Source organism: Ruegeria sp. BHSC026 (genome assembly GCF_059613065.1).
In genome coordinates, this window is record NZ_JBXWRV010000002.1 from 112,426 (window position 1) to 342,455 (window position 230,030).

The 230,030-nt window shown below is 62.3% G+C and carries 201 protein-coding genes and 1 pseudogene (1 of these 202 running past the window's edge); 117 read left to right on the forward strand and 85 right to left on the reverse strand.

The features are described from left to right. Window positions 1-176 precede the first annotated feature (176 nt). Entirely contained in the window at window positions 177-2,390 is a 2,214-nt protein-coding gene (locus AC2FME_RS03310) for an NADP-dependent isocitrate dehydrogenase (protein WP_496799618.1), read from the reverse strand. Window positions 2,391-2,687: 297 nt separating this feature from the next. Between AC2FME_RS03310 and AC2FME_RS03315 the strand changes: the two genes are divergently transcribed. Beyond that, a complete protein-coding gene (locus AC2FME_RS03315; protein WP_496799619.1) occupies window positions 2,688-4,994 on the forward strand; it encodes a Tex family protein in 2,307 nt (768 codons plus the stop codon). A gap of 22 nt (window positions 4,995-5,016) precedes the next feature. On the opposite strand, the gene AC2FME_RS03320 is transcribed toward AC2FME_RS03315, so the two are convergent. Next, on the reverse strand, window positions 5,017-6,291 hold the full coding sequence (locus tag AC2FME_RS03320) for a replication initiation protein (RefSeq protein ID WP_496799620.1): 1,275 nt from the start codon (window positions 6,289-6,291) through the stop codon (window positions 5,017-5,019). A gap of 582 nt (window positions 6,292-6,873) precedes the next feature. On the opposite strand from AC2FME_RS03320, the gene AC2FME_RS03325 reads away from it, so the two are divergent. From AC2FME_RS03325 to AC2FME_RS03355, 7 genes are all read left to right on the forward strand, one after another. Beyond that, complete coding sequence (locus AC2FME_RS03325; protein ID WP_496683622.1) at window positions 6,874-8,259, forward strand: AAA family ATPase; 1,386 nt, start codon at window positions 6,874-6,876, stop codon at window positions 8,257-8,259. Then, window positions 8,252-9,319 carry a ParB/RepB/Spo0J family partition protein gene (locus tag AC2FME_RS03330; protein WP_496685396.1) on the forward strand — a complete coding sequence of 356 codons (1,068 nt, stop codon included), beginning with the start codon at window positions 8,252-8,254 and terminating at the stop codon, window positions 9,317-9,319. Before AC2FME_RS03325 ends, AC2FME_RS03330 begins: the two co-directional genes overlap by 8 nt. 278 nt (window positions 9,320-9,597) lie before the next feature. Next, complete coding sequence (locus AC2FME_RS03335; protein WP_496799621.1) at window positions 9,598-9,963, forward strand: hypothetical protein; 366 nt, start codon at window positions 9,598-9,600, stop codon at window positions 9,961-9,963. Window positions 9,964-10,330: 367 nt separating this feature from the next. Then, the gene (locus tag AC2FME_RS03340) at window positions 10,331-12,904 is read left to right on the forward strand and encodes a hypothetical protein (RefSeq protein ID WP_496799622.1); all 2,574 of its coding nucleotides are present in this window, start codon (window positions 10,331-10,333) and stop codon (window positions 12,902-12,904) included. A 110-nt stretch (window positions 12,905-13,014) separates the two neighbouring features. Then, complete coding sequence (locus tag AC2FME_RS03345) at window positions 13,015-14,787, forward strand: adenylate/guanylate cyclase domain-containing protein (RefSeq protein WP_496799623.1); 1,773 nt, start codon at window positions 13,015-13,017, stop codon at window positions 14,785-14,787. A gap of 165 nt (window positions 14,788-14,952) precedes the next feature. Then, window positions 14,953-16,425, forward strand: a complete 1,473-nt coding sequence (locus tag AC2FME_RS03350) for a phosphatase PAP2 family protein (protein ID WP_496684498.1) — start codon at window positions 14,953-14,955, stop codon at window positions 16,423-16,425. Window positions 16,426-16,477: 52 nt separating this feature from the next. Beyond that, window positions 16,478-17,815 (forward strand): hypothetical protein, encoded by a 1,338-nt coding sequence (locus AC2FME_RS03355; protein WP_496799624.1) that lies wholly within the window; start codon window positions 16,478-16,480, stop codon window positions 17,813-17,815. Window positions 17,816-17,852: 37 nt separating this feature from the next. Here AC2FME_RS03355 and AC2FME_RS03360 read toward each other — a convergent pair whose 3' ends face one another. The 10 genes from AC2FME_RS03360 to AC2FME_RS03405 all read right to left on the reverse strand — a co-directional run bounded on the left by AC2FME_RS03360 (window position 17,853) and on the right by AC2FME_RS03405 (window position 27,371). Further along, complete coding sequence (locus AC2FME_RS03360) at window positions 17,853-18,986, reverse strand: peptidoglycan-binding domain-containing protein (RefSeq protein WP_496799625.1); 1,134 nt, start codon at window positions 18,984-18,986, stop codon at window positions 17,853-17,855. Window positions 18,987-19,134: 148 nt separating this feature from the next. Next, window positions 19,135-20,631, reverse strand: coding sequence for a mannitol dehydrogenase family protein (locus AC2FME_RS03365; RefSeq protein ID WP_496799626.1), 1,497 nt, complete (start codon window positions 20,629-20,631; stop codon window positions 19,135-19,137). Further along, window positions 20,631-21,404 carry an L-iditol 2-dehydrogenase gene (locus AC2FME_RS03370; protein ID WP_496685378.1) on the reverse strand — a complete coding sequence of 258 codons (774 nt, stop codon included), beginning with the start codon at window positions 21,402-21,404 and terminating at the stop codon, window positions 20,631-20,633. Before AC2FME_RS03370 ends, AC2FME_RS03365 begins: the two co-directional genes overlap by 1 nt. Further along, window positions 21,401-22,405, reverse strand: a complete 1,005-nt coding sequence (locus tag AC2FME_RS03375; protein ID WP_496711768.1) for an ABC transporter ATP-binding protein — start codon at window positions 22,403-22,405, stop codon at window positions 21,401-21,403. The genes AC2FME_RS03370 and AC2FME_RS03375 overlap by 4 nt, the downstream gene beginning before the upstream one ends. Before the next feature lie 10 nt (window positions 22,406-22,415). Continuing rightward, window positions 22,416-23,246, reverse strand: a complete 831-nt coding sequence (locus AC2FME_RS03380) for a carbohydrate ABC transporter permease (RefSeq protein ID WP_093963212.1) — start codon at window positions 23,244-23,246, stop codon at window positions 22,416-22,418. A 13-nt stretch (window positions 23,247-23,259) separates the two neighbouring features. Beyond that, window positions 23,260-24,126, reverse strand: a complete 867-nt coding sequence (locus AC2FME_RS03385) for a carbohydrate ABC transporter permease (protein ID WP_149775359.1) — start codon at window positions 24,124-24,126, stop codon at window positions 23,260-23,262. A 107-nt stretch (window positions 24,127-24,233) separates the two neighbouring features. Next, window positions 24,234-25,535 (reverse strand): ABC transporter substrate-binding protein, encoded by a 1,302-nt coding sequence (locus tag AC2FME_RS03390; RefSeq protein ID WP_496799627.1) that lies wholly within the window; start codon window positions 25,533-25,535, stop codon window positions 24,234-24,236. A 97-nt stretch (window positions 25,536-25,632) separates the two neighbouring features. After that, window positions 25,633-26,664, reverse strand: coding sequence for a LacI family DNA-binding transcriptional regulator (locus AC2FME_RS03395; RefSeq protein ID WP_496797213.1), 1,032 nt, complete (start codon window positions 26,662-26,664; stop codon window positions 25,633-25,635). Between the two features lie 112 nt (window positions 26,665-26,776). Further along, entirely contained in the window at window positions 26,777-26,950 is a 174-nt protein-coding gene (locus tag AC2FME_RS03400) for a hypothetical protein (RefSeq protein WP_496685374.1), read from the reverse strand. A gap of 61 nt (window positions 26,951-27,011) precedes the next feature. Continuing rightward, window positions 27,012-27,371, reverse strand: a complete 360-nt coding sequence (locus AC2FME_RS03405) for an FAD:protein FMN transferase (RefSeq protein WP_496799628.1) — start codon at window positions 27,369-27,371, stop codon at window positions 27,012-27,014. Window positions 27,372-27,377: 6 nt separating this feature from the next. On the opposite strand from AC2FME_RS03405, the gene AC2FME_RS03410 reads away from it, so the two are divergent. The 4 genes from AC2FME_RS03410 (at window position 27,378) to AC2FME_RS03425 (ending at window position 31,544) form a co-directional block, all read left to right on the forward strand. Continuing rightward, entirely contained in the window at window positions 27,378-27,572 is a 195-nt protein-coding gene (locus tag AC2FME_RS03410; protein ID WP_496711763.1) for a hypothetical protein, read from the forward strand. A 217-nt stretch (window positions 27,573-27,789) separates the two neighbouring features. Beyond that, window positions 27,790-28,707: a dihydrodipicolinate synthase family protein gene (locus AC2FME_RS03415; RefSeq protein ID WP_496799629.1), complete on the forward strand. Its 918-nt coding sequence runs from the start codon at window positions 27,790-27,792 to the stop codon at window positions 28,705-28,707. A gap of 3 nt (window positions 28,708-28,710) precedes the next feature. Next, window positions 28,711-30,207 (forward strand): aldehyde dehydrogenase, encoded by a 1,497-nt coding sequence (locus tag AC2FME_RS03420; RefSeq protein ID WP_496799630.1) that lies wholly within the window; start codon window positions 28,711-28,713, stop codon window positions 30,205-30,207. After that, entirely contained in the window at window positions 30,204-31,544 is a 1,341-nt protein-coding gene (locus tag AC2FME_RS03425; protein WP_496799631.1) for an NAD(P)/FAD-dependent oxidoreductase, read from the forward strand. The genes AC2FME_RS03420 and AC2FME_RS03425 overlap by 4 nt, the downstream gene beginning before the upstream one ends. Window positions 31,545-31,586: 42 nt before the next feature. Here the strand turns inward: AC2FME_RS03425 and AC2FME_RS03430 are convergent, their stop codons facing one another. Beyond that, window positions 31,587-33,137 (reverse strand): trimethylamine methyltransferase family protein, encoded by a 1,551-nt coding sequence (locus AC2FME_RS03430; RefSeq protein ID WP_496799632.1) that lies wholly within the window; start codon window positions 33,135-33,137, stop codon window positions 31,587-31,589. Between the two features lie 161 nt (window positions 33,138-33,298). Here AC2FME_RS03430 and AC2FME_RS03435 point away from each other — a divergent pair, with 161 nt between their 5' ends. Both AC2FME_RS03435 and AC2FME_RS03440 read left to right on the forward strand, forming a co-directional pair. Next, window positions 33,299-34,927, forward strand: coding sequence for a GMC family oxidoreductase (locus AC2FME_RS03435; protein ID WP_496799633.1), 1,629 nt, complete (start codon window positions 33,299-33,301; stop codon window positions 34,925-34,927). An 87-nt stretch (window positions 34,928-35,014) separates the two neighbouring features. Next, window positions 35,015-35,524 carry a cation efflux transmembrane domain-containing protein gene (locus AC2FME_RS03440; protein ID WP_496799634.1) on the forward strand — a complete coding sequence of 170 codons (510 nt, stop codon included), beginning with the start codon at window positions 35,015-35,017 and terminating at the stop codon, window positions 35,522-35,524. Window positions 35,525-35,564: 40 nt separating this feature from the next. Here AC2FME_RS03440 and AC2FME_RS03445 read toward each other — a convergent pair whose 3' ends face one another. From AC2FME_RS03445 to AC2FME_RS03465, 5 genes and pseudogenes are all read right to left on the reverse strand, one after another. After that, window positions 35,565-36,230 carry a D-lyxose/D-mannose family sugar isomerase gene (locus AC2FME_RS03445; protein WP_496682398.1) on the reverse strand — a complete coding sequence of 222 codons (666 nt, stop codon included), beginning with the start codon at window positions 36,228-36,230 and terminating at the stop codon, window positions 35,565-35,567. Between the two features lie 18 nt (window positions 36,231-36,248). After that, the gene (locus tag AC2FME_RS03450; RefSeq protein WP_496799635.1) at window positions 36,249-37,175 is read right to left on the reverse strand and encodes a carbohydrate kinase family protein; all 927 of its coding nucleotides are present in this window, start codon (window positions 37,173-37,175) and stop codon (window positions 36,249-36,251) included. Window positions 37,176-37,214: 39 nt separating this feature from the next. Next, the gene (locus AC2FME_RS03455; protein WP_496727661.1) at window positions 37,215-38,258 is read right to left on the reverse strand and encodes a glucokinase; all 1,044 of its coding nucleotides are present in this window, start codon (window positions 38,256-38,258) and stop codon (window positions 37,215-37,217) included. Then, window positions 38,244-39,542: pseudogene (locus tag AC2FME_RS03460) on the reverse strand (GH1 family beta-glucosidase); the annotation flags it as partial. The gene AC2FME_RS03455 and the pseudogene AC2FME_RS03460, both read right to left, overlap by 15 nt. A gap of 2 nt (window positions 39,543-39,544) precedes the next feature. Further along, window positions 39,545-40,576 (reverse strand): LacI family DNA-binding transcriptional regulator, encoded by a 1,032-nt coding sequence (locus AC2FME_RS03465; RefSeq protein WP_496682393.1) that lies wholly within the window; start codon window positions 40,574-40,576, stop codon window positions 39,545-39,547. Window positions 40,577-40,801: 225 nt separating this feature from the next. On the opposite strand from AC2FME_RS03465, the gene AC2FME_RS03470 reads away from it, so the two are divergent. From AC2FME_RS03470 to AC2FME_RS03510, 9 genes are all read left to right on the forward strand, one after another. Beyond that, window positions 40,802-42,070, forward strand: a complete 1,269-nt coding sequence (locus AC2FME_RS03470; RefSeq protein WP_496799636.1) for an ABC transporter substrate-binding protein — start codon at window positions 40,802-40,804, stop codon at window positions 42,068-42,070. Window positions 42,071-42,135: 65 nt separating this feature from the next. Next, complete coding sequence (locus tag AC2FME_RS03475) at window positions 42,136-43,143, forward strand: carbohydrate ABC transporter permease (RefSeq protein ID WP_496682388.1); 1,008 nt, start codon at window positions 42,136-42,138, stop codon at window positions 43,141-43,143. 10 nt (window positions 43,144-43,153) lie between these two features. Then, a complete protein-coding gene (locus tag AC2FME_RS03480) occupies window positions 43,154-44,302 on the forward strand; it encodes a carbohydrate ABC transporter permease (RefSeq protein WP_496682385.1) in 1,149 nt (382 codons plus the stop codon). A 9-nt stretch (window positions 44,303-44,311) separates the two neighbouring features. Continuing rightward, window positions 44,312-45,967: an alpha-glucosidase gene (locus tag AC2FME_RS03485; protein WP_496799637.1), complete on the forward strand. Its 1,656-nt coding sequence runs from the start codon at window positions 44,312-44,314 to the stop codon at window positions 45,965-45,967. Between the two features lie 3 nt (window positions 45,968-45,970). After that, the gene (locus tag AC2FME_RS03490; RefSeq protein ID WP_496797200.1) at window positions 45,971-47,059 is read left to right on the forward strand and encodes an ABC transporter ATP-binding protein; all 1,089 of its coding nucleotides are present in this window, start codon (window positions 45,971-45,973) and stop codon (window positions 47,057-47,059) included. Between the two features lie 339 nt (window positions 47,060-47,398). After that, window positions 47,399-48,523 (forward strand): extracellular solute-binding protein, encoded by a 1,125-nt coding sequence (locus AC2FME_RS03495; protein ID WP_496797199.1) that lies wholly within the window; start codon window positions 47,399-47,401, stop codon window positions 48,521-48,523. A gap of 118 nt (window positions 48,524-48,641) precedes the next feature. Then, the gene (locus AC2FME_RS03500) at window positions 48,642-49,754 is read left to right on the forward strand and encodes an ABC transporter ATP-binding protein (RefSeq protein ID WP_496711754.1); all 1,113 of its coding nucleotides are present in this window, start codon (window positions 48,642-48,644) and stop codon (window positions 49,752-49,754) included. Window positions 49,755-49,767: 13 nt separating this feature from the next. Next, window positions 49,768-50,688 carry an ABC transporter permease gene (locus AC2FME_RS03505; RefSeq protein ID WP_496799638.1) on the forward strand — a complete coding sequence of 307 codons (921 nt, stop codon included), beginning with the start codon at window positions 49,768-49,770 and terminating at the stop codon, window positions 50,686-50,688. Then, window positions 50,685-51,947 carry an ABC transporter permease gene (locus tag AC2FME_RS03510; protein WP_496799639.1) on the forward strand — a complete coding sequence of 421 codons (1,263 nt, stop codon included), beginning with the start codon at window positions 50,685-50,687 and terminating at the stop codon, window positions 51,945-51,947. The genes AC2FME_RS03505 and AC2FME_RS03510 overlap by 4 nt, the downstream gene beginning before the upstream one ends. A 33-nt stretch (window positions 51,948-51,980) precedes the next feature. On the opposite strand, the gene AC2FME_RS03515 is transcribed toward AC2FME_RS03510, so the two are convergent. From AC2FME_RS03515 to AC2FME_RS03560, 10 genes are all read right to left on the reverse strand, one after another. Then, complete coding sequence (locus tag AC2FME_RS03515) at window positions 51,981-53,900, reverse strand: beta-galactosidase (protein ID WP_496799640.1); 1,920 nt, start codon at window positions 53,898-53,900, stop codon at window positions 51,981-51,983. Next, a complete protein-coding gene (locus AC2FME_RS03520) occupies window positions 53,897-54,757 on the reverse strand; it encodes an SMP-30/gluconolactonase/LRE family protein (RefSeq protein WP_496797335.1) in 861 nt (286 codons plus the stop codon). Before AC2FME_RS03520 ends, AC2FME_RS03515 begins: the two co-directional genes overlap by 4 nt. Next, window positions 54,754-55,359: a 2-dehydro-3-deoxy-6-phosphogalactonate aldolase gene (locus AC2FME_RS03525; protein WP_496794909.1), complete on the reverse strand. Its 606-nt coding sequence runs from the start codon at window positions 55,357-55,359 to the stop codon at window positions 54,754-54,756. Before AC2FME_RS03525 ends, AC2FME_RS03520 begins: the two co-directional genes overlap by 4 nt. After that, a complete protein-coding gene (locus tag AC2FME_RS03530) occupies window positions 55,356-56,249 on the reverse strand; it encodes a 2-dehydro-3-deoxygalactonokinase (protein WP_496799641.1) in 894 nt (297 codons plus the stop codon). Before AC2FME_RS03530 ends, AC2FME_RS03525 begins: the two co-directional genes overlap by 4 nt. A 4-nt stretch (window positions 56,250-56,253) precedes the next feature. Then, a complete protein-coding gene (locus AC2FME_RS03535) occupies window positions 56,254-57,021 on the reverse strand; it encodes an SDR family NAD(P)-dependent oxidoreductase (RefSeq protein WP_496743497.1) in 768 nt (255 codons plus the stop codon). Further along, window positions 57,021-58,730: an IlvD/Edd family dehydratase gene (locus AC2FME_RS03540; protein ID WP_496799642.1), complete on the reverse strand. Its 1,710-nt coding sequence runs from the start codon at window positions 58,728-58,730 to the stop codon at window positions 57,021-57,023. Before AC2FME_RS03540 ends, AC2FME_RS03535 begins: the two co-directional genes overlap by 1 nt. A gap of 13 nt (window positions 58,731-58,743) precedes the next feature. Beyond that, window positions 58,744-60,084 (reverse strand): alpha-glucosidase/alpha-galactosidase, encoded by a 1,341-nt coding sequence (locus AC2FME_RS03545; protein WP_496799643.1) that lies wholly within the window; start codon window positions 60,082-60,084, stop codon window positions 58,744-58,746. A 22-nt stretch (window positions 60,085-60,106) separates the two neighbouring features. Further along, window positions 60,107-60,955: a carbohydrate ABC transporter permease gene (locus AC2FME_RS03550; protein ID WP_496682354.1), complete on the reverse strand. Its 849-nt coding sequence runs from the start codon at window positions 60,953-60,955 to the stop codon at window positions 60,107-60,109. A gap of 1 nt (window position 60,956) precedes the next feature. Beyond that, window positions 60,957-61,880, reverse strand: a complete 924-nt coding sequence (locus AC2FME_RS03555) for a carbohydrate ABC transporter permease (protein ID WP_496794906.1) — start codon at window positions 61,878-61,880, stop codon at window positions 60,957-60,959. 91 nt (window positions 61,881-61,971) lie between these two features. After that, on the reverse strand, window positions 61,972-63,231 hold the full coding sequence (locus tag AC2FME_RS03560; protein ID WP_496799644.1) for an ABC transporter substrate-binding protein: 1,260 nt from the start codon (window positions 63,229-63,231) through the stop codon (window positions 61,972-61,974). Window positions 63,232-63,373: 142 nt separating this feature from the next. Between AC2FME_RS03560 and AC2FME_RS03565 the strand changes: the two genes are divergently transcribed. The 6 genes from AC2FME_RS03565 to AC2FME_RS03590 all read left to right on the forward strand — a co-directional run bounded on the left by AC2FME_RS03565 (window position 63,374) and on the right by AC2FME_RS03590 (window position 69,518). Further along, entirely contained in the window at window positions 63,374-64,168 is a 795-nt protein-coding gene (locus AC2FME_RS03565) for an IclR family transcriptional regulator (RefSeq protein ID WP_496799645.1), read from the forward strand. Beyond that, a complete protein-coding gene (locus tag AC2FME_RS03570; RefSeq protein WP_496799646.1) occupies window positions 64,165-65,223 on the forward strand; it encodes an ABC transporter ATP-binding protein in 1,059 nt (352 codons plus the stop codon). The genes AC2FME_RS03565 and AC2FME_RS03570 overlap by 4 nt, the downstream gene beginning before the upstream one ends. Window positions 65,224-65,345: 122 nt before the next feature. After that, window positions 65,346-66,305 (forward strand): dihydrodipicolinate synthase family protein, encoded by a 960-nt coding sequence (locus AC2FME_RS03575; RefSeq protein WP_496799647.1) that lies wholly within the window; start codon window positions 65,346-65,348, stop codon window positions 66,303-66,305. Further along, a complete protein-coding gene (locus AC2FME_RS03580; protein ID WP_496685311.1) occupies window positions 66,296-67,231 on the forward strand; it encodes a 4-hydroxyproline epimerase in 936 nt (311 codons plus the stop codon). The genes AC2FME_RS03575 and AC2FME_RS03580 overlap by 10 nt, the downstream gene beginning before the upstream one ends. Window positions 67,232-67,246: 15 nt before the next feature. Next, on the forward strand, window positions 67,247-68,485 hold the full coding sequence (locus AC2FME_RS03585; RefSeq protein WP_496799648.1) for an NAD(P)/FAD-dependent oxidoreductase: 1,239 nt from the start codon (window positions 67,247-67,249) through the stop codon (window positions 68,483-68,485). A 7-nt stretch (window positions 68,486-68,492) separates the two neighbouring features. Continuing rightward, complete coding sequence (locus AC2FME_RS03590; protein ID WP_496799649.1) at window positions 68,493-69,518, forward strand: trans-3-hydroxy-L-proline dehydratase; 1,026 nt, start codon at window positions 68,493-68,495, stop codon at window positions 69,516-69,518. On the opposite strand, the gene AC2FME_RS03595 is transcribed toward AC2FME_RS03590, so the two are convergent. After that, window positions 69,515-70,531: an Ldh family oxidoreductase gene (locus AC2FME_RS03595; RefSeq protein ID WP_496799650.1), complete on the reverse strand. Its 1,017-nt coding sequence runs from the start codon at window positions 70,529-70,531 to the stop codon at window positions 69,515-69,517. The two genes, AC2FME_RS03590 and AC2FME_RS03595, sit on opposite strands and share 4 nt — an antisense overlap. Before the next feature lie 142 nt (window positions 70,532-70,673). Here AC2FME_RS03595 and AC2FME_RS03600 point away from each other — a divergent pair, with 142 nt between their 5' ends. After that, complete coding sequence (locus AC2FME_RS03600; RefSeq protein ID WP_496799651.1) at window positions 70,674-71,762, forward strand: helix-turn-helix domain-containing protein; 1,089 nt, start codon at window positions 70,674-70,676, stop codon at window positions 71,760-71,762. Window positions 71,763-71,772: 10 nt separating this feature from the next. Here the strand turns inward: AC2FME_RS03600 and AC2FME_RS03605 are convergent, their stop codons facing one another. Further along, window positions 71,773-73,077, reverse strand: a complete 1,305-nt coding sequence (locus AC2FME_RS03605; RefSeq protein WP_496741634.1) for a UDP-glucose dehydrogenase family protein — start codon at window positions 73,075-73,077, stop codon at window positions 71,773-71,775. Window positions 73,078-73,238: 161 nt separating this feature from the next. On the opposite strand from AC2FME_RS03605, the gene gmd reads away from it, so the two are divergent. Further along, window positions 73,239-74,363: a GDP-mannose 4,6-dehydratase gene (gene gmd, locus AC2FME_RS03610; protein ID WP_496681540.1), complete on the forward strand. Its 1,125-nt coding sequence runs from the start codon at window positions 73,239-73,241 to the stop codon at window positions 74,361-74,363. A 10-nt stretch (window positions 74,364-74,373) separates the two neighbouring features. After that, on the forward strand, window positions 74,374-75,351 hold the full coding sequence (gene fcl / locus AC2FME_RS03615; protein ID WP_496685297.1) for a GDP-L-fucose synthase: 978 nt from the start codon (window positions 74,374-74,376) through the stop codon (window positions 75,349-75,351). Window positions 75,352-75,384: 33 nt separating this feature from the next. On the opposite strand, the gene AC2FME_RS03620 is transcribed toward fcl, so the two are convergent. The 8 genes from AC2FME_RS03620 to AC2FME_RS03655 all read right to left on the reverse strand — a co-directional run bounded on the left by AC2FME_RS03620 (window position 75,385) and on the right by AC2FME_RS03655 (window position 86,389). Further along, window positions 75,385-76,461 (reverse strand): DUF2793 domain-containing protein, encoded by a 1,077-nt coding sequence (locus tag AC2FME_RS03620; RefSeq protein WP_496799652.1) that lies wholly within the window; start codon window positions 76,459-76,461, stop codon window positions 75,385-75,387. 257 nt (window positions 76,462-76,718) lie between these two features. After that, on the reverse strand, window positions 76,719-78,155 hold the full coding sequence (locus AC2FME_RS03625) for a mannose-1-phosphate guanylyltransferase/mannose-6-phosphate isomerase (protein ID WP_496799653.1): 1,437 nt from the start codon (window positions 78,153-78,155) through the stop codon (window positions 76,719-76,721). 71 nt (window positions 78,156-78,226) lie between these two features. Next, window positions 78,227-79,120 carry a UTP--glucose-1-phosphate uridylyltransferase GalU gene (galU, locus tag AC2FME_RS03630; RefSeq protein WP_496799654.1) on the reverse strand — a complete coding sequence of 298 codons (894 nt, stop codon included), beginning with the start codon at window positions 79,118-79,120 and terminating at the stop codon, window positions 78,227-78,229. Between the two features lie 248 nt (window positions 79,121-79,368). Then, window positions 79,369-81,174, reverse strand: a complete 1,806-nt coding sequence (locus AC2FME_RS03635; protein ID WP_496799655.1) for an ABC transporter ATP-binding protein — start codon at window positions 81,172-81,174, stop codon at window positions 79,369-79,371. 1 nt (window position 81,175) lies between these two features. After that, a complete protein-coding gene (locus AC2FME_RS03640) occupies window positions 81,176-82,105 on the reverse strand; it encodes an ABC transporter permease subunit (protein ID WP_170341315.1) in 930 nt (309 codons plus the stop codon). Window positions 82,106-82,117: 12 nt separating this feature from the next. Beyond that, window positions 82,118-83,041 (reverse strand): oligopeptide ABC transporter permease OppB, encoded by a 924-nt coding sequence (gene oppB / locus AC2FME_RS03645; RefSeq protein WP_170367374.1) that lies wholly within the window; start codon window positions 83,039-83,041, stop codon window positions 82,118-82,120. 68 nt (window positions 83,042-83,109) lie between these two features. Further along, the gene (locus AC2FME_RS03650; RefSeq protein ID WP_496681524.1) at window positions 83,110-84,738 is read right to left on the reverse strand and encodes a peptide ABC transporter substrate-binding protein; all 1,629 of its coding nucleotides are present in this window, start codon (window positions 84,736-84,738) and stop codon (window positions 83,110-83,112) included. Window positions 84,739-85,156: 418 nt separating this feature from the next. Continuing rightward, window positions 85,157-86,389, reverse strand: a complete 1,233-nt coding sequence (locus AC2FME_RS03655; RefSeq protein WP_496799656.1) for a lytic murein transglycosylase — start codon at window positions 86,387-86,389, stop codon at window positions 85,157-85,159. Between the two features lie 130 nt (window positions 86,390-86,519). Here AC2FME_RS03655 and AC2FME_RS03660 point away from each other — a divergent pair, with 130 nt between their 5' ends. The 4 genes from AC2FME_RS03660 to AC2FME_RS03675 are packed head-to-tail and all read left to right on the forward strand — an operon-like array spanning window position 86,520 to window position 90,517. Next, window positions 86,520-87,482: a cytochrome ubiquinol oxidase subunit II gene (locus tag AC2FME_RS03660; RefSeq protein ID WP_496799657.1), complete on the forward strand. Its 963-nt coding sequence runs from the start codon at window positions 86,520-86,522 to the stop codon at window positions 87,480-87,482. After that, window positions 87,479-89,569 carry a cbb3-type cytochrome c oxidase subunit I gene (locus AC2FME_RS03665; protein WP_496799658.1) on the forward strand — a complete coding sequence of 697 codons (2,091 nt, stop codon included), beginning with the start codon at window positions 87,479-87,481 and terminating at the stop codon, window positions 89,567-89,569. The genes AC2FME_RS03660 and AC2FME_RS03665 overlap by 4 nt, the downstream gene beginning before the upstream one ends. Next, a complete protein-coding gene (locus tag AC2FME_RS03670; protein ID WP_496799659.1) occupies window positions 89,566-90,198 on the forward strand; it encodes a cytochrome c oxidase subunit 3 in 633 nt (210 codons plus the stop codon). Before AC2FME_RS03665 ends, AC2FME_RS03670 begins: the two co-directional genes overlap by 4 nt. Then, entirely contained in the window at window positions 90,191-90,517 is a 327-nt protein-coding gene (locus AC2FME_RS03675; RefSeq protein WP_496799660.1) for a cytochrome o ubiquinol oxidase subunit IV, read from the forward strand. Before AC2FME_RS03670 ends, AC2FME_RS03675 begins: the two co-directional genes overlap by 8 nt. A gap of 6 nt (window positions 90,518-90,523) precedes the next feature. On the opposite strand, the gene AC2FME_RS03680 is transcribed toward AC2FME_RS03675, so the two are convergent. Next, a complete protein-coding gene (locus AC2FME_RS03680; protein ID WP_496685274.1) occupies window positions 90,524-90,886 on the reverse strand; it encodes a fluoride efflux transporter FluC in 363 nt (120 codons plus the stop codon). Next, complete coding sequence (locus tag AC2FME_RS03685) at window positions 90,883-91,251, reverse strand: fluoride efflux transporter FluC (RefSeq protein WP_496685272.1); 369 nt, start codon at window positions 91,249-91,251, stop codon at window positions 90,883-90,885. The genes AC2FME_RS03680 and AC2FME_RS03685 overlap by 4 nt, the downstream gene beginning before the upstream one ends. Before the next feature lie 203 nt (window positions 91,252-91,454). Between AC2FME_RS03685 and AC2FME_RS03690 the strand changes: the two genes are divergently transcribed. Continuing rightward, complete coding sequence (locus AC2FME_RS03690; RefSeq protein ID WP_496799661.1) at window positions 91,455-93,035, forward strand: FMN-binding glutamate synthase family protein; 1,581 nt, start codon at window positions 91,455-91,457, stop codon at window positions 93,033-93,035. Window positions 93,036-93,044: 9 nt separating this feature from the next. On the opposite strand, the gene AC2FME_RS03695 is transcribed toward AC2FME_RS03690, so the two are convergent. From AC2FME_RS03695 to AC2FME_RS03710, 4 genes are read right to left on the reverse strand one after another with little or no spacing between them, the layout of a single operon-like run. Further along, window positions 93,045-93,701 (reverse strand): ABC-type transport auxiliary lipoprotein family protein, encoded by a 657-nt coding sequence (locus AC2FME_RS03695; protein WP_496741653.1) that lies wholly within the window; start codon window positions 93,699-93,701, stop codon window positions 93,045-93,047. Beyond that, entirely contained in the window at window positions 93,698-95,014 is a 1,317-nt protein-coding gene (locus tag AC2FME_RS03700; protein WP_496681499.1) for an MlaD family protein, read from the reverse strand. The genes AC2FME_RS03695 and AC2FME_RS03700 overlap by 4 nt, the downstream gene beginning before the upstream one ends. A 5-nt stretch (window positions 95,015-95,019) precedes the next feature. Next, window positions 95,020-95,835 carry an ABC transporter ATP-binding protein gene (locus AC2FME_RS03705; protein WP_496681497.1) on the reverse strand — a complete coding sequence of 272 codons (816 nt, stop codon included), beginning with the start codon at window positions 95,833-95,835 and terminating at the stop codon, window positions 95,020-95,022. Window position 95,836: 1 nt separating this feature from the next. Then, entirely contained in the window at window positions 95,837-96,961 is a 1,125-nt protein-coding gene (locus tag AC2FME_RS03710) for an ABC transporter permease (RefSeq protein ID WP_496799662.1), read from the reverse strand. A 200-nt stretch (window positions 96,962-97,161) separates the two neighbouring features. Here AC2FME_RS03710 and AC2FME_RS03715 point away from each other — a divergent pair, with 200 nt between their 5' ends. The 10 genes from AC2FME_RS03715 (at window position 97,162) to AC2FME_RS03760 (ending at window position 108,818) form a co-directional block, all read left to right on the forward strand. Further along, a complete protein-coding gene (locus tag AC2FME_RS03715; protein ID WP_496799663.1) occupies window positions 97,162-98,697 on the forward strand; it encodes an alkaline phosphatase family protein in 1,536 nt (511 codons plus the stop codon). A gap of 102 nt (window positions 98,698-98,799) precedes the next feature. Then, window positions 98,800-99,780: a biotin synthase BioB gene (gene bioB / locus AC2FME_RS03720; RefSeq protein ID WP_093963112.1), complete on the forward strand. Its 981-nt coding sequence runs from the start codon at window positions 98,800-98,802 to the stop codon at window positions 99,778-99,780. After that, window positions 99,777-100,907, forward strand: a complete 1,131-nt coding sequence (locus tag AC2FME_RS03725; protein ID WP_496799664.1) for an 8-amino-7-oxononanoate synthase — start codon at window positions 99,777-99,779, stop codon at window positions 100,905-100,907. The genes bioB and AC2FME_RS03725 overlap by 4 nt, the downstream gene beginning before the upstream one ends. Then, the gene (gene bioD / locus AC2FME_RS03730) at window positions 100,904-101,524 is read left to right on the forward strand and encodes a dethiobiotin synthase (protein ID WP_496799665.1); all 621 of its coding nucleotides are present in this window, start codon (window positions 100,904-100,906) and stop codon (window positions 101,522-101,524) included. The genes AC2FME_RS03725 and bioD overlap by 4 nt, the downstream gene beginning before the upstream one ends. Beyond that, on the forward strand, window positions 101,521-102,807 hold the full coding sequence (bioA, locus tag AC2FME_RS03735) for an adenosylmethionine--8-amino-7-oxononanoate transaminase (protein WP_496799666.1): 1,287 nt from the start codon (window positions 101,521-101,523) through the stop codon (window positions 102,805-102,807). Before bioD ends, bioA begins: the two co-directional genes overlap by 4 nt. Next, window positions 102,804-103,421, forward strand: coding sequence for a pimeloyl-ACP methyl esterase BioG family protein (locus tag AC2FME_RS03740; protein ID WP_496799667.1), 618 nt, complete (start codon window positions 102,804-102,806; stop codon window positions 103,419-103,421). Before bioA ends, AC2FME_RS03740 begins: the two co-directional genes overlap by 4 nt. After that, a complete protein-coding gene (locus tag AC2FME_RS03745; protein WP_496799668.1) occupies window positions 103,418-104,176 on the forward strand; it encodes a methyltransferase domain-containing protein in 759 nt (252 codons plus the stop codon). Before AC2FME_RS03740 ends, AC2FME_RS03745 begins: the two co-directional genes overlap by 4 nt. A gap of 107 nt (window positions 104,177-104,283) precedes the next feature. Further along, the gene (locus AC2FME_RS03750; RefSeq protein ID WP_496685738.1) at window positions 104,284-106,152 is read left to right on the forward strand and encodes a PAS-domain containing protein; all 1,869 of its coding nucleotides are present in this window, start codon (window positions 104,284-104,286) and stop codon (window positions 106,150-106,152) included. Continuing rightward, window positions 106,149-106,850, forward strand: a complete 702-nt coding sequence (locus AC2FME_RS03755) for a response regulator transcription factor (RefSeq protein WP_496685249.1) — start codon at window positions 106,149-106,151, stop codon at window positions 106,848-106,850. Before AC2FME_RS03750 ends, AC2FME_RS03755 begins: the two co-directional genes overlap by 4 nt. 201 nt (window positions 106,851-107,051) lie before the next feature. Next, a complete protein-coding gene (locus AC2FME_RS03760) occupies window positions 107,052-108,818 on the forward strand; it encodes an ABC transporter ATP-binding protein (protein ID WP_496799669.1) in 1,767 nt (588 codons plus the stop codon). A gap of 15 nt (window positions 108,819-108,833) precedes the next feature. On the opposite strand, the gene AC2FME_RS03765 is transcribed toward AC2FME_RS03760, so the two are convergent. The 5 genes from AC2FME_RS03765 to AC2FME_RS03785 form a co-directional block, all read right to left on the reverse strand. Then, entirely contained in the window at window positions 108,834-110,144 is a 1,311-nt protein-coding gene (locus tag AC2FME_RS03765) for an HlyD family type I secretion periplasmic adaptor subunit (RefSeq protein ID WP_496799670.1), read from the reverse strand. After that, entirely contained in the window at window positions 110,128-112,272 is a 2,145-nt protein-coding gene (locus AC2FME_RS03770; RefSeq protein ID WP_496799671.1) for a type I secretion system permease/ATPase, read from the reverse strand. The genes AC2FME_RS03765 and AC2FME_RS03770 overlap by 17 nt, the downstream gene beginning before the upstream one ends. Beyond that, window positions 112,269-113,612, reverse strand: coding sequence for a TolC family protein (locus tag AC2FME_RS03775; protein WP_496797745.1), 1,344 nt, complete (start codon window positions 113,610-113,612; stop codon window positions 112,269-112,271). Before AC2FME_RS03775 ends, AC2FME_RS03770 begins: the two co-directional genes overlap by 4 nt. After that, window positions 113,599-114,333 (reverse strand): SapC family protein, encoded by a 735-nt coding sequence (locus tag AC2FME_RS03780; RefSeq protein ID WP_496799672.1) that lies wholly within the window; start codon window positions 114,331-114,333, stop codon window positions 113,599-113,601. The genes AC2FME_RS03775 and AC2FME_RS03780 overlap by 14 nt, the downstream gene beginning before the upstream one ends. A 154-nt stretch (window positions 114,334-114,487) precedes the next feature. Next, complete coding sequence (locus tag AC2FME_RS03785; protein ID WP_496799673.1) at window positions 114,488-118,351, reverse strand: beta strand repeat-containing protein; 3,864 nt, start codon at window positions 118,349-118,351, stop codon at window positions 114,488-114,490. Window positions 118,352-118,681: 330 nt separating this feature from the next. Between AC2FME_RS03785 and AC2FME_RS03790 the strand changes: the two genes are divergently transcribed. Beyond that, on the forward strand, window positions 118,682-120,619 hold the full coding sequence (locus tag AC2FME_RS03790; protein WP_496799674.1) for a M10 family metallopeptidase C-terminal domain-containing protein: 1,938 nt from the start codon (window positions 118,682-118,684) through the stop codon (window positions 120,617-120,619). Between the two features lie 4 nt (window positions 120,620-120,623). Here AC2FME_RS03790 and AC2FME_RS03795 read toward each other — a convergent pair whose 3' ends face one another. The 3 genes from AC2FME_RS03795 to AC2FME_RS03805 form a co-directional block, all read right to left on the reverse strand. Continuing rightward, entirely contained in the window at window positions 120,624-121,931 is a 1,308-nt protein-coding gene (locus tag AC2FME_RS03795; protein WP_496799675.1) for an HlyD family type I secretion periplasmic adaptor subunit, read from the reverse strand. Between the two features lie 2 nt (window positions 121,932-121,933). After that, window positions 121,934-123,673 (reverse strand): type I secretion system permease/ATPase, encoded by a 1,740-nt coding sequence (locus AC2FME_RS03800; RefSeq protein ID WP_496685228.1) that lies wholly within the window; start codon window positions 123,671-123,673, stop codon window positions 121,934-121,936. 288 nt (window positions 123,674-123,961) lie between these two features. Continuing rightward, a complete protein-coding gene (locus AC2FME_RS03805; protein ID WP_496685226.1) occupies window positions 123,962-124,837 on the reverse strand; it encodes a MurR/RpiR family transcriptional regulator in 876 nt (291 codons plus the stop codon). A gap of 95 nt (window positions 124,838-124,932) precedes the next feature. Here AC2FME_RS03805 and AC2FME_RS03810 point away from each other — a divergent pair, with 95 nt between their 5' ends. The 14 genes from AC2FME_RS03810 to AC2FME_RS03875 all read left to right on the forward strand — a co-directional run bounded on the left by AC2FME_RS03810 (window position 124,933) and on the right by AC2FME_RS03875 (window position 139,390). Next, entirely contained in the window at window positions 124,933-125,733 is an 801-nt protein-coding gene (locus AC2FME_RS03810; protein WP_496684286.1) for an N-formylglutamate amidohydrolase, read from the forward strand. Continuing rightward, on the forward strand, window positions 125,730-126,248 hold the full coding sequence (locus AC2FME_RS03815) for a TRAP transporter small permease subunit (protein WP_496799676.1): 519 nt from the start codon (window positions 125,730-125,732) through the stop codon (window positions 126,246-126,248). The genes AC2FME_RS03810 and AC2FME_RS03815 overlap by 4 nt, the downstream gene beginning before the upstream one ends. After that, the gene (locus AC2FME_RS03820) at window positions 126,248-127,573 is read left to right on the forward strand and encodes a TRAP transporter large permease (protein WP_170448192.1); all 1,326 of its coding nucleotides are present in this window, start codon (window positions 126,248-126,250) and stop codon (window positions 127,571-127,573) included. Before AC2FME_RS03815 ends, AC2FME_RS03820 begins: the two co-directional genes overlap by 1 nt. Window positions 127,574-127,643: 70 nt before the next feature. After that, window positions 127,644-128,675: a TRAP transporter substrate-binding protein gene (locus AC2FME_RS03825; protein WP_496684279.1), complete on the forward strand. Its 1,032-nt coding sequence runs from the start codon at window positions 127,644-127,646 to the stop codon at window positions 128,673-128,675. Between the two features lie 138 nt (window positions 128,676-128,813). Further along, a complete protein-coding gene (locus tag AC2FME_RS03830) occupies window positions 128,814-130,175 on the forward strand; it encodes a glutamine synthetase family protein (RefSeq protein WP_496799677.1) in 1,362 nt (453 codons plus the stop codon). 93 nt (window positions 130,176-130,268) lie between these two features. Beyond that, window positions 130,269-131,651: an aldehyde dehydrogenase family protein gene (locus tag AC2FME_RS03835; RefSeq protein ID WP_496799678.1), complete on the forward strand. Its 1,383-nt coding sequence runs from the start codon at window positions 130,269-130,271 to the stop codon at window positions 131,649-131,651. 66 nt (window positions 131,652-131,717) lie between these two features. Then, window positions 131,718-132,863 carry an iron-containing alcohol dehydrogenase gene (locus AC2FME_RS03840; RefSeq protein ID WP_496799679.1) on the forward strand — a complete coding sequence of 382 codons (1,146 nt, stop codon included), beginning with the start codon at window positions 131,718-131,720 and terminating at the stop codon, window positions 132,861-132,863. 139 nt (window positions 132,864-133,002) lie between these two features. Next, window positions 133,003-133,668, forward strand: coding sequence for a Crp/Fnr family transcriptional regulator (locus tag AC2FME_RS03845; protein WP_496685216.1), 666 nt, complete (start codon window positions 133,003-133,005; stop codon window positions 133,666-133,668). 97 nt (window positions 133,669-133,765) lie between these two features. Continuing rightward, complete coding sequence (locus AC2FME_RS03850; RefSeq protein ID WP_496685214.1) at window positions 133,766-133,981, forward strand: YgaP family membrane protein; 216 nt, start codon at window positions 133,766-133,768, stop codon at window positions 133,979-133,981. A 1-nt stretch (window position 133,982) separates the two neighbouring features. Beyond that, window positions 133,983-134,414: a YeeE/YedE family protein gene (locus AC2FME_RS03855; protein WP_496799680.1), complete on the forward strand. Its 432-nt coding sequence runs from the start codon at window positions 133,983-133,985 to the stop codon at window positions 134,412-134,414. A 4-nt stretch (window positions 134,415-134,418) separates the two neighbouring features. Continuing rightward, the gene (locus AC2FME_RS03860; RefSeq protein WP_496684259.1) at window positions 134,419-134,856 is read left to right on the forward strand and encodes a DUF6691 family protein; all 438 of its coding nucleotides are present in this window, start codon (window positions 134,419-134,421) and stop codon (window positions 134,854-134,856) included. Between the two features lie 85 nt (window positions 134,857-134,941). Further along, window positions 134,942-135,826, forward strand: a complete 885-nt coding sequence (locus AC2FME_RS03865) for an MBL fold metallo-hydrolase (protein WP_496685732.1) — start codon at window positions 134,942-134,944, stop codon at window positions 135,824-135,826. Window positions 135,827-135,841: 15 nt separating this feature from the next. Then, window positions 135,842-137,524: a bifunctional protein tyrosine phosphatase family protein/NAD(P)/FAD-dependent oxidoreductase gene (locus tag AC2FME_RS03870; protein WP_496799681.1), complete on the forward strand. Its 1,683-nt coding sequence runs from the start codon at window positions 135,842-135,844 to the stop codon at window positions 137,522-137,524. A 132-nt stretch (window positions 137,525-137,656) separates the two neighbouring features. Continuing rightward, a complete protein-coding gene (locus AC2FME_RS03875) occupies window positions 137,657-139,390 on the forward strand; it encodes a SulP family inorganic anion transporter (protein ID WP_496683875.1) in 1,734 nt (577 codons plus the stop codon). A gap of 5 nt (window positions 139,391-139,395) precedes the next feature. Here AC2FME_RS03875 and AC2FME_RS03880 read toward each other — a convergent pair whose 3' ends face one another. The 8 genes from AC2FME_RS03880 to AC2FME_RS03915 all read right to left on the reverse strand — a co-directional run bounded on the left by AC2FME_RS03880 (window position 139,396) and on the right by AC2FME_RS03915 (window position 143,532). Next, complete coding sequence (locus tag AC2FME_RS03880; protein WP_496799682.1) at window positions 139,396-139,821, reverse strand: hypothetical protein; 426 nt, start codon at window positions 139,819-139,821, stop codon at window positions 139,396-139,398. 175 nt (window positions 139,822-139,996) lie between these two features. Next, entirely contained in the window at window positions 139,997-140,146 is a 150-nt protein-coding gene (locus AC2FME_RS03885) for a hypothetical protein (RefSeq protein ID WP_496683869.1), read from the reverse strand. Between the two features lie 162 nt (window positions 140,147-140,308). After that, a complete protein-coding gene (locus AC2FME_RS03890) occupies window positions 140,309-140,719 on the reverse strand; it encodes an RNA polymerase sigma factor (protein WP_496799743.1) in 411 nt (136 codons plus the stop codon). Next, window positions 140,698-140,775 (reverse strand): hypothetical protein, encoded by a 78-nt coding sequence (locus AC2FME_RS03895; protein WP_496799744.1) that lies wholly within the window; start codon window positions 140,773-140,775, stop codon window positions 140,698-140,700. Before AC2FME_RS03895 ends, AC2FME_RS03890 begins: the two co-directional genes overlap by 22 nt. Continuing rightward, the gene (locus AC2FME_RS03900; RefSeq protein WP_496799683.1) at window positions 140,742-141,074 is read right to left on the reverse strand and encodes a hypothetical protein; all 333 of its coding nucleotides are present in this window, start codon (window positions 141,072-141,074) and stop codon (window positions 140,742-140,744) included. The genes AC2FME_RS03895 and AC2FME_RS03900 overlap by 34 nt, the downstream gene beginning before the upstream one ends. Before the next feature lie 624 nt (window positions 141,075-141,698). Beyond that, complete coding sequence (locus tag AC2FME_RS03905) at window positions 141,699-142,751, reverse strand: YeeE/YedE family protein (RefSeq protein WP_496799684.1); 1,053 nt, start codon at window positions 142,749-142,751, stop codon at window positions 141,699-141,701. 42 nt (window positions 142,752-142,793) lie between these two features. Next, entirely contained in the window at window positions 142,794-143,087 is a 294-nt protein-coding gene (locus tag AC2FME_RS03910) for an ArsR/SmtB family transcription factor (RefSeq protein WP_496683887.1), read from the reverse strand. A gap of 82 nt (window positions 143,088-143,169) precedes the next feature. Beyond that, entirely contained in the window at window positions 143,170-143,532 is a 363-nt protein-coding gene (locus AC2FME_RS03915) for a hypothetical protein (RefSeq protein ID WP_496685730.1), read from the reverse strand. Between the two features lie 98 nt (window positions 143,533-143,630). On the opposite strand from AC2FME_RS03915, the gene AC2FME_RS03920 reads away from it, so the two are divergent. From AC2FME_RS03920 to hemA, 14 genes are all read left to right on the forward strand, one after another. Beyond that, window positions 143,631-144,371, forward strand: a complete 741-nt coding sequence (locus AC2FME_RS03920; protein WP_496685200.1) for a cytochrome c biogenesis CcdA family protein — start codon at window positions 143,631-143,633, stop codon at window positions 144,369-144,371. 20 nt (window positions 144,372-144,391) lie between these two features. Next, window positions 144,392-144,952: a thioredoxin family protein gene (locus AC2FME_RS03925; protein ID WP_496683852.1), complete on the forward strand. Its 561-nt coding sequence runs from the start codon at window positions 144,392-144,394 to the stop codon at window positions 144,950-144,952. Between the two features lie 150 nt (window positions 144,953-145,102). Next, entirely contained in the window at window positions 145,103-145,579 is a 477-nt protein-coding gene (gene soxX, locus AC2FME_RS03930; protein WP_496683849.1) for a sulfur oxidation c-type cytochrome SoxX, read from the forward strand. Between the two features lie 45 nt (window positions 145,580-145,624). Continuing rightward, complete coding sequence (gene soxY, locus AC2FME_RS03935) at window positions 145,625-146,041, forward strand: thiosulfate oxidation carrier protein SoxY (RefSeq protein WP_496685195.1); 417 nt, start codon at window positions 145,625-145,627, stop codon at window positions 146,039-146,041. A 37-nt stretch (window positions 146,042-146,078) separates the two neighbouring features. Beyond that, window positions 146,079-146,408 carry a thiosulfate oxidation carrier complex protein SoxZ gene (gene soxZ / locus AC2FME_RS03940; RefSeq protein ID WP_496683844.1) on the forward strand — a complete coding sequence of 110 codons (330 nt, stop codon included), beginning with the start codon at window positions 146,079-146,081 and terminating at the stop codon, window positions 146,406-146,408. 69 nt (window positions 146,409-146,477) lie between these two features. Further along, complete coding sequence (gene soxA / locus AC2FME_RS03945) at window positions 146,478-147,323, forward strand: sulfur oxidation c-type cytochrome SoxA (RefSeq protein ID WP_496685193.1); 846 nt, start codon at window positions 146,478-146,480, stop codon at window positions 147,321-147,323. A gap of 85 nt (window positions 147,324-147,408) precedes the next feature. Beyond that, on the forward strand, window positions 147,409-149,106 hold the full coding sequence (gene soxB, locus AC2FME_RS03950; RefSeq protein ID WP_496685190.1) for a thiosulfohydrolase SoxB: 1,698 nt from the start codon (window positions 147,409-147,411) through the stop codon (window positions 149,104-149,106). 22 nt (window positions 149,107-149,128) lie between these two features. After that, window positions 149,129-150,400: a sulfite dehydrogenase gene (gene soxC / locus AC2FME_RS03955; protein WP_496799685.1), complete on the forward strand. Its 1,272-nt coding sequence runs from the start codon at window positions 149,129-149,131 to the stop codon at window positions 150,398-150,400. Then, window positions 150,384-151,652: a c-type cytochrome gene (locus AC2FME_RS03960; RefSeq protein ID WP_496799686.1), complete on the forward strand. Its 1,269-nt coding sequence runs from the start codon at window positions 150,384-150,386 to the stop codon at window positions 151,650-151,652. Before soxC ends, AC2FME_RS03960 begins: the two co-directional genes overlap by 17 nt. A gap of 3 nt (window positions 151,653-151,655) precedes the next feature. After that, window positions 151,656-152,363 (forward strand): c-type cytochrome, encoded by a 708-nt coding sequence (locus AC2FME_RS03965; RefSeq protein WP_496799687.1) that lies wholly within the window; start codon window positions 151,656-151,658, stop codon window positions 152,361-152,363. 24 nt (window positions 152,364-152,387) lie between these two features. Next, the gene (locus AC2FME_RS03970; RefSeq protein WP_496683828.1) at window positions 152,388-153,653 is read left to right on the forward strand and encodes an FCSD flavin-binding domain-containing protein; all 1,266 of its coding nucleotides are present in this window, start codon (window positions 152,388-152,390) and stop codon (window positions 153,651-153,653) included. Between the two features lie 80 nt (window positions 153,654-153,733). Continuing rightward, window positions 153,734-154,168, forward strand: a complete 435-nt coding sequence (locus AC2FME_RS03975; protein ID WP_496741706.1) for a DsrE family protein — start codon at window positions 153,734-153,736, stop codon at window positions 154,166-154,168. Between the two features lie 35 nt (window positions 154,169-154,203). Next, window positions 154,204-154,611 carry a DUF302 domain-containing protein gene (locus tag AC2FME_RS03980; RefSeq protein ID WP_496713197.1) on the forward strand — a complete coding sequence of 136 codons (408 nt, stop codon included), beginning with the start codon at window positions 154,204-154,206 and terminating at the stop codon, window positions 154,609-154,611. Next, on the forward strand, window positions 154,611-155,828 hold the full coding sequence (gene hemA, locus AC2FME_RS03985) for a 5-aminolevulinate synthase (protein ID WP_496713175.1): 1,218 nt from the start codon (window positions 154,611-154,613) through the stop codon (window positions 155,826-155,828). The genes AC2FME_RS03980 and hemA overlap by 1 nt, the downstream gene beginning before the upstream one ends. 14 nt (window positions 155,829-155,842) lie before the next feature. On the opposite strand, the gene AC2FME_RS03990 is transcribed toward hemA, so the two are convergent. From AC2FME_RS03990 to AC2FME_RS04020, 7 genes are all read right to left on the reverse strand, one after another. Next, window positions 155,843-156,895: a YeeE/YedE family protein gene (locus tag AC2FME_RS03990; RefSeq protein WP_496799688.1), complete on the reverse strand. Its 1,053-nt coding sequence runs from the start codon at window positions 156,893-156,895 to the stop codon at window positions 155,843-155,845. 50 nt (window positions 156,896-156,945) lie between these two features. Continuing rightward, the gene (locus tag AC2FME_RS03995; protein WP_496727666.1) at window positions 156,946-157,416 is read right to left on the reverse strand and encodes a rhodanese-like domain-containing protein; all 471 of its coding nucleotides are present in this window, start codon (window positions 157,414-157,416) and stop codon (window positions 156,946-156,948) included. Window positions 157,417-157,430: 14 nt separating this feature from the next. Beyond that, window positions 157,431-157,619 carry a YgaP family membrane protein gene (locus tag AC2FME_RS04000; protein WP_496799689.1) on the reverse strand — a complete coding sequence of 63 codons (189 nt, stop codon included), beginning with the start codon at window positions 157,617-157,619 and terminating at the stop codon, window positions 157,431-157,433. Window positions 157,620-157,691: 72 nt separating this feature from the next. Beyond that, window positions 157,692-158,306 carry a Crp/Fnr family transcriptional regulator gene (locus AC2FME_RS04005; RefSeq protein WP_496799690.1) on the reverse strand — a complete coding sequence of 205 codons (615 nt, stop codon included), beginning with the start codon at window positions 158,304-158,306 and terminating at the stop codon, window positions 157,692-157,694. Further along, on the reverse strand, window positions 158,303-159,244 hold the full coding sequence (locus AC2FME_RS04010) for an MBL fold metallo-hydrolase (protein WP_496684478.1): 942 nt from the start codon (window positions 159,242-159,244) through the stop codon (window positions 158,303-158,305). The genes AC2FME_RS04005 and AC2FME_RS04010 overlap by 4 nt, the downstream gene beginning before the upstream one ends. A gap of 2 nt (window positions 159,245-159,246) precedes the next feature. Beyond that, window positions 159,247-160,155, reverse strand: coding sequence for an MBL fold metallo-hydrolase (locus AC2FME_RS04015; RefSeq protein WP_496684464.1), 909 nt, complete (start codon window positions 160,153-160,155; stop codon window positions 159,247-159,249). Window positions 160,156-160,405: 250 nt separating this feature from the next. Further along, window positions 160,406-160,927, reverse strand: a complete 522-nt coding sequence (locus AC2FME_RS04020; RefSeq protein WP_496799691.1) for a winged helix DNA-binding protein — start codon at window positions 160,925-160,927, stop codon at window positions 160,406-160,408. A 182-nt stretch (window positions 160,928-161,109) separates the two neighbouring features. Between AC2FME_RS04020 and AC2FME_RS04025 the strand changes: the two genes are divergently transcribed. The 6 genes from AC2FME_RS04025 (at window position 161,110) to AC2FME_RS04050 (ending at window position 166,542) form a co-directional block, all read left to right on the forward strand. Next, window positions 161,110-162,081: a TRAP transporter substrate-binding protein gene (locus tag AC2FME_RS04025; protein WP_496685168.1), complete on the forward strand. Its 972-nt coding sequence runs from the start codon at window positions 161,110-161,112 to the stop codon at window positions 162,079-162,081. Window positions 162,082-162,145: 64 nt separating this feature from the next. Next, a complete protein-coding gene (locus AC2FME_RS04030) occupies window positions 162,146-162,697 on the forward strand; it encodes a TRAP transporter small permease (RefSeq protein WP_496799692.1) in 552 nt (183 codons plus the stop codon). Window positions 162,698-162,706: 9 nt separating this feature from the next. Next, window positions 162,707-164,002, forward strand: coding sequence for a TRAP transporter large permease (locus tag AC2FME_RS04035; RefSeq protein ID WP_496799693.1), 1,296 nt, complete (start codon window positions 162,707-162,709; stop codon window positions 164,000-164,002). A gap of 8 nt (window positions 164,003-164,010) precedes the next feature. Next, on the forward strand, window positions 164,011-164,739 hold the full coding sequence (locus AC2FME_RS04040; RefSeq protein WP_496799694.1) for a 5-oxoprolinase subunit B family protein: 729 nt from the start codon (window positions 164,011-164,013) through the stop codon (window positions 164,737-164,739). After that, on the forward strand, window positions 164,736-165,752 hold the full coding sequence (locus AC2FME_RS04045) for a 5-oxoprolinase subunit C family protein (RefSeq protein WP_496684435.1): 1,017 nt from the start codon (window positions 164,736-164,738) through the stop codon (window positions 165,750-165,752). The genes AC2FME_RS04040 and AC2FME_RS04045 overlap by 4 nt, the downstream gene beginning before the upstream one ends. Before the next feature lie 16 nt (window positions 165,753-165,768). Continuing rightward, entirely contained in the window at window positions 165,769-166,542 is a 774-nt protein-coding gene (locus AC2FME_RS04050; protein ID WP_496799695.1) for a LamB/YcsF family protein, read from the forward strand. 29 nt (window positions 166,543-166,571) lie between these two features. Here AC2FME_RS04050 and AC2FME_RS04055 read toward each other — a convergent pair whose 3' ends face one another. Then, the gene (locus tag AC2FME_RS04055) at window positions 166,572-167,585 is read right to left on the reverse strand and encodes a LacI family DNA-binding transcriptional regulator (protein ID WP_496799696.1); all 1,014 of its coding nucleotides are present in this window, start codon (window positions 167,583-167,585) and stop codon (window positions 166,572-166,574) included. Between the two features lie 211 nt (window positions 167,586-167,796). Between AC2FME_RS04055 and AC2FME_RS04060 the strand changes: the two genes are divergently transcribed. The 11 genes from AC2FME_RS04060 to AC2FME_RS04110 all read left to right on the forward strand — a co-directional run bounded on the left by AC2FME_RS04060 (window position 167,797) and on the right by AC2FME_RS04110 (window position 180,001). Next, entirely contained in the window at window positions 167,797-169,104 is a 1,308-nt protein-coding gene (locus tag AC2FME_RS04060; protein ID WP_496684442.1) for an extracellular solute-binding protein, read from the forward strand. A gap of 62 nt (window positions 169,105-169,166) precedes the next feature. Next, window positions 169,167-170,048, forward strand: coding sequence for an ABC transporter permease subunit (locus AC2FME_RS04065; protein WP_496684445.1), 882 nt, complete (start codon window positions 169,167-169,169; stop codon window positions 170,046-170,048). Between the two features lie 12 nt (window positions 170,049-170,060). After that, on the forward strand, window positions 170,061-170,969 hold the full coding sequence (locus AC2FME_RS04070; protein ID WP_496684448.1) for an ABC transporter permease subunit: 909 nt from the start codon (window positions 170,061-170,063) through the stop codon (window positions 170,967-170,969). A 13-nt stretch (window positions 170,970-170,982) separates the two neighbouring features. After that, a complete protein-coding gene (locus AC2FME_RS04075) occupies window positions 170,983-172,023 on the forward strand; it encodes an ABC transporter ATP-binding protein (protein ID WP_496685155.1) in 1,041 nt (346 codons plus the stop codon). After that, entirely contained in the window at window positions 172,023-173,021 is a 999-nt protein-coding gene (locus AC2FME_RS04080; RefSeq protein ID WP_496799745.1) for an endonuclease/exonuclease/phosphatase family protein, read from the forward strand. Before AC2FME_RS04075 ends, AC2FME_RS04080 begins: the two co-directional genes overlap by 1 nt. Window positions 173,022-173,166: 145 nt before the next feature. Then, window positions 173,167-174,219: a quinolinate synthase NadA gene (gene nadA / locus AC2FME_RS04085; protein WP_496799697.1), complete on the forward strand. Its 1,053-nt coding sequence runs from the start codon at window positions 173,167-173,169 to the stop codon at window positions 174,217-174,219. A gap of 8 nt (window positions 174,220-174,227) precedes the next feature. Then, the gene (locus AC2FME_RS04090) at window positions 174,228-175,820 is read left to right on the forward strand and encodes an L-aspartate oxidase (RefSeq protein WP_496799698.1); all 1,593 of its coding nucleotides are present in this window, start codon (window positions 174,228-174,230) and stop codon (window positions 175,818-175,820) included. Continuing rightward, window positions 175,793-176,641 (forward strand): carboxylating nicotinate-nucleotide diphosphorylase, encoded by an 849-nt coding sequence (gene nadC / locus AC2FME_RS04095; protein WP_496799699.1) that lies wholly within the window; start codon window positions 175,793-175,795, stop codon window positions 176,639-176,641. Before AC2FME_RS04090 ends, nadC begins: the two co-directional genes overlap by 28 nt. A gap of 194 nt (window positions 176,642-176,835) precedes the next feature. Continuing rightward, a complete protein-coding gene (locus AC2FME_RS04100) occupies window positions 176,836-177,060 on the forward strand; it encodes a hypothetical protein (RefSeq protein ID WP_496684155.1) in 225 nt (74 codons plus the stop codon). Continuing rightward, a complete protein-coding gene (locus tag AC2FME_RS04105; protein ID WP_496799700.1) occupies window positions 177,057-178,574 on the forward strand; it encodes a sulfotransferase in 1,518 nt (505 codons plus the stop codon). Before AC2FME_RS04100 ends, AC2FME_RS04105 begins: the two co-directional genes overlap by 4 nt. 35 nt (window positions 178,575-178,609) lie before the next feature. Continuing rightward, window positions 178,610-180,001, forward strand: coding sequence for an arylsulfotransferase family protein (locus AC2FME_RS04110; protein ID WP_496799701.1), 1,392 nt, complete (start codon window positions 178,610-178,612; stop codon window positions 179,999-180,001). A 19-nt stretch (window positions 180,002-180,020) separates the two neighbouring features. Here AC2FME_RS04110 and AC2FME_RS04115 read toward each other — a convergent pair whose 3' ends face one another. Both AC2FME_RS04115 and AC2FME_RS04120 read right to left on the reverse strand, forming a co-directional pair. Then, complete coding sequence (locus AC2FME_RS04115; protein WP_496799702.1) at window positions 180,021-181,484, reverse strand: glycosyltransferase family 39 protein; 1,464 nt, start codon at window positions 181,482-181,484, stop codon at window positions 180,021-180,023. Window positions 181,485-181,580: 96 nt separating this feature from the next. After that, window positions 181,581-182,954: an arylsulfotransferase family protein gene (locus tag AC2FME_RS04120; RefSeq protein WP_496799703.1), complete on the reverse strand. Its 1,374-nt coding sequence runs from the start codon at window positions 182,952-182,954 to the stop codon at window positions 181,581-181,583. Window positions 182,955-183,410: 456 nt separating this feature from the next. Between AC2FME_RS04120 and rfbC the strand changes: the two genes are divergently transcribed. From rfbC to AC2FME_RS04145, 5 genes are all read left to right on the forward strand, one after another. After that, on the forward strand, window positions 183,411-183,971 hold the full coding sequence (rfbC, locus tag AC2FME_RS04125; RefSeq protein ID WP_496684165.1) for a dTDP-4-dehydrorhamnose 3,5-epimerase: 561 nt from the start codon (window positions 183,411-183,413) through the stop codon (window positions 183,969-183,971). Continuing rightward, entirely contained in the window at window positions 183,968-185,008 is a 1,041-nt protein-coding gene (gene rfbB, locus AC2FME_RS04130; RefSeq protein WP_496799704.1) for a dTDP-glucose 4,6-dehydratase, read from the forward strand. Before rfbC ends, rfbB begins: the two co-directional genes overlap by 4 nt. After that, the gene (gene rfbD, locus AC2FME_RS04135; RefSeq protein ID WP_496684544.1) at window positions 185,005-185,853 is read left to right on the forward strand and encodes a dTDP-4-dehydrorhamnose reductase; all 849 of its coding nucleotides are present in this window, start codon (window positions 185,005-185,007) and stop codon (window positions 185,851-185,853) included. Before rfbB ends, rfbD begins: the two co-directional genes overlap by 4 nt. Further along, window positions 185,850-186,725: a glucose-1-phosphate thymidylyltransferase RfbA gene (gene rfbA, locus AC2FME_RS04140; RefSeq protein WP_496684547.1), complete on the forward strand. Its 876-nt coding sequence runs from the start codon at window positions 185,850-185,852 to the stop codon at window positions 186,723-186,725. The genes rfbD and rfbA overlap by 4 nt, the downstream gene beginning before the upstream one ends. Before the next feature lie 111 nt (window positions 186,726-186,836). Beyond that, the gene (locus tag AC2FME_RS04145; RefSeq protein WP_496799705.1) at window positions 186,837-188,060 is read left to right on the forward strand and encodes an O-fucosyltransferase family protein; all 1,224 of its coding nucleotides are present in this window, start codon (window positions 186,837-186,839) and stop codon (window positions 188,058-188,060) included. A gap of 12 nt (window positions 188,061-188,072) precedes the next feature. Here the strand turns inward: AC2FME_RS04145 and AC2FME_RS04150 are convergent, their stop codons facing one another. Next, window positions 188,073-189,668 (reverse strand): GMC family oxidoreductase, encoded by a 1,596-nt coding sequence (locus AC2FME_RS04150; protein WP_496799706.1) that lies wholly within the window; start codon window positions 189,666-189,668, stop codon window positions 188,073-188,075. Between the two features lie 108 nt (window positions 189,669-189,776). Here AC2FME_RS04150 and AC2FME_RS04155 point away from each other — a divergent pair, with 108 nt between their 5' ends. The 4 genes from AC2FME_RS04155 (at window position 189,777) to AC2FME_RS04170 (ending at window position 193,900) form a co-directional block, all read left to right on the forward strand. Continuing rightward, on the forward strand, window positions 189,777-191,015 hold the full coding sequence (locus AC2FME_RS04155; protein WP_490361249.1) for a TRAP transporter substrate-binding protein DctP: 1,239 nt from the start codon (window positions 189,777-189,779) through the stop codon (window positions 191,013-191,015). A gap of 70 nt (window positions 191,016-191,085) precedes the next feature. Next, the gene (locus AC2FME_RS04160) at window positions 191,086-191,751 is read left to right on the forward strand and encodes a TRAP transporter small permease (RefSeq protein ID WP_496685706.1); all 666 of its coding nucleotides are present in this window, start codon (window positions 191,086-191,088) and stop codon (window positions 191,749-191,751) included. Then, a complete protein-coding gene (locus AC2FME_RS04165) occupies window positions 191,751-193,109 on the forward strand; it encodes a TRAP transporter large permease (protein ID WP_496799707.1) in 1,359 nt (452 codons plus the stop codon). Before AC2FME_RS04160 ends, AC2FME_RS04165 begins: the two co-directional genes overlap by 1 nt. An 11-nt stretch (window positions 193,110-193,120) precedes the next feature. Continuing rightward, window positions 193,121-193,900: an IclR family transcriptional regulator gene (locus AC2FME_RS04170; RefSeq protein ID WP_496684024.1), complete on the forward strand. Its 780-nt coding sequence runs from the start codon at window positions 193,121-193,123 to the stop codon at window positions 193,898-193,900. 59 nt (window positions 193,901-193,959) lie between these two features. On the opposite strand, the gene AC2FME_RS04175 is transcribed toward AC2FME_RS04170, so the two are convergent. Further along, window positions 193,960-195,015, reverse strand: coding sequence for an NAD-dependent epimerase/dehydratase family protein (locus AC2FME_RS04175; protein ID WP_496711910.1), 1,056 nt, complete (start codon window positions 195,013-195,015; stop codon window positions 193,960-193,962). A 250-nt stretch (window positions 195,016-195,265) separates the two neighbouring features. Between AC2FME_RS04175 and AC2FME_RS04180 the strand changes: the two genes are divergently transcribed. The 3 genes from AC2FME_RS04180 to AC2FME_RS04190 all read left to right on the forward strand — a co-directional run bounded on the left by AC2FME_RS04180 (window position 195,266) and on the right by AC2FME_RS04190 (window position 199,821). Further along, window positions 195,266-196,699 (forward strand): oligosaccharide flippase family protein, encoded by a 1,434-nt coding sequence (locus AC2FME_RS04180; protein WP_496799708.1) that lies wholly within the window; start codon window positions 195,266-195,268, stop codon window positions 196,697-196,699. An 84-nt stretch (window positions 196,700-196,783) separates the two neighbouring features. Beyond that, complete coding sequence (locus tag AC2FME_RS04185; protein ID WP_496799709.1) at window positions 196,784-197,551, forward strand: TylF/MycF/NovP-related O-methyltransferase; 768 nt, start codon at window positions 196,784-196,786, stop codon at window positions 197,549-197,551. Window positions 197,552-197,616: 65 nt separating this feature from the next. Beyond that, window positions 197,617-199,821: a hypothetical protein gene (locus AC2FME_RS04190; protein ID WP_496799710.1), complete on the forward strand. Its 2,205-nt coding sequence runs from the start codon at window positions 197,617-197,619 to the stop codon at window positions 199,819-199,821. A gap of 14 nt (window positions 199,822-199,835) precedes the next feature. On the opposite strand, the gene AC2FME_RS04195 is transcribed toward AC2FME_RS04190, so the two are convergent. Next, complete coding sequence (locus tag AC2FME_RS04195) at window positions 199,836-200,969, reverse strand: right-handed parallel beta-helix repeat-containing protein (RefSeq protein ID WP_496799711.1); 1,134 nt, start codon at window positions 200,967-200,969, stop codon at window positions 199,836-199,838. A 592-nt stretch (window positions 200,970-201,561) separates the two neighbouring features. On the opposite strand from AC2FME_RS04195, the gene AC2FME_RS04200 reads away from it, so the two are divergent. Both AC2FME_RS04200 and AC2FME_RS04205 read left to right on the forward strand, forming a co-directional pair. Then, window positions 201,562-203,541, forward strand: coding sequence for a right-handed parallel beta-helix repeat-containing protein (locus tag AC2FME_RS04200; RefSeq protein WP_496799712.1), 1,980 nt, complete (start codon window positions 201,562-201,564; stop codon window positions 203,539-203,541). Window positions 203,542-203,683: 142 nt separating this feature from the next. Further along, the gene (locus tag AC2FME_RS04205; protein WP_496799713.1) at window positions 203,684-204,481 is read left to right on the forward strand and encodes a sulfotransferase family 2 domain-containing protein; all 798 of its coding nucleotides are present in this window, start codon (window positions 203,684-203,686) and stop codon (window positions 204,479-204,481) included. A 16-nt stretch (window positions 204,482-204,497) separates the two neighbouring features. Here the strand turns inward: AC2FME_RS04205 and AC2FME_RS04210 are convergent, their stop codons facing one another. Then, window positions 204,498-205,331 (reverse strand): capsular polysaccharide synthesis protein, encoded by an 834-nt coding sequence (locus AC2FME_RS04210; protein ID WP_496799714.1) that lies wholly within the window; start codon window positions 205,329-205,331, stop codon window positions 204,498-204,500. Window positions 205,332-205,528: 197 nt separating this feature from the next. On the opposite strand from AC2FME_RS04210, the gene AC2FME_RS04215 reads away from it, so the two are divergent. Beyond that, window positions 205,529-206,368 (forward strand): sulfotransferase family 2 domain-containing protein, encoded by an 840-nt coding sequence (locus AC2FME_RS04215; protein WP_496685687.1) that lies wholly within the window; start codon window positions 205,529-205,531, stop codon window positions 206,366-206,368. 13 nt (window positions 206,369-206,381) lie between these two features. After that, on the forward strand, window positions 206,382-207,728 hold the full coding sequence (locus AC2FME_RS04220) for an O-antigen ligase family protein (protein ID WP_496799715.1): 1,347 nt from the start codon (window positions 206,382-206,384) through the stop codon (window positions 207,726-207,728). 11 nt (window positions 207,729-207,739) lie between these two features. Here AC2FME_RS04220 and AC2FME_RS04225 read toward each other — a convergent pair whose 3' ends face one another. The 5 genes from AC2FME_RS04225 to AC2FME_RS04245 all read right to left on the reverse strand — a co-directional run bounded on the left by AC2FME_RS04225 (window position 207,740) and on the right by AC2FME_RS04245 (window position 212,071). Next, complete coding sequence (locus tag AC2FME_RS04225) at window positions 207,740-208,414, reverse strand: polysaccharide deacetylase family protein (RefSeq protein ID WP_496799716.1); 675 nt, start codon at window positions 208,412-208,414, stop codon at window positions 207,740-207,742. Further along, on the reverse strand, window positions 208,411-209,448 hold the full coding sequence (locus tag AC2FME_RS04230; protein WP_496711921.1) for a lipid II:glycine glycyltransferase FemX: 1,038 nt from the start codon (window positions 209,446-209,448) through the stop codon (window positions 208,411-208,413). Before AC2FME_RS04230 ends, AC2FME_RS04225 begins: the two co-directional genes overlap by 4 nt. Beyond that, a complete protein-coding gene (locus AC2FME_RS04235; protein WP_496799717.1) occupies window positions 209,445-210,659 on the reverse strand; it encodes a GNAT family N-acetyltransferase in 1,215 nt (404 codons plus the stop codon). The genes AC2FME_RS04230 and AC2FME_RS04235 overlap by 4 nt, the downstream gene beginning before the upstream one ends. Further along, window positions 210,659-211,612: a glycosyltransferase family 2 protein gene (locus tag AC2FME_RS04240; protein ID WP_496684188.1), complete on the reverse strand. Its 954-nt coding sequence runs from the start codon at window positions 211,610-211,612 to the stop codon at window positions 210,659-210,661. The genes AC2FME_RS04235 and AC2FME_RS04240 overlap by 1 nt, the downstream gene beginning before the upstream one ends. 93 nt (window positions 211,613-211,705) lie before the next feature. Continuing rightward, complete coding sequence (locus AC2FME_RS04245; protein ID WP_496799718.1) at window positions 211,706-212,071, reverse strand: hypothetical protein; 366 nt, start codon at window positions 212,069-212,071, stop codon at window positions 211,706-211,708. Between the two features lie 39 nt (window positions 212,072-212,110). On the opposite strand from AC2FME_RS04245, the gene AC2FME_RS04250 reads away from it, so the two are divergent. From AC2FME_RS04250 to AC2FME_RS04260, 3 genes are read left to right on the forward strand one after another with little or no spacing between them, the layout of a single operon-like run. Further along, window positions 212,111-212,893, forward strand: a complete 783-nt coding sequence (locus tag AC2FME_RS04250; RefSeq protein ID WP_496799719.1) for a GNAT family N-acetyltransferase — start codon at window positions 212,111-212,113, stop codon at window positions 212,891-212,893. Then, entirely contained in the window at window positions 212,893-213,897 is a 1,005-nt protein-coding gene (locus AC2FME_RS04255) for a sulfotransferase (RefSeq protein ID WP_496741773.1), read from the forward strand. The genes AC2FME_RS04250 and AC2FME_RS04255 overlap by 1 nt, the downstream gene beginning before the upstream one ends. 46 nt (window positions 213,898-213,943) lie before the next feature. Next, window positions 213,944-215,047 carry a DegT/DnrJ/EryC1/StrS family aminotransferase gene (locus AC2FME_RS04260; RefSeq protein ID WP_496799720.1) on the forward strand — a complete coding sequence of 368 codons (1,104 nt, stop codon included), beginning with the start codon at window positions 213,944-213,946 and terminating at the stop codon, window positions 215,045-215,047. Here AC2FME_RS04260 and AC2FME_RS04265 read toward each other — a convergent pair. Beyond that, window positions 215,044-216,561, reverse strand: coding sequence for an oligosaccharide flippase family protein (locus AC2FME_RS04265; protein WP_496799721.1), 1,518 nt, complete (start codon window positions 216,559-216,561; stop codon window positions 215,044-215,046). The two genes, AC2FME_RS04260 and AC2FME_RS04265, sit on opposite strands and share 4 nt — an antisense overlap. Window positions 216,562-216,924: 363 nt before the next feature. On the opposite strand from AC2FME_RS04265, the gene AC2FME_RS04270 reads away from it, so the two are divergent. After that, window positions 216,925-218,187, forward strand: a complete 1,263-nt coding sequence (locus AC2FME_RS04270; RefSeq protein ID WP_496799722.1) for a nucleotide sugar dehydrogenase — start codon at window positions 216,925-216,927, stop codon at window positions 218,185-218,187. Next, window positions 218,174-219,430 carry a glycosyltransferase family 4 protein gene (locus AC2FME_RS04275; RefSeq protein WP_496799723.1) on the forward strand — a complete coding sequence of 419 codons (1,257 nt, stop codon included), beginning with the start codon at window positions 218,174-218,176 and terminating at the stop codon, window positions 219,428-219,430. The genes AC2FME_RS04270 and AC2FME_RS04275 overlap by 14 nt, the downstream gene beginning before the upstream one ends. A gap of 3 nt (window positions 219,431-219,433) precedes the next feature. On the opposite strand, the gene xrtD is transcribed toward AC2FME_RS04275, so the two are convergent. The 5 genes from xrtD to AC2FME_RS04300 form a co-directional block, all read right to left on the reverse strand. Then, entirely contained in the window at window positions 219,434-221,047 is a 1,614-nt protein-coding gene (gene xrtD / locus AC2FME_RS04280) for a VPLPA-CTERM-specific exosortase XrtD (RefSeq protein WP_496799724.1), read from the reverse strand. A 92-nt stretch (window positions 221,048-221,139) separates the two neighbouring features. Then, complete coding sequence (locus tag AC2FME_RS04285; RefSeq protein ID WP_496685664.1) at window positions 221,140-222,663, reverse strand: hypothetical protein; 1,524 nt, start codon at window positions 222,661-222,663, stop codon at window positions 221,140-221,142. A 12-nt stretch (window positions 222,664-222,675) separates the two neighbouring features. Then, window positions 222,676-223,287: a polysaccharide biosynthesis/export family protein gene (locus AC2FME_RS04290; RefSeq protein ID WP_496685662.1), complete on the reverse strand. Its 612-nt coding sequence runs from the start codon at window positions 223,285-223,287 to the stop codon at window positions 222,676-222,678. Window positions 223,288-223,390: 103 nt separating this feature from the next. After that, a complete protein-coding gene (locus AC2FME_RS04295; RefSeq protein WP_496799725.1) occupies window positions 223,391-225,841 on the reverse strand; it encodes a tetratricopeptide repeat protein in 2,451 nt (816 codons plus the stop codon). Window positions 225,842-225,890: 49 nt separating this feature from the next. Continuing rightward, the gene (locus tag AC2FME_RS04300) at window positions 225,891-226,574 is read right to left on the reverse strand and encodes a sugar transferase (RefSeq protein WP_496799726.1); all 684 of its coding nucleotides are present in this window, start codon (window positions 226,572-226,574) and stop codon (window positions 225,891-225,893) included. A gap of 656 nt (window positions 226,575-227,230) precedes the next feature. On the opposite strand from AC2FME_RS04300, the gene AC2FME_RS04305 reads away from it, so the two are divergent. The 3 genes in view from AC2FME_RS04305 to AC2FME_RS04315 are tightly spaced (at most 31 nt apart) and all read left to right on the forward strand, a layout consistent with a single transcriptional unit that may run on beyond the window. Beyond that, entirely contained in the window at window positions 227,231-228,088 is an 858-nt protein-coding gene (locus tag AC2FME_RS04305) for an ExeA family protein (protein ID WP_496742941.1), read from the forward strand. A 1-nt stretch (window position 228,089) separates the two neighbouring features. After that, complete coding sequence (locus tag AC2FME_RS04310) at window positions 228,090-229,631, forward strand: GumC family protein (RefSeq protein WP_496683753.1); 1,542 nt, start codon at window positions 228,090-228,092, stop codon at window positions 229,629-229,631. Between the two features lie 31 nt (window positions 229,632-229,662). Beyond that, window positions 229,663-230,030, forward strand: the 5' end (the start) of a protein-coding gene (locus tag AC2FME_RS04315) for a CpsD/CapB family tyrosine-protein kinase (RefSeq protein ID WP_496799727.1). 472 nt of this gene lie beyond the right edge of the window; 368 of the gene's 840 nt are visible here — the first part of the coding sequence; its start codon is at window positions 229,663-229,665; its stop codon lies beyond the right edge, outside the window.

Consider the following 230,030-nt stretch of genomic DNA (forward strand, 5'->3'; position numbering starts at 1 on the left):
ATCCCGTAGAATCTCGGTCAATTCAACCAGAATAATTTGGAATACTCCGCCAGACTGCCGAACTGGCGCGTTTGCCCCGACGCATTTGTCTGCGCAATTGATGGCGTTTACCCACGACGCCGTCGGTCACGCGTCAGGGTCGCAGGCCCGCGCGATGGCGCGGGCCTGTTCGTTTCTCAGCCGATGATGGCGTTCAGCGTGGCGCTGGGGCGCATCACCGCCGCAACCTTGGCCCGGTCGGGGTGATAGTACCCGCCCAGATCCACCGGTTTACCCTGCACGGCAGCCAATTCGGCCAGGATCTGCGGCTCTTTCTCGGCCAGTTCCTTGGCGATCGGTGCAAACGTCGCGGCCAGGTCGGCATCGTCGGACTGCGCCGCAAGCGCCTCGGCCCAATAGCGGGCAAACCAATAGTGGCTGTCGCGGTTGTCCGGCTCGCCAACCTTGCGGCTGGGTGAGCGGTCATGGTCCAAGATACCTTGCGTCGCGGCCTCGGCCGCAGCGCCCAAAACGGCGGCCTTGGCGTTGCCGCGGCTGTCGGCCAGGAAATTCAGCGATTCACCCAGTGCGCAGAATTCGCCCATCGAATCCCAACGCAGGTGGTTTTCCTCGACCAGCTGCTGCACGTGCTTGGGCGCCGAGCCACCTGCACCGGTTTCAAACAGGCCGCCACCGTTCATCAGCTTGACGATCGACAGCATCTTGGCCGAGGTGCCCAGTTCGAGGATCGGGAACAGATCGGTCAGATAGTCGCGCAGCACGTTGCCGGTGATTGCGATGCTGTCCTTGCCGGCGGTGATGGTTTCCAGCGTCTTGCGGGTCGCCTCGCGCGGGGCCAGAATCAGGAACTTGTCGGCCACGCCCGCAGCTTCCAGCGCCGGTTTGACGTATTTGATCAGTTCGGCGTCATGGGCGCGGTTCGCATCCAGCCAGAAGATCGCCTCGGAGCCGGTCAGGCGCTGACGATCCATCGCCAGCTGGATCCAGTTCTCGATCGGGGCCTTCTTGGCGGTGCAGGCGCGCCAGATGTCGCCCTGTTCGACCTCATGCGAATGCAGGACCTCGCCATTGGCCAGAACGATGCGGATCGTGCCGTCCGCAGGCGCTTCGAAGGTGGTCGGGTGGCTGCCGTATTCTTCGGCCTTCTGCGCCATCAGGCCCACATTGGCGACCGAACCGGCGGTGGCCGGGTTCAGCGCACCGTTGGCTTTGAAGAAGTTGATGGTCTCGTCATAGACCGGCGCATAGCAGCGGTCGGGGATCACGCAGTTGGTGTCTCCCTTCTTGCCGTTCTCGTCCCAGCCCTTGCCGCCTGCGCGGATCACGGCGGGCATCGAGGCGTCGATGATCACGTCCGACGGCACGTGCAGGTTGGTGATGCCTTTGTCACTGTCCACCATGTACATCGAGGGACGGTCGGCCTTGACCGCTTCGATCGCGGCCATGATCTCGGTATCGTCCTTGACACGGTTCAGCAAGTCCCCCAGCCCCGAGTTCGGGTTGACGCCCAGCTGTGCCATGCGGTCACCGAATTTCTCGAACACCGGCGCCAGCCACGACTTGACCGCATAGCCAAAGATGATCGGGTCGCTGACCTTCATCATCGTCGCCTTCATGTGCAGCGAGAACATGGTGCCGTCTTTCTTGGTGTCCTCGATCGCGGCATCCAGGAACTCCGACAGCGCCTTGACCGACATGAAGGTAGCATCCGCAACGGTGCCTTCCTCCAGCGTCCAGCCGTCTTTCAGAACGGTCACGCCGCCATCCTTGCCCACGAATTCGATCCGCGCATCACCGGCTTGATCGGCGGTGATGGTGGCCGATTTCTCGTTGCCGTAGAAATCGTTGCCCGGCATCGACGACACCTTTGTTTTGCTGTCGGCCGTCCATTCGCCCATCGAATGCGGATGCTGCTGCGCATAGCGCTTGACCGCCTTGGCGGCGCGGCGGTCGCTGTTGCCCTCGCGCAGGACCGGGTTCACGGCCGAGCCTTTGATCACGTCATAGCGGGCGCGGATCTCTTTCTCAGCGTCGGTCTTGGGATCCTCCGGGTAGTTCGGGATGTCATAGCCCTGCCCCTGCAGTTCCTTGATGGCAGCGACCAGCTGCGGAACCGAGGCTGAAATGTTCGGCAGCTTGATCACGTTGGCCTCGGGGGTTTTCACCAGCTCGCCCAAGGCGGCCAGGTCGTCGGGCTGACGCTGTTCTTCGGTCAGGTTTTCGGGGAAGGCCGCGATGATGCGACCGGCCAGCGAAATGTCCCTGGTGCCGACGCTGACGCCAGCAGCCGACGCGAATTTACGGATGATGGGCAGGAACGAGGCACTGGCCAGCTCCGGCGCTTCGTCTACGATGGTATACAATATGTCGAAGTTCGATTTTTCTGCCATGTTCCCTTACCTTTTTTAAGCCTTTCAGGGGCGTGCGATCCGAGAGTTGTGCCGCGTGCAGCGCGGAGTGCGAGGAGCGTGAATGCTGTTCCGCTCCAGGGTGACTCTGATTTGACAGGGCTTCCCTTAAATCACCCGGGCCGTGGGATCAATCGCATACGAAGGCGCATTTTGACCCAGTTTGCGCAAAACCGCGCAAATGCCCGGATTTTGTGCTCGCCGACGATGCCCGACGCCTTTTCCTTGACGCGGACGCTGGCTAAGACGGTCCTTCAACCAAAGATCAAGGAGGCCCCGTTGGACCGTATCGCCCGCACCATCGCCACGGAAATCAATGCCCGCCCCGAACAGGTGGACGCGGCGGTCAAGCTGCTGGACGAAGGCGCCACCGTGCCCTTCGTGGCGCGCTATCGCAAAGAGGTGACGGGCGGGCTGGACGACAGCCAGCTGCGCACCCTGTCTGACCGGCTGGCCTATCTGCGCGAGCTCGAGGCGCGGCGCGAAACGATCCTGAACTCGATCAAGGATCAGGGCAAGCTGACCGACGAGCTGGCCAAATCCATTGCCCGCGCCGAAACCAAGGCGCAGCTGGAAGACATCTACCTGCCCTACAAACCCAAGCGTCGCACCAAGGCGATGATCGCGCGGGAAAACGGGCTGGAACCGCTGGCCGACGCGATTCTGGCCGACCGCAGCGCCGACCCCGAGGCGCTGGCCCAGGCCTATGTGACCGAGGCCGTGCCCACCACCAAGGATGCGCTGAACGGCGCGCGCGACATCATCACCGAGCGTCTGACCGAAAACGCGGCCCTTCTGGGCGATCTGCGCACTTTCATGCAGGCCGAGTCGCTGCTGACCTCGAAGGTGATCGAGGGCAAGGAACAGGACGGCGCCAAGTTCAGCGACTATTTCGACCATGCCGAGCCTTGGGCCAAGGTGCCCTCGCACCGGGCGTTGGCGATGCTGCGCGCATCGAAAGAGGGGATCGTGACGCTGGACATCGGCCCCGACCCCGAAACCGGCGCTGCCCGGGCCGAGGCGATCGTGGCCGCCCATCTGCAGACGCGCGGTGACGGGCCGGGCGATGTGTGGCTGCGCAAGGTCGCGGGCTGGACCTGGCGGGTAAAGCTGTCACTGTCGATGATGGTCGAGCTGATGGCCGATCTGCGAAGCCGCGCGCAGGAGGAGGCCATTCAGGTTTTTGCCCGCAATCTCAAGGACTTGCTGTTTGCTGCGCCAGCCGGACCCCGCCCGACCCTCGGGCTGGACCCGGGCATCCGCACCGGCGTAAAGGCCGCGGTGGTGGATGCCACGGGCAAGCTGGTGGCGACCGACACGCTGTATCCGTTCCAACCCAAGAACGATTTGCGCGGCGCACAGGCCACCATCCTGAACCTGATCGCCACCCACAGGGTCGAACTGATCGCTATTGGCAACGGAACAGCCAGCCGCGAGACCGAGCGGCTGGTGGCCGACACGCTGAAACTGCTGCCCAAAGGGGTGCGGGCCCCCACCAAGGTCGTGGTGTCCGAGGCCGGGGCCTCGGTCTATTCCGCCTCGGAATTGGCCGCGCGCGAGTTTCCCGATCTGGACGTCTCGCTTCGTGGCGCGGTGTCGATCGCCCGCCGCCTGCAGGACCCGCTGGCCGAGTTGGTCAAGATCGAACCCAAAAGCATCGGCGTCGGCCAGTATCAACACGACGTAGATCAACACCGGCTGAGCCAGTCTCTGGAAGCGGTGATCGAGGATGTGGTGAACGCTGTTGGCGTCGATCTGAACACCGCTTCGGCGCCGCTGCTGGCCCATGTCTCGGGCCTGGGCCCCGGTCTGGCCGAAGCCATCGTGGCGCATCGCGACCTCAATGGGGTGTTCCGGTCGCGGCAGGATCTGCTGAAGGTCGCGCGCCTCGGCCCCCGCGCTTTTGAACAGTGCGCGGGCTTCCTCCGCATCCGCGACGGGGACGAGCCGCTGGACGCCTCGGCCGTCCACCCCGAGGCCTACGACGTGGCCCGCCGCATCGTGCAGGCCTGCGGCCGCGACATCCGTCAGATCATGGGCCATGACGGTGCGCTGCGTGGTCTGCGCGCCGAACAGTTCTTGGATGACCGGTTCGGCCTGCCCACGGTGCGCGACATCTTTGCCGAGCTGGAAAAACCCGGTCGCGACCCGCGCCCCAGCTTCGTGACCGCCAGTTTTAAAGAGGGCGTCGAGGAGATCACCGACCTCAAACCCGGCATGGTTCTGGAAGGCACCGTGACCAATGTGGCGGCCTTTGGCGCCTTCGTAGATATCGGTGTGCATCAGGACGGCCTGATACATGTCAGCCAGCTGGCCGACCGCTTCGTCAAGGACCCGCACGAGGTGGTCAAGGCCGGTCAGGTCGTACGCGTCCGTGTGGTCGAAGTTGACGTGCCGCGCAAGCGGATCGGGCTGAGCATGCGCAAGGATGGCGGAGCTTCTGCCCGGCAAGATCGCGCCCCAAAAGGGCATAACGCACGAGGAAAGAATTCAGGCGCTCAGAAATCACAACGCGCAAAAAATACACAAAATGCGCAGCACGGCGCGCTTGGGGATGCTTTGCAAAATGCTCTCAAAAACCGATAACCTCCCTTGCCCTGCCTGAGCATCAGGCGGGCGTTTCCGTCTGGAACGCGTCGGGCTCCAACTCTTCCCAAAAAGCAAAGATGGCGTTGGCGTTCAAACCCGACCGCCAGCCGTGCTGCCGGAAGTGTTCGCGGTCCAACTCGTCCGACAGGGTCGACATGAACAGGCGCTTGTCCGCATCCCGCTGGGTTGGGTTTCGCCGCGAAACCAGTTCTTCGACGATGGCCAGTTTGCGGGCCCGTTCGGCACGTTCCGCCGCCCGCGCGGCATAGGCCTGTTCCTCGCGCGCCTTCTCTTCTTCTCGCTGCCTGGCCGCGGCCAGCGCCTCGGGACTGGGTGGCGCCGGGGTCTCTTTCACAGGGGCCTTGTAGTTTTCCTTGAGAGCGGCCGAAAGGTAGCCCACGGTGGATTTTACATCCCCCTGCCCTTTCACATAATCCAGCTTCTGCTGGACGTATTCCTCACCGTGCTCGGAAATCCACTGCCGTGCCAGCCTGTCCGAGACCCCCTGTTTGCGCAAGGTCTTGTAGACAGGAAGATTGCGCACGCCATCGCTGTCGTCGATCTCGAACATCGCTTTCTGAGGGTTGCGCTGGATCAGGAACCTTATGTCAGTGACGCTGCGGCCCTTCTTACGGAACTCTGGCTCGATCAGGATGTCCGAGCTTTTGTTCACCTCGCAAACGGCAGGCTTGATAATCTTGGCGTTCAGGTGCTTGAAACTAGTGTAGTAGTCGCTGCCGTCCACCCCCATCAGTTTACGGAATACCTCGAGCGTCCACCAGCCCGTCGAGCCGGTCCGTACGAAGCGATAGCAGTTTTCATACAAGGCCAACCCGTGACCCGAACTGAAATTGCGCTGAATGTGCACGTTGATCAACGCATAGATCTTGGGATCATACAGCTTTTGCGCCAAAGCCGGGGAATAAGCATATTCGCACACCCCGTTTTTGAGTTTAGCAAAGCTCAGCAACGACGACACGCCCCATTCCTGGCGCCCCTGCTCATCCAACATGTCCCACTCGGCCACGGTTTCGGCCAAAGCGCGAAGGCTGGCACGCAACGTGTCAAAATCGTTCGAATTGTATCCGACCATCATCGCCAGGGTTCGGGCGTCGATCGTGTGGGTCTGTGCAGTAGTCAGCGTGTCATAGGCATTGAGCAGAAGAACATTGGACAGCTTTCGCTGCAACAAGGTGAGCTTGCCGCTGATGTGGATCGCGGCAACATTTTTTTTCACCGTTTCCCGTCGCAGCGCGCCCGAGAGGTGATCCATGTCCAATTCTGTATCCGGCATGATTCTGCCTGGCTGCTCGTTTGTCGATTCTGTTGCACGAAAGGTACCCGGCAATCAACCTATTTTGGGTCCCCATATACGGGAGGACTGCCATCCCGCAGACAGGTACCTTTCCGAATCGCCCCTTAAGTTATCCACAGCGAACCCGCTTCGTCACACCGCACCCGGCGTTCCGAAGCCATCCTAACGCTGATTACCAGCACGTTCCGAAGTCTAAACTGCTCGATTTAGTGTCTTACCGGGAATCGGTACCATTCCAACCGGATTCCGGGACCTTACATCCCGTATATGGGTCCCCTTGATCCTGAACACTGGTCCGTTCCGTCCTGAAAATGGGCACCCAACAACCCCTAGGTTATTGTTTTAAATGGTAAAACTGATTGCTAAAGAATCTAAAAACATTAAAGGAATCAAACTTTTTGTTGCCTGTTTTCTGATTATTTCATTTGGTTTCGCGACGAAACACCCGGATCATCCCAAATCTTGTGGAAAAATCTGTTTATCAGGATAGCGCAGGAAGAAAATGTTCGGTACATTTTGCGATATACGTCGCAAAGGCGAACATTTATCGAGGCACCGACAGTGAGCAAAACCAACCAACCTTCTCTGCCACCTTATTTCAACCTGGACCCGGCCAAGGCGGCGTCAAAGCTGCCTGATCCTATCGGGACATCCCGATTCGCGAAAGCAGCGGCGTTTTGCGCGAAAGGACGCGAAGATCTGGCAAGACGTGGCTATGCTCCGGATGGCGAAAAGCGGCTGCGCCGATTCTCGATCTGGGAAATCACGAAATACCTGATTCCGGTTGCTCCGGCCCATCTGCGCCGTGTGCTTAAGGCCAATCCGGATCTCCCTCAGGGCGAAGGAGAGGCCGGGTCGAAGTGGTTTACGCTCGAAGAAGTCCTGGCGCTGCGCCACTATTTCGCCGCAGAGGGTGTCAGCACCAAGGAGTACCTGCCGTACAGGCCCAAGGGACTGCCCGCCAAAGTCGTGGCAGTGGCGAATTTCAAGGGCGGCGTTGGAAAAACATCGACTGCGGCACATCTGGCAATGTCGGCCGCCTTGGACGGGTACAAAGTACTCGTGATCGACCTGGACAGCCAGGGGTCGATGACGTCGATCCTCGGCGGTCGCGTCGCCGATGAGTGGCAAACGGTGTTTCCGTTGATCGCCAAGGACTATGCTCGGGCCGTTCAGGAAGAAAACCGCGTGCGCGCGGCGGCCGGTCAACCTGAAATTCCTCTGGACGAAACGCTTCAGGAAGCTCTGACGACTCTTCCCCGAGACGTGATCCAGAAAACGCATTGGCCCAATATCGACCTGATCGGCGCGCAGTTGAATCTGTATTGGGCTGAATTCCAGATCCCGGTCTGGCGCATGGGGCTGCGCAGTTGGCCCTTGTGGGATGGTCTGACAAACTTCCTGCAGGATGAAGGTGTGTTGAACGATTATGACATCGTTTTCCTCGATACGCCTCCTGCACTTGGGTACCTTACGATCAACGCACTGGCTGCGGCGGATATTCTGCTGGTGCCGCTGGGGGCTTCGTTTCTGGAATTTGATTCCACAGGCCGGTTCTTCGACATGCTCTATACGACCTTTGCCAGCATCGAGGACGGTGAAAACGCGGCCCAACGGGCGGCGGGATTGCCCGAGCTCAAATTCGAATGGGATGTTGTCCGCGCGATCATCACGCGGTTCGATGCCAGCCAGCAGACCGACATGGCGAACGTGATCCAAGCCTATTTTGGTGACTTCATGAATGCCTACCGGCAGGATTACACTGCTCTGGTCGGGCAGGCCGGTGAGCAGGTGAACGGGATCTACGAGGCGGACTACCGGGATTTCAACCGAGACACATACGTGCGCGGCCGAGAAACTTTCGACCGGACCTACGCGGAGTTCAAGGAAGTTCTGATCGGCTGCTGGTGGCGCGACGCACAGATGGGAGGAGAGGCAGATGGCTAAACGCAGAAGACTGACGGCGCCGGACGCGGCTGAGTTGGAGCAACTCGAGGCGGGTTTCGCCACGAAACCCTCGATCGGCCCGTTTGAAACCAAATCGGTTGTGCCTCCAATCGCACAAGTCGCGGCCGAAGCCGCCACATTGAATGGAATGGCCGCCGTCACCGATCGCGAAGCTTTGGCCCGCGACCAAGGTGATGCGGCCCGTTGGCGCGATGCGCAGGATGCGGGGCTGGTGGCCCAAAAGCTGCCGATTGACGAGATCGACGCGGACTATATTCGTCGCGACCGGATGGTCGAGGACGAAGAAGCGATGGCCGAGTTGCTGGAGTCGTTGCGAGTCAACGGTTTGCGCACGCCGATCGAGGTGACGCCGACGGCCGACGGTTACGGGCTGATCTCGGGTTATCGGCGCCTGGACGCTTTTCGCCGTCTCGCCAGAACGGATCCTGCATTCGCGCAGATTCCGGCCTTTGTCCGCCAAGCCGGGGCAGGGCAGGGGGCGTATGTCTCGATGGTCGAGGAAAACGAGCTGCGCGCCAATCTCAGCCCCTACGAACGTGGACGCATTGCGGTTCTGGCGGCAGGGCAGGGGGTATTCCCTTCGACCGAAGCCGCAGTGGACGCCTTGTTTGCGGCGGCGTCCAAGGCGAAACGGTCAAAGGTGCGCAGCTTTGCGATGGTACACGAGGCTTTGGGCGACCTGTTGCGGTACCCGGTATCCCTGTCGGAAAAGGCGGGGTTGCGATTGGCTGCAGCCCTGCGGGAGGGCGCTCAAGCCAAACTGCGCGCAGCATTGGCCGGAGCGGACGCGCCCGATGCCAAGAGCGAGTGGGCCTTGATCGAGGCTGCGCTGAAAGAGGCTCCCGAGCCGTCGCGTGAAAAGGCTCGAGGCGGACGTCCAAAGCAGGTTCAACGCATTCCGCCGCAACCGTTGCCCGGAGGAGGCGACATCCGTGCCGAAGTCGCGGCGGGTGAATTACGAATCCGCCTGCGGCGGCAAGATTTGTCGGCCGAAGACGCCCAGGACCTTCTGGATGCGATCGCCGCACATCTAGGCTAGTTTCGCCACGAAACACCTGCCTGGCCGGTCGAAACAGGATGGGCCGGGCAGATCCCGTAAATGGGTACTTTAAGCAAAAATGTGTAACTCGTGCCTTGCGCGCATTTTGGTCAAATAATGCGCGTTATTTTGACTGCGTCTTTGTCTGCCAGCGCTTTTAGGTTCGGTCCTGTTTTCTAGCCGGCGGCACGTCTTGAGGCTCTGTTTTTTGGACGGTGGTTAAGCATCGTTGAAATTGGACGTGAGTTTGGCCCGCCAGTCCGGCGAATTGCTGAAAGGTGTGGAGCGTCCTGAGACCTGTTCGCCAATGCCCGGCTGTTGAACGAGTTAAAGGTCAAGCTCTTGGAGCGGATGCCGGGGGCGAAGTTGGCGATGTACATTGGCTACGAGGAAGGCAACGACGCCTCGGCCGGGCAGGCCAGTCGCTGGAATGGCAGGTCGACCAAGTTGGCGAAGGGCTGGAAGACAGGTCGCTGACCGATACCGATGGCGAAAAGGTTATGCATGCGCTGGCCGACCTGACCATCGCTATGCAACGGGACATTCTGCAAGAGGTAGGCCTGACGGGACAGGCCGATGCACTCGGCGCCATCCGGCGAAACTCAAGGCGGATGGAACCGCTCGACGATCTTGATTCCATCTAGCGACAGTTTCTTCCGAACCACTGATTGGCGCGCTGCTTTTGGCGGCCTGTGCCCCGGCGCGGCCAAACGGCTGGCGCCGCTTTCCGTCAAAACTGTCAAGAACGGCCTTTTTAATGTACCATGCGGTTAATCCGCGTTTAGTACATTTCATTTTCTCATTTCCGGAAGGACCGGAACCATGCCTTGGAAAACCCCCAAATGGCCCAACGTCCCTTACAGCCAACCTAACTGGCCCGAAACATGGTTGCGGTTCGAACAGGAATACTCGAACGCCCATCAGCCATCGCGTTTGGTATCTCATCCCGGTGTCCCTTATGTTGCGACGCAAACCTTGAATTCTCGTCCCACGGAAGCAGAGTTGGGACAGGTGGGGTTGGACTACCTGAAGAAGCTCCACGATTTCCTGTTGGCTCGGGGGCACAGGCCGGTCTATTTGAAATACGCCGTGGACAGCCTGTCCGGCAAATTCGTTAATGCCTTCAAGTGGTTGCCGTTGTGGCCCAAATTCGGAACGCCCATTGGTTCTTCGCCCGTGCCGCGTCTGGCTTCGTGGAACCTGTCGCGGGCTGCGGATCACGATGTACCGGCATCGGTCATCATGGTCGCGGCCGAAGTCTATGGCGGTGACAACCAGATTTCCCCGCAAGCCGGGATCCGCGTCCCTATGACCGTCGAGGCCGACGGAAACACCTATACCGTGCGGATCCGGTCAGCGACGGTCGAGTTTCCGGCAGGAGAAGATGCCTTTTTGACCGACCTTGCCGCGCGGGCCGGTCCTTCTTCCGGGCTCGGCATGCTTCTCGCGGTGTCCGCGGCTTTGGAGCGGTTGTACAAGGGCGATGACGTCGCGTCTGAGATCGCCAACAAGGCCGGGGTTACGCAAGAGTCGGTGACAATCAACGACATCCAGTTCCACCCGCAGGACCTCAAGAACTGGCGGAGCTCACCCTGGGAGTTCACTATTCAGGCGACGGCGCACAATGCCAATCCGACCCGCGTCCCAAGCCCGTTGGGGTATGCGGTGTACGGCATTTTTCGCTTCGACAGGATCGGAGAGCCGACGCCCGGCGGCGTGGCCAAACAATCCGACCCGGTTCTGGTCTCTGTCGAGCGGACGCCGCTGGTGACCCATGCTGCCCCGCAAGGCAACGCGTTCGTATTCGCCCAGACCCCTCCGGGCTGGGCCGCGCCTGACGGTGAGGCGTATGATTGGTCAGAGCGCAGACCAACCCGTGATGACGGTGTTCTGGACAGGTTCCGCAGCTTGTTCCAACTGGATCCATCAGCGCATGTTGACCTAAAAAGCGACGGTTTTCGCGTTTGCGTCTGCCCCGGATACGCGTCCGAGGACGCCGGTTTGCCGCCCCTGACCACCAAGACGGTCCACCTGCCGAACGGTCACGATCTGCAGCCGCGCCGGGACACGTTCAGCGCGGTCAGCGCCTATTTCAACTGTTTCCGCCTGTTCCGCCTGATGAAGCGGTTCGGGCTGCCGCCGCATTTGTTCAATGTCCGGGCCCAGCCCGAGATGCTGGTCTTCTACCGTTACGGCATCTCGCCCGGACCGGGCAAGAGCGGCCGCACGGTGAACGCGCAGGTAAAGCTGGATTGCAAAACGCAGGGCAAGCCGGTGATCCACATGAACCTTGCGCTGGCCGAGCTGACGAAATGGGACAGGCCCGACCCTCCAGGCTGGGCGCAACCCTTAAGCATCGCGACCAGCGGACGGTGGATCGGGCATGAATTCGGCCATTATCTGCTGGCGGCCCGGTTGGGTCAGCTGGAATTCGATTTTGCCCACAGCGCCGGCGATGCCATCGCCGCCATCATGTCCGACCCGGGCTCTGCCCTGGCAGCCCCCCCCGGAAACGGAGTCGCCGCCAGTTTCCGCGGCATCACCTATCCGTTCGTCTTTGCGACTCGCCGCCATGACCGCATCGCGGAAATGGGCTGGGCCTGGTACGGCTCTTTGAACCGATCCGTGATCGAAAACCCTGCGGCGGATCCGTGCGACACCAAGGGTTATCTGACTGAACAGATCCTGTCGACGACCCTATTCCGCCTGTACCGCGCGCTGGGGGGCGACACGGTTCAGGCGGATGGCCGAGCCGACATCTATCAGCGTCGACGGGCGGCGCGCATGGCGCTGTTCCTGCTGTTCCGGGCAACGGCCGGTTTTGCACAACCACCGTCGCGGGCCGAGATGCTCGAACTGGGCCTGGAAGAGGCCGGGTGGATGACCCTGCCGCCACTGCCGCTGGGGCCTCCGGGCGGCACGCCCGACCCGTGGCAGGGTGGCACGGCGCACAAGGTTGTGCGTTGGGCCTTCGAGGCGCAGGGCATGTTCCCGCCCGATCCGGAACAGATGCACAATGCGCCCGGCGATCCACCACCCGAGGACATCTATGTTTCGGACCGCCGCCCGTTGACCGAGGACACCCTGGCCGGCCCGGTTCAGTATGGGCCGGGCGCCTATGTGCCGGTCTCATTGGACTGGCGGGCCGATGCCCGGTGGTTGTCGGACCCCGCCAACCTGCGCGTCGGCAACCGGGGCACCGCGCAGGCCCAGAATGTCGGGCTGCGGGTCTGGGTCGGATCGGTTCCCGTCGGGCCGGTTCCGTGGGACCTGCTGGCCCCGATCACCTGGAACGCCGCGGCCATCGACTTGCCCTTGGGCAATCTGGCCGCGGGTGGGTCCATCGACCTGTTGTCGCTGCCGCAGGTCCAGAACCTTGTGACCGTCACGGCGGTCGCGGCAGGGACGCTGGGTCTCATCCTGTTCGAGGTCACCTGCCCGAACGATCGAGCCAACACCGATCCTCTGGCGCAGTTGCCGCCCAAAGCCGAGGACTCGGGCGCCGGACTGCCCGGCACTCCGCGGACGCTGGCCGATCTGGTGGCCAATGACAACAATCTGGGCCTTGTGGTTGTCCGGCCATAGCCGGAGCTCAATTTAGCGTAGATTTAAACAATATTAAGTCTGGAATGTTTGCCAACGTGGCGTTGGGCCATTAGACTAAAATCGTAACCAGTGGGGGCGGTGGTTTCGCAATGTCCAAAATCAGCGCGAAATCCCTTGATGTGTCCAACCTGCGTCTGGCGGCTTTTGCCTTCGCTGATGTCGAAGGCTATACGCGCCATATGGAGGCCGACAGCATCAAGGCCGCCAGAGACTGGGGCAGGTTGCGCGAAGACGTTCTGCTGAACCGGATTTCGGACTATGGCGGGCGGCTGGTCTCGCACTCCGGCGATGCCATCTTGGTTGAGTTCAACAGCGCCACCAATGCGGTTCGGTGGGCCCTGGACAAACAGCACCAGGTTCGGAACCGGCCGGTTGATGAAACCCCCATGCATGTCCGAATCGGCATCAATCTGGACGAGGTCGTCGATGACGGGCGGTCTCTGCAATCCGACGGCGTCGTCATTGCGTCCCGCATTCAGGATCTGGCCGCGGGCGGCGACGTGGTGCTGACCCAGCAAGTGCGCGACATCGTGCGCAACCGGATCTCGGTTCGGTTCCACGAGATCGGGGCGCCGATCCTGAAGAATATCGAACGCCCGGTGCGGGTGTTCATCGCCCAGCGGAGTTCCGAGGCACGCGCGATCCTGCGGCCACACACGCAATGGGAGGCGCGGCCGTCGCTGGCCGTCCTGCCGTTTCGCGACCTGCAAGGCCGTGACGAAGACAGGTATTTCGGCGAGGGCATGACCGAGGACATCATCACCGGAGTGTCACGCAGCCGCGCGATTTTCGTGGTGGCGCGCACCTCGACCCTGCAGATGTCGAAGGAATCCGTGCCCTCGCGCGAGGTGGCCGCGGCGCTGGGGGTCAAATACCTGTTGACCGGATCGATCCGGCGCAGCGGAAACCTGCTGCGCATCCATGCCGAGCTGGTGGACGTGGTGCGCAACCGGGCCGTCTGGGCCGACAATTTCGATGGCGACGCCTCGGACATCTTCACCTTTCAAGACCGCATCGTGTCCAGCATCGTCGCCACGGTCGAACCCAGCGTTCAGCGGGCCGAGGCGGCAAATCTGGTCACCCGCCCGACCGAAAGCCTCGATGCCTATGACTGCGTGTTGCGGGGCCTGCCCGAACTCTACCGGTTCCAGGGCCAGAGCTATGAGACGGCCATGTCCCTGTTCCGGCGGGCGGTCGAACTGGACCCGGGCTATGCGCAGGCGCATTCCTATCTGGCCTGGTGCCTGAATTTCTGGATCGCCGAGGGCAAAAGCCCGAATGTCGAGCGCGACAGCGCCGCCGCCGTGTTCCATGCCCGCAAGGGTGTCGAGCTGGACCCCGAGGACGCGCTGAACCTGTCGATTCGCGGCCATATCCTCAGCCTGCTGGAACGCCGCCCGCACGAGGCGATAGACATCATGGATCAGGCGCTGTCGCTCAATCCCAATCTGCCGCTGGCCTGGGGGATCAGCGCGACGGCCCATGCCTATCTGGGCAACGGCGCCATCGCGCGCGAGCACATGCTGAACGTCTGGCGGCTGACCCCGTTCGGGCCGCTGAATTTCTTTTTCTGGACGGCGGCGGGGCTGGCCGAGTTCGTGGACGGCAACTATCCCGAAGCGATCCGTGCCCTGCAACGCGCGCGCCGCACCAGGCCGCGATTCATGGCGGCGCTGCGCATTCTGGCGGCTTCCTACGCGCTGGACGGGCAGATAGAACAGGCCCGCGTGACCGCCGAAAAGCTTCTCGAGAAAGATCCAGGTTTTTCAATTTCGCGTTTTATGGCATGGTATCCCCTGAAGACCCCGGACACGAGGGAACGGCTGGTGCTTGGTCTGAGCACTGCAGGTCTGCCGAACTGACGCGTTTCACCGCCGCTGCGCGCCTTGTGGCCGCAGTGACCCGCACGCAGGCACATGCGGCAATGGCGAAACCGCCGGAACTCATAATGATCTCGAGCATATTTCGATGAAAAGGCGGCGCTGGCGTCTTTTTGAACAAGGTCCATTTCAAACGAGGACATTGACATGACGGATTTCGGAACAAACGCCTCGGCTCGATCGTCCGGGCTTGGCACTGGAAGTCAGGGGCTGGGTCTGGGTCTCGGCGCATCGCGTGGATTGGGGCTTGGACTGGGCCTTGGCAACGGTTTGGGTCTCGGTAACGGTCTGGGGCTGGGATTGGGCCTCGGCAATGGTCTTGGGTTGGGGAATGGGCTTGGACTGGGCCTCGGCAATGGCCTTGGATTGGGGAATGGCCTTGGATTGGGGCTTGGCCTCGGTCTCGGCAACGGGCTGGGGCTGGGCAATGGTTTGGGCCTGGGCAACGGGCTGGGGCTTGGAACAGACCCGGTCATTCCCGTCGGCGCGGATGGCGGCATCGGTCTGGTCCGCAGCTATTATGCGACCCCGATCGAGCTGGCGTTGCTGCCTTGGGCGCTTAATTTCACGCCCGACAACGCGGGCGTGTCGCCGTTCCCGCTCGAATATGTGATCAACCCCTATCAGGCAGACCCGGCCGGCATCGACTATCCCAAGGTTCTGGAATGGACCACGCAGGACTGGGATCCAGCCCTGCGGTTCTGGGCGCTTCCCTTCGATGAACACCTGACAGAGTGGTTGCGCGCCGCCGACCGCAGCGAACCGGCAACCCTGGCGGCGCTGGAATTCGCCGGCCAATGGCGGGAATGGCTGCCACGGCCCGGGTTCGATCCGGTGGGGCCGTATCTGGAAGCGGGTGACCTTGAATGGCGCTATGTCGTGGATGTCAACAAGACCGTGGCGCAGAACGAAACGGATGCCTCGGACGCGTTCCGATTCATTCAGGGCGAGCTGGAAACCCTAAAGATCTACATGGAGGACGACCGCAGCAGCTATCTGGTGGAATCCGATGTTCAGGCCGACGGTCTGCCCAACTACATCATCCATTTCATCGGTGCCAATTCCTTCGATCACCCTTACACCTTGAAGCTGATCGACGCGGGGCTGGCCTTGGGCAACGTGGCCTACATGTCGTACAAGGCCTATTACAAACGGGTGCGGCCCTCGGTGCTGCGGCCGGGGCTGACAGTTCCGTTCGGCCCGCCTGCGCATCCGGCGTTTCCGTCCGGCCATTCCTTCCTGGCGCATCTGATCGCGCTGCTGCTGCTGGAAATCCCCGGGCTGTACCAGCGGTTCGGCGTGTCGCGCGATGGCGCGCCATCGGGTGGCGGGCTGTTGCAAAAGCCGGTGTCGGCCGACTTGGCCGGGACGGCGCCGATCAAGTCGCCCTTGTTGCAGATCGCCCACCGCATCGCGGTCAACCGTGAGCGCATCGGCGTGCACTATCCGACGGATTCGCAGGCCAGCCGGCACCTGGCCGCAGGTCTTTGGACCCGGATGCTGAAGCCCAGAAACCAGGTCTCGAACGCCGGAGGGCCGGATTACCGCATTCATTGCCCGACGCTTCTGGCGTTGATCGAAAACGCCAAGACCGAGTGGCCGACCCCCTGGCCCGGCTGATCTGCGGGCAGGCGCAAACCACGTGTGACGATTATTAACGAGGATTCAGTTCATGAAGATTTTACGTATTTTTCACAGATTTGGGCGCCTGGCTGGCGCGGTCTTGCTGATGGGTCAACTTGGGGCGCAGCCTGTTTTTGCGCAGGTTCTGTCGTCCGGCGAAGGGCGCGCCAGCAGCGTCGATCTGGTCGAGGCGGCCCGGACCCTGTCGATGCAGGACGCCTATGCGCGGGCTTTGTTCCTGTATGTCCGGTCCAACCCGGCGGTGATGAACGATCAGCAATTCTATGTCGGACTCGTGTCCTATCTGGTATCGACACAGATCGGGCAAGACTGCCGGAAGGCCTTTGCCAACGAGTTCGAACGCCGGGACTACTATACCCGTGCCTTTCAGGTTCAACCGCAGGTGCAACAGATCATCGCCGGCAAGACCATCCCGCAGCGCTTCGAGGTGAGCTACCGCGTGACGACAAGCGAATACGATTTCCAAGCCAGCTCTTTGCCGTTCGGGAACAAACGCAGCATCGGCCAGCGGCTCGATCGCATGATCGGTTCGGACAACGCCCAAAGCTGCGCCCACCAGATGTTGCAGGGAACCAACGTCGATGTCCGGGCCTTTCCCTGGCACTTTACGGTCATCGACGAATCCGGCCAATCGCAGGCACCGCAATTTCCTTTCGTCCAGTCCTTGCAACTCAGCCCCGCCGATGCCCGCACCTTGTTCCAGCAATTCGGCCGGCAGCTCTATTCGATCGTGGCCTATCAGGTGCTGGCGGCCTCTGACGGCTCGCACAGGGTGCAGGTGATCCCAACCGATGCCCAGCTTTTCGGGTTGGCGGACACCGCCGTTGTGCGGGTCCAGACCTATGCGCATCCCACGCTCAGCCAACCGAACTATCTGGATATCGCCAGCCAGTTGACGGTACGGACCGAGCGGCCCCCGCAGCAGCAAGGATACAACGCTTATTCCTACGTTCCGCATCTGGATGTCACGGTGACGCTGCAGCAGGACGGTTTCCGTGCGGTGGCCACGGGCGTCGCGCAGAGCCCGGGAACCGGGGTCACTGCGGGTGGGACCCGGACGATTACCGGGTCGGCTGCGGTCGGGGCGTCGAGCTTCATCATGCGCATGTCCGCGCCGCAGTTGACCGGGCAGGTGCAGGGCCTGCCGGATGTACCCGGAGCGCAGCGTTTCCTTACGGTGTTTGGTGAAATCGATTTCAACAATGTCACCACCAGCAGCGCCCCCATCCTGGGCCAGGCGATGGTGCTGCAGGTTTCGGCCGACGGAACGCTGTCGGAAACGCAGCCTTTCCCGATAACCGGAGAATTCACGCCGCTTCAGGCTTCGGCTCAGGCCGAGCCGGAAACGCCGTCGGCCAGCGAATGAGCGGGCAGGGGCCGTTTTTCCGCACGGCCCGGCCGTTTCAGTCCAGCGCCGTGGCCTGGTTTGCCACCTCGGTCTGCGGTTGCGGGTTTCCCGAATAGATGTCCAGACTGCTGGGCGCGGACTGTTGCGTCACCTGCTGTGACGCAGGGGCCGTCGGGGTTCCGCTGGCAAACAGGGTGCCGCCCTGCGGAGCCGCGGGTTGCGGGGCCGGCTGTTGTTGCTGCGGGGCCGCCGGTGCGAACAGGTTCTGCTGCTGCGCCTGACCGGGCTGGGTTGGGACCTGCCCGGGTTGGGCGGCCGGGGCTCCGAACAATGTGGTCGTGGCGGGCTGCTGTTGGGTTGGTGCGGCTGTGTATTGACCTTGGTTTGCCGCGGGCTGCTGGCCCTGCGGTGCAAAACCCGATGCCGGTGGCTGAGCTGCCGGGGCGCCAAAAGGCGTCGTGGGTTGCTGACTGGCCGCCCCGAACCCGGCCTGTTGCGTGCCGAAGGGCTGCGTCGGAGCCGTCTGGGCATTGGCTTCGTTCTGCAGATAGAGCGGGGTGGGCAGGCCCGCGGCGGTTCGGGCCATCACCAGCGCCTGGACCGGCGTCACCATGGCCGGGCTGGTCCCGGACTGCGCCAGAAACGCATTGCGCGCGCCGATTGTCCCCGGCCCGTTGGCCCCGTCGATGACGCCGCCGTAATAGCCCAGCGATCGCAGCCCTTCCTGCAACATCATGACTTCGGTCGGGTTCAGATCGCGGCGGGCAAGGGCGGGGTTCATGCCCCCGGTCTGGCTCAGCAGCGCAGCATATTGCGGCCGGGTCAACTGGCCGGTCTGGGCCTCGCCGCGCGACGCCTGGAACTGACGGATCACCGCCCGGCTGCGCTTGCCCAGCACGCCGTCGACGGTTCCGATATCGTATCCCAAATCGCGAAAGGCGGTCTGGATCTGGATACGCTCGGCCCGGCTGTACTGGCTGTTCAGGCTGGACGCCGAACCCCCGCTGGATGAATAGCTGCGCTGTGGTTGCGCCTGCTTCTTGGCTTTCTGGTTGTCGGTGATCCCCTTGGTGATCAAGGCCCCGACGATGCCGCCGGCGATGAAGTCACCTGCATCCGCGGCTGCCGTGACGGGCATTGACACCGCCAAGGATGCCGCGACGATTGCGGAAATATGCGTGTTTTTCATGGTCAGGCCCCCAAGCAGCTTTGTGACGAACAGACTTAAATGAATGCCACAATGATACTTGGGATAGGCTTGACGGTCCACTTGTATATCCAAAACGGTGTTCGCCCCCGCGTGGTGCACCGGCCGCAGGCGGGGGAGAATGCCGGGATCAGTGTGCCAGATAGGTTTTCAAGGTCTCGGTGGTGCCTTGGGTCCAGATCATGGTCAGCCACCGCGCAAATGCCTCGCGGAACGCGGTGAAATCGGCCAGATCGCCATAGTACTGGCGCTGCTCCAGCCACGCGGTTGGGGTTTCACGCGCTTGTGTCGCGACGGCCACCAGATCGTCCCAGAACGGGTCGTTGGGGTCAATCGGCGTCCCGTCTTCGCGCGTGCCGGCGCACATCCGGGCCCAGAACGCCTCGACCAGCGCGAGCCCCTCGACCGAGGCGCCGGCTGCCTGGGCGTCACGGATCGAGGGCAGCACGAATCCTACATGCCTGGACGAGCCGTCAAAGGCGACCCGGCGCGTGGTGTCGATGATGGCCGGATTGCGGAACCGGTTTTCGATCAGGTCGATGTACTCGGCCACCGACCGTTCGGGCACCGGACGCACGAAAGGGGCGATTTCCTCGGTTTCGACCTTGCTGAAGAACCCGGACACCAGCGGATGCGCCATGCACTCCGCGATCGTGCCCAGGTTCAGGATCTCGCCCACATTGGCCAGAACCTGATGGCCCGCGTTCAGAATGCGCAGTTTCATGACCTCATAGTCATGAACGCGGTCGGTAAAGGTGGCGCCGACCTTGTCCCAATCCGGCCGCCCGGCGCAGAAGGCATCCTCGATCACCCATTGGCGGAAGCTTTCATGGGTGACCGGCGCGGCGTCGTCGATCCCCAGCGCGCGCACCAGCTCCAGCTCGGTCGGACCCGTGGCGGGCACGATGCAATCGACCATCGAGTTGGGGAAGGTACATTGCGTGTCGATCCAGTCGGCCAGATCCGGGTCAGACAGGCGCGCCAGCCCCACCACCGCCTGACGCAGAACCTGCCCGTTGCCAATCAGGTTGTCACAGCTCAGCCCGGTCAGCGGACCGACGCCCGCATCGCGCCGCCGTCGCAGGCCCGCGACGATTGCGCCGAAGGCGGTGCGTGGCCGGTCAGGATTGGCGGCATCGTGTCGGATGTCGGGGTGGTCGGTGTCCAGCCCCTTGGTAACGGGGTGCAAGAAATAGCCGCCCTCGGTCACGGTCAGCGACACGATGCGGATCGCCGGATCGGCCAGCTGCGTGATCAGCGGGCCGTTGTCCTCTTGCGGGGGCAGGTAGTCGATCATCGCGCCGGTCACCTCGGCGCGGCGCTGGCCTTCGGTCAGCTCGACTAGCGTGGTGAGACAGTCCTGCGCCAGCAGCTTGCGCCGCATCTCGGCGTCATAGGCGCGCACGCCGGCGCCGATGATGGCCCAATCCTGCGCCGCGCCCTGCTGCATCAGCCGGTGCAGGTACCAGGCCTGATGCGCGCGATGAAAATTGCCCACCCCGATATGCACGATCCCCGGCGTCAGCGCGGCGCGGTCGTATTCCGGGCGCAGCACGCTGTTGGGCAACGCGCCCAGATTGGCCTGACACAACCGGACCGGTCGGGTATCTGCGGGGCGCTCCACCATCAGCTCATCCAATTTCCACCATCCACGTTGTATGTCTGGGCCACGATGTAATCGGCCTCGGACGAGGCCAGAAACACCGCCATTCCGGTCAGGTCCTCGGCCCGGCCCATCCGGCCGAAGGGCACCGCTTCGCCCACTTCCTTCTTCTTCTGTCCCGGCGCCTTGCCCTCGTATTTGGCAAAGAAGGCATCGACGCCGTCCCAGTGCTCGCCATCCACCACGCCGGGGGCGATGGCATTCACGTTGATCCCGTGTCGGATCAGGTTCAGCCCCGCCGATTGGGTCAGGCTGATCACCGCCGCCTTGCTGGCGCAATAGACCGCCACGAGCGGCTCGCCTCGGCGGCCGGCCTGGCTGGCCATGTTGATGATCTTGCCGCCGGTGCCCTGGTCGATCATGTGTCGCGCGACCGCCTGCAAGGTGAACAGGGTACCGGCGACGTTGATGTCGAACACGCGCTGGTAATCCGCGCGGGTGATTTCCACGATCGGGGCTGCGGTGAAGATCGCGGCGTTGTTGATCAGGATGTCGATCCCGCCCATCCGCGCCACGGCGTCGGCCACGCCCGCCTCGATGCTGTCCTGCTGCGAGACATCCATTTCGACCGCAATCGCCTGAGGCCCGATTTCCCGCGCGGCCTTGCGCGCCTGCGGCACGTCGATATCGGCCAGCGCCACCTGCGCGCCCTCGGCGGCATAGGCGCGGGCGAAGGCCAGCCCGATGCCCCGCGCCGCCCCGGTGATCAGGGCCCGTTTTCCAACCAGCCGGTTCATGCGATCCGCAGCCCCGCCGCGTCGAACCGGTGGATCTTGTCCTCCTCCGGCGTCAGATGGATCGTGTCGCCGTGGCGCAGGCCGACCTCGCCGCCGGCGCGCACGGTCATCGGCTCGGCGAAGCCGTCCACATGGACGTGAAAGAACGTGTCCGAGCCCAGATGTTCGGACACCCCGACCGTGCCCTTCCACAGGCCCTCGCTGGGTGAGGCGGCAACGTGTTCGGGGCGTACGCCGATCGTGTGGGCGCCATGCTTTTCGGCCTCGGGGCCTTCGATGAAATTCATTTTGGGCGAGCCGATGAAGCCGGCCACGAACTTGTTGCGCGGCGCGCGGTACAGCTCGAGCGGCGAGCCCACCTGTTCGATCACCCCCGCCTGCAGGACCACGATCTTGTCGGCCATGGTCATGGCCTCGACCTGGTCATGGGTGACGTAGATCATCGTGGTTTCCAGCCGGTTGTGCAGCTCGGATATCTCCAGCCGCATGCCCACGCGCAGCGCGGCGTCAAGGTTCGACAGCGGCTCGTCGAACAGGAAGGCCGCCGGTTCGCGCACGATGGCGCGGCCGATGGCGACCCGCTGGCGCTGGCCGCCCGACAACTGGCCGGGGCGGCGGTCCAGATAGTCGGTCAGGTTCAGCACCTCGGCCGCCTGTTCCACGCGGCGGTCCTGCTCGGCCTTGTCCAGCCCGGCCATGCGCAGCGGAAAGGCGATGTTCTTGCGCACGGTCATGTGCGGATACAGCGCATAGGACTGGAACACCATGGCCAGGCCTCGCTTGGCCGGCGGCACCGCGGTGGCGTCCTGATCGTCGATCAGGATGCGGCCGCCGCTGACGTCCTCCAGCCCCGCGATCAGGCGCAGCAGGGTGGATTTCCCGCAGCCCGAGGGGCCCACGAACACCACGAATTCGCCGTCGTTGATTTCCAGATCCAGCGGCGGAATGACTTCCACGTCGCCAAAGCTCTTGCTGACTTTCTCAAGTACGATGCGTCCCATGTGTCTTTCCTTACTTCACGGCGCCGAAGGTCAGGCCGCGGACCAGTTGTTTCTGACTGAACCACCCAAGGATCAGGATCGGGGCGATGGCCATGGTGGATGCCGCGCTGAGCTTGGCGAAAAACAGGCCCTCGGGGCTGGAATAGCTGGCGATGAACGCGGTCAGCGGGGCCGCGTCGACGGCGGTCAGGTTCAGGGTCCAGAACGCTTCGTTCCAGGCCAGGATGAAGTTCAGCAGCACGGTCGAGGCGATGCCCGGCACCGCCATCGGCGTCAGGATGTAAAGGATTTCCTCTTTCAGCGTGGCGCCGTCCATGCGCGCGGCTTCCAGGATGTCGCCGGGGATTTCGCGGAAATAGGTGTATAGCATCCAGACGATGATCGGCAGGTTGATCAGCATCAGCACCACAACCAAGCCGGCGCGGCTGTCCAGCAGGCCCAGTTGGATGAACAGCAGGTAGATCGGGTACAGCACCCCCACCGCCGGCAGCATCTTGGTGGACAGCATCCACAGCAGAATGTCCTTGGTGCGCGCCGAGGGCACGAAGGCCATGGCCCAAGCGGCGGGAACCGCGACGATCACGCCCAGCAGGGTGGACCCGCCCGCGATGATGATCGAGTTCCAAAGAAACCGCGTGTAGTTCGAGCGTTCCTGAACCACCGCGTAGTTTTCAAGCGTCCAGTCGAAGTTCAGAAAGATCGGCGGGCTGGCGATGGCCTGGGCCTCGGTCTTGAAGCTGGTCAGGATCGTCCAGAGGATCGGAAAGAAGATCAGCAGGCCGACAGCCCAGGCAAAGGCGGTGTTGATCAGCTTGCGTTGTGTGGTGACGGTACGGGCCATGTCGTCCTCCTCCTCACGCGTCCAGGTTTTTGCCGACGATGCGCATCAGGAAGATGGCGACGATATTGGCAAGGATGATGGCATAGACCCCGCCGGCCGAGCCCAGCCCGACATTCTGGCTTTCCAGCACACGCTGGTAGATCAGGTAGGTCAGGGTTCGGGTGCCGAAAGCACCGCCGGTGGTCACGAAGATCTCGGCGAAGATCGACAGAAGGAAGATCGTCTGGATGAGGATGACGATCGTGATCGCGCGGCTCAGATGCGGCAGGATGATGAAAAAGAAGCGTTTCAGCGGCGGCGCACCATCCATTTCGGCGGCCTCCAGCTGTTCGCTGTCCAGCGACTGGATCGCGGTCAGCAGGATCAGGGTGGCAAAGGGCAGCCACTGCCAGGACACGATCATGACGATCGATGGCATCGACGCCTCGGACAGCCACGAGATCGGCTCGGCCCCGAAGAACCGCCACAGATGGGCGAACAGGCCGTTGACCGGGTCCATGAACATGTTCTTCCATACCAGCGCCGAAACGGTGGGCATCACGAAAAACGGGGCGATTACCAGAATGCGCACGACGCCCTGACCCCACATCGGCTGATCCAGCAGCAGAGCCAGCAGGATGCCCAGAACTACGGTAATGGCCAGCACGCCACCCACGATCACGAGCGTCGCTTGAACGGCGGGCCAGAATGAACTTGAAGTCACGAAGCGGACGTAGTTGTCGAACCCGACCCAACCCAGGTCGCCGCCGCGCAGCGGCAGGTATTTCTTGAAGGAAAAATACAGCGTCATCGTCAGCGGAACCAGCATCCAGCCCAGCAACAGGACCACGGCGGGGGCCATCATCAGGCGTGCGACGGATCGGGAGTGTTGAGTTGCCATGACGCAAGACCTCTCTGTTCAGGCGGCTTGTTGCCTGCGAGACTAACACGGGTTGTGGAAGGGGGAGAGCGGGGGACAGAAACCTGCCCACCCGCCGGGAGGAGGCCTCAGTACCCTGCGGCTTCCATTTCTTCGGCCGTGAAGGCCTGCGCCTTGGCCAGAGCTTCGTCAACCGACTGCTGTCCGGCATAGACCGCCGAGAATTCCTGGCTCACCTGGGTGGCGATGCCCGCGAATTCGGGGATGGCGACGAACTGGATCCCGGTATACGGCGTCGGCTTGACGCAGCAGTTTTCCGGATCGGCCGCAAGGATCGACTTCAGCGTCATCTGCGCGAAGGGGATGTCCTTGTAGTCGGGGTTCTCGTACAGCGAGGTGCGCGCACCCGGCGGAACGTTGGCCCAGCCCTCGTTCTCGGCGACCAGCTCGATATAGTCTTTCGAGGTGGCCCATTCGATGAACTGCTTGGCGGCGTCCTCTTTCTGGGTGCCGGCGGGGATGGCCAGGGCCCAGGCCCACAACCAGTTGGCGCGTTTGTCAACGCCTTCCGAGTTCGGCGCCAGCGCAAAGCCAACCTTGTCGGCCACGGTCGAGTCGTTGGGGTTGGTCACAAAAGACGCCGCAACGGTGGCGTCGATCCACATGCCGCATTTGCCCTGCTGGAACAACGACAGGTTCTCGTTAAAGCCGTTGGTGGCATACCCGGCGGGGCCGGATTCGCTCATCATGTCGACGAAGAAGGTCAGCGCCTCTTTCCACTCGGGCTGATCGAACTGGGGTTTCCAGTCTTCGTCGAACCAGCGCGCGCCGAACGAGTTCGCGGTCACGGTGATGAAGGCGCCACCCTCACCCCAGCCGGCCTTGCCGCGCAGGCAGATGCCGTTGATGTCGTTCTCGCGGTCGGTCATCTTGGCCGCTGCCTCGCGGATGAACTGCCAAGTCGGCGCCTCGGGCATCTCCAGACCGGCCTTCTCCATCAGGTCGGTGCGGTACATGATCATCGAGCTTTCGCCGTAGAACGGTGCCGCATACAGCGTGCCGTCGTGGCTGAGGCCGCCGCGCATCGCGGGCAGGATGTCGTCCACGTTATATTCTGCCGACATGCCGTCCAGCGGCACAAGCCAGCCGTTCGCGCCCCAGATCGGCGTTTCGTACATGCCGATGGTCATGATGTCGAACTGGCCGCCCTTCGTCGAGATGTCGGTGGTTACACGCTGGCGCAGAACGTTTTCTTCCAGCGTGACCCATTCCACTTCGTGGCCGGTCGCTTCGGTGAACTTGTCGGTGTATTTCTGCATGCGGATCATGTCGCCGTTGTTGACGGTGGCGATCGTGATCGTTTCGGCAGACGCCACGCCGGCGGTCAACGCCGCGGCACTTGCCGCCCATAGAACGGATTTCAGGTACATTCTTTCCTCCCTGGTGTCGAATTACCTAAAGGAAAGCATCGTGAATTAATTGTCGCGCGTCAACTAAAATTTTACGCGCGTAAAATAATGTCGAAAATCAGGCCGAACTTCGCAATATCAGGCGCGCAGGAAACAGCGTTTCGGTGCGCGCGCTCAGCCGTCCGCCGCCCTCGACCAGTTGCGTCAGCGTCTCAACGGTGCGATTCGAAACCGCGTTGTAGTCATGCGCCGCGGTGGTCAGCGACGGGCAGGTGAACTTGGAAAACGGATGGTCGTCATGCGACGCGACGCGCAGGTCGCAGTCGTCGCCCAACCCGACCCGCAGGCCCTTTTCATAGCAGGCAGACAGGAACCCGATGGCCAGCCGGTCATTGCTGCACAGAATGGTGCGCGAGGGCAGGCTAGGCTGTTCCAACAGTTTGAATGCGCCTTGGCGTCCGATTTCCTCGAATCCCCAGCCGCGACCGTCGACCTTGATCACCTGCGGCTCGAAGCCCAGGCTCTCCATCTTCTTGACATAGGCGATGCGGCGCTTGTTGGCGTTGGGGTTGGCGGGGTGCCGCATCTCGAAGAACGCGGGCGGCTCGCCGCTGCGGCACAGGTAATCGACGGTCTGTTCGATGAAGCTCGCGTTGTCCGACCCGACAAAGGCGGCGCCCATGCCTTCCATGTTGCTGTCGAACAGGATGGTGGGGATGTCCTTGCAGAATTTCTCGATGAACGACCGGTCGGAGTCGCGCCCCAGCGGCGCCAGCAGCACGCCCGCCGGCTTCAGCGCGCGCAGGCTGTCGAGAATCTCAGTCTCCTGCACTGGGTCGCCATAGGCGCTGTAGAGCGTCGGACGGAACCCGGCCTCGATGCATTTTTCCTCGATGTTGCGGGCGATCTCGGCAAAGAACGGGTCGGCCAGGTAGGGCACCACAATGCCGACATTCTTGGTCAGCTTGCGGTTCTGGTTCATGGCAAAGATGTTGGGGCGATAGTCGAAACGTTCCAGCGCCTGTTCGATCCGTTCCCGGGTCGACCGCCGGACGCTGTCGGGATCGTTGAAATATTTCGAAACCGTCGGGCGCGATATCCCGCTGACCGCCGCAAACTCCTCCATGTTCCGGATTTTTCTGGGTGCCATGCCTTGCCTCTGGCGCGGGGCCAGGCCTGCGCCACTGTGAATTTGTCGGTGTTTTACCTTTTCTTATCGCGCGACAAATTTCAACGGCAGAGTTCCGGGACGGCCATTCGGGTCAGATCAGCATCTCGAGTCGGGCGCCGGGGAAGCGTTGCAGAGCCGATGCGATCCGGTCCGCAGGCAGCAGGCACAGCGCGGTCGACAGCCCGTCGGCGCGGCTGTCGATGGCGGCGATTTCGCCCATGTCGACCAGCTCATCGGTCAGCCCCTGCGCCCTGCGCGATGCCATTCAGCGTCAGCGCCCGCGCCCGTTCCACCTCGGCATCCGTTGCGCCGGCGGCCAGCGCCATTCACAGCGGTTGAACGATCGGGTCGAATGCGCTGCCGGTCGCGTCATACAGGGCGGCGCTTTGGGTCAGCACCTGTAGCAGTCCCGGCGCCGGGGCGGGCAGGGTGCCGTCGCGGTTAAGGAGCAGGTGCGAGTCGGGACGGTACAGGCTGAAGATGTTATCCAGCCGGTCCAGTTCGGCTTCGAGCGCGGCAATGATCGGCGCGGCTTGCGTGTCACTCAGTCCGACCAATTGCAGGCCGGCGGGCGGCTCCAGAGCGGTACCGCGCCAGCGGGCAACCGGTGCGGCGCGCGCCACGGTCGGCAAGGCCGCACAGGCGGCCGAGATGGTCAGGAAACAGCTGCGGGACAGGCGGGTCATGCGCTGGTGTCCCAGCTGGAACAGCTCAAGGTCCAGACCGGGGCACAACGGGTGGCCGAGTTCCTTTTGAACCTGTGTGACTGCGACGAGGGCGCCTGCGTCGTGGAATCGCTCTATGACAAGATGCTGATCGCCGGTCGTCTGGGCATGAAGCCCGACAGCCTGGGCCGTGCGTTTTCACGGCTCAAGGCGGTGGGGTGAAGATCAACCGCAACCACGCGGAAATCTCGGATATTCCGCTGCTGCGCGACTATTCCGACAGCGATCCGGCCGAGAACTGGGCGCGCTAGGTCACTGCGTTGCGACCCGGCCCGAAGGCGCGCCGGTTCGGCGCGTCTTATTTTCTGCAAGATTTTATTGTACACAAATTGTATTCTATTGTAGCGTCCCGGAAAAGCGCCATGCACAAGGGACGACGATGACACCCGTGTTCAGATTTCAGGGGATCTATACCCCGGTGGTGACGCCCTATGCGGATGATTTCAGCGTCGATTGGGATGCGCTGGCCGAGGTGATCGAATACCTGGTCGAGAATGGCGTGCACGGGATGATCTCGGGCGGGTCCACGGGCGAAAACTATGCCCAGACCGTTGATGAAAGGCTGGAACTGGCGCGTTTTACCCACCAGCGTCTGAAGGGTCGTCTGCCTTTGGTGGTCGGGACCGGCGCGATGTTGACGCCGGATTCGATCGCGTTGGCCCAAGGCGCGCGCCAGATCGGGGCCGATGCCATCCTGCTGGCCAGCCCGCCCTATTCGGTGCCGACAGGCCGGGAAAACGCTCTGAATGCGCTGGCCATTGACAAGGCGGCCGATCTGCCGGTGATGCTGTATAATTATCCGCATCGCACCGGCACGATGATGGGGGCCGAGTTCCTCGACCGTGTGGGGCGCAGCCGCAATTTTTGCGGCATCAAGGAAAGCTCGGGCGACATCAACCGCGTACATATGCTTGCGCGGGACTATCCGCATATTCAGCTGGGCTGCGGCATGGACGATCAGGCGCTGGAATTCTTCGCCTGGGGTGCGCCCTTCTGGGTCTGTGGCGGGTCGAACTTTCTGCCGCGTGAGCATGTGGCGCTGTATGAGGCCTGCGTGCTGCAGGGCGATTTCACCAAGGGCCGCCGGATCATGTCGGCGCTGATGCCGTTGATGCGGGTGCTCGAACAGGGCGGCAAGTTCATCCAGACCATCAAGCATGGGGTCACGATGAACGGCATCCCGGCAGGCGCGGTACGGCCGCCTCTGAAGGGGCTGAACAAGGATGACAAGCGCGCGCTGGAACAGGTGACCCGCGTGCTGAAACGCAAGATCGCAGACATCATGGCGGAGGGCTGAGGCATGGGCTTGCTGACACGGGACGAATACGCATCCATCGCCGCCGGGCTGGACCTGCCCACCGGTGCCTTCATCGATGGTGGCTATCGCCCGGCGATCTCGGGCGCGGTGTTTCCGACGGTGAACCCGGCTACCGGCGCGGTGCTGACCGAGGTCGCGGCCTGCGGCGCCGCCGATGTGGACCTGGCCGTGGAAAAGGCGCGCGAGTCCTTCGATGACGGCCGCTGGTCGCGCCTGCATCCGTCGGCGCGCAAGGATGTGTTGATCCAACTGGCCAAGCTGATGACCCGTAATGCCCGCGAACTGGCGGTCATGGAAAGCATCGACAGCGGCAAGACCATCTTTGACTGCGAAACCGTGGATGTGCCCGAGGCGATCCACTGCCTGAAATGGCATGCCGAGGCGATTGACAAGATTTACGATCAAGTCGCGCCTGCCAGCGACGACCACATCGCGATGATCCTGCGCGAACCGATCGGGGTGGTGGGGCTGGTTCTGCCATGGAACTTCCCCCTGCTGATGCTGGCGTGGAAGATCGGCCCGGCGCTGGCGACCGGGTGCTCGGTGGTGGTGAAGCCGGCGATGGAAACCCCGCTGACTGCCCTGCGTCTGGCCGAACTGGCCGTCGAGGCCGGGCTGCCGCGCGGTGTTCTGAACGTGGTTCCGGGTGGCGGCGCCGAGGTGGGCGAACCCATCGGGCGGCATATGGATATCGACATGGTGTCCTTCACCGGCTCGACCGTGACGGGCAAGAAATTCCTGTCCTATGCCGCCGAAAGCAACGCCAAGGAGGTAGTGCTGGAAATGGGCGGCAAGAACCCGGCCATCGTCATGGAGGATGCCGAGAACCTCGATCGGGTTGCCGCCCATGTGGTGAACGGGGCGTTCTGGAACATGGGCGAGAATTGCTCGGCCACGTCGCGCCTGATCGTGCACCGCGCGGTCAAGGCCGACCTACTGGAGCGCATCGCCCACCACGCCCGCCAGTGGACTGTGGGCGATCCGCTGGACCCTGCAACCCGGCTGGGCGCGCTGGTCAGCAAAGACCATTTCAACAAGGTCTGCGGCTATCTGGACAAGGCGCCTTCAGTCCTTCTGGGCGGCAAGGCTGAAAATGGGTTCGTCGAGGCAACCGTGGTCGAGCTGCCGGACAATGACGCGCCGCTGGCGCGCGAGGAAATCTTTGGGCCCGTTCTGTCGGTGATCGAGGTCGCGGGGTTCGACGAGGCCATCGCGATGGCCAATGACACGCCATATGGGCTCTGCGCGTCGCTTTTCACCGCCAACGCCAAGCGCGCGCTGCGCGGCGCCCGCGCGATCCGGGCCGGGACCGTGACGGTGAACAGTTTTGGCGAGGGCGACATCTCGACCCCGTTCGGCGGCTACAAGCAGTCGGGTTTTGGCGGTCGGGACAACGGGCTGCACGCGCATGACCAGTACTCGCAGCTGAAGACGCTGTGGATCGACCTGTCGGATGATGCCGACGAGGCGGTGGATTGACGCGGTTCACCGCTTGCCGCCTGCCGGTGCAGCGCGGACCGGCTGCGTGGAATGCCCTGCTGGGCCCGCAACCTCCCGCGCGGCAGCTTTCGGGCAATATCACCGCAGATTTCACCGTCGTGGGCGCAGGCTTTGCCGGCCTGTCTGCGGCGCGGCGTCTGCGGCAGCTGGTGCCCGATGCGCGGATCGTGGTGCTTGAAGCCGGGCGCGTGGCGGAAGGCGCGGCGGGGCGCAACTCGGGCTTCATGATCGATCTGCCGCATGATCTGGCCTCGGACGACTATGCCGGGGCGGGCGATGACCGGGCGATGATCGGGTTGAACCGGCAGGCAATCGCTTTCGCTCACGCGGCGGTCGAGGAGTACGGCATCGACCCCAACTATTTCGATCCAGCGGGCAAAGTGAACGGCGCGGCCAGCCCGGCGGGACATGCGCACAACCAAAGCTATGCCCGCCATCTGGACAGCCTCGGCGAGCGGTCCGAGATGCTGGACCGGCATCAGATGCAGGAACTCACCGGGTCCGGGCACTATGTATCGGGGTTGTTTACGCCGGGCACGGTCATGCTGCAGCCGGCGGGCTATGTGCGCGGTTTGGCGGCGGGGCTGGCGGCCGATGGGGTGCAGATTTTTGAACACGGTGCGGTCACTGGGTTCCAGCGCGACGGGGCGGGCTGGCGCGTGCAGACCGCGCGCGGGCAGGTCTCGACCGGCCGGCTGATCCTGTCGGTGAACGGTCACCTGGAAAGTTTCGGTGTCGAACGTGGTCGTCTGATGCAGCTGTTTCTGTTCGCGGCGATGACGCGAGAACTGGACGCTGATGCACTGGCCCGGCTGGGTGGTCAGCCGCGCTGGGGCGTGACCCCGTCCGATCCGATGGGCACCACCATGCGCCGGATCGACACCGGGCAGGGTGGCAACCGGATCATTGCCCGCACCTGTGCGGTGCTGCGTCCGGGCATGGAGGCGCGGGCATCGGACCTGCGGCGCGCGGCTGCGGTGATGCGGCGCAAATTCGACCGGCGCTTCCCGCCGTTGCGCGGCATCGCGATGGAGTACGAATGGGCCGGTCATCTGTGCCTGAGCCTGAACGGAGTCTCGGTCACCCGCGAGATCGAGACCGGCGTTTATTCAGCCTGCGTCCAGAACGGGTTGGGCACCGCGCGCGGCACATTGACCGGGATCGCCGCGGCCGAAATGGCCTGCGCCGTGCGGTCCGGGATCAGCGAGCATTTCGGAGCCGAGGATCGGCCCAGACGCCTGCCGCCCCGGCCGTTGTCTGAGATCGGGGCCAACATGGTGCTGCGCTGGAAGGAATGGCGCGCGCGCGACGAATGAAAAAGGCCCGCCTGACAGGCAGGCGGGCACGTGGTGTGTTTCCTAATAGTACTGGTTCAATTCGTCGGCGGCGGGAATTTCCCGCTCGCGCCGGGCAATGTAATCGCGCAGCGCCTCGTCGATGGCCGGGTCCAGCCGGGGCTCTTGATACTCGGCCAGCAGCTTGCGGGCGTGGTTCAGGGCGCGCTCGGTGATCTCGACCTCGCCCTCGGCCACCCATTGCTCGATCGAGTTGTTGTCGAACAGTTCGGGCATGAAGAACGCCTCCTGGAAATTGTCCTGTGTGTGCGGATGGCCCAGATAGTGTCCGCCCGGGCCGATATCCGACACGGCGGCAACTGCCTCGTCGAAGTCGTGCCATTTCGGGCCCTCGGCCATGCGGTAGGCCATGGCGCATTGCTCGGCATCGACAACGAATTTGGCGGTCGAACAATGCATCCCGGCCTCGTTCCAGCCCGCCGAATGCCAGATGTAGTTTGCCCCGGCATGGATCACCGCCGACAGCGTGGTCGCGGATTCGTACCCCGCCTGCGCATCGAATGTCTTGGCCCCGCCCAGCGTGTTCGAGCTGCGCCACGGCACGCCGTAATGCCGCGCCATCTGGCCGATCATGAAGTTCATCAGGCTGATTTCGGGTGTGCCCGCCATCGGCGCGCCGGATTTCATGCTGACGGTCGACAGGTAATGGCCGTAGATCGCCGGACAGCCGCGCCGGATCACCTGCGTGTAGGCCAGCGCGCTCAGCGCCTCGGCGTTCAACTGGGCGACGGTGGCGGGCACGCTGGCGGGCGTGTTTGCCCCGCCCAGCACGAAGGGCGAGCACAGCACCGGTTGATTGCGGCGACAGAAGGCGCGCATCGCCCCCAGCATGGTCTCGTCCCAGACCAGCGGCGAGTTGCCGTTGCAATTGCCGGTGGCGACCGGGTGATCCTCCATGAACTCCTCGCCGAACAGGATGGCGCACATCTCCATCACGTCTTCGGCGTTCTTGGGCGAGGTGGTCATGCCCATGAAGGTCTTGTCGGAATATTTCATCGACGAATAGGTGATGCGCAGATGGCGCTGACTGATCGGGTGGTCATAGGGCTCGACGATGTGGTGGGCCGAGGAATGCAGCGCCGGCAGCATGTGGCTGAGCTTGTGGAACATCGCCAGATCGTCCAGCGTCGGGTTTCGCCGCACGTCATCCAGATCCCGCAGGAAGGGCGCCCCGGTCATCGGCACGAAGATCGCGTGCGGTCCGCCCAGCCGCACATTCTTGCGCGGGTCGCGGGCGTGATAGGTGAAATCCAAGGGGATCGTCGCGATCAATTCGCGGACCAGCCCGCGATCAAGATACACCCGCTCGCCGTCGACTTTGGCACCAGCCGCCTTCCAGTCGGCCAGCGCGATCGGGTCGCGGAACTGCACGCCCACGTTTTCGAGGATATCCATAGAGGCCGCGTCGATCCGCTGGACCTGTGATCCGTCCATCACTTCGCACAGCGGGATGTTGCGGGTCAGGCCCGGCAACATGTCAAAGCTGGTCGCGGTGCGCAGAGCGCGGCGGGCGGCGCGGCCTCCGGTGCGGACGCGAGTGGCAGTCTGGGTCATTCTGGGCCTCCTTTGATACCAGTCTGACCGCCGACCGGGGGCGCGACCTGCAGGATTGCGAAATACTGTTGCGGAATGCGACATCTGACCCGTGCATTGCCTGCAACAGCTGCTAAGCTGCGCTCCGCAGGATCAGGAACAATGCACAGAGCAGACCGAGAATGAATTCCGCCACATCTGAAACCGCCCGGCTTGAGGGTGAATACGACTATATCATCATAGGCGCGGGTACCGCGGGCTGCGTGCTGGCCAACCGGCTGACCGAGGACCCCAAAACACGGGTTCTGCTGCTCGAGGCGGGCAAGTCGGACAATTACCATTGGGTCCACATCCCGGTGGGGTATCTGTACTGCATCGGCAATCCGCGCACCGACTGGATGATGAAAACCGCGCCCGAGCCCGGTCTGAACGGACGGTCGCTGGTCTATCCGCGGGGCAAGGTGCTGGGCGGGTGCAGCTCGGTCAACGGGATGATCTACATGCGCGGGCAGGCGGCCGACTATGACCATTGGCGGCAACTGGGCAATGCGGGCTGGGGCTGGGACGACGTGCTGCCCTATTTCCTGAAATCAGAAGATCACCACGCCGGCGATAGCGAAATGCACCGGGCCGGCGGCGAATGGAAGGTTCAGAAACAGCGGCTGAGCTGGGAGATTCTGAAAGCCGTGCAGGATGGCGCGCGCGAGATCGGCATCCAGCCGCGCGCCGATTTCAATGACGGCAACAACGAAGGCTCGGGGTTTTTCGAGGTCAACCAGAAGAACGGCGTGCGCTGGAACACGGCCAAGGGATTTCTGCGCCCCGCGATGAAACGGCCCAACCTGCGGCTCCTGATCGAGGCCGAGACGCTGGGCCTGATCCTCGAGGGCAAGACCGTGCGCGGCGTACGATTTGCCCGTGGCGGCACCGAATACCGGGCCTTGGCCAGGGCCGAGGTTCTGTTGGCGGCGGGGTCGATCAACTCGCCCAAGCTGCTGGAACTGTCGGGGATCGGCGACCCCCAGGTACTGGCGGCGCATGAAATCGCGGTCCAGCATGAAAGCCCGGGCGTGGGGGCGAACCTGCAGGACCATCTGCAGATCCGTACCGTGTTCAAGGTGCAGAACGCCAAAACTCTGAACACCATGGCCAACAGCCTGTGGGGCAAGGCGCGCATCGCAGCGCAATACGCCCTGACCCGGTCGGGTCCGATGGCGATGGCGCCCAGCCAGTTCGGCATGTTCACCAAATCCGACCCGATGCTGGCCACGCCGGATCTGGAATATCACGTGCAGCCGCTGTCTACCGACCGGCTGGGCGATCCGCTGCATCCGTTTCCCGCGATCACCGTCTCGGTCTGCAATCTGCGGCCCGAAAGCCGGGGGCACTGTCACATCACCACGCCCGATCCGAAGGCCCAGCCCGAGATCAGGTTGAATTACCTCTCGGCCGAGCGTGACCGGCAGGTGGCCGTCAAATCCGTGCAGCAGGCACGGCAGGTGATGGCGGCGCGGGCTCTGGCACCCTATAATCCGCAAGAGGTTCTGCCCGGCCCCGAGATCAACGATCAACAGGGTCTGCTGGATGCAGTGGGCGACATCGCCACCACGATCTTTCACCCGGTCGGCACCTGCCGCATGGGCAGTGACGCCGCCGCGGTGGTCGATCCACAGTTGCGCGTGCGGGGGCTGGAGGGGCTGCGGGTGATCGATGCCTCTGTCATGCCGAAGATCGTCTCGGGCAATACCGCCTCGCCCGTGATCATGATCGCGGAAAAGGCTGCCGACATGATCCGCGGACGGGCATTATAAAGGAACATGGGGAATGCGCCCCGGCCCGCCGGACATAAATGAGCGCCTGCCTCATCAACCGGAAATGCTGAACCGACGCAGGGCACATTGATTTTTGAACGCCGCTCGCAGAACGCAGAAAAATGGGCCAGCCTGTTCATGGCGGGCGCAGGGGGTGCGGCCGGGTTGCTGGCAAACTCCGACGCGTTGTTGCTGGACGGGCTGTTCTCGGGGCTCAATTTCGCAACGGCTCTAGTGGCGGGATGGGTCGCCGCCCCGATCCGGCGCGCCCCGGACCAGAACCGCGCCTTCGGATACGAGATCGACGAGTCCGTCTACGTGATGTTCCGCAGCCTGTTGTTATTCGGGATCATCGTGATGGCGGCCGGTTCGGCGGTGAATCGTCTGCTGGCCTATGCCAAGACGGGCGAAGCCGCGCCGGTGGTTCTGGAATGGATCCTGATCTATGCCGGGGCGATGGCGGCGATCTGCCTGGCGTTGTTCGCCTATCAGCGCTGGAACTGGCGCCGCACCGGCAAGACCAGCGATCTGCTGCGGGTCGAGGCCCGGGCCGCGATGGTCGACGGAGTGCTGAGCCTTGGGGCCGGGTTGCGTTGACATTGGCCTCTGACCCGCACCTTGGCCCGGCCCCGCGCGCTCAGTAATCGGCGACCAGCAGGAATTCGGGCGCGGTGTCTTCCTCGATCGTGGCAAAGCGCGGTATGGGCTGTTCGAACACGTTGTCGGTGCGGTCGTCATTGACGGTCGAGACCTCGCCGATCAGACAATCGCCCTTTTCCGCCCAGAAGGCGTGCCAGATGCCGGGCATCAGCGTGACGCTTTCGCCCGGCTTCAGGCGCAGATGCTCGCCCGGCTGGATGGTCACCGGGCAGGCGTCGCTGGGTACGGTAACAGGGGTGTCGCGGTCGATGCTGCCATCGGGGGCCGAGGCGTAGATCTCCATCACCAGATCGCCGCCGCCGCGGTTGATGATGTCCTCGGCCTTGACGATGTGGCGATGCATCGGCGACAGCTGTTTGTCACGCGAAATCAAAAGCTTCTCGGCATAGAGCATGCCCCGTCCTGCGCTCAGGTCCTTTTCGTCGCCATTGCGCAGGGTGAACAGGAACAGGCCCAGCTCGTCGAACTTGCCCTGGCCGTAATCGGTGATGTCCCAGCCAAGGCCGCGGGCGCGGATGCCGGCGGCCTGCGGGCTGCGCATCTGCTCGGGCGTCCAGTCGGCAAAGGGCGGTAGGGCAAAGCCGAACGAATTGATGAAGTCCTGTGCCTCTGCCTTGATGCGGTTGATCTCGGATCGTTTCATATCGGTGCTTTCGATGACTTACAGCTCGTGCGCCCAGGGCGGGTTGGCCCCGGCGCGGGATACGGTGACGGCGGCGACCTTGCCGCCCAGTTCCAGCGCGGCGCGCAGGTCGTCGGGCGAGATCGCGCGGAGCGCCTGTTTGGTCAGCAGCCCGGCGCGGTGCAGTTGCGCCAACGCCCCGGCGTTGAAGGTGTCGCCCGCGCCCACCGTATCGACGACCTGAACCGGCGTGACCGGCGCCGTAACCTTGCGGCCATCGGCCAGATACCCGGTCGCGCCCTGGCTGCCGCGCGTGACGATCACCACGGCGGGGCCGGCCTGCAGCAGCAGCGGCACCTTTTCTTCCAGCGTTTCGGGGCCTGGGACGATCCAGTCCAGATCTTCGTCCGAGACCTTGACGATATCGGCCTGCGCGATCATCCGGTTCAGCCGGGTGCGATAGCGGGTCTGGTCTTGGATGAAGCCGGGGCGGATGTTGGGGTCGATCATCACTGCGCGCTCGGCCCCGTGGCGGTCCAGCAGGGCGGCATAGGCATCGGCGCAGGGCTCGCAGGCCAGGCTGATGCCGCCGAAATACAGCGCCGAGGTCGCGGTCAACTGGTCCGGCATATCCTCGGGGCGCAGCATCCGCCCGGCCGAGTTTTCATCGACGAAGGAATAGGTGGCGTGCCCGTCCTGCAGTTGCACGAAGGCCAGCGTGGTCGGACGATCCGAAAGAACAACCTGCGAGCCATCCACATGACTGTCTTTCAGAGCCTGCGCCAATTGCTGGCCGAACATGTCGCTCGACAGCCCGGTCAGCATTCCGGCAGGCGCACCCAGCCGGCCCAGGGCGATGGCGGTGTTGAACACCGCGCCACCCGAATGCGGCACGAAACCTTGCGCGCCCGAAACCGTCGGCTCCGCGATCATGTCGATCAGGGCTTCGCCACAGCACAGGATCATGTCCCGGCTCCTTCCTTCTGCAAAGATCAGGCGGTGAATTTACCGCGCGAGCGCATTTTTGCAGAAGTTGTTAGCGCCAACAATGCCAAATTCGGCCTGTTTCGAGACATAAATGCCAAAGCCCTGCCGCAGCGCGTCGAACCGGCCTCCGGCGTTGAAGGTCGTCAGGAAGTCGTCACCGAACAGCCAGCGGTTCTTGTCGGCCACGCCGCCCACCAGGAAGACGCCGCCGGTGGGCATCACGGTCACGGCCATGTCGCCCATTACAGCGCCCAGATGGGTGGTGAACATCTGCGCGGCGCGCGCGGCCAGCGGGTCGGATCCGTCGCGCGCGGCCTGCAGGATGTCCTTGGCGGGCAGGACGGGCGTTTCGGGCTGGCCTGCGGCCATGCCCACAGCGCGATACAGGATCGGCAGGCCGGTGCCGCTGAGGAACATCTCGGCCTCGAGCGTCAGGCTGTCGCCAAAGAAACACTCGGGCGCGATCCGGCGGGCGGCTTCGAACACGTCCACTTCATCGCGGGTGCGGGGCGACAGCCCGACATGGCCACCCTCGCCCGAGACGGTGTGATAGTGGCCTTCGGAATACAAAAGTGCGCCGACGCCCAGCCCGGTGCCGGGGCCGACCACCAATCGGGTGCCCTTGGGCGGGGTCGGTTCGCCCTGCAGGGCCTGCACGTCATCGCCCGTGATCTCGGCCACCGACCACGCGGCGGCAGTAAAGTCGTTGATGACAAAGGTGTGGTCCGCGCCGGTGGCCGTGGCGATGTCGGCCTCGGACAGGTCCAGATTGGCATTGGTCAGACGGATCGTGCCATTGCGCACCGGACCCGCGCCCGCGGCGACCACGGCGCGCGGCGGCGTTCCGATCTCGGCGCACAGGTCGTGCAGGGCGGCCAGAAACTCGGGCAGGGTGCCGGTGGGCGATTTGCGCAGATCGGTGAGCGTGCCATTGGTGACGACCCCCAGCCGCGTGTTGGTGCCGCCGATATCGGCCACGAGGTTCCAGTGGTCGTGCATTGCGCCCCTGGGCTGCGCCATCGGAACCGAGACCGGATCGCCCTGGGCCAAAGCGGCCTGCATCGCCCGGAACGACGCCTTGGGGCGCCGTTCCAGCGTTTCGAAATCGACATCGACCAAGCCGAACCGCTTTTCGTATCCCAGCGCCCATTCGTAATTGTCCAGCAGCGACCAGATGAAATAGCCCTTGACCGGAACGCCCTGATCCAGCGCGTCCTGCACCGCAGCCAGATGCTGATTCAGATAGTCGATGCGGTCGTCATCCTGCTGCCGCTCGGGGCTGGCCATGCCGTTTTCGGTGACATAGATCGGCAGATCGCCTGTGTAGTCCCGGGCCGTACGGGTCAGGAACCGGGTCAGCGCGCTTGGCTCAATCTCCCACCCCATCTGCGTCTTGGGCAGGGGGCCGGGCACTTCTTGCAGGCTGGGCCAGGGCGTGTCGGCGGGTGCGATCAGCTTGCGGGTATAGTAGTTCAACCCGCACCAGTCGACCGGCGTGCCGATCGTGTCGAAATCATCCTGCCACCCGTCGGGCAGGTGGGCCTGCAGCCCCTGCAGGACGTTCTCGGGGTAGGCCTTGTTGAACACGCCGCCCAGGAAGAACCGGTTGTAGATGCTGTCATACAGATCGGCGGCTTCGCGGGCCTCGGGGGTTTCATCGGCGGGTTCGGCCCATTCCAGGTTGAACACCGCGCCCAGGTTCGACATGCCAAGGCCCCGCATGGCCTGAATCGCGCGGCCATGGGCCAGAAGGACGTGATGCATGGCGCGGGCCGTGGCGCGGATGTCGCGCAGGCCGGGGGCGTGGTGGCCTTCGAAATGGCTCAGCCAACTGACGCACCAGGGCTCGTTGATCGGCGCGACGCTGTACATGCGGTCGCCGATGCGGCCCATGATGATCTCGGTGAAATCGGCGAACCAGTTGGCGATGTCGCGGTTGCGCCAGCCGCCCAGGTCGGCCAGGGCTGAGGGCAGCTCCCAATGATACAGCGTGGCGCAGGGGCGGATGCCGCGTTCCAGCAGGGCGTCGGCCAGCCGGTCATAATAGTCCAGCCCGGCCTGGTTCACCGGCCCGCGCCCTTCGGGCAGCACGCGCGCCCAGCTGGTGGAAAAGCGATAGCAGTCGAACCCGGCCTCGCGGATCAGGTCGAAATCCTGTTCGAACCGGTGCAGGTGGTCGCAGGCCAGATCGCCGTTTTCGGCGCGCACCACGTTGCCGGGCGTGGCCGCGAAACTGTCCCAATGGGTCGGGCCGGCGCCGCCCTGTGCGTGGCCTTCGATCTGATAGGCCGAGGTTGCGACACCAAAGAGGAAGTCTTTGGGGAAATCAGCGCGGGTGTATTTCATGTTCAGAACCTGTTGGGGGCGGGACCAGTCGAGCCGCCGACTACCAGTTCGGCCTCGAGCAATCTAGTCTTGGTCGGGTCGTGGGGCGCGCGGATGCGCTCGATCAGCATCTCGGCGGCCAGTTCGCCAGCGTGGCGCACCGAAGACCGGGTGGCGGTAAAGATCGGAACGTCCTGCCCGTTCTTCAGATAGGACAGGTCGTCGTCATGGGCGATCACCGATACGTCGCGGCCCATCTTCAGCCCGGCCTCGTCCAGCGCGCGCCGCACCCCGATCGCCGAAATCATCGATGAGGTCAGGATCGCGGTCGGCGGATCGTCCAGCCGCAGCATGTCTCGGGTTTCGTGGTGGCCATAGACTTCGGTCATCTCGGCGCTGCGCATCAGAGCCGGGTCGGGCGACAGGCCGGCCTGTTTCAGCGCCTCGAGATACCCGTCGCGGCGCCTTTGGGCAAAATCCATGTCCTCCAGCCCGTTGATCAGCGCGATCCGCCGGTGGCCCAGGTCGATCAGAAAGCGGGTCGCGCGCTGGAACGAACTTTTGTTGTTCACGTCGATCCAGTCATAGGGCAGGCTGACGCCGGTCGAGCGGCCATGCACGATGAACGGCACCTGCATCCGGGTCAGAACCTCGATCCGCGGTTCGTCCACTTTGGGGCCCTGCAGCACCACGCCATCGACCGCGCCGCGCTGGAAGAGGCTGCGATAGGCGTCCTCGATCGAGGTGTCGTCGGCATTTGTGAACATCATGTCATAGCCGTGCTCGGCATACTTCTTGACCGCGCCGGCGACGAAATCGCCGAAGATCGGGTTTACCATCTCGTGCCGGGCCGAGCTGGGAATCACGTGGCCGATCACCATCGACCGACCCGTCGCCAGCCCCTTGGCGCGCGCGTTCGGACGATAGCCGTGCCTGGCCGCCGCCGCCTGAACCCGCAGGCGTGTTGCCTCGCTCACCTCTGGGTAGCCGTTCAGCGCGCGGCTGACCGTCGTCTGTGACAGGCCCAGGATCTGAGAGAGCTGTTTGAGGTTCATAGCGGCTGTCAAAGCGCCTTAAATCTGCGGTTCAGTCCCTGTTGTGTGGCCAATTTTTGCTTGCGTCAAGCTGTTTCATTTTTTCTGCGACTGCATCAATAAAACATGGGGCTTACAAAAAACAGACGATTGACAGCCGCATTCCGTTAGCGGATAACAGCGGGCATCCAAAGCGCTTTGAAAACCGAGTCTCATATGCGCCAGATACAGTTGGGAGGAAAATCAATGCAACACTCGCTTTTGGCAGGTGCGGCCACGTTTGCCCTGATGGCGGGCGCGGCCCAGGCCGAAAAGGTAACCGTGTTCGGCCCTTGGCTTGGCCCGGACCAGGAAAATGTCGAAAAGGTGCTGGACGGCTTTGCCGCTGCCACCGGGCATGAATATGCCTATGTCGGCTCGGACAGCTTCGAACAGCAGATCCGCATCGACGCCGAGGCCGGTTCGGCACCGAACATCGCCGTGTTCCCCCAGCCGGGACTGGCGGCCGACATGGCCAAGGCCGGGTTCCTGACGCCGCTGGCGGACGGAACGGCGGATTGGGTGCGCGACAACTATGCCGCGGGCCAGTCCTGGGTCGATCTGGGCACCTATGCCGGCCCGGACGGTCAGGACCATCTCTACGGCTTCTTCTACAAGGTCGATGTGAAATCGCTGGTCTGGTACGTGCCCGAGAATTTCGAGGACGCGGGTTATGAAGTCCCGACCACGATGGAAGAGCTCAAGGCCCTGACCGACCAGATCGTCGCCGATGGCGGCACGCCTTGGTGCATCGGTCTGGGGTCGGGCGGCGCGACCGGATGGCCGGCGACCGACTGGGTTGAGGACATGATGCTGCGCACCCTGTCCCCGGCGGACTACGACGCCTGGGTCACCAACGACCTGAAGTTCAACGACCCCAAGGTCGTGGCCGCAATCGAGGAATTCGGTGCATTCGCCCGCAATGACGACTATGTGGCCGGTGGGGCCGGGGCGGTTGCAACCACCGATTTCCGCGACAGCCCCAAGGGTCTGTTCAGCTCACCGCCGCAGTGCTACATGCACCGTCAGGCCTCGTTCATCCCGGCTTTCTTCCCCGAAGGCACGGTCGTGGGTGAAGATGCCGATTTCTTTTACTTCCCGGCCTATGAAAGCAAGGATCTGGGCAGCCCGGTTCTGGGCGCGGGCACGTTGTGGGCGATCACCAACGACAGCCCCGCCGCGCACGACCTGATTGCGTATCTGCAGACCCCCGAGGCGCATGAGACCTGGATGGCGCTCAGCGGCTTTTTGACCCCACACAAGGGTGTCGATACCTCGGCCTTCTCGGACCCGACGCTGAAGAAGATGAACGACATTCTTCTGGGCGCGACCACCTTCCGCTTTGACGGGTCCGACTTGATGCCGGGCGCGGTGGGCGCTGGTACGTTCTGGACCGGCATGGTCGATTATGTCGGTGGCAAATCCGCGCAAGAGGTCGGCGGCGAGATCCAAGCGTCCTGGGACGCGATCCAGTAAACCCGTGAACCAGGGGCAACCCGTGCATGCGGGTTGCCCGACCCATCGTCGCCACGGAGGGTGACATGCATCCCGCAATCCAAGGTCTGTTGACGATCGCCATCGGCGTATCCGCCTGCGTCGGCTATTTCTACCTGTCCAACCAGTTTCTGGACAAGGTTCTGTTCCCGCCGCGCGGCCCGAATGCCGGGCGCAACATCAACAGGGCCAACATGATCCGGCCCTGGCTGTTTCTGCTCCCCGCCCTGGCCGCACTGGGGCTGTACCTCGCCTATCCGGTGGTGGAAACGCTGCGCCTGTCCCTGACCGACCGCGTGCCCGGCGGCGGGTACGAGTGGGTTGGTCTGGACAACTATGCCCAGATGGTCGCCGAGCCGAAATTCTGGGAAGCGATGCGCAACAACATGCTGTGGCTGATCGTGGTGCCGGCGCTGTCGACGGCATTCGGCTTGTTGGTGGCCCAGCTGACCGACCGCATCCGCTGGGGCAATATTGCCAAGTCGTTGATCTTCATGCCGATGGCGATCTCGTTCGTGGGCGCTTCGGTGATCTGGAAGCTGGTTTATGACACCCGCCCGATCGAGCAGGACCAGATCGGCATGCTAAATGCCCTGTACATCTTCTTTGGCGGAACCGAGCCGCAGACCTGGCTGACCATTCCGTTCTGGAACAATTTCTTCCTGATGATCGTTCTGATCTGGATCCAAACGGGCTTTGCCATGGTGATCCTGTCGGCGGCCCTTCGTGGAATTCCCGAAGAAACGGTCGAGGCCGCCATTCTGGATGGCGCCAGCCCGCTCCAGATCTTCTTCAAGATCAAGGTGCCGCAAATCAAGACGACGATCCTAGTGGTGTGGACTACGATCACCATCGTCGTGCTGAAGGTCTTCGACATCGTGTTCGCCATGACCAACGGCCAGTGGGAGACACAGGTGCTGGCCAACTACATGTTCGACAAGCTGTTCCGCGCCAACGACTGGGGCGTGGGCTCGGCCTCGGCCATGGTGATCATGCTGCTGGTGACGCCGATCCTCGTCTGGAACGTCCGCAACGCGCGCAAGGAAATGGAATAGGGGGTCCGCCATGAGTGAGATCGCAGGAACCCGCCCGGCGCTCAGATGGGCCGTACATGCCTCGGTTCTGTTTCTGGTGGTGCTGTGGGTTGTGCCCACGCTGGGCCTGTTCATCTCGTCGTTTCGCACGGCGGACCAGATCGCAACCAGCGGCTGGTGGCGGGCGATTTTCCCGTCCGAGCAGAACCTGACGCTGCGCAGCGCCGCGCCCGATACCCAGGTGCAGGAAAATGGCCTGTATGTGATCGAGGGCAATCTGTTCGACGCCGGCACCAACGCGCGCATCTCGAAATGGGGCATCAGCTCGCGCGAGATCGATGCATTTGAGCCGGGCCAGACGGCCGAACTGCGCAAGGGCGGCACGATCACCGTTCAGGTCAATGGCGATTACCGGATGGAGAACACCGAGGAATTCACCGGCAGCAGGGGGTCGCGCGTCTTCGTGACCGCCGAACTGCCGCCCGAGTTCACTTTGGACAATTACCACAAGGTCCTGCTGGCCGAGGACAGCACCGACAGCATGGCCAAGGCGTTCTTCAACACGTTGACGGTCACGATTCCGGCCACGATCATCCCGATCCTGGTGGCGGCTTTTGCGGCCTATGCGCTGGCCTGGATGGACTTTCCGGGCCGTGCGCTGTTGATCGCCGCGGTGGTCGGTCTGCTGGTTGTGCCTTTGCAGTTGGCGCTGATCCCGCTGCTGAAATTCCACCTGAACATCGGCATCGGCAAAGGGTATTTGGGCGTCTGGCTGGCCCATACCGGCTTTGGCATGCCGCTGGCGATCTATCTATTGCGCAATTACATGGCCGGTCTGCCCCGCGACCTGATCGAGAATGCGCGGGTCGACGGCGCCACCGAGTTTCAAATCTTCACCAAGCTGATCCTCCCGCTGAGCTTTCCGGCGCTGGCCTCGTTCGCGATCTTCCAGTTCCTGTGGACATGGAACGACCTGTTGGTGGCCAAGGTGTTCCTGATCGACGCATCCGGAGAAACCACCGTGATGACCAACAGTATCGTCGAGCTTCTGGGCACCCGTGGCGGCAATTGGGAAATCCTGGCGACGGCCGCATTCGTGTCGATCGCGGTGCCGCTGGTCGTCTTCTTTGCAATGCAGAAATACCTGGTCCGCGGATTGCTGGCCGGTTCAGTCAAATAAGGGCGTGTGATGAACGTGCAGAACAACGTGGACCTCAAGCACTCAACCAAGACGGCGTCCGACTGGTGGCGCGGCGGGGTGATCTATCAGATCTATCCGCGCAGCTTTCAGGACAGCAACGGCGACGGCATCGGAGACCTGCGGGGCATCACCCAGCGGCTGGACTACATCGCCGGTCTGGGGGTCGATGCGATCTGGATCTCGCCCTTCTTCAAGTCGCCGATGAAGGATTTCGGGTACGATGTCAGCGACTATCGCGCCATCGATCCGATGTTCGGCACGATGGAGGATTTCCAGACGTTGCTGGACCGCGCCCATGGTCTGGGTCTGCGAGTGATGATCGACCTGGTGCTGTCGCATACCTCGGACCAGCATCCGTGGTTCGTCGAAAGCCGCAGCAACCGCGAGAACCCCAAAGCCGACTGGTATGTCTGGGCCGATCCCAAGCCTGACGGGACCCCGCCCAACAACTGGCTGTCGATCTTCGGCGGCTCGGCCTGGCAGTGGGATACGCGCCGGCAGCAGTATTATCTGCACAATTTCCTGACCTCGCAGCCGGACCTGAACTTCCACAACCCCGATGTGCAGGACGCGCTGCTGGACGTCGCGCGGTTCTGGCTGGACATGGGTGTTGACGGGTTCCGGCTGGACACGATCAACTTCTACTTCCACGACGCGCAACTGCGCGACAACCCGGCGCTGCCTCTGGATCAGCGCAACGCCACCATCGCGCCGATGGTCAACCCCTACAACCATCAGGACCACCTGTATTCCAAGAGCCAACCAGAAAACATCGCCTTTCTGGAACGGCTGCGCGCCCTGACCGATCAATATGACGGCCGCGCCTGTCTGGGTGAGGTGGGCGACGCACAGCGCGGGCTTGAGATCATGGGCGAATACACCCGTGGCGACAAGCGCATGCACATGTGCTATGCCTTTGAATTTCTAGAGAAACGCCGCCTGACGGCAGAATACACCAAGCATGTGTTCGACCAGCTTCTGTCCAAGGCCGGCGACGCCTGGCCGTGCTGGGCGTTCTCCAACCACGACGTGCAGCGTCACGCCTCGCGCTGGGATCTGGACGAGGCCGGCATCCGGCAGCACGCGGTTCTGATGATGTGCCTGCGCGGCTCGGCCTGCCTGTATCAGGGCGAAGAGCTGGGCCTGCCCGAGGCAGACGTGGCCTTTGAGCACCTGCAGGACCCCTATGGCATCGAATTCTGGCCTGAATACAAGGGCCGCGACGGCTGCCGCACGCCCATGGTCTGGGCCGCGCAGGCCGAACAGTCGGGCTTTACCACAGGTGCGCCCTGGCTGCCCGTCAGTACCGCGCAGGCTGAACGCGCCGTGGACCGGATGGAAGCCGACACGCAGTCGGTGCTGAACCACTATCGCCGCGCCATCGCTCTGCGCCATGAGTATCCGGCGCTGATGTCGGGCACCCAGTCGCACATGCGCGAAACCGGCCCAATCCTGAGCTTCCTGCGTGAGGATGATACCCAGCAGGTGTTCTGTGCCTTCAACCTGGGCGATGACACCGCGGAAATCGACCTGCCCGAGGGCAACTGGCGCTGCATCGGTCAGGATCTTGGCGCAGTCGACGCGCAGGCAAGCGCCACGCTGGCGCCGTCGCAATTCTGCCTGATGGTCCGAGAGAAAGGGTAACCCATGTCCGAACTCAAGCTGACCGATGTCGCCAAGACCTATGGCAATGTCGATGTCCTGAAGGATATCAACCTTGAGATCGAGCGCGGCGAGTTGATCGTGTTCGTCGGCCCCTCGGGCTGCGGCAAGTCCACCCTGCTGCGGATGATCGCGGGTCTGGAACGCATTTCGGGCGGGACGCTGGAGATCGAGGGGCAGGTGATGAACGACGTGCCCCCGGCACAGCGCGGCATCGCCATGGTGTTCCAAAGCTACGCGCTGTATCCGCACATGACCGTGCGCGAGAACATGGCCTTTGCCCTGAAAATCGCCAAGATGCCCGCCGATCAGATCGACGCGGCGGTGAACCGCGCGGCGCAGATCCTGCAGCTGGAACCGTTTCTGGACCGGCTGCCCAAGGCTCTGTCGGGCGGTCAGCGTCAGCGGGTCGCCATCGGCCGGGCCATCGTGCGCGACCCCAAGGTCTATCTGTTCGACGAGCCGCTGTCGAACCTGGATGCTGCGCTGCGGGTTGCCACGCGGATCGAGATCGCGCGCCTGAAAGAGGCGATGCCCGACAGCACGATGATCTATGTCACCCACGACCAGGTCGAGGCAATGACCCTGGCCAGCCGGATCGTGGTTCTGGCCAACAAGGGCATCGCACAGGTCGGCACGCCGCTGGAACTGTACGAGACGCCCGACAACGAATTCGTGGCCCAGTTCATCGGCTCGCCCGCCATGAACCTGCTGCCCGGAACGATCACCGGCACCGGTGCCACCACGACCGTCGCGCTGGATTCCGGCGGCACGGCGGTTTCGGCCATCCCGACCCAAGACGCGGACGTCGGCAAGAAAGTCAATGTGGGCGTCCGGCCCGAGGACCTGGTGGTTGCCGATGGCGCGCCCCTGCTGACCGGTGTCGTGGATTTCACCGAAGCCTTGGGCGAGGTGACGCTGCTCTATTTCGCTAAGGCCCCGGGGGCCGAGTCGGTGATCGGCAAATTGCCGGGCATTCATCGCGGTTTGCGTGGGCAGACGGTCTCGGTCACGGCGGCGCCCGAAAAAGTGCACCTGTTCCATGACGGGCTGTCGATGCGCCCGCGCGCCTGACGCTTCTGATTCTGCACAAAAAGGCTGCATCCGGCCCCATGGCGGGGCAGGTGCAGCCTTTTTCTTGTAAACTATTCACGCGGGTCGAGACACAGGGGTTCGCTGATCCGGTTGGGCCGGCGCAGCTGATGTCTGCGGGGAAGTATGATCTGAAGCCTGATTTGCGGGCGAATGAAGAGAAATTTCCGACTGCGGTGAGCCGCCGTCGCCTATCGAGGTCGTCAATCTGGACCTATGAATTTCGCAATCTGTCGCTTTTTGGACTGACGCAGCGGCCGCAAAACTCTAACGTGACGCACATACAACAACAAAACTCAGTCCAAACACGGGAGAAAACCAATGGCGAAATCGTCGAATGTGAACCGTCGTACGGTGTTGAAAGGGGCCGGTGCGGCCGCTCTGGCAGCGCCGCTCTACAGCAAAAGCGCTCTGGCATCCTCGGGTGAGGTCAACATCCTGATGTGGTCGGATTACCTGCCGCCCAGCTTCCTTGAGGCTTTTGAGGCCGAGACCGGCATTAAGGTGAACTATACCGGCATCGGCTCGAACGAGGAAATCATCAACAAGATGAAGGCGACCAAAGGCCAGGGCTTCGACATCGTGTCGCCCACCAACAACCGCTCGCTGCAGTGGGAGCCGCTGGAACTTCTGCAACCGTTTGACATGAGCCGCGTGCCGATTGACAAGGTGAACCCGGCTATGGCCAAGATCGGCACCGATGCCTGGAACTTCGGCGGCAAAGGCGTGCACTGGCTGCCGCATATCTGGGGCACCGAGGGCATCGCCTATCGCACCGATCTGTGGCTGCCGGATGGCGACGCGCCGTCCTATGGCGATGTCTGGTCCGAGGAGAACGCCGGCAAGACCATGGGCCGCGCACATTCGATGATGCTGGGCGCGGGCCTGTACATGGAGCGTGTGGGCGAGATGGAGCCCGGCTCGGTCTGGTCGGCCTACAATGACGAAGAAACGATGCGCAAGGTCTGGGGCCAGATCACCGATTGGTGCATCGCACGCAAGGACCGCATCAAGCTGCTGTGGAACGATGCCGACACCCAAAAGAATGGCCTGCTGAACGAAGGTGTGGTCGTCGGCCAGACCTGGGACGGTCCGCCGCTGGCGCTAAAATCTGCCGGCGAGCCGGTGCATTACCAGGCGCCGGTCGAAGGCGCGATGGCCTGGGTCGATGGCATGTCGGTGCCCGTGGGCGCGCAGAACATCGACCAGATCTATGCGTTCATCGAATTCGCATATCAACCCGAGCCCGCGGGCGTGGCGATCGACAGCCACGGCTACAACTCGCCGGTACTGGGCGCCGACCAATATTCCGGCGACACCTACAAGAAGAACTTTGCCGAGGCCTATCCGGGCGACTCGCTGGCCAACCTGAACCCCTGGCCGGCCGAGGCCCCCTGGTACGCCGAAACCCGGACCGAGTTCGTCAACAAGTTCAAGAGCGCCTGATCGTAACTCGATCGCGCCCCCCGCAACACAGCGGGGGGCCACAGGACCCCGCACGCGCTCCGCGTGACGGACAACGATACGGTGCGGCCAAAGGCTGTGTCACAGGGAGAAACTAAATATGAGTGCAGGGATCGGAGTTGATCTGGAAAACCTGTGGATTCGCTTCGGCGATTTTGTCGCCGTACGCGATGCGAACGTTCACATAAACGGCGGCGACTTCTTTTCGTTCCTTGGGCCTTCGGGCTGCGGCAAGACCACGATCCTGCGGGCGGTCTCTGGGTTCCTCGAGCCCAGCGAAGGCAATGTCCTGATCGGCGGCAAGAACATGAAGGGCATCGGGCCGAACAAGCGTCCGACCGCGCTGATCTTTCAGAACCTCGCGCTGTTTCCGCTCATGAAGGTGTGGGAGAACATCACCTTTTCGATGGAGATAAAAGGTGCCAGCGCCGCCGAACGGCGCAAACGCGCGGACGAACTGCTGGACATGATTGCGCTGCCGGGTCAGGGCGACAAGCTGCCCAGCGAATTGTCGGGAGGCCAGCGCCAGCGGGTGGCCATCGCGCGCGCCTTGTGCGCCGAGCCGGACGTGCTGCTGTTGGACGAACCTCTGTCGGCGCTGGACCTCAAGCTGCGCCAGCACATGCGCACCGAGCTGCGCGAAATTCAGCAGCGGGTGGGCATCACCTTCATCTACATCACCCATGACCAGGGCGAGGCTCTGACCATGTCGGACAACATCGCCGTGATGCGCGCCGGGGTGATCGATCAGATCGCCGACGGAAAGACCATCTACAACGATCCGGCCACGGCGTTTGCCGCCTCTTTCGTGGGCGAAAACAACGTGTTCCGCGGCAAGGTCAAGCGGGTGATGGGGGATGAGGCGCTGATCGCGACCAACCGTTCGGGTGAGCTGGTGGCGCGTATTTCCACGGCCAACCGGGGCAAGTTGGCCGAGGGCGACGACGCCATGATGTTCATCCGGCCCGAGGCGTTCTCGATCGCGCCCGAGGGCGCCAGCGGCGATCACTTCGTGACCGCGCGCGTGACCCATGAGGAATTCGAGGGCAACGTCTTCAACATCTTCACCGAAGGCGATGGCGGGAAAGAGATCAAGGTCTCGATCCCGAACCACGGCCAGTCGTTCAAGGATCACACGGGACAGAACATCACGCTGGAATACGACACCCGCAACGCGGTCGTGGTTCCGGCCGGTGAACTGGCCGCGGAATAGGGAGGCCCGAGACATGCCCTCCTTTCTGAAGGATTTCTTCAACCGCAACGGCACCGGCATGGGGCTGACGATCCTGGGTCTGGTCCTGTTTTGGACGATCGGCCTGATCATCCTGCCGCAGCTGTCGATGCTGGACTTCTCCTTCCGTCCCAACCTGCCGCCCCCGGAAATCGGCGGCCCCAAGGACGTGTACACGCTGGAGAACTACAAATACCTGATCTACGGCCCCGAGGGCGGCAGTCAGGACTACAACACCGTCGATCTACGGGTGTTCTTCCGCACACTGGTGGCGGCGGTCTGCGTGACGATCTTCAACCTGATCCTCTGCTATCCGATCGCCTATTACCTGGGCCAGTCCAAGGGCAGTCACATTCGCATCTTCGCACTCATGTTGATCATCCCCTATTGGATCAACGAGATCCTGCGCGCCTTTGCGCTGCGTATCATCTTTGGCGAAACTGGCGTTCTGAACACGCTGTTCGTAGGCCTGGGCATCTGGGACACGCCCTTCGATTTCATCCGCAACGACATCGCGCTCTATGCCGGTCTGGGCTATGCCTACATCCTGCTGATGATCTTTCCGATCTACAACGTGATCGAAAGCCTCGACCGGAACCAGATCGAGGCGGCGCGGGATCTGGGGGCGCCCTGGTGGCGGATCCACTGGCGGGTGGTCATCCCATACGCCAAGCCGGGGATCAGCTCGGGCTGTACCATGGTGTTCATGCTGTCGGCCGGTGCGCTGGCCGCGCCGCAGATCCTGGGAGGGCCGTCAAGCCTGTGGTTCACGCAGCTGATCTATCAGCAGTTCAACGACAACAATGACTGGCCCCAGGGCGCAGCCTATGCGGTGGTGCTGCTGGTGACCTGCATCCTGTTCGTGCTGGCGATGATGCGCCTGTTCAAGGTGAACATGGGGGATATCGGGAAATGAACAATTCCTTCCTCCGCATAAGCATCTGGGTCTATCTGGCGATCTTCTTCGCCTATCTGCTGGGTCCGCTGGTGATCATGTCGATCACCGCCTTCAACTCGTCCAGCTTCCCGCGGATGAGCCCGTGGGAATGCCTGACCTTCCAGTGGTTCACCGAACTGTTCCAAGATCAGCGCATCCTGAACGGGATCAAGAACTCGTTGATCATCGGGGCGGGAACGGTGGTTCTGTCGGTGGCGATGGGGCTGGCCGGCGCGCTGATGCTGACCCAGATCTGGCCCCGGCTACGCGCCACCTACTATACGATCATCATCGCGCCGATCCTGATCCCGGGCGTGGTGCTGGGCATCTCGACCCTGGTGTTCTGGGACCGGATCAACCGGATGCTGGGGCTGGGCGCGGACAGCGTCCTGTCGAACGGGGTGTTCCTGACGGTGATCGGCCAATCGACCTTCATCGCCAGCTATTGCATGCTGGTGCTGGTGGCGCGGTTGCAGCGCTATGACACGGCGCTGACCGAGGCCGCGCTGGATCTGGGTGCGACCCATGCGCAGGCGTTTCGCAAGATCCTGCTGCCGTTCATGCGCCCGGCGATCGCGTCGGCGGCGGTGCTGGCGTTTCTGGCCTCGTTCGAGAACTACAACACCACTACCTTCACCTTCGGTGAGTATCCGACGCTGACCATCGAGTTGGCGCAGAAGGTGCGGTACGGCATCACGCCCGCGATCTCGGCGTTGGCCTTCATCATCGTGGCGCTGACGGTGTTCTTTGCCCTGCTGAACGAGGCCAAGCTTCGCCGGCAGGAGCTGGTCGCCGCCGCCCGCCGCAACGCGACGGTGCAGGACCTAGGCGGCAAGATCCGCCTGCCCAGCTTCTTTGCCGGGAACATGGCGGCGGTGTTGCTGGTGGTCTTTGCGGTGGCGACGATCACAGTGGTGGGCACGGCGGCGGTCTACAGCCCCGACCAGTGCATCGCCAACGTGAAAGAGCAGAAACGCCTGGAGGCCGAACGCCGTATCCAGGAGCTGCGCAAGCAGCGCGAGGAGCAGCGCAAGCAGCGCGAAGCCCATGAGGCCGAGCAGGGCGGAGCCACGCAATCGGCGCCCAAACCCTCGAACAACAGCGGCTTTGGCGGTGTGTTCGCGCCCGGCACTCTGGGTGGCGGCAGCGACGCCGAGCCCGAAGCCGAAGCACCGCTCAAGGGCAATAGCGGCTTTGGGAACGTGTTCGATCCCAACAGCCTGAGCGGCGACCAATAGGCGCGCCGGTCAAGGCTTCCGCCCGGCCTGAGGTCAGCCCCAGCCGGGCGGATTGCGTTTCAGAATGGCCACGTCGCAGGCCGCGATCGTGTGGCCGTTCCATTCGACGGAATGAGCGTTGTAGTTGATCAGGAACTGATGGGTCGCGGTCTCGCGCTGCCGCAGGCCGGGCAGCATCGGATGCAGGGTCAGCCCGACCTTCTGTGCGGCCATTTCAACGATCCGGTCCCACAGGTCTTCGTCCGGGAATCCGGCCAGATACCAAAGCTGGTCACTGCCCTTGAGCGCCGGGGTCCCGTCCGCAAACATCAACAGATCGGGCGCGGTGCCGGTCAGCCGCTCGACCCAGTGTTGCGCGGCGCCGCCGCCCTGAACCGGGCGGGTGATCTCGGGCGGCAGAGATTCCACCAGCGCCACGTCGCAGTCCAGCGCTTGCAGGCCGGGGCGGCCTTGGGTCGGGATCTGGAAATCAGCCGTGATTGCCCCGGTGCGCGGGCCCAGAACCGTCAGTTTGGTCGCCGCGCGCAACCGGTCGGCCAGCGCGTCGTCCAGCGTGGCCAGCCCGGGGGCGAGAATCAGATCATACTCGGCTTCGTCCATGCCCGTGGCCGGCACGACATCGACCGACAGCCCGGCGCGGCGCAGGGCGCGATAAGCGGAAAACACCAGCCGGAAATAGTTGAACCCCGCGCCCTGAGGCTGGGTCGCCCAGGCCCAGTCCGACGGGTAGTCGAACAGGATGGCCACCCGCGCCTGCACCGGTTCGACCGGTCCCAGCGCGGCCAAATCCGCGGCCGTCTGCTGCGCCTCGGCCAGACCGGGGGCAGGGCGGTTGTTCGGCGTCAGCAAGCCCGCGTGCATCTGTTCCTGCGCAAAAGGCGCCTGCCGCCAGCGGAAATAGCTGACCACCTCGGCCCCGTGGGCCACAGCCTCAAGCGACCAAAGCCGCACCATGCCCGGCAGGGGGGCCGGGTTGTAGGGCGCCCAGTTCACCGGTCCGGGCTGTTGTTCCATCACCCACCAGCGGCCGCGCCCGACGGCGCGGTACAGATCGTGGTGAAAGGCCTGCATGTCCGGATCGCCCTGTTGCAGAAAGGCTGTCTTGTGCGCCGCGTCGGCCTCGAGCCGGTCGGACAGGAACCCGATCGGATAGCTGTCCCAAGTGGCGATATCCAGATCGGCGCCCACCTCGAAATGGTCGAAATCCAGAATCCGACCCATGTAGTTGTGCAGCAGCGGCGCGTCGGTCAGAGGCCGCAGCGCCTGAACCTGTGCCCGGTTGAAGGCCACCACCTGGTCCGAGCTGAACCGGCGGAAGGCCAGAACATGCGCCGGGTTGGGTTCGGTTACGGTCAGGTTGGGCAGGTCGATCTGATCGAAATCGCTGTATTCCATAGACCAGAACACGTTGCCCCAGGCCGCGTTCAGCGCCTCGACCGAGCCATAGCGTTCGGCCAGCCAGCGGCGGAAGGCTTCCCGGGCAGGCTCGCTGTAGCTGACGGTGGTGTCGTGGCAACCATATTCATTGTCGATCTGCCAGGCGGCGACGTGCGGGTTGCGGCCATAGCGTTCGCCCATGATCCGGGCGATGCGGACGCACTCGTCGACATATCCGGGATGGCTGAAACAGTAGTGACGGCGCGAGCCGAACATGCGCGGCTGCCCGTTTTCGTCCACCGCCAGCATGTCCGGGTGCCGGTCCAGCATCCAGCGCGGCGGCGTGGCGGTGGGGGTTCCCAACACCACTTTCAGCCCGGCCGAACCAAGGGTCTCGATGGCCTGATCCAGCCAGTCGAATGTCAGCCGGCCCGGTTCCGGCTCCATCCGGCTCCATCCGAATTCGCCGATCCGGACCCAGCGCAGACCGGCCTCGACCATGCGCGCGGCATCTTCGGCCCACAGTTCTTGCGGCCAGTGTTCAGGGTAATAGCAAACGCCAAGTTCGGGGGTCATAGGATGACTCTGTGTTCCGCCTGACCTTGGCCCGCGTTTTCGGCGGCAAAGGTCATTCCGTTAGTGGGGTGTGACGCGATGGTGTCCGCATCCAGCCCTTCGCGGGCCGATGTGCAAAACAGCGTCGTCAGATCCGGCCCGCCGAAAGCGGGGCATGAGGTATGGGTTGCCGCGAAGGACACCGCGCGCAGGAAGGTTCCGCCGGCGTCATAGGTCGCAACCCGCGCCGCGCCCCATTGTGCGAGCCACAGGTTACCCGCGGCGTCGACGACCGCGCCATCGGGGTTCAGACCCTCGGCGCGCAGGTCCAGAAACACCGCGCTGTCGCCCTCGGGCCAGCCGGTTTCGGGGTTCAGACCCCAGCGCCGCACCTGCCCGGTGGCCGTGTCGCAGAAATAGGCGCAGGACCGGTCGGGCGCGAAACTGATCGCGTTCGAGATGGTTACGTCCGGCACCAGCTGCCGCAGCTCACCCCGCCACAAGCGATAGATCGCCCCCGCGCCCTGTTCCGCGCGCTTGCCCATGGTGCCGATCCAGAATCCGCCCCACGGATCAGCCCGCCCGTCATTCGAGCGGGTCACCGGGTTGTCGGCCTCGAGCGCGATGATGCGGTCCTTGCGACCGCTCTCCAGCCCGAACGTCCACAGCCCGGTTTCCGACGCGATCAGCAGCGTGTCGCGGTCGATCCAGCCTGCGGCCGAGACTTGCTCGGCAAAATCCCAGCTTTGCGGACCATCCGCGTCGCGGGTCATCAGGCGCTTGTTGACGATGTCGAACCAGAACAGCTGTTGCCGTTCGGGGTGCCACAGCGGGCCCTCGCCCAACTCGCACGGGCGGTCGTCAAAGACCTGGCTCATCTCGCGGCCTCGTCATAGGCGGCTACGATCCTGCGGGCGTTCTCTGCGATCTGGTCCACGGACATGCCGGGGTTGAACAGGGCCGAGCCGATGCCGAACCCGTCGGCCCCGACCTTGAGCCAGTCGTCGAAATTCTCGGGCCCCGCGCCGCCCACGGCATAGACCTGCGTACCCTTGGGCAGGATCGGGCGCATGGCAGCCAGCCCCGCCGGTCCGGCCATCACACCGGGAAACAGTTTCAACCCGGTGGCCCCGGCCCGCAGGGCGACGAAGGCCTCGGTTGGGGTATAGATACCGGGCCAGCTTTGCAGGCCCAGATCCACCGTGCGCGCGATCACCTCGGCATCGCAATTGGGCGACACGATCAGCTTGCCGCCCACGGCAGCCACCTGTTCGACCTCGTCCACGGTCAGGACGGTTCCGGCCCCGACCAGCGCGCGGTCGCCGATCGAACGGGCCAGACGGCCGATGCTGTCCAGCGGGTCGGGCGAGTTCAGCGGTACCTCGATCCGGTCGATCCCTGCGTCCAGAATGGCCTGGCCGACGGCCTCGGCCTGCGCCGGGTCAAGCCCGCGCAGAATGGCGATGATGGGGCGGCTCATGCGGTTTGCCTCGTGAGGGTGCGGGCCTGTAGCAGACCGGCCAGCGTGGCCTGGGTCGCGTCGGCGGTTTCGACGAACGCGCCCTGTTGCTGCAGCGCCGCGGCATAGATGTGCGACAGGGCTTCGGTCCCGACGATGGCCAGTTGCTGACCCAGCCAATAGGGGCGGGTGGCGGCCAGCTCGGCACCGATCAGGGCACCGGACAGGCGGGCCCGTGCGGTGGCCGGGTCCTGGCCGTGCAGCAGGTCGGCCGCACGCAGCCCGAACAGCCGCCCGGCCAGTTGCTCGGGCTTTGACAGCGTGTCCGCCACGGCCGTGGCGAAGGCGTCCTCGTCCCAGCCTTCGCCCACCGAGTGTTTCAGTACCGAGTGCTGGCCCAGCAGATCGAAAAGTTCACCCGTCATGAAGGTGCGGAAGCTGACGACCTCGCCCGCGCTGACCTGCACCCATTTGGTGTGGGTGCCGGGCAGGCAGATCACGCCATCCCAATGCGGGCGCGTGGACAGGTAGCCGGCGATCTGGGTTTCCTCGCCGCGCATCACGTCCGCGGGGTCGTCCTGTTTCAGGCCTGGCACCACGAAGGCGCGGATGCGTGGATCGGTGCCGGGCACGCGCACCGGAACGGTCGAGATCGGCTTGGCGGGAACAGCCACATAGGGCGCCTCGACCCAGCCCTGGCGGGCACCGACCATGCCGCAGGCGATCACATCGACGGGCGCCGCGCCCAGCCAGCCCTGGACCAGCGTCAGCAGCGCGTCCTGGAACTGATCCCGGCCCAGCGTTGCCATGCCCCGGTCGCATTGGGCGTGGTCCAGCACCGTATCGCCCTGCATCGCCCAGGCGCGCAGATGCGAGGTGCCCCAGTCTACTGCGATCCACTCGGTGTTCATGTCCTCACCCCGTTGTGACCACGCCGCCATCGACGACCATGCATTGCCCGGTCATGGCGCGGCTGGCCGTTGATGCAAGAAACAGCGTCGGCGCGATCATGTCGTCCGGACGCAGATGTTCCTTCAGGCATTGGCGATCCATATGCGCGGCCAGATCTTCGGGCGTGGCCCACATGTCCAGTTGTTTCTGCGTCAGCACCCAGCCGGGCGCCAATGCGTTGACGCGGATGTTCTTCGGCCCCAGCTCACGCGCGAGCGAGCGGGTCATGCCGGTGATTCCGGCATTGGCCGTCGTATAGATCGGATAGCCCGCATTGCCCATCATGTAGCTGATCGAGCTGAAGTTGATGATCGACCCGCCGGTTTCTGCCATCTGCCGCGCGGCCTGCTGGCAGGCAAAGTAATAGGCTTTGAGGTTCACCGCGATCATCCAGTCCCAGAACTCGGGCGTGGTTTCCTCGAGGCTGTGGCGCTTGTCGTTCGCGGCATTGTTGACCAGCACGTTCAGCGGGCCGTGGGCCTCGGCGGCCTTGGTCATGGTTTCGCGCAGCAGCGCAGTGTCGGTCATGTCGCCCTGCAGGAACAAGGGCGCACGGCCGTGTTTGGCGCGCATCTCTTCGACGAACGCGCTAGCGTCGGACCGGCCGATAAAGGCGACCTTGGCGCCCTGGGCCAGGAACCCGTCGGTCAGGGCCGCGCCCACGCCGGACCCACCGCCGGTGATGAAGACGGACGCCCCGTCGAGGTCATGGAAAGTGGCTGGCTGGCTCATCAATGGCTCTCTCGGGTCACAAGGCGGGTGTCCTTGCCCACCAGGAAATCAAGGTCGGCCCCCTGATCGGCCTGCAGGACATGGTCGATATACAGCTTGGCATAGCCGCGGGTGTAATGCGGGTCGTCGGGCTGCCAGGCCGCGCGGCGGGCCGCCAGTTCCTGTTCGTCGACCAGCAATTCCAACTCGCCCTTGCTGGCGGACACGCGGATGCGATCGCCGGTTTTCACCAGCGCCAAAGGGCCGCCCGCCTGCGCCTCGGGGCTGACATGCAGGATCACTGTGCCGAAGGCGGTGCCCGACATGCGTGCGTCGGAAACGCGGATCATGTCACGCACGCCCTGTTTCACCAGCTTGGCGGGGATCGGCATGTTGCCGACCTCGGGCATGCCCGGATAGCCCTTTGGCCCGCAGCCCTTGAGCACCAGGATGGTCTCGGGCGTCACCGGCAGGTCATCGCGGTCGATATTGGCCTTCAGGTCCTCGATGCTGTCGAAGACATAGGCCTCACCTTCCGTTTCCAGCAGGCTGTCGGTGGCCGCCGAGGGTTTTACGATCGCCCCGTTCGGCGCCAGGTTGCCGCGCAGAACGCGCAGCCCGGCGGCCGGTTTTACCGGATCGTCGAAGGAATGGATCACGTCGCGGTTGAAGCATTCTGCTCCTTCGTAATGGGCCGAGATGTCTTTGTTCAGAACGGTTATGGCCGGGCGCAGATGCGATTTCAGCTCGGACAGGACCACAGGCATCCCGCCGGCATAGCAGAAATCCTCCATCAGGTACTTGCCCGAGGGCATGCAATTGACCAGCAGCGGAATGTCCGACCCGATCTCGAAATCCTTCAGCGTCAGGTCCACGCCCACCCGGCCGGCCAGCGCCAGCAGGTGCACCACGGCGTTGGTGGATCCACCCACCGCGGCATTGGCCAGGATGGCGTTCTCAAACGCCGCCTTGGTCAGAATGTCCGAAGGTTTGAGGTCTTCGTCCACCATCTCGACGATGCGCTTGCCGGTCATGTGCGCCAGCGCCATGCGACGGGCATCGACGGCGGGCAGAGCGGCGTTTGTGGGCAGGCTCATGCCCATCGCCTCGACCAGCGACGCCATGGTCGAGGCCGTACCCATAGTCATGCAGACGCCCTTGGACCGGCTCATGCCGGATTCGGCGTTCATGAAATCCTGCAAGGTCATCTCGCCGGCGCGCACGGCTTCCGAGAACTTCCATACATCGGTGCCCGAGCCGATATCCTTGCCGCGATACTTGCCGTTCAGCATCGGCCCGGAACTGACCACGATCGTAGGCAGATCGACCGAGGCCGCGCCCATCAGCTGGCCCGGCGTGGTCTTGTCGCAACCACCCAGCAGCACCACGCCGTCGATGCCATAGGCGCGGATCGATTCTTCGACATCCATGGCCAGCAGGTTGCGGAACAGCATGGCGGTGGGCTTCATCTGGGTTTCGCCCAGCGACATCACCGGGAATTCGACGGGAAAGCCGCCGGCCTCCCAAACGCCACGCTTGACGCCTTCGGCCAGGTCGCGCAGGCCTGAATTGCAGGGCGTCAGCTCGGACCAGGTGTTGCAGATGCCGATGATCGGGCGCCCGTCGAACGCATGATCGGGATAGCCCTGGTTCTTCATCCACGACCGATGGATGAACCCGTCCTTGTCGAGCTTGCCATACCAATGCTGTGAGCGGCGTTTCTTGGTCATTTGCGGGGCCCTTTCAAGCGGCTTTGGCGGGCTGGCACCAGTCGGGCAGCCAGTCGGCATGGGCGGTCAGCAGGTCACTGACCAAGTTGCGGATCTGGCGCAGGTCCAGTTCGGCGGCGGTGTGCGGGTCCATCATGGCGGCGTGATAGATGTGTTCGGGGTTTTCCTCGACCAAGGCGCGCACGGTCAGTTCCTGCACGTTGATCTGGGTGCGCATCAGGGCGACCAGCTGCGGCGGAATGTCGGTGACGACCGATGGCTGCACGCCGTTGCTGTCGACCAGACAGGGCGTTTCGACCGCGGCGCCCAGCGGAAGCTGCGGAATCTGCCCGGTATTGGGCAGGTTGCCATAGGCGACGTACGGCGTGTCGGTGACGATTGCGTTCATCAGGTCGGCAGCGAACTCGTGGCTGCGGATCACCTCGATGTCGCGCCCGTCGGTCAGGGTCTTGGCCTGTTCTTTCCAGTTGGCGACCTGCTCTTCGCATCGGGTGGGATATTCGTCCAGCGGGATCTGGAACTGGTCGATCAGGTCCTGACGCCCATCCTTGATAAACCACGGGACGTACTCTGCCAGGTGTTCCGAGCTTTCGGTGCAGAAATAGCCCAGGTGATCCATCACCTCGTACCGCACCTTGTTGGGGCAGCGCGGCATCAGCAGCGGCGCCTTGGGCAATTGGCCCGCGTGATAGCCCCGGCGCAGCGCCGGATACAGGTCGCGGCCCTGATGTTCGAGCCGCAGGAAGAAGGCCACGTGGTTCACGCCGGCAACGCGATAGCGGATTTCATCCTTGGGCAGGTCGAGGTCATGGGCCAGTTCCTCGACCGTGTTCTGGACCGAGTGGCACAGACCGACTTGTTTCAGCGCCGGGAACCGTTCGGCCAGCGCCCAGGTGTTGATGGCCATCGGGTTGACATATTGCAGCAGAGTGGCATCCGGGCACAGCTGCGTCATGTCGCGGGCCACATCCCACAGGACGGGCACGGTGCGCAGGCCGCGCATGATGCCGCCCACGCCCAGCGTGTCGGCGATGGTCTGGCGCAAGCCATATTGCTTGGGGATCTCGAAATCGGTGACGGTGCAGGGTCTGTAGCCGCCGATCTGGAAAGCCGTGATGACGAAATCAGCCCCGTCCAGCGCCGCGCGGCGGTCGGTGTGGGTGGACACGGTCGCGCCGGTCCCGACCGAGCGGATCATGGCGCGTGCGACGGTTTCGCTCTCGGCCAGACGCTCGGGGTCGATGTCCATCAGGGCAAAATGGCTGTCGGCCAGCGATGGGGTCAGCAGGGCGTCGCCCACGATGTTCTGCATGAAAATCGTGGAACCTGCACCGATGAAGGTGATCTTGGTCATGACTGTAAACCTTGACTAGGCGTTATTTTACGGCACCGAGGGTCAGACCCGCGATGAAGTGTTTCTGCATCAGAAAGAACATGGCCACCGGCGGCAGGGCCGCGACGATCGAGCCGGCACTCATCAAGTGATAGGCGGCGCGGAACTGCGCGTTGAAGCTGGTGATGCCGGCGGTGACGGGTTGGCTCTCGGCCCCTTGGGTCAGCACGACGGCCCAGAAATAGTCGTTCCAGATGAAGGTGAAGATCAGCACGCTGAGCGCGGCGATCGCGGGCTTCATCAGCGGCAGGACGACGTACCAGAAGATGCGCCATTCGCTGATGCCCTCGACCCGGGCGGCCTCGATCAGCTCGAACGGCAGGGCGCGGATGAAGTTGCGCATGAACAGGGTGCAGAACCCCGTCTGGAACGCGATGTGGAACAGCACCAGGCCGGTTTTCGTGTTGTAGAGCCCCAAGTCCAGCGTCAGGTCGCGCACCGGCACCATCAGGATCTGGAAGGGTACGAAGTTGCCCGCCACGAACATGAAGAAGATCCACAGGTTCGACTTGAACTTGTAAATCCCCAGCGCAAACCCGGTCATGCAGCTGAGCGCCACCGCGCCGATCACCGTGGGAACCGTGATCAGGAACGAGTTCAGCAGGTAGCGCGGCATGTCCGAGTTGAAGAACACCTGACCGTAGTTCCTGGCGCCTTCAAAGCTGGAGGGCAGGCCCCAGTAGTTGGCGTTGGTGAAATCCGCCTCGGGCTTGATTGAGAACAGGGCTACGGCCAGCAGCGGGCCGAGCCACAGCAGAAGGGCGATCGGCAGCATCGCCTGATAGGAAATCTGCGCCGCGCGGGGTTGTTTTTCGATCGGTTTGGGAAACATCTCAGTAACCCTTTTCTTCGCGGTACATCGACCACAGGAAGTAGGCGATGAAGCACAGCATGATCAGGAACAGGATCACGGCGATGGCCGCGCCATAGCCCATGCGGAACCCGTATTCCGACAGGGCGACCTCGAACATGTAATAGGCCAGCACGCGCGAGGATCCGAACGGCCCGCCCTGTGTCATGATCGAGATCAGGTCGAACGACCGCAGCGCGCCGATGATGGTCACGACAAAGGCGATGAAGGTCGCGGGGCGCAGTTGCGGCAGGATGATATGCCACAGCATCCGCCCGCCCTTGGCGCCGTCCAGCCGGCCGGCCTCGATCTGTTCGGGGTCCACGGCGTTCAGGCCGGTCAGGTACAGGATCATGCAATAGGCGGTCTGCGGCCAGAGGCCCGCGAAAATGATGCCGTAGGTGACGAAGCGTTCATCCCCCAGGATGTTCACAGGGCCCAGCCCGAACCAGCTGAGAAACTCGTTGAGCAGGCCGAATGTGGGGTCGTAGAACCACGTAAAGACCAGCCCGACCACGACTTGGCTGATGACGAAGGGAAAGAAGAACAGCGACTTGTACAGCCGGATGCCCCAGACCGTCTGGTTGAGGAAAAGCGCGATGAACAGGCCGGCCGGGATCGCCAGCAGGTACATGACCAGCCAGATCAGGTTGTTCTTCAACGAGACATAGAAGGCGTCGCGGTCGACCCATTCCCAATACAGGTCTTCATAGTTGCGCATGCCGACATATTCGGCGGCGCCCAGCCCGTCCCATTCGTAAAGCGACAGGTTGAAGGACTGGAAAACGGGGATGATCACGTAGACCATGAAGAACAGCACGCCCGGAGCCAGAAACAGCCAGGGTGCGATACGTTGCTGATTTCTGTGGAACCAGCTTTCGTGTTCGGTGACGTCGACGGCGGTCATGGTCAATCCCGGTTTGGAGAAGGCGGGACGGGGTCAGACCCGTCCTGTGATTGGCTGAGGCGTGGCCGGGGTTGCACCGGCCACCACCCGATCAGTTGTCGTAGATGCGCTGACGTGCGCGTTCCAGCTTGGCCAGGATGCTGTCTAGGTTGTCCGGCTTGACCATGAACTCTTGGAAGCCTTCCATCGACACTTTGGCCATTTCCGCCGGTGCGTCGCGATCCCAGAACTGGGCGACGCCGCCCGGGCTGTTGGTCGACAGCATCTTGAAGCCTTCCTGCAGGAACTTGTCGTCGTCCACCGAGGATTTGGCGTTGACGGGCAGCTGTCCGAGGTTCTTGCCGTTGTTGATTTCGGTCTGCTCCTCGGCCGAGACGACGAAGCGCAGGAACTCGCGCGCGGCTTCTTTGTTCGACGCGTTCGCCGGGATGTGGAACGTGTCGGTCGGCGCATCTTCGGCCAGCTCGACATCGGGGTTGATCGCGACGAACTGGTAGAAGTCCAACTGGTCGTCGGTCAGACCGGCCTCGCGCAGCGGAGCCACCGCGAAGTTGCCCATCAGATAGGCCGCTGCATCACCCTGAACCATGAAGGGCAGGGCCTCTTGCCAGCTGTAGGTCTGGTGGTTGTCGATGAACGCGCCCATGTCGATCAGCTGCTTCCAGTTGGCGAAGGTCTGCTTGACCCGGTCGTCTTCCCAGCTGACTTCGCCATTGGCCAGTTGCTGGTGGAAGTCGAAGCCGTTGGTGCGCATGTTCAGGTAGTCGAACCAGCCGCCAGCCGTCCACAGGAACTTGGTGCCGATGGTATAGCAGGCCCGGCCCGAATCCACGATCTTCTGACAGTTCGAGATTTCCTCGTCCCAGGTCTTCGGCTCGCTCAGGCCCAGCTCGTCAAAGATGTCTTTGCGGTAGTAGACGCCCCACTGATAGTAGGTGTAGGGCACGCCCCACTGCTTGCCGTCGATGGTCATCGCGCCCTTGGTCGAGGCCAAGTTTTCGGCGATCTCCGGCTCGGCCCACAGGTCCGATACATCTTCGAACAGTCCGGCCTCGACATAAGGCTTCATGCGGTTGGCCGCGTACCAGGTCGCGACGTCGGGCGTGTCCGCCGTCAGGAAGTTGCGGATCTGGGTCTTGTACGCCTCGCGGTCGATGACCGTGGTCTCGATCTCCAGACCCGGGTGCTGTGCTGCGAACCGCTCGATCATCGCTTCCATCGTCGCACGCGGCGCCGGATTCGATGTGTCGAGGAAGATTCGCAGCTCGCCGGTCAGTTCTGCCGAAACGGGCGCTGCAAGTGCCACACTGGCCGCCAGAGCCGCCGCAGTGCGCTTGAACATGGAATGCATGGTTTCCTCCCTTAGCTTCCATTTTGCGGTTCCAAATAGTGAAACCAAGTTTTATATATTGAAAACTACACATCGAATCGGCTAGGCTTGTCAATACCCTCGCGGCCCGTCCGCTAGGGGAAGTGGAGGAGAAATCAGACCCGTGGCAGGTGACGGAACCATCGGCAAGGCATGTGACGTGCTGGAGCAGGTCGCGGCGTTCGGCCGGCCTGTGCGGTTTGCCGAATTGCTGGAAAGCAGCAGCTTTCCCAAGGCGTCCCTGTACCGGTTTCTGCAGTCGCTGACCAATCAAGGCATGTTGTCTTACGACCCAGACCGGCAGACCTATTCGCCGGGGCTGCGGCTGGTGCGGCTGGCGCATTCGGCCTGGACGCAAAGCTCTCTGGCGCCGATCGCGCGGCCGATCCTGGATGCGCTCAGCCTGGAAACCGGCGAGACGGTGCACCTTGCGCAGCTTGATTCCAGTCAGGTTCTGTATGTGGACAAGCGCAATGCCAAGAACCCGGTCGAGATGTATTCCGAAGCCGGAAAGGTCGGCCCGGCCTATTGCACCGGCGTGGGCAAGGCGATGCTTGCCTATCTGGATGACGACCTGCTGGACAAGGCGATTTCGCAGCAAAGCTTTCACCGCTTCACCGACAGGACGCTGACCTCCGAGGCCGAATTGAGGGCCGATCTGGCCCGGATCCGCCAACGGGGCTTTGCCATGGATGATGAAGAGCACGAGCCCGGCATCATCTGCGTGGCCTGTCCGATTCTGACATCGGGCGGACGGATGCTGGGGGCGATCTCGATCACCGGGTCGACCCAGCGCATGGATTTCGATCAGTTGAAGAAATGGGTCCCTCGGGTGCGGTGTGCCGCCGACCAGATCGGGGCCGAAGCCGAAGCATGGCGGTTCCCCGAGGGCCGCAAGGACAGGATGCAAGCATCATGACAGGCGTTACCCTGAAGGGCGCAATCAAGCGGTATGGCCAGACCCAGGTCATTCACGGCATTGATCTGGAAATCGAGGACGGAGAGTTCTGCGTTTTCGTCGGGCCGTCGGGCTGTGGCAAATCCACCCTGTTGCGGATGATCGCCGGGCTGGAGGAAACCACCGAGGGCGAAATCCGCATCGGTCAGCGTGACGTGACCCACATGGACCCGGCCAAGCGCGGTGTCGCGATGGTGTTCCAGACCTATGCCTTGTATCCGCACATGACCGTGGCCGAGAATATGGGCTTTGGTCTGCGCATGAACGGCGTGCCCAAGGCCGAGATCGACCGGAAGGTGGCCGAAGCGTCAGAAATCCTCAAACTGGACCCGTATCTCAACCGCAAGCCCAAGGCCCTGTCGGGTGGGCAGCGTCAGCGGGTCGCCATCGGCCGGGCCATCGTGCGCGGCCCCGAGGTTTTCCTGTTTGACGAGCCGCTGTCGAACCTCGATGCCGAGTTGCGCGTAGAAATGCGGGTCGAAATCGCTCGATTGCACCAAGAGATCGGCGCGACGATGATCTACGTCACCCACGACCAGGTCGAAGCGATGACGATGGCCGACAAGATCGTCGTGCTGCGCGATGGCCGGATCGAGCAGGTCGGCGCTCCGATGGATCTGTATCGCGACCCCGACAACCGGTTCGTGGCGGGGTTCATCGGCTCGCCCGCAATGAACTTTTTGGAATGCGATGTCGTCGATGGAACGGTGCGCCATCCCGCCCTGACGGACACGATTCCTGTGACAAAAGGGGTGCCGGCTGATGCCAGGAAGGTGACCTTGGGGATCCGCCCGGAACATATCGGCGTCGATCGGTCCGGTGACAGCTGCACCGTCGATCTGACCGAGGCGCTAGGCGGCGTGTCCTACAGCTATCTTCTGACGCCAAATGGTGACAAGTTGATCGTCGAAGAGCGCGACGACCAGCGCAGCAAGACGGGCGAGCGGATCGGGATTTCGGTCCGGCCCGAACGCGCAATGCTGTTCGATTCCGAAACCGGCCAGCGGCTGCGCTGAACGGTCCTCGACAACCACGTCCACACGCGCCGGGCCGGGGGCTGGGCGCGCTGTGATTCCCGTGGATTCCGAACCCGAAAACCGCTAACGCAGAGGCAGGATCTGCAAGAAAAGGACTGCCGATGCGACCAAATGTTTTCTCGGGCACGATGCCGGCCTTGATGACGCCGTGCAAGGCCGACCGAACCCCTGACTATGACGCTCTGGTTCGCAAAGGGCAGCAGATGATCGAGGCGGGGATGTCCGCGGTTGTCTATTGTGGGTCGATGGGCGACTGGCCGCTGCTGACCGATGACCAGCGTATGGAAGGGGTCGAGCGTTTGGTGCAGGCGGGCCTTCCAGTCGTGGTGGGCACGGGGGCGATCAACACGCGCTCGGCGGTGGCGCATGCGGCGCATGCGCAGAAAGTCGGTGCGGTGGGGCTGATGGTGATTCCGCGGGTGCTGTCGCGCGGCAGCTCGCTGGCGGCGCAGCGCAACCATTTCAAGGCCATCCTGTCGGCGGCGCCCGACGTGCCTGCGATCATCTACAACAGCCCGGTCTACGGCTTTGCCACCCGCGCCGATCTGTTCTTTGCGCTGCGGGCCGAACACCCCAACCTGGTGGGCTTCAAGGAATTCGGCGGCAGCGCCGACCTGCGCTATGCGGCCGAGCACATCACCAGTCGCGACGATGAGGTGACGCTGATGGTCGGCGTCGATACCGAGGTCTACAACGGCTTCGTCAACTGCGGGGCCACCGGGTCGATCACCGGCATTGGCACCGCGCTGCCGAAAGAGGCGCTGTTGCTGGCGGCGCTGTCGAAAAAGGCGGCCGAAGGCCATGCCGAGGCCCGCCTGCGCGCCCGCGAACTGGACGAGGCGCTTGGCGTGCTGTCTAGTTTCGACGAGGGCACTGACCTGGTGCTGTACTACAAATACCTGCTGGTGCTGAACGGCGAAGAGGAATACCGCCTGCATTTCAACGAGACCGACGAGCTGAGCGACGCGCAGCGCCGCTATTGCGAGCAACAATATGCGCTGTTCCGCAACTGGTTCGCGGACTGGTCGCGGCAGGGCGGGGTGATCGCCGAATGCATGTGATCGACAGCCATACCGGCGGCGAACCCACGCGGGTGATCCTGGAGGGCGGGCCGGATCTGGGCAGCGGCTCGCTGGCCGACCGGGCCGGGAGGCTAGCCCGCGACCACGCCGATTTCTACCACGCGGTCCTGCGCGAGCCGCGCGGCCAGCCGGCGATGGTGGGGGCGCTGCTGGTGCCGCCGGTCGACCCGGACTGCGTGACCGGGGTGATCTATTTCGACGCGGATGCGGTGCTTGGCATGTGCGGGCACGGCACGATCGGGCTGACCGTGACGCTTGCGCATCTGGGCCGGATCGGGGTTGGCACGCATCGGATCGAGACACCGGCCGGGGTGGTCTCGGTCCGGCTGCACGACGCGCACACGGTGACGGTGACGAATGTCGAAAGCCGCCGCGTGGCCCGCGCGGTCGAGATCGAGGTGCCGGGCCACGGCACGGTGACCGGTGACGTCGCCTATGGCGGCAACTGGTTCTTCATCGTCGATCCCAGCCCGGTGCCGGTCGAGCCCGCGAATATCCGTGCCCTGACCGACTTGGGCGTCGCCATCCGCCGCGCGGCCAATGCCGCGGGTATCGGCGGCGAAGCCGGAGAACCGATCGACCATGTGATTTTTCAGGAGGCCGCGCCGGCCCCCGACGTCCACAGCCGAAACTTCGTTCTGTGCCCCGATGACGCCTATGACCGCTCGCCCTGCGGCACGGGCAGTTCAGCGCGGTTGGCGTGTCTGGCGGCCGACGGGCGCTTGGCGCCCGGTGAAGAAATCGTGCAGGCCAGCGTCATCGGCAGCCCCTATCGGCTGTCCTATCAGCCTGGTCCGAACGGCGGGGTGATCCCCTCGATCACCGGTCAGGCTTTCGTGATGGCCGAAAGCCGCTTGATTTTTGATCCCGCCGATGCATTCCGTTCGGGTATAGCGATCACATGAAAAAATAGAGATCACATGAAGACAGACGTCATCGTTATAGGTGCCGGCGTGGTCGGCATCAGCGCGGCACTTGAGCTGCAGCGTCGGGGTTACGCCGTGCAGGTGTTGGACCGCGAAGGCGTGGCCGCGGGCAGTTCGGCGGGTAACGCCGGAGCGTTCGCCTTCCCCGAGGTCGAACCTCTGGCCACCCCCGGGATCATGAAGAAGGCCCCAAAATGGCTGCTCGATCCGTTGGGGCCGCTGTCGATCCCGCCCGCTTATGCCCTGCAGATCGCGCCGTGGATGTGGCGGTTCTGGCGGGCCAGTCGCCCCAGCCGGTATCAAGCGCTGGTCGCCGCGCAGGCCAGCCTGATGCGCCTGTGCCAGGCCGCGACCGAACGGCAGATCGCCGATACGGGTGGCGAGGCGATGATGCAGCGTGACGGGCAGTTGCAGTTGTACGAAAGCGCGGCCGAGTTCCGTGCCGCCTTGCCCACGTGGGAGTTGCGTCGCCAACATGGCATCGCCTTCGACTTGCTGGAAAGCCCCGAGGCGATCGCCGAGATCCAGCCCGGGCTCAGCCCGCGTTTCACCCATGCCGGGTTCACGCCGCACTGGTGGAATACCGTCGATCCCAAACGCTGGGTCGAGCATCTGGCGCGGGTGTTCCGCGACCGTGGCGGGGTGATCGAGACGCGCCCCGTGCGCGCGCTGGAGCTGTCGGACACGGGCGTCTGGGTGCGCTTCGATCAGGGCGCGGCGGATGCCAGCAAGGTCGTGGTGGCCGCGGGCGCATGGTCGCACCACCTGACCCGTACGGTGGGCGACCGGATTCCGCTGGAGACCGAGCGCGGCTACAACACGACCCTGCCGCCGGGCGCGTTCGACCTGCGGCTGCACCTGGCGTTCTCGCGGCATGCTTTCGTGGCCACCAAGATCAACGGCGGTGTTCGCATCGGTGGTGCGGTCGAACTGGGCGGGCTTGACCTGCCGCCCAATTTCAAACGCGCCGATACCCTGTTGAACAAGGCGCGCCAGTTCCTGCCGGGGTTGAAGACCGAAGGCGGGACACAGTGGATGGGGTTCCGCCCCTCGCTGCCCGACAGCATTCCAGTGATCGGACGGTCTTCGAAATCGCCGAACCTGGTCTACGCCTTTGGGCACGGCCATCTGGGCCTGACCCAGTCGGCCGGAACAGCCGAGCTGGTGGGGGCGTTGGTCGACGGCACCGATCCGGCCATCCCGGTCGATCCCTTCGCCGCCACCCGGTTCTGAGCGGGGGATGCGCAGCAGCAAGACCATCCACGTGATTTCGGCCCATGCCGAGGGTGAGGTGGGGGATGTGATCGTCGGCGGTGTCGCCCCGCCGCCGGGCGACACGATCTGGGCGCAACGCAACTTCATCGCCCGTGACCAGACCCTGCGCAACTTCGTGCTGAACGAGCCGCGCGGTGGGGTGTTCCGTCATGTCAACCTGCTGGTGCCGCCCAAACACCCCGATGCCGACGCCGCCTTCATCATCATGGAGCCCGAGGACACGCCGCCCATGTCCGGCTCGAACGCGATCTGCGTGGCGACAGTGCTGCTGGACGGGGGCATCCTGCCGATGACCGAGCCGGAGACCCACCTGACGCTCGAGGCGCCGGGCGGGCTGGTGCGGGTGCGGGCCGAATGCCGCAACGGCAAGGCCGAACGGATCTTCGTGCAGAACCTGCCCAGCTTTGCCGACCGCCTCGCCGCGCCGCTCGAAGTCGAAGGGCTGGGGACCCTGACGGTGGACACCGCCTATGGCGGGGACAGTTTCGTGGTGGTCGACGCCGCGGCGCTGGGGCTGCGCATCACCGAGGACGAGGCCGCCGACATCGCCCGCCTGGGGGTGGCGATCACCGACGCCGCCAATGCGCAGCTGGGCTTTGCGCATCCCGAGATCCCGGATTGGGACCACATTTCGTTCTGCGCCTTCTGCGGACCGTTGGCCGAAACCGAAACCGGCCTGACCGGCCGATCCGCGGTGGCGATCCAGCCCGGCAAGATCGACCGCTCACCCACCGGCACCGCCGTTTCGGCCCGCATGGCGCTGATGGCCGCGCGGGGGCAGATGCGGCCGGGCCAGAGCTTCGAGGCCGTCTCGATCATCGGTTCGCGGTTTACCGGCCGTATACTGGGCACAACCCATGTTGGCGACCGCGCCGCCATCCTGCCCGAGATCTCGGGTCGCGGATGGATCACCGGCATCCACCAGCACATGCTGGACCCGGACGATCCCTGGCCGCAAGGTTACCGCCTGCGTGACACCTGGGGCGCCTAGTCCAGAAGGGCCAGCAGGTCGCGGTAAAGTTGCGTCGGAATCTCGGCATATCCCCGGGCGGTGTTACGCGCCCGGGCGGCAAAGCGGCGCTGCGACGGCAGGCGCGCGCCCTGATCGAGGATATCGGCAAACAGGCGCTCGGCCCGCGCGTCGTTGGCCTGTCGCCGCCCGCCGCTGAACTGGTCGGGGTCGAAGGCGATGATGATGTCGCCGTGGTATGGCGCGCCGCCTGTTCCTTGGGCGAATTCCATGCTCTCCAGGCTGGTCAGGTCGTCTATGAGAGGGCCGGCCAGAAGCTCGATCATGATTGACAGGGCCGAGCCCTTGTAGCCGCCGAAGGTCAGCATCGCGCCGTCCAGCGCCGCTTGCGGGTCGGTCGTGGGGTTGCCGTCCTTGTCGATCGCCACGCCTTCGGGCAGGGGTTTGCCCGCGCGCTTGTACAGCTCGATCTCGCCGCGGGCGAAGGCGCTGGTGGCGAAGTCGAAGGTGAACGGGTCCTTGCCCCTGCGGGGCCAGCTGAAGGCCAGCGGGTTGGTGCCCAGGCTGCCGCGCGTGCCCCCGGCCGGGGCCACCCAGGAATGGCTGGGCACCATCGCCATGGCCGCAAGCCCCTCGGCCGACAGGGCCTCGACCTCGGGCCATAGGGCCGAGAAATGAAAACAGCGGTTGATCGCCAAGGCCGCGATCCCGTGGGTGCGAGTCTTGTCGACCAGATGCGGCAGGCCGGTCTGGAATGCCAGCAACGACATGCCGCCCCGCGCGTCGACGCGCACGATGGCATTGTCCGAGGAGGTGACCTCGGGCTGTGCATGGCCGTCGATCTTGCCGGCCTGCATGGTCTGGGCGCACATGAACAGGCGAAACAACCCGTGCGACTGGCAATCATCCATCTGGCAGGTGGTCAGCATCCGCGCAATCGCCTGCGCGTGGTCGGGGCCATAGCCCACATGGGTCAGGACCTTCAGGCTCAGATCGGTCATTTCCTCGGGCGTCAGCCTTACCGTTTCGCTCATGTTCTGTCCCCTTGGGCTGATTTTGGTCGCCCAAGGGGTAACGGGGAAGCTCGGACCTGTTCAACCCGATAACCGCCAGCACCGGCACCGCTGGGCGGAAATGCCGCCGGCCCTCTTGTGAAGCGTTGAAAATCGCCGAAGAATGCAGGTCATGATGTCAGGACCGCATTCCCCCGACCCCGACGAGGACGAGCCCTTTGCCGGCCCGCGCAGCATCTATGATGTCGATCCCCCGGAAGACGAGGACCTGTGGTTTCTGCCCCCCGACAGCGACCCGGCCGCCGAGGATCTTTTTCCGCCCGGTCCCCGGGCGGACCGGCGCCTGCTGTTCGACCCGCGCGACTGGCGCGCGGCGCAGGCCGCCGTGGCGCAGGACCTGGCCGAGTTGACCCTGACCTTCGGCGCGTTGGACGAACGGTTGCGGGCGGGCCCGGCGGGCTGGACGCATCGGTTGGCGCTGATGGACGTGTCCGATCTGGGTTGGTGGACCGGCGATCGGATCAGCGTCGACCGGCTGGCACTGTGGACCGGGCTGCGCATCGGAGCCACCGGCGACGACGTACAGGCCCTGTTTCGGGCGGGCTGGGCGGTGCGGCGGCTGACCTCAGGGGCCGGTCCGTCCGACGGGGGCTGGCAGCACGGGCTGGCTGCGTTTCTGGACCGGATGGCGCAGGGCATCGACGAGGTGCCCGAGGCCGTGGCCGATCTGGCCGAGGTGATGGAATCTGCCGCCGATCTGCACCCGGTGACCCAGTCGGCCATCGCCTTTCACGCCTGGCGCGCGCTGTCGCAAGGGATGGGTCAGGACACCGAGGCCGCTGTCATCGCCGCTCGCCACGCGGCCACGATGGGGCGGGGTGGGGCGCTGTTCATGCCGCTGGCGCTGTCGGGGCCGGGGGCGTTGCGCAGCGCAGGAGCGCCCGAAGACAAGCTGGGCGCGTGGGTGCGCGGCGCGGGGCAGGCGGCGCTGGCCGCCCTGCTGCACCTGGATCGCGTCAGCGCCTGGGAGTCGCGCGCTCGCGCCGCGACCGATGATCTGAGCGGCCGGACACCGCCGGTTCTGATCGACGTTCTGGCCGCCTGGCCCATGGTTTCGGCGCCGCTGGCCGAGCAACTGACGCAGGCCTCGCGCGCGGCGGTGCAGCGCAATCTCGACAAGTTCACCAGCCGCGGCCTGATCCGCGAGGTGACTGGGCAGGGGCGGTACCGCGTCTGGGCGGCGGCGCTGTGATGCGGCGGGCCTAGCGGCCTACGCCAACATAGGTGTCGAAACCCGATTTCAGCGCCATTTCGCGGGCGTAGATGTTGCGCAGATCGACCATCCGCGGGGATTTCATCGCCCGGGCCATCTGGGACAGGTTCAGAGCGCGGAACTCGTTCCATTCGGTCAGCAGCACGACTGCATCGGCATCGCGCACGGCGGCATAGGGGTCGTCCTCCCATACTACGCCTGGCAGCAGGGCCTCGCCCTCGGCGCGGCCCTGCGGATCGACCACGCGCACCTGAGCGCCGCCGCCGATCAGCGCCGGTACGATGGTCAGCGAGGGTGCATCGCGCATGTCATCCGTGTTGGGCTTGAAGGTCACGCCCAGCACCGCGATGGTCTTGCCGTTGAAGCTGTCTCCGCAGGCGTCGCGGATCTTTTCGATCATGCGCTTCTTGACCTCGTCATTCACCCGCATGACTGTCTCGGTGATCTGCATGGGAAAGGCGTGATCCTGGCCGATCCGCGCCAGGGCGGCGGTGTCCTTGGGAAAGCAAGACCCGCCATATCCGGGACCGGCATGCAGGAACTTGTTGCCTATGCGCCCGTCTAGACCGATGCCCCGCGACACCTCCTTGACGTCGGCGCCGACCCGCTCGCACAGGCCGGCGATTTCGTTGATGAAGGTGATCTTGGTCGCCAGGAAGGCATTGGCCGCGTATTTGATCATCTCGGCGCTTTCCAGATCGGTGGTCAGGATCGGAAAGTCCCGCAGGTACAGGGGGCGATAGATGTCTGCCATCACCTGAGCGGCGCGGTCGCTCTCGACGCCCACCACGACCCGGTCGGGACGCATGAAATCGTCGATGGCCGCGCCTTCGCGCAGAAATTCGGGGTTCGAGGCGACGTCGAAATCGGCCACGGGGTTGGCGACCGAAATGGTCTCGTGAACCTTGCGGTTGGTGCCCACGGGCACGGTCGATTTGGTGACGACAACGGTATAGCCGGTCAGGGCGCGAGCGATCTCGTCGGCAGCGGCCATCACATAGGTCAGGTCGGCATGCCCGTCTCCGCGGCGGGTCGGCGTGCCAACGGCGATGAACACCGCATCGGCCCCATCGACCGCCCGGGCCAGATCGGAGGTGAAGCTGAGCCGTCCGGCGGCCACGTTCTTGGCCATCAGCATGTCCAGCCCCGGCTCATAGATCGGAACCTGACCCGCCTGCAGCATCCGAATCTTGTCTTCGGCCTTGTCCACGCAGATCACGTCATGGCCGAAATCCGAGAAACACACCCCCGACACCAGCCCTACGTAACCGGTGCCGATCATCGCAATACGCATTGTCCACTATCCCTTTCTGGTACCCACCGTGGCGGGCGGGCACACATTCTGAGAATCTTCCGCCGGTTTCAATGGCTGTCTGCCGGACCGGCTTGCAATCTGGTTCGTCTTGCTGTTTTAGGAGCGAAACCCAAATACCCCTAGGATTTTTGAGGCATTCGATGACGAAAACGGCGCTGATTACCGGGATCACCGGACAGGACGGTTCTTACCTGGCAGAGTTTCTTTTGGCCAAGGGGTATGAAGTTCACGGAATCAAGCGGCGGGCCTCTTCGTTCAACACGCAGCGGATCGACCATATCTATCAAGACCCGCACGAGCCCAACCCCAAACTGCGCCTGCACTATGGTGACCTCAGCGACACGTCGAACCTGACCCGGATCATCCAAGAGGTTCAACCCGACGAAGTCTACAACCTGGGTGCGCAATCGCATGTGGCGGTCAGTTTCGAGGCGCCGGAATATACCGCCGATGTCGATGCAATCGGTACCCTGCGGCTGCTCGAGGCGATCCGCTTTCTGGGGCTCGAGAAAAAGACGCGCTTCTATCAGGCTTCGACCTCCGAGCTGTACGGGCTGGTCCAGGAAATCCCGCAGCGCGAGACCACGCCGTTTCACCCCCGTTCGCCTTATGCCGTCGCCAAGCTGTATTCCTACTGGATCACGGTGAACTACCGCGAGGCCTATGGGATGTATGCCTGCAACGGGATCCTGTTCAATCACGAAAGCCCCCGCCGGGGCGAAACCTTCGTGACCCGCAAGATCACCCGCGGTCTGGCCAACATCGCCCAGGGCCTCGAACAGTGCTTGTACATGGGCAATATCGACAGTCTGCGCGACTGGGGCCATGCCAAGGACTACGTGCGCATGCAGTGGATGATGCTGCAGCAGGATCAGCCCGAGGATTTCGTGATCGCCACCGGCAAGCAGTATTCGGTGCGCGAGTTCATCGAATGGTCGGCGGCCGAACTAGGGATCTCGGTCGAGTTCTCCGGCAGTGGCGTCGACGAGGTTGCAACGGTGACGGCGATCGAAGGCGAGGACGCTCCGGCTGTGAAACCGGGCGACGTGATCATGCGCATCGACCCGCAGTATTTCCGTCCGGCCGAGGTGGACACCCTGCTGGGCGACCCGACCAAGGCAAAGGAAAAACTGGGCTGGGAGCCGGAACTGACGGCGCGGGAAATGTGCGCCGAAATGGTCCGGGAAGATCTGAGAACGGCCAAACGCCACGCCCTGTTGAAAGAGCATGGCTATGAACTGCCGGTCAGCCTTGAAAACGGCTGAGGGGGCGAAAATGCAAAAGGTCTATATCGCCGGACATCGCGGCATGGTCGGAGGCGCGATTCTGCGCCGTCTTCAGGCGCGTCAGGCCCAGGGCGAGGACCTGCAGCTGATCACGCGCACCCACGCAGAACTGGACCTGACCGATCAGGCGGCGGTGCGCGACTTCATGCAGGCCGAACGCCCCGATGTGGTGATCCTTGCCGCCGCCAAAGTTGGCGGCATCCACGCCAACAACACCTATCCGGCGGACTTCATCTATGACAACCTGATGATCGAGTGCAACGTGATCCATCAGGCCTTTGCCGCCGGTGTGCGGCGCCTGCTGCAATTGGGCAGTTCTTGCATCTACCCGCGCGAGGCCGCCCAGCCCATGCGCGAAGATGCGCTGTTGACCGGTGTGCTGGAACCCACGAACGAGCCCTATGCCGTTGCCAAGATCGCCGGGATCAAGCTGTGCGAAAGCTACAATCGCCAGCACGGGGTCGACTACCGCTCGGTCATGCCGACGAACCTGTACGGACCGGGCGACAACTTTCACCCTGAAAACAGCCACGTTCTGCCCGCCCTGATCCGCCGGTTTCACGAAGCCGCGCGCGACGGGCTGGACGAGGTGGTGATCTGGGGCACCGGCAAACCCAGGCGCGAATTCCTGCATGTCGATGACATGGCCGAGGCGTCGCTGTTCGTGCTGGACTTGCCGCGAGCCGACTACGAGGCCAACACCCAGCCGATGCTGAGCCACATCAATGTCGGGTGCGGGCAGGACGTCTCGATCGCGGAACTGGCCGCGCTGGTGGCCAAGGTCACGGGGTTCCAGGGCAGGATCACCCAGGACCCCAGCAAACCCGACGGCACGATGCGCAAGCTGATGGATGTTTCGCGGCTGGCGAGGATGGGCTGGACGGCGCGCATCGGGCTCGAGGACGGCATTCGCCAGACCTATGCCTGGTTCCTTGAGCAGCCCGAGCACGGCCTACGCGCCAAGTAGCGGCCCGGCCCGAAGGCCGGGTGGCTGAGCAGGTCAGATCCACCGACCGATTGCGACCAGTGCAGGCGCGATTGCCGTTGTGTCCGAGATTGTCGACAAGACCTGCCAGTCGGCCTGACTGTCGGTTGCGGCTCCAAGGCTGAGGAACCGGCCCGTGGCCCCGCCACTGCCCGAGACGGCAGGCGTGCTGCCGCTGAAAAAGGGCACCGGGTAGGTCCAGGTTTGGGTGGCGCTTGCAAATAGGGCGCCGGCATTGGCGATACAGCCGACCCCAGCAGGGCTTGTTGTGCAGATCTGGGTGCCGTCGGCAAAGCGGACATATTCGCCGTCAGCCGAGGCGCCGCGTTCGATCACCGCTCCAGTCGGTGTGCCGCCGGACTGGCTGACTGCGCCCAGCAGGTTGCCCGGCCCATAGCCAAAATCCGCCCGCATCAGTCGGCCGGGGGTCACGTCAGTCGCGCTGGCCTGAACTGCGGCCCCGGCCACAGTGCCCGTGGCCGCGTCCAAACGAAGTGCCTCGGTCCAGCTGCCGCCATCCGGCGACACCTTGATCGAGAAGTCGGTGTTTCCCGCCAGACCCATCTCGGCGTGGCCGGTCCAGTTGGACTGAAACAGCAGGGATGCAGTGTCGGATGCAGCGGCCTTGTTGATCTTCAGTTGATGCCCGGCCCCGTCATGGGTCAGCAGCGTGGCCGGGCTGCGGACCGACAGACGGTTCGTGCCGTCATAGCCGGTTGCGATTCCGATGCCCGCAAGGTTGGACGTTTCGACCGGCGGATCGATCCAACCGTTCCCGTCCCACGACTTCAACCGCCCGGCGGTTTCATCCCAGATCCGCCAACCGGTTCTGGGGGTCACGAAATACCAGCCATTGTCCAGCCAGGCCGCCAGCTTGCCCGCGTGCCCGGCCCAGGCGCCGGTGGGCGCGGATCCCAATCCATAGACCGCCCCCTGCGCGGGTACCGCAGGCGGGGTGTTTTCGTTCAGCGCAATCGCGCTGAGCTGCACGACCAGATCCAGCTCACGCAGGGCCTCGTTGTGGGTGACATGTTTTTGCGCCTGAGACGGTTGCAGAAAGGGCAGGTTCAGGCGGGGAGTGGTTTGTGACACGGCGGGCATCCTCCTTGGGCTGTCGGGTCAGTGAGTGCTTTGCGCGTCACTCTGCCCTGCCTGTGGTCAATGCGCGCTTTCCCGTGCGAACGGTACGGAAACAAATTCGAAAGTGGTGATTTCCAATGGCGAAACAAATCGGGGCGATGGTGTGGTTTGTTGCCATCTAAGGGCGGCGACGCATCAAGGTGATTCTGTTGGCCGCACAAAAAAAGGGGCCGCCATGGAGCCGCCCCTGGGGTCATCCGCCGGGATGCTCAGCTGCGGGCATAGACATCCTCGTACCGGATGATGTCATCCTCGCCCAGATAGCTTCCGGTCTGAACTTCGATCAGAACCATCGGCACCTTGCCGGGGTTTTCCATCCGGTGCACGGCGCCCAGCGGGATATAGACCGACTCGTTTTCGCTCACCAACTGCACCTTATCGTCGATCGTGACCTTTGCGGTGCCTTCGACGACGATCCAATGTTCGGCCCGATGGTGATGTGACTGCAGGCTCAGCGCGGCGCCGGGGTGCACATGGATGCGCTTCACCTGAAACCGGTCGCCCACGACCAGGCTTTCGAACCAGCCCCACGGGCGATGGTCCACCGGCAGCTGTTCAGCCTGTTTGGAGCCCTTTGCCTTGAGGGCCGCGACCGCTGTCTTGACGTCCTGCGCCTTGTCCATGCTGGCTACCAGCACAGCATCGGGCATGGCCACGGCGATCATATTCTCAAGTCCCATCGCCACGACTTCCTGGGCTGGCGATTCCGACCGGATCAGAACGTTGCGACAGTCGATCGCCGTCACCTCGCCGGCGGTTGCCACGCCATCCTCGGATGGGTTGCTCAGTTCCTGCACGGCAGACCAGCTGCCCACATCCGACCAGCCGCCTGCGAAGGGCACGACGCTCAGGTTGTCGGCCCGCTCCATAACGGCATAGTCGATCGAGATGTCTTCGATCGGCTCCCATGCGTCGCGGTCCAACCGCAGGAAACCCAGATCGGCCTTGGCCTTTTCAACGGCGACTCGAACCGGGTCGATCAGATCGGGCGCGTGGGCTTCGAAGGCGGAAATGATGTCGCGGACGGCGAACAGGAAGATCCCGGAATTCCACAGATAATTCCCGTCGGCGACCATCTGGCGGGCGCGTTCGAGATCGGGTTTTTCAACGAAATGGTCCAGCGGGACGGCATTGCCCGAAGCGTCCGGCGTCGTGGCGAGCTTCAGATAGCCATAGCCGGTCTCGGGCCGGTCCGGCGTGATGCCGAACGTAACCAGATGCCGGTCTTGCGCGACAGCTTGCAAGCCCTTTTCGACGGCGGCGTAGAAGGCGGCCTTGTCCGGGACGACATGATCCGACGGAGCCACCAGCATCAGCGCGTCCGGGTCCTGCTGTTGCAGGTACAGGGCCGCCGCCAGAATAGCCGGTGCCGTGTTGCGTCCTTCGGGCTCGATCAGCACTGGGCCGGGGTCGATTCCGACAGCGGCCAACTGCTCGGTGACGACAAAACGGAAGGCCTCATTGGTCAGAATCAGGGGTTTGGAAAAAGGTGCCTCGGCCGGACCCCGCATCCGATCGGCGCAATCCTGCAACAGGCTGGTTTCACCGAGCAGCGGCACGAATTGCTTGGGATAGCTCTTGCGGGACAACGGCCACAGCCGGGTTCCGGAGCCTCCACACAAGATGACGGGATGGACGTTGCTCATGTTTAAAAACACTCTTTTTTGATGTGATTTGGGTGGTTACACCGTTTGACGGCTAGGTATGGCGCGGTGCATCACTGCGCGGCTTTGCCTGTGGCGACGATATCGTTCAGGTATCGGGCCAAGTCGTCGCGCAGGTCGTCGCGGGCCAGCGCGAAGGACACCGTCGCCTGCAGAAACCCCGCCTTCGAGCCGCAATCGAACCGCTGGCCCTTGAACCGATAGCCGAAGACCGGCACGCCGTTGCCGATGTCCTCGGCGATGGCATCGGTCAGCTGGATCTCACCGCCGCTGCCTTTCTTCATGTGGTTGAGGTTGTACAGCACCGAAGGACCCATGATGTAGCGTCCGATCACCGCCAGGTTCGAGGGCGCCTCTTCGGGTTTGGGCTTCTCGACCATTCCGCGCACGCGGACCACCGTGCCGGTGTTTTCGGCCACGTCCAGAATGCCGTAGGCGCTGGTGCGCTCTGGCGCCACCTCCATCGTGGCGACCATGTTGCCGCCGGTTTCTTCATAGGCTTCAACCATTTGTTGCAGACAGGGCTTTTCGGCGGCGATGACGTCGTCGGGCAGCATCACGGCAAAAGGTTCGTCGCCGATCAAACGTCGCGCGCACCAGACCGCGTGGCCCAGGCCCAGGGCCTTGTACTGGCGGATATAGGCGATCGCACCGCTTTCCATGTTGGTCGCATCCAGCGTTTTCAGCAGCTTGTCTTTGCCCTTGGCCCGCAACTCTTCCTCGAGAACGGGGTTGTGGTCGAAATAGTCTTCCAGCGCCGACTTGCCGCGCGATGTCACGAAGATGAATTCCGTGATCCCGGCCGCGCGGGCTTCGTCGATTGCGTATTGTATTAATGGCCGGTCAACCAGCGTCATGATTTCTTTCGGAACCGATTTCGTGGCGGGAAGAAACCGGGTCCCCAATCCCGCGACCGGAAAAATCGCCTTGGTGACCTTTCGTGACATGATACCTCACAAATCAAATACGCCGCGGGCGAACAAACCGCCGCCGGGGATCCCTCTTAGGCCGGGAGGCCAGCGCATTCAATGACTCTTGGGCGACCCGGCGGAAACTTTCCGAACCGTGCCATCTCAAATGAACGGTGTCAAAAGCATCCGCAAAGGTGTGATCGACCCGCGAAACGCCAAAGGCCCGGAAACCCGGCAAGCGGACGAACCCCCAAAGCCGAAGTTCCGGCTTTGGGGGGCGGCGATCAGGTCTGGCCCAGAATGGCATCCAGCGGGTCGTGCTCGGCCACCAGATGCCCCGGGGCAACCTCGGTCAGCTTGGGAACATAGTCGGTCTGACCCGCCGCCAGACGGCTGGGCAGGAACCGCAGCGCCGCCTTGGGATCCATCGGCGAGGGCAACTCGCCCGGCAGTTTCAACCGCTGGCGGCTGCGCTCGACATCCGGGTCCGGGATCGGAACCGCCGAGATCAGCGATTGCGTATAGGGATGAACCGGGTTCGAGCAGATCACCTCGCCATCGCCCAGTTCGACGATGCGGCCGAGATACAGAACCATGATCCGGTTCGACACCGCGCGCACCACCGACAGGTCGTGGCTGATGAAGATCATCGACAGCCCGAACTCCTGCTGCAGTTCCTTCAGCAGCTGCACGATTTGCGCCTGGATCGACACGTCCAGCGCCGAGACCGCCTCGTCGCAGATGATCAGCTTGGGTTTGTTGATCATCGCCCGGGCGATGCCCACGCGTTGGTTCTGCCCGCCCGACAACTCGTGCGGGTAGCGGTTGATCATGTTGGCGTTCAGGCCGACCCGTTCCATCATCTCGGCGACCATCTGCTTGCGCTCGCGCTCGGTCAGGTCGGGGCGATAGGTTTTCAGCGGTTCCGCGATCGAGGCAGAAATCGTCATCCGCGGGTCCAGGCTGGCCAGCGGGTCCTGGAACACGATCTGCAGATCCTTGCGGTACTTGTTCAGTTCGGCCCGTTTCAGTCCGACGATCGGATGGCCCAGCCAGCTGACATTGCCGGCGCTCGGCTCGATCAGCTGCAGCACGGCACGGGCGAGGGTGGACTTGCCGCAGCCCGATTCACCGACCACGCCCAGGGTTTCACCCTTGCGGATGTCAAAGCTGACCCCGTTCACCGCCTTCAACGGCACCTTGCGGCCAAAGATGCCGCCCGGAACGTGGATCGGGAAATGCACCTTGACGTCATCGACCTTCAGCAGCGGGGCCTCGTCGGTCTCCACCGCCTTGGGCGCATCGCCCGCGTCGATGCGGGGCATGGCCTCGATCAGGGTGCGAGTATAGGCGTGCTTGGGCGCGTGAAAGATCTCGCGCGTGTCACCGGCCTCGACGAACTCACCCAGGCGCATGACCTGCACCCGGTCGCACATGCGGGCCACGACGCCCATGTCATGGGTGATCAGGGCGATGGCCGTGCCTTCGTCCTTTTGCAGACGCACCATCAGATCCAGGATGTCGGCCTGAACGGTCACGTCCAGCGCGGTGGTCGGTTCGTCGGCGATCAGCAGTTTGGGATTGCACAGCATCGACATGGCGATCATCACCCGCTGGCGCATCCCGCCCGACAGCTCGTGCGGGAACTGGTCCAGACGGCGCGCGGCCTCGGGGATGCGGACGCGGTCCAGCCATTCCAGGCACCGTTGCCGCGCGGCCGAACCCTGCAGGCCTTCGTGTACGCTCAGCACTTCGCGCATCTGCTGGCCGATCCGCAGATGCGGGGTCAGCGCGGTCAGCGGGTCCTGAAATATCATGCCCACATCGGCACCGCGGATCTGGTTCAGCTTGCTCACGGGCAGGTTCAGAATTTCCTGCCCGTTCAGCAGCACCGACCCGGTGGCCCGGCCCGCCGGCGGCAGCAGGCCCATCGCGGCCATGAAGGTCTGGCTTTTGCCCGACCCGCTTTCGCCGACGATGCCCAGGCATTCGCCCGGGGCGATGTCAAAGCTGATGTTCTTGACGGCCTCGACCACCCCATCGGGCGTGTCGAACTGAACGCTCAGGTTCTTTACGGAAAGCAGGCTCATGTCAGCGGTCCTTCGGATCCAGTGCGTCACGCAGGCCATCGCCGATGAAGAACATCGTGATGATGATGGTGACGTAAAATGCCAGGGGGTACATCAGTTGCCACAACGTGCCGTAACCCATGGTTCCGGCGCCCTCGGCGATCAGACGACCCAACGAGGTATAGGGCTCGGAAATCCCCAGGCCCAGGAACGAGATGAAGCTCTCCGTCAGGATCATCTCGGGCACCAGCAGCGAAGCATAGACGATCACAACGCCCAGCAGGTTGGGCAGGATGTGGCGGTACATGATGGTGAACTCGCTGACACCGGCGGCGCGGGCGGCCTCGATGAACTCGCGGTTCTTCAGGGTCAGGGTCTGGCCGCGCACGATCCGCGCCATGGTCAGCCAGCCCACCGCACCTAGCGCGATGAACAGCATGAAGAACGACCGCCCCGCCACGACCAGCAGCAGGATGATGACCAGCGTGGCCGGAATGGCCAGCAGGATGTCGACGAAGCGCATCATCACGCCGTCGACGCGCCCGCCGATATAGCCGGCGGCGATGCCATAGCACGTGCCCACGATCAGCGCGGTAGCCGCCCCGATCAGACCCACCAGCAACGAGGTTGTGGTGGCCTGGATGACCCGGCTGTACAGGTCGCGCCCCAGATCGTCGACGCCGAAATAGTGCCCTGTCTCGATGGACGGCATACCCATGCCGGCCACGTCGCCCATGACGTTCCAGTCGATTTCTTCGTTGCTCCAGACGGCAAAGTAGGGCCCGATGATCGTGAACAAAACGATCAGGCCCAGGATGAACACGCTGGCCATGGCGGCTTTGTTGCGGACAAAACGCATCCGCGCGTCCTGCCAAAGCGAACGTCCCTGAATGACCGTGTAATCGGTGATGTCTTCGGCCAGATGGGCGGCTTTCTGAGATTTTCCAAGCATTTGCCAGCCCCCTCAGTAACGGATTTTCGGATCGAACCAGGCATAAGCCAGGTCGGTCAGCAGGTTCACCAGAACGGTCAGAACGCCATAGAGGATCGTGACCCCCAGCAGCACAGCATAGTCGCGTGACAAGGCCGAACCCACATAGGCCTGCCCCAGCCCACCGGTCGAGAAGTAGATGTCAACAAACACCGACCCGGTCAGCACATAGACGAAAACCGGCCCCAGATAGGACACCACCGGCAGCAGCGTGGGTTTCAGCGCATGGCGCCAAATCACGGTGCGGGTGGGCAGGCCCTTGGCCCGCGCGGTGCGGATGAAGTTCGAATTCAGAACTTCGAGCATCGACGACCGGGTGATCCGCGCGATCGAGCCCATGTACGAGGTCGCAAGAGCGATGACGGGCATGATCAGGTATTGCCACTGACCCCCGTTCCAGCCGCCGCCCGGCAGCCAGCCCAGCCACAGGGTGAAAGTCAGGATCAGGATCGGGCCCATGATGAAGTTCGGCAGCGCCTGGGCGGCGATGCCCAGACCCACGGCGAAATAGTCGATCCAGCTGTTGTGGCGGATCGCGGCGGCGATGCCCAGCCCGACGCCCACCAGCGTAGCCACGATGAAGGACAGCATCCCGTAGGTCAGCGAAATCGGAAAGCCCTGCGCGATGATGTCGTTCACGTCGCGGTCCTTGAACTTGAAGGACGGGCCGAAATCGAAATGCACCACGATGTTGTACAAATAGTCCCAAAGCTGTTTCCACAGCGGCTGGTCCAGCCCGTAGCGCGCCTCGATATTGGCCAGAACCTGCGGCGGCAACGGCCGCTCAGAGGTGAAGGGCCCGCCGGGCGCGAAGTGCATCAGAAAGAAACTGGCGACGATCAGCAACAGGATCGTCGGAACGGCGATCAGCAGTCGCCGGATGACATAGGCAAGCATTTCATGCCCCCAATTATTGGCTCTGCCCCAGAGCATGTCCGGGGCAGGGCGCGATCAAAGGATGATGATTACTCGGCGATCTTGTAGAGGTTCTTCGAGTACCAGTTCTGCTCGACGTTGTTCACCGGCCAGTTCCCCACGTCGCTGTCCATCATGTAGACGCCGGCATAGTGGTAGATCGGGATCACAGGGGTTTCCTGTGCGATGATCCGCTCGACCTCGGTGTACAGCGGGGCCGGATCATCCGAGGTCTTGGCCTGGGCCAGCAGCTCGTCCACCTTCGGGTTGCTGTACTTGCCGTCGTTATAGCCGGAATCAGACTGCAGCAGGTCCAGGAAGGTCGAGGCTTCGTTGTAGTCGCCGCACCATGCGCCGCGGGCCAGCTCGAAGTTCTGGTTGCCGCGCTCTTCCAGGAAGATCTTCCATTCCATGTTGGCCAGCTCGACCTGCGCGCCCAGCTTCTGCTTCCACATTTGGCTGAGGGCCACGGCGACCTTCTTGTGCGCCTCGGAGGTGTTGTAGACCATCGAGAAGGTCAGCGGGTTGTCGGGGCCGTACCCGGCCTCGGCCAGCAGTTCTTTGGCCAGCTCGTCGCGCTCGGCTTGCGTCATCGTCGCCATTTCGACGACCGGCGGGGTGAACCCTGCGGTGGCTTCGGGCACGAAGGTGTAGGCTTCGGGCTGACCTCCGGCCAGGATGTTCTCGGTGATGATCTTGCGGTCAACCGCCAGCGACAGAGCCTGACGCACGTTCGGGTCCTTGAAGGCCTCAGGGCCGCCGTCGGACAGGTTGAACGTGTAGTAGTAGTTGCACAGGCGCGGGAAGCTGATCGCCTCGTTCGGGTATTCCTTCTTCAGTCGCGGGAACTGGCCTGCGGGCACCTCGGTACGGTCCAGCTCGCCGGCCAGATAACGGGTCAGGGCCACGTTTTCATCGTTGATGACCAGCGCCACGACCTTGTCGATGATGGTGTTGTCGTTGTCCCAGTACATCGGGTTGCGCTCGCGCACCGAGCGTTCGTTGGGCAGGTGCTCGGTCAGGACATAGGCGCCGTTCGACACGATGTTGCCAGGCTTGGTCCATTCATCGCCGAACTGCTCGATAACCTTCCGCGGGGCCGGGAAGGTGGTCGAATGCGTGGTCATCTGCGGGAAATAGGGCAGCGGCGCGCTCAGCTTCACTTCCAGCGTGTGGTCGTCGATCGCCTTGACGCCCAGATCGTCGACCGGCTTGTCGCCCGCGATGATTTCGGCGGCGTTCTCGATCGACATCAGTTCCATGAACCACGCATAGGGCGAGGACAGCGCCGGATCGACGGCGCGCTTCCAAGCGTATACGAAATCATGCGCGGTGACCGGGTCACCATTCGACCACTTGGCGTTGTCGCGCAGGGTGAAGGTGTACACGTCCTTGGTTTCGTTGGTGGTATAGCCGGTCGCCACGCCCGGAACCAGGTTGCCGTTCTCGTCCTGGTTCATCAGACCTTCGAACAGGTCGCGGACAATCTCGGCGCCCGACACGTCCTCGACTACCTGCGGGTCGACCGAGCTGTGCTCGTCCAGCACGCGGTAGACAAAGGTCTGGTCGTCGGCCAGCGGCTCGCCGGTGACCGGATGGGTGCCTGCGGCCAGCGCGGCACCGGTGATGAAGGTCGAGCACAGCAGGCCCGCCACCGAGTTTCGAAGGATGGTGTTCATGATCTTCTCCCATTTATTGTGGCGGCGGTCTGCGCATCCCCGTGGGATGGCGTCCGGCGGCCCTGGTTGCCCGACATCCGCTGGGACCCGGTTCTTTTCGATTTTGGATTGTGCCAATTCGCAAGGAACACTGCGTCGCAGCTTTGTGGATTGCAGTCGGTGAAGTGGATGCAAGAGCTTCCTCTCGCTGTGCAAGACCGTGCCACTATTTTGGGCAGGGTTAAAGCCTTCCCATGAACCCGGATCGCCTAAAGGCAGAAAGAAACTTCGTGACGCGAGGTCGCCGAAATTTTGTAACGATGGCGTTTGTCGCTGGGATATTTTCGTGCCCAGGCTGCTCGGAATTCCGCCTGTGAAGCGGCCTGTTTCGGCAGAGTATCGCGGCCCGTTTTCGCCGAATTCGGCGAATCGCCCGCGGTCAGGGGCGCAACCGCGATTTCATCCGCGCGTCGGGAAAGCATGTGGGGCGCTGGCCTGTCGCCTCTTGCCAGCGGCCGATCGACCGGCGCGTCTTGTATCCCGGCAGGCCATCGGCACCGCCCACGTCATGCCCCATGGCGATCAGGGCTTTCTGCATGGCTGCGATGTCCGACCGGTACAGGCCGTCAACCTTGCCCCAGCGCCCCTTGAAATCGCCCACGCCATACTGGATGCGGTCGCCTACATGGCCCACAAACAGGGCATAGAGGTCGCTGGTGTTGTAGTCCTTCAGAACGTAGAAATTGGGTGTCACGATGAAGGCCGGCCCGTGGCGGCCCGCTGGCATCATCAGGTATCCTTCGCCGAGCAGCTCGTGCGGGGGAAAGGGTCGGCCCGAGACGCGGGTGATGCCCATCGCGGCCCAGTCGCGGATCGGGCGACCCTGATCGGGGCCCTCCAGCGCACAGGACACTGACGCATCCACCGTCACCTCGAACCCCCAGTCGCGGCCGGGCACCCAGCCATGTCGTTCAAGGTAGGCAGCGATTGAGGCGATCGTGTCTTCGGCCGACCTCCAGATATCGGCGCGCCCATCGCCATTGCCGTCGGTGGCATAGGTCAGAAAACTGCTGGGCATGAATTGCGGCTGGCCCAGAGCGCCGGCCCAACTGCTTTTCATCGCCCGGCCGCTTACGTGGCCGGCCTCGACGATCTGCAGGGCGGCGATCAGCTCGTCGGTGAAATACGCCGCGCGCGTGCTCATGAACGCCTTGGTGGCCAGCACCTGAAAGGCATCATGCCGGATGGGCACCTGCCCGAACCCGCTTTCGCGGCCCCAGATCGCAAGGATGATGCGTGCGGGCACGCCTGTGTCCGCCTCGACCCGACGCAGGGTCGCTGCATGGCGTTTGGCCATCCTGCGCCCGGCCGCGGCGGTGCCTTGCACCGTGTTGGCGTTGAAATAACGCGCCGGTGCGCCGAATTCGGCCTGGCGCTGCGTCTTGGGCGTCTTTGGTGTGGTTCCGGGCGGCACCAGATCCGGCAGATCCCAGTTGATCCTGACGCCGTTCAGACTGTTTTGGAACGTGCGGCGCGACACGCCCTCGCCCCGGGCCAAGGGCCAGAGTTCGGTGCTCAGCCAAGCCTGGAATTGTTGTTCCACGGCGGCCCTGTCCAGCGCCGGAACGGCGGTGGCCCAGATCAGGCCGAGGATGACGAACAGCACACGCATGGCAGGTTCCGAGTGTCTCCAGCCCGCGACCCAAGTCAACTCATACCGATAGTTTGCCTGAAATTTCTTGTGAAGTCGGTCAACTCTGCCGATAGTTGCCGAAACCAGCGGGAACAAAAGGCAATCTGACGTGGCCAGAGAACCGACGACCCCGGCAGTACGAGCGACGCTGATCGCGATCACGGTCTGGGCGGTCGCCGCCCATCCTGGGTTGGCCAGTAATAGCTTTCTGGACCCGCAAGGCCCGATAGCCCAGGCCCAGAGGGTTCATCTGTTGCGCGCCACCGCGCTGATCCTAGTTGCGGTCATTCCGGTTCTGGTTCTGGTTCCCCTGATCGCTCTGCGCTATCGCCGTCGCGCGCAAAGCCCGGCTACCTATCGGCCCAAATGGGAGTTTTCGCCCCTGCTCGAAACCGCGATGTGGGGCGTGCCAGTGGTAATCGTCGCGCTGCTGTCCTTCTATCTGTGGAAGGCGACCCACCGGCTGGACCCCTACGCGGCCGCGTTCGGCGATGAACCGGCCCTGCGCGTTCAGGTGGTGGGGCTGGATTGGAAATGGCTGTTCATCTACCCCGATCTGGGCATCGCGACGGTGGGTGAATTCGGGATTCCCACGCAGCGTCAGGTCGCCTTGACGCTGACGACGGACACGGTGATGCAATCCTTCATGATTTCTGCCCTGGCGGGGCAGATCTATGCCATGCCGGGCATGACGACCCAATTGCATCTTGTGGCTGATGCCCCCGGACAAATGCAGGGCGAGAACACCCAGTACAACGGGCGCGGATTTACCAAGCAGAAGTTCCAGACGGTCGCGATGTCGCCCCCGGACTTCGACGCATGGGTTGACCGGGTTGGGCAGAACGGAATCGTTCTGGACCCGGCAACCTATCGGACGTTGGCCATGCGGACCGACCGGGACGAAGTTCAGGCCGCGCTTGGCACCGCGCAGATGCCGGACAATGCGCTGTACTTTCGTCTGGATGATGGCGATCTGTTCCACAGCGTTCTGGACCGGTATCACAACGGGCAACCATTGCCTGAGGATCAGCAACCGGGATCCGCCCAGTACGGGCAGGAGGGCAAGCCATGACAGCTGCCGAGTCCGGTTTCTTCGGTCGTCTGACCTGGGAAGCATTCCCCATCGCCGGGCTGATTCAAGATCCCAACACGAACGAGATCGTCGCCAACGCGGCGGCGGGCGTGGTGATCGTCGGTGTGGTCTTGGTTCTGGGGCTGCTCACGTGGTTTCGCCTGTGGGGGCCGCTGTGGCGCGACTGGCTGACCAGCGCGGATCACAAGAAAATCGGCATCATGTATATCGTCTTTGCCATCGTCATGCTGGCGCGCGGCGTTCTGGAAGGCGTCGTGATGCGTGCCCAACAGGCGGCCGGGCCGGGCGAGGGATTCCTCGAGGCCGAACACTTTGCCGAGCTGTTCAGCACCCACGGCACGATCATGATCTTCTTCGTGGCGGTGCCCTTCGTGTTCGGACTGGCGAATTTCCTTGTCCCGCTGATGATCGGCGCGCGCGACGTGGCCTTTCCGGTGATGAACCAGATCAGCCTCGGCCTGACGGTTTCGGCGGGGATGATGCTGATGGTCAGCTTGGTGGTGGGCGAGTTTTCCACCGGCGGCTGGACGGCCTATCCGCCCTATACCGGAGCGGCCTTCAATCCGGGTGTGGGGCCGGATTACTGGATCTGGGCGATCGTGGTGTCGGGTATCGGCACCACGCTGACGGGGATCAACTTTGCCGTCACGATCTACAAGCTGCGCGCGCCCGGGATGATTTTCATGCGGCTGCCCATGTATTGTTGGACGATCATCTGCAGCTCGATCCTGATCGTGTTCGCAATGCCGCCTTTGGGGGTAGCGGCGCTGCTGCTGGCCGCTGACCGGTATCTTGATTTCCATTTCTTCACCAATGACCTGGGCGGCAACATGATGAACTATGCCAACCTGTTCTGGCTGTTCGGCCACCCCGAGGTCTATCTGCTGGTTCTGCCGGCCTATGGCATCTTTTCCGAAGTCTTCGCGACCTTCTCGGCCAAGCGGCTCTATGGCTACACTTCGCTGGTGATCGCGACCATGTCGATCGCGGTGCTGTCGTTCACCGTCTGGCTGCACCATTTCTTCACCATGGGCCAAAACGCCCTGATCAACGCGGTCTTCGGCATTGCCACGATGCTGATCGCAATTCCCACCGGCGTTAAGGTCTATGACTGGATGGCCACCCTTTATCGTGGCCGCATCCGGTTCTCGGTGCCGATGCTGTACGGGCTGGCCTTTCTGATGCTGTTCGTGATCGGGGGGCTCAGCGGGGTGATCCTGGCCAATCCGACCGTCGACTATCAGGTGCACAATACGCTGTTCCTGGTCGCGCATTTTCACAACGTGCTGCTGCCGGGTGTCCTGTTCGGCTTGCTGGCGGGCTACAACTATTGGTTCCCCAAAGCATTCGGCTTTCGCCTGGATGAAGCCTGGGGGCGGATTTCAGTCGTCCTGTGGACGGTGGGCTTTATGCTGACCTTCCTGCCGCTGTATGTGGTGGGTCTGATGGGTATGCCGCGCAGGTCCTACAGCTGGGAGGACCCGAACTTTCATCCCTACATGATCGCGGCCGTCATCGGAGCGCTGGTTATTCTGGCCGCGCTGTTGTCGATCGTCGTGCAACTGTGGGTCAGCATCCGCAACCGCGAACAGAGCCGCGTTCCGGTTGGCGACCCCTGGGACGCCCGCACGCTGGAATGGTCGATCGCGGCCCCGCCGCCGCGTTACAATTTCGCGATCATCCCGCTTGTCACGGACCGTGACGATTTCGCCGCCGCGAAAGAACGCGGCGAGGCCTACCCGCACCCCGACCGATACGAGGACATCACCATGCCGCGCAACACCAGCATCGGTTTCGTGCTCTGCGTGCTTAGCGGTGTGTGGATGTTTGCGCTGGTTTGGTGGATCTGGTGGCTGGCGGCGCTGATGACCGTGATGATGATCCTGTCGTTCATCCTTTGGACCTTTCAGACCGATACCGAGGAGGTTGTTGCGGCCGAAGACGTGCGCAGGCAGCACGAGGCCTGGCTGGACTTTGTCCGCAACGCGACCCCTGTAAACAGGGATCATGAAGGCGCGCCAGAAAACACCGGGCTTGCCCGACCGGATCTGGAGGCGACGACATGAGGCCTGCACCAACCCACAGCTATCCGGGCCTGAACCTGGGCCGAGGCAGGCCCGGGGCCCACAAGGCGACCGAGGTTGTGACCTTCGGTTTCTGGGTCTTTCTGATGAGCGATCTGGTCTATTTCGGGCTGATGTTCGGCGTCTACATCACCATGATAGACGCACAGGCCGGTGGTCCGGGCCCGCACGCGCTGTTTGATCTGTACAGCATCTTTGCCCAGACGCTGATCCTGCTGACCAGCAGCCTGACCGTTGGACTGGCCATGCTGGCGCTGAAATACAACCTGCCGCGCGGCCGGATCGTTTTGTGGTTCGGGGTCACGCTACTGCTGGGGCTGAGTTTTCTGGTTCTCGAGATCCGCGATTTCATGTCGATGGTGGAAAAGGGCGGCATCCCACAGCGCAGCGGTTTCCTGTCCGCCTACTACGGGCTGGTGCCTCTGCACGGTCTGCACGTGACCGCGGGCTGCGTGTGGTTGGTGGTGCTGGGCATTCAACTGCGGGTCATGGGGATGACCGACCTGGTGATCTCGCGCATGGTCCGGCTGGCGCTGTTTTGGCATTTTCTCGACCTGATCTGGATCGGCATCATCACCATCGTCTATTTCGGAGGGTTGACTTATGGATAGACATTCCGAACTGCACCGGCGCGAGCGGCGGCGCTATGCGATCGGCTATGGTGGCTCGCTTTTGTTGACGCTGGCCATGTTTGGCACGGCGCATTGGTTCGGCATCGAAACCCCCGGCGTCTATCTGACGATCGGCCTGCTCGGGCTGGCGCAGCTGATCGTGCAGCTGATCTATTTCCTGCATATCGACCGTCGCCGCAGCAGCCGCGAGGATCTCGATCTGGTGTTGTTCTCGACGCTGGTTCTTCTGATCATAATCGGGGGAACGGTCTGGATTCTGGGCAATCTGGCGATGCGGATGCACATGCCCGTCATGTGAGCGCGCTCAGCGCGTTGCCCACAGGCCCAGCCACAGGGCCAGCCAGCACAGGCCTACGCTCAGCAGGATGTTGGCGGCTGCGGTCGCGATGGTGCGCTCGCGCCGCAGTTCCAGCGACTGCCAGGCAAAGCTGGAAAAGGTCGTGAAACCGCCGCAGAAGCCGAAGACAAGGCGCCTTTGATCTTCGGCCAGATCGACGGTGCCGCCCAGATACCCGATCCAAAGCCCCAACAGCAGGCTGCCGCCCACGTTCACCATCAGAGTTGCCACCGGCAGGTCATGGGTAACCGCGCGTGTAACCCAATGGCGCAGCACGGCGCCCAGCCCGCCGCCCAGCCCGAACATCAAGTGCAAGTGCAGATCGGTCATCCGCCGAACCCTCGGGCCGACCTGCGACGGCCGATGGCCTCGCCCAGAATCGCCGCGCCCAGTCCGGCGGAGATCTCGGCCGCCAGCGGTATCAGCACCACCCAGCCCGAGGTTTCGGCGAAGCGCTCCAGCTCGGCGACGAACGAGGAAAAGGTCGACAGCCCGCCGCAGAAACCCACAGCGCCCAGATGCAGCACATGGGCATGCACACGGGTGCGGATCGCATACAGCCAGCCCAGCACGAAACAGGCCGCCACGTTGATGCCGAACGTGGCCGTCAGCAGTGGCGCACCGGGGATCTCCAGCGCAAACAGTTCGCGCAGGATCGACCCCGCCGCGCCGCCGATGAAGACGGCGGCATACATCAGCGGTCGTCCCGCTATGGCAGCCTGCGCTCTGGCCAAGACGTCTGTCCCTGTTCCTGCGTGTCTGCGCATGGATAAAGGGCGTGCCCATCAGGCTCAAGGGCGATCACGATGGCGCAAGACAGGCCGCGCGATCCGCACAAAGGCTTGCAATCGCGTGACAAGCTTTCCACGATCGGCCGAAGATCATGAGGGAGAGCAGGATGATCGTACGCAGGATCTACTTTGCCGTGACCTTTGTCGCGTTGCCGCTGACGGTCATTCTGGGGCTGTTCTGGCCGCCTGCTTTCTGGCTGCTGGTCCTATTGGTGCCTTATGCGCTGGTTGGTCTCTATGACCTGCTAACCACGCGGCACAACGTGCTGAACAACTATCCGGTTCTGGGGCACTTCCGCTATATGCTGGAATTCGTCAGCCCCGAGATCCGGCAATATTTCGTGGAAACCAACGAAAGCGGCCGTCCCTTCAACCGCATCGTGCGGTCTCTGGTCTATTCCCGAGCCAAGGGGCAGGTCGATACGCAGGCCTTCGGTACGCAGTACGACATCCTCAAGGTCGGGTACCACCGCGCCAACCATTCGCTGGCCCCCAAGGAGGTGCCGGCAAGCGAGGAACGCATCCTGCTTGGCGGGCCTCAATGTGAAAAACCCTATCTGGCGTCGCGTCTGAACGTCTCGGCCATGAGCTTCGGTGCGCTCAGCGCCAATGCGATCCGGGCGCTGAACGGCGGCGCGCGCGACGGCGGTTTTGCCCACAACACGGGCGAGGGCGGCCTGTCGCCCCATCACCTGGCCGAGGGCGGTGACATCATCTGGCAGATCGGCACCGGCTATTTCGGCTGCCGCACCCCTGAGGGCGGGTTCGACAAGGACAAGTTCGCCGAACGGGCGCGGATGGAGGTCGTCAAGGCGATCGAGATCAAGCTGTCGCAAGGGGCCAAGCCCTCGCATGGCGGCGTGCTGCCTGCGGCCAAGGTGGATGCCGAAATCGCCGTGATCCGCGGCGTGCCGGTTCACCAGGACGTGATCTCGCCGCCGGTTCATTCGGCCTTCGACGGCCCGACCGGGTTGCTGAATTTCGTCCAACAGCTCCGCGACCTGTCCGGCGGCAAGCCCGTCGGCTTCAAGCTGTGCATCGGGGCGCGATCCGAATTCCTTTCGATCTGCAAGGCCATGCTGGAAACCGGCATCCTGCCCGATTTTATCACCGTGGACGGGGCCGAAGGCGGCACCGGCGCTGCCCCGGTGGAATTTACAAATCGCCTGGGAACCCCACTGAACGAGGCGTTGATCTTCGTCGACAACAGCCTGCGTGGCGTGGGGCTGCGCGACAAGATCCGGGTGATCGCCTCGGGCAAGGTGGCCACCGGGTATGACATGATCGAGAAATGCGCCCTGGGGGCCGACATGTGCAACGCGGCGCGGGCGATGATGTTCGCGGTGGGCTGCATCCAGGCGCTACATTGCAACACCAACCGCTGCCCCTCGGGGGTGGCCACGCAGGACCCGGTGCGCGGCCGCGCGGTCAATGTCCCGCAAAAGCGCAAGCGCGTGCACCGGTTCCACGATGCGACGCTGGAAAGCTTCCGTGAGATCCTGGGCGCCATGGGCAAGGAACGGGTGTCGGATCTGCGCCCGTCCGACATCTTTCGCCGGACGGCGGACGAACGCGAGTGGTCCTATGCCCAGCTTTATACCTTTCTCGAAGACGGCGCCTTGTTGAGTGCCGACATTCCTGCCGAATTCGCCGATGATTGGGCCCGTGCCTCACCCGCGCAGTTCTGACACCCGGGCCTAGTTCAGCGACGGCCGCGGGTTGCTGGCGGCATGGGCGTGGATCTTGCGGATGCTCCATTCAACAGCGTTCCGCATCGTGCTGCCGAGGGCCTGATCGAAGGCAGCGACCAGGTCGGGTGTCTGGTCGCTGGCAGCAATCACGTCGCGCTGGAACGAGTTCGAGGCGATGATTTTGTCTTCGAACTCGTCGATGATCTTGATGTTGAGGCGAACTTCGATTTTGACCGAGGTGGAATCTTCGGTGTCTCCGACGACGATTCCCTGGAATTCGCGCAGGTCTGGAACGATCACATAGTCCGCCCGCAGACCGACGGTCGAGCGGCCCACGGCCGCAACACGGTTGCTGTTTTCAAAGCTCTCGACCAGCAGGGCCTGCACGATCAGCGGTGCCCTGTCCACCCAGCGCGCGCGCGGCAGGTATTGCACCTGCAGGCGCGTCGGCTGCACCGCGATCTGGTCGGTGTTGACCGCGGCTGTGGCCGTCGGCTCCTGCACGACGATCTGCTTACCCACACGTGGCAGCGAACTGGAGAACGTGCTTTTGGGCGTCAGCAAGTACAGATCGTTGGGTTTCGAGGCCTGCTTCAGCGTTCCCAACCCGGTGCAGCCGGTCAACCCTGCCAGGCCCAACGCGACGATTGCTGCTCTGATCATTGGCGAAACTCCGATGCCTGTGTGCCCAGCAGGAACCGGGCCGGGTCGCGTTCCAGCTTGTCCACTAGCCGATCAAGGCCAACGACAAGGCGCTGGGATTCTTCGACGAAGCGCACGAACTGGGGCAGGCCCACGCGCAGAAAGTCCGACACCTGGCGACGGTTCTGCTGCACGATGCCGTCGATCGTGCCCAGCAGGTCCGACGCCGATTGCGAGGCGCTGAGGATATCGGCGGAAATCGCGTCGATCCGCTCGGTGACGTTCGACACGGTCTCGGCCACCTGGTTGGCTGCGGTGCGGATATCGGCGGCCACGGCGGCCACGTCTTCGTCCATGACACGATTGGCCGAGTCGAAGGCGCGTTCGGCCGAGGTCAGCGTGCCCTTGGCCGTTTCCATCGCCGAGGTGACGGAGTCGAGCGTTTGGTTGGCATTCGCGAAGGTGTTGTTGACGGTTGTCATGGTCACCCCTGCCTCATCCGACAGCCCGATCAGCCGGTCCGCCAATTCAGACCCCTGCGCGATGAAGGGCCGGATATCCTGTTCCAGCACCTGATCGGCCGTGGCCAGCGTCTTGTTGACACCATCCAGTGCGGTTTTTGCGGATTCCGCGGCGGTCTTGACACTGTTGAGCGTGTCAGTCCCGGTGGTCAGCGTGGTTTCGGCCGTATCCGCCAGCTGGTCCAGCCGCTGGGTGAAGGCACCAATCTCCTTTGCCGCACCGCCCAGATCGCCCGAGAGGGTTTCGAAATCGGTCAGCGTCTTGTCCAGCCGCCCCGAGGCCGAGGCGAGGTTGTCCAGAATGTCGGCCACCGCCTTGCGGTTGTCGTCATCGACAACGGCGTTGAGGTTTTCCAGCAGGGTCACCGCCTCGTCCAGCACCTTTGGCGCGCCTTCGAACAGCGACTGGATCGCGCTGCGTTTGCTTTTGATGACGCTGAACTGCGGCAGGCGCTCTGCATCGGGCGACCCCCCCGACAGTTCGACATAGCTGACGCCCGTCACCCCCAACGACTGCAATTGCGCGATGGTATCCGTGGTGACGGGAATATCGGCGTCGATTTCAAGGCGCACACGCACCTTCGAGGGGTCGTCATCGTCCAGATCTAGCGAGATCACCTGGCCCACGGGCAGTCCGTTGTAGTTGACGCCCCCGGCCGCCGACAGGCCCGAAACATTGTCGAACAACACGTCGTAGTAGGCGTATTGCCGGGTCACCTCGAACTTGGCCAGCCACAGGAAAAAGCCGAACGCGCTGAGGATACCCACAAGCGTAAAAGTGCCGATCAGGATGTAGTTCGCCCGGGTTTCCATCGCCTCTACCTGTCGTGCCCCTTCTGCTGCGCCGCGCGGGCCCGGGGGCCGGTGAAGTATTCCTGTACCCAAGGATGATCGACCTTGGTCATCTCGTCTATGGGACCTTCGACCAGAACGCGTTTTTCCGCAAGCACCGCGACGCGGTCGCAGATGGCGTAAAGACTGTCGAGGTCATGGGTGACCATGAAAACGGTCAGCCCCAAGGCCTGTTGCAATTCGCCGATCAGTTCGTCATAGGCCGCCGCCCCGATCGGGTCCAACCCGGCGGTGGGTTCGTCCAGAAACACGATCTCGGGGTCCAGCGCCAGCGCGCGCGCCAGTGCCGCCCGTTTGCGCATCCCGCCCGACAGCTCGGACGGAAACTTGCCGCAACTCAGCTGTGGCAGGCCCACAAGGCTGATCTTGAGGCTGCCGAGCGCGCGCATCAGGCTTTCGCTCAGGCCCGTATGTTCGCGCAGCGGCGCCATCACGTTCTGCAACACGGTCAGCGATGAAAACAGCGCGCCGTCCTGAAAGGCCACGCCCCAGCGTTTCTCGATCCGGCGACGGTCCGCCTCGGGGCCGTTCAGCACGTCAACGCCCAGCACCTCGATGCTGCCGGCGGCGGGCTTGTTCAGCCCGACGATGGTGCGCAACAGGACCGATTTGCCGGTGCCCGACCCGCCGACGATGCCCAGAACCTCGCCGCGCCAGACATCCAGGTTCAGGTCATCATGCACCACCTGCGGGCCGAACTGGTTGCGCAGGTGACGCACCCGGATCACCGCCTCGCGCTGTGCCTCTGCCTTGGTGTCCTGCTGCTGGATTGCGCCATCCATGTCAGACGCCCACCTCAGAGAAGAAGATGGAAAACAGCGCATCGATGGCGATCACCATGAAGATCGCCTGCACCACCGATGATGTCGTCCGCTGCCCCACGCTCTGGGAAGAGCCCTTGACCTGCATCGCCTGCCAACAGGCGATCACCGCGATGACCACGGCAAAGAACGGAGCCTTGATCAGGCCGACTGCCAGGTGCCAGACATCGGTGTTTTCCTTCAGGCGCGTGACGAACATGCCGGGGCTGACGCCCAGATCGATCCAGCTCATCAAGGCGCCGCCGAACAGGCCGGCAATGTCGGCGACGAAGCCCAAGATCGGCAGCATGATCAGCAACGCCAGCACCCGCGGGACAACCAGAACCTCGATCGGGTCCAGGCCCAGCGTCTGCATGGCGTCGATCTCCTCCTGCACCTTCATCGAGCCGATCGAGGCTGTGAAGGCCGAACCCGACCGGCCCGCCACGATGATCGCGGTCAGCAGGACGCCCAATTCGCGCAGAACCGAGATCGAGATCAGCTCGACCACGAAGATCTCGGCGCCGAACTGTTTCAACTGGGTTGCCCCCTGAAAGGCAAGAACCACGCCGATCAGAAACCCCATCAGAGCCACGATGGGCAGCGCCTTGAGCCCGGTTTCCTCCATCTGCGACACCAGCGCGGCCCGGCGCAGACGCCACGGCATGACCAACGTGCGCGCCAGCCGATGCAGCGTCAGGCCCAGAAAGCCCAGCATCGACGCCGTGTCGCGCCCGGCCCCGACCGTCCTCCGGCCCAGAGACTCCAGCCAGGGCACGAAGCCGCGCGGCGGGGCCTCTGCCGGTATCTCGGTTGCGATGTTCTGCGCGACGGTCTCAAGCAGCGCCGATTGCGTGGCCGAGACGTTTTCATAAGTCACGGTTGCGCCCGCCGCCGAGGCGCGCCGCGCCAGATCGCAGATCAGCCAGGCGCCTCCGGTGTCCAGCGACCTGAGCCCGGACAGATCGAAAACAATGCTTCTCGCGTCGAGGTGAAGAGACCGAAATCCCTTTTCCACCGACTCCAGCGATTGGGTCACCATCTCACCCGAAACGGCGATCCGCAGGTCGTCGTTGACCTGCTCCAATGCAATCGAGGGCTGTGTCATGTGGGTATCAGATGGGAAACGGCCCCCTGCTGCAACGGCTTTCTTGCACATGAGGTGAAACTGAGCGTGGGGCGTGTCCTTCAGGGGCTGCCGCGCCGTCGGAAAATCTCGCCTGACCGACGGAATCGGTTGCCCGGACCAAGGATCGCAGACACAGTCGCCTTCGGACGGAACACGGGATCCAGACAGGGTGGTTCGGAATGCGGCGAAGGGGAAATGTCCTGTTCATCATCATCGATCAGTTGCGTGCCGACTGCCTGACCGGGGCGCTGGCCGACCATGTCGATCTGCCGAACCTGCGCGGCTTCATGGCCGAGGGCGTCACGTTCACCCGCCATTTCTCGGTCACCAACCCGTGCGGGCCGTCGCGGGCGTCGCTGCTGACCGGACAATATGCCATGAACCACCGATCGGTGCGCAACGGCACGCCGCTGCGGCATGATACGCCAAACATCGCCACCGAAATGCGCAAGGCCGGATACCTGCCGCAGTTGTTCGGCTATACCGACACCTCGGCCGACCCCAGGGTGCATCACCCGAACGACCCGGCGGTAAAGACCTACGAAAACCCGATGAACGGCTTTCACGAGGTCGTCGAAATGCGGCTCGAGGAATCTTTTCCCTGGCAATCGCACCTGCTGCGCAAGGGATATGAGTTCGACAACTATTGGGACCTCTACAAGCCGGTTTCACAGGACGGGTCCGTGCCTCGGTTGAATGATCCGGCCCCTTACAGCGCCGAAGACAGTGACACGGCATTCCTGACCGACTCGTTTTTGAACGAGATCGCATCGTATCGAAAGCCCGGCTGGTTCGCGCACTTGACCTATATCCGCCCGCACCCGCCGCTGGTTGCGCCGGCGCCGTACAACCGCATGTATGATCCGGCGTCGCTGCCCCTGCCGACGCGTCTTGAATCGCCCGATGCCGAAGCCGCCGTTCATCCGTTCTTTGGTCCGGCGCTGGAAAACTGCGGGCCCGGTGACTGCGTGCATGGCTTTGCCGAGGTGTCACCGACCGATCCGAACACCCAGACACTGCGCGCCGTCTATCTGGGGCTGGCGAGCGAGGTCGACCATCACATCGGTCGGGTGCTGCGGTTTCTGAAGGACAGTGGCCAATATGATGACACGTTGATCGTCATCACCGCCGATCATGGCGAGATGCTGGGCGACCACCATGCCTGGGGCAAGATGTCGGTCTATGACGCGGCTTATCACACGCCGTTGGTGATCCGCGCGCCTGGCAACGCGAGGAATGCGGGGCTGCGCGTCGACGTTCCGACCGAATCCATCGACATTGCGCCTACCATTCTGGATTGGGTGGGGCAGGTCATCCCGAATTCGATGGACGGGCGTTCCCTGCTGCCGCTTCTGCGCGGCCAGACACCGGCGGACTGGCGCAGCCATTCTTTCAGTGAGCTGGATTTTTCGGACCCCGAAGACCCGACCGTCTGGCAGAGGCGGCTGGGGACCGGGCACAGCGACTCGTGCCTGGGCATCCTGCGGGATGCGCGGTTTACATTGGTGGAATTCGCCGCCGACCTGCCGCCCCTGCTGTTCGATCACAATGGCAAGGGCGAGGCCGAGAATGTCGCGCACAAGCCCGAATTCGCGTCGGACCTTGCGCGGTTGACGCGCCAGATGCTGCGCCACCGGATGCGCAACATGGACCATACACTCTCGTTGCATTCAATCACGCCGGATGGTCCGAGATCGGTGCGGCGCTATTCCTGACCCACGCCAGTTCCACCCCCTGTGACATCGCGGATGTTGCGTTTTCCGGCTTTATTGATAAACCCGAGTAGATCTGAATCATCGGGAAAAATTATCTATAAAATGTCGGCTACATCGAACACCTGGACCCGCGAAACCGCTCAGGCCATCTATGACCTGCCGCTGATGGATCTTCTGTATCGGGCGCAGACCGTACATCGCGAGAATTTTGACCCCAACAAGGTGCAGATGTCGCGGCTTCTGTCGATCAAGACCGGCGGCTGCGCCGAGGATTGCGCCTATTGCTCGCAATCCGCGCGCAACGGCTCCAAGCTGAGCGCCTCGAAACTGATCGAGGTCGAACGCGTTCTGGCCGAGGCCCGCAAGGCCCGCGAGTCCGGCTCGACCCGGTTCTGCATGGGCGCCGCCTGGCGTGAGCCCAAGGCGCGCGACATGGATGCGCTGGTGGCGATGATTCAGGGCGTCAAGGCGATGGGCATGGAAACCTGCATGACTCTGGGTATGCTGGACGACACCCAGGTGGTGCAGCTGCGCGATGCCGGGCTGGATTATTACAACCACAACATCGACACGTCCGAGCGCTATTACCCCGAGGTCATCACCACCCGCACCTTTGCCGACCGGATCGACACGCTGAACCGCGTGCGCGAGGCGGGGATGAAGGTCTGCTCGGGCGGCATTCTGGGCATGGGCGAAAACGGCGAGGACCGGATCGACATGCTGGTCACGCTGGCCAACCTGCCCGAGCCGCCGGATTCGGTGCCGATCAACATGCTGATGCCGCAACCCGATACCCCGCTGGCCGACGCCAAGCCGGTCGATCCGATCGATTTCGTGCGCATCATCGCGCTGGCGCGGATCATGATGCCGAAATCCCATGTCCGCCTGTCCGCTGGCCGCAGCGACATGAGCGACGAGATGCAGGCCATGTGCTTCTTTGCCGGTGCCAACTCGATCTTTGCCGGCGACACGCTGTTGACCGCCGAGAACCCCGAGGAAAGCAAGGACGCGATCCTGTTCGCCAAGCTGGGCATCCAGCCGATGGAGGCGGAGTCCGAGGCCCGCGTGGACGCGGCCGAATGACAGCGATCGCAAGGCTGGGCAATGCGCTGAAGGTGCTGGAAACGCGCCATCGGCTGCGCAGGCTTGCGCCCCGCACTGGGCTGGATTTCGCATCCAACGATTATCTGGGCCTGGCCGGGTCCGATGTTCTGAAACGTGCGGCGCAGGACGCGCTGGACCGGGGTGTTCCGCTGGGTTCCGGCGGGTCGCGCCTGTTGCGCGGCAACCACCCCGAGCATGAGGCGCTGGAAGCCGAGGCCGCCGCCTTTTTCGGCGCCGAGGCGGCGCTGTTCATGGGCGGCGGGTTTCAGGCCAATCAAGCCATTTTCTCGACCCTGCCGGCGGCCGGGGATCTGATCCTGCATGACGAGTTGGTCCATGCCAGCGCGCATGAAGGGATGCGCTTGGGTCGGGCCGACACCCGTGGCTTTGCGCATAACGACATTTCGGCGGCCCGCGCGGTGCTGGCCGATTGGCGTGCGCAAGGCGGCACGGGCCAGGTCTGGATCGCGGTCGAAAGCGTCTATTCGATGGAGGGCGATCTGGCCCCGTTGAACGCCCTGGCCGAACTGGCCCGAGCCGAGCAGGCAGTGCTGGTGGTGGACGAGGCCCACGCCACGGGCGTCTTCGGCCCGAACGGGCAGGGACTGGCCCATGGGTTGGACGCCGAGATGCTGACACTGCACACCTGCGGCAAGGGGCTGGGCGCCAGCGGCGGGTTGATCTGCGGACCGCGTGAAATGATTGACACCCTGATCAACCGGGCACGGCCGTTCATCTTTGCGACAGCCCCGTCGCCATTGGACGCTGCCATCGTGCGGGGCGCGTTGCGGGCCGTCGGACAGGACCCGGGCCTGACATTGGCCGCGCGCGACCGGATGGCCCATGCCCATGCTGAAGCCGCACGCCTGTGCGGTCTGACCGGATTTCACAGCCAGATCATGCCTGTCATCGTGGGCGAGGACGCGGCCACGATGGATCGCGCGGCGGAACTCCAGCAGATGGGGTTTGACGTGCGCGGCATCCGCCCGCCCACCGTACCACGAGGCAGCTCGCGACTGCGGGTCTCGATCACCGGCAACGTCGGCGCGCAGGACATCACGGCGGTGTTTCAGGCCATCGCCGAACAACAGGCAGGAACCGCATGACCACAGTGATCGTGACCGGAACCGACACCGGTGTCGGCAAGACCGTGTTTTCCGCCGGGCTGACTGCGGCCCTTGGCGCGCAGTACTGGAAGCCCGTGCAATCGGGGCTTGAGGAAGAGACCGACAGCCAGATCGTGGCGCGCCTGTCCGGCCAACCGGTCTTGCCCGAGGCGTATCTGCTGAACCTGCCCGCCTCGCCGCACCTGTCGGCCGAGGCCGAGGGGGTCGAGATCGACCTGAACCGACTGACCCTGCCGCAGACCAATGGCCCGCTGGTGGTCGAAGGGGCTGGGGGTGTCATGGTGCCGCTGACCCGGCAGGCCTATTACCTTGACCTGTTCGCCCGCTGGCAAGCACCCGTGATTCTGGTGGCGCGGACGGCTTTGGGCACGATCAACCACACGACCCTGTCGCTGATGGCGCTGCGCGGCGCCGGTTGCCCAGTGATAGGCGTGGCCTTCATCGGAGACCCCGAACCCGAGGTCGAACAGACCATCGCCCAGATGTCGCAGGTGCCCCACGTTGGACGCCTCGGCCGGATCGAGAATCTGACACCCGCCACCCTGCGCCGCGCGTTCGAGGCGATCGACATGGACACGATCCGAGGTGCCCTGTGACCCCACTCGAGTTTGACGCCCGCCACTTATGGCACCCCTATACGAACGTGGCCGACCCGGGCCCGATGCATCTGATCGACCGGGCCGAGGGCGTGTATCTGTACCGCGAGGATGGGGTGAAGATGATCGACGCCATGTCCTCGTGGTGGTGCGCCATCCATGGGCACCGTCACCCGGCGATCACAGCCGCCATGCAGCAGCAGCTGGACCGGATGCCCCATGTCATGTTCGGAGGCCTGACCCATCGGCCCGCCATTGATCTGGGCCGCAAGATGGTGGCCCTGCTGCCCGAGGGGCTGGACCGGATCTTCTATTGCGACAGCGGCTCGGTCTCGATCGAGGTGGCGATGAAGATGGCGGTGCAGTTCCAGATGGCCCATGGCCGCACCGACAAGGTCGAGTTCGCCACGATCCGTGGCGGCTATCACGGCGACACCTGGAAGGCGATGAGCGTCTGCGACCCGGTCAACGGCATGCACGGGCTGTTCCGCGGTGCGCTGTCGATCCAACATTTTCTGCCACGCCCGTCCGTTCGCCTGGGCGATGACTGGCCAGAGGACTCCGCGCAGAACGGGCTCGACGCCTTGGAACAGTTGCTGCGGGACAAGGCGCACCGGCTGGCTGCGCTGGTGCTTGAACCGGTCGTGCAGGGCGCGGGCGGCATGTATTTCTATCACCCCAAGTGGCTGCGCCGGGCCAAGGCATTGTGTCAGGCCCATGACGTTCTGGTTATCTTCGATGAAATCGCCACGGGGTTCGGCCGGACCGGAGAGCTCTTTGCCACCACCTATGCGGGGGTGACGCCGGACATCATCTGCCTCGGCAAGGCGCTGACGGGGGGGCATATCTCGTTCGCCGCAACGGTGACCACCGAACAGGTGGCTTATGGCATCGGCAACAGCGAGGCCGGCGTGTTCATGCACGGCCCAACCTACATGGCCAATCCGCTGGCCTGCGCCGCCGGCATCGCCAGCCTGGGGCTGCTTGAAGACAACGGCTGGCAGTCCCGTGTGCGGGCCATTGAGACGCAGATGAAGGCCGAACTGGAGCCGGCGTGCGGCCTGCGCGGCGTCACCGATGTGCGGGTGCTGGGCGCCATCGGCGTGATCGAGATGGAGCACACGGTCGATCCGCGCATCGCCCATCGGCGGGCGCCGGAAACCGGTGTCTGGCTACGCCCCTTTGCGCGCAACATCTATTGCATGCCGCCCTATGTGATCTCGGGCGACGAGCTGAGCCGGGTAACGGCGGCCATGGTCGAACTGGCGCGAGGCGACGCATGAGGCGGCACTGGCTGACCCGTGACGGCGGAGCGCAGTTGACGCTGGTGTTCGGCGGGTGGGCGCTGGGGCCTGCGCCGTTTACGCGCCTGACCGGGGCGGCGGATGTTCTGGTGGTTGACGACTATCGCAACCTCGACGACGCCCTGCCCGAAACCGGCGACTATGACACGGTCCGGCTGCTGGCCTATTCCTTCGGGGTCGCGTCGGCCGCGCATTGGCTGGCGGGTCACGGGCTGACCTGTGTCCGCAAGGTTGCGGTCAACGGCACGCTGTTTCCGGCGGATGCAGACCGGGGCATCGCGCCCGAGACGGTCGCGGCCACGGCCGATGGCCTGAGCGCGGCCAGCTTTGCACGGTTCTGCCGCCGGGCCGGGCTGGAAGGCCCCGCACCCGGGATCGATTTTGCCGTCGCGGCCGAGGAACTGCGGGCCATCGCGGCGCGTGGACCTGCGCCCGATCCCGGGTTCGACCGGGTCTGGATTTCTGCCTCGGACCGCATCGTGCCGACGGCGGCGCAGGAGGTGGCCTGGGGCCAATCGGACACCGTGCGACGCATCCCTGGCCCGCACCAGCCTTTCGCGGCCGGGCAGACTTGGGCGGAGTGGTTCGCATGAACGCCATGCCCACGGACCGGATCCGGCGCAGTTTCAGCCGCAGCTTCGGCAGCTATCACTGCGCCGCTGGCGCGCAGGCCCGGATCGCCCGCGTGTTGGCGCAGCGGTTGGTCGATCTCGGGGCACCCCGCCAGTTTGGCACCCTGTTCGAAATCGGCTGCGGCACCGGCCATCTGACCGAGGCGCTGCACCAGCAGTTTTCGTTCACCCGGTCCACGCTCAACGACCTGATGGCCGAGGCCCAGGAGACTGCGCGGCGATGGGGCGCGGATTTCCTGCCGGGCGATATCCGCAATGTGACATGGCCCGCGCGGCCCGACCTGATTGCCTCGGCCTCGACGGTCCAATGGCTGGACGATCCGGCGGCCGTGGTCCGCCGCGCGATGCATCAGGTCGCACCCGGCGGGTGGGTTGCCATTTCGGGATTTGGCCGCGACCAGTACGCCGAACTTTCCGCGCTGGGGTCGGCCGCCCGCGCGCCCGGTTTGTGCGGCCCCGAGGATCTGGCCGCGGGGATCGGCCCCGATGTTGAAATCCTCGACCTGTGGCAGGATCGGCAACCGCTTTGGTTCGACACGCCGTTGGACGTGCTGCGCCACCTGCGTGAGACCGGGGTGAACGGCCGCGCGGCGCAGGTCTGGACCCGCTCCGACCTGACCGATTTCAGCACGCGCTATCGCGCCGCGTTTTCCGGCCCCGAAGGCGTGCGCCTGACCTATCACCCCGTCTGGATCATCGCCCGCAAACCCGGCTAGGGGCCAACCGGTCGCATCCGGCCCCTCTACACCTGCCCGAAAACTGGTGATAGGCCTGTGCCCAGGGGAGGATCGGCGTGGACATATCCGAACAGCGCATCAAAGAGATGACGACCGCAGGGCTGAACCTGATTGGTCAGGCGTTGTCGATCTATGACGACCAGTTGCGCCTTGTGGTCAGCAACAAGCGTTTTCAGGAAATGTTCGACCTGCCCGAACGCCTGGTGCAGCCGGGCGCGCTGTTCAGCGACACGATCCATTTTCTGGCCAGCCGCGGGGAATATGGTCACGACCAATCGGTCGAGGATCTGGTCAGTGTCCGGGTCGAACAGGCCTTGGCGTTCGAGCCGCACTACATGGAACGCGTGCGCCCCAACGGGCAGGTGATCGCGATCGAGGGTGCACCCCTGCCCACCGGTGGCTGGGTTGCCGTCTATACCGACATAACCAGCACCAAACGGGTCGAAGAGCTTCTGCGCAGCCGGTCCGAAGAACTGTCGGACCAGTTGCTGAGCCATGCCGAAGAGCTTTCGGCCACCAACCGGCAACTGGCCGCCACGATCAGCGCGCTGGAAGAGGCCAAGCGCCAGCTGACCGAGATCGAAGCGCGCACCCGCATGACCACCGAGATGATGCCCGCCCATATCGCCCATCTGGATGCCGAGGGGCGGTATGATTATTCTAACCGGCGGCTCAGTTCGGTCCTGCCGGGGCGGCCGTCGGACATCCTGGGTCTGCACATCTCGCAGGCCCTCGGCGCGCACGCTTACGAGCGGGTCCGGCCGCATCTGAAACAGGCCTATGACGGGCAGGCCTCGGTGTTCGAATTCACCGAGGATCAGGATTCACGCCGTATCCGTGTCTCGTTCACGCCCGACGGCGCGGGCGGCGTCTATATCATGTCTGTGGACATCACCGAGGAAACGCAGGCCCGCGTGGCCCTGCAGCAGACCCGACGCCGGGCTATGGCCGCGCAGATGACCAGCGGGCTGGCGCATGATTTCTCGAACCTGCTGACCATCATCCTGGGGATGCAGGCCAAGCTGGAAAAGATGGACCTGCCCGAAGACGCCGCCGAGCTTGTGGTCGCAACCCAGCAGACCGCGCGGCGCGGCGGGCAGCTGCTGAACCGCATCGCCGACATGACCGGCAACCGCACTCCGCAGCCGCAGGCCACCGACATGCGCGGCCTGCTCGAGGATCTGCGGGTGCTGGCCTCGCCTTCCTTGCCGCGTGGCGTGGGGCTATCGGTGGTCAATACTCTGCCGGATGAAGCGCTGATGTTGGACCCGGGCATGGTTCAGGACGCGTTGTTGAATCTTGTGCTGAATGCCCGCGACGCCTGCGGCAGTAGCGGGCAGATCACCATCAGCGCCCATGCGATCGGTCGGATCTGGGTGGAAATTACCGTGTCCGATACAGGCCCGGGGTTTTCACCCGATGCGCTGGACAAGGCGTTAAACCCGTTTTTCACCACCAAGGGCAGCAAGGGGTCGGGGCTGGGCCTGCCGATGGTCTATGACACGGTCAAGCTGGCGGGTGGAGACCTGCAACTGCGCAATACGCCCTCGGGCGCATCCGTAATGCTGCGGCTGCCCTATCGGCCCGCGCCGCCTGTCCAGTCGGGCCTGGCGTTGCTGGTCGAAGACAGCGACGATCTGCGCCACCAGTTCCGCGACATGCTGGTTGATCTGGGTCTTTCGGTGATCGAGGCGACCTCGGCGGATGAGGCGCTGGCACTGACCGCCAGTTTGAATGACATCTCGCTGATCTTGTCCGATATTCGGCTGGAGGGCACTGCCACCGGCATTGATCTGATCGAACGACTTGCTCTACCAATTCCGGTGATACTGATGACCTCGTTGCCCTATGATGACCCGCTGCACCGTCAAGCTCTTGCCAAGGCGCCGGTCCTGCGCAAACCCTTCACCCGCGCGCAATTGTCCGCGCTGATCCGAACCGAGGCCGCCTCATGACGCAACCCCTGGTGACCATTCTGGACGACGAGCCGGAAATCCGCCGGATTCTGACCGAAGCGCTTGAAGACGCTGGATTTCGAACCCAGAGCTTTGCCCGCGCCCGCGAATTCGAAGCGTCTCTGAAACGGGTCACGCCGGATGTGTGCCTCGTGGACCTGTCGCTGCCCGACACCGACGGATTGGCGCTGGTGCACCGGCTGGCGCTTGAACAGGGTGCGGCGGTCATCATCATTTCGGGTCGGGCACAGGTGCAGGACCGGGTGACGGGGCTGGAGTTGGGGGCCGATGACTACATCACCAAACCCTTTGACCCAGCTGAGGTGGTGGCCCGCATCCGCGCCCGTCTGCGTGCGCCCAGATCCCAGGTGCAGCAATCGCAGGTGGCCAGGTTCCATGGCTGGACGGCGTGTTTCGACCGCTATGTTCTGCTGTCTGATACCGGTGAGGAAGCCGCATTCAGCCATGCCGAGGGCGAAGTTCTGCGGCTGTTCCTGGAAAGCCCCAAACGCCTGATCAGTCGAGCGCAGATGCAGGAGGCTTTGGGCGGGGCTGCGGGCGAAAGCTTTGACCGGGCGATGGACGTGCGCATATCGCGGCTGCGTACCAAACTGGGAGAAGACCCCAAGAACCCGCGCCTGATCAAGACCATCTACGGCGCCGGTTACATCTTTCTGGGCGACGTCGAGTGGCGGTGATAGAGTTTCGGAGCGAACGGCCCGACAGGTCTTGGTCACCCAATGCTTTGACGAAAACCCGCATTGGCACTGGTATTTTCGAGCTCAGCCCCTAACTGAAGGCTTCTGCGCGTCGTGGCACGGCTTTGCCGGTCGGCGCTTTGACAACTTGCAAATCCGGTTCTGACACGCAACAAGGCGTCAGAACGTTTGGAGACCCTGATGATCGGAAAGACTTGGGCCAAGTGGCGCTCCGGCCATATCGGCCGGCTGGTGGGCGATAGTCTGCGGGCGCAGTGGCGGCTTTATGCCATCGCAATGGTCGCCATGGCGATCGTGGCCGCGACGACAGCCGGAACCGCGTGGATGATGGAAAGCATCGTCGACGCGATGACCACCCCCGAAATGCAGTCGCAGGTTTACTGGATTGCGCTTGGGGTCGTTGCGCTGTTTTTCACCAAGGCGGTGGCCTCCTATGCTCAGGCCGTGTTTCTGGCACGCGCCGGTAACCGCATCATCGCCGAGCAGCAGGAAAAGCTGTACGACAAGCTTATCACCCGCGGTGTCGGGTTTTTTGCCAAGACCGAGTCGTCTAGTCTTTTGATGCGCGTGACCAATGGGGCCCAGGCCGCGCGGCGTCTTGTGGATGTCATCGTCACCAGTTTCGTTCGAGACGCCCTGACGCTGGTCGGCCTGGTCTTTGTGATGGTCTACCAGCAACCGGTTCTGTCGGTTATGTTCTTTGTGGTGGGTCCATTGGCCCTGTGGGGCGTGCGGGCGCTTTTGAAAAGCGTGCGCGTCATCATGGAATCCGAGCTGAAATCGCTGGCAGAGATCATCAAGGTGCTTCAGGAAACTTCGGCCGGCATCAAGGTGATCAAGGTTTTTGCGCTCGAGGACATGATGGTCGACCGGATGCACGGCGCCATTCGCTCGGTCGAACGCCGCGCCAACTCGATCGCCAAGCTGCAGGCGATCGCAAGCCCCTTGATGGAGCTTTTGGCCGGATTGGCGGTGGCGGGCGTTCTCGTGGTTTCGACGATGGGACTCGCCGGCAGCGAGCCGCCATCGGCGGGTCAGTTGATGTCGTTCATCACGGCTCTTCTGATGGCCTACGAGCCGGCCAAACGGCTGTCGCGCATGCGTGTGGCGATCGAAACCACATTGGTGCCGATCGGTATGATGTTTCAGTTGCTGGATCAGGAAGACCCGATGCGCGAAAAGCCGGGGGCAATCGACCTTGCTCCGGGGCCCGGTGAAATTCGCCTGAAGGACGTCACGTTCGGGTATCGCGGTTCGCACCCGGTCATCCGAAAGCTGAGCGCTACCTTCGAGGCTGGCAAGACGACCGCGCTGGTGGGGCAATCCGGCGGCGGAAAATCGACCATCTTCGGCCTGATCATGCGGTTCTACGATCCCAAAAGTGGTACCGTCGAAATCGACGGGCAGAACTTGCAGGATGTCAGCTTTGCATCGTTGCGGCGCAAAATCTCGTTTGTAGGCCAGGACACGTTCCTGTTTTCGACATCCGTGATGGAGAATTTGCGCTTTGCCCGACCGGATGCCACCGACGAAGAGGTCATTGAGGCGGCGCGTGCTGCGCATGCGCATGACTTCATCATGGCGCTGCCCAAAGGTTATGATACGCAGGTTGGCGAAAACGGAGCCTTCCTGTCGGGTGGGCAAAAACAGCGCCTGGCCATCGCCCGGGCCATTCTGCGCAAGGCCGAGATCCTGTTGCTGGACGAGGCGACCAGTGCATTGGATGCGGATTCCGAATCCTTGGTCAAGGACGCTTTGGACAGATTGACCGAAAACGTCACCACGATCGTCATCGCGCACCGGTTGTCGACGGTGCTGGGCGCGGACAAAATCATGGTGGTGCAAGACGGGCAGGTGGTCGAACAAGGCAATCTGGATGAATTGCTGGAAATGAACGGCAGATTCCGGTGTTTGTTCGACCAACAGTTCAAGACGTCCTCTAATTGACGCAGTTGGCGTGCCCTAGTCCCTGAACGCGCGGTTCTTGATCTTCAGAACCGGCTGCAACAGATACTCCAGGACGGTTTTCCGCCCGGACAGAATATCGACCTCGGCAATCATGCCCGGAATGATCTCGACAGGGTTCCCGGCCGCGTCCAGCAGCTTGTCTTCGGTCCGCACCTCGACCACGAAAACCTCTTCGTCGTTGCGCTCGGATCGGGTGATCGTGTCGGCACCGATGCGGATGATTTCACCGTCAAGTGCGCCATAGCGCGCGAAATCATAGGCCGTTATCTTGACCCTGACCTTCTGGCCTGCACGCAGAAACGCAATGTCCTCGGGCCGGACATAGGCTTCGACCAGCAGGCTGTCATCCAAGGGGACGATCTCGACCAGCTCCTCTCCGCTGCGGGCCAAGCCGCCTAGTGTGCTGCGGTGCAATCGGTTGACGATTCCTTTGACCGGTGCTCGGACCTGCGCCCGCGAAGCTCTGTTTTCCAGCGCGGGCAGCGTCGGCTCCAGTGCGGCCAATTCGGCCGTGACCAAGGCAAGGTCGGTCAAGGCCGACGTGCGAAACCGGCTGCGGGCGGCCTTGATCCGATCATCGATTTCGCTCAACCCGGTGTTCAGCCGCAATGTGGCCGCCTCGGCTCTGACCTTGCGCCCTTTCCATTCGGCTTCGCTGCGGCGCAGGGCCATCAAGGTCGTCGCCGGCTCCATCTGGCGTTTAACCAGGGGTTCGATCAGGGCACGTTCCTCCGCCAGGACCTTGAGCGTTTCCTCCGCCGTGACCTTGTCGACCAGACCTTCTTCATACTCGCGCTGGCGTTGTTCGCGTTGTCGCTCCAGAATCGCGATCTCATCGGCCAATTCCGCCTGCCGCCCCAGATACAAGGCCGTCTCGGACTGGACGACTTCGGGCGCCTGCCGGACCAGATCGTCCTCAAACCTCAGATCGGTTCCATCGATCTCGGCATGTAGCCTTTGTGCCTTTGCCATCAACCCAAAGGCCTTTTGCCGTTCGCGGTCCAGGTCGCTGTCAAGTTGCGTGGCGTCGAATTCCATCAACAGCTCATTCTTGTCGACGACCTGACCCTCGCGAACATGCAGGGCCAACAGAACGCCGGGTTCGGTGGCCTCGATGACTTGAACATCGGCCGACGGTACAATGCGCCCATCGGCGCGTACGACATCATCCAGTTCGGTGGTATACGCCCAGACACCCGCAACCAGGATGCAGCTCAAGGTCACCAGCAGCAGAACCGAACCTCGCGCGCCCGGGCGGCCGCGCAGTTCCCGCTCAAGGGAAGCAAAATCAGGATGCCGCGACATTCAGATGCCTCCGTGTACTGCGGGCGCGATGGGTCAGTATCGACTTGGGGCCGTCGGCGGCGATCCTGCCGTTCTCGATGACGATCACCCGCTCGACCATCTCTAGAAGGCTGGTTCTGTGGGTGACGACGATGGTCGTGGTTCCTTTTGTGGCCGTCTTGAGACGCTGGATAATCTCGGCTTCGGTCTTTACGTCCATTGCGCTTGTCGGTTCATCCAGGATCAGGACCGGTGGTCGCCCGATCAAGGCCCGTGCCAGGGCGATGGCCTGTCTCTGACCCCCTGACAGACCTTCGCCGCGCTCTGCCAGTTGCAGGTCGTAGCCGCTGGGGTGTCGGTTCACGAAATCTTCGACTCCGGCGATGTGGCCGGCGCGGATCAGGTCTTCCTCGCTGGGCCGATAGGCGCCGCTGACTATGTTGTCACGCACGGATCCTGAAAACAGCCATATGTCCTGCAGAACCGATCCAATGCTGCTCCGCAGGTCGCCCGGGTCAATCTGCCGGATGTCGATATTGTCCAGAAGAACCGACCCTGATCGCGGCTGGTACAGTCCCAGAAGCAACCGGGCAATTGTGCTCTTGCCCGAGCCGATCTGCCCAAGAATTGCGACCTTTTCCCCGGGTTCGATGGTGAAGGTCACGTTTCGCAGCGTATCTTCTTCCTGACCGGGATAGGCGAAGCAGACGTTATTGAAGGAAACGCGGCCTGCAAAGCCGGGCCGGCTGATCCAGGTTCGTCCTGCTGGCTGTTCGCAGTCTGCCGACATCAGAGATTGCAGGTTGCGATAGGCGCTGCGCGCCTGATTGACCCGCGTCAGTGTTTGCGCAACCTGCCCCAGCGGGGCCAGGGCCCGACCGGTCAACATGACCGATGCAACGAGGGCACCCATGCTGGCGTGACCGTCGGCAATCAGGAATACCCCGTAGAAGACGATGAGAACCTGCGCGGCCTGTTGCACGAATCCGGTCAGGCTAAGCGCGAACTGGGTGATCGCCCGGCTCTTGATCCCGTTTTGCGAATGCCGCTCGACCGCCTCTTCCCAGCGCTTGCGCATCCGGTTCGAGGCCGTCGTGGTCTTGATCGTCTCTAGACCGGCCAGAGTTTCCACCAATACTGATTGCTTGGACTGCCCTTCGTCAAAATTCCGTGCCGCGAGCCGGGAAAGAAAGGGTTGCACCACCAAGCCCGCCAGCAGGACCGCAGGCACCGCCAGCGCCGGAATGGCCGCCAATTGACCGCCCACCATGTAGATCGCGAAAATGAACAACGCGATGAAGGGCAGGTCGACGACGGCAATCAGCGTGGCTGACGTAAAGAACTCGCGCAGGGTTTCGAATTCGCGGACGGTGCTCGCCATGGCGCCAATCGACCCGGGGCGCGATTGCATCCGGATGTTCAGAATCTGGTTGAAGATCCGTCGCCCCATCAGCATGTCGGCCCTCTGGCCGGCCCTGTCGATGAACCCGGCCCGCAAGATCTTGAGGATGAAATCAAACAGCAACGCAAGACCGACGCCGACCGTCAGCGCGACAAGGGATTCCGTCGCCTCGTTGGGAAGTACCCGGTCGTAGACGACCATGATGAAGACCGATGTGGCCAGACCCAGAAAGTTGGTCATGGCGGCAGCCAGAGCGACTTGCGCATAGGACCAGCGGTTCGCCATCAGGGCCGACCAGAACCAGTGACCGTCGTCCCTGGTGTCCGGCTTCGGACCGTCCCTGTGGGCCTTACGGAACAATATGGCATAACCGGAATAAAGCGAGGCAACCTTCTCTTGGGGCATTTCCGAAACGCCATTGTCCAGTTCAGGGTCAAAGATCAACAGGTCTCCGCCGTGACCCCGTCCATGATAGACGACCGCCTTGTCGCCCTGCATCAAAAGAACAGCAGGTGCCAGCACATCGTCGAAGTCTTCCAGTCGACGTGCACCAAAACCGGCCTGCAGGCCGGCATCCTGAGCGAGAGCCAATGTCTCTTTGACGTTCAACCCCTTTTCCGGGTTGTGCTGGGCCGCAATGACCCGCGATGGCGTCAGTGGCCGCCCCAATTCGGCTGCGACGTGCAGAAGGCAACGCTCCAGTGCTTTGAAGTTCGGCTTTGTGGGTTCCGGGCGCTCCGAGGTCATGGCATGCCGTTCCAGTTTTCCAGTTGGATATCAAACAGGTCGAGGATGTCGCCGGTCAGGCTGATGGCGGCGTAATTGGTCAGGAAAAAGTTCTGCTCGGCGAGGATCATCCGCTCCTGCGCGGCGACCAGATCGCGTTGTGCATCCAGAATTTCGATCAGGCTGCTGCGGCCGATCTTGAACTGCTCTTGCATCGCCGAAACATTCTGGATGTTTGCCTGAACGGCGCGGCGCGCCTCTTTCAGTCGTTCCGCACCGGCTTTCTGGTCTGACCGAATGAAGCCAAGTTCGCGGCCGATTTCGCGGATCAGCGTTTCCCGCTCGAATTCCGCCTGCTTGATGCGCGCCGAGGCAGCGGCGATTTCGGCTCGCCGTTTGCCGGTGCTGTCAATCTCGTAATTGACGGACAGGTCCACTCCGAAATTCGCGTCATGATTGTCGTCCTGGTTGGCGAAGGCGGATACGCGGATATCCGGTTGGCGCCTGCCCAAGGCCGCCGACTGCTCGGCCCTAGCGGCAAGAAGCGCCGCATCCGTGCGTCGAACCTGTGGGCTGTTCAGCACGATCTGGCTGTCGCTTCTGTTCAATACGGGCGCGGGAAGCGGAGCGGGTAAAGCACCGGGGTCATAGCCGAATATCTCCCGGAAACGGGCGATGGACCGATCAGCCTGCGCCTGCGCGTTGGCCAGTTTCGTGCGGGCATCTGCGATCCTGGACCGGGCGGTCAGAAGGTCGGCAGTCGATCCGGCTCCGATGTCGGTCCTCTCGGAAATCTGCCGTTCGATCTGTTCGTGCGCCGCTACATTCTGCCGAGCAATGTCAACAAGCTCGCGCCGGTTCAGAACCGAAACATAGGCCTCGATTGCGGCCAATGCGGTCGCGGAAGCCGTCTGCAATTGGCTGCCGCGGCTTTCCAAGATCCTGGCCCGAGCAGCGGCCAGATTGCCAGAGGCCGCGCCGCCGTCATAGACTAATTGAGAGACGCGTAGATAGGGCGATAGGTCAGAAACATTCGAATCCACGCGCTCGGAACGCGCATTCAATCCCAAGGACAGCTGCGGCAGAAATGCACCTTCGGCGACGTCCCGGTTCGCGCGTGCCAGGTCGATTTCCGTATTTGACTTCGCAAGCGTCGGACTGGATTCCACCGCCTGGCGGATGCGGCGGCCGAACTCGCTGCTGGTCAGTCGCTCAGACGGTTCGGTAGCGCCCGCTCCGGCCGTGCCGGCCGAGAAGGCCATTTCGACTGGCGCCAGATCCGGCACGGGTTCGCACGCGGAGACAAGAGCCAAAAGAATGCAGCCAAGTACTTTCTGCGCAGACCGTTCAAACAAATGCATGGGAAGCCTCGTTTTCGGCCTTGGATTGTGCCGTAGCGAGCGCAGTGAGGAACCCGTCCAGTTCCGACGGCTGGGAGGTTGCGCAAGCTGATTGAGTTCGGCTGGCGGCCATCTGCAACTTGCCCAACCATTCAAAATGAGCGAGCGAAACCAGATGGCTGTATGCGATCTGCATTGCGCCACTTGTCATCATCAGCGAGGTTTCGGGCGGTGACAACTCGGCCAAACGCGTGAAATCGATGCCGCAAAGAGGCAAATCCAGGCTCAGCGGCACACCTGATTGCAAGGGTGCAAACAGCTTGAGCTCGGCAAGAACGGCGCAGGCGGACTCAGCCGCTCTCTGCTCCGCCACATAGTGTCGCATGAAGTCGACGACTGTCCCAAGCTCTTGCGAGGGCGCCATGTCGGACGTGAAAAACGGCAGTCCTGTCGAATCTGGTGTGACAAGGCCCGTCGTTTCGTCCACAAGCAAGGTAAAGGTGCTCTCGTGCCCGGCTTGCCGACGGTCGGCCGGCGCCGCGAAAAAGGGGTGACACCGCAGGACAGACGGCACATACGGTGCCAACCATCGGCCGTCGTTTGCGACGAAGGGGTTTGGTTCCCCTTCCAAGACAGACATGATGCAGACCGGTCGCAGCGATTCGCCGTCGGAGAGAAACCCGATCGGGAACGAAGCCGCGACGATCGGGATTTCTGAGGCAACGACCTCGCAAACTGCCATGGTTCGGGCGAAATCATAGGATGTGAACCGATGCCAAGAGCATTTGGAATGTCTCTGTGTGGTCACTGTGACCCGGTCGTTCTGAACCATTTTCCCTCTCAATGCTCGCTATGGGCAACACCCCCTTGGGGATGTTGCATGTTCCTTCGCTGGATCAGGCGGTCGCGCCGGTGGGATCCGTGTGCAGGATGTTGTCGCTGCTGAGGCTTCCGAGATCGCCAACCCCCTGGAAGTGCGCGATCATGTCGACAGAGGCCGTTCCCGAGGCGGTATAGTCCACCTTGGCCAGCACGCTGTCGGTTCCGTCGGTGGCCATCAGATAAATCTCATCGCCAGACTGAGCGCCACCCAAGCCTTCGGCTGCGGTCGTCAAGGTTCCCACATCGAGATCGGCCAGTTGGGTGTTCAGTCCGACAAAGCCGGTGTTCGCGCCAAGAGAACCTCCCAGCCCCAAAATTTCGATATCTGTCCCGCTTCCGCGCAAGGTCGAAGCATCAAGCCCGCTGAAGAGCAATGCATCGGTCACATCCGTCGCCGGACCAATATTGAAGCCGGTGATTGTATCCGTGCCGTTGATCGCGGGGTTCGCTTCAAACACGACCAGATCGCGCCCGGCGCCCGTCAGGTTAATTGCGTCGTCGCCGCCGCCGCCTCGAACGACGTCGTCCACATTCGAGGTCGACAGGATATCGGCGCCATCGGTTCCCATTTGCCATTTGGCTGGTCCGCCATTCGGTGTCGTTATTGCCAGAGCGATGGGCTGAGAAGGATCTTGCACCGTGATCGTGAAGGTGAACAGCGGTTGCGACAGGTCGGTGAAGGTCAGGGCCGTACCGGCAAAGTTGACGGCGCCCGGACCGGGTGAATAAGTGAGCTCCGAAAAGAGTTCGGGGTTTGGAACCGTCGATCCGGCGTTGAAGGTGACGACCGTCGGGTCGAAGGTCGCGTCGACATTGTAATCGATGCCGCTGGAGATATCGCGGTCTGCGTCGGCGTAGACGGCCAGTGTGACTTCGGACCCGGTTCGGCCGATTTCGGCGATCGTGTAAGCCGAGGGTACATGCGCGAAAACCTGGTCACTGACGGGCACGGGGTCAGGCCCTGTTGCGACGCTTGCCGCAGCCTGAACGTCGATGGCGTCGCCGCCGTCGAGCCCTGCGAAAGTTGCGGCTGGAACAGAGATGTTCCATGACCCGTCTGCTGCGATGGTAGCGGCGCCCACTACGTTGGAGTTGACGGTTACATCCACCGACTGGCCGGGGGCGAGGCCGTACGACGTTCCGCTGATCACAGTGCCGTTCGCTTGCGCGTCGGCCAGAGCGATGCTGTCGTTTGTGCCCATCGGGTCCAGCAAAAGGAGCGGACGGAAATCGGTCGCGAAATTCGCGGGCGTGGCCGAGGCCGGGTTCCCTGCAGCGTCTGTGACCGTGGCCGTGATCGTGTAGCTTCCGCCATCCGACAGACCTGAAAGGTCCGACGCCGGAATCGTCGCTGTCCAGCTTCCACCATTGGCGGTGGCCGTGTAGGTCTGACCGTTCAACGATACAGTGACCGTCTGCCCGTCTTCGGCTGTGGTCGAACCCGAAACCGGCAGGTCTGAACCTCTCTCGACGACATCAAGTGTCGCGCCCACAAGTAGCGGGTCCAACGTGATCGTCGGCGCCGAATAGTCGGTTGCGAAGCCGGTGGTCGCGCTTTGGGTGTTTCCGGCTGGATCGGTTACTGTCGCGGTAACGTTGTACGCTTCGGCGTCCTGCAACGAGGAGATGTCCACACTGGTCGCCACGAAGCTCCAGGCGCCGCCGCTGACGGTTGCGGAGCCGGTCGCGTCGACCGTGCCATCGGCCCGGGCGATGCTGATGGATACGATCGATCCGTCCGGCGCATCCGTCGTTCCGTTGACCGAAAGACCGCCAGCCCGTTTGGTTGCATTCATCACCGCTCCGGTCGAAATGCCCGAAATCGCCAGCGTCGGGGCCGTGAAATCCGTGTCGAAACTGGTAGATGCCTGAGTAGCAGGGTTGCCGGCAGCATCCGAGACGTCCGCCGTGACAGAGATTGTGGACCCGTCGGCGAGCGCGGCCAGGTCAGCCATCGGAACGGTCACTGCCCAGCTTCCACCGGTTGCGGACGCGGAATAACTCTGTCCGTTCAGGTTGACGGTCACGGCCTGCCCATCCTCGGCGGTCGTCGATCCGGAGACGGTGAGGTCCGTGGCCTGCTCGGCTGCATTCATGACGGCGCCGTCGGAAAGCGCGTCGATGGTGACCACGGGCGCGGTGGCGTCCTTGGACAATCCGATGCTGGCCTGAGGCGCAGACAGGCCGTCCGCATCAATCACGTCGGCGGTGATGGTGAAACTGTCACCATCCGCCAGCGCCATCAGATCAGTGCTTGGGACGGTGACGCTCCAACTTCCGGACGCGACCGTACCGACATAGGGTTGTCCGTCCAGGGTCACCGTTACGGTTTGGCCGTCGGTCACGTTGCCCGTGGTTCCCGAGATCACAAGATCCGAGCCGGCTTCCGTGGCATTTATGACTGCTCCGACCGACAGAGGAGCGATGGATATGGACGGGCCGGTCAAATCGACTGGAACCGAGGCCGACACCGGCGGTGCCGGATTGCCGGCGGCGTCGTCGACGGCGACGCTGATGTCTACCGGAACGCCGGTCGACAAGGTCGCCAGATCCGCGACCGGGACGGTAACTGACCACGCGCCGCCAGAGACGGTGCCGGAATACGTGTTTCCGGCGAACGTGACCGTGACGGTCTGTCCGTCTTCGGCCGTGGTCGTTCCTGTCAGTGTCAAATCCGCGCTGACATCGGCAAGATCGATCTGCCCGCCGACCACGGGGTCGAGGGTCACGGTGGGCTCGGTGAAGTCGGTGTTGAAATTGCCAGTCGCCTGAAGAGCTGGGTTCCCGGCGCGATCTTCGACATCTGCAGTTACGGAAATGATCGCTCCGTCGGGCAAGGACGAGAGATCCGCGGCCGGGATTGTGACGCTCCAGGTGCCGCCTGACGCCGTTCCGGAATAGGTCTGGCCATTGAGGTTCACGGTGACGGTCTGCCCGTTTTCGGCGTTTGTGACTCCGGTGACAGTCAGATCCGTACCGCTTTCGGCGGTGTTCATGACCGAACCGTCTGAAAACCCGGTGATCGAGATCGTCGGGGCAATCGTGTCGACCGTGAAATCCGCCGTGGCGACCGATATTTCGTTTCCATCACTGTCCAAGCTGCGGACCGTAACGGTCGTCACCCCCTGTGGCAGCCCCGCGGCCTCGGCCTGCGTCAGCGATACGCTCCATGTGCCATCGGGCGCGGGCGCGGCGATTGTGGTGACCGAGCCGATTGTTACCTCCACGGCGGCAGCCCCCGACGCTGCCTCTGCCCCTGTGCTGACACTGTTTAGCGACGTGCCTTGAAGTTCGGCAAGGTTCAGGCTGGGGGGCGCAGGGACAGAAGGTGTGACGGGTGCCGGTTCGGGGGCCGGGATCGGGCTTGGCTCGGGCGTTTCATCCCCGCCGCCACCCCCGCCGGCGGCAGCCGCGCCGGCAAGGCCTATGCCGCCTAACACCGCGCCGGCTGCGCCGACTCCGCCTCCGGCTGCGGCCCCAGCGGCTGCGGCTTCGGCTGCGGCGGCGAACTGGGCAATCTCGACGGCGACGCCCTCGGCGATCATGATCGCGCCGCCGTCCAGTACGCGCACGTCTTCGGCCGCCACGACAACAGTTCGGCCGTCAAGCATCTTGAGTTGGACGTCGCCATTCTCAAGCAGTTTTACCGACCGGACGCCGGGCGACACTTCGGCGAACTGAAACGAGTCCAGTTCCTCTCGGCTGGCCTGGGCCAATGCAGGGAGGGCCAGCAAGGTCGAAACGAGACCGCCCGCAAAGCCGCGACCGGCCCATTTGCGCAGCTGTTTTTCAATCAGGTGGCGGGCTGTGATATCGTTGCCCGTTTCCGGTGCCTTGTCAGCCAAAGAGGCCTTTTGCGAACCTTGTTTCATCGTCATGATGCCCTCACGATCGGCGGCCACAAACAGCAGGTCGGCAGGCAGAGACGCAGCGTGTTTCGATCTTCGTTCCTGTCGCCTGTTTTCTCATGCGGTCGAACCCAAAAAGTTGTTTAAAACTGGAACCGAAATCCTCGTTTTCACCACATTTTCGTTCTGATCCCTGCTTCTCTTTCGGATGACCCTTGACGTGTGCCGCAAGTGGCGTGGGGGAAATCGAAAGTGAATCTTCAGTTCGAAAGAGTGGTGGCAACGGGAAGCCCGGCGCTCGATTCCGGTATCGGCGATACGGCTTTAAAAACGTTTAACGGTGTCACGTACCTATACGGCGTGACTGGCGCGACAGGCGGGATTTCGGTTTGGGAACTGACAGCGGGCGGCGCGCCCGTGTTCCATGATGATCAGTATTTCGGCAGTACGATTGCCCTTCAGGCCGGGCGGTTCGGGCAGCCCGTAACCTTTGGCGCCCAAGACTGGATCGTGCTGGATATCGACACCGCGACGGGGCTTGTCGGCTATCAGCTGAACGGGAACGGCACGATCGGGGCCTTGGGCGAAGCCGCCGCGGTTTCGGGAGGTGGGGACGTGACGAGCCTGGTTCAGTACTCCGCCGGGGCAAGCGAATTCGTGACGGTTTCCCATCAAGATACTGCGCAGGTCACGACATACCGGATAGAAACGAACGGAACGCTTTTCGAGGTTGGGTCCCTCGCCGGTCAGGCTGATTCGATGCAGGCTGCACAGGTTGGCCCGAGTTCATTCGTGGTTGCGGCCAATGCAGCCGACAGCACGGTTCAGGTCTTCGGAGTCGACCCGATGACGGGCAGTCTGAGCCTGACCGATACGGGCGCATCGCTCGCAACGTTGGGCATCCATACCCCCACGGCGCTCGAGATCGTGCAGGCCCATGGCCAGACCTGGGTTCTGGTTGCGGGGTCGGGCAGCAACTCGATCAGCGTCATGCGGTTGGGCGCGGATGGCAGCCTGGTTCCAACCGACCAAGCCCTCGACACGCTTGGCACCCGGTTCGGATCGGTTCAGGACATGAAGGTCGTCGAAGCGGGCGGCCATGTTTTCGTGGTGGCCGGTGGCGGCGACGACGGGGTCACGCTGCTGACGATGACGCCGGATGGCAAGCTGGTCTATCTGGACAGCTTTGCCGATACGCTGGCCAGCGGCCTTCAGAATGTCGAGGTGATCGAAGTTGCCCATGTCGGGAACGAGTTGCAGATCTTTGCCGGCTCGCAGCAGGAGCCGGGCTTGACCCAACTGAGCGTGTCTCTGCAGGATTTGGGCGTGGTTGCCGAAGGCTATGGCACCGTGACCGGCACTGCGCAGGACGACATGCTGAGCGGTGGCGTTCTGGATACTGTCGTGCAGGGCGGGGCCGGAGACGACATCCTGATTGCCGGGCGTGGCGCGACAACCCTGACCGGCGGATCGGGTGCCGACATCTTCGTCATGCGGTCCGGCAGCGGGCCAACCACGATCACAGATTTTCAGGCTGGCACCGACCGCCTGGACCTGTTCGACTATCTGCTGCTGCGCAATCCCGGCCAGTTGACCGTGACCTCGACCGCGCAGGGTGCGCAGATTGACTATCGCAACGAGACGATTCATGTCGTCTCGGCCGACGGGTCGCCGCTGGACGGTGCGGCTATGTTCGGTGCGGGGTTTCAGGGTCCCGATCACATGCCGGTCGACTACGGCGTGTTTGCCAGCCCGCAATCCTCGGGTGGGGTAGTCGGTCTCGTTTCGATCGACTCGCGAACCGCGAATCCGGGCCTCACCGATGCCGAAATCCGGTTCACGCCCTCCGGCAACGCGACGATCACGGCGCAGGCGGACGGGCAGGGGCAGTTTGACCTAGGCCTGCCGGACGGAATCCTGAACGGCCACTTGGACATCATCAAGACCTACTCCAATGCCACGCGCGAAATCACCGCGCTGGATTCCCTGCAGGTTCTGCGAATCTCGGTCGGCATGGATCCGACATGGGGTCCCGCAAGCCCCGAAGATCTGATTGCCGCCGATATCACGGGTGATGGTAAAGTGACGGCGATGGATGCGCTGGTGATCCTGCAGGTGGCCGTCGGCATGCCGTCCTTGCACGAGCCCGAATGGGTCTTTCTGGATCAGAACGCCGACTTGTCCGGCATCACGCGGCACAACGTGTCTTATGACACCGGAGTTTCCGTGGCGGCCGTCGATGGCGTGATCGCCACCGACATGACATCCATCCTGCTGGGCAACCTCGAAGCTCCGTGACGCGCTATTCGCGGAAGGCCCGGTTGAAATAGTCGGTCATGGGCTTGACCAGATAGGACAGCGGCGTGCGCTCGTCGGTCTTGATCAGAGTTTCGACCGGCATGCCGGGCAGCAGGGTCTGGCCATTCAGCCGTTCGGTCTGGCCATCGTCCAGGGCCACCTCGGTCCGATAATAGGCCTGCCCGGTCTTTTCATTGGTCAGCGCGTCGGCCGACACGTTGATTACATGGCCGTCGATCTGGGGGGTTTCCCTCTGGTTGAAGGCCGGAAACCGCAGGGTGACGGGTTGTCCCACGTGCAGCTGGTCGACATGGATCGCGTCCACGCGCGCGGCCACCAGCAAGGGCGTATCGTCGGGGACGATGTACATCATGGGTTCGCCGGGCTGAACCACGGATTGCGCTGCAAAGACCTGGCTGCCGAAGACCGTACCAGCGACCGGGGCGCGAATGTCCAGGCGCGACAGGCGCTCGGTCAGCGACAGGCGACGCTGCGACAGCTCCACGATCTGCGCCTGCACTTCCCGCAACTCGGTGATCGCCTGCTCGCGCCGTGCGGATGCCAGCTCGACGATCTGGATTTCGGTCGCGGCGATCTGTCCCTTCAGGCGGGCCACCGTTGCCTCCAGCCGCCCGATTTCACCGGTTAGGCTGGCCTCTTCGCGCTGCAGGGCCAGCACCCGGCTGGCCTGGGTCAGGCCCTTGGCCAGAAGGTCGTTCTGATCCTCCAGCTCTTGCCGGATCAGATCGACCTGTTTGGTCAGCGACACCAATTGGGCGTCGGTTCCTGCGATTTCGCTTTCGATTTGATTCCGTTGCTTGCCCAGCTGGTCGATCTTCTGGGCCAAGGTATCGGACCGCGCCAGGAACAGGTTTCTTTGTCCGGCGATCAAATCAGGGTCGATCGGTTCCATCCGCGCAAGATCGCGCATGCGCGCGTCCAGTTCGTCGACCTTGGCGCCATCGCGTTCCGCTTCCAGCCGCACCTTCCGCGCCAGCAACTCGAACAACTGAGATTCGATGATGGCCTTCTCGGACGTCAGGAAGGTGCCGTCCAACTGCAACAGAAGGTCCCCCTGGGCGACATGGTCGCCATCGCGGGCGTACAATTCGCCCACGACCCCGCCGTCAGGGTGCTCGATCACCTGCCGGTTGCTCTGGACTTCGACGACGCCGGGCGAGACGATCGCCCCGGCCAGTCTGGTCCGCGTGCTCCAAACGCCGACGCCGCCGATCAGGATCGTCAGTGCGGCAAAACCCACTAGGGCCGGAACGGTGATCCGCCAGGCCGGGCGCGAAACTTGGTTGGCCATGTCTATTCACCCACCTTCTTGAGCTGTCGCTTGATGACGCCCGCGTTCTGCACCATTGCGCTCAGAACATCGTCGCGCGGTCCGAATTTAACGATCTGGCCTCGTTCGACCACAGCCAGGTCGTCGCATTCTGAAATGGCCTGGGGCCGGTGCGTCATGATGATGGCCGCCTTGCCTTCGGCTTTGAGATTGCGGATGGCCGCGTTCAGCGCGTCCGTTCCGTCGGCATCCAACGCCGAATTCGGCTCGTCAAGGATCAGCACGACCGGGTCGCCATACAGAGCGCGCGCTAGGGCGATCCGCTGTTTCTGACCGCCCGACAGTTGGCTGTCATTGCCTTCCAGAAACGTGTCATACCCTTTCTCGAGGCTCAGGATCAGTTCATGGGCATTGGCCTTCTTGGCGGCGGCCACGACGGCCTCGGCGTCAGGCGACAGGGACATCCGAGCGATATTCTCGGCCACGGTTCCGTTGAACAGGGTGACCTGCTGCGGCAGATACCCGATGTGACGGCCCAGATCGTCCGGGTCATACTGGCTGAGGGTTGCGCCGCCCAGGCGAACCTCGCCCGCCGCCGGCGCCCACAGTCCAAGCAGCGCCTTGGCCAGAGTGGTCTTGCCCGATCCGCTCTTGCCGATCACGCCAAGCGCCTTGCCGGGCTCCAGCACCAAAGACGCCCCACGCAGGGTCGGTGTCTTGGTGCCCGGAGGGATCACCGTCAGGTTCTTGGCCACCAGCCGCGCGGCGGGAACCGGCAACTTGGTGCGCGACGGCTCCCTGGGTGTTCGGGCCAAAAACTGGTTCAGGCCCTTCCACGCCATGCGCGCCCGTTCGACCATCGCCCATTGGCCCACGATCTGTTCCACAGGTGCCAGCGCCCGTCCCAGCAGAATTGATCCCGCGATCATCGCGCCCGCCGTCATCTCGTTCTGCAGCACCAGCCAGGCGCCCAGTGCCAGCATGGCCGACTGCAGAAACAGCCGCAGGGATTTCGTCAGCGCGCTGAAGCTGCCGGTCCAGTCGCTGGCCGAAATGCTCTGCGACAAGGCCTGCGATCTCTGTTGCAGCCACCGGTCGGTAACGTCCCGCTGCATGCCCTGCGATCGCACCACTTCGACCGCCTGACGGGCACTTTCGGAAAAGGCGTTGGCCTTGGCCGACGCGACCTGGGCTTCGGCGACCTTATGGTGGGTCAGGATCTGGTTCACGACCGCAATGACGATCAGAAGTATCCCGCCCCCCACCGCGAGCCAGCCCAGAAGAGGGTGGAAAATGAAGATGGCGGCCAGAAACACCGGCGTCCAAGGCAGGTCCATCATCGCCAGAAATACGGGCGAGGCACACAGGGTCTGAATGGTCTCGAGGTCGCGCAGCGACCGGGCGGGTGTGGCCCGGGCTTGAGGATAAAGAGCATGGCGCAGGGTCGCGTCGAACACACGTTCGTCCAGGTCGGACTGAAACCTGGCGCCGAACCGGGCAATGATCCGCCCGCGGGCATAGTCCAGCATTGCCATCAGGCCATAGAGCAGGGCGACCAGCAGAAACAGCGCCGTCAGCGTCTCGACCGCGCGCGAGGACAGGACGCGGTCATAGACCTGAAGCATGAACAGCGGCCCGGTCAACATCAGGATGTTGACGAAGACGCTGAACAGGAAGGTCAGCAACAGGAAGGTCGATCCCTGCCTGCGTGCGGATTGAAGCTCGGGGTCCGGGCGGAGATTTTCGGGGTGCTTCGGGCTCACGATCGGTCAACCTTTGTCATTCATGCGCGGATCCGGGGCTGTGACAAGCTTGGGCCGCAGCCAAACCCGGGATTTACCAGCCTCGCCCGGCCTTCTGAAGTCGCAAGGGGCGCCGGAGTGCAATGTGTGGCGGTTTCTTGCCAGATCGACCGGCCGGATTCCGCCTCACTCAGGCACTCTGGGGGTGCGGCTACCCGATGTTGCAGCGAGCCTCGTCGCAGCTACGATATATGGGTGACATCGGCGGAACAACAGTTTTGTCCACCGGTTGCCAAGGCTCGTGAACGGTCAGTTGTCGAGGCTGCGAAAGATCCGCGTGGTCGAGAAATAGCGCTCCAGCTCTTCGATGCGTTCCTTGCTTTCTTCCCAGCGGGCTTCCTGCACCTCGGCGATCAGGGTCTCGGAGATCAACTGCAATGCGATGGTGGAATCCCAGCTCGACGGTGCTTCGACCAGCGCGTGGAACGTGTAATCCGCCGTCCGCCCAATGGGTGAGCCCCACTGGTCGGTGAACAGAACGACCGTCACACCCCGATCCGACGCCACCTGCGCCAGCTTCTCCAGATGCGCTTCGTAGCGGCGGATGTCGAAGATCACCAGGACCGAGCTGTCATCCATGTCCAACAGGTATTGCGGCCACACGTTGGCCGAGTTGCCCAGCATCGTCACGTTGGGCCGGATGATCTGCATGTGGTTGAACAGATAGTCGGCGTTCGAGCGGGTGATGCGGCCGCCCACGACATAGAGATGCCGCTCGGTATCGGCCAACAATTGGGCCACGGCGTCGAACATGGACTTGTCCAGCCGCTCCAGCGTGTGCCGCATGTTGGTCCAGACGGCCTGCGCGAAACGGGTGATCGGGTGCTCGGTCTCGTCGTCGACGATCCAGGCGTCGCGTTTCGAGATCGGCTTCTTGATCTGCGCGGCGACCTCCTCGCGCAGGGCGTCCTGAAGGGCGGGAAAGCCGTCAAAGCCCAGTTTGCGCGCCATGCGGATCACCGTCGGGGTCGAGACCTGCGCCGCCGCGGCCAGCTTGGTGATCGATTGCAACCCGGCCATCGGATAATCTTGCAGCAGGATCGAGCCCAGCTGACGTTCGGATCGGGTCAGGTCATCAAGCTCGTCCTGGATGCGTTGCTTGACGGTCTTGGCGACAGAGGCCATCGGCGTCCTCGTATTATTCAATTCGTTACAGAATATGATCGAATGTAAATTTGTCTACAGAAAGTTTCTTGACAGGCTGAATTTCGCTGTAACAAATGCTACTCATGATTGCTGCGCCCGAGTCTCCTTTGCTGTCAACGATCGAAGCACCCGCCGCACGGGTGTTGAACGCGCTTGGCCGCGCCCCGGCAGTGCTGGTGTGCGAGCATGCCAGCCGGTTCATTCCGGCGGCGCTGGACGGTCTGGGGCTCGAAGCGGATGCGGCCCGCTCTCACGCCGCCTGGGATATCGGCGCGTTGGAGCTTGCGGTCGAGTTGATGGGCGCCCTGGATGCGCCGCTGGTGCAGGCCCGGGTCAGCCGGCTGGTCTATGACTGCAACCGCCCGCCCGAACGCGCCGATTCCATGCCCGAGGTCAGCGAAGTGTTCGAGGTGCCGGGCAACCGGAACCTGACCCCGGCTCAACGTGCCCAACGGGTGCGTGAAATCTACGAACCGTTCCGGGATCTGTTGTCCAAGACGCTGGACGCGCGCCCGGAACCACCGGTTCTGATCACGATCCACAGTTTCACCCCGGTCTACAAAGGACAAAGGCGCGACGTCGAACTGGGCATCCTGCACGATCAGGACGAGCGCGCGGCTCGGGTGATGCTGGACCATGTCGCAGGCTGCGGCCTGAGGACCGCTTTGAACGAACCCTATTCGGCCGCCGATGGCGTGACCCACACCCTGAGCGAGCACGGCGTCGCCCGCGGCCTTCCGAACGTGATGATCGAGGTCCGCAACGACCTGATCGACACGCCCGCCGGGGTCAACCGTATGGCTGGCATTCTGTCCCCGGTTCTGACCCGGACCATTGCGGCATTTTCGCCAACCGGAACAGAGGAGCAGGTATGAATTTCATGCGGGGATATGTTGCGGTCATCGACCGCATGAACCGCTGGATCGGGCGGGTCGTGATGTACGGCATCTTCGTGATGATGAGTATCCTGTTGTGGTCGTCGATCTCGAAGACCTTTTTCCTTCCGTCGCTCTGGACGCTCGAAGTCGCGCAGTTCGCGATGGTGGCCTATTACATCCTGGGCGGGCCGTATTCGATCCAGATGGGCTCGAACGTGCGGATGGACCTTCTCTACAGCGAATGGTCGCACCAGCGCCGGGCCTGGACCGACGCCATCACCGTGCTGTTCCTGATCTTCTATCTGGGTGTGATGATCTATGGCGGCTTCGACTCGCTCAGCTATTCCCTGCAGTATGGTGAGCGCAGCCCGACCGCGTGGCGCCCCTATCTGTGGCCAATCAAGGTGATCATGGTCGTGGGGCTGATCCTGATGCTGCTGCAGGCCATTTGCGAGCTTTTCAAAGATATTCTGCGCCTCAAGGGCGATGACATCCCGCGCGAGGTGATCTGATGTCATATGAATTGATCGCCATTCTGATGTTCTCGACCATGATGCTGATGCTGCTGACCGGTCAGCGCGTGTTCGGTGCCATCGGCTTTGTGGCCGTGGTGGCGGCGCTGCTGCTGTGGGGAGACCGCGGCGGCTATGATATCGGGTTTTCGGCCGCGATGAAGCTGATGAAATGGTACCCGCTGCTGACGCTGCCGATGTTCATCTTCATGGGTTACGTTTTGGCCGAGTCCAAAATCGCCGACGACCTGTACAAGATGTTCCATGTCTGGATGGGCGGGCTGAATGGCGGGCTGGCTATCGGCACGATCGGGTTGATGGTGCTGATTTCGGCAATGAACGGGCTGAGCGTGGCAGGCATGGCGATCGGGGCCACGATTGCGCTGCCCGAGCTGCTCAAACGCGGCTATGATAAGAAAATGGTGACCGGGGTTATCCAGGCCGGGTCATCGCTGGGCATTCTCGTGCCGCCGTCGGTGGTGCTGGTTCTCTATGCGATGATCGCGCGTCAGCCGGTGGGGCAGCTGTGGCTGGCGGGTATCCTGCCGGGCCTGATGATGGCGGGGATGTTCATCCTGTACATCGTGATCCGCTGCCGGATAAACCCGGAACTCGGCCCGGCCCTGTCCAAGGAAGAGCGCGACGTGCCAATGGCGGAGAAGCTACGGCTGCTGCGCGCGGGTCTGCTGCCGCTGGCGATTTTCGCGGCAATGATGGTGCCCTTCGTCAATGGCTGGACCTCGCTGGTCGAAAGCTCGGCCATCGGTGCGCTGACGGCCTTTGCCGCCGCGGTTCTGAAAGGGCGGATGACGCGCAAGGTGTTCGAGGTCTCGGTCCGTTCGACCCTGGGCATCACCTGCATGTTCATGTGGATCATCCTGGCCGCCTTGGCCTTTGGCGCGGTGTTCGATGGGCTGGGCGCCGTGCGCGCGATCGAGACGCTGTTCACCGAACGGCTGGGCCTGAACCCGTGGGTGATCCTGATCCTGATGCAGCTAAGCTTCATCGTGATGGGCACCTTCCTGGACGACACCGCGATGCTGGTGATCGTTGCGCCGCTGTACGTGCCGCTGGTGGGGGAACTGGGGTTCGACCTGATCTGGTACGGGGTGCTGTACACGATCACCACGCAGATCGCCTATATGACGCCGCCCTTCGGCTATAACCTGTTCCTGATGCGGGCCATGGCCCCGCCCGAGATTTCGCTGCGCGACATCTACGGCTCGATTCTGCCCTTTGTGATGGTGATGACGCTGGCGCTGGCCATCATAATGACCTTCCCGCAGATCGCGCTGTGGCTGCCCGACTACATCTACAACAAATGACCCCGGACATACCGGGGCACATGCGAGAGGATGGTCTCTCGCCCATAGAAACCGACAACGGAGAGAGAAGATGACGAACAGACGCACATTCCTGAAAGGGGCCGCCGCGGCCCCGGCAGCCGCGCTGGCCACGCCCGCACTGGCGCAATCCACGATCCGCTGGCGCATGCAGACATATGCCGGCCCCGCGCTGGCCGAGCATGTGATCGATCCGGCCATCAAGATGTTCAACCAGATCGCCGGCGACCGGATGCAGATCGAGCTGTTCTATGCCGACCAGCTGGTGCCCACGGGCGAGCTGTTTCGCGCCATGCAGCGCGGCACGATCGACGCGGTGCAGTCGGATGATGACTCGATGGCCTCGCCCACTGAGGTAACCGTTTTCGGCGGCTATTTCCCGTTTGCCTCGCGCTATTCGCTGGACGTTCCGGTCCTGTTCAACCAGTACGGTCTGAACGAGATCTGGGACGAAGAATATTCCAAGGTGGGCGTCAAGCACATCTCGGCCGGCGCCTGGGACCCGTGCCATTTCGCCACCAAGGACCCGATCAACAGTCTTGAGGACCTGAAGGGCAAGCGGGTCTTCACCTTCCCGACGGCGGGCCGGTTCCTGTCGCAGTTTGGCGTGGTCCCCGTGACCCTGCCGTGGGAGGACATCGAGGTTGCCGTGCAGACCGGCGAGCTGGACGGCATCGCCTGGTCGGGCATCACCGAGGATTACACCGTCGGCTGGGCGGATGTGACCAACTACTTCCTGACCAACAACATCTCGGGCGCCTGGGCCGGGTCGTTCTTTGCCAACATGGACCGCTGGAACGAATTGCCCGAAGACCTGCAGACCCTGTTCCGTGTCTGCACCGACCAGTCGCACTACTACCGTCAGTGGTGGTACTGGGGCGGCGAGGCATCGCTGCGCGTGAATGGTGACAAGCTGAAGCTGACCACCATCCCCGACGAGGAATGGGCGCAGGTCGAAGCGGCCGCCGTTGCCTTCTGGGATGAGATCGCCGCCGAGTCCGAGACCAAGGCCAAGGTCGTCGAGATCATCAAGCGCTACAACGCCGACATGCAGAAGGCCGGGCGTCCATATCGCTATAGCTAAATCTGATACTCCGGCGCGCGGGTTGAATCGTGCGCCGGGGGTTCTGGCCGGTGCCCGTTCGGGCGCGGGTGACTGCAAGAGCAAGTTCGCCAGTGTGAGACTAGGCCGGGGTCTTGGAAGTGACGAGGAATGAGAACAATGGGCATTGACGCGATTTTGGCGGATCTGAAGGTCCAGGTCGATGAAGGCGATGTGGATACCGTGCTTGTCTGCATGGTGGACATGCAGGGCCGCCTGATGGGTAAGCGCTTTCATGCGGGGCATTTCGTGGCCGGGGCCTGGGAAGAAACCCATTGCTGCAACTACCTGCTGGCCACCGATCTCGAGATGGCGACGCCGGACGGCTATGCCTCGACCAGCTGGGAGCGCGGCTATGGCGACTATGTCATGAAGCCCGACCTGAGCACCCTGCGCCCGGTGCCGTGGCTGGAGGGCACGGTGATGGTGATGTGCGACGTGCTGGATCACCACACGCATGAAGAGGTGCCGCATTCTCCGCGCGCCATTCTGAAGAAGCAGGTCAATCGCCTGAAGGCCATGGGCTATGAGGCGATGTGCGCGACCGAGCTGGAGTTTTTCCTGTTTGAGAAGAGCTTCGACCAGATCCGCAAGGAGGGATTCCGCGACCTGCAGCCGATCTCGGGCTACAACGAGGATTACCACATCCTTCAGACCACGAAGGAAGAGCATGTGATGCGGCCGATCCGCAATCACCTTTGGAACGCGGGCATTCCGGTCGAAAACTCAAAGGGCGAGGCCGAGGCCGGGCAGGAAGAGCTGAACATCAAATATGCCCCGGCGATGCAGACGGCAGAGTATCACTCGATCGCCAAGAACGCGGTCAAGGAGATTGCATTCCAGCAGGGCCATGCGGCGACCTTCCTGCCGAAATGGCATCATGACCGGGTCGGAAGTTCGTCGCATGTGCATCAGTCGCTTTGGGCGGACGGGCAGCCGGCATTTTTTGACAAGGCCGACCCGCTGGGCATGTCGGACCTTATGAAGAGCTACATGGCGGGCCTGCTGAAATACGCGGCTGATTATACCTATTTCATGGCGCCCTACATCAACAGCTACAAGCGGTTCATGAAGGGCACCTTCGCGCCGACGCGGATCATCTGGTCGGTGGACAACCGCACTGCGGGGTTCCGGCTGTGCGGCGATGGCACCAAGGCGGTGCGGGTGGAGTGCCGGATTCCGGGTTCGGACATGAACCCCTATCTGGCCATCGCCGGAATGCTGGCCGCGGGGATCGCGGGCATCGAGGAGGGGCTGGAGCTGCAGCCGCCGACCAAGGGCGATGTCTATCAGGGGGATACGGGCATGATTCCGGGCAACCTGCGTGCGGCGCGGGATGCGCTGCATGGGTCGTCCATGCTGCGGGCGGCCATGGGCGATGACGTGGTGGACCACTATGTGCGTGCCGCCGAGGTCGAGATCGAGGAATTCGAGCGCGTGGTGACCGATTGGGAGATTGCCCGCGGGTTCGAGCGGGCATAAAGGGCGGATGTGAGGGGCCAGCCCCTCACGCTCCCCGGGATATTTTTGGCCAGATGAAGCAGCGGGCCTGTTTTGCTTGAGGATGGAGTGACCATGGGTCAGGTGTTGAAATGTATCTCGCCGATCGACGGATCGGTGTTTGCCGAGCGGACTGCGCTGGATCGTGACACGGCATTCGCCGCAGCGGGCCGGGCACGTGCAGCGCAGGCGGATTGGGCGGCGCGGCCCCTGCAGGAGCGGATCGATCTGGTGATGGCCGGCGTTGCAGCCGTGGGGGCGATGAATGACGAGATCGTGCCGGAACTGGCGCGGATGATGGGCCGGCCGGTGCGTTATGGCGGCGAGTTCGGCGGTTTCAACGAACGCGCGACCTATATGGCGGGCATCGCGCGCGATGCGCTGGCCGATATTGCCGTGGGTGAGGACGAAACATTCAAGCGCTACATCAAGCGCGTGCCGCATGGAGTGGTGTTCGTTGTGGCGCCCTGGAACTATCCGTACATGACGGCGATCAACACGGTGGCGCCCGCCTTGATCGCGGGCAACACGGTTGTGCTGAAACATGCCACGCAGACCCTGTTGGTGGGCGAGCGGATGGCGCGGGCCTTCCATTCGGCAGGGGTGCCCGAGGATGTGTTCCAGAACCTGTTTCTGAGCCATGACGTGACCAACGAATTGATCGCTGGCAAGGCGTTCGATTTCGTGAACTTCACCGGCTCGGTTGCCGGAGGGCAGGCGATGGAACGGGCGGCGGCCGGCACCTTTACCCCCGTCAGCACCGAGTTGGGGGGCAAGGATCCTGGCTATGTCATGGACGACGCCGATCTGGATGCGGCGGTCGAGACGCTGATCGACGGGGCCATGTTCAACTCGGGCCAGTGCTGCTGCGGGATCGAGCGGATCTATGTGCATGAAAGCCTGTATGACGATTTCGTTGCCAAGGCGGTCGAGATCGTCATGGGCTACAAGCTGGGCAATCCGCTGGACCCTGAGACGACGCTGGGACCGATGGCCAACGTGCGCTTTGCAGACGAGGTGCGCGCGCAGATCGCCGAGGCCGTGGCCGCAGGTGCCGTGGCGCATATCGAGACCTTTGCCGAGGATGACGGCGGCGCCTATCTGACGCCGCAGATCCTGACCAATGTCACCCATGACATGCGCGTGATGCGCGACGAAAGCTTCGGCCCGGTCGTCGGGATCATGAAAGTGTCCTCGGATGAAGAGGCCATTGCCCTGATGAATGACAGCGAATTCGGCCTGACCGCCTCGCTGTGGACGCGCGACGTGGCGCGGGCCGAACGCATCGGCGACCGGATCGAGACCGGAACCGTGTTCATGAACCGGGCCGACTATCTGGACCCGGGTCTGTGCTGGACCGGGTGCAAGAATACCGGCCGTGGCGGCGGCCTGTCGATCATCGGATATCACAACCTGACACGTCCCAAATCCTACCACCTGAAAAAGGTGACGGGCTGAGGACGATTTGCCTGCCCCGGACCGACCCCCTCGCCGGGGCAGGCCTTAGACACAAGGAAAACTGACATGAGTCTTGTTGGAAACTGGTCCTATCCGACCACGATCAAATTCGGTGCGGGCCGCATCAAGGAACTGCCCGAGGCCTGCGCGGCGGCTGGGATCAAGCGCCCGCTGCTGGTGACCGACCGCGGCCTGGCCGATCTGCCGATCACTGCCGCGACACTGGACATTCTCGAGGCTGCCGGGCTGGGCCGGGGCCTGTTCAGCGAGGTCGACCCCAACCCGAACGAAAAAAACCTCGAGGCCGGTGTGGCCGCCTACAAGGCGGGCGGGCATGACGGTGTGATCGCGTTCGGCGGCGGTTCTGGGCTGGATCTGGGCAAAATGGTCGCTTTCATGGCCGGTCAGACGCGGCCGGTCTGGGATTTCGAGGATATCGGCGATTGGTGGACCCGCGCGGATGCCGATGCGATCGCGCCGATCATCGCGGTGCCGACGACGGCCGGCACCGGCTCGGAAGTCGGCCGCGCCAGCGTCATCACCAACTCGGAAACCCATGCCAAGAAGATCATCTTCCACCCCAAGGTGCTGCCGACCGTGGTGATCTGCGACCCTGAACTGACCGTGGGCATGCCGAAATTCATCACCGCCGGCACCGGCCTGGATGCCTTTGCGCATTGTGTCGAGGCCTATTCCAGCCCGCATTACCATCCGATGAGCCAGGGCATCGCGCTGGAGGGGATGCGGTTGGTCAAGGACTATCTGCCGCGCGCCTATGCGGACGGCACCGACATTGAGGCCCGCGCCCAGATGATGAGTGCGGCCGCCATGGGAGCGACGGCTTTCCAGAAGGGGCTGGGTGCAGTCCACGCCATGAGCCACCCGATCGGCGCGGTGTTCAACACCCATCATGGCACCACCAACGCGGTCTGCATGCCCGCGGTTCTGGAGTTCAATGCCGCTGCGATTGCCGACCGGTTCGACGCGGCCGCAGCCTATCTGGGCATTTCGGGTGGGTTCGACGGATTTCGGGCCTTCGTGCAGGAATTCAACGACTCGCTGGGCATCCCGCGCAAGCTGTCCGATCTGGGCGTGACCGAGGATGCGATCCCCGACCTAGTCAAGGGTGCGATCGTCGATCCGTCCTGCGGCGGAAACCCGATCGAGTTGACCGAGGACAACCTGACCCAGCTGTTCCGCGCGGCGCTGTAAGCGCAACGCCGGGCCACTTGAAACCCCGGCGGCGATTGCTTGACGTTCGCGGATGCGGCCCGCAAGTTGGGTCCGCAACATGGTGGCCGGTGGGGCCAACGATGGATAGGAGCATCGGTATATAGATGCGAACGCCAACATGACGCAGCCGGACTGGACCGACCGGTTCAATGGTACTCGCCGCTTGCCGGACCGGGTCCGCGACCGGCTGCGCAAGGCGGCGCGTATGGTGCGGGTTGCGAAGGGTGCGCAGGTGTTTGGCCCGGACAATGTGCCCGAAAGCCTGTTGTTTCTTTACGCTGGTCGAATTCGGGTGTCCCAGCGGTCCGATACGGGGCGCGAAATCGTGCTGTATCGCGTCGAGGCCGGCGACAGCTGCGTTCTGACCACGGCCTGCATGCTGGCCGAGGAGGCATACAATGCCCAGGGGATCGCGGAAACGGACGTGACGGCCGTTGTTCTGCCAAAGGCCGAGTTCGACCGGCTGGCGGCCGAAGAAGACGCGTTTCGCAGCTTTGTCTTCGAGGCCTATTCGCGCCGGTTGATCGATCTGTTGCGGGTGGTTGATGATGTCGCCTTCGGGCGCATCGATGTGCGGTTGGCGGAACGGTTGCTGGCGCTGGCAGGCGAGGCGTCCGAGATACAGGTGACCCACCAGCAACTGGCCGACGAGCTTGGAACCGCCCGTGAAGTGATCTCGCGTGTCCTGAACGATTTTCAGAAGCGCGAGTTGATCACCCAGTCGCGCGGGCGAGTCACCCTTGCCGACAAGGCTGCATTGCAGTCGCTGGCGCAAAGCGGCTGAGTTTTTCCTGAAATCCACCGGCTTTCGTGACATTGTCACTGAAGGGGCCGGAAACCTGCCCTATGTGTCATTCAAGACTTGGAATGTAGAGGGCATAATGGCCACCAATGTGGGAACGCTCGACCGAATTCTGCGTGCTACGCTGGGGCTGGTCCTGTTGTACTTGGCATTTGCCAGCAAACTGCCGTTTTTCGACGGCGGCATCGGAAAATGGGGTGCAGTAATTGTCGGCGTAGTGATGCTGATCACTTCGGCGCTGCGGATCTGCCCGCTTTACGGTGCCTTCGGCATCAAAACCTGTAAGAGGACCTGACATGGAGACTGTATTTACACCTTTCGCTTCTTTCGGGGGCGGTTTGCTGATCGGCCTGGGGGCCGTTCTTCTAATGCTAGGGCTGGGTCGCATCATGGGGGCGACCGGGATCATGTCGGGGCTGGTTTTTCCCGAGAAAGTCTCGGAGTTCTCATGGCGTCTGGCTCTGGTGGCAGGCATGATCGTGGCGCCGGGGCTGATCTTCGCGGTCACCGGCACGATGCCCGCGATTGACGTACCGGTCAGCCCGCTGATGATTGCCGTCGGAGGTGTCATCGTCGGACTCGGTGCCAGCCTCGGGTCCGGGTGTACGTCGGGCCACGGTGTCTGCGGCCTGTCGCGCCTGTCGGTGCGGTCGCTGGTGGCGGTACCGACCTTCATGGCGACCGCGGCCATCACCGTTTTCATCATTCGCCATGTGATCGGAGGGTAAGCCGATGAAACTGTTTCATACCTTCCTGACCGGCCTCGTCTTCGGCGTTGGGATTGCCATCTCGGGCATGATGAACCCGGCCAAGGTCCTGAACTTCTTTGACATTGCCGGCACCTGGGACCCCAGCCTTGCCTTCGTGATGGGCGGTGCGCTTGTGGTGACCTTCATCGGCTATCGGCTGATTTGGCGCCGGGACGCACCCCTGTTCGCCGCGCGGTTCCAGATTCCGACCTCGACCGTCATCGACGGCAAGCTGATCGGTGGTTCGGCCCTGTTCGGCATCGGGTGGGGTATTGCCGGGTTCTGCCCTGGAGCGGCCCTCCCGGCCCTGGGTACCGGACGGTGGGAGGTGGTGTTGTTCCTGGGGGCCGTCGCCGTCGGCCTGGTCCTGGCCCGGATCCTGCAGGGCAAACCATTGTTTTCGCGCTCGGCCAAGGCCTGAGCGCCCAAGAGGAGACACAATCATGAACGATCAGAAATCAATCGACGCCCACAACCAGCGGATGGCGGATGCGATTGCAACGCCGATTGCCGAGTATCCGGTCGATCTGAGCGTCAAGCCCGAGGTTCAGGGCTTCTACGACGAGGCGACGGCGACGATCAGCTATATCGTCAAGGACCCCACGTCGAACGCTTGCGCGATCATCGACAGCGTGATGGACATCGACTATGCCGCCGGCCGGATCACCTTTGAACATGCCGATCTGCTGATCGCCGAGATCGAAAAGCAGGGGCTGAAGTTGGAGTGGATCATCGAGACGCATGCGCATGCCGACCACCTGTCGGCGGCGCCCTACATCCAGCAGAAGCTGGGCGGCAAGATCGGTATCGGCGAGAACATCAAGATCGTGCAGGAGGTCTTCGGCAAAATCTTCAACGAAGGCACCGAGTTCCAGCGCGACGGCAGCCAGTTTGATGCGCTGTTCACCGATGGCATGACCTACAAGATCGGCAACATGACCGCTTTTGCCATGCACACGCCGGGCCATACGCCGGCCTGCATGACCCATGTGATCGGCGATGGGGCCTTCGTGGGTGATACACTGTTCATGCCCGATGGTGGCTCGGCGCGCGCCGATTTCCCGGGCGGGGATGCCGGTACGCTCTATGACTCGATCCAGAAGGTGCTGAGCCTGCCGGACGAGACCCGGCTGTTCATGTGCCACGACTACATGCCCGGCGGGCGCGAGGTGAAGTGGGAGACCACGGTGGCCGAGGAAAAGGCGCACAACATCCATGTGGGCGGCGGCAAGTCGCGGGACGAGTTCATCAAGATGCGCACCGAGCGTGACGCGACGCTGGCGATGCCGACACTGATCATCCCGTCGATCCAGGTCAATATCCGGGCGGGCGAAATTCCGACCGACCAAGACGGCAATCAGATGCTGAAGGTGCCGGTCAACAAGCTCTGATCGCGGGAGGCGACGATGGAAATCAGGAAAATCTCCGACCAGTTGTCGGTCTCGCCGCAGATCACGTCGGACGACCTTGCCGCCATCAAGGCGGCGGGGTTCCGCGCCATTATCTGCAACCGGCCCGACGGTGAAGGCGCCGACCAGCCCACTTTCGAGGAAATCGAGGCCGCTGCAGAAAGGCTGGGTATCGAAGCCCGGTACGTTCCGGTCCAATCTGGCCTGGTCCGCGACGAAGATGCCCGCGCCTTCGGTCAGGCCCTGACCGAGCTGCCGGGTCCGATCCTGGCCTATTGCCGGACGGGCACGCGCTCGGCCACCCTGTGGTCGCTGCACGAGGCCGCGCACAAACGCCCTGTTTCGGAGATCCTGACCGCGACCAAGGTTGCCGGGTACGACATGAGCGGTGTCGCCCGCCGTATCGCCAATGGCGGCAAGACGCCCACCGACACCGGCGATGCGTCCTTTGACGTGGTGATCGTGGGCGGCGGGGCAGGGGGCATCGCCACCGCCGCCAGCCTGCATGCGCGCAAATCCGACCTGTCGATCGCCATCATCGACCCGTCGGACGTGCACTATTATCAACCCGGCTGGACCCTGGTGGGCGGCGGCGTGTTCACGCCGGAACAGACGGCCAAGACCATGGGTTCGCTGATCCCACGCGGGGTCAAATGGATCAAGGCCGCCGTTGCCGCGTTCGAGCCGCAGAACAATGCCGTCATTCTGGATGGCTGCCGGGTGGTCAAATACGACCGTCTGGTGGTGTCTCCGGGGCTCAAGCTGGACTGGGGCGCGGTCGAAGGGCTGGAAGAAACGCTGGGCCGCAACGGCGTGACCTCGAATTATCGCTATGACTTGGCGCCCTATACCTGGCAGTTGGTCGAAGGGCTGAAGGCGGGCCGGGCTCTGTTCACCCAGCCGCCGATGCCGATCAAATGCGCGGGCGCGCCGCAGAAGGCGATGTATCTGTCGGGAGATGCGTGGGTCCGGCGCGGGGTTCTCAAGGATATCGACATCCAGTTCATGAACGCTGGTGGAGTGCTGTTCGGGGTCAACGACTATGTCCCGGCGTTGATGGAATACGTAAAGAAATATGACGCCACGCTCAATTTCTTCCACAATCTGGTGGCGGTGGACGGGGCGGCGAAGACCGCCACGTTCAAGGTGGCCAAGCCCGACGAGCAGCCCGAGCAGGTGACGGTCGAATTCGACATGATGCATGTCTGCCCGCCGCAGGTGGCGCCAGACTTCATCCGGGTCTCGCCGCTGGCGGATGCGGTGGGCTGGGTCGATGTCGATCAGGCGACGCTGCGCCATAAGAGCTATGACAACATCTGGTCGCTGGGCGACGTGATGAACGCGCCAAACGCCAAGACCGCGGCGGCGGCGCGCAAGCAGGCGCCGGTGGTGGCCGACAACATCGTGGCCGATATCGAGGGCCGCGCCCCGGTGGCGGCCTATGACGGATACGGCTCGTGCCCGTTGACAGTGGAACGCGGCAAGATCGTGCTGGCCGAGTTCGGCTATGGCGGTGTCCTGAAGCCCAGCTTCCCAAAGTTCCTTATTGACGGCACCAAACCTAGCCGCGCGGCCTGGTTCTTGAAGGAAAAGCTGCTGCCGCCGGTCTATTGGTCGGCGATGCTGAAGGGCAAGGAATGGATGGCCAAGCCCGAACCGCTGAAGGTGGCGGCCGAATAAACAACCTGCCGCCTCCGAACCCGATGCCGGCCGAACCGGTGCAAGTTCTGGCCTGACGCTGCGGATGTCCGGCCAAGACCTGGCGGTCAGAGCCTCCTCGCTCTGACCGCCGCCTTTCCAGGACGAGACCCCATGCAGAGCCTTTATCGCTACCTTCCCATTCTCGACTGGGGCCGCCGGTACGACCGGGCGGCGCTGTCCAATGACATGATCGCGGCGGTGATCGTGACGATCATGTTGATCCCGCAATCGCTGGCCTATGCGCTGCTGGCGGGGCTGCCGCCCGAGGCGGGGATCTACGCCTCGATCTTGCCGATCATCCTCTATGCAATTTTTGGCACCAGCCGGGCGCTGGCGGTGGGTCCGGTCGCGGTGGTGTCGTTGCTGACGGCAAGTGCGGTGGGGCAGGTGGCTGAACAGGGCACCGCCGGATATGCGGTGGCGGCGCTGACGCTGGCCTTTCTGTCGGGCGGGTTCCTGGTGCTGCTGGGCGTGTTGCGGCTGGGCTTTCTGGCCAACTTCCTCAGCCATCCGGTGATCGCCGGCTTCATCACCGCCTCAGGCATCCTGATCGCCACCAGCCAGCTGAAACATATCCTGGGGGTCAGCGCGCATGGGCATACCCTGCCGGAGATGCTGGGCTCGATCCTTGCGCATCTGAACCAGACCAACCCGATCACCGTGGTGATTGGCGTGCTGGCCACGGCGTTCCTGTTCTGGGTGCGCAAAAATCTCAAACCCGCGCTGCGGCGTATGGGGGTGCCACCGCTGCTGGCGGATGTGCTGACCAAGGCCGGGCCGGTGGCGGCGGTGGTGGCCACAACCCTGTCGGTCTGGGCCTTCGGGCTGGACGCGCGAGGCGTCAAGATCGTGGGCGAGGTGCCCCAGAGCCTGCCGCCGCTGACCCTGCCGGGGGTGTCCTCGGATCTGATCGGCGCGCTGCTGGTGCCCGCCATCTTGATCTCGATCATCGGGTTTGTCGAAAGTATCTCGGTCGCGCAGACGCTGGCCGCCAAGAAACGCCAGCGCGTCGACCCCGATCAGGAACTGATCGGCTTGGGCGCGGCCAACCTGGGTGCCGCATTCACCGGGGGCTTTCCGGTCACCGGCGGGTTCTCGCGCTCGGTGGTGAACTTCGACGCGGGCGCCGAGACCCCGGCGGCGGGCATCTACACCGCCGGCGGGCTGGCGATCGCCGCGCTGTTCCTGACCCCGCTGGTCTATTTCCTGCCCAAGGCGACGCTGGCCGCGACGATCATCGTGGCGGTGCTCAGCCTGGTGGACCTGTCGATCCTGAAAAAGACCTGGGGCTATTCGCGGGCCGATTTTGCTGCCGTCGCCGCCACCATCGTGCTGACCCTGCTGGCCGGGGTCGAGACCGGCGTGGCCAGCGGTGTGGCAATCTCGATCCTGCTGCATCTGTACAAGACCTCGCGCCCACATGTGGCCGAGGTGGGGCTGGTGCCGGGCACCCAGCACTTCCGCAACATCAAGCGCCACAAGGTCGAAACCGACCCCACGCTGGTCACGCTGCGGGTGGATGAAAGCCTGTATTTCGTGAACGCCCGGTTCCTCGAGGACCTAATCCAGTCGCGCGTGACCGAGGGCTGCGAGATCCGCAACGTGGTGCTGATGTTCTCGGCGGTGAACGAGGTCGACTTCTCGGCGCTCGAAAGCCTCGAGGCGATCAATCACCGCCTGCGCGACATGGGCGTCGGCCTGCATCTGAGCGAGGTCAAGGGCCCCGTCATGGACCGCTTGAAACAGTCCCACTTCCTAGACGAACTGAACGGGCAGGTCTTCCTGTCACAATACGACGCGTGGCAAAGACTGACCGCGCCTGACCGGGTGCGCGCGGCGGAATAATTCGGTCAGATCAGTTCTTCATGGGCCTTGCGCGGGATGGTTTCGATGACCTGGTGACCGGAGCGGCCTACCATGGAGTATTCCCACCGCCCATCCTGCCAGATCACGATGCCCAAATCCCCGTCGCGCCGGTATTGAAACGAGGGTTGAGCCGGGCCCGTGGCCAGGTCGGCAAACAGGCTGAGGCGGTCGCCGGATTCGTTTTCATAATGGAAGACTGGTGCCGGGCCATGACCCAGAGGCAACAACCCCCCACCGATCAGCCGGTAACCGGTGTCCCCCAGTTCCGGCGCGATCACGGGTGCGCTCAGCCAGATACTCAGCCAGGTTTGCAGATGATCGCGTTGGTCGGCGAACACCTCGACCGGGTTAAGAACCTGGGGCGAATACAGGGCGTGTGCCGCCGCAGCCTGAATCGGTGCCTGCGACATCAGTGTCACTGGTTTGGCGGAGTCCCGCGACAGGAACAGGCCACTGTCCAGACCCAATGCAAAATCGAAACCGCCGCGGCCAGCCGCCTGCACCCGGCATGACCGGTACTCTGAAGTGCCCCGCGCATCAGTCGGTCCAGTTGCGCGGGATCAGGCTGCGGCACCAAGGCACCGATCATCCCGGCTGCCGGATCATTGTCGCAAGCCGCGCACGGTCGGCGGGATGCGCGGCCAGGTGCCGATCCTGACGGTCCTGCTGAGATGGCGTCAACTGGCCGTCGAAAGCGGCCTGCATCAGGGTTTCAATGGTCGGTTCGGTCGTCATTTCACGCTCCGCAATCGTGACGTTTTCGGCGGTTCTTCGGCGGCTTGCAGTCGTGCCCGCGCGCGACAGACGGGACGTGATGGTGCCCTACGGGATCCCCAGCAATCGGGCGGTCTCGGCATAGGTCTGCTCCGCGACCTTGACCGCCAGCAGTACAAGTTTCTAATCCTCCGGCAGGGCACCGATCTGACGCCGCAGCCAGCGCAGTTCCAAACGCTCTTCGGCGGCGGCCTCGGGCGAGGCCAGCTGATCCAGCGCTTGGGGGTCAGAGGCCGGGACGCCGGCGGCGCGCCTGCTGTCGTTGCGATAGCAGTTGAGCAGGATCTTCATCGCCCAAGGTTTGACCGGGTGGTCCGGCCATCTAAGCCCCTTTTTTCTTATCGCACGCAGAACGGCATCCTGCACCAGGTCATCGGCCTGGTTGTGGCTTCGGGTCAGCGCGAACGCAAACCGCCAAAAATCGGGCAGAGCGTCTTCGATTTGTTTGTGGAATGTCTGTCTTATCGCGTTGACGAAAGGCGACCGGATCCGGTCGCCCTTCTGGTCCGGGGTCAGGGTCGCGCAGTGTGCCAGACACCCTTGACGCCGTCGCCGGTCATGTCTCCGGGTTGCTTGTGCTTGATCCACAGATACAGGGGTTGGCCCTTGTAGGCGACCTGCATCGTACCGTCATCGCGCTGGAGCAACGAATAGTTCTTGGGCAGGTCGGTTCCGGCGGCGGCCAGTTCACGGCGTATTGGTCATAGCAGTTGGACTTGCCCGTTTCGTCCTTGTCGAACGTGTACAGCGTCATCTTGTTGGCATCCATCAGAAAGGTCTGATCACCCAGTTTCCCGGTCAGGACCGGGGCATCGCCAGCGGCGGCGGCGGTCGCAAGGGCGCATGCCATCAGGGTGGATATGGTCAGCGCAAAAGAAGTGCTGGTCATTCAGGTGTTCCGCCGTGTCGCTATCGCGCAGCGCAAGCACCACGACTGGGCCAGTCCGTTCGGGTGCGTTTTTGTACGAACTGATGAACGTTCAAACCCGGTGGCTTCAGCTGGGTCAGTCCGGTCGCCGGTTCGAACACCCGCGGGAGGGCGTTTGCGAATGGAGTTTTCCTTCGAAGAATAGAAAATTGGCACGGTGTGCTGGTCTTGCCGCTATCCGCTGTCGTGTCGCGACGTTCGCGGTATGGTGGGCGAGCGCGGGATGACAGTCGATGCCTCGGCGATCCACCGTTGCGTCAGGAAGTTCGGCCCCAAAATCCGCGGGCGTGTCTATAGTGCCCATCGATCATGCAGCGCTCATGCAGCGATTGCGCCCGATCCGCGGGTTCCAGACCATGGCCGGAGCCATCGCGGCGCTCGCCGGGAAACGAGACCTTCCGCACGATCCGAAAGGGCCAGTTCGAAGACTGTCAGACAGGGGTTGCCAGGGAAACGGCCTTCGTTGCAGATCTCTTCCCCGAAGCTGCGTGACGGGAGACGCTGCGGCTATCACTCCGCGGTTACAGGTTTTAGGCTACAGACCCCAGACAACACCTACGCAACTCCATACCCGGGCACGCAAAATCATTCCGCCGGAGCAAATCCCGTAATCAGCTGACGTAAACCGATGGCTGCACCGACAAAGATCGAACCGAAGGCGACAGGCGCGCTGAAGGCAAGAACCGAAAAAGCTGAAATTCCTTGGCCGACACTGCATCCTACTGCAAGGATCGCACCCGGGCCCATGATTGCGGCCCCCATGATTTGACGTCGCAATTCGCGCGGGTCTTCGCAGGCTTCCCACCGGAAATGCCCCTTGGAATACGACCCAAGTGCCGCCCCTATTACCACACCTACAACGGAACCGACGCTGAACGACAATGTATTGCCCGACGCGGTCATGGCATAGATGATTGTATCTCCGATCGGGGCTGCAAACGTGTGGGTCCGGACGGGTTCGGCGTCAAAACCGGTATAAAAAACCCAATATGTGCCGACCCAGCCTGATACGATGGCAAGTCCCACCACGCTGGCCCAAATGATCTGGCTTGCCGACGGGCGCTGCCCCGCCCGAACAAGAGCTGCGCCGATAAGAACCGCCCCTGCGACCAAACCGGTTGCCAAAGGTTCGATCCCAACTGTTTCAAAAAGTTGGGTGAAACCTTGAGGTGACTCAGCGCCCATAATTTCGGGAAACAGCCAAACGCGCGCTTGTGCCAGGGGTCCGGACATGACGAAATAGGCCGACAGACCCATCACGACAACGATGAGAAAAGACCGCAAGTCGCCTCCGCCCAACCGAGCCAACGCGCCGTATCCGCAATTTCCGCTAAGTGCCATGCCGTAGCCGAACATGAGGCCGCCGATGATCGTTCCCAGCGGGTTCCATGCGCGATCCAGATAGGCCGTTTCAAGGCTGTTGAACTGGCCCGCCGCAATAGCCAAATGCACACCGATCACTGCCACACCGATGGCGATGGCCCACATCTTGAGGCGCCGGTTGTCAGATCCGTACAGAGCGTCCTCAATGGCGCCCAATGTGCAAAAGCGGCCAATCCGAGCCGCCAACCCAAGCGCCACGCCCCCGACCAACCCGATCAGGGCTGCGGAGTTCGCTTCTCCGATGAGTTCCAGCACGGTATCCTCCCTCGGCCGGATGCCACAACAGGGCAGGGCCGCTCAGTCGGCACGACAGAACAAGTCGTACACAACCTCCATGATTTGTTTCGGGCGGTCGTCTGTCAAGCTGTAGTAGATCGCCTTGCCTTCTCGGCGCGGGGTTACCAACCCCTCGAAGCGCAAGCGGGACAGCTGCTGGGACACTGCAGCCTGGCGCGCGGACAAAAGTTCTTCCAGTTCGGTCACTGATTTTTCGCCGGATGCCAGATGGCACAGGATCATCAGCCGCCCTTCGTGGCTGATCGCCTTCAGGAAGTTCGACGCACGCTGAGCGTTGTTCACCATCTTTTGCATGTCTTCGGCGCAAATGTTCTTGTCGAACACCGGCAGACGTGACGCAGGGGTTTCAGGATTGGTTGTCACGAAACTGTTTTCCTTACCCAGCTTGCTTCCAATCAATACCCGCCCGGTCAAGCATCATTCCCAAGAGACCCCAAAAGAAATCTTCACCCGGATAGCCCTCGATTCGACCGACCTCGAGCCCGTCTTCAATCAGAATGAAAGTCGGGGTAAACCGCACGCCGCGCTGCAGTTGTACGTCTGGCGTCGTTGTGTGCAGGTCGTATCGGCGCAATGGCGCGGCCTGGCCTTCGAGGGTCTTAGGATAGATGGGGGCAATTTCGGCGTTCCAGCGGGCACACCAACTGCACCCTTTTTCCTCGGCCATTAGCAGGTAAGTATCCGCCAGGACAGCCGTCGGAAGCAACATGGCCAAGACGAAAGCCAGTGTTTTCATCATCGACGTTGTCCCAAGTTGATACGCTCCCAAATTGACGTAGGCTATGTTTCCATCATAATAGTATTTTTGAATATCTCAAGCGGTGGAGCGGCGACCAAGTGTTTGATGTCACTTTTTGGGGTGCAACTGTCGCCGGGCTACTTTCTTTCCTGTCGCCCTGCATCTTGCCGATCGTCCCGTTTTACCTGAGCTATCTGGCCGGAGCGGGTATGAACCAGATTTCCGCCGGGTCCGAGATTTCGCCCGCAGTCCGTTTCCGTGCCGTACTGGCAGCGAGTTGTTTTGCGTTGGGAGTGATAACAATTTTCGTTGGCCTCGGCGCCACCGCGACTGTGTTCGGCAGCTTGGTGCGCGAGTATTTTGACGTGCTGCGCTGGGTCGCGGCGGCGATCATCATTGCGATGGGTTTGCACTTTCTTGGCGTGGTCAAAATCGGATTCCTGTACCGTCAGTTCCGGGCGGACGCAGGGGATATATCGAATGTAAGTCTGATCGGGGCCTATGTGATCGGGCTGGCCTTCGCCTTTGGATGGACCCCTTGCGTTGGGCCAGTCCTGGCTGCGATTCTATTCACTGCGGCCGGGCAGGAAACGGCCAACGAAGGCGCCGCTTTGTTGCTTGCCTACGGTCTGGGCATGACATTGCCCTTCATCGTGGCCGCCATGTTCATCGGTCCGTTCATGACGTGGATGGCGCGGTTCCGCAAACATCTTGGGCTGATCGAGAAGCTGATGGGGCTGATGCTGGTCCTTTTCGGCGTTCTGATCGCCACGAATTCGATCAACTACATTGCGCAATGGATGCTTGAGACCATTCCCTGGTTCAGCGCAATCGGATGAAACTCGAAAGGACTCTCACCATGATCAGAATGCTTCTCCTGTTCGCCACGATTTTGATGGCACCTATGACTCTGGCTGCGGAACTGGGTGACGACGGCCTGCACAAGGCCTCGTGGATGCGCGATACTTTCAAGGATCTGCGCGAAGACCTTGAGGAAGCCAATGCCGAGGGAAGGCGGCTGATGGTCATCGTCGAGCAGCGCGGCTGTATATATTGCAAGAAGATGCATGAAGAGGTTTTTGTCGATCCGGAGATCGAAAGCCTGTTGGAAGACCGGTTCTTCGTCGTTCAGATCAACATGTTCGGCGATGTCGAAGTGACTGATTTCGACGGTACGGTCCTGCCCGAGAAAGACATGGTCAAACGCTGGGGAGCCTTGTTCACTCCAACTGTCTATTTTTTCCCCCAAGAGGTGCCGGAGGGTGCAGCGGCGACACAGGCAGTGGTGGCCACAATGCCGGGCGCTTTCGGTCGCGGGACAACGTTCGACATGCTGAACTGGGTGCTGGAAAAAGGTTACGACGGGGACGAGCCGTTCCAGAAATATCATGCCCGCATGATCGAGGCGCGCAAAGGCTAAGCACCCTTGGCTCCGCGCAACAATAGTTTGAACCCCGCCTTCACTGCGTAAAAATACAAAAATTCAATTAGACGAATTTAATGTTGCGAGTCGGTGTTGGTGTGCACTAGTGTGCAAAGACAAAGCAGGGAATCGTCTTTGGGAGGAGGCATGACAAAAGCGTTGAAACTTGGCCTGGCCGGAATGCTGTGTGCATCGACGGCGATGGCGGGTGAGATCAAGCCGAAAGATGTGTCGTTTGCCGACGGCGCCATCGAACAGTCGCTGACCGGTACTCCGGGCGACCCTGAAAAAGGCGCGATGATCGTGGGTGAGAAATCCATGGGCAACTGCGTGGCCTGCCATCAGGTGGCGGCGCTGGCGGACGTGCCGTTTCAGGGCGAGGTCGGCCCGCCGCTGGATGGGGCGGGGGACCGCTGGACCGAGGCCGAGCTGCGCGGTCTGGTGGCAAACGCCAAAATGACCTTCGAAGGCACCGTGATGCCGGCCTTCTTCAAGGCCGATGGCTATATCCGACCTGGCGATGCCTATACCGGCAAGGCGCCCAGCGGGCCGCTTGAGCCGATCCTGAGCGCACAGGACGTCGAGGACGTGGTCGCGTTCCTGATGACCCTCAACGAACAATAGTCGCCTTCGCCTGTCCGAGGGGCACACACTCAAAGGAGATGTAAAATGGAAATTTCGCGACGCGAAACCCTGGCCTTGGGTCTGGGGGCTGCGGTTCTGACGATGCTGCCGTTCCGGGTGAATGCGGCGGTCGAGGATTCGATCTCGGCTTTCACCGGTGGGGCTGACATCGCCGACGGTGGCGTCACCCTGACCGCGCCGGAAATCGCCGAAAACGGCAACACCGTACCGATCGAAGTCAGCGCCCCGGGGGCCGTGGCCATCGCAGTGTTCGCCGCAGGCAACCCGACGCCGGATGTTGCCACGTTCAACTTCGGACCACTGGCCGCGTCGCAGTCGGCATCGACCCGGATTCGACTGGCCGGAACACAGGACGTCATCGCCGTGGCCAAAATGGCCGATGGCAGCTTTGCCAAGGCATCGGCAACGGTCAAGGTCACAATCGGCGGCTGCGGCGGCTGATCGCCCGCGCTCCCCTTAGAACAACAGGAGAAACCCCATGGCATCCGGAGTGAAACCCCGCGTTAAGGTCCCAAAAACGGCAGCGGCCGGCGAGGCGGTGACGATCAAGAGCCTTATTAGCCACACGATGGAAAGCGGTCAGCGCAAGGACAAGGAAGGCAATGTCATTCCGCGTTCGATCATCAACCGCTTTACCTGCGAATTCAACGGCCAGATGGTCATCGACGTGACCCTCGAGCCGGCGATTTCGACCAACCCGTATTTCCAGTTCGAAGCCACCGTGCCCGAGGCCGGGGAATTCGTCTTCACCTGGTACGACGATGACGGGTCGGTCTATGACACCAACAAGAAGATCGAGATCGCTTGACGGCTCGGCAAATCGGCAGAGCGGTGCCCGGGTGTATCTGGGCGCCGATCGACCAAGGGAGGAAACGGAATGAAATTGAAGGCTTTGACGGCTGTTGTTGCAATGGCGGCGATGCCGACTGTGGTTCTGGCCGGCCCCGATGACGACAAGCTGATCATCAATGGCGAGACCGAGATGATTTCGGTCGCCAAAGCGCCCGAACATCTGGAAAACTTCGACACGATCTATTCCGGCTGGCATTTCCGCACCGACGAGACGCAGGCGCTGCAGGTTGACGACTTCGACAACCCGGCCATGATTTTCGTGGATCAGGCCGCTGACACTTTTGAAGCAGTGGACGGCGCCGCCGGCAAGAGCTGCGCCTCGTGCCATGACGGAGCCGAAAGCTTTGCCGGTCTTGCCGCTCAGATGCCGAAGGTTGACCCTGAAACCGGCAAGCTGGTGGTGATGGAAGACCTGATCAACGAATGCCGGACCGAGCGCATGGAGGCTGACGCTTGGAAATGGTCGGGCGCCGACATGCAGGGCATGGTCGCGCTGATCGGCCTGCAGTCGCGGGGCATGCCGATGAACGTAGCCATTGACGGACCCGCCGCGCCCTACTGGGAGCAGGGCAAGGAGATGTACTATACCCGGTATGGCCAGCTTGAGCTGAGCTGCGCCAATTGCCACGAAGACAATTACGGCAACATGATCCGGGCCGACCACCTGAGCCAGGGCATGATCAACGGCTTTCCGACCTATCGCCTGAAACAGGCCAAGCTGATTTCGCGCCACAACCGGTTCCGCGGCTGCATCCGCGATACGCGCGCCGAAACCTTTGCCGAAGGCTCGGATGAGTTCCGCGCGCTCGAACTTTATGTGGCTTCGCGCGGAAATGGTCTGTCGGTCGAAACCCCGGCGGTCCGCCAGTAATCGAACACCCGCGCCGGATCGTCTGGTGCGGGTATTTCTTTCCTAAAACATTCACGAATTTAAATGTGAATCAAGGGCGCATCAGATGATCTCAAGACGTGACTTTCTGCAGGTTTCAATGGCAGCCTCGGCGCTGGTGGGCGCGTCCGGCTTCGGCAACTGGGCCCGGCTGGCGGCGCAGCAGTCTCTGACCCAGGACCAGCTGCTGGAGTTCGAGACCTTCGGCAATGTGTCGCTGATCCATATCACCGACATTCACGCACAGCTCAAGCCAATCTATTTCCGCGAACCGTCGATTAATATCGGGGTGGGGGCCAACAAGGGGGTTGTGCCGCATGTTACCGGGGCCGATTTCCGCAGGCTCTACGGGATCGAGGATGGCAGCCCCAGCCACTATGCCCTGACGTCCGACGATTTTGCCGCGCTGGCCAAGGCCTATGGCCGGGTTGGCGGTCTGGATCGCGTGGCCACGGTGATCAACGCCATTCGCGCCGATCGTCCCGATGCGATCCTCCTGGACGGGGGCGACACCTGGCACGGATCCTATACCTGCCTGAAGACCCAGGGTCAGGACATGGTCAACGTGATGAACGCCTTGCGGCCGGACGCGATGACATTCCATTGGGAATTCACCCTGGGCAGCGACCGCGTGGCCGAACTGGTCGAACAACTGCCCTTTGCGGCCTTGGGACAGAACATCTTCGACGCGGAATGGGACGAGCCGGCCGAGCTGTTCCCGCCCTACCAGATGTTCGAGCGCGGCGGCACCAAGATCGCCGTGATTGGCCAAGCGTTCCCTTACATGCCGATTGCCAATCCCGGCTGGATGTTCCCCGAATACGCGTTCGGCATCCGCGACGAACACATGGCGCAGATGGTTGAAGAGGTCCGCGCCGCCGGTGCGGAATGCGTCGTGGTTCTCAGCCACAACGGCTTTGACGTCGACAAGAAGATGGCCAGCGTGGTGCCGGGGATCGACGTGATCCTGTCGGGCCATACTCATGACGCTCTGCCCGAGCCGGTGCTGGTGGGTGAAACGATCATCGTTGCGTCGGGCTCGAACGGCAAATTCGTCAGCCGGGTGGATCTGGATATCCGCGATGGCCGGATGATGGGCTATCGCACCAAGCTGATCCCGATCTTTTCGGACGTGATCGCCCCCGATCCCGAAGTTTCCGCCTTGATCGACGAACAGCGCGCGCCCTATCTGGACGAGATGTCCGAGGTGATCGGACAGACCGACGGCCTGCTGTATCGACGGGGCAATTTCAACGGCACCTGGGATGACCTGATCTGCGACGCGCTGCTCAGCGAGCGCGAAGCGGAAATCGCGCTCAGCCCGGGCGTGCGCTGGGGGCCGTCGCTGATACCGGGGCAGGACATCACCCGCGAGGATATCTTCGGTGTCACCTCGATGACCTACGGCCAAGCCTACCGTACCGAGATGACCGGCGAATTCCTGAAGGTGGTCCTGGAAGACGTGGCCGACAACATCTTCAACCCCGATCCCTATTATCAGCAGGGCGGCGACATGGTGCGCACCGGTGGGCTCGGCTATCGGATCGACGTGTCCAAGCCGCAGGGCGAGCGGATCTCGAACATGACCCTGCTGAAGACCGGTGAGCCGATCGACGCATCCAGGGCCTATGTCGTGGCTGGCTGGGCCTCGGTCAACGAGGGCACCGAGGGACCGCCGATCTGGGACGTGGTCGAAAGCCATATCCGCAAGCTTGGAACCGTCACGGTTCAGGAAAACACCAACGTCGACGTCGTGGGCGTCTGACACTACCCGGAGCACTTGAGACATGGATGATATGTTCAAGCCTTCCCGCCGCGCCTTTCTGCGAGGCGGCGCCGCGATCGCCGCAGGATCGGTCGCGGGGTCGGTCGCGGCGCAGGAGGCGGACCCGCTGATCACCCAGTTGCAGGACTGGGCCTCGTACACCGGCGCCGGTGTCGATGAAACGCCCTATGGTCTGCCGATCCGTTTTGAAAGCGACGTCGTGCGGCGTAATGTCGAATGGCTGACCGCCTCGCCGATCTCGTCGATCAACTTCACGCCGATCCACGCGCTGGACGGCACCATTACCCCACAAGGCTGCGCCTTCGAGCGGCACCATTCCGGCGCAATCGAATTGAGCAAGCAGGATTACCGGCTGATGATCAACGGGTTGGTCGATCGGCCGCTGATCTTTACCTACGATGATCTTGAACGGTTCCCGCGCGAAAATCACGTCTACTTCTGCGAATGCGCGGCCAATACGGGCATGGAATGGGCCGGCGCCCAGTTGAACGGCGTCCAGTTCACCCATGGCATGATCCACAACATGGAATATGCCGGTGTCCCACTGCGCGTCCTGCTGCAAGAGGCCGGATTGGACGCCGCCGGAGACCTGTCGGACAAATGGGTCTATGTCGAGGGCGCCGACGCTTCGTCGAACGGCCGTTCGATCCCGATGGAAAAGGCGCTGGACGACGTTCTGGTCGCCTTCAAGGCCAATGGCGAGGCGCTGCGGATGGAGCATGGCTATCCGGTCCGGCTGGTGGTTCCGGGCTGGGAGGGCAACATGTGGGTCAAGTGGCTGCGCCGGATCGAAGTGACCGATGCGGCCGTGGAAAGCCGTGAGGAGACCTCGAAATACACGGATGTATACGCCGATGGCACCGCCCGGAAATGGACCTGGGTGATGGATGCCAAATCGGTCATCACTTCGCCCAGTCCGCAGATGCCGATCAAGCACGGCAAGGGGCCGCTGGTGATTTCCGGCCTCGCGTGGTCCGGTCACGGACGCATCACGCGGGTCGATGTCTCGAAGGATGGCGGTATCACCTGGGAGACCGCGCGGCTGGGCAAGCAGCTTGATACCAAGGCGCTGACCCGCTTCTATTTGGATACCGAGTGGGACGGTTCTCCGATGCTGCTGCAAAGCCGCGCCATGGACGAAACCGGCTATGTCCAGCCGACCAAAGACCAACTGCGCGAGAAGCGCGGCGAAAACTCGGTCTATCACAACAACTGTATCCAGACCTGGTACGTCAACGCAGAAGGGATCGCCGAAAATGTCGAAGTCTCTTAGTGGCATCTATCTTCCCGTTTTTGGCGGGATCGCCTTGGTGTGCAGTGTCGCGGTTGCGGTCGCGAACCGCGGATATGGTGACAGCCAGATCGAGACGCTGCAGACGCGACTTGCACAGGTCGAGGCGCAAAAGGCCTCGGCGCTGACCGAGGCCGAGGCAAGCTCGGCCCGGTTGGCAGAATTGGAGACCCGCCTTTCCGAACTGGAAAGCAAGGCCGGCAACGCGGTTGCCGGGGGTGAGCCAGTTTCGGCGCATGAGGGAACCTTCGGTCTGGGCCGTCCGGCCTTGCCCGAAGAGATCGCGGCCTGGGACGTGGACGTGCTGCCTGACGGGCGCGGGCTGCCCGAGGGGTCGGGCGATGTGTTTACGGGTGAGGAAGTTTTCGCCGAAAAATGCGCGGCCTGCCATGGTGACTTTGCCGAAGGCGTGGACAACTGGCCGGTTCTGGCCGGTGGCTTTGGCACGCTGGCCGACGAAGACCCCGTCAAGACGGTCGGGTCGTATTGGCCCTACCTGACCACGGCCTGGGACTATGTGCACCGGTCGATGCCCTTCGGCGAGGCCGGAACACTCAGCGCCGACGAGACCTATGCGATCGTGGCCTACATCCTGTATTCCAACGACTTGGTCGATGACGAGTTCGAGCTGAACCACGACAATCTGGCGACGTTCGAAATGCCCAACCAGGACGGGTTCGTGATCGACGACCGGCCTCAGTTGGAATACGCGGAATGGCGCACCGAGCCCTGCATGGAAAACTGCAAGGACAGTGTCGAGATCACCAAGCGCGCGACGTTCCTGGATGTGACGCCGGACCATGGCGGCGACTCGGTCATGAATTCCGCCGACACATCCGAAACGCCCACGTTTGCGGCTGCCACCGCGACGGTGGAAGAAGCCGCTTCCGGGGATGCGGCCGAAGCCGGTGATGCCGAGCTGATCGCCGCCGGCAAGAAGGTGTTTAGGAAGTGCTCGGCCTGCCACCAGGTGGGGGACGGCGCCAAGAACAAGACCGGTCCGCATCTCAACGGTCTGTTCGGGCGGACCTTCGGATCGGTGGACGGGTTCGGTTACTCGTCGGTTTTCAAGCAAGCCAACGAAGAAGGCCGGATCTGGGACCAGGCCGCGCTGGACGCGTTTCTGGCGAAGCCGAAAACCTACATGAAGGGCACCAAGATGAGTTTTGCCGGGCTTAAGGACGAGCAGGACCGCGCGGCGCTCAATGCCTATCTTGCGACATTCGGCGAGTAGATGATGCAACGGGCGCTGGGGGTGATCCTTTCGGCTTGTGCCACGGTGGTTTCAACCGCCGTGGCTGCCGATATTTTGGGCGATGCCGAGGCCGGAAAGGTGGTGTTCGACCAGTGCAAGGGATGCCATCAGGTAGGCAAGGGGGCAAAGAACCGGATCGGCCCGCATCTGAACGGACTGTTTGGCCGGCCGGCGGCCGGCATTGAAGGGTTCAAGTATTCCAAAAGTTTCCGGCGCGCCGCGGCCAGCGGGCTGGAATGGCATGCGGATACGCTGGATGCGTTTCTGGAAAATCCACGGTCCTATGCCTCGGGAACGCGCATGAGTTTTCGGGGGATCAAAAACGCCAAGGATCGTCACGACGTGATCGCCTATCTTCGGCTGTTTTCCGACGATCCTGCGAACATCCCCGAGGCGGATCCCACGGCCACGGCCACCGATCATGACCTGGACCCGGCGATCCTGGCGATCCAGGGTGATCCGGAATACGGCGAATACCTGAGTAGCGAATGCACGACCTGTCACCAGGCGGACGGAGGCGATGACGGTATTCCGTCAATCGTGCTGTGGCCCGAAGAAGACTTTGTCATTGCGATGCACGCATACAAGAACAAACAGCGTCAGCATCCGGTCATGCAGATGATGGCCGGGCGTCTCAATGACGAGGAAATCGCCGCGCTTGCGGCGTATTTCAACCGCCTCGAACACTGAGGCACTGCAGGGAGGAGACTGCACATGACGATGAACAGACGCGCATTTCTGGGAAAGACGGCGCTGGTCACGGCCTCGTTGGCCGCCCCGGCGGTTCTTGCCGATGGTCACGGCAAGCCGCGGGTCGTCGTGATCGGTGGCGGGGCCGGCGGGGCCACCGCTGCGCGCTACATCGCCAAGGACAGCAAGGGCGCCATCGACGTCACCTTGGTCGAGCCGACGCGCCGTTACTATACCTGCTTTTTCTCGAACCTTTATCTGGGCGGGTTCAAGGATATGAAAGACCTTGGCCACAGCTATGGCGGGCTGGCGGCCGGCGGCGTCAACGTGGTGCATGACTGGGCTATCGGGGTGGATCGCGATGCCAAGACGGTGGCGCTGGCCGGGGGCGGAAGCCTTCCCTATGACAAGCTGATCCTCAGCCCCGGCATTGATTTCGTCGATGGCGCGGTGCCAGGATGGGACATCTCGGCACAGAACGCCATGCCGCACGCCTACAAGGCCGGGTCGCAGACCGAGCTGCTGAAAGCGCAGTTGATGGCAATGCCCGAAGGCGGCACCTTTGCCATGGTTGCGCCACCCAACCCGTATCGCTGCCCGCCGGGACCGTACGAGCGCGTGTCCATGGTCGCCCACTTCCTGAAGGCCAACAATCCGACGGCCAAGATCATCGTGGCCGATCCCAAGCCAAAATTCTCGAAAATGGCGCTGTTCCAGGAAGGATGGGCCAATCACTATGACGGCATGATCGATTGGATTGGCGAAGAATTCGGGGGCGGCAATGTCAGCGTGGACCCGGCCGCGATGACGCTGACCATCGACGGCGAGGAAACCAAAGTGGATGTGTGCAACGTCATCCCCGCGATGAAGGCCGGTCGGATCGCCGAACTGGCAGGCGTGACCGATGGCAATTGGGCGCCGGTGAACGCGGCTGACATGTCGTCGAAGGCTGATGCAGACATTTACGTTTTGGGCGATGCATCGCAGCAAGGCGACATGCCGAAATCCGGGTTCTCGGCCAACAGTCAGGCAAAAGTCTGTGCCAATGCCGTGCGTGGGGCGCTGACCGGGTCCAAGGTTTTCCCGGCCAAGTTCTCGAACACCTGCTGGTCGCTGATCGACACCGACGACGGTGTCAAGGTCGGCGCCACCTATGAGGCGACGCCGGAAAAGATCGCCAAGGTGGACGGGTTTATTTCACAGACCGGCGAAAGCGCGGAAGTGCGCAAGACGACTTACGAAGAGTCTGAAGGCTGGTACACTGGTATCACGTCCGACATGTTCGGTTGATGTTATAGGGCGCCCCGACTGGCAAAGCGGGTTTCGGGGCGATCAGTAATCCAGTGGGAGGAAAAAAAATGAGAAAAATAATGGGAATGATCGCGGTCTGCGTCATGGCGCTGTGGACGTCCGCAGCCGTGGCGCAAGACGGTCTTGCAGACCACAAACTGGCTCTGCAAATCAGCGACAACAACCCGCAGAAAATGAACACGGTCCTGAACGTGGCGGCAAATGTGACGCGGTACTATGAAAGCCAGGGCGAAACCGTCGAAGTTCGGATTGTAGCGTTCAATGCGGGGCTTCACATGCTGCGCAAGGATACATCGCCGGTTCTCGAACGTCTGGATGCGTTCGGTGCCTCGATGCCGAACGTCACGTTCGCAGCCTGCGGAAATACGATTGCCGGCATGACCAAGAAAGAAGGCAAAGAGCCACCTATCGTCGAAATCGCCGAGCATGTCCCGGCCGGAGTAGTCGATCTGATGACTCTCAGCGAAGCGGGCTGGACGGTTATTCGCCCTTGATAAATGAAAGGACTAGGAAGATGAAAAACGCATTTATGGCATTTGTTCTGACTGCTGGTGCAGCAGGAGCAGACCCCATCCTTGTTCCTTTCGATGGCAGTTTCGATGAAGCGACCTTTGCCGTTGAAAGCGCGATCGTTGGAAAGGGGCTGGTGATTGACTACGTCAGCCATGTGGGCGACATGCTGAACCGTACTGGCGAAGATGTTGGAAGCTCTGAAAAAGTCTTCGAAAACGCAGATATTTTCCTGTTCTGCTCGGCGGTTTTGTCGCGCGAAGTGATGGAGGCCGATCCGATGAATATCCAGCACTGTCCCTATGGCATCTTCGTCACCGACCGTGACGGAGAGGTGATGGTCGGATATCGCCCCTATCCTGAAGGGCCGATGCAGAAGGTTCAGGCTCTGTTGGACGATATCGTCTCGGAGGCTGTTGGCAACTGATGGATTACCAGGGGTTTTTCCGGTCTGAACTGGCCAAATTGCGCGAGGAAGGCAATTACCGCGAATTCGCCGAGCTCGAGCGGCATTGCGGTCGTTTTCCGGCCGCAAACTGCCACAACGGGCCAGGCGAGGTGACGATCTGGTGTTCGAATGACTACCTGGGCATGGGCCAACACCCGAAAGTTCTGTCGGCCATGCACGCGGCGCTGGACCGGACCGGTGCAGGCGCAGGTGGTACGCGCAACATATCCGGCACCACCCATGACCATGTTCTTCTGGAATCCGAACTGGCGGATCTGCACAACAAGGAAGCCGCCCTGTTGTTTACCTCGGGCTATGTATCAAACTGGGCGGCACTGGGCACTTTGGCGGCGCGGATTCCCAATTGTGTCGTCCTTTCGGATGCGTTGAACCACGCCTCGATGATCGAAGGCATCCGCCACTCGCGGGCGCAGAAGGTAATCTGGAAACATAACGATCTGGTTGATCTCGAGGCAAAGCTGGCTGCCTTGCCGCCCGATCAGCCCAAGCTGATCGCTTTCGAGAGTGTCTATTCGATGGACGGCGATATCGCCCCGATCCGCGAGATCTGCGATCTGGCTGATCGATACAACGCCATGACCTATTTGGACGAGGTACATGCTGTCGGACTATACGGCCCGCGTGGTGGCGGCATTGCCGAACGCGAAGGTTTGATGGACCGGCTGACCATCATCGAAGGCACGCTGGGCAAGGCCTTTGGCGTGATGGGCGGATACATTGCCGCCTCGGCCGAGATCTGCGACTTCGTACGCTCATTTGCCAGCGGATTCATCTTTACCACGGCGTTGCCCCCGGCACTTGCAGCCGGAGCGGCGGCCTCTATCCGGCATCTTAAAAACAGCGCGTCGGAACGCGAAGCCCACAAGGCGCGTGTGGCGCAGGTTCGGGCGCGGCTGGACGAAATCGGCCTTCCGCATATCGAAAACCCCAGCCACATCATTCCGGTGATGGTCGGCGACCCTGTCAAATGCAAGTTCATCTCGGACATGCTTTTGAAAGAGCACGGTCTATACATCCAACCGATCAATTATCCAACGGTGCCGAAAGGAACCGAGCGGCTTAGGATCACACCTTCACCGGTTCACACCGATCGGGACATCGATCGTTTGATTTCTGCACTCGAAATGCTCTGGTCACAGTGTCAACTGGGGCGTCAACCGCTGGCCGCGCAGTAACGCCCGATAGGGGGTCAGGCGGTGGCCGACATCCGGCCACCTCGCATTTGCAGCAAAGTGTGCGTCGCAACGGCGCCGACCCACATGCAGAACACGGCCACCCAGGCTGTCAGGGCAAGGATTGCCCCGCCTGACATTCCGGCGCCCACGGCGCAACCGCCAGCCAACATGCTGCCGAACCCCATCAGAACGCCCCCGATCAGGTATCTTTCCATTGGTGTGTTCGGCTCGAACCGCTGTATCCTGGCTTCGCCCCGTAGCAGGGCGAGCATCAGGGCACCAAGGAATACGCCGGGGACCAAACCCACTCCGAAGCTAAGCGGGAGGTTCCGTTCGTTGACCAATGCCATGAGCGTGTCCGCTGATGGCCCGGTAAAGGTAACTGATTGCACCTGCACCACATCGAACGAGGCCGAGGCGATCGCGTAGGTCACGCTCCAACCAGCAAAAACAGCGACACCTACCAAGGCCGCCGAGACCAGCTCGGACCAGCGCAGGTTTCGGGATATTCCGTAGGAGACGGCTGCGACAAGACCCAGAACGCCGACAGCGCCAACCACGACCGAGGAGTCGAACAGCATCCGTTCAGACCCGCCCGGAATTGTCCACAGGCTGGCCAGCCTCTCACGAAGAGGTGCCAGCACCCCGCGATACGATGCCTGCGCCGTCAGGGTCAGAACCAGCCCTGTCACGATGGCCCTCAAGTTCCCCGAAGCAGACAGTACCAGCAGACGGCTGGCACAGCCCCGCGCCAGGATCATGCCTATGCCAAACATCAACCCGCCGATGATCGCCCCAGAAAGACTGCCTGTGCCGGCGATTTGCCGGGCCATGCTGACGTCAAGATGCCCAGTCAGGATCGAAAGCTGGACCAGGGCCAGACCCGTGCAGAATGCGATCAGCCAAATTGCCAGTTTTGGCCCAAGCGTACGCTCGGCCACTTCGACGGTCGCCGCCCGCAGGCAAAACCGGGAATGATAGGCGGCGGCCCCGAACAAAAGCCCCACCAGTGCCCCTGACATCATCAGAAGTGTGGGCTCGCCGAACTGATCAATCAGTTGTTCCATCCGTGTTCACCAGCAGTCCTTGTTGCGTGGCAATATAGGGTGGGACTATTTTAGTCTGCCTTGATTTCGCTCAAGCGCCACAGGGTATAGTTGTCCAGCGCCTCGCGGGCCCGAACGACAGGCAGGCCGCGGGCGATCCAGCCGGGGGATTTTCCATTCCCGAACATCCCTTCGGAAACGTCTACGACATCGGTCACGCCGTTCTTCTCAAGAATTTCGGCCACATAGTTCGAGCGACCGCCGGTCGCACAGATCAGGCCGACGCGTTCCGGTGGAACACGGGACAGAACTTCTTGCAGGCGCTTCGGAAAATCCGGCTCGTGCATTGAAATGGGCAAGGCCCCACGGGCAACGCCCGACTCTTCCCATTCCTGCGGAGAGCGGATGTCCAGCAGAACAAGGCGTCCCGCCTCCACCAGGCCGGCAGCTTCCGGAGCTGACATGTCCTGACCTGCTGCACCAGCTGGCTGAGCAACAGACAACAAGTACAGCAGCAGGCTGGCCAGAAGGGTGCGCGGCACCGGAAAATGTTGTTTCAGCAATCTCTGCAAGTTTTGATTCCCAGAATTCGGTAGATAGGACAAAAGTTCAGGAATGCAGTACCAACGAAGATAACGCCAGAATAGCCCCAGATACCGATGGTGCCCATGGCCGCCAGGATGATCAGTGCAGCCCCCAGAACCAGGCGGGCGAGGCGGTCAAATTGTCCAAGATTGCGAGTCATAGCGGGTCTCCTTCATTTCTGTGCCACCTATGTAGCCGGAAAACCACCGGGTCGTATGTGACTCAATCACGGTCAGGCATGCTCGGCATGCTCTGCGAGGGCAGCGACCTGAAGAACCGTGATCGTCCCGCGGCCAGAATTGATCCAGCCCCGCCTTTCAAAGGACTTCAGTGTTCGCGAGACGACCTCGCGCACTGTTCCCAATTCCTGAGCCAGCTCTTGCTGCGTGACGTGGATGGTCGGTCCTGCACGATTGGCCAGCCAGCGGGCAACGCGTTGGTCGGTCCGGTGAATAAGCAGATCGTCAATAACATCGGTCAATTCCCCCACACGGGCGGCGAAATTGAGGAACACGATCTCTTGGAATTTTGGTTCCGAACTCAGCAGCGAGCGGAACCGCTGGGCGGGAATTGAGACTGCGGTGACATTGCCCTCGGCGTAGCCATAGCCCGAATAGGGACGCCCGGACAAAAGCCCGGTGGTGGTCAGAACGCAGCTATCCCCAGCCTCGACCCTGTACAGGACGACAGTACGACCGGCGGCGTTGGTTTGTTCCACCCGAACCGAGCCAGACAGGACAAACAGAAAGGCCCGGCTCTCGTCGCCGGGCCGGAACAGGCAGGTGCCATCCGGAACGTGGATTCTGTTGCCCTGGGTCAGAAACGGTTCGGCTGGGTGGTCGGTCACTCGAACTCCATCTGTTCATAGACGCGCCCGGCATTCTTCGTGGCCAGTTCCTCGAACGTGTCGAGATGCGCGTAGGGGCTTTGGTCGATGTAGTAGGCATCGGCCAGATCGCCGCCTTCTTCAAGATGCGCGCCGATTTTTTCCCGAAGATAGACCAGATAATCGCGGGTATAGCGCCGCACCTGGTCCATGTTGGTGGGATGTCCGTGACCGGGAATGACATAGGTGGCGCCCAGAGGCTCGAACCCGGTTTCCCAGGTTTCGATCCAGTCCGCCACGATGGTATCCTCAAAGATCGGCAGCATCCGTTCGTGAAAGGCCATGTCACCGGCAATGACCAGACTCTGCTCGGGCAGCCAGACCTGCGTGTCGCCTGGCCCGTGCGCCGGGCCCAGATGCAGCACTTCGATCCGGTAATCGCCCATCTCGACGACGCGTGTGTCCTCGAAGGTTTCGGTGGGCGGCGCGACGAACGTGCCTTCGGCCTTGTCGCGGTTGTACCGTTTCATCTCCTCCAGCAACTGATGGCCGCGCTCTTCGATTTCATGCGCGGCATCCACATGGGCCAGAATCGGAACGCCTTGCTCGGCCCAGTAGGAGTTGCCCAGCATCGCGTGCCCCTGGCCGTTCTCGTCAATCACCAGCTTCACGGGCTGGTCGGTGATGGCCTTGATCTCTTCGTGTAGCGCCTTGGCCAGGACATAGGCCGCGCCGCCATTGATCACCACGACCCCATCGCCGGTGACGATGAAGCTGAGGTTGTTGTTGTGGCCGGAGTTTTCATAGGTCGGCGGAGCTGTCGCACCGATCGCGGACCAGACATTCGGAATGAACTCCACCGGTTTCGAATACAGGGGTGAGGCCGGGTACTGATCTGCGATATCTTCGCTGGCCAGGGCCGGAGACGCAAGCAGCGCCGCAAACAGGACGATACGCATATTCATGCCTCGACGAACCGATAACCGTCACCGGCCTTTTCGGCGCGGCCGATGCCGCCGCCGGGAAGATGGAAGCCGATCAGGGCCAGGTCCTCGTGCGTCAGGCGGTCGAACAAAACCTGCCGCGTGGCGGCCGCCGTCTCTGCGTCCTGATCCGCACCACTGTGCCACGCGGGCCGGCGGAAGGCGACGTGGTGATTGCCGATGGCATCGCCGACGACCAGTGCGGCCGAGTTGCCCTTCCGGATCTCGAACGCCATGTGTCCGGGTGTATGGCCCGGGGTCGAAACCGCAGCGATTCCGGGCAGGATTTCCTGATCGGCGTCGAAAAGCTGAACGCGGTCTTCGATCGCGGTCATTCTTCTTTTTGCACCGACGGCATGAGCGGTACGGGTCTCGCCGATGGTGTTGACGGTCTCGGGATTCCACCAATAATCCCACTCGGCTCGGCCCATCATGAAGGTTGCATCGGGGAAGACGATCTCGTCGAAATCATCCAACAGCCCCCAGATGTGGTCGGGATGTGCATGAGTGAACACGACATGGGTGACGTCTTCGGGGGTGACACCGGCCGCGTCGAGGCTATCAAGAACGGTGCCGGCAGTCGGAACGAAATCCGGCCCCGCGCCGACGTCGAACAGAACAGTGTTTTCGCCGTCGCGATACAGGGTCAGGTTGCACTCGGGTTCCAGCGTTTCATTGGATATCCCGAAGTCCGCCAGAATCTGACCAAGCTCATCTTTGGGCATGGGTTCAAAAATAAAACTGGCGGGCAGGATCAGATGGCCGTCGCTGACCGTCGTCAGCCTGGCCGAACCCAACGAAATGTCGGCCCGTGCCAAGACCGGCAGCCCGCCTGCAAGCGGAATGGCCGCCATGACCTGCATCATCCTGCGCCGTGAGATATTCATGTCCAACTCCCTAAATGCTCACATCGGAATATGAATGAATATCTCCCGAGGGGCAAGAATTGCCGGATAGAGCCCCAACGCTTTGCGCTTGGCCAGGTGTGCTTTTTGGGAAAGCGGGCTAACGGTGCAAATAGGCCGGGTGGGCGCGGGTATCGGTCTTTGTCGCGCTTTTGGCTGCAGGGCGGGATACAACCTGCGCTGCCAGCCTCAGGTCGTCAGATCACAGGGTGAATGGCACAAGCGACGACGGTCAGAGCGACGCCGCAGCGCGGCTCGCCTGATCGTAGTGACCGGACAGAGCGCGCAGGTTGCGGGCCAACTCGCGCAGATCGTCGCCGGACAGGTCGGTGGCAGGCAGCCCTTCCAGCAGGCATTGTTGGCGCACCTTGCGATAGGCGTCGCATAGCTCCACGCCCTCGGGCGAGGTGCGGTAGAACACCTCTTTGCCGCGCTTTTCCGACGCCAGCAGCCCAGCCTTCAGAAGTTTGCGCAGGGCGTAGTTAACGGTGTGGCTGTCTTCGATGTTCAGAAGAAAGCAGATGTCGGTCAGGCGTTTGTCGCGGCCGCGGTGGTTGACGTTGTGCAGGATCAGAATGTCGAGCGGTCCCAGATCGGCCTGCCCGGCTGCGGCCATGCAGCGGGTCATCCAGCGTGAGAACGCGTTGTAGACGATGATCAGGCCGAATTCGAGTTCGGACAGTTCCCAGCCTTCGCCCTCGGCCAGGTGGCGAGAGGAAACGATGCGGCGCGTGTCGGGGGAAGAATTGGTCATGTTGCGGCCCTTTGATCTGCAAAACGCTGAGAAATTATCAGTGTTTTGGCATGGAGTGCGTGCGTTTTCAACGTCCTGACCTTTGGAACCCGCAGCGTTTCGGCCAAAACAATAACAAAACGTTGACAAATCGCTGACGTTGAGTCAGCTTCTGCGCCAGTACTCAAGCAGGGAGAGCCAAAATGAAACTGATGCAGATTGCCGGTGGCGCGGTGGCCGCGCTGGCCGGGTTGGCCATGCAGGTGCAGGCCGAGACCTGGGACATGCCGACCCCCTATCCGGATGCCACTTTCCACACGGTCAACATCCACGAATTCGCCAAGGACGTCACCGCGGCCACCGATGGTGCCCTTGAAATCAAGGTCCATTCCGCCGGATCTCTGTTCAAGCACCCCGAGATCAGCAAGGCCGTGCGCAGCGGTCAGGTTCCGATCGGAGAGTTTTTCCTGTCGCTGCTGGCCAATGACAACCCAGCCTTCGGTGCGGACTCGCTTCCGTTCCTGGCCACCAACTATGACGACGCCCAAAAGCTCTGGGCGGCTCAGAAGGACGTGATCAGCGGTCTGCTGGATGAACAGGGCATGATGGTACTGTACGCCGTGCCGTGGCCACCGCAGGGTCTGTACACCACCAAGGAAATCAACAGCGTGGATGACTTGGCGGGCCTGAAGTTCCGCACCTACAACGCCACGCTGGAAGAATTCGCCAACTTGGCGGGCGCCGCACCCACGCAGGTCGAGGTGCCGGACATTCCGCAGGCCTTCAGCACCGGCCGGGTCGAAGCGATGATCACCTCGCCCTCGACCGGGGTGAACTCTAAGGCGTGGGACTTTTTGACCCACTACACCGACATCCAGGCCTGGATTCCCAAGAACGTGGTCGTGGTGAACAAGCGCGCCTTCCGCCGTCTGGATGACGCGACCCAGGCCGCCGTGTTGGAGGCGGCCGCCGCCGCCGAAGCCCGCGGCTGGGAGATGAGCCAGGCCGAGACCGCCAAGCAGACCGCGGTCCTGCAGGAAAACGGCATCACCGTGGTGCAGCCATCCGAAGAGTTGATGGCCGGCTTGCGCGCGATCGGCGCGCAGATGCTCGAGAACTGGACCGCTGAGGCCGGCGAAGAAGGCGCCGCGTTGCTGCAGGCCTATCAGCAGTAAACGATCCGACCTGGCCGGGTGCCAAACGTCCGGCCGGGTTAGACAACAAGGGGAGGGGATGGCGATGCTGCGGCGCAGTCTTGATTTCATCTATCTTGCAGCCGGCGGATTGGCAGCGCTGTTCATTCTGGCCATCGTCGTGCTGGTCTTTGCGCAGGTCGGGCTGAATCTGGCCGACAAGATCTGGGCCGCGTTGACCGGGCAGGGCGTGGGCCTGACCATCCCCTCCTATGCCGATTTCACCGGGTTCTTTCTGGCCGCATCCAGCTTTCTGGCGCTGGCCTATGCGCTGCGCGCCGGCGGGCATATCCGGGTCACGCTGCTGATCGGACGGATGCCCAAGGGGCCGCGCCGCCTGACCGAGATCTGCGTGGTGACAATTGCCCTGGCCATGAGCGCCTATGCCACCTGGTATCTGGGCCTGCTGGTTCTGGAGTCGCTGGAATATGGCGACCGCAGCCCAGGCATGGTCTCGGTGCCGTTGTGGATCGTGCAGATGCCGGTCCTGCTGGGGCTGGCCATTCTGACTCTTGCCCTGGTCGACGAGCTGGTCGGCCTGCTGGCGGGCCGCGCGCCCAGCTGGGACGGCAAGGGCGAAAACCTTCTGAACGAATAGGGACAGCAGATGTCGATTGCCACGCTTTCCATTATTCTTCTTGTTCTGCTGTTCGCTTTTCTGGGGTCGGGCCTGTGGGTGGCGTTTTCGCTGCTGGGGGTCGGGATTGCGGCGATGGCGCTGTTTTCCGATGCGCCGCTGGGGCTGGTCATGGCGACCACCTTATGGGGGCACAGCAATTCCTGGGCGTTGGCGGCGCTGCCGCTGTTCATCTGGATGGGCGAGATCCTGTTCCGCTCGCGCCTGTCCGAGGACATGTTCACGGGCTTGTCGCCCTGGATGAACCGGCTGCCGGGGCAGTTGTTGCATGTGAACGTCTTTGCCTGCGGGATCTTTGCGGCGGTGTCCGGGTCGTCCGCGGCCACGGCGGCCACGATCGGAAAGCTGTCGATTCCAGAGCTTTCGCGCCGCGGCTATCCCGAGAAGATGATCATCGGCACGCTGGCCGGGTCGGCTACGCTGGGCCTGCTGATCCCGCCTTCGATCATCCTGATCGTCTATGGCGTGGCAACCGAGCAGTCCATCGCCCGCCTGTTCGTGGCCGGAGTTCTGCCGGGACTGCTTCTCGTGGGGCTGTTCGTGGGTTATGTGGCGATCTGGGCACTGATCAACCGCGCCAACCTACCCACCGAGGACATCCGCGCGAGTTTCGGGGAAAAGCTGCGACGTTCTCGCCGGTTGGTGCCGGTGATCCTGCTGATCGTCGGTGTGATCGGCTCGATCTATGCCGGGATCGCTTCGCCCACCGATGCGGCCGCTGTGGGCGTGGTGCTGGCGCTGCTGCTGTCCTGGCGCGAGGGCACGTTGACCCGCGCCAGCTTTGTCGACGGGCTGATGGGGGCCACGGTGACCTCGTGCATGATCGCCTTCATCCTTGCAGGGGCCTCGTTCCTGACCGTGGCGATGGGCTTCACCGGCATTCCGCGCGTGCTGGCGGAATGGATCGCGTCGCTGGGCCTGTCGACCTTCACGCTGCTGGCGGCGCTGACCGTGTTCTTCGTGATCATGGGATGTTTTCTGGACGGGATCTCGGTCGTGGTGCTGACGGCTTCGGTCATCATGCCGATGGTGATGCAGGCGGGGATCGACCCGCTGTGGTTCGGCATCTTCCTCGTGATCGTGGTCGAGATGTCGCAGATCACCCCGCCCGTCGGCTTCAACCTGTTCGTGCTGCAATCGCTGACCGGGCGCGACATCCTGCGGGTGGCCCATGCGGCGCTACCGTTCTTCTTCCTGATGATCGTGGCGCTGGTGATCATCGTGGTTTTCCCCGGCATCGTGACCTATCTGCCGAACCAGATGTGACGGGGGCGATGCAGGATTTTCCGATCATACGAACCGCCGGGGTGGACGGGCTGCTGATCAGCTTTGCAGCCGCGCTGAGCGAACCGGCCAACCGCGCTGCCCTGGCCTTTCGCGCCGCGCTCGAGGCGGAAAGCTGGGCGGGGGTCGAGGAAACCTCGTCCTCGCTGGTGTCGGCCTTCGTCCGGTTCAATCCGCTGCACTTGTCGCATGCCGCGTTGCACCAGCAGGTGCAGGCGCTGCTGGACCAGCGCGACTGGTACGCGGCCGACCTGCCCGGCGGGCGCAGGTTCTGGCGGGTACCCACCGTCTTCGGCACGGATCTGGCGCCGCGGCTGGGGCAGGCGGCGCAGGCGGCGGGCCTGTCCGAGGCCGAGGCGATCCGGTCGCTTTCCGAAGCGCGGGTGCGGGTGCAGACCATCGGCTTTGCCCCGGGTCAGCCTTATCTAGGTGAATTGCCGCCCGCCTGGGACATCCCCCGGCAAAAGGAATTGACCCCGCGCGTGCCCGAGGGCGCTCTGGTGGTGGCGCTGCGGCAGCTTGTGCTGTTCTCTGTCACCACGCCGACCGGATGGCAGCATGTGGGCCAGACCGCCATCCGTCTGTTCCAGCCCGATGTGCCCGAACCTTTCCTTTTGCGCCCCGGGGATGAAGTACAGTTCAACCCCACCGACCCGGAAACGCTGGCGCGGATGCGCAGCGATCCGCGCGGCGGCGCCACTTGCGAGGCGCTGGCATGAGCGCGCATCTAACCATACTGCGTGTCGGGCCCGGCCTAACGGTGCAGGACCTGGGGCGGCCCGGATATCTGGACATGGGCCTGTCGCGCGGGGGTGCGGTGGACCGGCTTGCATTGGCCGAGGGCGCAGCGTTGCTGGGACAGGCCGACAGTCTTGCCGCCGTGGAAATGGCTGGCATGGGCGGAGAATTTCAGGCCGATCAGGATCTACGCATCGCCCTGACTGGCGCGCGGATGCGGGCGCAGATCGATGGCGCGACCGCAGTCTGGAACGCCTCGCACCTTCTACCTGCGGGCGCCCGGCTAAGCATCGGGCCCGCCGTCGCCGGCAGCTATGGTTATCTCAGCATCGGCGGCGGGGTGAAGGGCGACCCGCTTTTGGGCGCCTGTTCGGCCCATCTGACGGCGGGGATCGGTGCCCTGCTGAAGGCGGGGGACCGGCTGGCGATCGGCGCGGATTCGGGCGGTGCAACCGGCATGACCTTCGACCCCGAGGACCGGTTCTCGGGCGGAGAAATCCGTATCGTGGCAAGTTTCCAGACCGACCTGTTCGCCCCAGATGTTCTGGAGCGGTTGCAAGCCACCGCGTTCCGTCGGGACGCGCGCGCCAATCGCATGGGCGTGCGGCTGGAAAGCGACGGGCCGGGCTTTCATGTCTCGGGCGGGCGCAGCGTGCTGTCGGAAACCATCGTGCCGGGTGACATCCAGGTCACCGGCGACGGCACGCCCTTCGTGCTGTTGGCCGAGTGCCAGACCACCGGCGGCTATCCCCGCATCGGCACCGTTCTGCCCTGCGACCTGCCCAAGGTGGCGCAGGCCCCGGCCGGGGCCGACCTGCGGTTCCGCTTCGTGTCGCTGGACGAAGCGGTGGCCGCCGAGCGGGCCGCCGCCCAGGTCAGGGTCGCGCTACCTCGGGCGCTGCGCCCGCTGATCCGTGATCCGCGCAGTATGTCCGACCTGCTATCCTATCAACTGATCAGCGGCGCCATCGCCCGCGAAGAGGATGTTTTGTAGATAAGGAGCCTGTGCCATGGCACATCAAGTCGATCTGAACGCCGATATGGGCGAAAGCTTTGGCCCTTGGAAAATGGGCGATGACGGGGCGCTGTTGAAGATCGTGACTTCGGCCAACGTGGCCTGCGGGTTTCATGCGGGCGACTGGGACGTGATGGCCGCGACGATGGCGCAGGCGGTGGAGAACGGCGTGGGCATCGGCGCGCATCCCGGGTTTGCCGATCTGCACGGCTTCGGGCGTCAGCGGATGCACTATCCCCTGCCGTCGCTGCAGAACCTGATCCGCTATCAGGTCGGCGCGGCGCAGGCGATGGCGCGTGCGGCCGGCGGGCAGGTGCGTCATCTGAAGTTGCACGGCGCGCTGGCCAACATGGCGTCCGAAGATCAGGCGATGGCGCGGGCCTGTTACGAGGCGGCGCTGTCGGTGGCTCCGGATCTGATCATCATGGTTCTGGCCGGAACCGCCCAGCAACGCGCCGCGCGCGACCTGGGCTGCACCGTAGCCTGCGAGATCTTTGCCGATCGTGCCTACAACGATGATGCCACGCTGGTCGACCGCAGCCTGCCCGGCGCGGTGATCCATGACCCCGACCGTGCCGCCGCGCGCATGGTCGAGATGGTCAAGGCCGGGGCAATCATCACTGAAAGCGGCAAGCATATTCCCACCCGCATCGACACGATCTGCCTGCACGGAGACACGCCGACGGCCGTGAAGATCGCAGCCCAGGTGCGCCACGCCCTGCAGAAGAGTGGTGTTGAGCTCAGGCAATTCGCCGGCGGTCCGGCCTGACCCTAGAAGGCCGAGCTGTGCGCCGCTGCTCAATGCGTGCCGCGCTCGATCACGACCGGATCGATGTCGATGCGGTCCGGGGTCTTCTTCGGCTCGGCTTGGCGCAGATCCAGAAGGTGGATGATCGCATCGACAGCCTCGTCGATTGGGTTGCGCACCGTCGTCAGGTCGAAGATCGGCCAACCGGCCATGTCGATATCGTCGAATCCCGTGACGGCAAGGTCGCCGGGCACGTCCAGCGACAGTGCCTGCGCCGCCGCCAGCGCGCCGATCGCCATTGCGTCATTGGCACAGATCAACGCATCGATGCGGTGCTGGTTCAGAAGCTCAACCGCGGCCGAGTGCCCGCCCTGCACCGTATAGTCGCCCCCGGCTTCGGCCACCAGCGGCAGCCCGGCCTTGGTCAGAGCCTGCAACACCCCGGCGCGCCGCCGTGAAGACGAGTAGAACTCGCTCGGACCATTGAGAAATCCGAACCTTCGATAGCCACGCTGAATCAGCAACTCGGTCAACCGGCGCAGGCCATCGGCATTACGGCAGCACACGGTGTCGATACCCGGCCCCTCGACCGGTCGTCCCGACGAAATCGTGGACACGTTAAACCGGGCACAGCGTTCGACGATCTGCTGCGACATGCTGCCGCCGCGCAGGATCAGCGCATCCAAGGGAAACCGCAGAAGGTCGTCCAAGGCGGCTTCGGGTTGGCCGTTCGCCTGATCGACCAAGATCGGCCATTTCCGCATGCCAATCAACCGCCGCGTCAGTTGTCCGACGAAGGCGGCGTCGTAGGGGCTGCGCATGTCGCCGACAAAGACCGCGACCAGGTTCGACTGGCCGCCCTTCAGCCCCGCCGCCAAGGCGTTGGGTTGATACCCGGTTTCGGCGGCGATCTGCAGGATGCGCCTGCGTTTCTCCGAATCAACATAGGCGCCTGGCGTGAAGGCGCGCGACACCGCCGAACGCGAAACCCCGGCCAGATCGGCAACGGTCTTGGCGGTGACCCGACGGGGGCGCGAGGGTGGTTTTTTCGATGTGTCGGTCATGTCTGATCGGCACCAGATGCGAGGTGCAGGAATTTGTTGAATTGAATCGATTCTTTCACCAAAATGTCATGCTTAGAAGTTAGTGAACACGTGTGCACATTGGCCAGAAAAAAATTTTGAACAATGTTCACGCGTTCTCGGGGCCTTGCGCCCGCACAGCTTCATGGGCTTTGCCCGCCCGAAAGGGCCAAACACGAACCGGAGGATTCACATGCAGAAATTCAAGTTGGGCGCGTCGGCCGCAGCGATCGCGATGGTGGCCAGCGCCGCCATGGCCGAGGTTGAAATCACATGGTGGCACGCCATGGGCGGCGCACTGGGCGATACCGTCAACCAGATTGCCGAGGACTTCAACGCTTCGCAGGATGACTACAAGATCACTCCGGTCTTCAAGGGCACCTACGAGGAAACCCTGACCGCAGGCATCGCCGCCTTCCGCGCGGGTGAACAGCCCAACATCCTGCAGGTATTCGACGCTGGCGCCGCCACCGTGATCGGTGCCAAGGGTGCAACCGTTCCGGTTCAGGACCTGTTGGAACAGAACGGCGTTGCGTTCGACATCGAAGACTATATTTCGGGCGTGCGCTATTTCTATGCCGACAGTGACGGCAAGATGATCGGCATGCCGTTCAACTCGTCCTCGCCCATCATGTATTACAACGTGGATGCGCTGGAAAAAGCTGGCGTGACCCCGCCGAAGACCTGGGAAGAGTTCCAGACCGTCACCGCGCCCGCGCTGAAAGAGGCCGGTTATATCGGTCTGTCGCAATCGCACCTGCCGTGGATCTTCACCGAGAACTTCCACTCGCGTCACGACCTGCCGTTCGCCACCAACGACAACGGCTATGAAGGCGCTGACGGCACCAATATTCTTGTCAACAACGACGCGATCAAGGCACATTTCAGCGCCGTCAAAGACTGGAAAGACAACGGGTTCTTCGAATGGTACGGCACCGGCTGGAGCGACAACCAGACCCCGTTTGAAGAAGGCAAGGTTGCCATTTGGCTGGGGTCGTCCGGTTCGTTCGGCGGCCTGTCCAAGAAGGACCTGCCGTTCGAGTTTTCAGCCACCTTCCTGCCCTATTGGGAAGCCGTGACGAAAGAGCCCAAGCAGACCTTCATCGGTGGCGCGGCCCTGTTCGCGATGGCCGGCAAGAGCGAAGAGGAAAACAAGGCTACGGCTGCGTTCTTCGAGTTCCTGACCAAGCCGGAAACCCAGTACATGTGGCACCGCGAGACCGGTTACGTTCCGATCACCACCGCCGCCTATGAAATGGCCAAGGCCGATGGCCACTATGACCGCGCCCCCGCGGCCGAGGTTGGCATCAAGCAGCTGTCGTTGCCGGCCGGTGAGCATACCAAGGGTTACCGTATGGGTTTCTACGTCCAGATCCGCGACGTGATGAACCGTGAATACGGCCGCATCCTGACCGGCGAGACCTCGGTCGAGGACGCGTTCAACAACATCGAAACCGAAGCCAACGCCCTGTTGGATCGGTTCGCGAAAACCCAGAACTGACCCACTGACGCAAAACGGGCGGCCGCAAGTCCTGCGGCCGCCCTCCGTTATACGGAGAATTCATGAAACGCGCTGGTTTTACCGCCCGCTGGCTGCCGATCCTGCTGCTGATGCCGCAGCTTGTGATCATTTCGGTCTTTTTCTATTGGCCCGCCGCGCATGCGGTTCAGTCGTCATTCTTCCTGCAGGATCCGTTCGGATTCGGATCGACCTTTGTCGGGCTGGACAATTACAGGGACCTTGCAGGCAACGGCGAATACCTCAGCATCGCCTGGTTCACTGTGATCTTCACCGTTCTGGTCACCTTTCTGTCGCTGTCCATCGCGCTGTTGCTGGCGGTCAAGGCCGACAACGTTCTGCGCGGGGCCAAGACCTATCGCACGCTGTTGATGTGGGTCTATGCCGTGGCGCCGCCGGTGGCGGGCTTCATCGGTCTGATCATGTTCCACCAAAGCTGGGGACCGTTGACCGAACTGGCGCGTTCGATCGGATGGGATTTCAAACTGGGCGTCAATTTCAATGACACCGCCACCGCGATGGTGATCGTGTCGGTCTGGAAGCAGGTGCCGGTGAATTTCATCTTTTTCCTGTCCGGGCTGCAATCGATCCCAAAATCGGTGCGCGAGGCGGCGTTGATCGACAACCGCTCGGCCTCTGGACGGTTCTGGGACGTGACCTTCCCGCTGCTGGCGCCGACCGGGTTCTTCCTGCTGATCACGAACATCACCTATTCGCTGTTCGACACGTTCGGCGTGATCGACACCATGGTCAAGGGCGAGCCGGGGAACAACCCGATGACGCTGGTCTACAAGGTCTATGTGGACGGCTTCCGCGGCAATGACCTGGGCGGCAGCTCGGCGCAGTCGGTGGTTCTGATGGTACTGGTCCTGGCGCTGACGGTGTTCCAGTTCCGGCTGGTCGAACGCCGCATTCACTATACCTGAGGAGGGCAGACGATGACCGAAGCAAATGCAGGTGTGATCGACTACGCCGCCTCGCAAACGCCGCCACGCAAGCGCCGCATCCGGTGGGGCGCCATCGGCGATCACGCGGTTCTGATCGTGGGCTCGCTGTTCATGATGCTGCCGCTGCTGATGGTCCTGCAAATGACCACCGTTCCGGATGTCGAGGTGATCAAGACCGGCCCCAGCCTGACGATCGGCGATCAGCTGCCCGAGAATTTCGACAAGGCGATGTTCCAGGCCTCGGGCTTCTCGGGGCAGAATACCGGCCTGAACATGCTCAAGAACTCGTTCATCCTGGGCATCGGCTTTGCCCTGGGCAAGATCCTCATCGGGATGATGGCCGCCTATGCGATCGTCTATTTCCGGATGCGGTTTGCCACGCTGGCCTTCTGGGTGATCTTCACCACGCTGCTGTTGCCGCTCGAAGTGCGCATTCTGCCCTCGTACGAGGTGGTGCAGAAGCTGGGGATGCTTAACACCTATCAGGGCCTTATCATTCCGCTGATCGCCTCGGCCACGGCCACGTTCTTTTTCCGGCAATTCTTCCGCTCAGTCCCCGAAGAACTGGTCGAGGCCGCGCGCATCGACGGCGCCGGTCCTGTGAAATTCTTCATCGACATCCTGGTGCCGCTGTCGCGTACGATGATCGCGGCGATGTTCATCATCATGTTTGTCTATGGCTGGAACCAGTATCTGTGGCCCACCATGATCACCACCGAAGAGGACATGTTCACCCTGGTGCGCGGGATCAAGCAGATCACGCAGGTGCTGGAGGGCAACCGCATTCCCGAATACGGCCGGGCCAACCTGCTGGCGATCATCGCGATCATCCCCCCGGTCATGGTCGTCATCTTCTTCCAAAGCTGGTTCGTCAAGGGCCTGACGGAATCCGACAAGTAAGGCAGGAAAGCAAATGGCTCAGGTATCCCTGAAGAACATCCGAAAAATCTATCCCAACGGCGCCGAGGCGCTGACCCCGTCCAGTTTCGACATCGGTGATGGCGAGTTCGTGGTTCTTGTCGGCCCGTCCGGCTGCGGCAAGTCCACCCTGCTGCGCATGGTGGCCGGGCTGGAAGAGATCACCGAAGGCGAACTGACGATCAATGGCCGCGTCATGAATGACGTCGATCCGGCCGATCGCGACATCGCCATGGTGTTCCAGAACTATGCTCTGTACCCGCACATGACGGTACGCAAGAACATCGCCTATGGTCTGAAAAACCGCAAAACGCCCAAGGACGTGATCGAGCGGAAGGTGGCCGAGGCCGCCGCCATGCTGAACCTGGACGAGTATCTCGACCGCAAGCCCTCTCAGCTGTCGGGCGGTCAGCGCCAGCGGGTCGCCATGGGCCGGGCCATCGTCCGCGACCCGGCGCTGTTCCTGTTCGACGAGCCGCTGTCGAACCTGGACGCCAAGCTGCGCAACCAGATGCGGATCGAGATCAAGGCGCTGCAGCGGCGTCTGGGCGTGACCTCGATCTATGTGACCCATGACCAGGTCGAGGCGATGACCATGGCTGATCGGATCATCGTGATGAACGCGGGCCGGATCGAACAGATCGGTACCCCGTCCGAGATCTACCACCGCCCGGCCTCGACCTTCGTGGCCAGCTTCATGGGCGCGCCGCCGATGAACCTGATCCAGGCCCGGCTGGACGGTGGCAATGTCATGATCAACGGTGAGACGGTGCTGGGCGCGGCCGAAGGGTCTGGCCCGGTCACTCTGGGCATCCGCCCCGAGGACGTGATGTTGGGCGCCGGAGGCTCGATTTCCTTCCATGTCGACATCATCGAGGAGCTGGGCGCGCATCGGCTGCTGCACGGGCGGCTGGCTGATCAGGAGTTCACCATCCATGTCGGCAAGGATGTCGAGGCCGCGCCGGGCGAGACCCGGATCGCGCTGAAGTCCGACGCCATCACTCTGTTCCACCCGGAAACCGGAAAAGCCCTGTGATCACCAAGACCGTCGCGGCCTTGCCGCCTGTTTCCGAAGCCGCGCGCGCGCGCATTCTGTCCGCGCCGCGCACCGCCGAAGCGCATCGTGCCCTGATGGCGGAAACGCCGGCCATGAACGCGCTGCAACTGGGCGGGCGGGCGTCGCGTGACGTGCTTGACCCGACTCTGACGGTCGCGGCCTGGAACGTCGAGCGTTGCCTTTTTCCCGCTGAGACCGCCGCGCATCTGGCGCCGGTCGCGCCGGATATCGTTCTGCTGTCCGAGGTCGATCACGGCATGGCCCGCACCGCACAGCGCCACACGACCGAGGAGATGGCCGCCCATCTGAACATGGCCTATGTCTTTGGCGTCGAGTTCCACGAATTGGGTATGGGTGGTCCGACCGAACGCGCATTTTGCAGCGACGATTTCAACACGCTGGGTTGGCACGGCAATGCGATCCTGTCGGCGGTGCCGTTCAGCCGGACCTCGTTGCTTCGGCTGGACGATCACGGCCACTGGTTCGCCGCCGACAGCGGCGCGGCCGACCCCGATCAGCCGCGACTGGGCGGGCGCATGGCGATCTTGGCCGAAGTTCCGACAAAGGCCGGGCCGCTCTGCGTGGTGTCGACGCATCTGGAAAGCAACGCCGCCTCGGACCACCGGCACGCGCAGTTCGAAAAACTGCTGGATGCCGTCGAGGCGTTTGCGCCAGACATGCCGGTTCTGATCGGGGGAGACCTGAACACCGGCAACCACCTGCCGCCCGATTTCGACTGGCGCCGTGAAACTCTGTTTTCCATGGCCGAGCGCCGCGGATACAGCTGGGCGTTTACTGCCGAAGGTCACACCACACGCCCCAGCCTGATCACGCCGCACCCGGACCGGGTGATGAAGCTGGACTGGTTCGCGGGCAGGGGGCTGACATGCCTGGACCGAGGGCTGCTGCCCTCGCTGACGGCCGAGGGCAAGCCGCTGTCGGATCATGATTGCGTGTGGTGCCGGGTCGAGCTCTGACCCGCCCCATCGGCCCAGAGTTCCACAGCCGCGCGGGGCATAACGCTTGGTGATGCGGCATATTTTCCGTTGGCAGGTTGTGGCCAACGGGACGGAATCCCCATATGAAGCGGCACAGGAACTCACCAGGCGGAAATCAGACCAAGTGTTCGACCATCCCGCGCAGCGCGCGCATCTAGCCGAGAAATACGACCTGACCCCCTCGCCCGAGTTGGCCGCCAGCATGAGCGACATTTTCGACCGTATGTCGCGCGTCGTCTCGCCGGCGGACTGGGCGATCTACGCGCCCTATGTCAAGGCGATCAACGATCTGAAGACCGAGCGCAACGCGTTGATACTGGGCCACAACTACATGACGCCCGAGATCTATCATGGGATTTCGGATTTCGTCGGTGACAGCCTGCAGCTGGCCATCAAGGCGACCGAGGTCGAGGCCGACGTGATCGTGCAATGCGGCGTGCATTTCATGGCGGAGACCTCGAAGATTCTCAGCCCCGAAAAGACTGTTCTGATGCCCGACATGGAGGCCGGCTGTTCGCTGGCCGAGTCGATCACCGCCGAGGGCATCGCCGAGATGTGCCGCCGCTATCCCGGTGCGCCGGTCGTGTCCTATGTGAACACCACGGCCGAGGTGAAGGCGGCATCCGACATCTGCTGCACCTCCTCGAACGCGGCGCAGATCGTGGCAGCGATGGACAGCGACACGGTCATCATGACCCCCGACCAGTACCTGGCGCAGAACGTGGCCCGCGACGTGCCGCAGAAGAACGTGGTCTGGTGGGAAGGCTCGTGCATCGTACACGAACAATACACGGCGCAGGACCTGCGCGAGTTCCGCGAATGGAACCCGGGCACCCGCCTGATCGCGCATCCCGAATGCCCACCCGACGTGGTGGCCGAGGCCGATTTCTCGGGTTCGACCAGCGGCATCATCAAATACGTCACCGACGAACAGCCCAAAAAGGCGATGCTGATCACCGAGTGTTCGATGGCGTCGAACATCGCGGACGCGCTGCCACAGGTCGATTTCGTCGGGCCCTGCAACATGTGCCCCTACATGAAGAAGATCACGCTGGAAAAGGTGCTGTATGCGCTCGATACCATGACTGGGCAGGTCGAGGTTGACCCCGAAGTGGCGGAAAAAGCGCGCCTTTCGGTTCAGCGGATGATCGATCTGTCGCGCAAGCTGGGAATTTGACCGGGGCGATGCAGACGGTCTCGACCCCTCGGGTGGTCATTATCGGCGGCGGTCTGGCAGCGGTCTATGCCGCGCTCAAGCTCGACCCGCATCCGGTGGTGATGATCTCGCCCGAGCCGCTGGGCTCGGGTGCCAGTTCGGCTTGGGCGCAGGGCGGGGTGGCGGCGGCGATGGACCCGTCCGACAGCCCTGAAGCCCATGCCCGCGACACGATGCGCGCCGGCGCAGGGTCGGTCTTGCATGAGGTGGCCGAGTTCGCCACCCGCGCGGCGCGGGATCATATTCTGGACCTGTCCGATCTGGGCACCGGGTTCGATCGGGACGCCGATGGCGGGTTCATCCAATCGCAGGAAGCGGCCCATTCGGTGGCCCGCGTGGTGCGCGTCAAGGGCGACCAGGCCGGTGCCGAGATCATGCGCGCCCTGATCGCCGAGCTGCGGCGGCGTGCTTCGGTCCAAGTGATCGAAGGGGCGCTGGCGGTCGGGCTGGAAAGCGACGGGGCCAAGGTCTCGGGCGTATATCTGGCGCCGACCGATGCGCCGGGGGCCGAACCGGTACTGCTGCGCGGGGCTGCGCATGTACTGGCCACGGGCGGGTCGGCGGGGCTCTATGCCCGCACCACCAACCCGGCGCGGATCCGCGGGCAGGGGATCGGTATGGCCGCAACGGCCGGGGCTCGGATCGCCGATGCCGAGTTCATTCAGTTCCACCCCACCGCAATCGACGTGGGCGAGGATCCGATGCCTCTGGCCACCGAGGCTTTACGTGGCGAGGGCGCCGTACTGATCAACCGCCACGGCGAAAGGTTCATGCAAGGCATCCACCCGGATGCCGAGTTGGCCCCGCGTGATGTCGTGGCGCGCGCCGTCTACTTGGAAACCAAAGCCGGCAACCGGCCCGCGCTGGATACCCGTGCGGCGATCGGCGCGGCGATCCGCAGTCAGTTTCCGGCGGTGACCGAGGCCTGCCTGAGCAACGGTGTCGACCCCGTGACCCAACCGATTCCGGTGACGGCGGCGGCGCATTACCACATGGGCGGCGTGGCCACCGACCTGAACGGCCGCAGCTCTCTGGCCGGGCTCTGGGCCTGTGGCGAAGCGGCGTCAACCGGGTTGCACGGGGCGAATCGGCTGGCGTCGAACGGTCTGCTTGAGGCGTTGGTCTTTGCCCGCGCCTGCGCCCGTGACATTGCCGGCACCCTGACGGTTGCCGACGCGCCCGAGGTGCGGCTGCGCCTGCCATCGGGCGATACCGAGCCCGACCCGCAGGCAGTGGCCGAACTGCGCCAGGTCATGACCGATAGCGTGGGCGTGGTCCGCGACGCCGATGGGCTGCGCCGCGCCTTGGGCCGGATCGCCGTGTTGGAGTCGCTGCACGGTCAGTCTCACTTGTTCCGTAACATGACCGCAACCGCCACGCTGATCGCGGCGGCCGCCCTGATGCGCACCGAAAGCCGCGGCGCGCATTACCGATCCGATTGTCCTGCTTCGGCCACGGGGCCGGGGCGGCGGTCTGATCTGACACTGGACGAGGCCGTGGCACTGCGGTCGAAAATCTTCAAGGAAACCGCAACATGCATCATGCCACTGTCCCCGACCTGATCCTTGAACCAATGGTCCGCGCCGCGCTGACCGAAGATCTCGGCACCAGCGGCGACATCACCACCCGCACCGTAATCCCGGCGGGCATGACCTATGCCGCGCGGCTGAACGCGCGCGAGGATGCGGTTGTGTCGGGTATGCAGGTGGCGGCCTTGGCGTTCCGGCTGGTGGACCCGACGCTGAAGATCGATCCGCTTGTGGCCGACGGGGACCGTTGCACCAAGGGCCAAACCCTCATGGAGATCACCGGCAGCGCGGCTTCGATCCTGTCGGGGGAACGCGTTGCGCTGAACTTTGCCGGTCGTCTGACAGGGGTAGCCACTCTGACAGCCGAGCTGGTGGCGCAGACCGCCGGGACCAAGGCGCGCATCACCTGCACCCGCAAGACCACGCCGGGCCTGCGGATCGTCGAGAAGCTGGCCGTGCTGCATGGCGGCGGGTTCAACCACCGCCATTCGCTGTCGGATGCGATCCTGATCAAGGACAACCATATTGCCGCCGCCGGCGGGGTGCGTGCGGTATTGGGGGCGGTCAAGGCGCGTGCGTCGCACATGATAAAGATCGAGATCGAAGTGGACCGGTTGGACCAGCTGGCCGAGGTTCTGGACACTGGTGGCGCTGATGTCGTGCTGCTGGACAACATGACGCCGGACATGCTGGCCGAGGCCGTGGCGATGGTGGATGGGCGTCTGGTGACCGAGGCGTCGGGCAATGTCACCGTGGGTACGGTAGCGGCGATCGCGGCCACCGGGGTCGATTATATCTCGTCCGGGGCTCTGACCCATTCCTATCGGACAGTCGATCTGGGCCTTGATTTCTAAGCGCCTGCTGGTCCGGCACGCACCCTAGATAATGAATGGCGAATTCTGCGATTGTTGCACAGAAGACCAACGAAATCGTCGGAGGCTGGGTTTCTTTTTTGGATTTTCATCGGTTCGTGGTACCGTTTCTTGAATATGATTGACTGTTGGCCTGTACCACACGGTCGGTTTCGTTTGTTGCGAGTGAGGTACCCATGCGGATTTGGATCAACGCGGCCCTTTTGTTTCTGGCCCTGACAACGCCGGCGCATGCCTATATCGGACCGGGCGCGGGCTTGGGCGCCCTGTTTACTCTGCTGGCGATCGTGGTCGGCGGCTTTCTGCTGGTCGTCGGTTTCCTCTGGTACCCAATCAAACGGGCGCTGCGCAAAAGGAAAAACTCTGAGGCGAAAGGCGAAGAAGCCGACCTGTCCCAATGATCGTTGCCTTCATCGTGTCCCTGTTTGCCGTGGCCGGTTTCGGGTTCGGCATCTGGGCGCTGAATATCATCAGTCTGTCGAAAGGTCTGGGCGAGGATGCCATGCAAGGCATCTCGGCGATGCTTGACAGCGAGCTGAGCGACGAGGTCAAGGAAGTGCGGGTCCGGCAGGCCGGGGTCACTCTGCTCCAGGGGGCGTGGCGCCTGTTCTGGCGGTTTGGTGTAGCTCTGGCGGCGGCTGCTCTGCCTATCATGGTTGCTGACGCCATCGGCCTGACCACGGCGGACGCGGTCTTTTCCCTGATGCTGCGCCTCGACTATATCTTGGGTGTGTCGCTGGCCGCCATTCTGGTTGGCCACTTTTTCCTACGTCGGAAGGGCCGGGTGGAAAGCGATGCCGATGCACCAGGCCCGTACAGTTCGGCGGACCGGTTTGCACATATGCTGGCCTTTTCCGGTCCGAAATTTCACAAGGTATCGGCGAAAGTCGATGATTATGCCTTCCGGCGCCGGGTGCCCGAGGCTGAAACCCGCCCGCCTATTTTCGTCACCTCGCTGGCGCGCGGCGGAACCACCTCGGTGTTGAACGCCCTGTCTCATGTCGAGGGAATGGCAACGCACCGATACAGAGACATGCCGTTCATTTCCGCCCCCTATTTGTGGAACGGGCTAGGCGGCGCGCTCAGGCGGGATGTGGCGCAGGTGGAACGGGCGCATGGCGATGGTCTGACGATCGGGCTGGACAGCCCCGAGGCCTTTGATGAAATTTTCTGGCATCTGTTCTGGCCGGCAAAATATCGCGACGACCGGATCGAGCTTTGGTACGCGACGGATCTGCACAGCGAGGCCCAGAGCTTTTTCGACACACATTTTCGCAAGATTTGCCATCTGCGCACTGGAGGATCCGGCGACGGCGACACCGCGCCGCCGCGCTACCTGTCCAAGAACAACGCCAACATCGCCCGTCTTCGTCTGCTGCACGATCTGTTTCCGGGCTGTGCGGTCGTCGTGCCAATCCGGCATCCCGGCGCACATGCCTGGTCGATGCTGCGCCAGCATCGGAATTTCCTTGTTCGACAGGCCGAGGATCCGTTCGTGCTGCGCTATATGCGCGATATCGGGCATTTTGAGTTCGGGCTCCTCCACCGCCCGCTGGATTTTCCCGAACTTGCGGTCGAAGGCTATCACCTCGAGGACCCGAATTATTGGCTGGCCTATTGGATTGCAGCCTTCCGCGACATCGCCGCACAGGGGGATCGGTGCCATTTCGTAGTCCAGGACGACCTGAGGGCCCGTCCGAACGAGGTTCTGGCCGACCTCGGTGAACGCCTGGATATCGACGTCGCAGATATGGACTTCCGCGGATTCTTCCGGGCTGAGCCCGACGCGCGGCGGCAGGACGGGTTTTCCGACACATTATTGAAGCAGGCCGAGGACATCTTTCAGGAACTGGCGGCGCAAGCCGTCACCGGCCGGCTAAGACCGGCCCGCAGCCCGGTGCAACGGGCCAATTGAAGCGCGGACCCGGGAACCAAATCGGAGGTAATCGGATGGAAAAAATCCTCTTCAAGAAGATCGAGCTCTGGGTCTTGGGGGTGTTGGCCGTCTTCGGTTTTTTCGGCATGGTTCTGTTCGGAGCCATCGTTCTGGATGAGGAACGTGGCGAGGAGGAGTTGGGCGGTGACCATTTCGGCGTGATCGGCGACGCAGCCTTGGCCTTGGCCGAACTGCCGGAAAACGCGCGCCAGTCGTTGAAAACTGTGATCGGGCCGGACCCGACGATGATTTCATTTCTGAAGCTTCCTCCGGGAAGCACCGCTCCGGCAAAGTGGTCTTGGTCGCAACCGCCGGGTTCGGACGGGTTGGACGGATATCTGTTGCTCAGTCGCTATGACGGTGACCGGACGCGGCACGTGGTCGAGCTTGTGTCGTTGCAAACTGGCGAAACGCTTCGAACTTGGATGCCTGATGCCGAGACGGTCCTGGCAAGCTTTGAACGCAAGCCCGAATTTGAAGGGTGGGCTCCGTATGAGTACTGGAACGATGGATACTTTCGCTACATACACCCATACCTGACCGAAGCAGGAGAGTTGCTGGTCAAGAGTCATCACTCGCCTTTGATCATGCTGACGGCCTGCGGTGACGTCCGTTGGGCGCAAAACGACGTGCTGGTCCACCATTCCACCAATTCAGACGGAGCGGGAGGCTATTGGCTGCCGGGTCTGGCGTTGAAGTCCAGACCAAGCGATCTGTCAGAACGATTTGTGCGCGACTCGCTTGTGCATGTAACCGCGGGCGGCCAAGTTGATTTCGAGGAACCCTTGGCCCCAATATTCGAGAACAGCGGGCTGAAACACCTGATTTTTCCGGCGTCCCATTTCTGGAAAGATCCTATGCATCTTAACGACATAGAACCAGTATTAAAGGACGGGCCATTCTGGAATAAAGGAGACCTCTTTCTGAGCTTTAGAAGTCCGTCTCTTGTTGCGCTGTATCGCCCATCAATCCAAAAATTCGTTTGGTGGAAGGCCGGACCATGGCAATCGCAACACGATGTAGACATAGTTAGTGATCGCCGAATAGCTGTTTTTGACAATGCTGCGTTCGATCGCGGTTTTGGGTCGCGCGTCGACAGTGCCAGTGAGCCTGTTATCTACGATTTCGAGACCGGCGCTGTGTCCAGGCCCTTTCATGACGCATTCATGGAATTGAAAACGGCAACGATGACAGAAGGTCTGCAGGATTTTACACCTTCTGGCCACTTGATCGTTGAAGAGGAAAACCGGGGCCGAATACTGGTTCTCAACAGGATTGGCGACCTCGTGGCAACATATGTAAACAGAGCGGAAAATGGCGAGCTCTATACGATGGGCTGGTCGCGCTACATCCCCCAGGCCCACGGAGACAAGGCTTTGGCGGCGATCGAACAAAGCGGGTGCTGAAACTGGCCGTTCGGTCTGTCTATGGGCGTCGGAAAACCAGAACCGCGCCGTCTCCCAGGGTGCCGGGGAATTCCTTGACCAGCTCCAGGCCGGTTTCGGCATCGTGGCCCAGTTGCGGAATGGCGCGGAACATCCGGTTCGGGAACAGAACGACCAACGTCACCGGACCGGGTTGGGACATCGCCGCATCATAATTCGCAGCAGTGTCGATGGTGCCCCAGTCGGCCTGGAAGTGGCTTTGAAAGATCGGGCCGCCCGGATTGATGGCATAGACGCGCTCGGTGGGGCTGCGCTGGCTTTCGACCAATGCAAAAGCGCCAGCCAGATCCTGTTTCGGCGCGGCATAGTTCTTCTGGACCAGAAAAACCGACAGGGCGATCATGATCAGGGCGCCCAGGTTGAACAAGGGCCGAGCAAGGCCGGCGCGTCCAACGATGCGTGAAATGAGTCCGGCGGCCCACTGGCACCCGACCACGACGAGCACGATGATGAGGCCGATATCGACGAAGAAGAACCGAGGCCAGATCCGCATGTCCAGCGCCGAAAGCAACAGCAGGGTAACGGCGACATGGGCTGCGACAACCGGAAAGAACAGTGGTTGCCGGGTGTGCGACCCGATCGCTCCGAAGATGATGGCCAAGAGCCCGCCGACGGCGATCAGCAGGGTCAATCCACCGGTATTGCCCAAGGCCGTCCGCAGACCTTCGGCCACCGTCCAGAGCGGGTTCTGGTATTCCTGCATCGGGTCGACGGCTGACGACGCCGAGACCTCGCCCATGGCTTCCAATAGGCTCGGGAAAATCGGCAGATAGGCCAAGGTGGTCAGCGCAAGCGCGATCGCGACCCCGACCAGAGGACGCAGGACCCATGCACGGGTTAGCGCATCCCGGCCGATACCGGTGGCCAAAGACAGCAGCCATACCAACCCGAGCGCCACGAAAAAGAACGCCCCGGTCAGATGCGTGAACACGGCGGCTGCGGCGGTCAGGCCAAAGGCGATCCAGGTGCCGTATGTCGGGCGGCGCACCCCGCGCAGGAACAGGATGAGGCCCAGAACGCTCCAGAAAGCAAGCTCGGTGTATCCGCGGGCGTTCTGTGAAAACCAGACCTGGTGATAGGACAGCGCCACAAGCAGGGCCGACACATGCGCAACGCGGGTATTTGCGACCTCGCGGGCCAGCCACCAGATCGCGGCCACGGTGCCAACCCCGAATACCAGGGCGGGAAACCGATAGGCCCACGGGGTCTCCCCTAACAGATGTGCCGACAGCTTGGCCTTCATGCTGAAGAAATAGTGATGGTTCATCGAATACTCGCGCATCATGTCGCCCCAGGGCTGGCGGACATGCGTATCGACGGTCCAGATTTCATCGTACCACAGCGGCCCGTTCAACCCTGCGGTTCTGAGAACGGTGGCCAACAAAAGAATGAACAGAAGGATGCCCAGATCGCTGCGGCCGATTTCCGGTGAGCGCTGTTTCAAAGGCGGTCCTCCACTTGGAAGAGTGATAGTTTGCGGGCCCGCAGCTGCGTCGCAGTCTCAAAACCGAGATCGGCAACCGGATCATCGGCCACGGCATCAACCATCGCAGGATCTTTCCTTGAGTTGAGCCAGAAACCGGTCACCGGATTCGCGGTCCATGATCCGGCTCCAACCCAAATGGTAAATCAGTTCGTTTTCGGCGCGGTTCACATGCTCGACAGCCAACTTGCCGTCAGGGGTGAAGATCATGCTGCGGCCAGACTCGGATTCATCGACATACAGATGACCATCTGGCAGCAGTGTGAATAGGCCGGCGGCCTCGTTCTTGAAGTCCTGTGCATCCAGAACCGCCTGGAAGGGCCGATATGCGGTTTCGGTTTCGAGGTCGAAATAGACGATCTGGCTGGTTCCGTTCACGACCAGCTCGCGCCCGTCTCCGATATCCAGCGAGTTGTTGTTGTAGACCGCAAATGTCTTCTCGTCGATGACGTCAACGTCATGTTGGGCCGCCCACGGGCCTTGATACCACCAGATGATCCGGTCTTCGGACGGGCGAAAAAGCATGATTGTCGAAATGTTGCGCAAGCTCAGCAGGACGTCGCCGCGTTCCCAGTATGGGCCATCTTCGAATATGGGTTCCACATCGTTCAGGTGGATGGGATCCGGGTCGAATTGCTTGGCCAGGATCATGTAGCCCAGCCCCTGTTCCAGCATGACCTTGGTCAGCGAACGATCATACAGAACCTCTCCATCTGCCGAAAACTGGGTGATGCCTGGATCGAGGTAGTATTTGTTCAGCCCCTCGATGCGCGGAGGCTCGACATAGGCCGAGGACCAGATCGTGCCGTCGAGGCCCGGTTCCGTCGTGTGATGATAGACGCCGTTTTCCAGTGTCCAAACCGGTTCGCCGCACGGGGTCATGCGCACCATCGGGCTGAACATGCTTTTCACCAGAATGTCGCCGTTCTCGAGCGCAAGGGGATGGACGACCTGAAAGCGTTCATTGCGCCAATCGTCATAGTTGATCAGTCGCGAGTCGCGGCTCGCATTGCGAAAAGTATTCTCGAAGTCGAAATCGATGCGATGCACGACCGCACCGGCCTTCAGATCCACCAGTTCCAGAACGTGATGTCCGACATCGCCGTCGTGACGGCTGAAGAACAGGTAAGCGTCCAGCCCGCTGTCCAGTCGTTCATCGAAAAAGGTCCACCCGCTTTTGTCGGGAAACCGACCCGAATTGTTTGTGGCCATGCCCGCCAGGTCGCCTCCGGCCGCCATACGAACCGCCTTGGCGGCTTCGGCTGGAAGGGCCGCGATTTTCAGTGAGACACGGCTGATGGCGCCAAGTCGGTTGTTGCCATAGACGGCATCGCGGACGATGACCCCGAATGCGAATGTCACTAGCAAAAGAAAGACGACGATCAGGGCAACGACCCACATCTCGATCTTCTTGAAAAGAAACTTATCCAACCCGTTACCTCTTCAATCACTGACACAAGCGAACAAACCAATGGATGTCGCGCCAAACGGCGCCCCGTTTCGCTTGGCATTCATGGTAGGAATGTCGCGCCACGGTGCAAAGAACAATAATTTCGTCGCTATGGCTTTTCCTTGGCCACAATGGGTGCTTTGGTGCATCAACCCTTACTATTCCATGGCTCCGGCCGACATCCCACCGATGCCGCCGCACTCACTGGGATATTGTTTCTGTATTTCGCACATTTGGTATGCTTTTCGTGAATTGTTTGGGTGCAATGCGAGTGTTCCAAAGCCATCGGCACAATGACAGACAGCGGTTTGGCAGCATTGCTTGCGCACCTTCAGCACGAAACGCGCCGGATTCCGGAACTTTCCCACGACATCTGTTTCGTGACAGGCAGGGCCCATATTGGTATGAACGCGCTGTGTTGAATGGGTTTCGAGTACATGCAGATTGAAGAAACCGCCTTGCCCGGTGTCCTGATCCTGACGCCCCGGCGGTTTGGCGATGCGCGGGGTTTCTTTTCCGAGACCTGGAACCGCCGGGTTCTGACCGGGTATGGGATCGATCTGGAATTCGTTCAGGACAATCACTCGGTTTCCGCCGCGGCCGGTACGTTGCGAGGGCTGCACTTTCAGTCGCCGCCGCATGCGCAGGACAAGCTGGTGCGCTGCGGACGTGGCGCGCTGTTCGATGTCGCCGTGGACATCCGCAAGGGGTCGCCGACCTATGGCCGGTGGACGGGAGTTGAATTGACGGCCCAGAACGCAAAGCAATTGCTGGTTCCCAAAGGGTTTCTGCACGGTTTCGTGACGCGCGAACCCGACACCGAAATCTGCTATAAATGTACCGACTATTATGCGCCCGCATGTGACGGAGCCGTGCATTGGAACAGTTGCGGCATTGACTGGGGCCTGACCACCGAACCGATCGTGTCGGACAAGGACAGGGATGCGCCGGCCTTTTCCCGGTTCGACAGCCCGTTCGTCTGGGAGGGAGCGCCATGAAGCTGTTGGTAACCGGTGGCGCGGGGTTCATCGGATCGGCCGTGGTGCGCCGCGCCATTCGAGACGGACACAAGGTCGTCAATCTGGACGCGTTGACCTATGCGGCCTGCCTGGACAACTTGGCCGAGGTCGCCCAAGACCCGCGCTATAGCTTCGTGAGGGCCGATATTCGCGACCGGGGTGCGCTGGATGCGGTCCTGGACGCACACCGCCCTGATGCGATCATGCACCTGGCCGCCGAAAGCCATGTCGACCGGTCGATCGACGGGCCGGGGGCTTTCATCGACACCAATATCACCGGCACCTACACCTTGCTCGAGGCCGCCCTGGCATATTGGGACGGGCAAGGTCGGCCCGATGGGTTCCGGTTCCACCATATCTCGACCGACGAGGTCTATGGCTCGCTTGGTCCCGCGGGTCGGTTCACCGAACAGACGCCCTATGATCCGCGTTCGCCCTATTCTGCCAGCAAGGCGGCCAGCGATCACTTGGTGCGCGCCTGGCACGAAACCTACGGCCTGCCCGTGGTGCTGACGAATTGCTCGAACAACTACGGGCCGTTTCACTTCCCCGAAAAGCTGATCCCGGTGGTGATCCTCAATGCGCTGGCGGGCAGGCCCTTGCCCATCTATGGCGACGGGTCGAATGTCAGGGACTGGCTTTTTGTGGAAGACCACGCCGAAGCCCTGCTGCTGGTCGTGGAAAAAGGCCGGGTCGGGCGCAGCTACAACATCGGTGGCGACAGCGAATGCACCAATCTCGAGCTGGTGCGGATGTTATGCGGCATATTGGACCGGCTGCGCCCGGCGTCGCGCCCTTATGCCGAGCTGATGACCTTCGTCGCCGACCGGCCGGGACATGACGCACGCTATGCCATCGATGCGACCCGAATCCGCACCGAGTTGGGCTGGCAACCGTCGGTGACGCTGGCTGAGGGGCTGGAGCGTACCGTCCGCTGGTATCTGGAAAACGAAGCCTGGTGGACGGCGCTGCAAGACCGCAACGGCGTCGGGCAGCGGTTGGGGGTGCGCGCATGACCGTGCTGGTCTTTGGCAGAACCGGGCAGGTGGCGCGTGAACTCGCCCGTCACACCGGCGTGACCTGCCTCGATCGCATGACGGCCGATCTGGAATACCCCGACCAATGCGCCGCGGCGATCCGCGCGGCCGCACCTCGGGCTGTCATCAACGCCGCGGCCTACACCGCAGTCGATCGGGCCGAGGAAGACGAGGCACGCGCCACGGTGATCAACGCAAGCACGCCCGCCGCCATGGCGCGGGAATGTGCGGAGTTGGGTATCCCCTTCGTTTCGATCTCGACGGACTATGTGTTTGATGGATCGGGCATGTCGCCGCGCAAGCCCAGCGATCCGACCGGCCCGTTGGGGGCCTATGGCCGGTCAAAGCTGGCGGGTGAACGGGGCATCGCGCGGGCAGGGGGGGCGTACGGCATTCTGCGCACCTCCTGGGTGGTCTCGGCTCATGGCGACAACTTCGTAAAGACGATGCTGCGCCTGGGGGCCGACCGAAGCCGGCTGAATATCGTTTCCGACCAGATCGGCGGGCCGACCCCGGCCCGTGACATCGCACGCGCCTGTCTCGAGATGGCGCGGCAGCTGGCCGACGATCCGGGAAAGGCCGGCATCTATCACTTTGCGGGCGCGCCCGATATCAGCTGGGCCGGGTTCGCACGGGCGATTTTCCACACCGCGGGTCTAACCTGTGACGTCGTTGACATCCCCACGTCCGAATATCCAACACCGGCGCGGCGGCCGTTGAATTCGCGGCTGGATTGTTCCTCACTCGAGGCGTGTTTTTCAATTCCCCGCCCGGACTGGCGGGCGGGTCTGAAAGATATTCTGAACGATTTGGAAATGGTATGACGAGCGGGCGAAAAGGCATCATTCTTGCAGGCGGATCGGGTACGCGGCTTTATCCGATCACGATGGCCGTGTCCAAGCAGCTGTTGCCGCTGTATGACAAACCCATGATCTATTACCCGCTGACGGTTCTGATGTTGGCGGGTATCCGCGATATCTGCGTCATCACCACCCCGCAGGATCAGGACCAATTCATACGCACCTTGGGCGACGGCAGCCAGTGGGGCGTATCCCTGACCTATGTCGTGCAGCCGAGCCCCGACGGTCTGGCGCAGGCGTTCATTCTGGCCGAAGATTTCTTGGACGGCGCACCCTCGGCCCTGGTTCTGGGAGACAACATCTTTTTCGGACACGGTCTGCCCAGACTGCTGGCGGCCGCGGACCGTCAGGCCGAGGGCGGGACGGTTTTTGGGTACCACGTGGCCGATCCGTCGCGATACGGCGTGGTTGCCTTCGACTCGGACGGGCAGGCGCGCGAAATCATCGAAAAACCCGCCGACCCGCCTTCGAACTATGCGGTGACCGGGCTGTATTTCCTGGATGGTACCGCCCCCGAACGGGCGCGTCGGGTCCGGCCCTCGGCACGCGGAGAGTTCGAGATCACCGACCTGTTGCAGATGTATCTGGCCGAGGGGCGGCTGCGGGTCGAGACGATGGGGCGGGGCTATGCCTGGCTGGACACGGGCACCCATGCCAGCCTGCTGGATGCGGGCAATTTCGTCCGCACGCTGGAAGAACGCCAAGGCCTGCAGACCGGCTGCCCCGAAGAGATCGCTTGGCAACTGGGGTGGATCAACGAAGAACAGCTGCGCCGGCGCGCCGAGATGTTCGCCAAGAATGACTATGGGGCCTATCTGGACAGGTTGTTGAAATGAAAATGTTTTTGGTGCGGTCTCTGGGTTGGCTGGTGCGCGGGTTCCACCTGCGGTGGACGCGGCAATATCCGTTCCGTTTGTTGTATTGTTGAAAAGGTTGAGTGTTGGCCGATGAAATCTGGTGAATTTGAGTATCTGTTGATCTGCAACACCTCTGACGGGTTGGTGGCGCAGCTCAACGGGGTGGTCGTGCAATTGCAGTTCGCCCGCCGGATGGGCCTGAAGCCGATCATCCATCTGCACGAACGCAGCTATATGTTCGGGGGCCCCAACCCCTATTTCGATGCCGAGACCGGCCCCAACGTGTGGGATTACTACTACGAACCCGTTGGCGCGTCGGGCTCTGACCTGCAGGCGCTGGTGCGCTCCGGCAAGGTCTGCACCCTGTCAACGGCCTCCGAACTCATGCGGCTGTACCGATGGGAGCCAAGAAGCTGGTTCATGAACCCCTATGGCTATTTCCGCAGCGTGGAAAACCGTGCCGACGGTACATATCCGGCCGCCTGGTGGCACGAGGAACGCCAGAAGATGCGAACCTTGCTGGACGACGGGACCGTGCGGTTCCGGTCGTCGTTGCTGAGCCAGGCCGAGCGCTTTGCCCGCGCCAAGTTCCCGGAACATACGCTTGGGCTGCAGTTGCGCGGCTCGGACAAGTTCGATTTCGGAGTCGGACCGAATCTGTCGCGCAAGGTCGTGCCCGAGGAGTATTTTCCGGTGATCGATCGCTACCTTGCGGACCATCCCGATTGCGGGGGTATCTTCGTCGCCACGGATCAGCGGCAGTGGCTGAAGGTTCTCGAGGAAGCCTATCCGGGCAAGATCATCTCGTATTCCGAGAAATCCCTGAGCGACTCCGATGCCAACCGGTTCCATGACGCCGAAGAGAAGGCCGCGCGTGGCGCCGAGGTGCTGATGGATCTGCTGCTGTTGTCCCGCTGCGACTACATCGTCAAATGCCACGCGGCGGTGGGTGAAATGGCGGTGACCCTCAACCCCGACGTCGACTTCGTCGACCTGAACTATGCCCACCAGCCGATGGTGGCCCGGCCCAAGTCCCTGCACGCGGTGGCCGTGCCCTGCATCCGGGCGCTGAGCACGCTTTGGCGGGTGTTGTCCGAAAACGGAATGGCGCTCGAGCGGGTGGTCTCCGTTCGGGACGAGGTCGTCATGGTGGGCCGGACGCCGCGGCCGCTGAACACCAAGCGCGAAGAAGGCCAAAAGGCCCCGCGGCCGCCGGTGTTTTCGCGACGCTTCGTCTCGGACGGGTTCGACTGGGCGCTGCGGACACTTGCGGCGCAGTGCTATGCCTATGCCGAGCGCCCGTCCTCGCGCTAGGGGGTGTGGCGCCTAGCTTTTTCCCAGCGCCAGGTCGCTGGCTTTTTCGCCGATCATAATGGCCGGGGCGTTGGTGTTTCCGCTGACGATTTCCGGCATGATCGAACAATCGGCCACCCGCAGACCGCCGATTCCGTGCACCCGCAGCCGGGCGTCCACCACCGATTGCGGCGTCGACCCCATCGCACAGGTTCCGGTCGGGTGATAGATCGAGACGGAATTCGACCGGGCCCAGTCCAGCGTGCCCTCGTAGTCGTCCAGCGGTAGGTCCGACCTGGGTCTGAACTCCTCGGAAATCTTCGAAGCCAGCGGATTGTGCCGTGCTATCCTGCGCGCGATCTTGATGCCGTCGACGATGGTCCGACAATCGGTTTCAGTTGACAGATAGTTCGGAACGATCTTGACGTATGATGTCGGGTCCGGCCCGTCGAGCCGCAGCTCTCCGCGGCTTTCGGGGCGCAGTTGGCACACCGACATCGTGAAAGCCGAGAACGGATGCACGCCCTCGCCCGGGCTGTCGGCCGACCAGGGCTGGACATGGAACTGGATGTCGGGGGTTTCGATCTCGGGGCGGGTCTTCAGGAAACCGGTGGCCAGGCTGGCCGCCATGGTCATGGGGCCGGTGCGGAACAGGGCGTATTTCAGGGCGATCCGGGCCTGGTTGAACAGGCTGCGCACCTCGTCGTTCAACGTGGGTTCGTTGCATTTGAACACCAGCCGTGCCTGCAGGTGATCCTGCAGACCCTTGCCGACGCCGGGCAGGGCGTGGATCGGTTCGATCCCGTTGTCCTGCAGGTGTTCGGGATCACCGATTCCGGACAGCATCAGGATTTGGGGCGAGTTGATCGCGCCGCCCGACAGGATGACCTCGCGCCGGACCCGCAACTTTTGTTCGGCGCCGGTCCGGTCGCGATAAGTCAGACCCACGGCCTGTTTGCCCTCCAGCAGGATCCGCGTCACCAGGGCGTGGGTGATGATGTTCAGGTTCGGCCGCTTGCGGATCGGCTTCAGATAGGCCACGGCCGCGCTGCACCGCCGCCCGTTGCGGGTGGTCAGCTGGAAATAGCCGACGCCCTCTTGCGTGGCGCCGTTGTAGTCGGGGTTGAACGGATAGCCCGCCGCCTGCGCCGCGGCGACCCAGGCATCGCAGATTGGGCGCTGGATGCGCATATTGGAAACCGACAGCGGGCCGCCCGTTCCGTGATAGTCGTCAGCACCCCGTTCCTGATCCTCGCTGCGTTTGAACAGGGGCAGAACGTCCTCCCAGCCCCAGCCCGCGTTGCCCATCTGGCGCCAGCGGTCATAATCCTGTTTCTGTCCGCGCACATACAGCAGCCCGTTCAGCGAAGACGAACCACCCAGGACCTTGCCGCGCGGCCAATCGATCGAACGGCCGTTCAGGCCCGGATCGGGTTCGGTGCGGTAACACCAGTCGACCGACGGGTTGTGCATCGTCTTGAAATAGCCGACAGGGATGTGAATCCACGGGTTGGTGTCCGGACCGCCGGCCTCGAGCAACGCGACGCGCGTACCGGGATCGGCGCTGAGGCGATTGGCGATGACACAGCCCGAAGATCCAGCCCCGACAATCGCGTAATCAACCTCCATCATCGCCTCCTTTTGCTGCCGATGAAAAAAACTCTATGCAAAACGCATCAACTAAACTAGCATTTTTTGATACATAACGTCTCAAAAATTGCGATAGGGAGGATGGCAATGGAGATCGGACGGAAACTGAGTGGAATTTCCCGGAGGGATTTTTTCCGTGTCGCTGGACGCTACGGGATGAGCTCGACCCTTTTGGCCGCAGGCGGATTCGGAGGGGCGATGAGCTTGGCCAACCTAGCCCAAGCGGCTGAATCTACATATGAGAAGAGGTTCTCGAAAGAACCCAAGCACACGCTGAAATTTGGTGCGGCGGGGTTCAACACGCGCAACCTGCTGATCGAGCGCGCCGGAGCGATCGAATTCGCGCGCGATCTGGAAGAGCGCACGGATGGCGAGATTCGCATCGAGTTCATCGGCGACAACCAGATCTGCGGGCAGCTGAGCTGTGTCGAGAAGACCCAGCAGGGAATCGTCGACATCTATGCGGCCTCGACCCAGAATTCGGCCGGCGGAGCGCCTTATCTGAACGTTCTGGATTATGCCTACATGTTCCCCAGCCGGGCTGCGCAATATCATTTCTTCTATAGCCCGGCCAGCCAGCGCATCCTGCGCGACCCGCTTGAAAAGCGCCACGGGCTGAAATTCCTGTTCACCCATTGCGAACTGCGGGGCCTGCAGATGGGATCGACCTTCGCCGACAAGCCGACGGTTACCAAGCTCGAGGAGCTGTTCGGCACCAAGAACCGCGTGACCGGCACCCAACTGGGCCGGATCGCCATGCAGCTTCTGAATCTGAACCCGGTGCCCGTCGCGTGGGAGGAAACGCTGGATGCACTGAAAACCGGCCTGATCGACGGGGCCGAGACCTGGGCTTCGGCTGTGGCCTATGCCAACATGGCGCCGGTCGTGTCGCAGTCGGTCAACCTGCAGTTCTTCTGCGGCACCGAACACACCTCGATGTCGGCCAAGGTGTTCGACAGTCTGGGCGGTGAGTTGCAGGACGCGGTCATGGAGTCGGCCTATTTCACGCAGGCCCTGATCCAGGGGGCGAACGAAGCCGCGCTGGTCAATACCGTGGGCTTCTCGGACCCGCAACTGCCCAACACGATTTTTGCCGAGAACGGCGTGCGCCCGGCCTTCCTGCCGGACGATCAGCTGAAGCTGGCCGAGGAAATGTGTGCTCCGAACTACAATCCTGAACCCTGGGCCGAATGGCGCGAGCGGCTGAACAAATGGGCCGGCGGCATCGACACCTATCAAGAGATCTACGATATCGCGCGCGAGATCCCGGCCGACACGCTGCCGGAAAATGTCGAACCGCGCCGTTGGTGGAAGGGCGAAGCCTGACCAGGGCTGACAGGACCGGCCTGCATCGGCGGGCCGGTTTTATCGGGGACCGATTGGGAGGACGGGGTTCATGTCGTTTTGGGCAGATGTCGGCGCGATTTTCGGTGCCTTGCTCAGCAGGGATTCATTCGAGATTCAATCAGCCTTGCGGTCAGACGCCGCCTGGGCCGTGGGCGCGGTGGCGGCGGCGTTGGGAGGGTTGCTGGTCATGTTCGTCTATCGCAAGGTTCCATTCATCGAACGCCATTTCGAGCGGTCGGTCATGGTGTATTCCTATCTTGCGATCGCACTGATCATTTTCTGGGGCGTGATCGACCGTTTCGTGTTTAACGATCAGGAGCCTTGGTCGACCACCATTCCGCCGCTGCTGTTCATGGTGATGGCGTGGTTCGGCGCCTCGTACAACGTGCGGCTGCGCACCCATTTGAGCTTCAGCGAATTCCGGTCGGCCATGCCGCGCGGCGGGCAGTTGGCCTGCCTGATCTTGGATGCTGTTCTGTGGTACGGGTTTGCCGTGATCGTCATCGTGACGACCTCGCGTCTGGTGGCGTTGTCGGCGTCGAATTTCCAGATCGTGCTGGGCACCGACAACGTGATGCAGTGGTGGTTTCTGCTGACTGCGCCGCTGTCCTTCTTCCTGATGGTCGGCAGGGTGTTCCAAAACCTTGCCGACGATCTGCACAACTGGAAAACCGGGCAGCCGCTGATCCAGCAAGCCGTGATCGGAGCAGACTGATGACCGATGGAACCTGGGTTACACTGATTTCGCTTGGGGTGACGTTCCTGTTCATGCTGGGCGTGCCCGTGCTGCTGGTCATAGGCTATTGGGTGGTCGGCTGTTCCTTCGTGCTGGGGCTGACGCTCGACAACATGGGGGCCGAGCTGCTCAACGTGTTCAACAAGGGCTTTGCGCTGCTGGCGATGCCGCTGTTCATCCTGACGGGTGACCTGATCAACAAATCCGGCATCGCCCGAAGGCTGAGCGATTTCGCCTATGCCTGTCTGGGATGGATACGCGGCGGTCTAGCCATGGCCTCGTTGGGGGCCTGTGGTCTGTTTGCCGCCATATCGGGGTCGAACTCGGCCACCACCGCGACGATCGGGTCCATGCTGCACCCCGAGATGGTCAAGGGCGGCTATGACGAGCGGTTCAGCGCCGCCACCGCCGCGGCCGGCGGCACGGTCGGCATCATCATCCCGCCGTCGATCATCTTCATCGTCTATGGGTTTCTGATGAACCTGCCGATTTCCGAGCTGTTCGTGGCTGGCATCCTGCCCGGCGCGCTGATGGTGATCGGGATGCAGTTTGCCTGCTGGGTCATCTGCCGCATGAACGGTTGGGGCCATCTGATTCCGCTGCAGATGAACCGCATCCTGAAAACCGCCTTTGGCGCCTGGCTGGGGTTCTTTGCCATAGGGCTGGTTCTGTGGGGGATCTACACGGGCAAGTTCTCTCCGACCGAGGCCGCGGGGGTTACCGTCGGGTTCTGCGTGATCGCCGGTCTGGTCAGCCACCCGATCAACCGGATCATGGGCGCGCGTGGCGACATTTCCCCCACCGAAAAAAGCTTTGCCGAGATGATCGTGGTCGAAGGCTTCACCATCCCCGAGATCCCGTCGATCGTGATCCGGTCGGCGCAGATCACCGGCATCCTGGCCCCCCTTATCGCGATTTCCGTCGTGATGCAGCAGATCCTTTCCCTGCTGGGAGCCCAGCAGACGATTGGAGATTTCGTGACCTCGATGGGCGGCTATCGCGCGGTGCTGTTCACCTCGATGGTGATCGTGTTCTTTTCGGGGATGGTCCTCGAAAGCCTGCCGGTGACGATCATTCTGGCTCCGATCCTGGCTCCGATCGCAGCGTCGGTGGGTGTGGACCCGATCCATTTCTCGGTCATTTTCCTGGTCGGCGCATCGATTGGCTTCATCACGCCGCCCTATGGGCTGAACCTCTATGTGGCCTCGGGCGTGACCGGGGTGCCGTATTTCCGCCTTCTGCGCTATACGGTGCCTTATCTGGTGGCCTTGCTTTCGGTCTGGTTCCTAGTGGCGATGGTTCCCGATTTGGCCTTGATCCTGCTGCCGAACAACTGAACAGTGGCCGGATGACAGACCCCGAGGCACCCGAGCGCGACACGCAGATTCCCCCCAACTTGCGCCTGTTGGTCATTCTGGAGGAGGTGGCCCGGCGCGGAGTGGCGGTGCGGCCGGCCGACCTGATCGAGACGCTCGGCCTAGCCAAGCCAACCGTTCACCGGCTGCTGCAGACGGCCGAGGCCGAGGGGTTTCTGCAGCGCGACCTCGATGGCCGTTCATACGGTCCGGGGCCAAGGCTGCGGCGCCTTGCGGTCAATACCATCTCGGCCGAACATCTGCGCACCGCGCGGCTTGCGATCCTGCGGGGGGTGGCGGACGAAATCGGAGAAACCTGCAACCTGGCCATCCCCGACCGCGAGGGGATGATCTATCTGGATAGGGTCGAGACCAAGTGGCCCCTGCGCATTCAGTTGCCGATCGGGACGCAAGTGCCGTTTCATTGCACTGCCAGCGGCAAGATGTATCTGTCCACCCTGCGGCAGAAGCCGCTGAATGGGGTCCTGTCCGGACGCCCGCTGCAGCCCCGGACCCAGCGGACCATGACCGACCCGAATTCCTTGCGGGCCGAGATGGAGAAAATCCGCAGCCAAGGGTATTCGACCGACGATGAAGAATTCATGACCGGAATGGCGGCGGTTGCCGTACCGGTCCGGGATAGGCGCCAGCGCCTGGTGGCCACCCTGTCGGTTCACGCCCCAACCCAGCGCCACGATCTTTCCGGCCTGCTGGGGTTTCTGGACGTGCTGCGCGACGGGTCCGAGCGGCTGTCGGCCTTGCTGAATGACTGATATCACCCTCTGCGGGCCAAGGCCGGATCGGCCCCCAGGTGTCCGACCCGGAGGCGCGTTCAGTTTGCGGCCGCGGTTTTCAGTCCGGGCTTTTCCAAGCCGCGCTCGGTCAATGACTCTTCGAAATCCTTGGCCAGGGCATCGCGGTCATGCGATGCGAAATACCAGCGGATCGTGCGGTCGAGCCCGTCCGAGAAGCTGACCTTGGGCTCCCAATCCAGCAGCTTTTTGGCCAAGCTGTTGTCGGCCACACGGTTGTAGGGGCCGGTGGGTTTGCTCAGGTCTCGCTGGATCTCGGCGTCGAGCTGCGTCCGTTCGAGGATCATTTTGGCCGCCTGCAGAACCGAGGTACGCTCCATCGTGCCGAGATTGACCGCGGTGCCGTCCTCGATCCGTTCAGCCGCGCGGATCGTGCCTTCGACGATGTCCGATACATAGGTCCAGTTGCGAATCTGTTCGCCGGTGCCCCACACGACAAAGGGGTTCTGCTGCAGAAAGGCCCGCCCGATCATCGCCACGACCGCATGGTTGGCCGGGCAACGTTCGCCATAGGCCGTGAAATACCGCACCGAGGCGCATTTGAAGCCATGCTCCTCGTGATAGGCTTTCAGCGACAGCTCGGCCATGAGCTTGGCCCAGCCATACAGATCGTCGGCCTCGTAAGGCGGTTTCACCAGATCTTCGGTCAGGTACAGGGTCTCACTCGGATCGGCCTGGATGCTGGTCGGATAGACGCAACCTGACGAGGCAAAGGTAAACTGCTCTACCCCCGCCTTGTGGGCTTCGCGGATCATGATGCTGTCCAGCGCCAGGTTGGTCGAACAGGCGGCCTGGTGGGTGCTGATATATCCCCGTCCGCCATGGGTCGCGGCCAGGTGGAACACGACATTCATGTCAGCGACGGCCTCGGCTGCGGTGGTCGGGTCCAGCAGGTCGGCCTCGCGAAATTCGACGCGGCCGCTGTTCAGGACGTCATCCAGATTTTCGCGGATGCCGCTGGACAAGTCATCGACCGCCCGAACATATGCGCCGCGCTCGACCAGGCTTTCCACAAGGTGGGATCCGATGAAAGAACACCCGCCGGTGACGAGCACGTTCTTCTTAGACCAATCCATTTTCAAATCCTTTCAAACCAATTCAATCAGTATACTCACCAAGGGTCTCTCTGCCTGCAGGGCCGCGACAGAAAGGCCGAAACGTCCGAGACGCACCTTAAAACTCTGACCGCAAATCATTCACCCGTCAACACGGGCGATTGACAGGTTCGGACCGGTATGCACGCATTTGCTTCAGGTCTCTGGCCCGCCCGGTTTTGACGGCTGCGGGGCAGGGGTCAAGAAAGCGATCGGCGGCAGCGGGAAACCAATGAAACGGCAGTTCACCCAGAACGTGGCATGGAGCACGGTCGCCAGCTGGCTCGAACAAATCGCGGCAGCGCTTATTTTTCTGGTGATTGCCAAGCTCATCGGCGTGGAAAGCTTTGGCGTGGTGTCCATGGCTTTTGCCTTCCTGTTTCTGGGCGAATTTCTGGTGCGCGATACGATCACCGAAGGCATCGTCGCACGCGAGGTCATCGAGCCCGGGCGGCTTGAGGCCACATGGGTTGTTCTGCTGGGGCTGGCCGTCGCGATCGTTCTGATTTTGACAACAATCGCCAGCATCGCGGCGTTTGTTTACCAAGAGCCCATCGTCAAACCCTTGTTGATGGCCGCCAGTCCGACAGTCTTGATGATTGCCGCCGCCGGGGTGCCGACAGCCTTGCTCCGGCGCCAGTTGGCCTTCAAGGCGCTGGCCATTCGCACCATCGCCGGCGTGGCGGCCGGCGGAGTGGTGGGCATCACCATGGCGGCCAAGGGTTTTGGTGCCTGGAGCCTTGTTGGCCAACGGCTGACGGAAATCGGTGTGAACAGTCTACTGGCATTCCTGGCGGCGGGTTGGGTGCCCAAGAAATGGCCGTCGCGATCCGATTTCGCCATGGTGAAGGGGCTGGGGGCGCAAGTTCTGCGGCTGCGGTTTATCACCCTTGTGATTCTTCAGACACCCACTGTGATGCTGGGATACATGGCCGATCCGCGAGCCGTCGGCCTGTTCGCCTTTGCGGCCCGACTGTCCGAGATCGTTTTGACCGTGTTCGTCAAAAGCCTGCAGGGGGTCGGGCAACCGGCAATCGCGGCGCTGCGGCGCAGCCGGCAGTCGACGGCGGATTTCTACCTCGACCTGATCGAGCTGGCCGCACTCAGCGGTTTTGTCGCCTATACCGGGCTGGCTTTGATCGCCTTTCCGCTGGTCGATCTTTTGCTGGGTCCCGAATGGCATGAAGCCAGCCGCATCCTGCCGTTCCTGTGCCTGGCCTATGCAATCATTGCGCTGAGTTCGATCCAGGAGGCTTACCTGCTGGCGCTCGACAGGGTGCAGCCGCTTCTTTGGGCTGCTTGGGCCGAGGCGGTGCTGGGCCTCGTCTTGATCGGACTGGCCAGCCAATTCGGGCCGGTCACGGCAGCGGCAGCGGTGGCGCTGCGCGCGCTTCTGGCGTTTCCGCTGCGGATGCGGGCCGCGCACGCCCCCGAGGCAATCAGACCCATTCAGTTCTGCAAGATGCTGGTCGCGCCGTTGCTGTTGGCGGCGGGGATGGCCGTTGTCGTGGGCGCCTGGCGGCTGGCCATGCTGGGGCGTATCCCCGATGCGATCTATGTCGCCGCGGCCATCGGGATCGGCGTGGTATCGACAGGGGTTATTCTGCTGGGCTTCATGCCGCGTGCGGTGGACCGGTTGCGGGCGTTTCTGCAGAGCCCGCCATAAAGGAAAGGGTGCAGTTCGCCGGATTGTGCCCTAAGCTTGTTTGAATTCGTTTTGGTAAGGTTTTGGTATGAGTGTGAGGACGTGATGATCGATTGGATCAAGAAAAAGCTGTTTCTGGTGAAATGGGGCCGCGTGGCGCGCAAATGGCCAGTCGAACGGCTGATGGCCACGACCGATCTGGACCTCACTGATGATGAAATCGCCGAGATGAAATGGGGCATCCATTCGTGGCGGCAGCTGATTCCCTGGTATCTTGCGCGATTTGATACGCTGAAAGACAAGCGTCAGTTCTACTGTTTCGGCGTTGCCCATGGCAGCACAGTAGAAGGGCTGGTCATGGGCCTGCAGAACCGCGGCATGGAGATTCCGTTCATGCACCTGTTCGACTCGTTCGAAGGTCTGCCCCAGGAAGACCCGGGTATCCAGGTTCCGGCGGTGTGGAATGTCGGTGCCTTCTCCGCGCCGCTGCCCGAGCTGAAGAAAAAACTGGCCGCCATGGACATGACCGACGATCGATGCACGATCCACCAGGGGTGGTTTTCCGAAACGCTGCGCCCCGAACTGGTGGAAAGCGGCGTCTTTCAGCCCGCGGCCTATGTCGATATCGATGCCGACCTCTACAACAGCACGATGGATGTTCTGGACTTCATGTTCGAACACCGCCTGATCCGCCCGGGAACGCTGATCGGCTATGACGACTGGGGCGACACCGATCTTTGGACCGCTGGCGAAAGCCGGGCCCACAAGGAGATCGTCGAAAAATACGACGTGAAATGCGCCCAGCTGTTTTCCTGGGGCGAACCGCCGTTGATGCGCAAGCTGTTTCTGGTCGTCGACGTCGGAGCAAGTTGACGGGGCTCCGGGTGCTCTGGCCCAGGGATTCTGACAAACCGGTTGCGCAAAACGGGAGGGGTGCAATGGAAGACAACATGCAAGCTTCGAGCCGGGCCGAGGCCTGGCCATTCGGGGCGATCCGGGTTGTCGTGGCGATGCTGGCCCTGGGCTTGTTTGCCTTTGCTCTTTGGGGTGCGGTGGACCTATCCGTGCTCCGGCGCGTGGAATGCTGGTGGCTCATGGTCGCGGCCGTGGCGCTGTTCGGGGTCGCGTTGACGCTGGGCACGCCCTGGCAGACGGCCGGGTTGACTGCGGCAACCTTCCTTGTGGGGTTCGGCGCTCAGCTTGCAGTCCGAGAGCCGACGTGGTTTCAGAACGTTCGCTTCCGGTCCGACGTCTTTTCCGTGGCAATGATGGGGGCCGTGTTGGCGCAGTCCGCCGTCGCGGCCCTGGTCCTGTTCAAACATCGCGCGCTGGCCGAGGCGCCACGAGTGCTGCGCGATCTGGGCGTTCTTCGGGTGGCGATCTTCCTGGCCATTCTGGTGATCGCTGCAAAGGGCGCGATGGGCTTCGTAGCGACCGAAAACTATCCCCGGCTGGTCAAACATGTCGTCATCGGTTCGGCCTTCATCGGCATCAACCTGGCCAGCTTCCTCGCTATCATGATGTCCCTGCCAGCGCATCGGTTGCGCGACCTGTCCCAGCGAGTCGCGCGAAACCTCAGCCTGCCGGGCAGCGGCGATCAGGTCCGAAGGCTCGACAGGGCTGTCCCGATCTGTGGGGCGGTCTTTCTGTTGCTGATGTCCCTTCTGGTCAGTCTAGCCGCTTTGGAGGGCGTCCCGCACCTGGACGATATTCTGTACCAGTTCCACGCCCGCTATCTTGCGGATGGGCTGCTGACCCTGCCGGTGCCGCCATCGACCCAGGCTTTCGACCACTATCTGATGGATACCTATCAGGACCGCTGGTTCGTCACGACCTTCCCGGGCTGGGCGGCAGCCCTGGCGCTGGGGGTCAAGCTGGGGGCGCCTTGGCTGGTCAATCCGGTTCTGGCTGGCATCAGCGTTCTGCTGCTGCACGTCTTTACCCGCAAGATGACCGACCGGGGCACGGCCAACCTGGTGGTTCTGCTCATGGCCGTATCGCCCTGGATCATCTCGATGGCGGCCACTCAGTTGATCCACACCTTTACTTACGCACTGGTTCTGGGGGCCTGGGTCCTTCTGCTGAAGGCCCGGGAAAAGCCGTCTGTGATTTTTCCGTTCATCGCCGGCGCGCTGATGGGGTGGCTGCTGATGACACGGCCGTTGGAAGGGTTGTTCATGGGGGTTCTGACCGGGTTTTGGACGCTGACATTCCTTGCGGACCGGCGGCATTGGCGCACGGTTCTGGCCTATGGGTTGGGCTGTATCGTCGTGGGCGGGCTGATTTTTCCCTACAACGCCTATCTGACCGGCGACCCGCTGACCACGCCGTTGAACGCCTATTACGAAGAATATTGGGGGCCGGGATCCAACGCGCTTGGCTTCGGGCCGGATATCGGCGCGCCGGACTGGGGCAATGTCGATGTCTTTCCCGGGCACAGCCCGCTTGAGGGGCTGATCAACAGCCAGCAAAACCTCTATGAACTGAACTTTTCGCTGTTCGGTTGGGGTGGAGCCTCGCTGGCCTTTGTGCTGTTCTTCGTCTTGTGGGGCCGTTGGAGCAGATTTGCCGGCGGGATGGCGTTGATCGTCGTGACCACGATCTGCCTGTACGCGCTGTTCTGGTTCTATGGCGGCTATTTCGCCGGGCCGCGATACTGGTTCATGACCAGCGTCCCGCTGTTGATCCTGACGGCATTGGGGATCACGACGGCTGCGCGCAGGTTTTCGCAACTGTACCCCGACGGGCTGGCGCAGCAGCGGATCGGCGCGGGCGTCGCGTTTCTCTGCCTGTGCTCGGTTCTGGTGTTCGAAAGCTGGCTGGGCTTCAACCGGTATCCCGAAATCAACGGGTATCACGACGAATACGAAACGCTGGCCCGTCAGGATGCATACCGCAACAGCCTTATGTTTATTTCGACCGATGCAGACCGGGAATACGGTAGCGCCTTCTGGCTGAACGATTTCACCCCGGGCGCAGACAGCCCGTTGTTTGCGATGGACCTGGGGCCGGAAAGCAACCGGACCGTTGCCGCTGCCTATCCAGGACGTTCGGTCTATTTCCTGAAAGGGCGATCCAGCGATCAGGATCATGTGGTCTTCACCCGAGGCCCGATCTCCGCCTCTGAACTCGAACAGCCGTGACGAAATCGGCCGAACTAGCGGGTCGGATAGGTCTCTACCAGCGGTGACCCTGCGTCGAGCTGGTCGATCAGGCCACCGGGGCGCACGCCGTATTCATTGTAGCCGTCGGTTGCTCCGGTGGCATAGTAGATGAACTCACGGTCGTAGTATCCGGGCGCCGAGGGGGATTGATCCTGAATGAGGGCGTTGTTCAGAACGACCCAGTCGGGTTGGTTCTTGTAGCCGATGATGCCTGCAACGGCGTTCTGTTCGATCACGACATATCGTGATGCGGAAACATTGATCCGCGGGATCGTAACCTTGCCGGTTTCCGCGCGGCGCACCCGGATGACCGAATTCTTTCGAATGGACAGGTTGTCGATCCCATGAACCGAAATTCCATGCGTGTGCGCATTGTAGATAACGTTGTTTTCGATCAGGACGTTCTGATGGCGCAGCATCGGATCGGCTAGGTTCTTTCGGTCGCCGCCCATCCATATGGTCTGGGCATAGTCGCCGGCGCCCATGTCAAAGATATTGTCCCGTATCGTGATGTTCGTGCTGCGCCGGTTCGAACTGCGCAGGATCTGCACCATGTCGCGATGGTCCTTGTTGCCCTTCACGCCCCGGAAATTGTGCATCCGGTTGGCTTCGATCACCAAACCGTCGATCACTCCCAGCGCTATGCCGTCCGATCGGATGTCCGAGAAATCATTGCCCCGGATGGTCAGGTCGACGACGCTGTCACCTGTCAGTGCCTTCCACCATTTGCGAAAGACCGAGCCGGAAATGGTTATCTTGGCGCTGTCCCGGATGCGCAGCCCCCGACCATGGCCGGCCCCAGCCCTGTGCCCTCCATCAAAAACCGAATTGGTGATAGTGATGCCCCGACTGTTCAGGATGCTAAAACGGTTGGCCGAGTCCTTTTCGCCCTGCGAATACTCGTAGTCAAAGACCAATCCATCAAGAACCAGGTTCCCCGCGGCATCGATCCTCAGTTCGGTAAAGCAGGCAGGTGACGCCGCAGATGCCGACCGAAGCGTGACCGGCGCCTTGAACGCCCTTTTGACCTTCAGCGCACCGTAGTTCCCGGCCTGCAAGACAAATACCTCACCCCCGGTGGCCGTTTTCAGCGCGCTTGACAGGGCGTTTGCGTCCGCGATGGCCAAGCTCTTTATCGTCGCGGGCCCAAGTGCTGGAACGGTGTGACCGTTGCAGGTCGAAGAGGCCGCGGCGGTGCGTCCAGGCTGCAGGGCGCACACACCCGCGATTAGGGTGAGAACTCGCAACAATAAACACATTTGAAACCTATTTGTCTGAACAATCCCAAAGGGCATGCAAACAGGCTAAGCGCGCCCGAAGGCCATGTCCACAATTCGAATCTACAGCGACTGAAAGGAGCGAAGGTGGTAGCAGGCCAAATTGACGTAGCGGCATCCAGCAAATGATTGCTCATCGCCCACGAGGTTGCGCAGAGAAATGCCCGGATAATGGCAAAATTGTGTCCGTTGTTGCGCTAAGCGAATCAATACGTCAAACGAGAGGCTACCGCGAAGGGAAGGGGAACAATTCCCGGTATCGAGTAACGAGTTAGCTCGGAAATGACGGCGTTGGGGCAATTTTGTCTCAATACAGGCAACAATTTCCAGACATAGCCACATTCCGGACAACCTGTCGCCTTCGTGCGGCTGTTCCCTCTGGTCCCAAGTAGCGGGAAATGGCGCGCTGCACTCACAGCGCCTGACACAAAGAAGGTGAAACATGACGACAGCAATCACTGTGACGTCCGAGGCCGAACTGAAATTGGCGTTGTCGAAAGCGGTCGGTGGGGAAACGATACTGCTTGCGGCCGGCGACTACGGAAAGCTCAGCCTGAAAAACATTCAATTCGCGTCGGATGTGACGATCAAATCCGCCGATCCGAATGCGATGGCAAGTTTTTCAGAAGTTTACCTGACGAACGTCTCGAACATCAAGTTCGATGAGATCGTGTTCGACTATACCTACACTCAAGGTGATCGGAACCACACCACCAAGTTCCTGATCTCGCACAGCAGCAACGTCACCATCGACAACTCGGTCTTCGACGGTGACTTTGCAAGCGGAACGGGAACCAGTGCGGATGGCACCGGCTTCGGAAAGGGTCTTGTCATTCGCGACTCGAACAATATCGACGTAACGAACACCGAGTTCCATTCTTGGTGGAAGGCCCTGGGCGCCTCGCGGTCGAGCGACATCGACTTCATCGGAAACAACATTCATACCATCCGCTCGGACGGTATCTCCTTGGGCGAGGTGCAGAATGTTCTGATCGAAGGCAACTATATTCACGACTTCGGCGGCGCCGCAGGTTCCGGTGATCATCGCGACATGATCCAGATTCAGCGTTCGAACGGGACAGGCAGCGACAATATCATCATCAGGAACAACGTTCTGGACATCGGTGCAGGGGACTACACCCAGGGGATCTGGGCAGGCGCAGACAAGGCGGTCTATTCCGATCCGACGCACTGGAACCACAACATCGTGATTGAAAACAACGTTCTGTACAACGCGCATGCCAACGGCATCGCGGTTCATATGATCGACGGCCTGACAATCAACAACAACACTCTGATCGCGGTGCCGACCCAGCAGACGGGTGGTGTGGCCACCCCCAAGATTATCGTCGGTGGCGGGTCGCAGAATGTCACCATCGAACAGAACGCCACGCCTTCGGTTGTGGGCTACAACGGCCAATCGCACTGGTCGGTGCAGAACAACGCCATCATCCAGAACAATGATCCCTCCCAGCCGGGCTACTATGACACGCAGTTCGTGTACCACGCTACGTCCGCGACCGACGGCTACAACCAGTATGGCGTCGTGACGGGCAGTACGGTCGACCTGCTGGATGCAGGATCCAGCATAGTTGACGGGTATCCGATGGACATGGGCAGCTGGACCGGCGCTGCTCCGTCGAGCGGAAGTGGTTCGGGAACGGTCTCTGCGCCAACGACCCCTGATACCGGCACGTCTGCGCCAGCGGATGGATCGGGATCGACGACCGCACCCAACGACGATGCATCGACGCCGACCGCCCCTGATTCCGGTCTGTCCGCGCCCACGTCGCCGGATGCGGGAACTTCGGCACCCGTCGTGATGGTATTCGACGACTTTGTCCTGGACATCGCTGGGCTGCCGGGCAACGGGCAGGCCACGTTGAAGGGCGATGCGCAGGTCGTTGACACGGCGAACGGCCCTGTCGTTCATTTCGATGGCCACAAGGACCAGCTGAAGATCGGCCGCCTGCAGCAGTTCGAGAATTCGGATCAGCTGGCATTCGCGGTGGAATTTGCCAGGGATGAGGCCGATGGCAGCGCGCAACGGCTGGTCTGGAATAAGGGTCACATCGGCCTCACGATCGTTGACGACGGGTTGAAAGCCCATGTCAGAAACAACGATGGCAAGTTCCACGAAGGCTTCTATGTCGCGGATCTTGGGCTGAATGATACTCAGGAACACGAGATCGTCGTGATGGCCGATCAGGTCGCTGATCGGCTGCAGGTGCTGGTTGACGGTCAGGTCGTCCTGGACAGAACGGACATCGATCTCGATTTTTCCGGAGGCCGCGAATGGGGCTGGGACATCGGCTTCAGCCACGGTCGCTATGCCGACGGTGACCTCGGCGGTTTCGCAATCGACGATGACGTTCAGTTTGTCGATCCGCTGGGTGGCAACGCGGGCGACTTTCTGGCCTGAGGCCGGGAAGACCTGACTGATTTAGTACAGGAGCGGGCAGGGTGGCGACCATTCTGCCCGCTTCGTGGTTTTTCAACCAATTCATTGCCAAGTCCTCTGTGGATTCGGCATATAGTCGTGGTTGAATTGAAAGTGTTTGTTCATGATTTTTTCGGATCGCCACAGGTTTGTCTTCATCCACATCCCGAAATGCGCCGGCACGTCGGTTCGTGTTGCGGTGATGCCGTACCATGATGCCGATGAGCGCTTTATCCGCACCATTGAGCGGCACCCCAGGTTCGGCGAGTTGGATTTTCGCCATCTTCCTTTGCACCTGCTGCGCGAAGTGGACCCTGAAGCCTTCGAAAAGCTGACGGTCTACGAAAGCTATGCGCTGATCCGAGACCCTTTTGAGCGCTTTCGCTCGGCGATGGCCCAAAGGGCTAAGATGTATCTGGGATGCGAACTCGCTCAGATGCCGGAAGACAGGATACGATCCGAGCTGCAGATCGTTCAGGACTATTTGCGGCAGGAACCTGACGTGATCGCGCCGGAGTTCATTCATTTCGCGCGCCAGTCGGATTTTGTACAGATTGGCGACGAGGTTCTCGTTCGCAACCTGTTCCCCGTTGAACGGCTGGATGATCTGGCGGAGGCACTGGCGCAACGTATCGGTCTGAAAACCCTTCCGGTGGGACATGCCAACAAGACCCAGGTATTTCGTCATCCCCAGTTGAAGAATCTGGCACGGGCCGGCAGTGCGGCGGCGCGGCGAATGCTGCCTGACCCGGTGCACGACGCCGTGCGCCGATCAGCGCGCCGTTTGCTGATGAAGCCAATCGTAACTACCCCTCAGCCGGTCTTCGATTCCGCGCAGGTTCGGGACTTCGTGGCCAACCATTACAGCGCGGATGTTGCCTTGCACCAAAAGGTCCGGCAGCGAATACGCCAATCCGCTTGACGCTCCGAGGCGGCGCTCAGGGCTGCGGTTCCTTCACGCGGCTGCCGGTGCTCGCTTCGGCATCCCGCAGCAGCGCAAGCGCCTGTTCGATACGCTCCTCGCTCCAGTTCCAGCGCAGTTTCTGCACGGGCACCGCGCCGGTTTTCAGGGCCAGGGAGGTTTCTTCGATGTTGATGCTGTGAGTCACCGCATCATGCACCAGATGCGGCCCATAGCAGCTGATCTTGGGAATGTCGTCGAACGCGCGCCGGAACGTTCGGCTGGTCAGGCGCAGATAGTCCAGCATGACATGCGGCCAATAGTAGTTGTGCGGTTTCGATCGGCCGTCCCAATACTGGAAACTGGCCTGCTCCCAATAGGATACGGCTATGCCGTCAGGCTCGGAGGCCAGAAACCAATTGGTCATGGAGCGGCGCATACCCGGCCAGATGAACCAGCGATCATTCTTTGTCCAAGTGAAAGCGAAGAACCCGCGCTGCGACGCAAACGGCAGCCAATTGTCGAGCGGCTGGAGGCAATAGGTCGTTGCGTCCACCCAAACTCCGCCAAATCGCCGCAAAAGGCGCAGGCGCAGAAGGTCCGCGTAGGACTGAACAGGCAACACCGTCGGATCGTGCTGCAGCTCGGCGACATCCGCCGCCGTGTTCGCGTCAAGAACACGAATGCTCCAGCCGGGATTGTGCCTGCGCCACGAGGCGATGCATTCCTTCACAAGCGGCGGCGCGCCTTCTTCACCGCGATCCCAATAGATCCAGATCGTCTTGGGAATGCTGCGCGGTGCGGATTTCGAAAAGAAATTGGGTTTGCCCCATATCTTCTTCCGGGCTCTTCGCCCGAAAGTCGGCAACATGCGCGCGCCCACGATAAGAACAAAGAGCCACGTCCTGAGTTTGCCGGCGGGCATGCGATCTCCACTGAACCAACCAAACGGCCACAAGGGCCATCCGCACTATGTACCAACAACAGCCGGCACGTCATTTACTTTGAAAGCCGCGCCAGCCTTCCTGGTGCAGATGGCATAACAATGACCAGCGCTTCAAGCCATTGTTGCCCGATGGGCAGACAAGTTTCCGTTGCGGTCAAAGGGTCATTGTAATCAATGGGTGTCGCTTTATGATTCCAAGCGATTGGTTTTCCGGTTTTCGAGGAAGAGTGATGGCGGTTGTCTCGCAGGTTCTGCAAGCAGTCTATTTTGACATCACGAAAGTTGGCAGCAGCAGCCTGAAGGAAATGCTCTGGGAACTGGATCGTGGTGAACCATTCAAGGGCCGCGGCGCTACCCGCGTCTTGAACAACCTGCGTTGGCGCCTGGCACGGGCCAAGCTGGTACGCGCGCGCAACATTCATGAACAAGACGGATTTCGAACCCAGATCTTCCGAAAGGCCGTGGTGCCGGATGGCTTTGCGACATTCACGCTGGTCCGTGACCCGGTCGCCCGGCTGCAATCGGCCTGGCGCGACAAGGTCCACCGCAATCAGTTCCGCTGGCGCGACGAAGAGATGGATATCGAGAACGAGGGGCTACCCCTTGATCCGACCTTTGGCGAATTTATCGACCATTTCAGTGAATACCGCGCTGTCAGCCGCCCCGTTCGGGTGCACACGACCCCGTATTCATGGCACTTGGGCCCCGATTTGGGGTTTTTCGATCATGTCTTCCGGCTCGAGTCGGTCAACGACATGTATTCTTTTCTGTCCGAACGCCTGGGGCGGCCGTTTCCGGTGCAGCATGTCAACAAATCCAAGCCTGGGCCGCGCGACAGCACTCTGACAGAGCGACAGATCGATGCGTTGCTGGAAATAACCCAGCCCGACTATGATCTGTTGGGTTCGTTGTATGATATCGAGGACGCCGAAAAGAGGCTCCGTGCCCAATTGGGCCGGTGAAAGACACAGAGTGATGACACTGGCTGCACAGGACAGAATTCAATCTGGGGGGCGCGCGGAAGACGTCTCGCCCAACCGGCTTTTGATTGCGCTCTTCGTCGTATCTCTGGTGATGCCGTTCTTCTTTTTTCTGGGCGGCCTTCGGCTGAGCGTCTATCGCCTCTACCTTCTTGTCTTTGCGCTATTGTTCTTTGTCCGCTGGGTAAATGGCTCGGCCGGAAAAATCCGTGCGCCGGACATTCTGGTGATCACGGCAAGCCTGTGGATGATGATAGCAATGTTCGTCAATCACGGGATGAGCGCGCAATGGCAGTTTGCAGGTATATTGGTGATCGAAACCGTCGTTCCCTATTTGGCTGCGCGTGTTCTGATCCGAAGCCTGTCATCCTTTCAGGCATTCGTCCGCTGGTATTTCTTGGTTGTTGCGGTTCTGCTGCCATTTGCGCTGTACGAAAACATGACAGGCACCCCCATCCTGCTGAAAACCTTCCGCGGCGTTTTTTCCGTCTATTTTGATGTGCATCAGGAACCCAGGCTAGGGCTTGAACGCGCGCAGGCGACCATGCCGCATCCCATCCTGTTTGGTGTGTTCTGCGCTCCTGCCTTCGCCTTGTCATGGTACACGCTGAACCCAGAGGCCGGGCTTTTCAAACGCGCGCGCCGACCATTCCTCGTTGGGGTCGCCGTGTTCAGCTCATTGTCGGCAGGCGCCTTCATGGGAGTGCTGCTGCAGGCCTTGCTGATCGGATGGGACGAGGTATTGAAAACGGTCAAGAACAGGTGGAAGATCTTTTTGGTGTTGTTTGGTATCCTCTATGTGATCCTGGAACTGGCATCCAATCGAAACGCCTTTCAGATCATCGCGACGGAGTTGACGTTTTCGCCGGGGGCCGCCTGGAACAGGATTCATATCTTCAACAATGCGATCGACGACGTCTTCGCGAATCCGATCTTCGGCATTGGGCTGCGCGATTGGACCCGGCCGCACTGGCTGCGATCAAGCGTTGACAATTTCTGGCTGCTGCTTGCGATGCGCTACGGGATTATTGCGTGGTTCCTGTTGTCTCTTACAACCATCCTAATTTGCTGGAAGGCCATCACCGCGCCTCTGACCGGATTGCTTGCGGGGGTTCGGCGGGGTTATCTGATCGCCTTCATCAGCATGATCGTTTCGGCCTTCACCGTGCATTTGTGGGACGCCACATATTGCCTCTTCATGTTCATGATGGGCGCCGGGGTATGGCTGTCCGATCCGGACTGCACGCAGGATAACGAGGACAAGGACAAGTCACCCGAGACCCCGAACCGAGAGATCAGGTATACGCGGTTCCCGCATGCCGATGCGACGTCTTTACGCTAGTGCTGGTGTCATCAACCCGTGACCGTCCAGCGTTTCTGGGCCATCCGCACAGTGCGACGCAAGCGCCGCAGAAGGGGCATCTCACCAGATAGAACGGCTTCGACTTCCCCTGCATGCATGTCACCCCGCAGGGATGTCCGGGGTTTGAGATAACCGGAGTCGCGGTACCGGCCTCCGTCGCTGGACCACGCGGAGTGATAGCCGGCTGAGCGCAGAGCGCGCAGAACCCGTGCGTCATAGCGGCCAAAAGGAATTCCCGCCTCGGTTATGGCATGGCCGCAAATATCCTCGAGACATGCACGCGAGCCTTGCAATTCGTTTTGCAGTTCGGCATCGGACAGGGTGGGCCAGGCCACGTGATCGATGCCGTGGCTTCCGACCGTCATGCCTGCGGCAGACAGGTCCCGAATATGCGATTTGTCCAGGCTGCCGCTGGTACCGATCCGCCCGGACAGGACAAAGAACCGGGCACGCAGATCGTATTTCTGCAAAATCGGCAGCGCGATCTCGTGGTCCGACAGGTTTCCGTCATCAAAGGTTATCTGATAGGCTTCCGGGGTGTCCGCCACGGCCGCCAGAACCCGTTCGAACTGAGGCACCGAGACCCAAAAGGGCGCTTCCTCCGGCCCCACTAGCCGGCTTGGCTGGCCAATGCCGTGAAAAATCAGGGCAATTGCTGGTTTCATCCGCGACCTTTCACGCGTTGATGCACGGTTTCGGCCAGGCTGATCAGCGATGCCGTCAGCCCCGGCGGCTGGTATTGATATGGCCCCGGTGCCACTATTTCTACCCCTCCGGTTCGCAGTTTGAATTGGGTGACCCCGGGGTTGTTCTCTGGATCGATGCCGCCCAGGTCGAACCACTCCAACCCGTGCGATTTGCAATGCTGTATTGCCTGCCACATCAGGAAGTGGCCAGTGTTCGACCGCCGCCCTGCATCGGTTGTGGCGCCGAACAGGTAAATGCCGTTGCTGGCCGCGGCCCCGATCGTCATGGCACCCAGGTCCACGCCGTCTTTCATTGCAAACAGGACCTTGTGACTGAAATCCGCCTCCTTGAGTGGATAGTAAAACTCCGGCGGGATATCCGGGCTGAACCCTTTTGCCGAACTCACCAGTCGATACAATGCGTTGAACCGGGCGGCACATTCAGCGATGGGCAGCGTCTCGGTTTCCATCCCAGCCTTGAGGGCATTACGCAGGGGATTTCGCCATTTTCCGTGTTGGCAGCGCATCAACTCCTCGTCCGGTTGCCGGCAATCTATGGCAACCGTCCGATAGACCGGCGAGCGGTTCGTCGCGCCAAACCCGGCGGCTGCAGCCGCAAGATCCACAAATCCGGGATCCAGTGGCGGTACGGCTGGCATCCTGAATCGCAGGATATGCCCGCTGTCCCGTGCATAGGTGCGCAGACTGGAAAACACTCTGGCCAGGGTTTCGGAGTCCGGATCCGGGTTATCGCGATGCCGCACCAAGGGGCCGGCGGCGATCCACGCTATTCCCCGCCCCAGAACGGGCACCGGCTTAATGCGCAGGCACGCCGCAGCGATGAGGCGGCCTGCGTGATCCGAAAGCGACAGAAACCGGGCATCCGCCCCGATCCGCTTTGCGGCCGCCTGAGAATAGCCGAGGGTCTGTTCGTAGGTCAGATCCTCGAATTCACCACTAATCCCTCCCCAGTCCTCGGCCGGGACCCATCGCATTTTCAGGGGCCTGTTCATAACCGCGTCCGAATCCAGCTTGTCCACAGCGCGCGGGGCCGTGTCCCCAATCGGGGCCGCAGTCTGAGAAACCACAGCCGATAGTAAAACAGATGCAGGCCGTCGGCCCACAAAAGCAAGCAGCGTGTTCGTAAGCGCGGCAAGGGGCGGTCGTTCACCAGAACGATTGAGTGGAGCGGAACAAGCTCGCCGCCATAACTCAGCTTGTATTCATACTCCCCTGCACCGGCCTCCACCAAGCCGATTCCTTCCGCGATCAGCCCAGCGACGCGCTCGACCAATCCCACGCGTCCCAATCCGATCTTGGAAAACGCAGGGTCGGTTTCGCGCGCGTTCAGCCACCAATAGGCCTTGGCCCCCAAGGTGAACCGAAGCTGGCTGGACAAGAGCCTGTCCTCCTGCCATTGCTCGTCGATCGTGGCCTGACCCTTGGCCGCCAACCGCCGCAGCAACTCGCGATAGAAATCGGCAGCCTTTGACCAATCCGAAAAATGCCCACCTTTGCCCGCGGCCACCCATTGCTGGGTGTGCAGTTCGACGAACCGGTCCATGGCCTGGTCAACCGTATCCGGGCGCGCACTGGTGTTCCTCAGCGGGGCGATTTCGTTCAGGCGCTTGAGGTCGCGGCGGACTTCGCGGCGGCGGCTTTTGGACAGTGCCGACATAAACGCATCAAGACTGTCCGGCAACGCCATCAGGGTATGGCCACGAGGGCTTTGATCCCGTAGGGGCGAGACGCATTGACCGGCAGGCCTGCGCATGCACGCAAGATGCCGTGCGCGGTCGGACATCGGCGACAGGCTGATTGCGGAACAGTTGAGTTGGCTGACCAGATGGTCAAAGACTGCATCGAAGAAGGTCGCGTCAAACCCCTTGGAAATGGGCAGGCTCATGACGGCAAAGTTGGGATCGACCCCGGCCAGGCGGGCGACACGCACCGGAACCGGTCCGGCCCAGACGGTCTCGATGCAGAAGGGCAGGGCTGCGCGCAATCCCGTCTGGTCGCGAAGCTCATAGCAGACCGGTTGGCGGCTGGAGGAAAACGACGTGCCATAGTGCGACCACCACGCCGCCTGCCATTCGGTCAGAAAATAGATGTCGGCGCCAGTTTCTGCGACCAGATCATCCCACTCGGCGCGGTTCAGCAGTTCATGCGCCGACAACCGGATGAATTTCAGAGCCGTATCCGGCCTGGGTTTCGTATTTTCCATCACGTCGCCGGCTCTTGCCCAAAAAGATGGAACCGGATCGCCGCCCGGGACAGCCGCAATCGGGCGGCACGGTCCGGGCTGGGCTTTACAAGGCCCGCCAATCCGAAAACCATCCCCCGCAAGGCCGCACTTGCCACGAAAATCGCGCGCGTCGCCAACTCGCCGGACCGGCCATGGTGTTTTCTGGCATAGATGGTTTTGCTCTTTTGCTTCTGCACATACATGCGCGACTTGATCTGGGCGGTGCTTTTGGAACCGCCTTCAAGATGCATGATCCTAGCCTGAGGAGCAAAGACGCACCGCCAGCCGGCGTTGCGGATGCGACGGCACCAATCGGCTTCCTCAGAATAGATGAAGAACGCCTCGTCGAGGGGTCCGACCGCTTCGAAGACAGCGCGCGGGACCATCATGAACATGCCCGACACCACGTCGACATCCCGCTGCGACCGCCGATCCCAATCGTCGTATTCCGGCCAGCGGAACACGCGCTTCAGGCCGAATTCAACCACCGCCAGGCTCAGCGGACCTGGGTCCGCGAAACAGGTCTTTTGAATGGTGTCGGCGTCCTCCCAGACCTGACACCCGACACAGCCGACATCGGCATGGGCGTCCAGCCATGCACTCATGACGTCAATCGCATTGTCGAGGATGATCGTGTCGGGATTGAGCAGCAGAAGCTTGTCACCCCGGGCGATTTTCAGGCCCTGATTGTTGGCCGCCGCAAACCCCCGGTTGTCGGGATTGGCGATGAGTTTCACGTTTGGAAAACAGCGCCGGACCATGTCGGGCGTGCCATCGGTCGAGGCATTGTCCACCACGATGACTTCGTGCGGCAGGTTGGTCTGTTTTTCCACGGATTCGAGACAATCGTGCAAAATTTCGCGTGTATTCCAACTTACAATGACAATGGAAACAGTGCAGCCTGACTGAGAATGATCGGTATTTGACGCCATGGCCGCAAAAATCCTGCTAAACTAAGTACAAAAAAGGGACGATCCCGTGACTGCTACATGATTTTGGGTTTGAAGCCATGGGTTCTGCAAATATTATTTTCGGGCGTTGGTGCCGAAGCTGCATTGCCGGTGGATTTCTTCCGGCGCGCAGAGAGAAAGTGATTGTAGATGGACATTGAATGCCTGGAAGATTTGACCGAGGCACAAAGAACAGAATGGTGTGAGTTTCTTTCCACTTCTCAACATCAACACCCGCGCCAGCATCCACAATTCGCCGAGGTGGACAAGGCCATTGGCAACCGGGTCATATTCGCGATCGGCCGTCGCAGTAGGCGACTGGTCGCCGTCGGGATATTTGTCATGCAGCCCAGCCGGGTGATGCCCGGCCGGTCGGCGTCCGCCGTCGCGTTGAGCGGCCCTGTTTGTGACACGGCTGCGGAAATGGTCACGTTTCTGCAAGGGCTGTCGGAACATCCGGCATTTTCTCGAACGGACTCCTTGCGTATAACGCCCTATTGGCTGGACCAGGAAGGCGACGGGCTGGCCAGTGCTTTGGCACAGGCGGGATTTCGGATCAGCGACCCGGAACCCCATCGCGATACGGGCATCATCGACCTGACCGGAACCGAGGACGAGTTGCGGGCCTCGTTCTCGCGCAGCGCGCGCCGCAAGGTCCGCCTGGTGGACAAATCCGAAATCGAGATTCGCACCGCCCGCACTTTCGCCGAGGCCGAGACGTTCTTTGAACGACTCAATACCCTGGTTGTGGCGCGCCACAATCTGACCCCGGTCAGCCGCGCCGAATACAGCGCCGGTTTCGACCAGATATTCCGCGACGGTGCGCTCGGCGTGATCCTCTGCGCCTATCACCAAGAGGCGTTCCTGGGCGGGCTTCTGTTGTACCGCAGCGGGACCACGGCCCATGCCCGACGCTATGTCGCCGACCCCGGGGCTGCGCAGGCCATCGGCAATCTGCGGGTCGCGCCGGCCTTGTGGCTCGAGGGCATGTTCTGGGCCAAGCGCGCCGGCTGCACCCGATTCGACGTCGAAGGTTTTCTGCCCGTCGAAGACAAGACCCACCCCAATTTCAACGTCTACGAGTACAAGCGCGAGTTCAAACCGACACATGCGCGGCGCATTGCCGAGCACACCCTGGCACTGAGCCCCGCCCATCATTTTGCTAACACCCTGCCCGGCCGACTGAAAGCTCACGTGAAGCGCTCCTTCCCGCACTTGCGCAATCTCCACCCGGCCCGGCTGTTTCCGCGGGGCGGCAACTGATGGCGCGCGCGGTCGATCAGGGGCCACTGGTTACCTATTCCAGCCGACGCGCTAAGTATTTGAACTTGGTCGTCTCCGGGGCGTTGTCGCCGCTGGAACGCTTTCTGGAGCTCCGGACCGGCCAGGGCGAGCAGCCCGTTTGTTTCATCGTCGGGCCGCCTCGTTCGGGCTCGACCTTGTTGTACGAGCTGCTGGTCACCCGGTTCCAATGTGGCTATTTCAGCAATTTCGCGAAACGCCTGTTCCGGGTTCCGGTGGCGGCCACTTGGCTTTGCCGGCGGGCCATGCGGGACAGGCAAGGATCCTTTGACAGCTCCTATGGCGAGCTTGAAGGGAACGCCGCCCCCAGCGAAGCGGGGCGGATCTGGGCGTATTGGATGCCCTATGCGGCCCCTTACTTTCTGGACGAACCGGGGGTGCCGGTCGCCCGGATGAAGCGGAAGCTGGCCGCCATCGGCCGGATTTCAGGGCAGCCCATGATCGTCAAGAACATGATCCTGCAGTCCGATTTCCCGCTGCTGCTCGATACCTTCACGAACGCGATTTTCATCTACATCGAGCGCGACTGGGCCGACAATGCAGATTCGCTCGTGCGGGCCAGACAGGACAAGTCGTCGATGGACGCGACCGGCTGGTGGTCGCTTCGGCCGACAGGTTGGGAAACCTATGCCGACGCCGATGCGATGACCCAGTCCTGCGCGCAAGTGGTTCTCAGCCACCGGGACCTGCGGCTGGGGTTCGAGAGGCTGGGCGCACCAGAACGCGTCATGAAAGTCAGCTACGAGACCCTGTGCGAACAGCCCGAACAAGTGCTTTCGGACGTCGAATCCTTTTTCAGACGAAACGGCGTTTCCCCCACACGAAAGCACAAGACGGAAACTCTGCCGGGAATTTCGGCCCGGCGACACATGCAGGATGACGTTCGTGGTCAGATCATGGGGTGTCTTGAAAAAATCGCGAAAGAGGCCGAGTTGAACCAAAAGGGTGAAGCCGATGGCGCATAGTCAGGCCCGCCTTGCATGTGGCGATCCGCCGATGCGGCTCGGCCAAATGGTCCGAACAGATCCCGATGGCGGGTTTCTGCGTCTTTTTGACGGCCGTCATGTTCACTGGAGTTTCAACACAAGGGTCGCAATCCGCGCGGCCTGCGACCTTCTGGAGCTTCTGCCTGGTGACGAGATACTGGTGCCCGCCTACAACTGCGGATCCGAAGTCGATCCGCTTGTCCACGCGGGGTTGTCGATCCGCATGTATCCGGTCTCGGCGGATCTTCGGGCCGATCCCAACCGCATCGCACCCATGATCACCGAACGCACAAAAGCGGTGTATGTGACACACTATTTCGGCATCCTCCAACCCGAACTGGCCGCGCTCCGCGCATTGTGCGACAGCCACGGGCTGCGGCTGATCGAGGATTGCGCGCTGAGCCTGTTGAGCGGGGCAGCACCGGCAGAGGGCGTCACCGGGGATGTGTCGGTCTTCTGCTTTTACAAGTTCGTCCCTGTGCTTGAAGGGGGCGCGCTGGTCGTGAACGCAGACGACCTTGATGTCGACCCGCCATTTGTCCGGCCGCCGCCGCGAAAAACCGTTGCCAAAACGCTGCTCCGAACGACGATCAGCAGGGCTTTGGGTCCGGATCGGGTACGCACTTTAAAACATAGCCTGGGTCGGGGAGACGCCCCGAATACCCAGCGCGGCAAGCCGGATGAAATGGAAGACATCCCCCCGCACTACTATTTCGATCCCACATTGCGAAACCGTCGGATCAGCAGCTTTGCGCTGCGGCCACTCCGGTCCTTTTCTGTGTCGGACGTCTCAGGGACCCGTCGGCAAAACTGGCAGATCTACCGCGAGTTGTTGGATGACATGCCGGGCGTCCGGTTGGTGAACCCCGATCTGGCGCCCCACACATGTCCGCTCAACATGCCGATCAGGATTGCCCATCGCGACCGGGTGGCCCGCGAATTGCAGGCGCTGGGGATCGGCGCCACGCCCTGGTGGGCCGGGTTCAACCGCAATCTCGACTGGTCCGGACAGACCGAAGCGATCGATTTGAAGAACAGCATCCTCTCACTGCCTCTGCATCAGTATCTGGGGCCTGCTCACATCCGGCATATCGCCAACCAACTGCGCAAAACGCTGCGCGACCCCTAGGCTTTCTGCCCCCGGAAGTGATCGCGCATGCGCGCCAACAATGAAAACACCATGGTTTCGAACCCCTCCGGGCGGCCGGAAACGGCCCACAATGCGATGTGCGTTCCGGTATAGACGACGGCCCCGACACCGGCTTTGGTCAGCACGATGAACGGCGTGTAGGAGTAGTGAATGCCCACCCGCAACACATAGTTGGTGGCAATGACGGCAACCGCCATAACGGCGCAGGCCACGAAGCTGCGCCATCCGACGGCCAGTGGCTCGAAGAAGCGGCCGTTTCCATATCTTTTCGCGATGACCAGGGTTGCGAAAAGGCCGACCAGATTGGCGATACCTGCAGCGATCAGTGCGCCGTTGAACCCGTATTGGACACCAATCAGCATCACCGCGCAGACGACCAGCAAGACAATCGTGTTGCGGAGAAACAGCAGCGAAGTCGACCCTTCGATATAAACGGCGGACCGCACCGAAGCCTGCAGCGCGTTCAAGGCATAGAGCGGTGCGAGAACCCAGATCACCGGCGCGGCTGCGACCCATTTGTATCCCAGGAACATCCAGATGATGTCGACCGACAGCAAAGCGAACCCCACACTGCACGGCAGCAGAATGGCCAGAAAACCGGCATTGATCTTTCTGAACCCCTCCTTGGCCTGGTCCGTCTTGCGCGACAGATCCGCCAAGCCGGGATAAACCACCCGCAGGATGGGGGTGAACAGCTGATGCGTCACAACGTTCACAAGCCGGGTACCGATGCGAAACAGTCCCGCATCCGCCAAACCGAGTGTGCTGCCGATGATCAGCTGCGGCGCATTTGTGGACAAAAACTGGGCAAGCTGTGCGCCGATGGACCAGGACGAAAAAGACAGGCTGTCCCGCCACCTGCTGAGGGACAGTTTGAGGGACATCGGCGCGATCGAAAACGTCCAAAGGCCGCGCGTGATCTGTCCGGCAAAAGTCGCCACGACGATCGCCCAATAGTCGCGCCAGTACCACGCCAGGCCGATGGCGAAGATTGCATAGACAAGGCGGCTCAGGGTTTCCTCGCCAGCGGCGTATCCAAACCGCAATCCTCTTTCGAACAACAAAAAGCGCGGGCTTTTGATCGCGACGATCAGTGACATCGCCGAAAGCACCGGCATCAAGTCGACAAGTGCCGGGATCCCTAGCAATTCAACCAAAGGTTGTGCGGCCCAGAAGATCGCCGCCGCCAGCAGGCCGAAGATGATCTGAAACGAAAAGACGGTGTGCAGATGTTCGGGCGTTATGTTGTCGAGTCGAATCAGGACCATCCCGATTTGCCGCTGGAACATCTCCAACAAAGCCGTTGCAATCAGGAAATAGGCAACGACGCCAAAGTCTTCAGGGGTCAGCAGGCGAGCAGTTATGGCGATTGTCGCAAGCCCCAGCCCTTGCCGGAAGACACCCGAGGCAAGCAATGTCGCCACGCCGACGGCCAAGGCCGAACGCCGTGTCAGCCCGCTTGGCGCGGGATCAATGTTGTTGGGCTGGAGCACGGAAATTCTGTTTCCTAACTTGAGCCAATAGGCCGGTTTCGACGAGGTCGTTTCTTGACATGAGCCGGCAAGTACATTGCTGTACCCGACAGGGGGCCGAATGTGGCAACCGGAGAATTTGACTGATAACCAAGAAAAAACCGCTTATTTGAGACATGGTCACATGCATTTCCTGAATGGTATCAAAACATTTCGAGGGCTTCCAACACCACTTGTCATTTCGTGTCAGAACACTGCACCCCACATCAAGGTGAATTTCACGGATAGTTTCTCAGACTGGTTCGGTCTTGGGCAAGCATTGCGGCCTCTTGCTGCAGCCGCACGACAGGGCGGCGATGCCCACTCGGTGTTCGGAGACGCCACATGAAAATCGCGATTTTTGGCTTGGGGTATGTTGGGTTCACCGCGGCCTGCTGTCTGGCCCATCAAGGGCACGAAGTGCTAGGCATCGACGTCAATGCCGACAAGGTGTCCGAGATCAACTCCGGCAAACCGCCCATAAAGGAACCGCAGGTTGGCGAACTGCTGACCCAGGCACTGGACAGGGGACTGATCCGTGCGGTCGTCGAATGCCCCGATCTTTCAACCTGCGATTTGGCCATCGTCTGCGTCGGCACGCCCAGTTCGACCGACGGCTCCCACAACATGAGCTATGTGGCCGAAGTCACCCGGCAGATTGCCGAAACCATATCCGACGACCGGGCGCGTCCGTTGACGGTTGCCTACCGGTCCACCTTTCGGCCCGGAACCGTCGCGCAACTGGTCGAGCCGATCTTTCGAAGCTTTCTGGGCGATCGGGTCGCGCAAGCGGTCGAAATCGTCTACAATCCGGAATTCCTGCGCGAAGTCTCGGCCGTGCATGACTTCTTTCACCCACCCAAGATCGTCGTCGGCACGAAAGATGGCTGCCGCTCCGATGTAATGGACGCGCTGCACGAGGGCCTTGACGCGCCAGTTTTCTACACCTCGTACGAAGAGGCCGAGATCACCAAGTTCGTGGACAACACCTGGCATGCCACCAAGGTGGCCTTTGCCAACGAAATCGGCCGCATCTGCCATCGCATGGGCGTATCCGCAAAAACCATGCACCAGATCTTTGTCTCGGACACCAAGCTGAACATTTCGCCTTACTACACGCGGCCGGGCGGCGCCTTCGGGGGGTCTTGCCTGCCCAAGGACGTGCGGGCCCTGCAACATATCGCGGGCGAAATCGGTGCGCATACGCATCTGATCGACAGCCTGCTGCGCACCAACGAGGCGCACAAGACCTACCAGGCCCAGGACATCATGGCCCGTCTGCCCGATGAGGGCAGGGTGCTGATGGTGGGCCTGGCCTTCAAGGCCGGCACCGACGACCTGCGTGAAAGCCCGAATGTCGACATCGCGCGCCGTCTGCTTCAGGGCGGGTATAAGCTGTCGGTCTACGACCCGGCCATTCGCCCTGCCGACCTGCGCGGGCAGAACCTGGGCTATGCCTTCACGCATCTGCCTTCGGTCGGCAGCCTGCTGGTCGATCGGGCCACGGCCGAAGAGGGGCCTTGGGATCTGGTGATCGGATCGAATGCGATCGTGAACGATTTGAACCTTGGCGATTTTCCGGTGGTGCGAACCTATGAATATGACTGACACCACCCTGGCCGTTCAGCCGGTCTCGATGGATGAATTGCGGCGGGCCCGGCCGCTGCAGGGGCTGAAAGTTCTGATCGTGGTCGAAAACCTGCCCGTCCCCTTCGACCGGCGCGTCTGGATGGAGGCGCGCACGCTGGCCGCTGCCGGCGCCGTCGTTTCGGTGATCTGCCCGACCGGAAAGGGCCACGAAGAGCGTATCTGGGAAGAAGAAGGCATTAAGGTCTATCGCCACCCGCTGCCACTGGATGCAAGCGGCGCGCTTGGCTATCTGCTGGAATACGGCGCGGCGCTGTTCTGGGAATCCTGGCTGGCGTTGCGGATCAAGCTCAGCCGGGGCTTTCACGTCATCCACGGCTGCAACCCGCCTGACCTGATCTTTCTGGTGGCGTTGCCCTTCAAACTGTTCGGCGTGCGGTACCTGTTCGATCATCACGACATCAATCCCGAACTCTACGAGGCCAAATTCGGCCAGCGCGGGTTCTTCTGGAAACTGATGAGGACCTTCGAACGTTTGACCTTCGCGTCGGCCCGGGTGTCGATCGCGACCAATGAAAGCTATCGCCGGATCGCCATCGAACGCGGGGGCATGGCGCCCGAGGATGTATTCATTGTGCGCTCGGGCCCGGACCTAAGCCGTCTGGAGCGCGTCCCGCCCAACCCGGCCTGGCGGAACGGTCGAAAATACATGGTGGGCTATGTCGGCGTGATGGGCGATCAGGAGGGGATCGACCTGCTGCTTGAATCCGTAGCCCACCTGGTGCAGGGGCAGGGCCGGGACGACATCCAGTTCTGCTTGGTCGGCGGCGGACCCAGCCTCGAGAAACTGCGCGAACAATCCGCCGCGATGGGCCTGTCGGACTACGTCACCTTCACCGGGCGGGCACCGGATCGGGACCTGTTCGAGATCCTGTCGACGGCGGATGTCTGCGTGAACCCGGACCGGGTAAACGAGATGAACGACAAATCCACCATGAACAAGATCCTTGAATACATGGCCTTCGAAAAACCGATCGTCCAGTTCGACGTGACCGAGGGCCGGTTCTCGGCGCAGGACGCGTCACTGTACGCGCGGCCGAATGATCCGGTGGACATGGCGGCCAAGATTGCCGAACTGCTTGAAGATGAAGAGCGTCGGGCCCGAATGGGCCGCTATGGCCGCGCGCGGGTCGAGTCTGAAATGGCCTGGCCTCATCAGGTGCCCGCCCTGATCGCGGCCTACGAACGGGTGTGGAAAGGGTAGGGCCTAGAACGGTACGAAACGCGGCATGCGGTTCAGGCTGGGCACCATGAACCGCTGCAGCCGCGCGTCGGCATCCGCCTCGGTTTCACCGGGCAGGATGGGCGTGACGAAACGGACAAGGGCGCCATCCGTCCGCCCCATGACAAAGCCATCCTGGATGACGCTCAGCTTGGCCCGAAAATCGTTGACCATCCGCTTTCCGCGCTGTTCGAACCAGTAGTAGACCAGCTGTTTCGACAGTTCTTTCTGGATCACCGCCCGGTTGACGGTGAAACTGCCATAGGGCGTCTTGTCCAAGGTAATTTGATACGGCTCGAGGCTGAATATTTCCCACCCGCCGACAGGCAGACAGACCTCGGGGGAATGGATCCCGTCGCCGTCGGTCTGCTTGTCGTAGAAGGCCACGAACAGGTTCACGAATTCGCCCGACGTGGTGTCGGCATAGGTCGCGTTCAAATAGTCGCTGGCGCCCAGGGTCCGCTCGACTTTCGGGTCGAGGCTGGCCGTCGACCCCGACCAGTTTCCGAGTTGCCGCGGATACAGAACAAAGGGATCGCGTTCCACCGGCTGAACATCGGCCGCGGGGCGCAGCACCCAAGCCGCGGACACCGACAGCGTCAGCAGGGCCGCGGCAGCCAGTTGCAGCGAAGGCTTCAGACCAAAAATGCGCAGCGCGATGGGGCCGAACCCATCGACATCCAGATCGATCGCTTGTGCAAAGGGCTTGGGATCGGGGGCCATGCGCTGCAGCCCGATGGCCATCAGGAACAGGACCCCCACGCATAGCAGGAAGATAATCCAGCCCTCGAAGAAATGCATGAATCCTTCGGCCTGTTCGATGCCGTATTGATTGACCAAAATGCCGATCACGCCGATGCGGATCGAATTCATCAGAACGGTCAGCGGAGCGGCCGCCAGCAGCAGCACGACCTTGTGCCAGATCGGGCCGCGATAGAGCAGGGCGAACAGGTACGAGAAACTGAGAATGGGAAACAGATAGCGCAGGCCCGAGCAGGCTTCGGCCACTTGCAGCTTGTAGACACCCAGATCGATGACATTGCCTTCGATGAAGACCGACACGCCAGCCAGTTGCACGAACCACACGCCTAGTTCGGACGAGATCCACTGAAGGAAGATCGTCAGCTTCCAGTACACGAACTGGGGCAGGGGCAGCATGAAAACCAGGTGAAAGACCGGCAATTGGTGGTGGCGGCCGCGCTGCCAGCCGAACACGGTCAGCACGACTCCGCCGGTCCAGATGATCATGGCATAGGTCACGATGTCCGGAATCCGCGCCAGATTGCCCAGAACCGCCACCGCAAGCGCCAGGGCGATGACCACAACCCCGGGCCAGCGGTCTTGAACTTCGGGGAGTGTCGCCGGCGCGTTGCGCAATTCCCGCAGGAAGAGATACAGCGAAATGATCGGGATCAGCGGGCCGTGGCTGTATTCAGGCGTGCTCCAGGCAGTGCCCAGCGACACGATCCCGATCCAGAACACCGGGACCGATCCGGCCAGCAACAGCACGAACCAGCCAAATCCGGCCACGTTGATCCGTGGCCAGACCGCTCCCAGAGGTCCGCCGGACTGACCGGATTTCGACTCAAGCTGTTGCATCAACCCTCATATTGCATCGAAACCGCGGCGCAAGCATCCTCGCAGATCGAAATCCCGAAATCGTGATCGCCACCTGCGACGCATCGCGCCGATCACGGCTTGAGGGTGAACCGCCGCCCCAGTGTCACGAACACGCCGTTGGATGTTGCCCGGAACCCGTTCTGGTCGTCGTATTCGTACTGATAACCCATGTTGACCGCCCAGTCCCGGGTGATCGCACGGGAATAGGAGGCGTTGAACACACTACGCTGGCGCGGATTTTTAGGGCCTGACCCTTCGTTTTCCTGGTCGATGTAATTCACGCTGAACGACAGGGCCGACACCGGATTGATGATGTAGTCATAGGTCAGAAAAGCCAGCGTCTGCCGCGTTTCCACACTCTGTGTGCTGGTGCCGACCCGGCGCTGGATGGTTGCCCCGATCCGGGAACTGGCCAACCTGTAGCTATAGTCCAGTTGTCCGATCGGCGTCACCTCGTCGAACGGTCCTCGGGTGAATCCGATATCAAACCCAAAAGTCCCGTTGGCCCGCTGGAAATCACGCCCAAAGGTCGCATTGATGCGCGAGCCGTTCACGCCGAAGGTCTGGTCGATCAGAATATCGGCTGACCCGTCCGGCAGCGTCTTGTTCCAGGAAAAGTCCCAGACGAAATCCTCGGTCACGTTGCTGGTGTTCGAAACGCGCTGGGTGTCGTCAACCTTGCTGTAGCCGATATTCGCACTGACGGTCGTGGTGGCCGAAACATCATAAGTGGCGCCAGTTGACAGAACAGTGGTGTTGCGATCCGTCTGCACGGCGTCATCGGCCTGGAATTCGCGGTAGTTCAGGCTGACGTTGGTCTGCAAGACCGGAGAGATCCGCATCAGCACGCTTCCGAAGAAGTCATTGGCGTTGTTGTCGAACAGTCCTGGATCGATGGTGTTGGAATAGCTGCGTTCACGATAGTTGTAGGAAAACCGGAACCCAAGGGGGTCGTTCAGTCCCGTCTGCCAATTCAGATTGCCGCGGGTATCGACCTGATCGCCGATCGTGCCGATGACATCGGCAGCATCGATCACCCCATCCAGGTTGACGTCGGTCAGCGACCGGTTGAAGGCCAGATCCCGTTCGCGATACGAAGCCAGCAGACTGAAGTTGCTGTTGGCGTTTCTGCGCTGATAGTTCAACTGGGTAAACGGGTCGGAAAAGCTGCCATCGGTCCCGATGATCGGCTCGTTCGCGATGCGATACAACCCCGACAGGTCGAATTGCAGGGTCGAGTTCGGAGTCTGGTTCAGAATCCCCAGGGCCAGCGTATTTTCCCACCAGGTGGTCGAGCCCAAAGACGGATCCGTCAGACGCAGGTTGTCGTCGTGCCGCAGCGACGACAGATAGTCCAGCGTCACGGTTAGACCGGTGCCGGTACCCGCTGCACCTGCGGCTTGGCCCACCCGTCGCGCAGGGTTGCGCTGCGCCTGCTGCACGATCAGCTGCTGGCTGGGCGCTTGCTGCGTGGTGGCCGGCTGCGTCGTTGTCTGCTGCCCCGACACCTGTTGGCCCGTGGCGGGCGACACTGCCGCCACGAAAGCGACGCTGCCCAAAAGCGTCAGGCCCTGCCTCTTCCTGAATTTCCCCACCTGTATCTGCCCCTATTCGAACAAGCGGCGCGAGGGTACGACCACGACGTCTCCGGGTTTGAGCACCGTATTGCCCTGAATGCCACCGCCCGCGCCATCATAGTTGTAGAGGTATTTGTTCATCACGCCTGTTTTGCTGTCCACCCGTCGCAATTCGATGCGTTTGCGGGCCGCGAAGTTGGTCAGGCCGCCGGCCTGGGCCAGAACCTGAAGAATTGTCGTGCCTTCCGTCGCCGGAAGCTTTCCGGGAATGTTGACCTCGCCCATGACGAAGACGTCGATCGTTGGCCCTGTCGGCGTCAGGCCGGGAAGGGCCGGGGCCGCAAGGGCTGCGATCGACGCATAGACGGTCGGAGGCGTGTTGAAGTTGTTCGCCAGTGCCGACGCCAGCGCGGTCTGCAACCCGCTGGTCGACTTACCGGCCGCCCGGATCGTTCCCGCAAGCGGGAAGTTGATGGAGCCGTCAGGCAAAACCAGCACGGTTCGGTTCAGGGTTGGGTCCTCGAGAACCTCGATTTTGAGCGCATCTCCCGGCTGGATCTGATAGGAACCCTGCGCGAAGGCGCCGGTCGACAGCACCAAGGCCGTCACGAAAGTGATCAATGATCCGATGACTGTCCGCATGTTCAATTCTCTCATTTTCTCAAAGTATGCCCATTTTCTCCATTCGTCACAATCGGCCTGACGCAGCAAACGGGATCGGTGCGGCAGAATTGCCGCGGACCTTCTATTGACCGCCGCTCAACTCGATCTGCAGCCGTTCGATCTCGGCTTCGATGTTTGTCACCACATCCGGGGCCGCTTCCCTCGATTGCGCAGCCTGATAGACACGCAGGGCGTCCTCTCTACGCCCGACGGCCTCATAGGCTTTGCCCAGATGCTGCAGGACCACGGGATGATCCGGCAACCCCTTTGCCGCACTTTCCAGATATGTCAGCGCCTCGTCATAGTTGCCCAAGCGATAGGCGACCCAGCCATATGTGTCCTGAAAGGCCGGAATGCGGCTGCCACGCAGGCTCCGCACAAGAACTTGCGCCCGCTGCAGGCTTTCGTCGTCATCGCGGCGGGTCGTCAAAAGGCTGGCCAGATTGTTCGCCACGACCGGCGAGCGGTTGCTAGCGGTATAAGCCTTTTCATATGCTGCAATCGCCGCTTCCCATTCGCCGGCCCACTCATAGCCTTCGGCCTGCAACATCAGCAGGTCCGCGTTGTCGGGCAAGGCGGTCAGCGCTTGCTGCACCGTGGCCCGGACCTGCTGCGGATCTTCATGGCGTTTTTGCAACGCGATCAGCCCCAGCCAGGCCCGCGCCGATTCCGGGTCATCGGCCACGATTGCGCGGTACAGCCGCGCGGCCGCTTCCGGCTCTCCCTTCTTTTCGAGCACATGCGCCTTGACGATCCGCAGGATGTTCGACTCCGGCTCCTCAGCCAGCAGGGAATCCAGGCGGGCTTCGGCTCCGGCAAAGTCGTTTTGAACCACCATCAGACGGATCAGGGCGAGATCGGCTGGCAATCCGAATTCCGGGTCTTCCGCCAGTTCGCCCAGAAACGCCGCCAGATCGCCGGTGCGGTTCTGCCCTTCCATCATCCGCGCCTTCAGCTCGCTGGTTTTGCGGCGTGTATCGGGATCATCCAGCGGGTCGAGCGCCTGCAGCACGGAGTCAAGCCGGGGCCAGTCCTGCAAGGCGACATAAACATCGCCCAACGTCAACAGAAGCCGAGGGTCGTTCGGGGCCTTGCGCAACGCGTCGATCAGGACACTTTCGGCGATCTTCAGATTGTTCTCTTCGATCAGGTGCAGGGCATAGTTCAGGGTTTCGGTCGGCGCGTTGCCGGACAACTCGACCGCAAGCGCCAGCATTTCGCCCTTCAGGTTGCGGTCGCCGTTTCGGTCATGCGCCTGAGCCATCAAGGTCACGAGCTGCGGGTCGCGTGCGTTCGTCTCGAGCGCCGCGCGCAACAGCAGGATCGCGTCTCCAATGGCGTCATCCTCGATCAGCCACGCCGCCTTGAGCTTGACGGCCTCGGTCTGGGTCGGGTCTTCGCTCAGGACGCGTTCGATCACGGCGCGGCCTTCTTCCCGATGGCCGGACAGGATCAGCATCCGCGCGAACTCCACCTCGTTCTCACGTGTCTGCGCCGTGCGCGGAGCACCATCCAGCAAGGCGCGCATCTCGGACAGCGCCCCATCGGTATCGCCCGACTGGAACCGCAGCGCGGCGCGCATCATGCGGTATCGCGCGGCATTCGGCCCGTCCGCCGCGATGGTCCGGGTCATTTCCGCGATGGCGGCATCATGGCCGCGATGCTCGGTCAGAAAGGCAATCAGACGCTGAACGGGAAAATAGTCTTCGGACAGCGGATCCGCCTTGGCCCGCAGGATCTCTTCGGCATCGTCCAAACGGCGCTGATCGATGAAATGTTCTACCAGCATCTGCTCGACGCCCTGATCGCCGGGGAAGACGTCGATCATCTGGCGCAGCTGCTTTTCGATCTCGTCCGTCTTGCCCAGCTGCTGAAGAGCGTGGAGCCGGATCGTGTAAAGGTTCCCCTCGGTCGGCGCAAAAGCCAATGCGGCATCCACGTGGTCGATCACATCATACCAATCCTGGGCGCGCACGAGATGATCGATCACCACGTGCCGAGCCGTCATCATGTCGGGGCGGTCATTCAGCATTGCGCGCGCCGCAGCGACGGACTGTCCGACGCCGGCATCGTTGCCATCCCGCACCGCGTCGGTATAGGCCAGCGTGTTCTGCAACGACGCTATCTCGGCCTCTTCCGGGGCCAACTGCGCGGCCTTGGTGACATAGCGCCGCAGATCTTCCCACAGCCCCTGTTCCAACGCCATTTCCGCCAAGGCCCGATTGCCTTCGAGGTTGTCAGGATACTGTTCCACCAACAGCAGATACTGGCGATAGGCCAGTGGCACGTTGCCGCGTTCGCGCTCGAGCCGGGCGAAGGTCAGCCGCGCTTCTTTATGTTGTCCGTTCAGTTTGAAAACGTTCTTGAACTCGATCAGCGCGCGCTCGACGTCGCCGTTCTCGAGATGGGCAAGACCGGCCTGATAATGCGCCTCGGCCCGTTCTTCCGCCGTGTCGCAGGCGCTGAGGAAAAGCGCGGCAGTCAGCAGGAATGCCGCGAAGGTCCTGCCAAGAAGGTTTCCGAATGCGTTCATCACGTCACTCCTGCAACTGCCAGCGTCGCTGCCTGATGCCGGGCCATTCTCAACAGCCGGTGCCGCGAAGGACCACGAAGAGCGTTTTGAACATGATCGAAAGATCGGTGCCGAAGGACATCGTTTTCCAGTATTCCGAATCGTGATGCGCCCGCTCGGCGAATGAGGACTGGTTGCGCTCGGATACCTGCCACCGGCCGGTGATGCCCGGCCGCATCACATAATACAGGTGCCCGGGGTACATGCTTTGCTGCTTGACCATCATAGGTCGCGGTCCGACCAGGGACATCTCGCCAACCAGCACGTTCCAGAACTGCGGCAGTTCATCCAGCGACGACTTGCGCAAGAAGGAACCCAAGCGGATGATCCGGGGGTCGTCTGTGAGTTTCTGATTGCGCTCCCATTCGGCACGTGCGTCAGGGTTGGCTGCCAGATGCGCCTCGAGGACGGTTTCGGCGTCCTTCACCATCGTGCGAAGCTTCAGCAGGTGGAAGGTCTTGCCATTTTGGCCGACACGCTTTTGACGATAGAAGGGCTGTGCGCCCTGAAAGGCCAGCAGCACCGAGAAAACCACCACCAGCGGCACGACGATGGGCGCGGCAGCGATCACGAATACAATGTCAAAGGCTCGCTTTCCTAAGCGTCCATAAAAACCGGAACACCGATTTGCGGCCGGCAATACCGGAACTCTGCGGTAACCAGTCCCGGCTACCTCCTTGGAATGGATTGTCACTATTTAAACCCCCAGCACACAACGGACACCTACACTCAATCACACACTCAGGAACCAACTACTCGCACGACCTCAAAGCGCTATTCAAATTTTTTCATACAAATGGGACGCTTCACCCTTTCTTCATTGTTCACATGAATTGATGAACGCCTGCGTCCAAAAGACTAACAAATTCTTAAGGGCTTGCAAAACATTAATGGGCGCGGACCGCACTGTTTGAGTGGGAAGCGCACGGAATTTCAACGGCATGGCGTGACGAAGCGCACGGGTCGCCCGGTCAGAAAACATCCGTCCATTGTGCATGATTCGGGATCAATGCAGCCGCATGGGCCCCTTTAATCCCGATAATGCCCCGATTTGGCTTTGCGGGCCCGCCCGTTGATTCTGCGTTGCACCGGCTTGCGCGCGACGGCCTGACGGAAACAATCACCTAAAAATGTTTCCATTGCACCTTCTGGGCGGGTTAATGTGTCACTCTGGAGATATGGGGGATGCTCTCTATCTTGATGTTGTGGCACAATGACGTGCATGTTGAGGGCCGATATAGTGGCTTCTCGTTATTTTGTTAGGATTTACCTGTGGTTCAGGGTGCAAGTTTGGGTAATCTCTGGAGAGCCAGGATTTTTTTCGACAAGTCGGAAGGCGACCGAGGTGCCATGGCCTCCAGCGACGGGTTCTATCTGGATTATTTCGGCCTAGACCAGCGGCCATTCACTCTGCTGCCCGATCCCGGTTTCATGTACTGGTCGCCGCTGCACAAACGCGGCTATTCGATCTTGCAGTTCGGAATCATGAGCTGCGCGCCGATCACCGTTCTGACCGGAGAGATCGGCGCCGGCAAGACCACGCTGATCCAGCATCTTCTGAAGGACATGGAGGAGTCGATCACCGTCGGGCTGATCTCGAACGCTCAGGGCGGGCGGGGCGAGCTGCTCCAGTGGGTCATGCATGCCTTGGGCCTGCCGTTTGAAAAGGACGCGGCCTATGTCCAGCTGTTTCAGGCGCTGCAGGAATTCCTGGTCTCCGAATACGCGCAGGGCCGGCGTGTCGTGCTGATATTCGACGAGGCGCAGAACCTGACCGTCGAAGGGTTGGAAGAGATCCGGATGTTGACCAACATCAATGCCAACACCGATGAACTGATCCAGCTGGTCTTGGTGGGGCAACCCGAATTGCGCGACATGGTGCTGGACCCGAAGATGCGCCAGCTGACCCAACGGGTGGCCGCGAGCTTTCACTTGGAGCGGATGGATGCGCCGTCGGTCGAAAGCTACATCCGGCATCGGATGAAGGTCGCCGGGGGGACCGGGGACGAATTCACCGAAGACGCCTGCAAGCTGATCTTCGAAAAGACCCGTGGCGTTCCCCGGCTTGTGAACCAGCTGTGCGACTTCACCTTGCTGTACGCCTGGACCAACGAGACCAGAAACGTGGATGAAAACATAGTGCAACAAGTGATCGACGACGGCGTGTTCTTTGGCGGGAACTCACTCGAGAAGGAGCTGACAGACTGACATGGGCCCGGTTCGCTACTACATCTCGATCTTTCTGCGGCGCCTGCCGTATTTCCTCGTCGTTGCCCTGATCGTATCCGCTGCGTCGATCATCATCGCACGCACCCTGCCGCCCACCTATGTGTCGCAGATGCGGTTGATCGTCGAATCCCCGCAGATTCCGGGCAATCTGGCGGCCAGCACCGTCAACACCACGGCGGCCGAGCAACTGCAGATCATCGAACAGCGCCTGCTCACCCGTCCGATCCTTCTGGACATCGCCGAGGAGTTCGACGTTCTGCCCAATCAAGACGAGGCAAGCCCGGACCAGATCGTCGACACGATGCGCGCCAACACCAGAATCCGGATCGCCACCGGGCGCAATCAGGCCAACCTGATGACCATTACCTTCGAGGCCCGTTCCGGTCGGGTCGCGGCCGGTGTCCTGAACGCCTATCTGACGGAAATCCAGAAGCTCGACGTGAATTACCGCAAGGAGCGAGCCTCGGACACGCTGGAATTCTTCGAACAGGAGGTGGACCGGCTGAGTGACGAGTTGGACCGGCGCAGCGCGCAGATCCTCGAGTTCCAGAACGAAAACTCGGACTCGCTGCCGGCCAGCCTGCAGTTCAGACTGACCCAGCAGGCGACTCTGCAAACCAACATCCAGCAGCTTGACCAACAACTTTTCTCACTGCGAAACCAGCGTGAAAAGTTGCTGGAGATCTATGCCACGACCGGTCAGATCTCGACGATCGGACAACAACCGCAGACCCAGGCCCAGCAACAGTTGGCGCAGCTGCGCAATCAGCTGGACAATGACCTGGGCATCTATTCGGAAAACAGCCCCAAGATCAAAATCCTGCGCGCGCGGATCGCCCGCCTGGAAGAGGTCGTAGCCGCGGAGCAGGCCACCAGCGCCGCAACATCGGGCGCGCAGACCGGGAACTCGACTCTGGATCTGCAACTGGCGCAACTGGATTCGCAGATCGAGTCTCTGGAAGATCAGAAAACCGATGCCGAAAAGCGCCTGGCCGAGGTGACACGGACCATCGACCAGACCCCGGCGAATGCGATTACCCTCGCCGAGCTTCAGCGCGACTACAACAACGTCCAGGCACAGTACAACACAGCGGTAGCGCGGCTGGCCTCGGCCTCGACCGGCGAGCGGATCGAGGTAACCTCGCAGGGGCAGCGGATTTCTGTGATCGAATATCCGGTCGCGCCCAGTTCACCGACCAAGCCGGACCGCCTGATGATCGCTGGCGGCGGAACCGCCTTCGGTATCGCCCTGGGGATCGGGCTGGTCGTTCTGCTGGAACTGCTGAACAAATCCGTCCGCCGACCCGAAGACCTGATCAACAAGTTGCAGGTCTGGCCGATCGCGACAATCCCTTATGTCCGCACGCGCGGCGAGGTCATTCGCGCGCGACTGGCCTGGGCCGTTGTCATCCTGGCCATTTTGGGCAGCGTGCCGGCCGCCGTCTGGTCGGTTCACACGTATTATTTACCGCTCGACCTGATTGCCGAAAAGGTGATCGACAAGCTGGAGGTGTATTGGTGAGTTCTGTTCAAGTCAGCGATGGGAGCGCGTGATGGACCGTCTGCAACAGGCGATTCAAAAGGCCCGAGAGGAACGGGAAAGCCGTCAAAGAACCGTGCCCGCGGAACCGCTGCGGCTTGACCCGGATCAGGCTGTTGCGCCCTCGGTGACGAATGTCGAAACGTTGTGGTCGGATCTACCCGCCATCGAGATCAACCTGCGCGTCGCCTCCAAAAACCGCCTGGTGTCGTTGGAGGGCGGGTCGGACGCCGCGCCCTATGACATGCTGCGCACCAAGATGCTGCAACAGATCCTGTCCAATGGCTGGCGCCGGGTTGCGTTGACGTCGCCCTATGCCGGATGCGGCAAGAGCACGGCGGTCGCAAATCTTGCCTTCAGCCTGGGGCGGCAGGAAGATCT

What these genes read in the sequence shown, in the direction of transcription:
- AC2FME_RS03310 (WP_496799618.1), bottom strand. Translation starts at nt 2,390, where the DNA reads ATGGCAGAAAAATCGAACTTCGACATATTGTATACCATCGTAGACGAA.
- AC2FME_RS03320 (WP_496799620.1), bottom strand. Translation starts at nt 6,291, where the DNA reads ATGCCGGATACAGAATTGGACATGGATCACCTCTCGGGCGCGCTGCGA.
- AC2FME_RS03330 (WP_496685396.1), top strand. Translation starts at nt 8,252, where the DNA reads ATGGCTAAACGCAGAAGACTGACGGCGCCGGACGCGGCTGAGTTGGAG.
- AC2FME_RS03345 (WP_496799623.1), top strand. Translation starts at nt 13,015, where the DNA reads ATGTCCAAAATCAGCGCGAAATCCCTTGATGTGTCCAACCTGCGTCTG.
- AC2FME_RS03350 (WP_496684498.1), top strand. Translation starts at nt 14,953, where the DNA reads ATGACGGATTTCGGAACAAACGCCTCGGCTCGATCGTCCGGGCTTGGC.
- AC2FME_RS03355 (WP_496799624.1), top strand. Translation starts at nt 16,478, where the DNA reads ATGAAGATTTTACGTATTTTTCACAGATTTGGGCGCCTGGCTGGCGCG.
- AC2FME_RS03360 (WP_496799625.1), bottom strand. Translation starts at nt 18,986, where the DNA reads ATGAAAAACACGCATATTTCCGCAATCGTCGCGGCATCCTTGGCGGTG.
- AC2FME_RS03365 (WP_496799626.1), bottom strand. Translation starts at nt 20,631, where the DNA reads ATGGTGGAGCGCCCCGCAGATACCCGACCGGTCCGGTTGTGTCAGGCC.
- AC2FME_RS03370 (WP_496685378.1), bottom strand. Translation starts at nt 21,404, where the DNA reads ATGAACCGGCTGGTTGGAAAACGGGCCCTGATCACCGGGGCGGCGCGG.
- AC2FME_RS03375 (WP_496711768.1), bottom strand. Translation starts at nt 22,405, where the DNA reads ATGGGACGCATCGTACTTGAGAAAGTCAGCAAGAGCTTTGGCGACGTG.
- AC2FME_RS03380 (WP_093963212.1), bottom strand. Translation starts at nt 23,246, where the DNA reads ATGGCCCGTACCGTCACCACACAACGCAAGCTGATCAACACCGCCTTT.
- AC2FME_RS03385 (WP_149775359.1), bottom strand. Translation starts at nt 24,126, where the DNA reads ATGGCAACTCAACACTCCCGATCCGTCGCACGCCTGATGATGGCCCCC.
- AC2FME_RS03390 (WP_496799627.1), bottom strand. Translation starts at nt 25,535, where the DNA reads ATGTACCTGAAATCCGTTCTATGGGCGGCAAGTGCCGCGGCGTTGACC.
- AC2FME_RS03395 (WP_496797213.1), bottom strand. Translation starts at nt 26,664, where the DNA reads ATGGCACCCAGAAAAATCCGGAACATGGAGGAGTTTGCGGCGGTCAGC.
- AC2FME_RS03400 (WP_496685374.1), bottom strand. Translation starts at nt 26,950, where the DNA reads ATGGCATCGCGCAGGGCGCAGGGGCTGACCGATGAGCTGGTCGACATG.
- AC2FME_RS03405 (WP_496799628.1), bottom strand. Translation starts at nt 27,371, where the DNA reads ATGACCCGCCTGTCCCGCAGCTGTTTCCTGACCATCTCGGCCGCCTGT.
- AC2FME_RS03415 (WP_496799629.1), top strand. Translation starts at nt 27,790, where the DNA reads ATGACACCCGTGTTCAGATTTCAGGGGATCTATACCCCGGTGGTGACG.
- AC2FME_RS03420 (WP_496799630.1), top strand. Translation starts at nt 28,711, where the DNA reads ATGGGCTTGCTGACACGGGACGAATACGCATCCATCGCCGCCGGGCTG.
- AC2FME_RS03430 (WP_496799632.1), bottom strand. Translation starts at nt 33,137, where the DNA reads ATGACCCAGACTGCCACTCGCGTCCGCACCGGAGGCCGCGCCGCCCGC.
- AC2FME_RS03435 (WP_496799633.1), top strand. Translation starts at nt 33,299, where the DNA reads ATGAATTCCGCCACATCTGAAACCGCCCGGCTTGAGGGTGAATACGAC.
- AC2FME_RS03445 (WP_496682398.1), bottom strand. Translation starts at nt 36,230, where the DNA reads ATGAAACGATCCGAGATCAACCGCATCAAGGCAGAGGCACAGGACTTC.
- AC2FME_RS03450 (WP_496799635.1), bottom strand. Translation starts at nt 37,175, where the DNA reads ATGATCCTGTGCTGTGGCGAAGCCCTGATCGACATGATCGCGGAGCCG.
- AC2FME_RS03455 (WP_496727661.1), bottom strand. Translation starts at nt 38,258, where the DNA reads ATGCAGGCCGCTTTGGCCCAGGGCGATCCGGTCTCGGTTCCGATGGCG.
- AC2FME_RS03465 (WP_496682393.1), bottom strand. Translation starts at nt 40,576, where the DNA reads ATGAACCTCAAACAGCTCTCTCAGATCCTGGGCCTGTCACAGACGACG.
- AC2FME_RS03470 (WP_496799636.1), top strand. Translation starts at nt 40,802, where the DNA reads ATGCAACACTCGCTTTTGGCAGGTGCGGCCACGTTTGCCCTGATGGCG.
- AC2FME_RS03475 (WP_496682388.1), top strand. Translation starts at nt 42,136, where the DNA reads ATGCATCCCGCAATCCAAGGTCTGTTGACGATCGCCATCGGCGTATCC.
- AC2FME_RS03480 (WP_496682385.1), top strand. Translation starts at nt 43,154, where the DNA reads ATGAGTGAGATCGCAGGAACCCGCCCGGCGCTCAGATGGGCCGTACAT.
- AC2FME_RS03485 (WP_496799637.1), top strand. Translation starts at nt 44,312, where the DNA reads ATGAACGTGCAGAACAACGTGGACCTCAAGCACTCAACCAAGACGGCG.
- AC2FME_RS03490 (WP_496797200.1), top strand. Translation starts at nt 45,971, where the DNA reads ATGTCCGAACTCAAGCTGACCGATGTCGCCAAGACCTATGGCAATGTC.
- AC2FME_RS03495 (WP_496797199.1), top strand. Translation starts at nt 47,399, where the DNA reads ATGGCGAAATCGTCGAATGTGAACCGTCGTACGGTGTTGAAAGGGGCC.
- AC2FME_RS03500 (WP_496711754.1), top strand. Translation starts at nt 48,642, where the DNA reads ATGAGTGCAGGGATCGGAGTTGATCTGGAAAACCTGTGGATTCGCTTC.
- AC2FME_RS03505 (WP_496799638.1), top strand. Translation starts at nt 49,768, where the DNA reads ATGCCCTCCTTTCTGAAGGATTTCTTCAACCGCAACGGCACCGGCATG.
- AC2FME_RS03510 (WP_496799639.1), top strand. Translation starts at nt 50,685, where the DNA reads ATGAACAATTCCTTCCTCCGCATAAGCATCTGGGTCTATCTGGCGATC.
- AC2FME_RS03515 (WP_496799640.1), bottom strand. Translation starts at nt 53,900, where the DNA reads ATGACCCCCGAACTTGGCGTTTGCTATTACCCTGAACACTGGCCGCAA.
- AC2FME_RS03520 (WP_496797335.1), bottom strand. Translation starts at nt 54,757, where the DNA reads ATGAGCCAGGTCTTTGACGACCGCCCGTGCGAGTTGGGCGAGGGCCCG.
- AC2FME_RS03525 (WP_496794909.1), bottom strand. Translation starts at nt 55,359, where the DNA reads ATGAGCCGCCCCATCATCGCCATTCTGCGCGGGCTTGACCCGGCGCAG.
- AC2FME_RS03530 (WP_496799641.1), bottom strand. Translation starts at nt 56,249, where the DNA reads ATGAACACCGAGTGGATCGCAGTAGACTGGGGCACCTCGCATCTGCGC.
- AC2FME_RS03535 (WP_496743497.1), bottom strand. Translation starts at nt 57,021, where the DNA reads ATGAGCCAGCCAGCCACTTTCCATGACCTCGACGGGGCGTCCGTCTTC.
- AC2FME_RS03540 (WP_496799642.1), bottom strand. Translation starts at nt 58,730, where the DNA reads ATGACCAAGAAACGCCGCTCACAGCATTGGTATGGCAAGCTCGACAAG.
- AC2FME_RS03545 (WP_496799643.1), bottom strand. Translation starts at nt 60,084, where the DNA reads ATGACCAAGATCACCTTCATCGGTGCAGGTTCCACGATTTTCATGCAG.
- AC2FME_RS03550 (WP_496682354.1), bottom strand. Translation starts at nt 60,955, where the DNA reads ATGTTTCCCAAACCGATCGAAAAACAACCCCGCGCGGCGCAGATTTCC.
- AC2FME_RS03555 (WP_496794906.1), bottom strand. Translation starts at nt 61,880, where the DNA reads ATGACCGCCGTCGACGTCACCGAACACGAAAGCTGGTTCCACAGAAAT.
- AC2FME_RS03560 (WP_496799644.1), bottom strand. Translation starts at nt 63,231, where the DNA reads ATGCATTCCATGTTCAAGCGCACTGCGGCGGCTCTGGCGGCCAGTGTG.
- AC2FME_RS03570 (WP_496799646.1), top strand. Translation starts at nt 64,165, where the DNA reads ATGACAGGCGTTACCCTGAAGGGCGCAATCAAGCGGTATGGCCAGACC.
- AC2FME_RS03575 (WP_496799647.1), top strand. Translation starts at nt 65,346, where the DNA reads ATGCGACCAAATGTTTTCTCGGGCACGATGCCGGCCTTGATGACGCCG.
- AC2FME_RS03580 (WP_496685311.1), top strand. Translation starts at nt 66,296, where the DNA reads ATGCATGTGATCGACAGCCATACCGGCGGCGAACCCACGCGGGTGATC.
- AC2FME_RS03585 (WP_496799648.1), top strand. Translation starts at nt 67,247, where the DNA reads ATGAAGACAGACGTCATCGTTATAGGTGCCGGCGTGGTCGGCATCAGC.
- AC2FME_RS03590 (WP_496799649.1), top strand. Translation starts at nt 68,493, where the DNA reads ATGCGCAGCAGCAAGACCATCCACGTGATTTCGGCCCATGCCGAGGGT.
- AC2FME_RS03595 (WP_496799650.1), bottom strand. Translation starts at nt 70,531, where the DNA reads ATGAGCGAAACGGTAAGGCTGACGCCCGAGGAAATGACCGATCTGAGC.
- AC2FME_RS03600 (WP_496799651.1), top strand. Translation starts at nt 70,674, where the DNA reads ATGCAGGTCATGATGTCAGGACCGCATTCCCCCGACCCCGACGAGGAC.
- AC2FME_RS03605 (WP_496741634.1), bottom strand. Translation starts at nt 73,077, where the DNA reads ATGCGTATTGCGATGATCGGCACCGGTTACGTAGGGCTGGTGTCGGGG.
- gmd (WP_496681540.1), top strand. Translation starts at nt 73,239, where the DNA reads ATGACGAAAACGGCGCTGATTACCGGGATCACCGGACAGGACGGTTCT.
- fcl (WP_496685297.1), top strand. Translation starts at nt 74,374, where the DNA reads ATGCAAAAGGTCTATATCGCCGGACATCGCGGCATGGTCGGAGGCGCG.
- AC2FME_RS03625 (WP_496799653.1), bottom strand. Translation starts at nt 78,155, where the DNA reads ATGAGCAACGTCCATCCCGTCATCTTGTGTGGAGGCTCCGGAACCCGG.
- galU (WP_496799654.1), bottom strand. Translation starts at nt 79,120, where the DNA reads ATGTCACGAAAGGTCACCAAGGCGATTTTTCCGGTCGCGGGATTGGGG.
- AC2FME_RS03635 (WP_496799655.1), bottom strand. Translation starts at nt 81,174, where the DNA reads ATGAGCCTGCTTTCCGTAAAGAACCTGAGCGTTCAGTTCGACACGCCC.
- AC2FME_RS03640 (WP_170341315.1), bottom strand. Translation starts at nt 82,105, where the DNA reads ATGCTTGGAAAATCTCAGAAAGCCGCCCATCTGGCCGAAGACATCACC.
- oppB (WP_170367374.1), bottom strand. Translation starts at nt 83,041, where the DNA reads ATGCTTGCCTATGTCATCCGGCGACTGCTGATCGCCGTTCCGACGATC.
- AC2FME_RS03650 (WP_496681524.1), bottom strand. Translation starts at nt 84,738, where the DNA reads ATGAACACCATCCTTCGAAACTCGGTGGCGGGCCTGCTGTGCTCGACC.
- AC2FME_RS03655 (WP_496799656.1), bottom strand. Translation starts at nt 86,389, where the DNA reads ATGCGTGTGCTGTTCGTCATCCTCGGCCTGATCTGGGCCACCGCCGTT.
- AC2FME_RS03665 (WP_496799658.1), top strand. Translation starts at nt 87,479, where the DNA reads ATGACAGCTGCCGAGTCCGGTTTCTTCGGTCGTCTGACCTGGGAAGCA.
- AC2FME_RS03670 (WP_496799659.1), top strand. Translation starts at nt 89,566, where the DNA reads ATGAGGCCTGCACCAACCCACAGCTATCCGGGCCTGAACCTGGGCCGA.
- AC2FME_RS03675 (WP_496799660.1), top strand. Translation starts at nt 90,191, where the DNA reads ATGGATAGACATTCCGAACTGCACCGGCGCGAGCGGCGGCGCTATGCG.
- AC2FME_RS03680 (WP_496685274.1), bottom strand. Translation starts at nt 90,886, where the DNA reads ATGACCGATCTGCACTTGCACTTGATGTTCGGGCTGGGCGGCGGGCTG.
- AC2FME_RS03685 (WP_496685272.1), bottom strand. Translation starts at nt 91,251, where the DNA reads ATGTATGCCGCCGTCTTCATCGGCGGCGCGGCGGGGTCGATCCTGCGC.
- AC2FME_RS03690 (WP_496799661.1), top strand. Translation starts at nt 91,455, where the DNA reads ATGATCGTACGCAGGATCTACTTTGCCGTGACCTTTGTCGCGTTGCCG.
- AC2FME_RS03695 (WP_496741653.1), bottom strand. Translation starts at nt 93,701, where the DNA reads ATGATCAGAGCAGCAATCGTCGCGTTGGGCCTGGCAGGGTTGACCGGC.
- AC2FME_RS03700 (WP_496681499.1), bottom strand. Translation starts at nt 95,014, where the DNA reads ATGGAAACCCGGGCGAACTACATCCTGATCGGCACTTTTACGCTTGTG.
- AC2FME_RS03705 (WP_496681497.1), bottom strand. Translation starts at nt 95,835, where the DNA reads ATGGATGGCGCAATCCAGCAGCAGGACACCAAGGCAGAGGCACAGCGC.
- AC2FME_RS03710 (WP_496799662.1), bottom strand. Translation starts at nt 96,961, where the DNA reads ATGACACAGCCCTCGATTGCATTGGAGCAGGTCAACGACGACCTGCGG.
- AC2FME_RS03715 (WP_496799663.1), top strand. Translation starts at nt 97,162, where the DNA reads ATGCGGCGAAGGGGAAATGTCCTGTTCATCATCATCGATCAGTTGCGT.
- bioB (WP_093963112.1), top strand. Translation starts at nt 98,800, where the DNA reads ATGTCGGCTACATCGAACACCTGGACCCGCGAAACCGCTCAGGCCATC.
- AC2FME_RS03725 (WP_496799664.1), top strand. Translation starts at nt 99,777, where the DNA reads ATGACAGCGATCGCAAGGCTGGGCAATGCGCTGAAGGTGCTGGAAACG.
- bioD (WP_496799665.1), top strand. Translation starts at nt 100,904, where the DNA reads ATGACCACAGTGATCGTGACCGGAACCGACACCGGTGTCGGCAAGACC.
- AC2FME_RS03740 (WP_496799667.1), top strand. Translation starts at nt 102,804, where the DNA reads ATGAGGCGGCACTGGCTGACCCGTGACGGCGGAGCGCAGTTGACGCTG.
- AC2FME_RS03745 (WP_496799668.1), top strand. Translation starts at nt 103,418, where the DNA reads ATGAACGCCATGCCCACGGACCGGATCCGGCGCAGTTTCAGCCGCAGC.
- AC2FME_RS03750 (WP_496685738.1), top strand. Translation starts at nt 104,284, where the DNA reads ATGACGACCGCAGGGCTGAACCTGATTGGTCAGGCGTTGTCGATCTAT.
- AC2FME_RS03755 (WP_496685249.1), top strand. Translation starts at nt 106,149, where the DNA reads ATGACGCAACCCCTGGTGACCATTCTGGACGACGAGCCGGAAATCCGC.
- AC2FME_RS03760 (WP_496799669.1), top strand. Translation starts at nt 107,052, where the DNA reads ATGATCGGAAAGACTTGGGCCAAGTGGCGCTCCGGCCATATCGGCCGG.
- AC2FME_RS03765 (WP_496799670.1), bottom strand. Translation starts at nt 110,144, where the DNA reads ATGTCGCGGCATCCTGATTTTGCTTCCCTTGAGCGGGAACTGCGCGGC.
- AC2FME_RS03770 (WP_496799671.1), bottom strand. Translation starts at nt 112,272, where the DNA reads ATGACCTCGGAGCGCCCGGAACCCACAAAGCCGAACTTCAAAGCACTG.
- AC2FME_RS03775 (WP_496797745.1), bottom strand. Translation starts at nt 113,612, where the DNA reads ATGCATTTGTTTGAACGGTCTGCGCAGAAAGTACTTGGCTGCATTCTT.
- AC2FME_RS03780 (WP_496799672.1), bottom strand. Translation starts at nt 114,333, where the DNA reads ATGGCAGTTTGCGAGGTCGTTGCCTCAGAAATCCCGATCGTCGCGGCT.
- AC2FME_RS03785 (WP_496799673.1), bottom strand. Translation starts at nt 118,351, where the DNA reads ATGACGATGAAACAAGGTTCGCAAAAGGCCTCTTTGGCTGACAAGGCA.
- AC2FME_RS03795 (WP_496799675.1), bottom strand. Translation starts at nt 121,931, where the DNA reads ATGGCCAACCAAGTTTCGCGCCCGGCCTGGCGGATCACCGTTCCGGCC.
- AC2FME_RS03805 (WP_496685226.1), bottom strand. Translation starts at nt 124,837, where the DNA reads ATGGCCTCTGTCGCCAAGACCGTCAAGCAACGCATCCAGGACGAGCTT.
- AC2FME_RS03810 (WP_496684286.1), top strand. Translation starts at nt 124,933, where the DNA reads ATGCTACTCATGATTGCTGCGCCCGAGTCTCCTTTGCTGTCAACGATC.
- AC2FME_RS03815 (WP_496799676.1), top strand. Translation starts at nt 125,730, where the DNA reads ATGAATTTCATGCGGGGATATGTTGCGGTCATCGACCGCATGAACCGC.
- AC2FME_RS03820 (WP_170448192.1), top strand. Translation starts at nt 126,248, where the DNA reads ATGTCATATGAATTGATCGCCATTCTGATGTTCTCGACCATGATGCTG.
- AC2FME_RS03825 (WP_496684279.1), top strand. Translation starts at nt 127,644, where the DNA reads ATGACGAACAGACGCACATTCCTGAAAGGGGCCGCCGCGGCCCCGGCA.
- AC2FME_RS03830 (WP_496799677.1), top strand. Translation starts at nt 128,814, where the DNA reads ATGGGCATTGACGCGATTTTGGCGGATCTGAAGGTCCAGGTCGATGAA.
- AC2FME_RS03835 (WP_496799678.1), top strand. Translation starts at nt 130,269, where the DNA reads ATGGGTCAGGTGTTGAAATGTATCTCGCCGATCGACGGATCGGTGTTT.
- AC2FME_RS03840 (WP_496799679.1), top strand. Translation starts at nt 131,718, where the DNA reads ATGAGTCTTGTTGGAAACTGGTCCTATCCGACCACGATCAAATTCGGT.
- AC2FME_RS03845 (WP_496685216.1), top strand. Translation starts at nt 133,003, where the DNA reads ATGACGCAGCCGGACTGGACCGACCGGTTCAATGGTACTCGCCGCTTG.
- AC2FME_RS03850 (WP_496685214.1), top strand. Translation starts at nt 133,766, where the DNA reads ATGGCCACCAATGTGGGAACGCTCGACCGAATTCTGCGTGCTACGCTG.
- AC2FME_RS03855 (WP_496799680.1), top strand. Translation starts at nt 133,983, where the DNA reads ATGGAGACTGTATTTACACCTTTCGCTTCTTTCGGGGGCGGTTTGCTG.
- AC2FME_RS03860 (WP_496684259.1), top strand. Translation starts at nt 134,419, where the DNA reads ATGAAACTGTTTCATACCTTCCTGACCGGCCTCGTCTTCGGCGTTGGG.
- AC2FME_RS03870 (WP_496799681.1), top strand. Translation starts at nt 135,842, where the DNA reads ATGGAAATCAGGAAAATCTCCGACCAGTTGTCGGTCTCGCCGCAGATC.
- AC2FME_RS03875 (WP_496683875.1), top strand. Translation starts at nt 137,657, where the DNA reads ATGCAGAGCCTTTATCGCTACCTTCCCATTCTCGACTGGGGCCGCCGG.
- AC2FME_RS03880 (WP_496799682.1), bottom strand. Translation starts at nt 139,821, where the DNA reads ATGTCGCAGGCACCGATTCAGGCTGCGGCGGCACACGCCCTGTATTCG.
- AC2FME_RS03885 (WP_496683869.1), bottom strand. Translation starts at nt 140,146, where the DNA reads ATGACGACCGAACCGACCATTGAAACCCTGATGCAGGCCGCTTTCGAC.
- AC2FME_RS03900 (WP_496799683.1), bottom strand. Translation starts at nt 141,074, where the DNA reads ATGACCAGCACTTCTTTTGCGCTGACCATATCCACCCTGATGGCATGC.
- AC2FME_RS03910 (WP_496683887.1), bottom strand. Translation starts at nt 143,087, where the DNA reads ATGCAAAAGATGGTGAACAACGCTCAGCGTGCGTCGAACTTCCTGAAG.
- AC2FME_RS03915 (WP_496685730.1), bottom strand. Translation starts at nt 143,532, where the DNA reads ATGATGAAAACACTGGCTTTCGTCTTGGCCATGTTGCTTCCGACGGCT.
- AC2FME_RS03925 (WP_496683852.1), top strand. Translation starts at nt 144,392, where the DNA reads ATGATCAGAATGCTTCTCCTGTTCGCCACGATTTTGATGGCACCTATG.
- soxX (WP_496683849.1), top strand. Translation starts at nt 145,103, where the DNA reads ATGACAAAAGCGTTGAAACTTGGCCTGGCCGGAATGCTGTGTGCATCG.
- soxY (WP_496685195.1), top strand. Translation starts at nt 145,625, where the DNA reads ATGGAAATTTCGCGACGCGAAACCCTGGCCTTGGGTCTGGGGGCTGCG.
- soxZ (WP_496683844.1), top strand. Translation starts at nt 146,079, where the DNA reads ATGGCATCCGGAGTGAAACCCCGCGTTAAGGTCCCAAAAACGGCAGCG.
- soxA (WP_496685193.1), top strand. Translation starts at nt 146,478, where the DNA reads ATGAAATTGAAGGCTTTGACGGCTGTTGTTGCAATGGCGGCGATGCCG.
- soxB (WP_496685190.1), top strand. Translation starts at nt 147,409, where the DNA reads ATGATCTCAAGACGTGACTTTCTGCAGGTTTCAATGGCAGCCTCGGCG.
- soxC (WP_496799685.1), top strand. Translation starts at nt 149,129, where the DNA reads ATGGATGATATGTTCAAGCCTTCCCGCCGCGCCTTTCTGCGAGGCGGC.
- AC2FME_RS03960 (WP_496799686.1), top strand. Translation starts at nt 150,384, where the DNA reads ATGTCGAAGTCTCTTAGTGGCATCTATCTTCCCGTTTTTGGCGGGATC.
- AC2FME_RS03965 (WP_496799687.1), top strand. Translation starts at nt 151,656, where the DNA reads ATGCAACGGGCGCTGGGGGTGATCCTTTCGGCTTGTGCCACGGTGGTT.
- AC2FME_RS03970 (WP_496683828.1), top strand. Translation starts at nt 152,388, where the DNA reads ATGACGATGAACAGACGCGCATTTCTGGGAAAGACGGCGCTGGTCACG.
- AC2FME_RS03975 (WP_496741706.1), top strand. Translation starts at nt 153,734, where the DNA reads ATGGGAATGATCGCGGTCTGCGTCATGGCGCTGTGGACGTCCGCAGCC.
- AC2FME_RS03980 (WP_496713197.1), top strand. Translation starts at nt 154,204, where the DNA reads ATGGCATTTGTTCTGACTGCTGGTGCAGCAGGAGCAGACCCCATCCTT.
- hemA (WP_496713175.1), top strand. Translation starts at nt 154,611, where the DNA reads ATGGATTACCAGGGGTTTTTCCGGTCTGAACTGGCCAAATTGCGCGAG.
- AC2FME_RS03990 (WP_496799688.1), bottom strand. Translation starts at nt 156,895, where the DNA reads ATGGAACAACTGATTGATCAGTTCGGCGAGCCCACACTTCTGATGATG.
- AC2FME_RS04000 (WP_496799689.1), bottom strand. Translation starts at nt 157,619, where the DNA reads ATGACTCGCAATCTTGGACAATTTGACCGCCTCGCCCGCCTGGTTCTG.
- AC2FME_RS04010 (WP_496684478.1), bottom strand. Translation starts at nt 159,244, where the DNA reads ATGCGTATCGTCCTGTTTGCGGCGCTGCTTGCGTCTCCGGCCCTGGCC.
- AC2FME_RS04015 (WP_496684464.1), bottom strand. Translation starts at nt 160,155, where the DNA reads ATGAATATCTCACGGCGCAGGATGATGCAGGTCATGGCGGCCATTCCG.
- AC2FME_RS04020 (WP_496799691.1), bottom strand. Translation starts at nt 160,927, where the DNA reads ATGACCAATTCTTCCCCCGACACGCGCCGCATCGTTTCCTCTCGCCAC.
- AC2FME_RS04025 (WP_496685168.1), top strand. Translation starts at nt 161,110, where the DNA reads ATGAAACTGATGCAGATTGCCGGTGGCGCGGTGGCCGCGCTGGCCGGG.
- AC2FME_RS04030 (WP_496799692.1), top strand. Translation starts at nt 162,146, where the DNA reads ATGCTGCGGCGCAGTCTTGATTTCATCTATCTTGCAGCCGGCGGATTG.
- AC2FME_RS04035 (WP_496799693.1), top strand. Translation starts at nt 162,707, where the DNA reads ATGTCGATTGCCACGCTTTCCATTATTCTTCTTGTTCTGCTGTTCGCT.
- AC2FME_RS04040 (WP_496799694.1), top strand. Translation starts at nt 164,011, where the DNA reads ATGCAGGATTTTCCGATCATACGAACCGCCGGGGTGGACGGGCTGCTG.
- AC2FME_RS04045 (WP_496684435.1), top strand. Translation starts at nt 164,736, where the DNA reads ATGAGCGCGCATCTAACCATACTGCGTGTCGGGCCCGGCCTAACGGTG.
- AC2FME_RS04050 (WP_496799695.1), top strand. Translation starts at nt 165,769, where the DNA reads ATGGCACATCAAGTCGATCTGAACGCCGATATGGGCGAAAGCTTTGGC.
- AC2FME_RS04055 (WP_496799696.1), bottom strand. Translation starts at nt 167,585, where the DNA reads ATGACCGACACATCGAAAAAACCACCCTCGCGCCCCCGTCGGGTCACC.
- AC2FME_RS04060 (WP_496684442.1), top strand. Translation starts at nt 167,797, where the DNA reads ATGCAGAAATTCAAGTTGGGCGCGTCGGCCGCAGCGATCGCGATGGTG.
- AC2FME_RS04065 (WP_496684445.1), top strand. Translation starts at nt 169,167, where the DNA reads ATGAAACGCGCTGGTTTTACCGCCCGCTGGCTGCCGATCCTGCTGCTG.
- AC2FME_RS04070 (WP_496684448.1), top strand. Translation starts at nt 170,061, where the DNA reads ATGACCGAAGCAAATGCAGGTGTGATCGACTACGCCGCCTCGCAAACG.
- AC2FME_RS04075 (WP_496685155.1), top strand. Translation starts at nt 170,983, where the DNA reads ATGGCTCAGGTATCCCTGAAGAACATCCGAAAAATCTATCCCAACGGC.
- AC2FME_RS04090 (WP_496799698.1), top strand. Translation starts at nt 174,228, where the DNA reads ATGCAGACGGTCTCGACCCCTCGGGTGGTCATTATCGGCGGCGGTCTG.
- nadC (WP_496799699.1), top strand. Translation starts at nt 175,793, where the DNA reads ATGCATCATGCCACTGTCCCCGACCTGATCCTTGAACCAATGGTCCGC.
- AC2FME_RS04100 (WP_496684155.1), top strand. Translation starts at nt 176,836, where the DNA reads ATGCGGATTTGGATCAACGCGGCCCTTTTGTTTCTGGCCCTGACAACG.
- AC2FME_RS04105 (WP_496799700.1), top strand. Translation starts at nt 177,057, where the DNA reads ATGATCGTTGCCTTCATCGTGTCCCTGTTTGCCGTGGCCGGTTTCGGG.
- AC2FME_RS04110 (WP_496799701.1), top strand. Translation starts at nt 178,610, where the DNA reads ATGGAAAAAATCCTCTTCAAGAAGATCGAGCTCTGGGTCTTGGGGGTG.
- rfbC (WP_496684165.1), top strand. Translation starts at nt 183,411, where the DNA reads ATGCAGATTGAAGAAACCGCCTTGCCCGGTGTCCTGATCCTGACGCCC.
- rfbB (WP_496799704.1), top strand. Translation starts at nt 183,968, where the DNA reads ATGAAGCTGTTGGTAACCGGTGGCGCGGGGTTCATCGGATCGGCCGTG.
- rfbD (WP_496684544.1), top strand. Translation starts at nt 185,005, where the DNA reads ATGACCGTGCTGGTCTTTGGCAGAACCGGGCAGGTGGCGCGTGAACTC.
- rfbA (WP_496684547.1), top strand. Translation starts at nt 185,850, where the DNA reads ATGACGAGCGGGCGAAAAGGCATCATTCTTGCAGGCGGATCGGGTACG.
- AC2FME_RS04145 (WP_496799705.1), top strand. Translation starts at nt 186,837, where the DNA reads ATGAAATCTGGTGAATTTGAGTATCTGTTGATCTGCAACACCTCTGAC.
- AC2FME_RS04150 (WP_496799706.1), bottom strand. Translation starts at nt 189,668, where the DNA reads ATGGAGGTTGATTACGCGATTGTCGGGGCTGGATCTTCGGGCTGTGTC.
- AC2FME_RS04155 (WP_490361249.1), top strand. Translation starts at nt 189,777, where the DNA reads ATGGAGATCGGACGGAAACTGAGTGGAATTTCCCGGAGGGATTTTTTC.
- AC2FME_RS04160 (WP_496685706.1), top strand. Translation starts at nt 191,086, where the DNA reads ATGTCGTTTTGGGCAGATGTCGGCGCGATTTTCGGTGCCTTGCTCAGC.
- AC2FME_RS04165 (WP_496799707.1), top strand. Translation starts at nt 191,751, where the DNA reads ATGACCGATGGAACCTGGGTTACACTGATTTCGCTTGGGGTGACGTTC.
- AC2FME_RS04170 (WP_496684024.1), top strand. Translation starts at nt 193,121, where the DNA reads ATGACAGACCCCGAGGCACCCGAGCGCGACACGCAGATTCCCCCCAAC.
- AC2FME_RS04175 (WP_496711910.1), bottom strand. Translation starts at nt 195,015, where the DNA reads ATGGATTGGTCTAAGAAGAACGTGCTCGTCACCGGCGGGTGTTCTTTC.
- AC2FME_RS04180 (WP_496799708.1), top strand. Translation starts at nt 195,266, where the DNA reads ATGAAACGGCAGTTCACCCAGAACGTGGCATGGAGCACGGTCGCCAGC.
- AC2FME_RS04185 (WP_496799709.1), top strand. Translation starts at nt 196,784, where the DNA reads ATGATCGATTGGATCAAGAAAAAGCTGTTTCTGGTGAAATGGGGCCGC.
- AC2FME_RS04190 (WP_496799710.1), top strand. Translation starts at nt 197,617, where the DNA reads ATGGAAGACAACATGCAAGCTTCGAGCCGGGCCGAGGCCTGGCCATTC.
- AC2FME_RS04200 (WP_496799712.1), top strand. Translation starts at nt 201,562, where the DNA reads ATGACGACAGCAATCACTGTGACGTCCGAGGCCGAACTGAAATTGGCG.
- AC2FME_RS04205 (WP_496799713.1), top strand. Translation starts at nt 203,684, where the DNA reads ATGATTTTTTCGGATCGCCACAGGTTTGTCTTCATCCACATCCCGAAA.
- AC2FME_RS04210 (WP_496799714.1), bottom strand. Translation starts at nt 205,331, where the DNA reads ATGTTGCCGACTTTCGGGCGAAGAGCCCGGAAGAAGATATGGGGCAAA.
- AC2FME_RS04220 (WP_496799715.1), top strand. Translation starts at nt 206,382, where the DNA reads ATGACACTGGCTGCACAGGACAGAATTCAATCTGGGGGGCGCGCGGAA.
- AC2FME_RS04225 (WP_496799716.1), bottom strand. Translation starts at nt 208,414, where the DNA reads ATGAAACCAGCAATTGCCCTGATTTTTCACGGCATTGGCCAGCCAAGC.
- AC2FME_RS04230 (WP_496711921.1), bottom strand. Translation starts at nt 209,448, where the DNA reads ATGAACAGGCCCCTGAAAATGCGATGGGTCCCGGCCGAGGACTGGGGA.
- AC2FME_RS04235 (WP_496799717.1), bottom strand. Translation starts at nt 210,659, where the DNA reads ATGGAAAATACGAAACCCAGGCCGGATACGGCTCTGAAATTCATCCGG.
- AC2FME_RS04240 (WP_496684188.1), bottom strand. Translation starts at nt 211,612, where the DNA reads ATGGCGTCAAATACCGATCATTCTCAGTCAGGCTGCACTGTTTCCATT.
- AC2FME_RS04255 (WP_496741773.1), top strand. Translation starts at nt 212,893, where the DNA reads ATGGCGCGCGCGGTCGATCAGGGGCCACTGGTTACCTATTCCAGCCGA.
- AC2FME_RS04260 (WP_496799720.1), top strand. Translation starts at nt 213,944, where the DNA reads ATGGTCCGAACAGATCCCGATGGCGGGTTTCTGCGTCTTTTTGACGGC.
- AC2FME_RS04270 (WP_496799722.1), top strand. Translation starts at nt 216,925, where the DNA reads ATGAAAATCGCGATTTTTGGCTTGGGGTATGTTGGGTTCACCGCGGCC.
- AC2FME_RS04275 (WP_496799723.1), top strand. Translation starts at nt 218,174, where the DNA reads ATGAATATGACTGACACCACCCTGGCCGTTCAGCCGGTCTCGATGGAT.
- xrtD (WP_496799724.1), bottom strand. Translation starts at nt 221,047, where the DNA reads ATGCAACAGCTTGAGTCGAAATCCGGTCAGTCCGGCGGACCTCTGGGA.
- AC2FME_RS04290 (WP_496685662.1), bottom strand. Translation starts at nt 223,287, where the DNA reads ATGCGGACAGTCATCGGATCATTGATCACTTTCGTGACGGCCTTGGTG.
- AC2FME_RS04295 (WP_496799725.1), bottom strand. Translation starts at nt 225,841, where the DNA reads ATGAACGCATTCGGAAACCTTCTTGGCAGGACCTTCGCGGCATTCCTG.
- AC2FME_RS04305 (WP_496742941.1), top strand. Translation starts at nt 227,231, where the DNA reads ATGGCCTCCAGCGACGGGTTCTATCTGGATTATTTCGGCCTAGACCAG.
- AC2FME_RS04310 (WP_496683753.1), top strand. Translation starts at nt 228,090, where the DNA reads ATGGGCCCGGTTCGCTACTACATCTCGATCTTTCTGCGGCGCCTGCCG.